This is a genomic window from Pseudanabaena yagii GIHE-NHR1, assembly GCF_012863495.1.
Taxonomy (GTDB): Bacteria; Cyanobacteriota; Cyanobacteriia; order Pseudanabaenales; family Pseudanabaenaceae; genus Pseudanabaena; species Pseudanabaena yagii.
The window spans coordinates 2,613,807-2,844,492 of the sequence record NZ_JAAVJL010000001.1 but is presented as its reverse complement, the minus strand read 5'-3'; the positions used below and the strand labels follow the sequence as shown (position 1 = coordinate 2,844,492).

Sequence of the window (230,686 nt, the reverse complement as noted above, 5' to 3'; positions counted from 1 at the left end):
CCCTTCCGGGGTTCTTTTCACCTTTCCCTCGCGGTACTGGTTCACTATCGGTCACAAGTGAGTATTTAGCCTTACCGGGTGGTCCCGGCGAATTCACACGGAATTTCTCGTGTACCGTGCTACTCAGGATCCAGCTTGCCAATTTTGATTTTTAATTACGAGGCTTTCACTCTCTCTGGCGTGTCATTCCAAACACTTCTTCTAATCTCTGTTGTACAGTGTTGCTGTCCTATAACCCCAATCAGTCTTGCCGATTGGTTTGGGCTCTTTCCCGTTCGCTCGCCGCTACTTAGGAAATCATTGTTTATTTTCTCTTCCTTCAGCTACTAAGATGTTTCAATTCGCTGAGTTCGCTCTTTCCCGTCTATTTTATTCAACGGGCAGTATTTAGGGTTGCCCCATTCGGAAACCTGCGGATCACGGCTTGCTTCCAGCTCCTCGCAGCTTATCGTAGGTAACCACGTCCTTCTTCGCCTTCTTGTGCCTAGGTATCCACCGTAAGCCCTTTGTAGCTTGACCTCTGTATCTCTACTTCGGTACTACTTGCTTCTTTGTTACTTTTTTTACTATGCAGTTTTCAAGGTTCTTTCTAAATTCTTCGCTCTCGCTAGAATTTAGCAGTCTCTCTAGTTGCTCTTTCTTGCTTCACTAGATGAGTTGCTAAACTCTTGCTTTCGCTTTTGTTGGTCTTTCGTTAGTAGTTTGGTGGAGATAAGGAGATTCGAACTCCTGACTTCCTGCGTGCAAAGCAGGCGCTCTACCAACTGAGCTATATCCCCAGAGTCCAAGTAAAAAGTTTAAAGTAAAAAGTAAAAACTTTTGTTTGTGTTTTTCCTTTTGCCTTTCTCCTTTTGCCTTTTCTCAAGTGGGCCATACTGGACACGAACCAGTGACCTCACCCTTATCAGGGGTGCGCTCTAACCAACTGAGCTAATGGCCCTTTTTGTTAGCCAAATTTAGAACCTGACTTAGTTTGAAAGCTTTCCAATAAACTTCGTTCGACCTTGGGATGACTTACTCCTGACCTAATTCTGTGTTGGTTCAGTCTAAGAGTAAATAGGTCTCCCTATAAGGAGGTGATCCAGCCGCACCTTCCGGTACGGCTACCTTGTTACGACTTCACCCCAGTCACCAGCCCTGCCTTAGGCGCCTCCCTCCCTTGCGGGTTGAGATAACGACTTCGGGCGTGACCAGCTTCCATGGTGTGACGGGCGGTGTGTACAAGGCCCGGGAACGTATTCACCGCAGTATGCTGACCTGCGATTACTAGCGATTCCGCCTTCATGCAGGCGAGTTGCAGCCTGCAATCTGAACTAAGACTGGGTTTACGAGATTAGCTTGCATTCGCATGCTCGCGACTCTTTGTCCCAGCCATTGTAGTACGTGTGTAGCCCAAGGCGTAAGGGGCATGATGACTTGACGTCATCCCCACCTTCCTCCGGTTTGTCACCGGCAGTCTATCTAGAGTGCCCAACTTAATGATGGCAACTAAATACGAGGGTTGCGCTCGTTGCGGGACTTAACCCAACATCTCACGACACGAGCTGACGACAGCCATGCACCACCTGTGTTCGCGCTCCGAAGGCACTCCTCTCTTTCAAGAGGATTCGCGACATGTCAAGCCTTGGTAAGGTTCTTCGCGTTGCATCGAATTAAACCACATACTCCACCGCTTGTGCGGGCCCCCGTCAATTCCTTTGAGTTTCAATCTTGCGACCGTACTCCCCAGGCGGGGTACTTAACGCGTTAGCTACGGCACTGACCGGGTCGATACGGCCAACACCTAGTACCCATCGTTTACGGCTAGGACTACTGGGGTATCTAATCCCATTCGCTCCCCTAGCTTTCGTACTTCAGCGTCAGTTGAGATCCAGCAGGACGCTTTCGCCACTGGTGTTCTTCCAGATATCTACGCATTTCACCGCTACACCTGGAATTCCTCCTGCCCCTATCTCTCTCTAGTCTTACAGTTTCCATTGCCTTTCCAAGGTTAAGCCTCGGGCTTTGACAACAGACTTACAAAACCGCCTACGTACGCTTTACGCCCAATAATTCCGGATAACGCTTGCATCCTCCGTCTTACCGCGGCTGCTGGCACGGAGTTAGCCGATGCTTATTCGTTAGGTACCGTCATTATCTTCCCTAACAAAAGAGGTTTACAATCCACAGACCTTCGTCCCTCACGCGGTATTGCTCCGTCAGGCTTTCGCCCATTGCGGAAAATTCCCCACTGCTGCCTCCCGTAGGAGTCTGGGCCGTGTCTCAGTCCCAGTGTGACTGGTCATCCTCTCAGACCAGTTACCGATCGTCGCCATGGTGTGCCGTTACCACTCCATCTAGCTAATCGGACGCAAGCTCATCTACAGATGATAAATCTTTCACCCGAAGGCATATCCGGTATTAGCAGTCGTTTCCAACTGTTGTCCCGAGTCTGTAGGTAGATTCTTACGCGTTACTCACCCGTCCGCCACTAGTACCGAAGTACCCGTTCGACTTGCATGTGTTAAGCATACCGCCAGCGTTCATCCTGAGCCAGGATCAAACTCTCCATGGTGTCTTCATCCTTTCAGAATTCCTTCCTACTCACATAAAGCTTTTTTCCTTTCGGATGGGTTTGACTTTTTTTTGCTTTTCGCTTATCCTGTCGGATAGCTGGTTATCTTTCAATAATCCAGTCTCTTTATTCTCTTGACGAGGTTTATTGGTTTCTTAAAGCTTTCAAACTATTTGGTTGTCTAGGTTCTCGCGCCTCTCCTTTCAGTTCAGGTTGCCTCGCTTTCGCTTTGACTCCCTTCAGCGCTTTACTAATATATCTACCTTCCATTCCTTTGTCAACTGCTTCCTTTAAGAAAGTTTTTTGGAAAAATCCAAAGTCATTTAAGACAAGGTTTTTAGGATAAATTTTTTAGGACTTGGGTAGAGCTGCTTCGATAGATTTAGCTACGAGTGCTTGAACTGCTTCTACACCCTCCCAGCCTCTAATTTCGGTAACTTTCTTTTCTAGATTTTTGTAGGAGCGGAAAAATTCAGCGATTTCGTCAAGACGGTGGGGGGCGATATCAGCTAGCGATTTGACATCGGCGTAACGAGGATCTTTGGCAGGGACACAGAGAATTTTTTCGTCACGATCGCCACCATCGATCATGATGAGCATTCCGATAGGACGGGCTGGAATCACACAACCGGGGAAAGTGGGTTGATCCATGATGACCATGCCGTCAAGTGGGTCGCCATCGTCGGCAAGGGTGTTAGGAACAAAGCCGTAGTCGTAGGGATATTGAACAGAGGAATATAGGACACGGTCTAAAGCAAAGGCATTGAGGTCTTTATCAAATTCATACTTGTTTTTGCTACCTGCGGGAATTTCGATCAAGACATTGAGGATGCCTGCTTTAGGTTGTGGTGGGATAAGAGATAAATCCATAACGATGATCCTTTAGGTGTTGTTTGTTACTTATGTATATGTTTGACGTGTTTTGGTCAACCAGCGATCGCATAGCAAATTGCTGTCTGCCTAGAAAAAGTATAAGTGTCTAGGGCAATTGTTTTTACGGTTAATTAGTTAGGCTGATACGCACTTTTGAAAAAATATGCTTTACTGTGATGCATGTGAAGTGTGAGGATGTGCATGGTTTTGCAGCAGGAAGCTCGGTTCCCTATTGGTGTTTTTGATAGCGGGGTTGGGGGACTTACGGTTTTACAAGAAGTTCATCGCCAACTGCCTAATGAGTCAGTGGTTTATTTTGGTGATACAGCGAGATTGCCCTACGGAAAGCGATCGCCTGCAGAAATTATTGAATATGTCTACGAGATCTTGCACTGGATGCAGGTTGAGCGAGTCAAGATGGCAATCATGGCTTGCAATACGAGTTCGGCATTAGCCCTAGATATCGTTAGAAAAGATTTTGATATCCCTATCTTGGGGCTAATTTTGCCCGGGGCAAGAGCAGCTGTAGGCAAGGGTAAAAGGATTGGCGTAATTGCGACGACGGCAACTGTGAAGAGTGAAGCCTATGTCAGGGCGATTTGTGAGAGCGATCCCCAAGCACAGGTTTTTCAAGTGGACTGTCCAGAGTTTGTCCCTTTGATTGAGTCCGATCGCATTCAAGATCCCTACACAATGCAAGTTGCAAAGCAATATTTACAGCCACTGATCGAGGCAAATATTGACACTTTGGTTTTAGGCTGCACGCACTATCCCCATTTATCTGGAGTTTTACGTCAAATTTTGCCTTCCCATGTGGCTTTGGTAAATCCTGCATCCTATGTGGTGAGGGCGGCGGCACAGGAGTTAGATTTGATGGGCTTAAAATGTCTAGACAATCGTTGTGGACGTGCTGAAACTCGCTTTTTTGTGAGTGGTGAACCTGATCGTTTTGCTCAAGTATCGCGCCGATGGTTAGGAAAGTTGCCTTTAGTGGAAAAAGTTGCCTTATCTCCTGTAGAATTGCTGTCTTAAAGTTTTGATAGGCACTCTCTAGTCGATTTGATGGGAGTATTTTTTCTTGAACCAACTGAACCAACATTACAAGCGATCGCTATGTTGTTTGATGTGCTTATTGGGTAGTAACCTTCTGGATGTGCAGGAAACCAAGGCAAAGGATGCTCTTGCTCAATCACTACAGAAGACTTCTCTACAAGCACAGATATTATCTAGTGGACAGACGCTGAGACTAAGTAATACCCAAATTAATTCTGATGGGTTGTTATTTAAGGATGGTAATCCTCAGCTCAACTTGTCACGGTCAATTAGTGTAAAACGCAATATTCTGGGCTTACAGATAAACGAGGACACACAACAGTCACCTGAATTTTCAGTACCTGAAAATCCTGATGGTGTAAGCCCTCTGACAGTAGTACAGTTTCAAAAATCCCCTGAGATCGCGAGATTGGGTTTTGATCTTGACAATCCCCAACCCCAGTATTGGCAAAGCTCTTTTGATACAGATCAGGGAGCATTGATGATGCAACCTATAACAGTTTCGTCATCATCAGCCAATAACAATAACACAACTAAAAATCCATCAATAGCATCATTGCCGCTCGATATACCCACAACAATTGATGGTTTATCCTTTAATGGGTATGGGCAACTGGTAATTCAAGCAAGTCGAGCAATTACTTACCGTAGCAGCTTGGACTTGGCTAATAATATTTATAGCGTCACTGTTCCCGCTACAAGGATTTCAGCACAACTACGTCGTCCGATCTTAGGAGCCAATAGTCCGATTGAGCAGATTCGGCTTAATCAAGTTGGCGAATCGGTTGTAATTAGTATTAAAACGATTGCAGGTTGGCAAATAAGAGAAACCCCTAGAACTAATGCTCAGGCGATCGCTTTGCAACTGGTAAGTGTTGGGCCAGTTAATACGAGTGTTCCCAGAATCCCTCGATCCCAGCCACAACTAATCTATGGCAATAATACTGGTCGGCAATTAGTTGTAATTGATCCAGGACATGGCGGTCCCGATGTTGGTGCTACTCGCAATGGCATATACGAAAAAGATATTGTGCTATTGATTAGTAAGCAACTAGGCAGAATATTGCAGCAAATGGGATACGCAGTGGTCTATACTCGCACCGAAGATATCGATCTGGATTTGGAACCAAGAGTTCAGATCGCAGAGAAGTCTAGAGCAAGCGTATTTGTTAGTGTTCATGTCAATTCTTTAGATGCCAATGCATCGCAGGTAAGTGGTCTTGAAACTTATCATGCTCCCGGTGCGTCTCTAGGAAAGAATCTTGCAGAATTGGTACATGAGCAAATTCTTGCTAGTACAGGTGCAAATGACCGTGGTGTGAGGTCAGCTAGATTTTATGTAATTCGCAATACTTCGATGCCTGCCATTCTTGTGGAGACTGGATATATTACCAATCCATCGGAAGCATCAAGATTGGTGAATCCTTCTTATCAAGAGCGGATAGCTGAGGCGATCGCGAGAGGGGTCGATCAATTCTTAAAATCCTATCGAAGATAAATCAAGCAATTACAAATAGTTAAATATCTAGCTGTGCGATCGCTCAACTTGCGGATCTTTATGCCATTGGGAGAACTATTTTGCGATATCGACAACTAGCATTGGGAATTTGTGTGAGCATGGCTACTAGCTATGGATGGAGTCTGGGAAACTCATCCAGCCGCGTGGCTTATGGGTTAGACTCTCAAACCTTGCCAACAGTCTCAGGGACTAATCAAACAGCAAAGCCAAGCAATTTACTAACACCTGTAATTGCCCAAAATACATCTGACCAATCCAATAGCATTAGGCTCAATAGTATTCGTCCTACGACTAATGGCTTGATGCTGACATTGAATGCTAATCCTGAAATCCGCATTCAACGCGAAGATAATCCCGATCGCTTGATTGTGGATTTGCAAAATACTGCGGTGGTGAAGGAATTACACAAATCTAGCCTGCCGATGAACCGCTTTGGTGTCAAACAGGTCAGAATTGCTCAATTTCAAAATAATCCTGCGATCGCGCGTTTAGTTTTTGACCTCGATAGCAATGATCCCAATAGCAAAGTGGCTTGGCAAAGTCAGTACATCGCCGCAACCAATACTTTATTACTCACTCCAGCCAATCTCGCTCAAACTCCCATAACGCCTAGTTTGCCAATTCCTGTAAGCAGTAATCCTATAAATACAAACAAACCAGCCTCAATCCAAAGATTGAGCTTTAGTAATACAGGACAATTAATAATCGAGGCAAATCAACCTGTTAACTATCAAACTAGTCTTGATCGAGTTTCAGGAACCTTTAATTTAAGGGTTGCTAACGCTAATATTTCACCAACTTTACAGCGTCCTACCCTTTTAGCGACTAGCCCCATTGAAAGAATTCGCCTGTCCCAAGTTGGAAATGCGGTAGAAATTGGAATTAAAACTAGTCCCAGTTGGCAAATACGTGAAACCCAACGCCAAAACAATCAACAAATCAATTTACAAGTTTCATCCAATCGAGTTTCGCAAGTCCCCTCCAATAATCCAACTAACCTACCAAGTAATAATCCCTCAGGAACAGTCTCAACCCCAAACAGACAGGGTTTAGGAGTGATCGTTGTCGATCCTGGACATGGGGGGCCTGATGTAGGTGCTACTCGCAATGGGGTATATGAAAAAGATATCACCTTAGAAATTAGTAAGTATTTGGGCGGAATATTACAGCAAATGGGCTATTCCGTCATATACACACGCACTAGCGATATTGACTTAGATCTAGAGCCAAGGGTACAAATTGCGGAAAATGCCAGAGCTGATGCATTTGTAAGTGTGCATGTTAATTCCTTAGACGTGAATGCATCTAGCGTCAGTGGGGTAGAAACCTATCATGCTCGTGGCTCAATAGTTGGGCAAGAGCTAGCTAGATATGTTCATTCCCAGATTATTGCTAGTACAGGAGCAAGCGATCGCAACATCAGGGGTGCAGGTTTTTATGTAATTGCCAAGACTTCTATGCCTGCGATTTTGGTGGAGACAGGTTACATTACTAATCCAGCCGAATCTTCAAATTTGACTAGCCCCAATTATCAGAGGCGGATGGCTGAGGCGATCGCTAAAGGCATCGATCAATTTTTCAAGTCTAACCGAAGATAGATGCTCGAAAAATTTTACAGAAACAATAATCTAGCTGTTAAATAGCTCAATCTGCGAATATTTAGGCCATTGGGAGAATTATTTTGCAATATCGTCAACTAGCAGTTGGAGTTTGCATTAGCATTGCTAGTAGCTACATAGAAACTATCTTTAGCTCAAAAATAGAAGCTCATGAACTATCATTTCACGCCACACGAGATCGCCTCATCCAAACGATCCCCATAGCATCAACTCCTAACACTCCGCGTCCAGTTCCTGTAGAAGTCAGTAACAGACCTTCGGAAATTACAAGACTGAGTTTTAGTACCAACGGTCAAGTCATAATTGAGGCTAATCAATCATTAAGCTATCAAACTACGATTGATCGAACTTCTGGGATGTATAAAGTAACTATCCCTAATACTAAAATTGCGGCTAATTTTCAGAGACCCACTTTAGCTGCTAATAGCCCTATTGAAAGAATTCGCCTAGAGCAGGTTGGAAACTCCTTAGAAATTAGTATTAAAACGATCGCTGGTTGGCAAATACGTGAAACTCAACGCTTAAATAATCAGCAGATTAAGTTACAAGTTTCTCTCAATAGCGTTTTACAATCTCCCAAACCCATCTCGCAGACTAATCCAATACCTTTGCCTAACAGCAATGCCACACCATTGCCACAAAATACTGGCGATCGCCGCCGTGGGGTAATTCTCGTTGATGCTGGTCACGGTGGACGCGACCCTGGCGCAGTCGCTAATGGAGTCCGCGAAAAGGACATCGTACTACCTATCAGCTTAATTTTAGGTCAAAGCCTGCAAAGTATGGGCTTCACCGTTTATTACACTCGCACCAATGATGTAGAAATTGATCTCGAACCCCGTGTTGCTCTAGCTGAACGGGTTAATGCTGATGTTTTTGTGAGCATTCATGCAAATTCCCTCTCTTCGCTCAATAGTGCTGTTAATGGTGTTGAGACTTTCCATGCGCGTGGATCTACAGTGGGGCGAGAATTGGCGAGTTATGTCCAATCACAAATTATTGCTAGTACAGGAGCCAATGATCGCAAGGCAAAAGCCGCAGGGTTTTACTTACTTACCCGAACTTCGATGCCTGCAATTTTGGTGGAAACTGGATTTGTGACCAATCCTAGAGAAGCTGCAAATCTTAGTGATCCCAATTATCAGAAGCTGATGGCAGAGGCGATCGCTAAAGGTATTGATCAATTTATGCGAGTCCGCAGATAAAAACACCGAGTAAAACAAAGGGTGGCATGTGCCACCCTTTGTTTTAAGACAGAACTTTAGCAAACTCTAGAGGAGATTGCGATTTCTGTTGTTGATGTCTGGCATCAGTAATCAACCAGTCCAAAGCAGCCGCTTGGAGGTCAATCGTTGCACCTGTCTTATCAACGCAATAGCGTCCAAACACCAACTTATCGACTAACCGCACATCCGAAAGGCGCGAATATTCAAAAATTACGCTCCGCTCAACCACAGCACCACTACAAACATGGCAATTGGGCCCAATCATCGTTGGACCAATAATGGTTGCCCCATCCTCGATTTGGGTCATCCCACCAATATAAACAGGTCCACGAATATCAACCTTGTCCCAATTTACAGACACATTTAAACCCGTATAGATGCCCGGATGTACTTCATGTCCGGGAATATTCACATTTTTGATTTTATTGGATAAAACATCTTGGATGGCTTGCCAATAGTCGGGGACTTTTCCGATATCCACCCATTGAAAGTCCATCGAAATCGCATGGAATGGGAGATCCGCTGCAACTAATTTGGGGAATAAATCACTACCAAGATCAAATTCCACACCTGATGGCACATAGTCCAGAATTTCTGGCTCAAAAATATAAATACCTGTGTTGATCGTATTGCTAAGAGCCGCTTCGACACTAGGCTTTTCCTGAAACTGCTTGATCCTTCCTTCAGTATCTGTCACAACTACGCCATAGCTGGAAACCTGCTCTCTAGGCACTGTCTTGGTAATAATGGTCGCTAGAGATTTTTTTTGGCGATGCCAATTAATAGCATAAGTGAGATCGAGATCAATTAGAGCATCACCACAAAGAACAACAAACGTATCATCAAAAAATGGCGAGAAATCTTGGATTTTTTTCAGTCCACCTGCGGATCCAAGGGCGCTACCTTGTAACTTGCCATCAACAATAGTTCCCTCAAAGGAATAAGCCATTTGCACGCCAAATTTTTGACCATCTCGAAAATAGTTTTCGATCTCTTCGGACAGATGGCTCACATTAACCATAATGCGATCAAAGCCATGCTGTCTCAGCAATTCAACTAAGAATTCCATAACAGGCTTTTGCATGATCGGGATCATGGGTTTAGGCATGATATTTGTGATGGGGCGAATCCTCGTACCTTTACCCGCCGCCAGAATCATGGCTTTCATAACTTATGGTCTCCTCACACTATGATGAAATCTCACTTGCATGTCCCAGCAATTCAAAAAGTACATTCAAGATGCCTGAAAGTTGGTTTTATCATACCTTGTTAGGTAGTCTCTAGAAGGAAGGTCATGGGCATAATGCCTATCCCATCGTCTTCAAAATCTAAAAATCGATACCACGACTGTTATACAAACTCATCGTCTTTTCTAAGCCGTCCCTTAAAATACTCGTTACTGTGGAATTACCCAGATCTAGGACTTCAGGCAAAACTTTATTTTCTGTAGCCGTAAATCCCCCTAAGACGTGGTTAGTAACATTTTGATTAGCTTTGGTAGCGATCGCCTGATTTTCTTTATTACCTCCACGCCCAATCCCAAGGCGCAGACGCGGAAAGTTTTGCGTACCCAAATGCGAAATGATGGACTTCATACCATTGTGACCACCTGCGGAACCAGAGGGGCGCAATCGCAACTTACCTAGGGGCAAGTCCATATCATCGTAAATAACCAAAATATTTTCGGGACTACATTTAAACCAATCGGCACAGGCACGAACTGCCTGTCCTGATAAATTCATATAGGTCGTAGGCTTAAGCAGACGGATTTTGCCGTTATGGGCTAATGAGCTAGATAAACGCCCCTCACCAAAGATCCCATAAAACCGCTTTTCCTTGCCTAAGGAGATACTCCAGTCTTTAGCTAAGGCATCGACCGCCATAAAACCAATATTATGGCGGGTACGTTCATATTCTGTGCCCGGATTACCCAGACCGACGATTAGGGAAATAGACTGATTCTCAAGCATCCGTGGCGTTTGCTACTTCCTTGACTGCTTCGGATGGGGCAGATGCTACTGGGGTGGCGACAACTTCGGGGGTTGCTGGCACTGGAGCCTTAGCGATTTCAGTAGTCTGTTCTAAGCGATCGGCTTCACGCTTAAATTCTGATTCAAACTCACGGGAAGCATCTTGAAAACCTTTAATCGCTTTGCCCATGCTACGTCCGATTTCTGGTAATTTTTTGGGACCAAAAATCAGCAACGCCACTAACATGATCAAAATCATCTCAGGCAAGCCGATACCAAAAATATTCATGGGAAATGACCTTATGTATAGACAACTTAGTTTTGTAATAGATCAAAGGCACGCAGAGCGTGCCTTTGATATTGCGATCGCGCCTAACTAGAAATTAGCCGCCCCAGTTGAGGTTAACACCCTCAAGGATCAAGGAAGAGTTGTACAACTGGAGGATAATGACCAGAAATACAAGGAATAATCCCATGAACACGCCCATCAGAGGAGTGGTTCCCCAACCGCGAGAAACCTTACCGTATTCTGCATTCAAGGGTCTGAGAATATCGCCAAGCCAAGTACGTTGTGACATAAAGTTTGTCTATTAAAAACGATTGTTAGTAAATAGTATAATCGTAACAATAACTTAAAACATTGGTTCAATTCATGGAAAACGCAACTTCGATCGCAGTTACTATTGCTGTCATCGTGATCTGTTTAACGGCTTATGCGATTTACGTGTCATTTGGACCACCAAATAAAGAGTTAGTGGATCAATTTGAAGAACACGAAGATTAAGCTTGCAGATAAGCAGCGTAAAGCACTGCTTATCTAAGCACATTACCCATGACTAAGAATTTTCGCCTCACCCATGATGTTTTAGATGTAGCGGCTGTCTATGCGATCGCAGACAATGCTCGTAATGGGGCAGTTGTACTCATGAGTGGCATGGTACGCAATCAGACGGGGGGCAGAGCCGTTGATTATTTGGACTATCAAGCTTACGAAGCAATGGCTTTACAAGTATTTCAAGATATTAGCGATCGCTGTCGAGAAAGATTTCCTGATATTACCGAGGTCGTCATTCACCATCGACTAGGTAAGCTCAAAGTTGGGGAAATCAGTGTTTTAGTTGCTGTGGGTTCGCCCCACCGCGCCGAAGCTTTTGAAGCCTGTCGCTATGCGATCGATACATTAAAAACAGATGCTCCCATCTGGAAAAAAGAATTTTGGTTAGATGGAGTTAGCAGTTGGGTAAACTGCCCCATTTAGGAAAAAATCTCGCAAAGCGAGATTTTTTCCTAAATGGGGCAAGGGTGGGCGGCGCGGTGCGCCGCCCACCCTTGCCTATTTTTTAGATAGATTTTTTCTAGGAGTGTTTATGTTGCTAGAAAAAGCTTTTTTTGAACGACCAGCCTATGAGGTTGCCCCAGATTTATTAGGTTGCACCTTAGTCCGCCGCATAGATGGCATTGAATATCGGGGCTTAATTGTGGAAACTGAAGCCTATGATGCTACCGATCCTGCTTGTCATGGTTATCGTCGCAAGACTAAACGCAATGGGGCAATTTTTGGCGCACCCTGTACTGCCTATGTTTATTTAATTTACGGCATTTATCACTGCGTTAATATCGTCACCGATCGCGAAGATTTTTGCAGTGCGGTACTCATTCGCGCCATCGAATGCGATCGCTTACCCAGTTGGAGCAATCCCAAAGATAAACCCCATCGCGCAGGTTCTGGACCAGGCAAGCTTTGTCGCCTCTTGAAAATTGATCGCCAACTTGACGGTATTACCCTGCATCCATATTTTGATTTATGGCTAGAGGCGCGATCGCCACATTTTAAAGAACCAATTCATCAAACTACTCGCATCGGCATTACACAGGGGATCGATCTTCCTTGGCGTTGGTACTTACGCGATCGCCTTTCCGTATCGCGTAAATAAGAAAATCAACAGAAATAACTTTTTGCTAAACAGATTAATAACCTTTGCATAACTTTTGCTTAAACAAATACTGAGCCTAGGAAGTAGTATGTATTCATTAAGTAAGAGATGAAGGTTGTGCAGCCACAAATTTTTATTTAGATGATTTTCTTTCTAAATATTAAAAGTAGCTTCTCAACTTGAAATTTTCCTCAAAGTGATTATCCAGACATCTATACAAAAAATTTAATCAACTCTGTTAATTAAATTCCCACTTAGACTTATTAGATTAATTTAGATATTTGTAGCACCTCATGACTGGGGGAAAAGGAGAGAAGAGAAATGCGTATTGAAGTTATGCAACCGACAGGACATCTTGATGCAACTAGCACCAACTATTTTCGGCAACAAGCTAGTAATGTTTTAGATCGCAAACCTGATGTTTTACTGGTCGATCTCAAGCATCTTAAACAAATGGATAGCTCAGGTTTAGGTGCATTAGTTTTTGCATTGCGGAGTGCCAAAGCAACAGGATGCAGATTTGCCCTTTGCTCGATTAGTGAATATGTAGACTTTTTGCTAGAAGCCACATCAATGAAGGATTTATTTGATGTATTTGAAAATCGTAATCAATTTGAACAATCACTACGAAAAGTTTAATCATACTTTTCAACTTCACCAACTGTTCACCAACTAAAGGCAGCGCTAAGCGCTGCCTTTAGTTTTTTGATCTACTAAGCGATACAAATGTTGTTAAAATTTCACCATAATATTGACTAGTAACTAACTTAAAAAAACAAATCAATCATGGAACCCCAAGAAACTACTGTTGAAGCAGCCGCAGAAAGTTTAGTCGAACCTGTCGAAGTAGCAGCACCCAAGCCCCCTGCTCATGAAACTACCAAGCCAGCAGCTACCAAGCCAGTAGTATCTGCACCTGAGCCAGCAAAATCAAAACCAGAACCTAGCACAGAAGTTGCTATCCCCCAAAATACACCTGAACTTACCACTGAGCTTTGGAATAAAGTCACAGCAACTTGGCAAGAATATTTCGGCGAAGGCAAAAAGGCAAATGTTACGCTCGCCCTTACAGTCATTGCCATTATTCCTATATTGATTGCCGCTTCTACACTTTTAGAATTTTTAGATAAATTACCTATACTACCGAGTGTCTTTGAACTAGTTGGTTTTGGCTATTCGATCTGGTTTGTCTACCGCTACTTACTACTCGCCAATACCCGCAAAGAATTAATTGACACAATCACAGCTTGGAAAAATAAAGTTTTCGGCTAGGCTAAATCTGCTAATCAACAGACGAGGGGCTAAAGCCCTTTGTCTATAGCGGTGTGTTTAGAGCTAGGATATTGATAAAGTAAGGCAAAATAAAAATTAATAAGCTGTTTACTAAGCAGTTTTGGGAAGCGAAGAGGGATATACGTCAAGCATGGGCAAAATTGTAGGTATTGATTTGGGTACGACAAACTCTGTGGTAGCCGTTATGGAAGGTGGCAAACCCATAGTAATTGCGAACTCAGAAGGTAGCCGAACCACTCCCTCAGTTGTTAGCTTTACTAAAGATGGTGAGCGCCTTGTCGGGCAAATGGCACGTCGTCAAGCGGTGCTAAATCCTGACAATACTTTTTATTCTGTAAAACGTTTTATCGGACGCAAGCATAGTGAACTCTCGGCAGAAACTAAGCGCGTCCCCTATACAGTCCGTCGGGACGAACAGGGTAATATCAAGTTACGTAGTTCTCGTCTCGAAAAGGATTTTGCGCCTGAAGAAATTTCGGCGATGGTTATTCGCAAGCTTGTGGATGAAGCGAGTCGCTATTTGGGAGAACCTGTAACTGGTGCAGTGATTACGGTTCCTGCCTATTTTAATGATTCTCAGCGTCAGGCCACCAAGGATGCAGGCAAAATTGCGGGGATCGAAGTCAAACGCATTTTAAATGAACCAACGGCAGCTTCCCTAGCCTATGGATTAGACAAAAAATCCAACAAGAAAATTTTAGTATTTGACCTTGGTGGTGGCACATTTGATGTGTCGGTGCTAGAAGTCAGTGACGGATTGTTTGAAGTCAAGGCAACCACAGGGGATACCCAATTAGGAGGGGATGACTTCGATCGCCAAATTGTGAATTACCTCGCCGAAGAATTTCTCAAGTCCGATGGTGTAGATCTGCGGAAAGAACGCCAAGCCTTGCAAAGATTAACTGAGGCAGCCGAAAAGGCAAAAATTGAGCTTTCCACAGTGGGCGTAACTGAAATTAACTTGCCATTTATTACCGCAACCGCCGAAGGACCTCTACATTTAGAAACGAGTTTAAAGCGATCGCAATTTGAGCGCCTCAGTGCCGATTTACTAGAGCGTTTACAAATTCCCCTTGATCGCGTGTTGCGTGATGCTCAAATTAGTCCGCGCCAAATCGATGAAGTAGTACTAGTTGGTGGCTCTACTCGTATTCCCGCAGTGCAGGAAATGGTGGAAAGAGCGATCGGCAAACCGCCAAGTCAAAGTGTTAATCCCGATGAAGTCGTTGCGATCGGTGCTGTGATCCAAGCAGCGATTTTATCTGGCGAAATTAAAGATGTTTTATTGCTGGATGTCACGCCTTTATCCTTAGGAGTGGAAACATCGGGCGGCGTAGTTAAGCGATTAATCCCCAGAAATACAACAATTCCCTGTCGAAAGATGGAACTTTTCACCACTGCCGAAGACAATCAAACCTCGGTAGAAATTCATGTGGTGCAAGGTGAACGGGATCTCGCGGAATATAACAAGTCGTTAGGTCGCTTTAAACTTAGCGGACTCGATCCCCAACCTCGCGGTACGGCGCAAGTCGATGTCACTTTTGATTTGAATACAGACGGCATTTTAGCAGTGACAGCTAGCGATCGCCGCACAGGTGTAGAACGTCGTGTTACCATTCGCGGTGCTTCGACCCTCGATGAAAAAGAAGTCGAACGCATGGTCACGGAAGCCGAGCAATATGCCGATCGCGATCGGGCAAAGAAAGAGCGCATTGAGAAATTAAATCGCGCTGATAACTTGGCAGTGGGAGCCGAGCGTCAACTCAAGGATCTCGCTCTCAACTATGGCTATAAACTCAGCTATGAGCGTCGCAAACAAATCGAAGGTTCGATTAAGAAACTGAAGGATGCTATTGCTAAGGAAGATGACGCTCTAATCGATCGCGCTCAAGTGGAATTGCAAGAGGCACTCTATGCCCTGTCTAGCGAACTCTATGCCGAGGAAGAATATTACGATGATGAGGATGACGATCTCTTCGGTGGCATTCTCGAAAGCATTGGTAGTTTTGCCAGTCGCAACAAACGTGGTAAAGATGAAGACGATCGCCGTCGTCCCAACACCAGAGTTTCCTACGATGATGATGATGACTGGATGTAATTAAAAAAGGGAGGTGACACAAAGTGTCACCTCCCTTTTTTTATATCTCTAATCTTCGGTTTCTTCGGAAGTTTCCGCAACGGTTTCTATAGTAGTTACTTCCACATCACCACTTAGAATTTCCGCTTCTTCACTCTCCTCTTCTAACGCAGGAGGAACTAAAGTTGCACCCACGATCGCATCGGAAGCATCTAGTCTTTGCAGACGTACACCTCTTGCTGTGCGAGACTGACAAGCGATCGCATCAGTGGACTGACGCATGACGATGCCTCGACTAGTAACGATCATCAACTCGTTCTTTTCATCAACTAGGCAGAGCGAAGCTAACTGATCTTGACCAGTTTTGAACTTAGTCACCCGCAAGCCTTTACCTGCCCGTTTTTGAATACGGAACTGGCTGACGGGAACGCGCTTACCATAGCCGCCTCTAGTGACTACCAGTACCCAAGGTCCTTGATATTTCTCGTTATTAGCTTCCGTATCAGCTTCCAAATTCTCATCTTCATTGGCGGTAACTGTCAAATCGATGTCTTCTTCAGAACCTTCAACTTCCTCGATTTCTGCAAGTCCTGCGGGGAGAATATCCATACTTACGATTTCATCATCACCCGTCAGACGCATCGATCGCACACCACGAGTATCACGTCCCATTGGGCGCAACTGCTCATGGTCAGTACGGAAGCGGATGGACATCCCTTGACGGGAGCCGACGATGATTGTGTTATCGGCTTTAGCGCGACGCACCCAGCGTAATAGATCACCTTCTTCAAGGGCGATCGCAATTAATCCATTGGAACGAATATTCGCAAAGGCAGGAAGCTTAGTCTTTTTGATATAACCGCCAGCCGTGAGCATCACTAGATACTCATCTTCGCTGAATTCGCTAATTGGTAATACGGTGGTGATTTTCTCATCGGCAGCGATCGGTAATAACTGCACGACAGCCGTACCACGCGCCGCCCGACCTGATTCAGGAACTTCATATGCCTTCACTCCATAGACCTTACCGCGATCAGTAAAGAAGAGAACCTTGTCATGGCTACGACAGGCAAAGAAATGGGCGATCGCATCATCATCTTTAACATTGGCGCTTGCCTTACCTCTAGTCGCTCGATTTTGCGCCGTAAAGGTATCGACGGGCATCCGTTTGATATACCCCTGCTGCGTCACCATCACAATCGTTTCGCGATTGGCGATCAAATCCGCTGTATCAATATCACCTTCATTAGGAAGAATCCTTGTGCGGCGGGGTGTTGCAAATTCCGCTTTAATTGCTTCTAATTCTTCACGGGTAATCGTAAGAATACGTTCGCGATTTTGGAGAATATCTTGTAAGTCAGCAATTTTCGCAACTAACTGATTATGCTCATCATGAATCTTGTCGGCATCTTGAGCAGTCAAGCGGCGTAATTGCATCGCCAAAATTGCGTCAGCTTGCGCTTCGGACAATCCATAGTTTTCGATCAAGCCCGTCTTCGCAGCACTGCTATCATCGGCTCCCCGAATCAAAGCGATTACGGCATCCAAATGATTGAGAGCAATTAATAGACCTTGTAATAAATGATCGCGTTCTTGCGCTTTCTTCAATTCATACTGAGTGCGGCGCGTAATTACTTCATAACGGAAGTCGAGGAAGACTTGCAAGGCATGGCGCAAAGTCAGCGTAATTGGTTCGCCATCAACAAGGGCAAGCAAATTGCAACTGAAGTTCGATTGCAGAGGTGTGGATTTGTAGAGATTATTCAATACCACTTTGGGATAGGCATCACGCTTGAGTTCGATGACTAACCGCATTCCATCGCGATCGCTTTCATCACGAATATCGGAAATACCATCAAGTTTTTTCTCATTGACCATTTCCGCAATTCTTTCAATTAAAGAAGCCTTATTAGTTTGGTAAGGCATTTCCGTAATGATAATTGCTTCACGATCCTGTCGCCCCACACCTGAAAGGGTTTCAAAACTTGCCACCGCCCGCATCGTAATCGAGCCACGCCCAGTCGTATAAGTTTCGCGAATGCCATCACTGCCCAATACCAAAGCTCCCGTCGGGAAGTCAGGTCCAGGGATATAACGCATCAACTCTAAATCGCTGAGGCTAGGATCAGCGATCAAAGCTACTAGACCATCCACCAACTCGCCTAAGTTATGGGGCGGAATATTGGTTGCCATCCCCACAGCAATACCAGCAGAGCCATTCAGCAGTAACTGGGGAATTCGCGCTGGCATGACTAGCGGTTCTTGTTGCGAACCGTCATAGTTATCGCCAAAGTTAACCGTATCGCGCTCGATATCTTGAATTAGACCCACCTGTGCAATACGGGTTAAGCGACATTCGGTATATCGCATCGCCGCAGGGGGATCGTTATCCACGGAGCCGAAGTTACCATGACCATCGACCATGCGATCACGCATCGAAAAGTCCTGCGCCATCCGTACCAGTGCTTCATACACTGCCGTGTCACCGTGGGGGTGATATTTACCGATTACATCACCGACAACACGGGCGCATTTTCTAAATGGGCGATCGGCGCTCAAGCCCAACTCGTGCATAGCGTAGAGAATGCGACGGTGTACGGGTTTGAGTCCATCACGGGCATCGGGCAGGGCGCGACCGACGATCACGCTCATGGCATATTCCAGATACGATCGCGACATTTCGCCGCGTAGGTCTGTTGGAATAATCCGATCTTCTAAGATATCAGTCATACGGCTACTTAAATTCTCCTTGCATGGCTTGGCACTGCTTGCCCCGCGTGAGATAGGCAATTCTTACTAAGTGTCTTACTATTATAAGGCTTTGCGGGTTTGCAAGGGGATTTACTAAGTAATGCTTCAACAATAAATTGACTAAGTTATTCTTGACAACTGTTAATGTCCCAATTTCCTATGCTTTTCCTTTAGCGCTCCATTAGATAACCATATAAGCGCATCTTCTTCTGATTTATCTGGATTAACCCAAATAATTTCGTTCAATTCCCTAATAGACTTAGCAGCTTTATCAAAGGGGATTCTAGCTTTTTCATCTAAGGAGATAATTATTTGATTAGTCGCGATCGCTGCTTCTAAAAGGTGACAATCTTTCCACATCGCCTCTCGCGGTTTATCGCTTTCTGCAACTTTATCGAGTCTATCTCTGAGCGTTTGATTCCTAGTTACATCAGATCGATATTCTACTTTTCTCTTAGCAACCATACTTGAACGCCACTTTTTCGCATAAATTGATTGATGTTTATCCCATTCTTCTTTAATGTCATCTGTGAGTACCATGCGATGACAAATCGTCAATACGGCATTAAGAAAATCCCGACAATTTTTTGATGTAGGAAAAGTAGCATTGGGCGCACCGCAAGATCTCGCAATCGAGGCATCAATAACTAACAATTTAGAAACTTTAGCTTTCTTCGACATAATTTAGACTGCCATCAATTTAGATTCAGCAGCATCTAAATAACGACTCTCTTCTTGCAAAGAAATTTCGCTAAAGTCTTCTGGCCAGTCACCAAAAGCCCCTGTTTCATCAAGTTCTGCTGTAGTGACTTTTGTAAAGCCATTATCATCTTGACTAAACCAATGCAATTTTACTTTTTCAGCAGCAATTTTATCTTCAGCAATTAGTGATTGTACTCGTCTAATTAATAATTCACTATGGGTTTCGACAACGACTCTAACACCTCGATTTGCGGCATCAACAAGTAGCTGAGCTAAGTTAGCTTGAGCGCGAGGATGTAAATGTATTTCTGGTTGTTCTAAATATACTAATTGCTCTGGTTCAGCAACTAATAAAGCTACAACTACTGGCAAGGTTTGTGATAATCCAAACCCAACATCAGCAATGCTAACCATATCAGTAGATTTACTATTCCCTTTATTTGCCACTCTCCCAACCCTAACCTCAACTTGTGTATCGTCAATTTGCTTTGTATCAACTTTCCAAGTTAATCCTAATATTTGCAGCGAATCACTTAGTTGTTTTAACCTCTCATCCTTAGAGATCTTCCAATGATGAATAATACTAGCAACATAATTTTCAAATGTTCCAGTAAAACCTCCACCTACAAAGCTAACAGGATAAGTACGCTCAGGATTTCCTCTTAATCCTGGTATATGTATCAACTGACGAATTTGCGTTTCTATAGAAAGACATAAACCATCATTGCCAAATGCTTTAAGTAAACGTATTAATTCAAGCAAGTTTACAGATGCAGCAAACCGCGAATTTTCTACTGCCATCAAAGATGAAGAGTCCACATACAACAAACATTTATATCTTTCAATCCAAAACTTATGTTTCTCTGTTACAGGATCATAATATGTCTTCTTATAATATTCCTGAATCAGAGGGGGAAGACTATTTACTATGTTTTCGTGGGTCATATCTGATCGTAGGGTCATAGTTAGGTCTTCCTGTTTATACATTGAAGAATAAATCTGTATGCCTTTAACTTTATTTACCTTTTTAAAAATACTCTCCAGTATTTTCTGTTTTCCCATTTCTATGGAAACAGAAAATACATTACTTGCAGACAAGGAACTATTAACGACTTTTGTAAATATTTGATCTGTTGAAGTTAAGCGAACATTTGCACCATTTAACTTTAAAGAACCTGCATCATAGGTAGATTCTAAAGTTTGTTTCATTAATAATAATGGCTGCATGATACTAGACTTACCAGAGCTATTCGCACCAGAGAGAATAGTTAAAGGAGCTATTTCAATACTGCATTCTTCCGCAAGTGACTTATATCGAGAAACAGAAATTCTTGTGATTCCTTGTTCGGTCTTGCTATTCTGATTATCTTTTGATGTGCTTTTTGTTTTAGTCATTGACTTTAACTAATAGAGAAACTTGAGTAAATTTTTGCATATTGCAAATTTATAAGATTCAAGCAAGGAGCTTAAGCCCTTGCTTGGGAAGTGAGATATATCTAACTAACTATTATAAAGGTGGTAAATAACCCATCGCATCTTTGACAGCATTGAGGGTTTTAAAAGCAGTCTCTGAAGCCTTTTCACGACCTTCTTTTAATACGCGATCTAGATAGCCTGACTCTTTTACTACTTCGTTATACTTAACTTGAATTGGCTCAAGATGAGCGATCGCAGCATCAGTCAATACAGTCTTAAAATCACCCCAACCGCGCCATGTCGCAGCATCAGCTTGCACTTTCTCCTTAGTCTTATTCGCAAAAATTGCGTATAGACCGAGAAGATTATTCGCTTCAGGGCGATCGCTATCATCAAAGGCTAGCTCACGTACAGCATCAGTTTTACATTTTTTGATTTTCTTTGCGATTTCATCGGGCTTATCGAGCAAATGAATCCGACTCATTTCCGAAGGATCAGACTTCGACATTTTTTTAGTTCCATCAGTGAGGCTCATCACCCTTGCCCCTTCCTTCCGAATTAAAGGATTAGGCACTTTCAGCACAGGCGCAAACTGATCATTAAACCTTCCCGCAATATCCCGCGTCAGTTCTAAATGTTGCTTCTGATCTTCACCAACTGGAACTAAATCCGCTTGATATAACAAAATATCGGCTGCCATTAATACGGGATAGTCTAGTAGCCCCACACCCACATTTTCCCCTTGCTTAATTGCCTTCTCCTTAAATTGGATCATTCGCTCCAACCAATTTAGCGGCGTGATGCAATTGAGAAGCCATGTTAACTCGGCATGGGCGGATACATGGGACTGCACAAAAATTGTGGAAATATTCGGATCAATCCCACAGGCAATATATAAAGCCGCAATGTCGCGAGTGTTGCTAGCTAAGGTTTTCGGATCGTGAGGGACTGTAATCGCGTGCAGATCGACAACACAAAAGAAGTTTTCGTAATCAGCCTGAGTCTCTACCCAGTTACGAATAGCCCCCAAATAATTGCCAATATGGAGGTTGCCAGTTGGTTGTACACCAGATAGAACTCGTTTTTGCATGGGAAATAATTTGTCAGTAGATTGAGAAACAAATGGCTTACAGCAATTATCGAACAAATGAATTACAAGAGATATTTTGAAAGTCTTGCCGAGCAAAACTTTCAAAATATCTCTTGGTTTGGGGTTGAGCGCTAAGCGCTCTCTACAAGTTTAGACTACAGGTCGATAAGGTATTTATTGGAACGGGGGCAGGAAAAACAATGGTGCGACAAAAGGGCAAACTCGTTTTTCCTAAATCCCATTCAAAAGCCTTTGGTATTGTACCAATTAGCGTTTCAACTATGCTCTTACGAGGATCGGATGGTGCAACTTGATAGATCACACTCAAGGCATCATCGGGGAACCATGCCCTCACTAAGGTTAATAATTCGGGAGCAGTCAGGGCACGATCGCGATTATCAGGAACTAAACGAATACCTACTAAGCGATCGCTTTCAAAGTAAACATTCGCCGTAAAGCCACGCACATAGACTAGCTTGCGATCGGGCAACGCATACAAACCTTCGCCTCCAGGTTGCAACTGATGCACCGTGAACTCACCGCGATGAATCGTAGCGATCGCCACCCAATTATTGTCCTTGGCATATTCAAAAAACTGCCTCTGCAACATACCCAGATGCAAAGTTGTAGGCTGCAAGGGAGGTTGTGCTCTTGTCTGCAAACTCGGCAAAGTCCTTACTGCACCGAGCTTCTTGGTAGAACTATCAGCATCATTGGCTTGCGTCATAGAAATACCGACAATCATGTTGACCAAGATTGCCGCGATCGCTAATCTCACACAAATATAAAGTTTTACCTTGACTGCCACTTTAGTTGCCATATGTTTGCCATATGAGTTTGCCATAAGTATTTGTCATACTTGCCATATGCCATATTTACGGGTACGGCTGATAGGTCTTCAGTTTTCCTAGTTACTACTTTAGCAAAAATTCTTGTTTGCAATTATTGAATCAGACAATTTCTCGCAATGGTAGCGTAGCGATTTCATGCTATAGGTAATAATTAGCCGTTTCTTTGCAATTTTTTTAGTTTATGTCCCTTAAACCAGAGTCAGAGTCAGATCGTGGGAAAAACAAAGCTTCCTCCAAAAGCTTTGAAGCGATGAGAAAGTTTTCCGAAAAATACGCTAAAAACACAGGGACTTTTTTTTGCTCCGATCCTAGCGTAACCAATGCCGTTATCGAAGGCTTGGCAAAGCATAAAGAAGAACTAGGCTCTCCGCTTTGTCCTTGCCGTTATTACGAAGACAAGGAAGCTGAAGTCAAAGATACCTATTGGAATTGTCCCTGTGTGCCAATGCGTGAACGCAAAGAATGTCACTGTATGCTTTTTCTGACACCAGATAATCCCTTTGCAGGAACTAAACAAGAACTAGAAATCGTAGATATTGTATACGATGCCTAAAAAACTATGAAGGTGGTACTAAAGTACCGCCTTTATTTTTGCAATCACGAAATGCAACAGATTTTTACAACTTTGCTATGATTGGCTTGAGTATTCAGTCAACTTGGAGAGCCATGAATTACACTGGAAACATTTGGGATAAAGACGCTCTAAAAAATCCAGAGACAGAATATCAAACCTTATTAAATTTATTGAGGCAAAAACAAGATTTTGCAATGCTTTTTGTGCGTTGTTCGCCTGCTGAGGGAGAGCAAATTATAAAAAGGTCAATAACAGATACAGCCCATCGAAGTATCAATGTATTAAGGCTTGATCAACCGATCGCTGATTTTTACGAGATGTTAGTTGAGAGGACAGATTTACATGAGGCAAAGGTATTATTTGTTACAGGTATTGAAGAGTTTCTAGAAAACAAAGTTGACGATATTGCTGATAGTAGCTTAAGCGAAAAGTTAGAACATATTCCACGTCCGCTTGCCCATTTGAGTTTATTACAATCCAAACTTAAAGAGAAATTTTCAATTTGTTTTGTATTTCTATTACCCTTATTTGCACTTAAGTTTTTTATTAATAGCTCTCCTGAACTTTTTAATAATTCCGTTGAGGTGTTTGAATTCCCCACGGACATGGAGCTACTACGACAAGAAGCCTTTCGTTGGGTGGGGGGCGATCGCTATGAGGCATATGCTCAAATTAGTGAGGAAGAGCGCGATCACAAGTATGAGGATCTCCAAAAGTTAATTGATGCTCAACCATTAATTTCTGAACGACGCATCGAGCTATTACTAGAGCAAGGTGGTCTATTAGTTGCAGGAAACCGTTGTCAAGAAGCGATCGCTAATTGCGATCTTGCCTTACAAATTCGTAATGATAACCATTTAGCTTGGTATAACCGTGCTGTTGCCCTAGACCTGAGCGATCACCATGAAGAAGCCATAGATAACTACCGCCAAGCACTCTCCTACAAAGAAGATTTTTATGCAGCGTGGCATAATTTGGGAACCTCCTTAAGTATGTTGGGGCGTTATGAAGAGGCAATCAATAGTTACAATATCGCCCTTAGACATAAGCCCGATTACTATTATTCCTATGGTGGCAAGGGCTTAGTCTATAGTGTGCTCGGTAAGTATGAAGAAGCGATCGAGCATTGCGAAAAGGCATTAGCACTCAAACCTGACTATGTGCAAGGTTGGTTTAGTCGAGCCTATGCTCTTGAAAGTATTGGTAAATATGGGGAAGCGGTAGCAAGTTACGATCGCGCCCTAGAGTATAAGCCCCATGATCATCAAATTTGGTATAGCCGTGCAAAAGCCCTTGAGCATTGGGGAAACTATACAGAAGCGATCGCTAGCTATGATCAAGCCTTAGAAATCCGCCCTGATGACTATTACGCTTGGAATAATCGCGGTTTGGTGCTCAGCCGCCTAGAACTTTATGAAGATGCGATCGCTAGCCATGATCGAGCCTTGGAAATTAATCCTGATGACCATTTCGCTTGGTATAGTCGAGGCAATGCCCTCAGTGGACTTGGTAAACTAGAAGAAGCGATCGCCGCCTATGATAAAGCAATTCAGATTTCTCCCCAAGAGACTCAAGTATGGCAAAATCGTCGCCTCGCGTTGAGAAGACTAGGTTTTGACTAAAAAAAGCCCATGACAACACCAATCCTTCCTTCCACAACTTCTAAAGTAGTCACAACTGGAGCTAGCATCAGTTGTGAAAGCAATGGATTCAAAGTACCTTTGATTGTGCTGATCACAGTGCCATTTCTGCTCAGTACCTTCGGCATTGTCGGCTTAATTAGTTGGTTAACCTTTCGCAACACCCATGAAGCGATCGGTAATCTCACCAATCAGATCCATCGCAAAGTTACAGAACAAGTCCAAGATCGCTTAAATTCCTATTTAGAGCTTCCCTACACCCTCAATCAAATCAATGCAAACAATATTGATTTAGAGCAACTCGATGGTGCTAATGAGCAGAAAATCCAAACTCTATTTTGGAAAGAGTTACAAGATTTTCCCCATATCAGTAATATTTACGTCACTACTCCTTCGGGGCAATACATCGGTGCACGCCGCTTCAAGAACCAGTTCACCGTAGAAGATGCTACAGCCGCTTACATGGCAGACAATTTGGGAAGAGCAAAATCACCATTGATGGCAAAGAATCGCCTTAAGCTCAGCGATCGCTCTTGGTATCAGAAAGTCATGCAGTCCAAACAAAGTACTTGGAGTGAAGTATATACAGAATCGATAACTGGTGAAGCCGCAATCACAGCAATTAAGCCTATTTACAACTCCAATGGCGAGTTTCAAGGTGTATTGGGTGTATCCATGCGCTTGGGAGATATCAATGAATTTCTCAAGGAAACTAAAGTTAGTCAAAAGGGACTGACATTTATCGTCGATCATGCAGGAAGGCTAGTCGCAAGTTCTAATTTAGAAGCTACTATTGCTGATCCTAACAAGCAAAACAATCGAAATAGTAACCCTGAGCGTATTTTCGCAGACCAAAGTCAAGATCAATTAACTCAAAAAGTAGCTGAATGGCTCAAATCACAAGAGGTTGAGGATAATCATCAACTTTTGCAATCAGTAATTAAATTTGATGGCGAAAATCATTACTTACAGGTAGACAGCCTCAAGAACACATCTGAATTGAGGGGATTGAACTGGTGCATTGTCGTAGTTGTACCTGCGTCGGAATTTCTCTCCCAAATCAAAGAAAATACGATCTCAACGTTTATCTTGTGTTTTATCGCATTGAGCTTGACTACTATCTTTGGTGTTATTTCGGCACGTTGGCTGAGTCGCCCAATCACGCAATTAAGCATTGCAAGTCAGGCGATCGCTAATGGTAATCTCAATCAAAAAGTTGAATATTCTTGCGTAGTTAAGGAACTCGCAATCTTAGCGACAGCCTTTAATCAGATGAGTCGCCAAATGAAAAAATCGCACACCAGATTAGAGGAATATTCGCAATTACTAGTACAGAAAGTTGATGAACGCACGCAAGCACTACAGCAGGAAATCCTCGAACATGAAATGACAGAAGCTGCCCTGCGCGAATCTGAGGAAAAATTTGCCAAGGCGTTTCGGTCTAGTCCCGATGGCATGGCTTTAATTACTGCTGGTACGAACAAACATGTTGATGTTAATGACAAATGGACGCAGATTACAGGCTATAGTCGCGAAGAAGCGATTGGCTCGGCTCCCTCTGATTTGAATCTATGGCTAGATTTACGGGAACGCGATCGCATGTTGGAAATTTTAGAAAGAGATGGGCGAGTTTTTAACTACGAGGCAAGTTTTGTTACTAAAGCAGGCAAAGTTATTACGGGATTAATCTCTTCAGAAACTATTGAATTTGGTGGTCAGGCCTTCGCGATCTATGCGGTAAAAGATATTAGCGATCGTAAAAAAATCGAAGAGAATATTAAAGAGAGTGAAAAGAAATATCGTGATCTAGTCGAATCAGCTAACTGTATTATTTTACGCTGGGATACTCAGGGGAATATTTGCTTTTTAAATGACTATGGATTGAAGTTTTTTGGATATGAATTAGAAGAAATTATTGGTTCTTATGTTCTAGAAACAATTGTGTCAGCCGAAAGTATTACAGGCGAAGACCTTCGGATAATGATTGAGGATATCTGTCAGAGTCCCGAAAAATATCAACTCAATGAGAATGAGAATATCTGTAAAGATGGAAGACGAGTCTGGGTAACTTGGTCAAATAAGCCCATTTATGATGATCAGGGGCAATTAATTGAAATTCTTTCTGTCGGCACAGATATTACCGATCGCAAGCGGGCGGAAAAGGAACTCCAATCCGCCAAAGAGATTGCGGACATGGCAAACCGAGCCAAGAGTGATTTTCTCGCTAATATGAGTCATGAGTTACGCACTCCTTTAAACGGGATTTTAGGTTATGCCCAAATCCTCAAGCGCAGTGATGATCCGCAAAAACACCGTTCAGGATTAGAAATTATTCAGCGCAGTGGTGAGCATTTATTAACGCTATTAAATGACATTCTCGATCTTTCCAAAATTGAAGCAAAAAAACTAGAACTTAATACCAGTGAGTTTGACCTTCCTAAACTCCTGCAAAGTATCACTGATATGTTTCAATTGCAGGTTCATGCGAAGGATGTGAAATTGATTTATCAACCCCTCACCCCTCTTCCTACAATTATGTATGGTGATGAGAAGCGTCTGCGTCAAGTACTGATCAACTTATTTGGGAATGCAGTCAAATTCACCGATCGCGGCAGTGTCTCCTTCAGCGTCAGTGCTCAGCCCTACGAATCTAATAACCTCAACTCTAGCAACACCAAACAGAAGAACTACAAAGTGCGCTTTGAGATCGCCGATACTGGGGTGGGCATCGATCCCGATAAACTAGAGGAAATCTTTTTACCATTTCAACAGGTAGGTGAGCGCTCCCGTCGCTATTCTGGCACTGGTTTAGGTTTACCGATTTGTCAAAAAATTGTGGAAATGATGGGAGGGCAACTCCAAGTCACCAGTACTTTGAATGAAGGTAGTACTTTTTGGTTTGAAATTGATTTGGCAGAAGTTCCCAATCACAACATCACAAACACCATTGATAGTCGCACGATCACTGGGTACTATGGCGATCGCCGCAAAATCTTAGTGGTTGACGACAAAACCGAAAATAGAATGGTCTTGAGCGATCTGCTTACCCCCCTCGGATTTATTGTTGCCGAAGCGATCGATGGCTATGACTGTATTAACCAAGCCCAGATTTTTGCCCCAGATTTAATTTTGCTGGATATGGTCATGCCCGAACTCGATGGGCATGAAACTACGAAGCAATTACGGCAGTTGTCCATGTTCGAGAAGACTGCCATTGTGATGGTTTCCGCCAGTGCCTTTAGCCAAGATCGTGAACTGAGTCTAAATGTGGGTTGCAATGCTTTCATCGCGAAACCCGTCAATCCCGACAGCCTCTTCCATACGATGCGATCGCTGCTCAATTTAGAGTGGCAATATGATGATCTCGCGCTTGGTGATGCCCCATTGCCGAATGGATTAGATAGCAATCCCAATAATCGCAGTAATCGCAATATTGAGGAAACCACTCAACCCTTAATCTTTCCCCCAACCTGCACGCTAGACAAATTAATCCAAATGGCACGTATCGGCGATATTCTTGCCATTCAAGATGAAGTGATACTGCTCCAAGAAACCGATCCTGCTTTTGTACCCTTCACCAAGCAAATTCTCAGCTATGCCCGTGAGTTCCAAATTAGACGTATTCGCGAGTTTCTAGAGTCCCAGCAGCAAGAGGTACTAATGAGCTAAGAATAAGCCGCCTACTAAGGGACTTGCTATTAATTAAAGTACCTGTGGCTTCGACTCCGCTCAGCCAACGTTAGCTGAGCGAAGTCGAACGTTAGCTGAGCGAAGTCGAACGTTAGCTGAGCGAAGTCGAACGTTAGCTGAGCGAAGTCGAACGTTAGCTGAGCGAAGTCGAAGCTAGATAACTTTGGTGGGACATTTTTATCCGCAAGAGCCTAAGCAGGCAGATATTCTTAGCTCATTTCTTAACGCCAGTTCGGGTTAAACTGGCAAATTTTACAGCTCTTTACGCTCAAAACCAAACCAAGATATTTTTTAAAAGGCTTGCTTCGCAAACCTTTTAAAAAATATCTTTTGCTATGCAAACCCTTACCGATCAATCCAGACAATAGTCCTTGCTTCTACGCCATTACTTTTGAGGATATTGGCGATCGCATTACTCACATCTCGATCTAAGCCCAAATTCCATCGAGACTGAAAATCTTTGTATGACAAGGAATAAACTTGGCTATTGGTATCGGTGTAATAGATTTGTTGCTGGACTGGATCGGCTCCTGTCACTGCGATCCAATGCAAATAGGGAATTGAACCAATATATGGAATTTGGAAACTGCCAACCCGTACCAAGGCGATCGCTGGTTTACCCGATCGCACTAAATTAATTAAACGATTAAAGCTAGTCTGGGGCGATTTCTTCACGCGATCGCCTTCCCATCGCTGCATCACCTGTTGTAAAGTCTGCGGTGGTGTCCCTGTTCGCACCTCAATCCATTGATTATTAAAGGGGTTCCGCATTTTTTGCGGCAAAAATAGCTTCTTATCCGTGGCAGCCCGCACAGTTGCATAGTCCACATCATGTCCGTAATAGCGCAATAACCTTGCTGCGGAATTCGGACCACAACTCCAACTGTCATTCTGTGTGCCCGTATCAGGTAGTTCAATTACTTGCGATGAACCCGAAGCAGTTAAGTTTTGATCTATATACTGCTTAGTGTGAGGATACTTGAGAGTAGCGATCGCCGATGACGCAGGCGTAACTGTAATTGCGATCACTAATCCTGTAAGCACAAGTGTAAAATCCTTAAAAAAATTCATAAGAAAAATTCATAGTCAAAAACGCATATGGACTTGTCAGTATTTTTGCAGCAGTTTTTAAACGGCTTATCCATTGGCAGTGTTTATGCCATTTTTGCCCTCGGCTATACCTTAGTATTCTCGATTTTAGGAATTATTAACTTTGCTCATGGTGCTGTATTTACCCTTGGTGCATATTTTACCTATGTGCTTTGCGGAGGAGCCTTTGGATTTAATGGCATCTTAGCCAATCTCTCCTTACCCAAAGAATTACATTTACCGTTTTTTGTTGCCATTTTTGTAAGCAGTTTACTGGCAGGTGGAGTCAGCGTTTTGATCGAGCGAATTGCCTTTCGACCTCTACGCGATCGCAAAGCCGATCCCTTACTTACCCTAGTGTCCAGCTTAGGTGTGGCCGTAGCGATCGTAAATATTATTCAATATCTTGTTGGGGCAGAAAGCTACAACTTTCCTGCCAATATTTATGGCAGTTTACCCGCCGCCATCAACTTCGGCACAGTTGATAAGCCGATCGCGATTCGCACTGTCCAAATTATGATTTTTGGCGTATCCGTAATTATTTTGTCCATTTTGACCTATGGCATTAACTTCACCAAACTCGGTAAAGCGATGAAAGCCGTTGCCGAAGATGCCACTACCGCTAGCCTTTTAGGTATTAATACTGACTTTTTCATTTTGCTCACCTTTTTTGTATCAGGTTTTTTAGGTGGACTGGCAGGTACATTAGTTGGATCTAGCGTCAGCATCGCAGGACCATATTTCGGTATTGGCTTTGGCTTAAAAGGTTTAGCCGTCATCGTCTTAGGTGGACTAGGCAATATCCCTGGAGCCGTCGTGGGCGGTATAGTTTTAGGTCTTGCCGAATCCTTTGTCCCATCCGATCAGTCCGCATACAAAGATGCAGTTGCCTTTGCCCTCCTACTCATCGTTCTATTGGTACGTCCCCAAGGGCTACTTGGCAAGACCTTTGTGCAAAAAGTATAAATTGATACATTTCCTATATCTTCATGAAATTAATGAAATATTTTATTGTTTTGAGTTTCATGTAATTTTATGAAGAGGACGGAACTACATGGGAAAATAATTAAAGTTTGTATTCCTCTACACAGACACAAGTTATTGATATATCGGTAGCCATTTTTATGTTAGGACAGTCCCAAAAATCAAAAGAGAGTTGCGGCGCAATGCGCCGCAACTCTCTTTTGCCTTTTATGTCTTAACTCACTTGGCGATCACAATAGTCTGTAAGTTCTAGGCTTTGAGTAAATCATTGACCGTTAGAACCTAAATTTACGCAAAAACCTACATAGAGAGTCTGGTTATGTTGCACTCACTTTATTATTCCATCGGCGCTATCCAAGACGAAGCAAGACATCTACTCGAAAGTGGAAGGCTTAGCCGTAGTCAGCCTATTCATACCCTTTGCCGTTTTTTCCGCGATCGCGAATGGTGTCAAATCGAACGAGAATTAGAAGAAAATCATTACCTACTACGCGATCGCATTTGTGATTTATTAAGTCGTGAATGCTGGCAAAGTGATTAAGACCACCAGAAGAGGAGCGCTAAGCGCTCTTATTTTTTTGGCAAATATTAATCTGCGATCACGCAAAAGTTATACAATTTAAGTTGTGTATCGTTTTTCTAGTCATGTAGCGTCAATGGAGGTAATTCCAACCATTGGGGAGTCAACAAAAAAACAAAATGAGTCAAGTTAGCCTAATTGATCGTCTAAAACAATTTGTTGACCAATCTGCTAATATGCTGAACTTAGATGAAGATGTGGCAACAGATAGGGGCATGACTCAAATTATTAAGTCGGCGGTAATGGTAATCGGTGGTGGAGAGGATAAAGTCCAAGACCGCAAGATTCTCAAAGCCTTTATAGAAAATTCTGGCGGCTCCCAAGCTCGAATTGCCATAATTCCTTGTGCCTCTAGAGAACCTGATATTATCGGACGAATTTATCATGATATTTTCACCGATCTCGGTGCAAAGGTAGTTGAAGTACTAGATATTCGTGAGCGTCCTCACGACGACTATCCTGATGCCGAAAAATTAGTGGATCGATTTACAGGGATTTTTATGACAGGTGGTGATCAGCTCCGTCTTTGCGGCTTGATCGCTGACACCCCCTTTGCCATTATGATCGCCAAACGTATCGCCGAACAGCGTCTAGTTCTCGCTGGTACAAGTGCTGGGGCAGCCGCTATGGGCTATCACATGATTTCTGGTGGTAGCAGTGGTGAGTCTCCCCATAAGGAACTGGTCAATATGAGTACAGGCTTGAATATCCTGCCTGAAATTATTGTCGATCAGCATTTCCATAACCGTAACCGCATGGCACGTCTAATGACAGCGATCGCGGCTCATCCTGACCGCATTGGCATTGGCATCGATGAAGACACGGTAGCCATCTTTGAACCGAATAACATCATGCGTGTGATGGGGCGTGGCACGGTAACTGTGGTCGATCCAGGTGAAGTCTCCTATAGCAACCAACTATGGGTAAGTGGTTCTGCGCCTTTGACAATTCACAATTTGCGCGTTCATATTCTTGCCACAGGTTGTAAATATCATTTACTCAAACGGATTCCGATTAGTCCATCTGTTTAAATCAAGTAATCAAAAAGGCTCGCTTAGCGAGCCTTTTTGATTACTTAGTCCAATCTTGATTTGGTAAATCGGTGGTATCGATGGGAGTATCAACAATTGACTTCAAACCTTCTAAAGTCGAAGGTAGCGATCGCGGATCCATAAACATCACTTTGCTACTACCGCTAGAACCAACCGTTGTTGCCATCGAGATATAGCTTTGGGCTAATAAAAATTGCAATGCTTCCTGTGCCTGAGGATTGCCCTTCATTGATTGCAACAATACTTGCATCGCCTGAGCCGTCCCCTGCGCCTTCAGCACCTGTTCCTGACGCTCCGCCTCAGCACGTAAAATGCGAGATTGCTTTTGTCCCTCTGCCTCTAGGATCGCCGCTTTTTGAGAAGCCTCCGCATTGAGTAGCTGGGAATCCGCTAAACCTTTAGCCTTGTTAATCGCTGCCTCGCGATCGCCTTCAGATGTCAGAATTGCCGCACGTTTTTTACGCTCTGCTGTCATTTGCAATTCCATTGACTCCTGCACTGCCTTAGCTGGCAAGATATCACGTAGCTCTACCCGCGTTACTTTTACCCCCCAAGGTTCGGTCGCATCATCAAGATCGCGCAATAGGAGTTCGTTAATTTTATTTCTTGCCGTAAATGTCTCATCAAGCTCTAGGCTTCCAAGCTCTGAACGGATCTGGGTCAGCACAATATTGACGATCGCTTGTCGTAAGTTCTCGACACGATAATATGCCTTTTCCATATCGACAACTCGCCAATAGACCACCGCATCGGCGGTAATTGGCACATTGTCACGGGTGATGCATTGTTGGGCAGGAATATCTAATACTTGCTCTTTGATCGATCCTTTATAGCTAACAGTATCAATAAAGGGCAGGATAAAGTGGGGACCCGCAGGTAGTTTGCGTTTGTATTTACCAAAGGATGCGACTAGTGCTTCTTCGCCTTGATTGACAATTTTAAAAGATGAACTTCCTACACCAAAGAAGACACCTGCACCAATCACAAAACTCCATAAGTCCATAATGTTTTTCCATTGTTAGTTGAACTCACGTTAATGATAGCGCGATCGTATTGAATAAGCAGGTAAGCAAAAGTAACCTGTGGGTTCCCAGATCTCCGACTTTTTCTTTGCTAGTACAGATAACTTTTGCTAATCACCAAAAAAGTCGGAGATCTTTAGGATTGTCTATGCACCGAAAACTTTGCTGATGGTTTCGACGATTTTGGTGATGGTGGGAATGGTATTGATAATGCGCTTTAAAGCTCTAATTGCTTAAAACTTCCAGAAATTTGGATTAATTTTACGATGACTCTCCAAAATTTTATGTAATGTTTTTTATTTAAGCAAACGGACAAACCCTGCTTGCTCAAAATGTTGATCGGTGGTTAAAGCTTCCCGAATACCTAATTTTTGCATCACTACAAAAGACGAGCAGTCAACCAAAGACCAAGCTTTATCTATTCTGCCTTTGCAAAGAGTCCATGCTAAAGCATCAGTTGCGCTATCAATGTGAACAACCTCAACATAATCAACTATTTTGATTGCATCCACGATTTCAAAAACTCGTGACCTCGAAACTCGGAGTGGTCTATTTAATAGTGCTACCAACTCAGCAATTACATAATTTGTGGTGTAAAGTTTTTGTTTTTGCTAAAGTGCTAAGCGAAAATACTGCTCTGCTTGTGGATAGTAAGTTTGGGAGTGAATAAAAAGACTTGCCCACCCTGACGTATCAACAAACAAACTACCCATCCACTTTTAGCTCCTGATAAAGATCTTGCCCAATGTAGTGATCGCAATTTTCAGCAAGATCGGGTATGTCAACATCTATAGAGCCAATTAAACGTAAGAGTGGATCTGTTTCTATAACTGGCAATAAGCTAACCTCAGACAAAATTTTTAACTGCCTAGTTAAAGCCTGTAACAAAATCGCTTCAGGTGATTGATTTAGGCGTGCCGCTTGAGCCGTTAACTCTTCTTCCAAATTATCTGGAAGCGTAATTGTCAAAGTTTTAGCCATAGCTTTTGTCAGATTAAATTGTAATCATTTTATCTTGATGCAAGCGATCACTTTCTCTACTCTGCTGAAGCCACATTTAAAGTAGATTCAATTAAAACACTCTAGATTTTAATTGAATCTACTATATAGCAATCCTAAAAGAAATGTGAGTAGCTTCGACTTCGCTCAACCATTAGTTTATGGATGGCTGAGCGAAGTCGAAGCCACTGATTTTTACATGGGACAACCCACAGAGGAATTGCCCCATACTCTAATAAGCACTGTTACAAATTAAGCCTTTGCCTCAAGCTGTAATTCCTTAAGCAAATTATTTAGCTGATCAGTCGTCGCGTGATAAACCTGACTACAGAAATGACAAGTCGCCTCAGCGCCTTCATCTTCCGCAATCATTGATCGCAAATCTTCCTCGCCAAACATTTTCATTGCCGCTAGCATCCGCTCAAGCGTACATCGACAATGAAAACGCACATCTTTACTCATCGGCAAAATCTCCAGATTGAGATCGCCAAGGAGCGTTGCCATCACCTCTTCGATCGCCTTACCTTGCGTCAACAGATCCTTAAACTTGGTGATATCACTTTTAGCTTCTAATTGAGACAGCAAATCCACCTGCGAGAAATTAGAAGTTTTCGCCGCCCGTAAAGCAGCTTTAGGCATGATTTGTAGCAATATACCAGCAGCAAATTTCACAGGATTATTGCTAGAACTAGGATCAGCGATCGCCTCATGATCGAGCACTTCCGTCAGCATTAACTTGGAATAGGTTTGCTCTGAGGAAGCCAGAAACCAAGCCACATCCTCAGCAATATCTCCCGAAATCAACTCAACGGTGCTGCTATAGGGTTCACCATAACCAACATCTCGTAACACTTTCAGTAAACCTGTCGTACCGATCGCACCGCCCACATTTTGCTGACCATTTTCAAGGGCTGGCAACTCGAAATGGGGATTAGACACAAATCCACGCACAGTACCATCAAAGCCAGCATCTGCATAAACCAGACCTAAACCACCATCTCCCGCTATCCGCACATTGACTCTAGCTTGAGGCTGTTTCATATTCGAGGCAAGCAACAAACTCGCACTCATAGCCCTGCCAAGGGCTGCGGTTGCCACAGCAGACAAGTGGTGACGGCGCTGGGCTTCATTAATCGATTCGGTGACATTAACACCAACAACTCTGACTCTAGCATCGGCAGCAATAGCGCGAATTAAGCGATCGCTCATGAACTTTTCCTAACATCTACGATATTGAACAGATCAGTGGCTATGCCTACATTGATCTCTACATTGATCTCTATGTTAACGTCAGTTCGACGAATGCGAAAAATGGTAAGCATCGCTAAGCGATGCTTACCATTTTTCGTCATTTGAGCCTTGCAAAGCAAGGTTCAAATGACGATATCGATGTCAGTACGATTACCACGAAAAACAGTAGATTTTTGGATTTATGGAAGCGCCCCCGAAGGGGAGCGCTTCCATAAACCATGTAGGACTACATAACCGATGTTTTAGATGGCGATCGCTCCCAACAGACTTTTCCATTTTTAGCCAGTTCCAAAGATTGGGATACTACTTCCAGCAGATTTTGCCATCTAACATCGCGATTCAGTAATAACTTGCGAACCTTGACTAAGGAATGTTCTCTCTCATGACGAATGCGCTGAAACATCAACGGATCTATTTTCTGATAGCTCAGATTCCGCACTTCCAGCATCTCCTCATGCACTATAATCGCTACTTCAGAACCAATATTCATTTGGGCATAATAACGTAAATGATTTAATCCTTTTTCTGAAGTTGCGTATAACGGTGGTAAACGATTTAAAGTCCGCGCAAGCACATCTTCTAAACGAATAAACTTCAGTTCCGAAGGTGGGAAATTTTGAGCACGATTCTGTGCCATTCTAATCACCAGTCTTTCTAGAGAATGCACCAGATGATTAGATTCAATCATATAAGCATCATATTCTCTCTGTTTCGATTCAGGCGCAACACTACATTTTTGAGAAGTCTTAGTCAAATACATTTGGGTATTAATCTGCCTTCTCCCTAATGCCCCGTACTTACTTACCCTTGGCGACAGATTTCCTGAATTATATTTAGCGATCGCATTTTCTAGAGACTCTTCCAAAGCTTTAGGAACATCACACCACATTAGATTTTGCCAACCCAATAATTCTTGAACACCCAACAAGGCATAGGGAGCATTAGCTAACTCAATATCCGCCAGTGGTTGCGGTTGGCGTAAGGGATCGCGGCGTACCGCAATCAGGGCTTGGCGAGTCATCTTCGTAATATTTTCTCGCATCAAGATACATTCTTGCCGCTTTTGCTGCAATTCAATATCCGTCGAGGCAAACATAGCGGGCAAGCGATTTAAAGCATAGGCAATGACTTCATCAACGTTATATTTATGTCTAATTCCACTTCCTAAGCTCTGGATTTGAGCATGAGCTTCCCTATAGACAAATTCAATGAGCACATTGCGGCAAGATTCCATGGAAGTGATTGCATGAGTATGTACTAAGGAGCACCCAAGTTCAGATTATTCTATCGAATTTCAGGAGCAATGAATGTAAAGCCATAGACACTTGATAGGCATAAAGAAGTGATATGCCTATCAAGTGTCTATCAAACTACGAATGTAAAATTGCTGACTGTAAGATATGCTCCGCTTTGAGTAAATAAGCCATACCTTCTTTGCTTTCCCCGTGAATATAGCCCTTCAGATAGGGTTTCAGTGTTGCAGGGAGAGCGAAAATATCATTCTCAAAATTATTGCTAGGAAGATGGACAACCCCCATAATGCTAGGAACAATCAAAGCGAGCGATAATTCCTGTACAGATGTCAAAATCACTTCGTAAAGGCGGATATTGGGATCTAGGGGCTGGAAACCTAGGAGCATTGCTAAATCAATTGCCCAGTACACACGACGATGCCGACTTAAAATCCCTAAAATGCAGGACGGTTTATTCGGTACTGGCATGACATGAGAAGCTTTAATCGTTAACACTTCCTGCGTAAATTCACTTTCCAATAAGCCAATGGTTTGAGGATCGATCGCAAACTTCAAGTAAGTATTCAGTTTTACTTGGGGTTGGGCATCCGTTTTAACATCTTGATGATCGGTTTGCTCGAAAAATGTGTACATGGATATATGTCAACTTTAGTAAACCTCAACCATGTATAGCGATCATTGTGATGATTTGTATACAGCATGAATGCTGATATTTAAGGACTAGGTTATATTTGGGCTAGGTTTAGGCAGCTTGAAAAAATAAGTTAATCATCTTGGAAGGTTTTATTAGCCTTAACAAGGGGCTTAAGCCCCTTGTCTATTCCAGTCATTTCTACAAGATGTCTCAAAAACAAATGCTATGTAGCACTTTTCACGCAAGCGATAGGTTTGTTTTTCCGCCGAAGTCGGAAAACAAACCTATCACTAGACTGGGAAACTCTTATAGCTTTTCCCAGTCTAGTGAGATAACTTTTGTTGTTTGAGCTTCTACATCACACTTCACAACGATATAGAGAACTATAGAGAAAAAATATGGATCGCCGTAAGTTACTTTCTTGGTTTGGCTTAGGATGGTTAGTGAGTTTACTTCCATCATCATTACTAGGTTGTACTGACTCTAATCCCACCACATCAGCTCCCCCTACATCAGCTTCGCCAGCTAAATCTGCACCCGAAAGTGTCGCTGCGACCCCTAGCAAAAATTTTAAAGAGATCGGTGCAGTTGCTCAGCTTGATAAGGATGGCGTATTAGTCTCATCTGACAAACAAATAGCCGTCATCCGCGATCCTAAGAACAAGGATAGTCTATTAGCAGTCAACCCCACCTGCACCCATAAGGGCTGCACCGTGCTTTGGAAAGCTGACAAAAAAGCTTATGTTTGTCCTTGTCATGATGCTGAGTTTGCTCCCGATGGAGCAGTTCTTGAAAAACCTGCGAAGAAACCACTACCAACTTACACTGCCAAAATTGATAAAGGACAGGTAGTAGTTAGTACATAGCTCTTATGCAATGAATCACCTCACCCTGTGATGTAATTCATTACATAAGAGCTATGGTAAGGATGGGCGGCGCTTCGCGCCGCCCATCCTTACCTATTTAGTACTATCCAAAGAATCAGTCCTAGTAAGAGTTGTGAGTTTTCATTTTGCTTACGGCAAAATGAAAATCACTATATGATAAAAATAGCGACTAGGGACTTGAGATCGAGGTTTTTAAGTTATGAAAAAATTTCTGCTCGCTTGCTTATTTTTTGCAGGTTTATTTTGGGCATTGTCAACTTACCGAGGCTTAGCAGGCGAAGGTAAATTTGACTCCATGGTATTAAACTTTCGGGATACCCTATCTCCTGCTCAGGTCGATCGCGAACTGAAGGCGATCGCTTCAAAATACGGTATCGAGCCGAAGTTTAATAGTGCTTTTTCTAAGGGAGATAACCTTTATATTGTCAAAGGTGATACTCAAGTCCTCGAAAAGCTAAAACAGTCAAAGGAGCTACAGGAACTGACGGAATATGTCGAGGCAAACTATGTCTATTCTATGGACTTCTTTGGTGGCACAACTCCTAACGATCCTATGTATAAAGATCAATGGAATCTCAAGGCGATCGATGTCGAGAAAGCATGGGCAAAGACTAAAGGCAAAGGGATTACTGTTGCGGTCATTGATACAGGCGTAAGCAAAGTTGACGATTTAAAGAATACTAATTTTGTTAAGGGTTACGATTTTGTTAACGATCGCGAAGATGCAAGTGATGACAATGGGCATGGAACCCATGTAGCAGGCACGATCGCTCAATCAACGAATAATAACTTTGGGGTAGCAGGAATTGCCTACGAAGCCAATATCATGCCACTGAAGGTACTTTCCGCATCAGGTGGGGGCACAATTTCCGATATTGCAGAGGCAATTATTTTTGCGGCGGATAATGGCGCGAATGTAATTAATATGAGCCTCGGTGGTGGTGGCGAAAGTAAGCTCATGCAAAGTGCGATCGACTATGCCTACAAAAAAGGTGTAACTATCGTCGCGGCAGCAGGTAACTCCAATCGTAATGCTGCCTTCTATCCCGCTCGCTATCCCAAGGTAATCGCCGTATCCGCAACCAGTTCCACTGGCGAGAAAGCTCCCTATTCTAATTACGGTGCAGGTATTGATATCTCAGCCCCAGGAGGCGCGATCGCAAAGGGCAAGAATGGCGAGAAAGGTGATATGTCAGGGGGCATTTTACAAAATACGATTGACCCAAAAACTAAGGAATCCGTATTTCGTTCTTTTCAGGGAACTAGTATGGCATCTCCTCACGTTGCGGGTGTCGTTGCTCTGATCGAAGCCTCAGGAGTGAAAGATCCAGAGAAGGTAATGCAAGTTCTCAAACAGTCTTCACGCAAGGTTGATGATGATACGCTTAATTACTATGGAGCAGGTCATCTCAATGCGGCGGCGGCTGTGAATTTGGCTTCGCAAGGACAATTGGGAATTCCTGATTTCTTACGCTGGGCAAGAGATAATGGCTACTTGAGTCCTCGTTTTTGGATTGATGGTGGTGCGATCGCTTTAATTCCGAAGCTAATTATGGTGATTGGTTCCTATTTACTCGCATGGTTGATCAATCGCTGGTTGCCTTTTCGATGGAATTGGGCTTTTACGAATGGAATCTTCTTTGGTGGTGCAGGTCTATTTTTCCTGAGAGGTTTCTATCTATTTGATATTACCCAAATGCCTTTCCGCATTGCAGGAAGTTCTCTTCCTGAATTAGGTAATGCGTTTTCTAATACCAATGCACTCAACCCAATTACGGCAAGTGTGCTATTACCATTGGGACTCTTAGTCATTCTCTTGGGACATCCTCAATGGAAATGGTTCGCGATGGGAGCATCGATTGGAACTTCCGCTTGCTTAGCCACTAGTGCAGTGTTAGCTCCTCAAATGATGTGGATTGGTGAAGGTCTACCTGCGATCGCATTTCTCAGTGTTAATGCCATCCTCTGTTTCGGTTGCGCCTATCTATCGATTAAGTCAGAAACTGCCACTATTTAACCCTTCAGAATCATTGATATATCGCAAACAAATGAGTACAGATGGCTTCGACTCCGCTCAGTCATCTGTACTCAGCCATCTGTATATGTTGTTGGCTGAGCGAAGTCGAAGCCCTATTTTTTACCAATGATTTAGGATTGCTATAGAAGTTTCTATTTTGCACACGACACAATGAAAATTTCTATAGCAATAATTCTGAGAACAAATTTACAACTCCTAAAAGAAGATGACCATTCAAATTACTGGGACTATAGAATATATCGATATTGGGACAGGCACTTGGGCGATCATGACCGTGACCGATGAGCAATATGAGATTTGGCAACCTGCTCCCGAAGAGATTTTGCAAGAGGGATTGAAAGTCAGTGTTACAGCCAAGGTGCGTGATGATGTGATGACGATGGCAGCGATCGGTGATGTAATCGAAATCGAAGATTTCCAAATTTCATAATTAACCATAATTAAAAAGGTGCAAAAGCACCTTTTTAATTATGGAATCAAATCGAGAAACATAGCCGAGATTGATGTTTCATCCGCATCACAAATACCGCGCTCAGTAATCAAGCCTGTGACTAGTCGCGCAGGCGTGATATCAAATCCATAATTTAACGCAGTGGTTTCTAAAGGCGCAACACGGACTCTACCGATCGCACCATCATCCTGTAGCCCTTGCAGATAGAGAACTTCATCAGCGCTACGAGTTTCGATCGCTATTTCTTTCACACCATCAGAAATCTGCATATCAAAAGTGGAACTTGGCAGGGCTACATAAAATGGAACATGATTGTCAAAAGCGGCAAGAGCCTTGAGATATGTACCGATTTTATTCGCGACATCACCACTACGGGTAGTGCGATCAGTTCCAACAATGCAGAGATCGACCTTGCCATATTGCATTAATAGCCCCCCCGTATTATCAGCAATCAATGTATGTGGAATCTGCGATTGTCCGAGTTCCCATGCGGTCAAATTCGCGCCCTGATTACGGGGACGAGTTTCATCAACCCATACATGAACATTAATTCCCCTCTCGTTAGCTTCATAAATTGGTGCTAAGGCACTACCGCGATCGACGATCGCTAACCATCCTGCATTGCAATGGGTGAGAATATTTACGGGTTCGCCCTTAGGTTTAGTTTTAGCGATCGCTTCAATGAGTTCACAGCCATATTTACCAATATTGCGTGTACCAACCACATCTTCATCGGCAATAGCGATCGCTTCTTTGAGGGCAACTTCTACTATATCTTGGTTTTGAGTAGCAGCTTTTTCTAATACGGAGAGTAGGCGATCGACTGCCCACATCAGGTTTACGGCGGTAGGACGAGCAAGACGAATCACTGCGGCAAGTTCTTTAATTTTGACAAGATCACCCTTGCTTTCCCTAGCGGCAAGGTACACCCCGAAGGCGGCAACATTACCGATTACGCCTGCACCGCGCACAGTCATATCTTTAATAGCAAGTGTAGCATCAGCGCTAGTTTTGAGGGTCTTAGTGACTAGGCTAAAAGGAAGTTGGGTTTGGTCAATCACAACGAGATCGCCTGCTTCTAGCCAAAATGCCTTATATGTAGAATTCATAATTTCTCCTCGGAAATCCTCGGACAATAGAGCGATTATTTCTCAATCATGCTCTAAGTGCATCCTCAGCGCAAATTTATTTGCCATTTTGCAATCACCTATCACTACATTTACGGTGCGATCACTTAAATATAAATAAAGTCTTCTATCCAAACTCTAAAACTTTCTAGTTCCTTATGCTCAAACCAATCATTTATAGGAATTGAAGTACCTAAGGATCCTGCGATTTAATAAGGAACCAAATTTCTGTGGCGCGGCTTCGCCGCGCCACAGAAATTTGGTTCCTTATTTTCCTACATGTCCTTAATCACTATGATCAATCATGATGATTGGGATTTTGCTACTTTAAAAATGGGTGACCTGGGATTCGAACCCAGGGCCAGCGGATTAAGAGTCCGATGCGCTACCACTGCGCCAGTCACCCGTTGTTTTGCTTGCTCGATTTCAGAGCGATTTATATATTAGCAAATGTTTGCATAAATCCATAACAAAATTTCAATAAAGAACCAGATTTTTTGTGGCGTGGCAAAGCCACGCCACAAAAAATCTGGTTCTTTATTTTCTTTCGCGTCCCTAATGCTTGAGTCTTTGCGATAATGGCTATAAATTTTTATCAATAACCCATAGAGTAAATGTGTTAAATACCATACTTAGAGGGCATTACAAGATTATTAGTCACCTTGGTGGTGGTGGCTTTGGGCAAACCTATCTCGCGGAAGATATTGACCTACCTACCCATCCCACCTGTGTGGTCAAGCAGCTTAAGCCGATTTCCCGTGAGCCTTTTGTGCTGGAAACCGCTAAGCGACTCTTCGATAAAGAAGCAGAAATGCTTTACTCATTGGGTTCGCACGATCGCATTCCGCGCTTACTTGCCCACTTTCAGGAAGGCGAAGAATTTTATTTAGTCCAAGAATTTGCCGATGGCACAGATCTGACTAAAGAGATCGGCAATGGCAAGCGATCGCCTGAGTTTGTAGTCATTGCCCTATTGCAAGAGATTTTAGAAATATTGGTATTTGTGCACGAACGGGGCATAGTGCATCGAGATATCAAGCCTGCCAATTTAATTCGGCGCAAGGCAAATCGTCAAATTGTGCTGATTGACTTTGGTGCAGTTAAGGAAATTAATGGCTTAGCGGGGGACTCTCAGGGAAATACAAATCTGACGATCGCGATCGGTTCCCCCGGATATATGCCAATCGAGCAGGTCAATGGCAAGCCGCGCTTTAGTAGTGACATTTATGCAGTGGGGATGATCGGCATTCAGGCAATCACAGGGGCTGAGCCGCGCTTGTTTGGTGAGCATCCTGAAACTGCGGAATTAATGTGGCGTGAGCATGTACAGGGCAACTATTCACCGCAATTTCTCGATATCCTCGATAAAATGGTGCGCTACGACTTTCGTCAACGCTACCAAACTGCCCAAGAAGTCTTAACAGCGATCGCTGCTCTATCTAGCATTAATGAGCATGACTTACCAACGCTAATTAGTAGCCATCCTAATGTAGATGCTAATAACAGTTCCACAATTATTACTTCGCCCCAAGCGATCGTCCAATCAACTGATATACCCACAAATACGCAGGCATCTCCTAGCGTAAGTCGGTTTAACTCTACCAATGTCAGTAAGCTCCAGCAACAAAAGGCCTATCCTTGGAAAAAATTAGCGATCATTGCGGGGATTATTGCTGCCATCTCATCAGTTGTGGCGATCTCGAAAACGCATACACCCACCAAAACAGAAGTTCCTACTGCTTCTATCACGATTCCTCTACCTTCGCCCCCTCCTCCCTTACCAATTCCTAGTCCCAATCTATCAACCGCTAGCCCTAATAAGTCTGCCGAAGAACTGCTTGCTCAGGCAATCTTGCTCAATCGTAACGATAAACCACAGGAAGCCCTAGTCAAGATCGAAGAAGCCTTAAAGCTAGAACCCAATAATGCTGATGCTTGGGCTGCTAAAGGATTTTCTCTAGCAAAACTGGATCGTGATAATGAGGCGATCGCTGCCTATGATAAAGCACTTGAAATTAAGCCCGACTTTCCTTTTGTCAGACAAAGTCGGGCCCTGCTAGAAAGAAAGCCGAAACCCAAAAAGAAATAATTGAGTAACTATGAGTAATTCATCCGATTTTCAACGTCCCGACGGTAGAGCATGGGATCAACTGCGCCCCATTCACTTACAACAACCATTTACCAAAGCACCTGCGGGATCAGTATTGGCAAAATTTGGTGATACCCAATTAATCTGCACTGTATCAATTGATGAGGGTGTGCCCAAGTTTCTCATGGGGAGCAATCAAGGTTGGCTTACTGCGGAATATCGGATGTTGCCTGCGTCCACCATTCCCCGTCAACAGCGTGAATTTGCCAAACTATCAGGTCGTACTCAAGAAATCCAAAGGTTAATTGGGCGTAGTCTTAGAGCTGCCCTAGATATGACCGCGATCGCTAATTACACCTTTACCGTAGATATTGATGTCCTACAAGCCGATGGCGGTACGCGCACAGGGGGGATCACAGGGGGATTTATCGCTCTTAAGGCAGCTTGCGATCGCTTAATGGCAGAAGGGAAAATTGAGCGATCGCCAATTCGCAATGCTGTTGCGGCTGTCTCCGTTGGCTTAATTGATGGCAAGCCTATTTTGGACTTAAATTACCAAGAAGACTTGGCAGTTAGCGTCGATATGAATGTGGTGATGGATAGTACGGGCAAGCTAGTTGAGGTGCAAGGTACTGGAGAATCTGATACATTTTCGCGATCGCAACTAGATCAGATGCTGGATGTAGCAGATAAGGGAATTAAGGAGCTGTTAGCACTTAGCTGTTAGCTAAAAAAAAGGGAGCGCGTCGCGCTCCCTTTTTTCTTTCTTATAGTTGCTTTAAATAACTTAGTAAATCTGCCATATCCTGTGGACTTGGCTGAAACTGTGGCATTGGTGGTGTTTCGCCGCTAACCACTTGTTGGACTAGTTTGGCATCGGACTTACGTTCGGACACTCCGTGCAAACTTGGGCCTACTTTGCCATTTGCCCATTGTCCATGACAAGCCACACAGTTCATCACAAATATTGATCGTCCCTGTACGGGATCTCCTGACAGGCTAAGTACTGACTGTGTATATGGGTCGAGCGGTGGACGTAATAGCCAGAGAATACTTACGATCGCTACGATTACAAAAGCGATCGCGATCGCCACAAAGTTTTTCTGAGGTGTGTTCGCCTCAGCATATGGCAATGTTATCTCTGATGCCTTGTCCTTTAACACATCAGTGTCCTTTGTCAAATTTGCCCCTTCTTTAATCACAGTTTTTAAACCTAGCGATCAGCTTAGCTGAAACCTTTACTTAGACAGTATCAATAGCTTACTAGAGGTTAGGCATGTGTTACAGCGCACAGCAATCTATAACTCTGAAACTTTCTCAGCTTAAGTATTAATAACATATCTTAAAAAAAGTATAAGGAATCAAATCACAATTAGAAATTAAATAAAGCCTAAATTTCGGCATGAACCGATGACCTCCTCTAGGATTTAGCCAGAGTAGCGCCAATAGCGGGGCAAAGCGCTCCTATTTACTTTAGTTATGTCTGGTACGTCACGTTCTATAATTCAAAAGCACAATAATAAGAAAAATTTAAAACATAGGAAAGAGTTAATTATGGGAGGAAATGATCGCTTGCTACGGGCAGCAAGAGGTGAAGCAGTGGATCGTCCACCAGTATGGATGATGCGCCAAGCAGGAAGATACATGAAGGTGTATAGAGATCTGCGCGACAAATACCCAACATTTAGAGAGCGTTCGGAAATCCCTGAATTAGCCGCCGAAATTTCTTTGCAACCATTTCGCGCTTTCCAACCCGATGGCGTGATTATGTTCTCCGATATCCTCACCCCCCTCACAGGTATCGGCATTAACTTTGACATCATCGAAAGTAGAGGACCAATTATTGAGTCACCTATCAGGACTCAAGCCCAAGTTGACGCACTTACAGAGTTTGATCCCGATACTGCCGTCCCCTTCATTCGCAAGATTCTGACCGCAATCAAAGAAGAAGTTAAAGATCAAGCGACCATTCTTGGATTTGTGGGCGCACCTTGGACATTAGCAGCCTATTCCGTTGAAGGCAAAGGTTCTAAGGACTATTCCACAATCAAGGCGATGGCATACAAAGAGCCTGCGATTATCCATAGCTTTTTGACTAAGATCGCCGAAATGATCGGTACTTATGTAATCCACCAGATCGAGTGTGGCGCTCAAGTGGTGCAGATGTTTGATTCTTGGGCTGGACATCTCTGCCCAACTGATTACAAAACCTTTGCGCTGCCTTACCAAAAGATGGTTGTGGATAAGGTAAAGGCGAAATATCCCAACACCCCAATGATTCTCTATATTAGTGGTAGTGCGGGTGTGCTTGACCTGATGCCGAAGTCTGGTGTAGATATCGTTAGTGTTGACTGGACTGTGGATCTTGCTGATGCCCGCGATCGCATTGGTCGTGATATTCCTGTCCAAGGCAACCTTGATCCCTGTGTACTTTATGCGGATCAGAGCTATATTCACGATCGCATTCTCGAAGTAGTACAGAAGGCTGGTAACAAGGGTCACATCATGAACCTCGGACATGGCATTCTCTCCACCACTCCCGAAGATAACGCCAGATTTTTCTTCGAGACTGTTAAAGGACTTAGCTACTAATAAAAAAGGCGGCGCTATGCGCCGCCTTTTTTATTAGAGATACTTTTGCAAAATTTCTTTTAGGCGATCGCGACTTGCGTCAGATACCTTACTCAAATCGGTCAGGATTGAAGTTTTGAGAGCATGATGGGCTTCTGACTTTGGTGGATTCGCGGCAATTTTTGCCACAGCATTTTGAATTACCTGTTGGGCATTAACCGCATTTTTTTGTAAATTTTGGATAATCATATCTACGGTGACGCTTTCATGATCATCATGCCAGCAATCATAATCGGTCACTAAAGCGATCGTAGCATAGGCAATTTCCGCTTCACGGGCGAGCTTTGCCTCAGTGAGATTAGTCATGCCAATTACCTTAGCGCCCCAGCTACGATAGAGCAAAGATTCTGCCTTAGTAGAGAAAGTCGGCCCCTCCATACAGAGATAAATACCACCCTTATGAACTTTGTTGCGACCTAAATCAATGCTTTCGGCGGCAGAGGCAACAACTGATAGGAGCGACTTACAAATGGGTTCGCCAAAGGCAACATGAGCAACAATGCCTTCACCAAAGAATGTTGATGTGCGGCTAGTGGTGCGATCGATAAACTGATCAGGCAACACAATATCAAGAGGCTTGGCATATTCCTGTAAAGATCCAACCGCCGAAGCAGAAATAATGTATTCCACGCCTAGACTTTTCAGGGCATAGATATTGGCGCGATAGGGAACTTCAGTTGGTAGCAAATGGTGCGATCGCCCATGTCTCGCTAAAAATACTACGGGTGTCCCTGCAAGCTTGCCATAGATAAAGGCATCAGAAGTTTTGCCAAAGGGAGTATCAATATTAATTTCTTGAATATCAGTTAGGGCAGACATTTTGTAGAGTCCACTGCCACCAATAATGCCAATCTGTGCATTAACTGTCATAGTTCTTAGGGATTTTGCAAATTTTGCAAATTTTGCGAGAAGTGTCTGGAACTGAAAATACCATATCTATATATCTATAGAGACAAAGCATGACTACAAATTTTGATTCGATCGCTGAAAATGTTACCTTATTAAAATAAATTTACAATTCATCAAACCTTGTCTTTGGTGGCTTATTCCTGATGGCTAAATGTGTAATTAATCGCCGAGCCGAATTTTCTGCGAGTCATCGCTACTGGCTACCCGAAATCCCAGATGAGGAAAATCATGCCAAATTCGGTGCATGTACTAACTTTCCGCCCCACGGTCACAACTATGTTCTGTACGTTGGGATGCAGGGGGAAATCGACAATACGGGCATGGTGCTGAATCTTTCAGATGTCAAGCATACACTTGCTCGTGAAGTCACGACGCAATTAAATTTTTCCTACCTTAACCAAGTATGGGAAGAATTCCAACAAACCCTTCCCACTACTGAAAATATTGCCCGTGTGATTTGGCAGCGTCTGGCTCCGCACCTGCCATTGGTCAATATTCGCTTATACGAACATCCTGAACTCTGGGCTGATTATCAAGGTAATGACATGCAAGCAAATTTAACGATTAGTACTCACTTTTCCGCCGCCCATCGGCTCGCGCTAGACACACTTTCTCTAGAAGAGAATACTGCTATCTATGGCAAATGTGCTCGGGTTCATGGTCATGGACATAATTACCATTTAGAGGTTTCTATTTCTGGTGAAATCGATCCTCGTACTGGCATGATTGCTGATTTGAGCGATTTCCAAAAGGCACTCGATCAATATGTACTAGATCCGATGGATCATACGTTCCTCAATAAAGATATTCCCTACTTTGCTGAAGTTGTACCGACTGCCGAAAATATTGCTGTCTATATTCAAAAGGTGCTCACCCAGCCAATTCGCGAGATTGGGGCAAAACTACATAGCATCAAACTAATTGAAAGTCCCAATAACTCCTGTGAAGTTTATGGAGAATATCAACTTTCGGATATTGAACATTCCTTAGAAGAAGCTCTTGCTAAGGCTGCTTAATTGTTAGATGGGTGTTGCTTAGCACTGGTCATCAAATTACAAAACAAATAGGAGCTTCACCGTAAAATAAGAAGCAAGTTTTGATGGTGCGCTGCACCATCAAAACTTGCTTCTTTGTTAAATTACAGAACCCTAAGGCTCTTGCGGATAAAAAATGTCCTACCAAAGTTAGCTTCGACTTCGCTCAGCTAGCTAGCTGAAACTTTGGCTGAACGGAGTCGAAGCCACAGGTACTTTAATTAATGGCAAGTCCATAAGTGCAAAATCTCCAAATCAAAAATTGCGTATTATGTCCGAAGTAAATACTCCTGTGGTCAACTCTAAGGAAGAATCTTCTGTAGATAATGAACCCGAAGAAATTATTATCGATCGCCTCGAATTAGATCGGGTAATTGCTCGATTGACTGAGGTAATTGAAGATGGCATCAAAACGGGTATTAAGCGGGGATTATTTCACTTACCAGCTAGCGATCGCCATTTATTGCTAATTGCCTCAGATATGGTACAGAAGTCCCAGAAATTCCCTAACTACAAGTTGACTTTCTATCACAAAGGTATGGGAGAAGGCACAAATACCTGTGCGGTAACTTTTACAGAAATTTAGTTCATATCTTGTCCAGTGATTTGCAAGCGAATCCAAATCCCCAAGTTTTTAAAAGTGTTACTTTACAACACTTTTAAAAACTTGGGGTATTTCTTTTGATCAAAAATTTCGATAGGAAATAATCTACATATTGAGTCCATGATCTCAAAATATCATCAGCAACCAAAATCACAGGATGCCGTCCTTGGAGGTCAAGCACCACCGCCATTGGGTGGGGTTGTTTTGGGTGGAATTGAAGGAGTCAAAAGAAGATTAGCTAGTCCTGCGATCGCGCCTAGAATTTCGGCTCTACGCGAAGCCCTAAATTATGGCGAAACTGGTTTAAATTTAATATTGCAAGGTCTGCAAGATGAATCTCTCAAAGTTCAACGTACAGCCCTATTATTACTCTGGCGTAGACCTGAGCCATATATCCGTCAAATCGTCGAGAACTATAGCCAATTTCATCTATTTGATATTGTCGATACTCTCCGAGGGCATCAAGAGTCGATCTCAACTCTAGCACTATCAGCAAATGGACGTATCTTATATAGTGCTGGGGCTGACTTCACGATTAAGGTATGGGATTTAGGCAGGGGAGACAATTCTCATCAAAGACAGAGTAAACAAATCGGTTTAATTCGTGGACATACTCACATTGTGACTTCGATCGCTCTAAGTGCTAACGGCAGAATTTTAGCGAGTGGTAGTCGCGATAAGACGATTAAACTTTGGGATGCGCGATCTGGTAAGGAGTTACTGACCTTAACGGGACATATTGGTTATGTCAATTCGGTGGCAATTACGCCCGATGGCAAGACTCTAGTTACAGGTAGCCAAGACACCACGATTAAATTGTGGGACATTAAAACTGGTCGAGAAATTCAAACCCTGAGGGGGCATACTAGCCTCGTGGATTCGGTATCGCTTAGCCCCGATGGTAAAGCGATCGCCAGTTGTAGTTGGGATACGACCATTCGTGTATGGGATATTATTTCTGGCAAGCTCCGTTGGGAATTTATCGGACATTCCGCGAGAGTTCTCTCCTTTGCAATTAGTCCCGATGGAAAGACCTTAGTCAGTGGCAGTCTCGATACACGAATTAAGGTTTGGGATTTGCAAACAGGGAGAGCAGTTCGCACCCTTGAAGGTCATTGGGGCTGGGTGAAATCGCTGATCATTAGTCGTGACGGTAAAACCCTAATTAGTGCTAGTTATAAAGAAATTCGAGTTTGGAATTTAGAAACAGGTGCACCAATTCAAGTTCTGCATGGACATATCAATCTTATTAATGCGATCGCACTTAGTCATGATGGACAGACTTTAATTAGTGGAGGCGAAGATGCAAATATTCATATCTGGGGAATTCCCTTATCATTAACCACTGCGTAATTTCTGAATTTGGCGATCGCTTTGTTGTGCCCAAGCCACATTTTTTTGCTGATTAAAATAAGCTTGTGCTTGGATAAAAGATTGAATTGCCTCTTGCTTCTTTCCTAATTTCGCTTGGGCTACCCCCAATGTATAAAAAGCCTCGGCGTAGTCCTTGCGAAATTGCAGAGCGTTACTAAGTTGTGAGATCGCCTGTTCTGTTTGTCCTTGAATGAACAAAGCTGCACCTAAATTGTAATAAGCCTCTGCATATTCAGGATTTAGCTGCACAGCTTTAGAGTAATAGGCAATCGCTTTAGGAAGATCCCCTTGAGTTTGGATTAATAAGCCTAAGTTATAAATTGTTTCAGAGGCTTGAGGATTGAGTTTTAGAGCTTGGTTCAGATTAGCGATCGCCTTATTAATATCTTTTTTTTCCTTAAAGGCTAGCCCCAGATTGTAATAGGCAACGGAAAGATTCGGATCAAGGCTAATCGCTTTTTGTAAATTGGGAATGGCTTGGTCGGGATTGCCTGACTGTAACTGAGCTGCACCCAAATTGCTATAGGCGATCGCAAACTTAGGATCAAGTCTTGTAGCTCGTTGAAAAGAATAAATAGCTGCCTTCAGATTACCTGCCTGTGCATAGGCAAGCCCAAGATTATAGTGTGCCGCAGTGAGTTCAGGATTTTTCTTAATCGCCGCTCGAAAAATGACAATAGCCCCCTCCACATTTCCTAAACGCACATAGGCATTGCCCCGCTCCAACAATTGATCGGCAGTCTCATTGGGCGGCACAACAATTTGTTGCTGTACCTGCACCTTTTGGGGTGGTTTTTGGCGTATTTGGGCGATCGCAATATCTGCCCCATAGGTACTGACTACTAAGACTGATGCGAAAATGCCAAAAACTGGTTTCATAAAATCAAATTTCGTGGTAGTGCCAGTCGAATCCCCAAATATTACAGCACTTAATGTTAAATTGAGAAGGCTAAATTGAGTAAGAAATTGGCGATCGCCTTCCAGCCCAAAGCCTTACAAATACAAGAACTGTTACCATGATTCTCGTTATCGACAATTACGACAGCTTTACTTATAACCTTGTGCAATATCTGGGCGAACTGCTCCCTGAATTTCCTGCCCTCGGTGAAATCCTAGTTAAGCGCAATGATGAAATAAATATTGAAGAAGTCAAGCAACTTAATCCCGCAGGAGTCGTAATTTCCCCAGGTCCTGGTCGTCCTGAGGAGGCGGGTGTATCACTAGATATTATTAAGGATCTTGGCGATCGGACTCCGATTCTTGGGGTTTGCCTTGGACATCAGAGTATGGGCTTGATGTATGGCGGCAAGGTGGTCTCAGCACCTTACTTGATGCATGGTAAGACATCGCAAATTTATCACAAAGGAGTTGGCATTTTAGAAGGACTAGCCAATCCATTCACGGCGACTCGATATCATAGCTTAGTGATTGATCGTCAGAACTGTCCTGATGTACTGGAAGTGACTGCATGGACTGAAGATGACATAATTATGGGAGTCCGACACAAGCAATATCCTCACATTCAAGGCGTACAATTTCATCCTGAAAGCATCTTGACTGAGGCAGGCAAAGACTTACTGAGAAACTTCTTAAAAGGACTAAGCGTCACAGTCTGAACCATCAATTAGCTCAAAATAAATCATTACTTTAAACAACATGCGCCGCAGACAAATTCTTCGACTCGCTCAAGGTGGACTCATTTCAGCATTTACCGCAGGAATCATCGCTGATGCCGCTAACTCACAAACTAACTCAACATTAAGATTGCAATGGTTAGGGCATCTGTCATTTTTAGTCTCAGGAGATGGGGTAAGGTTCTTAACGCATCCATTCCGTCCTGCGGGCTGTACTGCTAATTTGCCTGCTCCCGTAGCTGAATCTGACTATGTTTTGATTAGCTCACGGCTACTGGATGAAGGGTATTTAGAGAATTTGCCTAAAAATCAACGTGTTCTGTCAGAACCCGGTTCCTACAATCTAAAGGGGATTAACCTACAAGGAATCTCGATGGAGCACGATCGCATTGGAGGTCGTCGGTTTGGGCGCAATGTGGCATGGAAATGGAAACAATCTGGTATTTTTATAGTTCACTTGGGTAGTGCGGCTGCACCAATTAATGCGTCTCAAAGAATTTTGATTGGTCGTCCTGATGTACTGATTTTGCCCATAGGTGGTAATGAACAAGGTAATGACCCCTCACAAGCAAAAGCCTATTCACCAGTCGAGGCACAGGCGATCGTCAAAGAACTAAATCCGCGTATTGTTATTCCTGTGTATTATCGTACCGATAAATCCAGTAAGTCTTGCCAGCTAGCATCTATTGATGAATTTCTAGCGCTTATGCCTAGCGATAGTATCAAGAAATTAGAAGGATCAATTTTAGAAATTAACGCTAGTAATCTTCCTCAAAGTACAGTAATTCGGGTCTTAAAGTCATAGAAAACGGCGGCTCTTGGAGTCGCTGTTTTTATGGTGATACTCTCACCATAGTACCGACATTCACCTGACTAAATAATTCGCGCACATCCTCGTTATACATACGGATACAGCCGTGAGAGGCAGCTTGTCCCACTGATGCACGGTTAGGAGTGCCGTGAAATCCCGACCAGTTTTTGCCATCTGTCCAAAAGCCAATCCAGCGATCGCCTAGTGGATTTTCGGGATCTTTGCTAGGGATCACTTCTCCCGTAAAAGGGTTTTGCCAAGAAGGATATTCAATGGTTTGTAAAACGCGATGATTGCCTATGGGGGTACTCCAACCCTGACGACCAACTGCAACGGGATAGGTTTTTAAGGGGATTTCGCCATGAAAAGCGGTAACAGTACGGCGACTAATGCTGACTTCGAGGCTTGTTACCTGCATTAGCTCACGATCCCACAATTGGCGATTGGGATTAATTGTGTAGGGTGATTTCAAGAATGGCAGTTTTTTCTGATAGGCAAGTGCTTGATAAAGCAAAACTGCTAGTTCACTTTTAGAGAGCATATCCTTAGGTTCTAAAATGCGTGGATCGGGATAATTTGTAACTAGCCCTTCATTTGTCAGCGCCGCGATCGCAGGAACAGCATAGTCAGGAATCTGAGAAGCGTCACGGTACATTGATAGTAAATAAGCCTGAGGTGTTTTGACAGACTGATTATTTAGATTTAGCTCACGGGCAACCAGCACAAAAGCTTCTGCCTTAGTAGCTGGCTCATTCAGTCGGGTAGTAATTTTAGGAGAATTACGATTACCAAAGGCAATATCTAAGATGTTGGCTAATTCAGCACGAGTAACAGAGCGATCGGGCTGAAATTGACTAATGGAGTCAGGAGCTACTAAAACATTACTTAAAGCTTGATTAGACAATAATCCTTCGATGAACTTGCGTGCCCAATGGCTTTGTAAGTCAATGAAGAGAAATCTCGTTGATGTTTCTGAAGCCCCGAGATTTTTTGACAATGCAATGCTTTGAGTATGATCTAGATTTAGTGAGATTAAGGAAAATGCTCCAGCAGCAAGGGTAACGCGCACAAAAGCAGATAAAAGATGTTGCTGATTTTGCGATCGCATTCTCATGATTTTCAATTGCTATTGCGTTTAATGTTGACTTAATTATCCAAAGTAGCTATGAAGTCTAACATATTGCATCAAAAAGCTCCTACATCCCAAAGCCCCTATATGAAGATCTGCAAGATCTGCCCATTTCACTTGTCTAATTTTTCATGTCATTTTGGAAAATCGCGATCGCTTTGCTGAAAAACGAGATCATCTAATTCCGCCATGGTTGCTGCTGTTTTAAAGATTTATAATCTCATCCCCAAAAGTACGTGGATTGATTACTGAAGTATTTGCAATTGGGTTCAATACAAGCAAATCATTGTCTCCAGTGATCAGATGTGAAGCATTGCCATTTAGTGCTAGGTCGATAAACTTATCATCTTTCGGATCGCGACATAATTGAACTTGATTTAAAATCTCGACAAATAACCACACTGTTTTGACACGAATAGATAATCCATCAATATCTTCATGATCAATATATTTAGAAAATTTTGAGCGTCCTAAAACAGATAAAACTTCAGTGAGGGTAGCATCAGAATATAAGATAACGCCATTATCTTCTCCCCAATTCAAGACTTTGGCTGAGATAGAGCTTGGAGACAAAATTGCACTGACTAAGACATTTGTATCCAGCACTAAACGCATAGAACTATTGATCATCATTCAAAAGTTCATTTAACTTTTCTTCTGTTAAGCCACGATTTTGAGCTTTTTTGCCAATTTTATCCCTAAATTGTTGAAATTCTGCAATGTTAATGCGTGTAATGCGTTGATAGTCTTCAATAGACATAATTACAGCGACATCACGATTTTGTTTACGGATCATTACAGGCTCGCGCTGCGCTTTGTCGATAACTGAACCAAAAGATTGTTTGGCTTCTGTTGCTGAAACAATTTGCATAGATTTGCCCTTTTTCTTACATTATAGACAAAATAGACAATTTGTCTGTAACTACGACTGCGATCGCCATACAAAATGATTGTTCGATAGGTTCTAAATTGGAATCATTATTCTCAGAAGAGTTAATCCTATGTGCTTATATATCAAAGTGATAAAGGCTTTATTCTTAACTGAATTTCTGATGAATCATGTCAATTACTTTGGCTTCTTCAGGAGTCATAATGCCATCTAACATTGCAAAGTTCTGACATTGGGCAAACAAAGATAAAGCATACTCTGGCTTGATGTCCTTTAGTAACATCTCAAGTGGAAGTGGTGAATCCATATACTCAGCGATCACATCAATCGATTCTGGTCTAAGATTTGCCGCTTTCAAGTCAGCCAAAACACTTTCTTTACTTCTGCCTCGATTACCTGCCAAGATCACATGAACGAGAATTTGATCAATGATCTTTTCTTGTGGAATTGCACTTTTTAAACGTTCTTCGCTATCTTTTTGGATATCTACTAATTTTTCTTCAAAGTTGACAGGGTTCAGCTTTGCCTCATAAAAAGCACAACTAGCCTGTCCAAGGGTGTAAAGCATCACTGCTTCAGAGCTTGCAGCAATCACAGCTCCTGCAACTGGAATATTTCGTAACAGGCCTAATCCTGCTTTGATTGACATTTTGCCACCAAAAGCTAATCCGAATACTGCTACTACTTCTCCTTTTCTAGCTGGATCCTTAAGATCCATTCCGTAGGCACAGGCAATTTGATAAACCATCTCAGCTTGCAGAGAAGTTGTGGCAGCCAGATCAACTGCAAACAATGCTGCGGCAGAACCAGGGACAATCGTGGTGGCAAATCCAGATGCACCAGCAAACAAAGCTTTTTTTCCAATGATTCTTTGCGAGATTTGATAGGTTGACTCATTGGGGTATTTTTGTTTTAAGCGTTTTACCTCAGCCTCTGATGCCGTAACATCTACCTGATCTAATATTTTCAGGAACCAATCAGCATTAAAGATCTCAGCAGCTTTACGAATTAGAGGATTATTACTAACACCCTCGATCGCAGATCCAGTGCTACTAGTTGCCGAGGAAATTCCACCAACAACAGCACCACTAACTGTCTGGGTAAATGCACCAACTGCACTACCGACTGATCCTACGGTTGCCACTGCTGCTCCACTAACTGCACTACCAAAAGATCCTGCTATGCCACCAACTGCACTACCTGCACTAACGATCGCACCGCCAACATTTCCCGCAGCACTCGCAACATTACCACCTACTACACTTGCCGCCCCAGTAACCGTGCTTCCAACCGTATTAGCTACATTACTAACTGCTCCTGCGGCTCCTGCAACTGCACCAAATGCCCCGTTCAACCAATTACCTTTTTTTGTCTTGTCAGTAGTTACAGTAATTGCAGATTCAGTTGTAGAGATTTCTTCCTGTGGCTGAGAATTGTTAACGGACTCAGGCAGATTAGTCATATTCGTATTTTCAATTAATTTAATTGCTTGTGATTTAGGTTTATATTCAGGTTCGTTCTTAGTAAAAATGAAGTAAAGATTGTTCGATATCAAGCGCTTGAATACTCTTAAAATATCATTTTGACGAGGATACTGGTGATTTTGGCAAAATCAACGACGTGATATCTCTATATTTGCCACTCTTGTAGCAACGTAAACATAAAACCCAAATAAGTGAAGGCGGCATGAAGTGCCGCCTTCACTTATTTGGGTTTTGAGATGTGACACTTTTACAAAAAAATCCCCCACATTGCTGTGAGGGATTTTTTTAATTAACTAGCAAGCTAGATTAACCGAAAGCTGTTGTGGTAGAGGCAATCAGGAAGGCTGCATAAGTAACAATGTAGCCGACTGTAAAGTGAGCCAAGCCAACCAAACGAGCTTGAACGATGGATAGAGCAACAGGCTTGTCTTTCCACTGAACCAAACTTGCAAGAGGTGTGCGTTGGTGTGCCCATACTAGGGTTTCGATCAATTCTTGCCAGTAACCACGCCAAGAGATCAAGAACATGAATCCAGTTGCCCAAACTAGGTGTCCGAAGAGGAACATCCAAGCCCAAACAGAGATATTGTTCATGCCATAGGGGTTATAGCCATTGATCAACTGAGCAGAGTTGAGCCATAGGTAGTCACGGAGCCAGCCCATGATGGTGACAGAGGATTCGTTGAACTGAGCAACGTTACCTTGCCATACACCGAGGTGTTTCCAGTGCCAGTAGAAGGTTGTCCAACCGATGGTGTTCAACATCCAGAACATAGCGAGGTAGAAGGAATCCCATGCAGATATATCGCAAGTACCGCCACGACCAGGGCCGTCGCAAGGGAAGCTGTAGCCGAAGTCTTTCTTGTCTGGCATGAGCTTAGATCCACGAGCATCCAACGCGCCCTTAACCAAGATCAAGGTGGTGGTGTGTAGACCTAGAGCGATCGCATGGTGAACCAAGAAGTCGCCAGGTCCAATTGTGAGGAACAAGGAGTTGTCACCAGCATTGATACCAGCCAACCAACCAGGCAACCAAACGTTACCACTATTGGGGTAAGCAGTAGAAGCGATGCTGTTTGCGTTAGAAAGAAGAACATCAAATCCATAGAGAGCTTTACCATGAGCGGCTTGAATCCATTGTGCGAATACAGGCTCGATCAAGATTTGCTTTTCAGGAGTACCGAAAGCTTGCATTACGTCGTTGTGAACGTAGATGCCGAGGGTGTGGAAACCTAAGAAGAGAGATACCCAGCTTAAGTGAGAGATGATTGCTTCTTTATGCTCAAGCATACGTGCAAGCACGTTGTTCTTGTTAGCTTCAGGATCGTAGTCACGAACGAAGAAGATCGCACCGTGAGCAAACGCGCCAACCATCAAGAAACCAGCAATATATTGGTGATGAGTATATAGAGCAGCTTGAGTGGTGAAGTCCTTAGCGATGAACGCATAGGAAGGCATCGAGTACATGTGCTGAGCAACCAAGGAAGTTACAACACCTAAGCAAGCCAAGTGCCAACCAAGTTGGAAGTGAAGCGAGTTGTTGTAAGTGTCATAGATACCCTTGTGACCTTCGCCGATCATGCCACCAAAAGGAGTGCCTTTAGGAGGATTATGGGCTTCCATGATGGTCTTCATGCTGTGACCGATACCAAAGTTGGTGCGGTACATGTGACCAGCAACGATGAATAGTACTGCGATCGCCAAGTGGTGATGGGCAATATCAGTCAACCAAAGAGCTTCTGTTTGAGGATGGAAGCCACCCAAGAAGGTCAAGATTGCTGTACCTGCACCTTGAGCTGTTCCGAAGACATGACCTGCGGTATCAGGATTCTGAGCATATACACCCCAGTTACCAGTGAAGAAAGGTGCAAGACCTGCTGGATGAGGAGGTACGCTCAAGAAGTTTTCCCAACCAACATGAACGCCACGGGCTTCAGGAATAGCTACGTGAACCAAGTGACCAGTCCAAGCCAAAGAGCTAACACCGAACAAACCAGCCAAGTGGTGGTTGAGACGGGATTCAGCATTCTTGAACCAAGAAAGGCTAGGACGGAAGCTGGGTTGTAGGTGCAACCAACCTGCAAATAGCAGGAGAGAAGCAAAAATCAACATCCAGATTGCGCCGCCAAATAGCTCTTGGTTGCTACGCATACCAATGGTGTACCACCACTGATAAACGCCAGAGAGAGCAATATTTACAGGACCAGCAGCATCGGTTTGTGTAAACGCTTCAACTGCTGCCTTACCAAAGTGAGGGTCCCAAATCGCATGGGCGATAGGACGAGTGGTGAGAGGATTTTTAATCCATTGCTCGAAGTTACCCTGCCACGCTACGTGAAACAGGTTGCCAGATGTCCACAGGAAGATGATTGCCAAGTGTCCGAAGTGAGAAGCAAAGATCTTTTGATAAAGACTTTCTTCGGTGACACCATCATGACTTTCAAAGTCGTTCGCTGTGGCGATCGCATACCAGATCCGACGGGTTGAAGGATCCTGTGCGAGAGCCTGGCTAAACTTAGGAAATTTCGTTGCCATTTTTACTTCAATTTCTCCGTTTAAATTTAAGCCAGTTTACCCAAGTGCACCGTAACGGGCTAGGAAGAATGCCCAAGTTGTGGCAATTCCACCTAAGAGGTAGTGAGCCAAGCCTACTGCACGACCTTGAGTAATGCTCAAAGCGCGAGGAGAGATAGCAGGAGCTACGTTGAGCTTGTTATGTGCCCATACGATTGACTCGATGAGTTCTTGCCAGTAGCCACGACCACTGAACAGGAACATGAGGCTGAATGCCCAGATGAAGTGAGCACCCAAGAAGATCAAGCCATAAGCCGACAATGCCGAACCGTAGGATTGAATTACATTGGAAGCTTGTGCCCACAAGAAGTCACGCAACCAACCATTGATGGTCAATGCGCTTTGTGCAAAGTTGCCGCCTGCCATGTTGGTGACAGTGCCACTTGCATCGACAGTACCGAAGATATCAGACTGCATTTTCCAAGAGAAATGGAAGATAACAACGGAAATACAGTTGTACATCCAGAACAAGCCGAGGAATACGTGATCCCATGCCGAAACTTGGCATGTGCCGCCACGACCAGGACCGTCGCAAGGGAAACGGAAACCTAGTTCTGCCTTGTCTGGAATCAAGCGAGAGTTACGAGCGTAAAGAACACCCTTAAGGAGGATCAATACGGTGACGTGGATGGTAAACGCATGGATATGGTGTACCAAGAAGTCAGCAGTACCAAGAGCCATGTGAGCGGCAGCAACCTTGCCACCAACAACTACAGTGTCACCACCAAAAATGGGGCTAACACTAGAAGTTGCGTAAGGAGCAGTTACACCAGCAGCAGCAGCATGGAAGCCTTGAATCCAGTTAGCGAAGACGGGCTTCAACTGAATTGCTGTGTCAGAGAACATATCTTGAGGACGACCCAATGCACGCATGGTATCGTTGTGGATGTAAAGACCGAAGCTGTGGAAACCAAGGAAAATACATACCCAGTTGAGATGGGAAATAATAGCGTCGCGGTGACGGATTACGCGATCAAGCAAGTTATTTACATTCTTAGCAGGATCGTAATCGCGAACCATGAAAATACCAGCGTGAGCTGCACCACCACAGATCAAGAATCCACCAATCCACATGTGATGTGTGAATAGAGAGATTTGAGTAGCATAGTCAGTGGCAATGTAGGGGTAAGCAGGCATCGCATACATGTGTTGTGCAACGATGATGCTCAAAGAACCCATCAAAGCTAAGTTCCAAGAAAGTTGAGCATGCCAAGAGGTTGTGAAGATTTCATACAATCCCTTGTGACCTTCACCAGTTAGAGGTCCCTTGTGAGCTTCGAGGATTTCCTTCATACTGTGACCGATACCCCAGTTGGTGCGGTACATATGTCCAGCGATGATGAAAAGTGTAGCGATCGCAAGGTGATGGTGAGCTTGGTCAGTCAACCACAAAGAACCAGTTTGAGGATTTAAACCACCCTTGAAAGTCAAGAAGTCTGCATAAGCGCCCCAGTTCAAAGTGAAGAAAGGAGTTACGCCTTGAGCAAAGCTAGGGAAAATATCCGACATCAAGGAAGGATTAAGAATGAACTCATGGGGTGCAGGAATCTGACTAGCAGCTACGCCCTTGTCAAGGTAATAGTTGACAGGAATCGAAACGTGGATCTGATGTCCAGCCCAAGCGAGAGAACCTAAACCGAGCAAACCAGCCAAGTGGTGGTTCATCATCGATTCAGCATTCTTAAACCACTCAAGTTTAGGAGCTGACTTGTGGTAGTGGAACCAACCAGCGAAGAACATCAAACCTGCCATCACCAAACCGCCAATTGCGGTGCAGAGGAGTTGATACTCCGTGGTGATACCAGATGCTCTCCAGAGGTGGAACAAACCAGAAGTGATTTGAATACCTTGGAAACCACCACCAACATCTCCGTTCAAGATATCTTGACCGAAAACGTTCCAGACCACTTGGGCACTGGGCTTGATGCTGACAGGATCAGACAACCAAGCGGTGTAGTTAGAGAATTTGGCTCCATGGTAGTACATACCACTGAGCCAAATGAAGACAATACCTAGATGCCCAAAATGAGCGGAGAAGATCTTACGGGCAGTATCTTCTTCGGTTGTGAAACTGTCAAAGTCATGCACATTGGCATGAAGATCCCAAATCCATGTTGTTGTCTTTGGTCCCTTCTTAAGGGTGCGATCAAAGTGACCAGGTTGTCCCCACTTCTCAAAGGAAGTTGGGACTACGTCACGATCAACCGATACCTTTACCTCTGTGTCTGGCTTTTGAGGAGTCATTGTCATGTAAATTTTCCTCTCTCAGACTGTTAAGACAAAGTAGATTAAACGATTAGGCAAGCTCTCTCATAGTGCTGAATCTATGAATGAGATAAGTACTGCTGTACAAGAGTCGCTGTGCCACGATGAGGTAATTATAGGTTTAGGGTTGTGTCGCTCCAGAGAGTTTGTAACAATTGTTTAGAATGTCTCTAGCTACCGCAATCCTTTATCCCGCAATAAATTGAGATGACTAACTATTGATTATTAAGTAAACCCATTCTATAAACTTCTTAATAAAACTTTGTTTATAAGAATAATATGTGCGATTGATGCCTTTATTGAGAATGATCTTGTAATTACTCTAAAGGTTGGTGAAGCTCCAAAATTGTTGAAGCTAAGATAGGCGTACAGAGGTAGCCAGTAATAACTGGTGATATGGAGGATTTTATGCCTAATGATTTACCCAAAAACTTTCTCGATCAGTTGCGTGAAATGACTGTCGTTGTTGCAGATACGGGTGATATCCATGCGATCGAAATGGTGAAGCCCCAAGATGCAACTACTAATCCATCTTTGATTACGGCTGCTGCCCAAATGCCTCAGTATCAGGAAATTGTTGATGAAACGCTCTTAGAGGCAAGAAAAGACCTAGGGAAAAATGCCCTACCTGCTCAGGTAGTTTCTTTGGCTTTCGATCGCTTAGCGATCGCCTTTGGCATGAGAATTTTGCAAATTATTCCCGGACGTGTTTCGACTGAGGTAGATGCACGACTTTCCTATAACACTGAAGCAACTATAGCTAAGGCGCATTATTTGATTTCTCAGTATGAAGCCCATGGAATTTCCCGTGAGCGGGTCTTAATCAAAATTGCTGCCACTTGGGAAGGGATTAAGGCGGCTGAGGAGTTGGAAAAAGAAGGTATTCATTGTAATTTGACCTTGCTATTTGGATTGCACCAAGCGATCGCCTGTGCTGAAGCAGGAGTGAAATTAATTTCTCCCTTTGTGGGGCGCATCCTCGATTGGTACAAAAAAGATACGGGTCGCGATAGTTACCCCGCTCACGAAGACCCAGGGGTATTGTCAGTGTCGCGAATTTATAACTACTACAAAAAGTTTGGCTATAAAACGGAAATTATGGGTGCAAGTTTCCGCAATATGGGCGAGATAGTGGAGTTAGCAGGTTGTGATCTCCTCACCATTTCTCCTGCTTTGCTAGATGAGTTGCAGCATACAGAGGGAAATCTAGTCCGTAAGCTTGATCCCACGATCGCTGCTCAATCTGAGATTGCCAAGATCCCCATGGACAAGGCGACATTTGATGCTATGCACGCTAGCGATCGCATGGCATCTGAGAAACTTGATGAAGGGATTAAAGGCTTCTCCAAAGCACTGGTCACACTCGAAGAATTGTTAACCGAAAGATTAACCAAACTCGAAGAACCATTACTTGCCGCAGTATAGGGTTCCCAGTCTGGGGCGTTATAAAGGTTTGTTTCCCAGTCAAGGGTTGGGGAAACAAACCTCAGTTAACGAAAAATCTTGTCAATTCAAGGTTGAGAAAATAATAAGTGGTGGCGCAAAGCGCCACCACTTATTATTTTGGGTTTTGGCATGTATCACGAATTGTGAAGTTGCGATTGTTATATACTTGCGATTATGTCGCCACATTTGCCAGATCCCCTATCTCCTAACAAAAGCAGAGTATATAAGGCTCTGATAGAGCAGTTTGATCTATTACTTCGGGCAAAATATCCACTTATATATATAGTGACTGCCGAAGAAGAGCCAGTCGAAGAGATTTTAACGGAGGTGGCTTTACAATCTAGCCCCAGTCGTCGCATTTTGTTTTGGGATATTGCGAGAGGGTGGAGTGACAATAATGCTGATAAGGGATCGGTGATGGCAGCTTTGTCAAGGATTGCTCAGCGCGATAAAGCAACTAAAGATGGGGATAACGTTTTATATGTATTGCGGGATTTGCATCCGATCCTTAAATATCCACATAGTGAGCGCCATATCCCCATGATTCGTGAGTTAAAGAATCTGGCAAGGGATTTGAAGCGAGATCGCCGCACAATTGCCCTGACTAGCCATACTTTAGAAATCCCTGCTGAATTAACGGAAGAAGTCACAGCGATCGACTTTCCTTTACCTGCGATCGCTGAGATCGAATATTTAATTCAACAAAAAATTTCCTCTAATAAACTGAATTTGTCTAACTTAGCTTGGGAGCAATTGGTTAAGGCTTGTCAGGGGCTGAGCCGAACTCGTATTCAAAGGGTTTTAGCTAAGGCGATCGCCGAAAAGGAAGAAGTTAATGACTCAGATATTGATGCGGTACTTGCAGAAAAGCAACAAGCAATCAGACAGACGGGCATTTTAGAATTTTTTACGGTGAATGAGTCCCTCAAAAATGTAGGGGGATTAGACAATCTCAAGCAATGGGTGCGGATTCGTCGCGATGCCTTTACTGAAGAGGCTAAGCGTTATGGTATTCCTACACCTAAGGGTGTTTTGCTAGTCGGTATTCAAGGCACTGGTAAGTCGCTATCGGCGAAAACGATCGCTAACGAATGGCGTTTACCTCTGCTGCGGTTAGATATAGGGCGATTATTTGGGAGTTATGTCGGTGAAAGTGAAAGCCGAATGCGACAGATGATTCAACTTGCCGAGGCAACAGCACCCTGTGTATTGTGGATTGACGAGATCGACAAAGCCTTTGGTAATGCCAATGTGGCAATTGATGGTGACTCTGGGGCAAGTCGGCGAGTATTTGGCTCACTAATTACATGGATGCAGGAAAAAACTGCACCTGTATTTATTGTCGCTACTGCCAATAATGTGCGAATTTTGCCCGCTGAACTTTTACGCAAGGGGCGGTTTGATGAAATTTTCTTTTTGAATTTACCGACTGAATCGGAACGTCAAGAAATTTTTAAAGTGCATTTACAAAAATTGCGCCCCAGTCGGTTACGCGATTTTGATCTGATGCTTTTAGCTCGCCATACCAAAAACTTTAGTGGAGCAGAGATTGAGCAGGTAATTATTGATGGTATTCATCGTGCTTTTGGTCGTGGTAGCAGTGGCAACCGCGAAGATTTCACCACTGAAGATATTATTAGTGCGATTGAGGAAACAGTGCCATTAGCAGCGATCGCTTCTCAGCAAATCGAGTCTCTCAAGCAATGGGCGGCGGAGTCGGGGGCACGTACTGCCTCTAATGATGAGGAATTGCTACAAGAATTAAGAAAATTTGCAATTAACCTAGAATAAAGGGAGCGTAAAGCGCTCTTTTTCCTTGAGATTTTATGTCCCACTTTACTACGATCGCCGTCGAAATCAAAAATGGGGACTTGCTGAAACAAGCCTTAGAAGAGCTTGGCTATCCCGTCAAACAAAATACTTTAGTACGAGGATATCTAGGGAATACCACTAATGCTGAATATGTGATCCCCATGCCCAATGCCTATGATCTGGGCTTTCGCAAGGTTGGCGATCGCTATGAATTAATTGCTGATATGTGGGGTGTCGCAATGAATGTGGAGGAGTTTTTAGGAGAACTAAATCAGCAATATGCGACTAAAACAGTTTTACAAAGTGCAACTCAACAGGGGTTTGCGATCGAGCAGCAAGAGATATTAGAAGATGGCACGATCAGGATTGTGATTGGACGTTGGGCATAATCAAGCAATACTTCGTGGTGCTTTCTAAAATTTAGTCAGAATTGCGGAATAGGGTTAAAACTGGAACGCAGGCTCCAATACATGAGGCGATCGCACCAATCCCTGAAAAGATATGTGGGGCTTGCACATACTTGACGACTTCGTCGGTAGCGAGAGGCAAAGTTGCGAGCAGCACACACGACACACCTAAGCGAACTGCTAATTGATGAATCATGCTTAATACTTGAATTCTACTAGTTTTTAATCTATGGATATCTCACACTAGGTTGACAAGGGGGGATCGTCATCTATAAATAGGGTGATATATGGGCATCGAAACGTTGCCTGAATGTCAAGTTCTGTTAAAAAGTGTATTTAAACTATATTTAAACCGATTTTAAGGCGATTTTTAAATAATTATTAACTTGAGCTAAGCAATGTAACAGGCTTTTAATCTACATTTATAACCCAAAAATAAATTGCAAATAATTCATAAATTCATTTATAAATTATGGATAACAGCCAAGCCCTTAAATTTAGGTTTAGCAAAATAATAACCTTGAAATAGTTCTATCCCAAAAGATTGTAAAATCGTTAACTCTTCATAGGTTTCTACACCTTCAGCAATAACCTTAATGGCTAGTTCATTACATACTTGAACGATTCCCTTTACAATTGCTTGGCGGTTCTTATTATGGGAAATATCTCTAATTAATCCCATATCTAACTTGACGAGATCAGTTTGAAAATCAGCTAATAAGTTAAGTCCAGAATAGCCTGCACCAAAATCATCGATCGCTGTTAAAAAGCCTGTATCCCGATAATATTGAATAATTTCACGCAGATGAACATGATCGGTTATTTTTTCACCTTCAGTAAATTCAAAGATAATCTGTTTTACAGGAAATCCAAAGGTTTCGGCTGCCTCAATCGTTGTGCGAATACATAATTCGGGTCGATAAACTGCATTGGGTAAAAAATTAATACTAATAAAGGAATCAATATTTAGAGCCGCACCCAATTGCACCGCTTTGACACGGCAAGCCTGATCAAAACGGTAGCGATTTTCATCATTAATACACCCTAAAATTTCTCCAGCAGGTTCTTCGTTTGTGCCTCTTACTAGAGCTTCTTGAGCAAAAACTTTTTTGGATGTAGTATCAACGATTGGTTGAAATGCCATTGTGAAGTCAAACCCCAACCCTGCCCCTTTTGTACATTCCCAACAGCCAATTGATTTATATTCTTGGTCGTCTTTCATTTCGATCTACCTAAATCGCCATAGTCTAGCTATTGCTTTAACAATCCAGAATTTGCCATACGATATTACATTCTTTCTCGATCTATGCATCAAAAGTCTACCTTTTTTTATCAGGTTTAGGTTGAAAGAACCAAAATCAATGTACCAAATACTTTTAGACAATCCTATGCGTTTTGAGTTTGAGAGGATTGTCATGAAGGATTACAAGACTAGAGGCAGAAGAAAACTACTGGGCATAGTAAGCGATCGCTAACGTAGAAAGCATGGTCAGAAGCAACTATCACAAAATCACTATTTTCTAACCTCAAGGCTGATACATAGATGGAATGCCCCCCATAAATCTTTTGGCTGAATATTTGTATCGGGAAAGTGAAAACCAAAAATATAGTGTTTCCCAATCTACTAGGGTAAAAAGGGAATTAATAACCTTTTTCGTCTAGCTAGCCCGCATCCTACTAGATTCAAAAAATGTTACAGCACTTTTCTCTTTATTAAGATATATAGGCAGACCTAAATCATTTGTAGATATTTGGGTTTGTGGAAGCTTAACCCGAATGTTTACGCTTCCACAAACTATTTAGGATTGCTATATCTCTACAATCTTCTTCATAAATTCCTCTTGCAAAGAGGAGTTTGATCGCCAAATTTTTATAAAAAGAAAGGCTTATATTTTACAAACAAATTAGCACTAATAGCATTACAATAAATGGATAAGCGGGGGAATGAAATCATAATAACTACCTAAACAATGTAAACAATTTAAACCTAATCTAGCTGAGGTAAAGCAAGATGTTAGTTGAGTTGGATGATGCCCAAAGTCTCGGCTCTATAATTGATGACAAGCAAACTAAGCTTAACTTTCTTATAGCGCTTTGTGCTGTAAGAAATTCTAGAGAAATACTTGAAATTATTAATTTGTAACACTTTCAAAACATTTCACTATGTCATTTTCCAATCTAGTGATGGGTTGCTTTCTCCGCTTTTAAAATGAAAAATAACTTCTATAACTCGGTTGCTTGAAAACCGCTATATAGAAAAATTCAACGTAGATGGTGGAGACGGGGATGGAAAAGCTTTTACGTTAAGGATGCCTCAACGCATTAATTTAAAAATATAGTTGCAGGAGGGAATTTATGAATGATCACAATCTTAAATCTAAGAATAAACTCAATCAATCTAGTCGCACAGGATTTCTTTCTATCCCTTTACGATCGCTGATCGTGATACCCTTTGTTCTGCAAACATTTGTGGCAGTGGGGTTAACTGCTTGGCTATCATTACGAAATGGAAGAGAAGCAGTAAATAATGTTGCCTCTCAACTACGGACTGAGGCAAGTAATAATATTGAGAACCAATTTAACCACTATTTTGAACAGTTGTATTCTCTTTTCGATCTTGTAGTTGCTGATCTCGCTAATGAGGAGGGGTATTTTGATGATTTGTCTAGTTTAGATAAATACCTATTAAATTTGGTAAATATTGCACCAAGTGGACTCTGGCAGGTTGGAAAGCCCAATGGAGATTTTATCCTATATCAAAAATTAGAAGATGGTCAGAACATAGTTAAGATTCGCGATCAAACGACCATACCAAATCGGTTTGTCTATAAACTTAATCCTCAAGGGCAGCGTACAGACTTAATTGCCAAAGAAAAATTTGATCCTCGCGATCGCCCTTGGTATAAACAGGCAATCAACAATACAAAAGCTAGTTGGACTCAGATCTTTTCCCTAGCACGCTCTCAAAAACCTGCATTGGGGTTGAGTTTGAGCCAAGCATTATATCGAAATGCTAATCAACAGGACTTGCTGGCGGTCATAAGTGTAACCTTGGATCTAGAAAATCTGACTCGTGTCATCAAAGATAAAGATCTCCAGATTACTCGAAATAGTGAAGTATTTGCGATTGAACGTGAAACAGAAGATTTACTTGCCAGTTCTAAGATCTCACAACCATTCATTATTAAAGGCAATAAGGCAATTAAAATCCAAGCAGCAATTCTCATTATGAAAAATTAACTACTGTTGGGAGGGAGATCTAACTCCAAACCTTGAATCATAAAAGTCAAAAGATGATCCCAACTATCAAAAACAAGATATCGAGTCAAGGCGCGTAAATCGTTAAAAAAGGTTTTGCGGGTTGGCAAATGAGAGCGCAATAACTGGTACTTGTCATCGACCAATTCCAATAACGTGTGAAATAGTAGGGACAAAATATTGAGGGTGGCTAGGAATGAAGCAAGATGCTCCTTGCCATGTCCAAAGTTGTGTTCTAGGTTGTAGCCCTTAGTTTTGAGAGTATTGTTATTCTCATTTTCCACTTTCCAACGAGTACGACCAGCCAGCACGATTTCCACCACTGTTTGCTCAGTAATCAGGTGATTGGTGGCAAAAGAGTTTTTGTAAACTACCTTGCCATCAGGTCTAGTCACAGTTAGTTCACACCAGTTAACCAGCAAAGCATCGTCACCATCTTTGATAGGTAGCCCATTGACATATTGGTAGGTATAGGTCTCTTGAACTTTCCCTGTCCACTTATTGACAACCACCGTTGGCAAAGCAATCCCTTCTATATGCTCATAGATAGTGGGGTGAGATTCGGGGCGGCAGACTAAGATGAAGTTGAACTGTTGCTCTAATAGCATTTGGCAGAGGGGTTGGCGAGAATAAAGGTCATCACCCAAAACAGTTACCTTGAATGCACTGTACTTACTGCCATGTTGTAACAACCATCTTTTGGCGGCTGTATTCTCACAGTCTTGCTTGTCATTTCCATCCTGCGGCACAATAAATTCTGGTACTAGGGGAATCACTTGCGATTGATGTGGACTGACGATAACTGGCGTAACTACGCTATGAAAATAATGAATTTCTCCTGATTTCATTTTCCTACTCGAACAATGGTGACAGTGTATTTGTTTTGAACTAAAGTACTCTGTCCCATCTAGCGCCATTAATAGATTGTTGGCGAATCCTCGAAATCCTTGCAGTTTCCCCTTTTGCTCTATCGTCTCCAAGATTGTCTCGAACACTGGAAACATTTCTTTAGGTTGCACTGGGTCTAGCAAGTCTCGGATATGGTTATCCGTTGGTATTTTATGCACCCCAAATAAACTTTGGGCGTTGCTTCGCCCTTTTGTCTGCTCCATTGTCCGCTGGTAAGACAAGAATGATGGACTTTGAGTGAAAAATACACTGAATGCACTCATGGCTGCATCTTCCATGCCATAGCGACTATTTTTGCCTGTCCGCTTGTCTGGCAATGATTCTAGTTGTTGTCGGAAAATTTCTACAATTCTGTCGAATGAGCCTTGTGCTTTCAAAGCTCTTCCCCTAAATCAATCATCATGTTATTTACAATATCCCTATATCAACGGTTTGACTAGCCTTCGTTCATAATGAGAATTGCTGAAATCCAAGCTTCTCAAAGCCCAGATTATCTACTTCAATCTACAATTAAACATTTAACTAAATCCTCTCAAGGAGTTAGAGGGATTTCAGCGAGACAACAACTAGATTTTGATCTGGATGGCAAAAGACAGTTTGTGGAAGTATTCCCCATCAAAGATCAGCGTGGTATTGACTGGATCATTGTCCTCGTCGTACCTGAAGATGATTTTATGGAGACAATCAATAAAAATACTACTTTTACCATATTGCTTTGTCTGCTCACTTTATTGGCTACTATTGGCATTGGGGTCTTTAGTTCGCGTTTGATTGTTGCACCGATGAAAAAACTAACGACCGCCGCTAAAGCGATCGCTGAAGGTGACTTAGAACAGGAAGTAAATACTCATGGAGTTTTAGAAGCGGAGGTTTTGGCTAATTCCTTTAACCAGATGTCATTACAACTCAAAGAATCCTTTGAGGTACTAGAGCAAAGAGTTGCAGATAGAACCATTGAATTAAGTCAGGCTAAAGAACTTGCCGATGCTGCCAATCAAGCCAAAAGTGAATTCTTGGCAAGTATGAGCCATGAGCTACGCACACCCCTCAATGGGATCTTGGGCTATACTCAAATTCTCAGTCGCTCGAAGGCAATCACAACAAAAGAACGTCAAGGGATTGATATTATTCATCAATGTGGTTCTCACCTATTAACCCTTATTAATGACATTTTAGATTTATCCAAAATAGAAGCGCGCAAGTTGGAAATCACTTCGCAGGCAATTCATCTGCAATCCTTTCTGCAAGGTGTAGTAGAGATCTGTCGATTACGAGCCGAGAAAAAAGGGATTCAACTTATTGTTAACTTGGATAAAGATCTACCAGAGGGCATTTTTGTTGATGATAAGCGGCTACGACAAGTTTTAATTAATTTAATCGGTAATGCCATTAAATTTACCGATCAAGGAAATGTCACGCTTAGTATCCAAAACTTAAGCTCTCAAAATATTTCAAATCAAATATCCTCAAGCTCTGAGCAATTTGCAATATCTACACAAGTATTGCTGCGTTTTCAAGTAGAAGATACGGGAATTGGCATTGATAATCGTTATAAAGAAAAAATCTTTGATGCTTTTGAACAGGTTGGCAACAAGAAACGCCAAGTGGAAGGAACAGGCTTAGGTTTGGCAATCAGTCAAAGAATTATAGGTTTAATGGGAAGTCGCATTGAAGTTAGTAGCGAATTAGGACGAGGCAGTACTTTTAGCTTTGATATAGTTTGTGAAACCACTAGTAGTTTTGAGCAGAAAGTATTAGCTGAGAATGGTAGTCAAATAGTGGGATATGAAGGTGAACCTCGACATTTACTAGTCGTAGATGATCGTTGGGAAAATCGTTCGGTACTTGCTAATTTATTAACAGCTATAGGGTTTGAAGTTGATGAAGCGGGGAATGGGCAAGAGGCTTTAACTCAAATTAGGCAAAAGTCTTACGATCTGATCATTACAGATATCATTATGCCAGTTATGGATGGCTTTGAGCTTTTGAGAAAAATCCGTAATGACATGGCAATTAAGGATTTAGTCGTGATTGTATCCTCAGCATCAGTATCGGATACGGAGCAACAAAAAACTGAAGAAATGGGTGGCAATGCTTTCTTGGCAAAGCCTATCAACGTTGATGATTTATTACAGTTAATCTCTAAATATTTACAACTGACATGGAAATATGAAGAAGTAACAAAACTACCTAACTTTACAGAGAATCAAACCAGTGATCTAGAGATAATTGCACCTCCATCTGAGGATTTGCGTATTCTCTTAGGATTATCCCAAAAAGGAATGTTTCTTAAGTTTACGCAACATCTAGAACTAATTAGCCAAAAGAGCGATCGCTATCAACCTTTTATCCAAAAATTAACCCAAATGGCAATGGAATTTGAAGGTGAATTAATTGAGAGTACGATTCTTAAATATCTTGAAATTAGTTAAGTTTAATCTCAAGCCAATAAAAGGTTGAAAACAAAATTAATATTAGGCGGGAGCAAGACAAATGTTATCTCAGTCACCTAGTGAAAAAGCTTTAGTTCTGGTAGTTGATGATGAACAAACAAATCTCAATGTTATTACAGAAATTCTTAGAGATGAAGGATATGACATAGCGATCGCGAATAATGGAGAGCGTGCTCTAACATTGCTATCTCGTGAAATCCCAGATCTAATCCTGTTAGATGTGTATATGCCTAAACTAGACGGCTTTCAAGTATGTAGCAGGATCAAGAATGATGATCGAACTAGTCAAATACCTGTGATTTTTATGACTGCATCAACGGATGTAGATAGTAAAATCAGAGGCTTTGAGTTGGGAGCAATAGACTACATTACGAAGCCATTTAATGAAAGAGAGTTGGTCAGGCGAATTAAAACACATCTGCAAGTTAGAGAACTATCAAGAAACTTAGAGCAGGAGGTAATTAAACAACAAAATATAGCTGCACAGCTTGAACAGAAGTTAATTGATCTCCAACAAGCCGATGAGCAAATACGTCAACAAAATGAAAAATTAACCCTAGTTAACCTTCAATTAACTCAAGTCACAAGACTTAAGGATTCATTTTTAGCCAATATGAGTCATGAATTTCGTACACCTCTAAATTCTATTTTAGGCATGGCAGAAGGGTTAAAGAATGGAGCTTTAGGTACAATTAATAAGCAACAAATGCAAGCCTTAGATACCATTGATAAGAGTGGCTATCATTTACTAGAGTTAATTAATAATATTCTGGATATCTCCAAGATTGAATCTGGAGAACTCAAATTAAATTGCCAAAGCACTTCAATTAGAAAAGTTTGCGAATCAAGTCTTAACTTAGTTAATCTCAAGATATTACAAAAACGTCTCCAGATTATATCTATGTTTCCTTCTCATCTACCTGATATACATTTGGATGAAGTTCGGATTAAGCAGGTTCTAGTACATTTACTTCACAATGCAATTAAATTTACACCATCAGGAGGCAGCATTACCATAGAAATCACTCAATTCACTTCAGATTTGTCAGATCAAAAATCGCTTCGAGATGGATTTGTGAGAATTGCCATAATAGATACTGGGATTGGTATTTCTCCAGAGAATATCCAAAAGTTATTTCAGCCCTTTGTCCAAATAGATAGTAATTTCAACCGTAAATATGAAGGTACTGGATTAGGTTTGGCATTTGTGAAGCAGGTAGTAGAACTACATGGCGGTAATGTAAGTGTAGCAAGTGAAATACATAAGGGAAGTTGTTTTACTATCGATTTACCTATAACTGCTTGTACACAATGTCCTACTTACACAAATACTGTCGATCTTCAGAAATTAAGAGAACACAAAACCATAGAGCGTCAAATTCATGCAACATCATCTCCTCGCTTGCCTGTAGTCTTGTTAGTGGGTGAAAATAATGCAATCATGCATAGCTTTTTTAGCTATTTAGAAGCTAGGAGCTACCGTCTAATATGGGCAAAGTCTTGGCAACAAGCGATCGAGCATGTTCATTTATTCCCAACCGATTTGATAGTTATTGATGTCCAACTTTCGGGAATTTCTGCTTTGGATGGTATTAACCAAATTCAGATAGAGTCTATTACTAAAGATATTCCCATTATTGCTATGTCAGATTCGAGAGATGTGGTCGATCGCGATCGCTATTTGGCAGCAGGAGTCAGTGATTATCTAGTTAAACCCATTAAGATCAAGCAACTTCTTATTTCTATTCAGCAGCGTTTAAATGCATGAAACTTATGCGCGATCGCCAATATCTTTCTAAATATATTCTTTTCTATAAGCCCTATGGTGTGCTCTGCCAGTTTACTGATGACAGTGCATCACCACGTCCTACCTTAAAAGAATATATTGATATCCCTGAGGTTTATTCCGTTGGGCGATTGGATTTTGATAGTGAAGGATTGATGCTCTTAACCAATGATGGACAGTTAAAGCATCGCTTAATCGACCCGCAATTTGAACATACAAGAACTTATTGGGTACAAGTGGAAAGAATCCCCACGGAAGAGGCGTTGCAGCAATTGCGGGATGGTGTACTAATCCAAGGTTATCGGACTAAACCTGCGATCGCAAAATTATTAGACTCTGAGCCAGAATTACCACCACGTAATCCCCCAATTCGCTTTCGAGCAAGCATTCCTACAGCATGGATTGAGTTAACTCTAACGGAAGGGAAAAATCGTCAGGTGCGAAAGATGACTGCTGCTGTGGGATTCCCGACGTTGCGACTGGTACGTGTAGCGATCGCGCATTTGCGTTTAGACAATCTCAATGTGGGAGAATGGCGCAGCTTAACTGATTATGAGTTACAAGAACTCCGCCTGAAAGTGTTGCCGCGCCGCCGTCGTTAATATCCTGATTAATTCTGCACTTAAATTTTCATGCTGGCTTTGTAAGAGTTCTTCACAGCCTACTATTGGAACTTTAGTTTGAAATAACTCTGTTAGTAATTGGTGATCAGGGGCGATCGCAATGGAGCCATGCTGTAAGACGGAATTGCGGCGATAAACCTGAGCACTACCAATCAGTTTCCTGCCATCGGGAATGATTAAATCTGCATTAGTGGCTGTGGAAAAACAACTGGGGTTGTGGATATATCCACGTCCTGACTGTCCGTAGGTAAGCGAAATCCCCAATTGGGCAAAACCTTGAATTAGAAATTCACAGATATATTCGTAAATTTCACGATGAGATCGCTGTTTGCCTTCTAATTCAATATTTGTAATTACCGCATAGGTCAGATCACCCTTATGGACAACTGCTCTACCTCCACTGGGACGACGGACAATATCGAGCTGATATTTTTGAGCGATCTCATGCCAGAGATCGGGATATTGCTTTTGATGGAAACCAAGCGAAATCGCGGCTGGTGTCCATCGGTAAAATCTTAAAATTGATGGAGATCGAGGATTATTACTATGGCGATCGAGTAAATCATTATCTAGAGCCATATGCAGATCCCCCGATGTCTCGGAATAGGGGATGATCTGCCACGGTTTGTCCATATCTTTAGCTGCTAGCAATTACCTTAGGCTCTACGATTTACAGCACTTTCTAACCAACCAAATCTAAGAAAACCTTGTAGAGTGTTGCAAAGCGACACTCTACAAGGTTTTCTTATGGTTCCTTGCATCATGAACTGCTGTATATCAATAAATGAGTGGCGGCGCTTCGCACCGCCACTCATTTTCGCTTTTAAGCACTAAAGTTTTCTTTCAGAAATTCGTCGTTATCATCAGCGATCGCTGCCACAATGGTGATGATGCGTGAAATCTCCGCAGGTGAGAGATCTTCGACAGCGCGTGAAGCCAAGACCAATACCTTATCATTTTGAATGGCATATCTTGCTTCAAAGGTATCCGTAGCATTCTTTTCTAGCAGCCAGCGATTTAACTTTGCTTCATCTTTGAATGGTGCGTTTAATACGGTCGAAAAGACGGTAAATGTATCACTTGGTTCAGTTCCAGTAATATTGACAACTACTTCTACAGTGCCATATTGGAATTTCCACGTATCCTCTGTCTGGTTCTCAAGAGCTGAGTTATCAGCATCCATAGTAGCAATGACAGTTTGGATGGTTTGCACAATGTGGTTAGGTGTGGGTGCAAAACTAGATTCTGCTTCTACAGGAGATATTGGCGATTCTGTTGTGAAGGTCATAGTGAATTATCTAGTTACTATCTGCCAATAGTGTATAGCAAACGTCAATCGTTTAGCGCTCTACAATGCAGCAAAACATTAGGGTTTTGCTCAGAAATATTGCTATCAAAGGATTTCAAGAACATTCAATAAAAATTAAGCTATTTGTCCGTGGGCGATCGCCCAAGTCTGATCTGCCATAGAAACCAGTTCTTCAGGTTCATGGGTGACTACAAGAATTGTCCAATTTTTTTTCAGATCTTCCAAGATCCCTAAGATTTGTTTTCGCATTGACCAATCTAAGCCTGCGGTTGGCTCATCCAGCAATAACAAACTCGGTTGGCGAATTAACTGTACTGCTAAGGCTAATCGCCGCTGTTGTCCCCCACTCAGAGATTGTGGTGATGTACTAGGGTTGAGATGGCTGAGTCCAACTGCATTCAAAGCGCCCTGAATGCGATCGCCATCAAGATCAATATGTCCGAGTCGTAATTCTTCTAAAATCGTACTGCCACAAAAATGTCGCTCTGGAAACTGGAACACTAACCCACATATTTGCTGTAGGTGGTCGGGAGTGAGTTCTTGGGATTTCCAATAAATACCGCCACTAGTCCATTCCACAAATCCTGCCAAAATCTCCAATAATGTACTTTTCCCTGAACCACTCGGTCCAACCATGACACCAAGTTGTCGATCCTGCAATTCAAACGATATATTTTTGAGAATTGCTTCGGGGGTGGCAGGTGGATGGTAACAAAGATTTTGGATAGACAGCATAAAAAATTGTGGTAGCGATAGAGAGGTAATGATTTTAGAGTGATGATGTACTTCATGTAGCAGGTCATCACTTCTTTAGGAGTTCTAAAACCGTGAAAGTTAGAATTACAAAACTGGGCTTTCCCATTCTAGCTTTCTAATTCAGAAAGTTCTTGGCAAGCAGCTTGATATTCCCGTTCAATTTCAGCTAATAGTTCTGGTAATCCTGTATTGTTGCCACGCTTACCTTTGAGTTCCATGTCGAGACATAGTCTACCTAGTGCTTTCGCACCTAAAATATTGCTACTGCCCTTTAGTGTATGTGCGGTATAGCTGACTTCCTTAAGATCATTATTCGCGATCGCCTGTCGGAGATTTTGTAAAAGTACAGGAGCTTCTTCCGTTGTAAATAAATGGATCATTCGACCAATCAAATTAGGATTAATTTGCTCCAAATTCTTGATCGCAGCATGATCGATCACCGAGGCAATATGCTTACTTTCAACAATACTTAAATTGTCGTCTTCATTAAATTGACCACCGATCGCCCATTTCTCGATCGTACGCTGGAGGGATTCCATCATAATCGGTTTACTGATGTAATCATCCATTCCTGCCCGTAAACACATTTCGCGATCGCCCTGCATGGCGCTTGCGGTCATGGCAATAATCGTTGGTCGCTCATAGCCTGCATGTAACTCATCCCAATGATTGACTAGATAGGTTGCTGTTTCTAGCCCATTCATTTCAGGCATCTGCACATCTAATAAGAGTAGATCGTAATTATTGACCTGTACGGCTTCGAGTACGGCTAAGCCATTATCCACCACATCAGGATGGTAGCCCATCTTAATCAGCATTGCCATTGCTAACTCTTGGTTAATCAAGTTATCTTCAGCAATCAAAATTTTTAAAGGCAGGCGATCGCCTAGTCGTCCCGCAGGACTCACAGGCTTGTTCATGGCATCCTGCAAAGTATAGGTTGGGGCTTCCTTCGCAATTTGGGTTGTCACTGTAAATGAGAAAGTAGAACCCTGATCCATCTTGCTTTCGACTTGGATGTTGCCACCCATGACTTCTACTAAGCTCTTACAGATAACTAGCCCTAAGCCAGTACCACCATATTTACGAGAGGTCGCAGCAGTTGCTTGGGAAAAGGGCTGGAATAACCTCTGCATTTGATCTTCACTGATGCCGATGCCTGTATCACTCACAGAAAACAGGAGTTGAAATGGACGATCAGCGATGGGAGACTGATCAGATGCTAATCTGACACTAATCCTGACTGCGCCTGTGTCGGTAAACTTAAGGGCATTAGAAACTAGATTCGCTAAAATTTGTCTGATCCTTGTTACGTCACCAATGATATATGGTGGTACGTTAGACTGCATACTGACTTCAAATTTGAGCTTCTTTTCTTTTGCCTTAACTAATTGCACATCATAGATATCCCTAACTACAGCGCGGACATCTAAAGGGGCATTGTCTAGTTCCAGTTTACCTGACTCAATTTTGGAGAAATCTAAAATATCATTGACTACAGATAGCAGCATTTCGCCACTAACTTGAATGGTGCGGACAAACTTATTTTGTTCAGGATTCAAGTCAGTTCCAGCTAGTAATTGAGTCATGCCGATCACGCCATTGATGGGGGTACGGATTTCATGGCTCATCATTGCCAAGAATGCGGCTTTGGTGCGAACTGCCTCTTCCGCTTCTTCCTTTGCCTTACGGAGATCCTCCATTAACTGAAATTGGCGTGAATCAGCTTGTTTTTTGGCAGTAATATCCCTAAAGCACCAAACTAAACCAAAAAACTTATTCTGGTCAGAACTTACGGGACTAGTGTAGTAATCAAAAATGCGATCGCCATAAATGATTTCTCCTCGTCTAATTACATCGGGATCGTCATAGGTGGTTTCTAACAAGTTGACTAAGACATCGGGTAGGTAGGATTTGATTAAAAAAGTTCCTAATGGCGGGTCATAACTTTCATCTTCGCTAATGTTGTCCCCAACTAAAATGCTATGGGGAATATCCCACATTTCACAAAAGCGACGATTAAAACTTGCAATTCTTCCCTGTTCATCAACGGCAAAAATACCATCAATGGAAGCTTCTTTTTGGGCATGGAGTAGCAGGTTCGTGCGTTGCAACTCCTTCAACATTCCCACCCGCTCAAAGACTGCATGGGATAGTTCATGATTCTTTTGAGCAAGGTGCATTTGTAAATGTCTTAGGGATAAATGCAAATGCACACGAGCAAATACTTCTGCCAGTTGTGGAGGTTTCGTAATATAGTCAGCGCCACCACTAGCAAAAGCCTCCAGTTTGTCTTGAATGCCTTCATTGGCACTAATAAAAATGATGGGGATGTCTTCTGTCTCAGTATTTGCCTTGAGGATGCGGCAGACTTCATAGCCGCTCATCTGTGGCATGGATACATCTAATAAGATGAGATCGGGAGAATGCAATTTTACGCATAGCAAAGCTTCACTGCCGTCACCAGCAGTTTTCGCGATATAGCCGCGATCCACCAATGCGGACGCTAACTCATTGCGAATGTCTGGATCATCGTCAACAACAAGTACCTTTGATTGAAGAACATCGATTACATTTGATTGCACGACCCGATCACCTTACTAGAAAGCCTCATCAATACAGTCGTTTCTTATGCTACAGGCTGAGCACTGTGTATAACTAGCCAATGAGCATACCTTAGACAACACTAAAAAACAACTTAATATCGCTATGAAACAAGTTTTTGAAACCTTTGCTAAGCTTAGGCTTCAAAAACAATCTAGTTTTAGCGACCACCAACCGTAATTGCGTCAACTTTAATATGGGGTTGACCGACGGTGACATAAACACTGCCACTAACAGAGCCACAAAAACCTGCGGCTAGCTCTAGGTCGCTTGAACTCATGGAGATTTCCTGCATGATTTCTTTAGCATCGCCGATGAGGGTTGCACCTTTAAGGGGTTTGGTGATTTTGCCATGTTCGATTAAATAGGCTTCATCTACAGCAAAGTTAAATTGTCCTGTGGGTAAGACGCTACCACCACCCATCTTTTTGCAATAGATTCCCTTGTCCACTGAAGCGAATAGATCGTCAAGGGAGAAGTCCCCAGCATCAATGTAGGTATTTCGCATCCGACTTGCCGCAGCATAGGCATAGCTTTGGCGGCGACCGCTACCTGTACGGGGATGTCCTGTGCGTAATTCCCCTGCGCGATCGCTAATAAAGTTTTTGAGAATTCCATTTTCAATCAATAGCGTCCGCTGGGTGGGCATTCCCTCATCATCCATATCAATTGTACCGAAGGCTTCTGTGGATCTGCCTTCATCCCATGCGGTTAGATTTTCATGGGCAATTTTCTGACCTTTCATTTCTGCAAAGGGTGTAGTTTTGGCTTCGATACCTGTAGTCTCGAGGAGGTGTCCACAGGCCTCATGGAAGATTACGCCGCCAAACTGATTTGCCATGATGAGCGGGTAGGAACCAGACTCGACATAATCAGCATAAAGCATTTTGCCAGCCGCTTCGACGATTTCATCAACGACTGGTTCATAGTTCCAATTGCGGAGATAGCTAGGATCGCTTGTACCACCAACACGTTTGTTAATTGAGGAGCGATTTGCGCCATCCGCACAGAGCAGGTTAGAGCCAACTGATTGTGTAAGACGAATATCTCTAGCAAATGTACCATCGCTCGCTGCAACTAGGACTTCTTGCCAATCGCGGAAGTAGCCCGATCGCCTTGATTGGATATGTTTACCTTTTTTGGCGAGGAGTTGATTGGCTCCAAGGAGAATGTCACCCATTTCCCGCATAGGGCTACATTGACTAATCCATGTTTCTTTACCTTTTTTGGAGGCATAGTCACGGAAGAGTTCTAGTTGAATGGAGGGAATAATTGAATTTTGAGAAGGAAGCTTTAAACCGAGGATCGAAAGAGCACGTTCTAGAGCTGACTTTAATCCCAAAAAAGTGAGATCGTTGGTACTGACGTAACAATCGGCTTTGCCTTTAAAAGCGCGAATCCCTGCCCCTGTAGATAGTCTTGGCGAAATGCTGGTAATTGTGTCATCTTCAGCAAGACAGCTAATGTAATTGTTGCGCTCTAGGAAAAATTCGACAAAGTCTGCGCCTGCTGCTCGCCCAAGTCCCAAGAGGATCGAGAGGGGGGCTTCCCAAGTTTCGTCAAAGCGATCGCCAACGGGCGAATATTGTAAACTTGGCAGTTCTTTGGTCAGTAGTAGGTTGCTTCTCATGGATGGATGCTCGATACTGTTTGCTTCTCTTCTGCAAGTGTAGCAAAACGTTCAGAAAATTGATTAGGTGAATCCCGCCAAATTGAGAATTAATTCATTTAAATTTGAAAATGGTTTACTTTTTCTAGTCTGTAGAAGTTTTCAAATGAGTAAATACTCATTTGAAAACAAAAAATCAGTCCCAGTAAGTTAAAGCGGTTTTCATTTTGCCTACAAACAAGTGAAAACCACTTTAAGGATAAGATTTTTGCGATCGCAAAAATCTTATCCTTAGAGAAATCCAAGCTAATCGCCTATAATAACTATCAAGTGGGGCTTTGTTTTTGATTAATTTTTCTGACTTAGGGACTTGATGAGAAAAAAGGTATCACCGAGTTTGTATGGCTTCGACTTCGCTCAGCCAAAGTTGGCTGAGCGAAGTCGAAGCCATAGGTACTTTAATTAATCACAAGTCCCTTAGCAAATATGTTAGATTTATCTAAAAATTCGATCTTTAACTAAGTTTTTTGGTTTTTGGCAAGGTTGTCTATCTTGTGCAATCATCTTGAGCTTTGTGATAAATAGATAAAAATAGCTCGCAATGAAAAGCAGGTGAGGATAAAATCTGCTTAATGATGCTTCTCCTTGCCTTGAAATCCCACCATCTTTAGCAAACACCACCTAGTTCGCAAATTGCTATATAGCGTTTACCAGTCTAGTGAAGTACAGGTTTGTTTCCCCGCCTTCGGCGGGGAAACAAACCTGTGTACCTCGTTTGCTTGAAAACTGCTATAGCTGTTTTTACTACCCTTCATATTCATTCGCATTGCTAAATTTGCAATTTCAAACCATTTCAATATGAATAAAAAGACACCGTCACAATTGAATGATGATGATTTGTTAGGTAGTTCTCAGCAAAAGCATATCGAACCAGATCATTTGAATTTACGAATGGAAAAATCAAGACAAAGAATGTTTTTATATTCAGACATTCTGCAAACGATACGTCAGGCTGACGATTTGCTATCAGTTTTTGGAACTATTACTAACAAATTACTGCGATTCCTTCAAGCAGTCCATGTTTCTATCTATAAACTTGATAGAGCGGGAAATGTTAGTTGTGGCACAGGGCTTGCGGGGGAATTCATTGCTGAGGCAAAAGCAACTTATTGCGAACCTTGTTCACAAATTCAGATCGAAAATATTTTATATTCGGAGCATCATTGGGGAGAAGAGGTAACGGGAACAATTATTGATCATTACACAGCGGGGATTACTAGATGTGAACTGAACTTGGCTGAAGTATTTGCTGGTAAAGCCTATTTGCTAGTGCCAATTGTTTTGCCAGAGCTAGATTGCGATCGCCCATTATGGGGATTTTTGACTGTGCATCAATGTACAGCCTCTGGCAATCCTGACTTTCAAAGTACATGGGATCAAGATGATGTGTTGATGTTGCAACAAGTAGCGATGCAGATCGAAATCCTGTTGCAAAGGGCAAATCGTGACAATACATTATTGGCACAGATCGAAGAAGCAGATCAAGCCTATGCTGTTTTATATCGATGGACTCAGCAATATCGCTCTTTGGTGGAGCAAATCCCCAGTGTGTCCTATGTCTCACCGATCGCCAATACTCCCGAATTTGCCTATATCAGCCCCCAATTGAAAGATCTGTTGGGTATACCTGCTTCTGAATGGAATGCAGGCTTTTTTAATACTTGGACAGAATATGTGCATCCCGATGATCGCGATCGCGTTCAGCAAGAGGTTCTCAAAAGTATAGAAAAGAATGAACCTTTTTGTTGTGAATATCGGTTTATTAATCGTGAAGGTAAAATCATCTGGGTGCGAGATAATGCCACTGTTGGTCTAGCAACGGATGGCAAAACTAAGGTGCTTCGTGGTTCGGCTTTTGATATTAGCGATCGCAAAGAAAGCGAACTGCGATTTAAAGGCATTTTTGACAATACCTTCCAATTTATCGGTTTACTATCAACAGATGGGATTTTATTAGAAGCAAATCAAACGGCTCTAGACTTTGGTGGCGTGACTCGTGAAGATGTCATTGGTAAACCAATTTGGGAAACCTATTGGCTATCTATTTCGGAAACTACACAACAACGAATAAGACAAGCGGTAAAGCAAGCGGCTCAAGGGGAATTTGTGCGCTATGAGATGGATATCTATGGCGCTAGGAAACAAACTGCTACCATTGACTTTTCATTGCGTCCGCTCAAAGATGAATCTGGGCAGGTTGTTTTATTAATTCCTGAAGGCAGAGATATTAGTGAAATCAAGGCTATTGAAAAGGCTTTACGAAAGAATGAGGCGATGCTTGCTGAGTCTCAGAGAGTTGCTAAGCTTGGTAATTGGGAATGGGATATTGTATCTAATGAAATCACTTGGTCAGAAGAGTTATTTCATGTTTTTAGACGAGATCCGAGGATAGGTACTCCCACTTATGAAGAGCACCTATCCTCCTTTGTACCAGAAGACCAGCAAAAACTGAATCAAGCAGTGAAAAGAGCAATTCATCAAGGTGAGTCATACCATCTAGAATTGAGATTGGCTCAAACTGATGATTCCTATCGTTATATCGAAGGCATTGGTCATGCTGAATATGGTGAACATGGAGAAGTTGTTAGGCTGTATGGTATTGCTCAAGATATTAGCGATCGCAAAGCTTCTGAAGCAATCCTCCGTCATAATAAAGCTGTGTTGCGATTAACCATTGAAAATGCGCCCGTTGGTATTGCTACATTTGACTTAGAAGGCAGATTCTTAAATGTCAATCAATCGTTCTGCAAAATATATGATTATTCTGCTGATGAGTTGCTCAATATGAGAACAATTGATATTACACATCCTGACTCTATTGAAATAACTTTAAGCGCACTAAGTAGCTTAATAAATAATGAAGTAACTAATGTATGTCTTGAAAAGAAATATATTCATAAAAATGGTCACATCATAGATGCCATAAGTAGAGTTAGTCTAATCAGAGATGATCATGGCAAGCCTATTCAGTTTATTGCAAATGTCGAAGACGTGACTGAGCGCAAGCAAACTGAGGCAAAACTAGCCGCAGCACGTATTGCCGAAGCCGCTAATCAAGCAAAGAGTGAATTTTTGGCTGTCATGAGTCATGAACTGCGGACACCAATGAATGCTGTAATTGGCATGACTGAACTATTACTAAATACTCCCCTATCTCCACAACAACAGCAATATGTCTTCACTATTTGCCAAGGGGGTGAAGTGTTGCTCTCGGTAATTAATAATATTTTAGATTTTTCACGGATTGAGTCAGGAAAATTTGAATTAGAAGAACATCCCTTTAATTTACAAAAATGTGTTGAGGAAGTTCTCAATTTAATGACATCACGCATAGCGGAGAAAGAAATCGAACTTCTAGCTATGGTTAATCTGGATGTGCCACGACGGATTTGTGGAGACTATCATCGTTTGCGCCAGATCTTAGTCAATCTCGTTAGTAATGCGATTAAATTTACAGAACATGGCGAGATCGTGGTTACTGTAGAGTCTCGCTTAGTTGATCAAGATGCTAAAAAGTATGAGCTAATTTTTACTGTACGTGATACGGGCATTGGCATTGCTCCTGATGCGATCGCTAAACTTTTTCAAGCATTTAGACAAGCGGATAGCTCGATTAATCGCAAATATGGTGGTACGGGTTTAGGATTAGCTATTTGTAAGCAGCTATGTGAACTGATGGGTGGTCACATCACCGTCGAAAGCAATCTTGGGGAAGGTTCCTGTTTCCGCTTCTCAATTTTGGCTATGGAGGATAACTCAGACTCAACTGCGATCGCTCCCGAAATACCACAGGAATTCAAGGATAAACGCATTCTCAGTATTAATACCAACTCAACATCTCAACAGGCGATCGCTTTGTATACACAACCTTGGGGAATTTGTCTGCAAGCAGTATATTCGGCTAATGAAGCGTTGCAATGCTTATCTAGCGATAACTTTGATGTCGTAATCATCGATAGACAATTAGGAGAGATTGATGCTTTAGAGCTTGCCAAAAATATTCAAGACATTTTTCCTAAATTGTCTTTAATTCTCTTAACTCCTGCCAATGCAGTATTAGAGTCAATGACCACTGATTTTGCCTCGATTATTACGAAACCAATCTCAGCTTCTAAGCTCTATCAGGCTTGTCTCGACTTATTTACGAGTCATCCTCCTCAGATCGCAAGCCGCGATCGCAATATTGCTATTTATGCCAGCATAGACGAAAGCTTTGCGACAAAATATCCTTTCCGCATTCTCTTGGTGGAAGATAATCCGATCAATCAGCAGATTCTCCTATTAATGCTAGAAAAATTAGGATATCAAGCTGACTCAGTGAGCAATGGACTAGAAGCGGTGCAGTCGCTCCAAAATCAATCCTATGATCTGCTATTTATGGATATCCAAATGCCAGTGATGGATGGGCTGACGACAACTCAAAATATTCGGCAATTGCCCAATCAACGTCCTTGGATCATTGGACTCTCGGCGAATGCCTTTACGGAATCGAGGGATTTGGCGTTGTCAGTAGGTATGGATGACTATCTAACGAAGCCATTACAAATTGAAGAGTTAGTGGCGGCTCTCCAAAAAGTACCAAAGGAATCAGACCATAATCCCATCAATATGGATATAGTTGCTAATATAAAAATGATGATTGGGGAACAAGGCTTATCTCAGCTAATCCATGAATATTTAGAACATTCTAGATTGTCAATTGCGAAGATGAAAGCTTCGATCAAGAATAGCGATATCATTACCCTAGAAGCAGAAAATCATTCTCTCAAGGGCGGTAGTGGGATGTTTGGTGCTACCTATCTTTGTGGATTCTGTAAGGAGCTACAATACCTATGTAGAGATATACTCCATCACAATACTAATGTAGATATTGCTAAAATTGAAGACCTCGTACTGAGGATTGAAAATGAATATAATCTCGTGGCTAAAGCATTCCAATCGATAAACCAACAGAAGTAATAAAGTGAAGCGCAGAGCGCTTCACTTTATTACTTCTGTTGGGATTAAACTGGCTTTTAGAGATGGTTTGCTACGCAAACCATCTCTAAAAGCCAGTTTTAAATGATCCCGAACTCGCGTTTTATTAAAGTTCTTTAATGAAAGATTAAATCGTCAAGTTCTGCGTAATCAGGGAGGGTGGTATCGATCGCGATGCCATTTCTAAATACAGTGCGATCGCGTTGATTGCGAGATAGCAATTCACTATAGCTCCGCGCCTTAAATAGCACTAAATCGGCGGCTTGACCAACTCCAATTTTACCCACATCCGCTAACCCCATCAAGGTTGCGGGTCGGGAAGTCACCGACTCAATCCAATTATCGTAGGGAGTATCTAGATGCTCGATTTTAGCGCCCATCGTGAAAACTTCTAATAGGTCATGATCGCCAAAACCATAGAAAGGATCGCGACAGTTATCACTAGAGAGCGCCACCTTAACACCCGCGGCATCAAGTTCGCGCACAAGGGTCACACCACGCCAGCGCGGCGTGCGTTCTGCAACTCGATCCTGCAAATACATATTACACATTGGCAAACTGACTACACCAACATTAGCCTGATTCACTAGAGCGATCGTTTGGTTAGCCGTTTCCTCATCCTGTACCGCTAGACTACAGCAATGACCGCAGACAACTTGTGAACTAAAGTCATGTTTAAGAATCGCCTCGGCAACTAGTCGTAGGGTTTGAGATGCGGGATCGTTGTTCTCATCAGTATGGAAGTCTAGACAGAGATCGCGTTCCTTCGCTAGGGTGATAATTCTTGACAAATATCGATCTAACTCTGGAATCATATGAGCAATACCACCGAGCAAGCCGCCAATTTCGGCAACAGCATCGGCAAATATTTCTCCTTCCTTAGTTTCAAAATAGGAAAGGGTTACTAGGGATACGGCTTGGAGCGTGATTTTGTCTTTCCATTTATCCCGTAATTCTCTAAACACTTGAAATGTTGTTTCAAACTGATGGGGTGGACAATCTAAGTGGGTACGAATGGCTTTAGTTCCGTGGGCATAGCTGCACTTCAGCCCAAATTCCATGCGGCGATAGAGATCTTCATGTTTCCAGTTGAGATTCTCCGTGCAATCGCGATAAATACCCTTGAGTGCACCTTGAAATGTACCATCTAGATTAGGACTACGTTCCCAAATATGCCCTTTATCAAGATGGGTATGCAAATCCGCAAAACAGGGAACCATCAGTCCTTGCTTTGCATCAACAATTGGTAGGCTTTCGGTAGGAATTTGGGAAGTGATTGAATCAGGAGAATTAGGGACGATGGAAGCAACTAAACCATTCTTGATTTCTAGATGACAAGGGAATAGACGATCGCGTTGTAAAGTTGGAGTGAGTGATAGATCTACAGCTTGAGTCCGAATCGTACTATCAATGAAACAATTGGGAATGCGAGTATTAACAATCCAATAATGCGAAGGTTCTGTCATAACTTTGATATATGCGTAACTAGTGCCCTAAGTCCTAAGCGATAGCTCTCTGCACCAAAGCCGCTAATCTGCCCGATCGCAATAGGAGCAATAAACGAATGGTGACGAAATTCTTCGCGTTTATGAATATTACTTAAATGCACTTCTACGGTAGGTATATTCACCGAGGCGATCGCATCTCTGAGCGCCACACTGGTATGGGTCAAGCCCCCCGGATTAATCAAAATCCCCTGTTGCACTTGAAAAGCGGTATGAATTGTGTCAATCAGAACACCCTCATGGTTGGATTGCAAAAATGATAATTCTGCGCCTAACTCTGTCGCGTCCTGAGTTAGGCGATCGTTAATTTGCGCTAATGTGGTGCTGCCATATACCTCTGGCTCCCGTAAGCCCAACATATTGAGGTTTGGCCCATGCAGAACCAAAATTTTCATTATTAGGATCTTATTTTTCCCTTTTGGCTGTTAACTTTTTCCTTGATTAACGGAACTGCTCCATAGCAGAACTAAACTGCATCGTCTTCGTAATTGCTTCGAGATTTTCGTGGGGACGAGGAATTACGGTTGCGGAAAGGAATAATGCTTTGTCCTTAGAACTTAAAACTTCAATTTTTTTAGCTGCCTCTACACCTGCTTCAACAGCTCTTTTGACATCGCCCACGGGACCGCGAATGATGATGGTGAGGCGAGCGCCACTAACTTTTTCGTAGCCCACAAAAGTGACTTTCGCAGCTTTAACCATTGTGTCAGCAACGGAGAGTGCGGGTGGATGCCCTAACACCTCGACCAAACCAACTGCCATTCCCATAAACTTTCTCTAGATTTTTTACCAATCACAATCATAAATCTCAATGGTATCGATTGAATGATATGTATCAGTTATTTGCGCGATAACAAAAAATAAACAGCACACAAAATTACTCTATTTGTGAGGGGCTGCGCGAAGCGCAGCCCCTCACAAATGTGGGATTTATTACGCAAATTTGGTGCGAATGGTTTCAATGCGATCGCGATTTACGCCTAGATCCGATTGACCAAGACGTGAGGCGGAGCGCACCTCAATGATGCCCTTGTCTGCATTTAAGTAAAACTCCACGTCATCGACATAGCCCATGAGCTTGCTCGTAAACTCCGCATAAATATAATTACCTTCGGCGGTAATGATTTTGGTGCGGGGCAGGCTCTCGATCACTGCCTTGAGATCAGCCAAAGCTTTGGCTGGATCGCCTGTGTAGGTCAAGGGCGCGATTTTATGTTCGGCATCGGTACTTTGGCTCGATACACAGTTAGGGGAATTAGGGCAATCAAGAAGCTTGCCATTAGTCACGCCGAGATTAGTGGGGCGTGTGCCAGAAAAGGAAAAAAGTGCCATAGGTGTTGCGATCGCAGAATTTAGGGTATGGGTAAGGGAATTTGCCGAAGCCGCAGGAACAAATCCGAAATAAGCAAGAGTAACAAAATATAAGCTCGCGGCGATCGCGACAAGTTTAGACATAATTGGTATTACAAATTTCGCTGAGTATTAATACACAGTCGATTATGACATTTTCGTTCTCTAGACTTCTATCCATCAAGTTGAAGAGGTTTCTCGTTAAGGCTTTTATTTGAGGGTATGGCAAGGATCAATTGGCAAAAAGTAATCCGCGTACCAGATTAAAAAGTGTGCCAAAGATCAAAGCAAGAGTAGCTAAAGAGGCGATCGCATTTCCGGGGGCGCGTTTACTGGCTTCAACGTAATAGCCCCAAGCATAGAGAATTCGCCCCACAATCCAAGCAACACCTAAAATTGCGCCCCAGTTGGGATTTACATAAATACTAAATAGCCATAGGGATGGTAAAAAGATCACAATCTGCTCAAGGGTATTTTGGTGAGCGCGATAAACCCGCTCAAAGTCTTCGTTACCTGTGGTTTGTGGTGGTGAAATTTTGTATTTAACACGGGCAACGCCAACACCAATGCCTAAGCCAAAATAAACGAGCAATGCGCCGATAGTAGCGATCGCGGGAAATACGAATGTTTTGATATCCATTTGGTGATTAGTTGTTAATTTATTGCTAGGAGAAAGGGCGCAAAGCGACCCTTCTCCCTCTAAGCATTATGATGGGTGCTAGATCTCGTTTTATGTTATGCCAAAGTTTCAAATTTATATCGGAATTGCTGCGATCGCATTGATTGTTGTTAGTTGTCAGCAAAATTCACCTAATGCATCGCCTAGCCCCACCTCTACACCAACGGCTAATCCTGCGACGGAGAAGGCGATTAGTTATTTGCGATCGCAGCTTAAGCTGTCGGCGAATGTGGCAATCGCATCGGAGTCAGCAAAACCACAACCTGCAAATGTTACTGATTTGTGCCAAACGGTTGCGCCGACTCAAGAGGGATTTGAAATTGCCTTGGTTGCTGAGGATACTCGCTATATCCTGCAAACTAATCAAGATGCTAGCAAAATCGAGATTTGTCGCTCTGAGGATGCTAAACCTGAAACCACAGGTAAATACAATGGTGCGGGTTACACCTTGCGTTATCCCGCCGACTGGAAAGCAATTGATCTTGGTTTAGAGCCATCGGGCGCGAGTACGGTCATATTTACGCCTAGCAAAGAAGTTGATCTGGCTAAGGACAATAACCTAGAGAAAATCATCCAAAAGCTACAACAAAGCCAGCAGGTTTATACGATTGTGGCAAGGCAACCGAGTGACGCTAAAGCGATCGCTTCTGACGGTTCTGAAAATGCGAAAGATGTAGTCACGATTCCCTTTGATGCAAAAGTTAAGGGGGCAAAGTCTGGCTCGAAAAAGGAATTTACCACTGCGATCGCCTCAAACAATTGGAAAGTGCAAGTCTTAACCCTCGAAGCTGACAAATTCCTGTATACCGTTCGCTACTATCAACCTATTGCGAAAAGTGATCCCAATAGTCCAACGGCTAAAGCTTTCGAGCAGTTTGCCAATAGTTTTGCTTTAGTTTCCCAGTAGAGAGTAAAGTGCAAAGCGTGTTAGAGCGTGTTTGAGAAATTTTGACCACATTTCTCGATCGCGGTTTGAATTTGCTCGATTTTAAAAGGCTTGGTCACGTAATCATTCATACCTGCTTCTAGACATTTTTCGCGATCGCCTTGCATAGCATTAGCAGTCATCGCGATAATTTGAATGGATTTGGGAACTTGAGCAAATTTCTCCTTAGCACGAATTTGTCTGGTTGCCTCTAAGCCGTCCATTTCAGGCATTTGCACATCCATAAAAATGAGATCGTAGGTCTTTTCATTGAGCGCTTCGAGAACTTCTATACCATTAGTTGCAACATCAATGTCATAGCCCATCTTTTCAAAAAGACGATTTGCTAGTTTCTGATTTACGGGATTGTCTTCAGCTAGTAAAATCCTGAAAGGTAGTCTGTCTGCTAATTTTGGGACATTACTAGTAAGAGTTTTAGATGTGTGATTGTCGTTAGAATGGGTTAAGCCTAACTCTAATAGATGATCGAGTTTCTCAATGACTGGTATATGGCTATCTGTATGCAACAACTTCTGATCTGCGGGTTGATAGGCGATCGTAAATAGGAAGTTTGTCCCTTTCCCTAAATTACTCTCAACCCAGATATCACCTCCCATTAATCTAGTAAGTTTTTGAGAAATCGCTAACCCTAAGCCAGTACCACCAAATTTGCGTGTGGTTGAGGAATCCACTTGAGAGAAGGGCTTAAATAATTTATCTAATTTATTAGCAGGAATGCCAATACCTGTATCTTTAATTGCGAAAAGGAGTTGATCTTCGTTATACTTGGTAACGCTGACAACGACTTCACCCACTGACGTAAACTTAATCGAATTACCTACCAAGTTAATCAGAATTTGCTGTAAACGATTAATATCGCCTTCGATAAATTGGGAAACATTAGCATCAATTAAGTAATATAGTTTTAATCCTTTCTCATTGGATTTAGGGATAAATAAACTAAAAACTCTGTCCAGACATTCTCTCAGTTCAAAAGGTTGTACTTCTAAGTTAACTTTACCTGCTTCAATTTTTGAGAAGTCCAAAATATCGTTAATAATCATCAATAGGGATTCGCCACTGGCATTGATGGTTTCCACATATTCCCTCTGCTCTAAGTCAAGATAAGTCCCAAGCAAGAGATTTGTCATACCAATCACACCATTCATCGGGGTGCGAATCTCATGGCTCATGGTGGCTAAAAATTCAGACTTAATTCGCGCAATCTCTTCGGCTGTTTCCTTTTCTTGTTGTAATTGTAATCTTAAAATATTAGTTTTCAATAAGTCCCGAATCGTCAGAAAGCCTATTTTGACGACCATGTAAACAAATAAAGCGCCAAAGAAGAAGATAACTCCTGTCAGAACTAGGATTAACCACTGGACTCTGAGGGGAAATAGGACAATTACTCCTAAATATCCTAAGAGAAAGAAAATCATCAATGCTCGGAGAATATACCAAAGCTTCTGATATTTACTGTCTTTGAGTAAGTCTAGAATCCGTTGCGTCTCTTTGATCGAAAGAAACATGACGAAGCCGCCAAGGGCGATTAAAATGACAGTAAAAATGTCGATCATTTTCGTGTAAAGCTAAGCCAATGTTATTATATCGCTTTACTTCTCTCAGACATCATGCGATCGCTTTTTAAGCCTATAATTTGCCTATAATTTCAGCCGTAACACTACTATTCGTCTATGCCTAAGAAATCTTTACCTAAATCTTTTGAAGATAGATATCCCAATATCTCTCGTTGGGTGAATAGAGAGAATGGAATAATCGAAATTGGCTGGAGAGATGATGGTTATTCCAGTGGGTTTGTGCGTGCTTTTGAGTCGGGTGGAATATTTTGGGAAGGTGAGGATGAATATGCTTCGATGGATGATGCGCTTTTGGATTTGGAAGGTGGTGTGCAGATCTGTATGAGAGAGATTCATGGGGACTCATGGGAGAGTGTGTAATCCTTAGTCTTTAGTTTGATGATTTTGGCGATCGCTATCAAGCTTAATTATATGAAAATTAAATTGAAGCAGGTGACTCTCTTAAAGTATTACTTGGCACATGATTATGAAGGTGCTGCTTGGTGAGTGCTTGCCCAGAAAATAAAAAGGCTAGTATCATGGATATCTCTAATTACATCAATATAATCATGAAACACATTAAAATTGTGGTGGAAAAGCATCCAGAGGGTTATGTGGCTTATCCTCTAGGTATTCAAGGGGTTGTGGTTGGTGAGGGAGATTCCTATGAAGAGGCTCTCAATGATGTGCGATCGGCGATCTTATTTCATATCGAAACCTTTGGGCGATCGGTTTTAGAGTCTGAGTCTTCGGTGCTTGAGGCTTTTGTGGCTGAGGCGAGTGTTTAATGGCTAAGTTTCCTGTTGATGCTCCTAAATTAAAGGTAATTAAGGTGCTTGAGAGTTTCGGATTTTCGATAGTACGGGAGAAGGAGCATATCTCGATGGTCAGACAAAATGCTGATGGAACATCTACTCCTTTAACTATGCCGAATCATAAACTGATCAAGGGTTCTACGCTTAGAAGTATCTGTACGCAATCGGGAATTGCGCGGGATGATTTTATTGCTGCTTATGAGAAGGCATAAACAAAAGTAAGCAAATTGGATAATTTAAGCATTTTATCGAGATCGCTAATCTCTCCAAAAAAATTGCGATCACTTTTAGTTATAATCATGAGAAAATCAGGTTAAAGTTTGAGGTGTGGGCATGGAAACTGTATGGATTGTTATCGTGATTGCTGTAGCTCTTGTCGTGATAGTTTTCTTGTTCATGCTTGGTTCTGGTCGAATTGGGCGGTTTAGTGGTATCGCAAAAGTAAAACATGGCAATACTGAATTTGAGGGTGAAGCAAAGTTTGAGGAGTCGAAACTTAAAAGAGCGCCATCACGCACATCAGTTAGTGGGAATGTTATAACTGGAGATGGTCACAAAATAAAAGCTCCTAAAGAAAATACATCAGTTGACAATAACCGAGTAAGCGGAAAAAATAACACTATAGAGGTGTTTGATGAAAATACATCACTTCGTTCTGAGCATGAGGATAAATCATGAGGCTAGCGAATCGAACGAAGGAAGTTGAATTTTTTAAGAAAATGTTGTTGGGACAAGTTCCTCAGCGTATTCTTTTGATAGAGGCAGCTTCGGGAATGGGCAAAACGAGTCTATTGGCTGAGTTTGCATCACTTTGCCCTGCACACGCTAAGGCAGCGGTTTTGGTCGCAATAGATCTAAAATCTGCTCAAACTGGAATTTCTCATATTTTCTGGCGGATACAGGATGATTTTGGCGAAGAATATTTCAAGAATTTCAATGCAGAGATTACAGGGTTTCTGCGTGCTGGCATTGGGGCTTCTGGAAATCAAATTGAGGTTTCTGGAAATCAGATTCAGGGTACAGCAAATCATATTCAGGTAATTTTGAATGCTGAGACTGAAGAAACTCGCAATATGCGGTTAAGTAAATTGCAGGTAGCATTTTTCCGAGATCTAAAAGCGATTCAAAAGCCAATTGTGATGATTTTTGATACGTTTAATTCGGCTTCTCCATCTGTAGCGAATTGGATTGGGGGTGATTTTTTGGCTAAGGTGGCTAAGGTCGAGGATATAAGAGTAGTAATTGCGGGGCAGTCTGTACCAAAGCCAACAATTGAATGGGGATCTCTAGCTGCTACGCATCCTTTATATAAAATTGATGATGCGGAGGCTTGGTACTCTTTTTCTAAATCTCGGAATTGGGACTTTGCGAAAGAATCAATTGAGCTATTTGTAAGGTATCTCAATGGGCAACCATCACAGATTTTACAAGCGTTAGAAAGTCTAGCAAGAGGTAGAGAGAATGAATAGTGACCTCTTGCAAAAGTTAATGGTGGCGCAGACGGATGAGGAACGCAGTTGGATTGTGACGGAGAATTTATTGGAGTCTTTGCCAGAGGATGTGGCAAGTGCTTTGTGGGCGGTGGCGATTCCCCATTGGTTTGATGCGGCGATTTTGGCGGCTTTGTGTCCTGAGTTGGTAGATCGCGCTGATGAGATTTATCGACAGTTGCAAGATCTCTCATGTGTGGAAGTATTTCCAGAACGGGGGCATAATGTGCATGAGTTGACGCGCAATCAGTTATTAGATCGCTTGTGGCAAGATAATCCTGAACAATTTCGAGAACTATCTAGAAAAGCCGCATCTTATTTTGGACAGGGTAATAAACCAGAGATCCAAATAGAAAGAATTTATCATTTAGTTATTGCTGAACCTGCAAATGGAAGAAGTGAATTATTCAATTTGGCTCAGCTATGGAGTAATAGCTATCGAAAAGCAGAAGTAGAATCGTTAATCTTGAATTTGCAACAGCATATTACTGCAAATCGAGTCACTGTCGCCGTTAAAGCTACAATAATTTTTTGGGATGGCAAAATTAAATTTCGATTTTATCAAGCTAAGGAAGCGTTAGAGAGGTATGAAGCGGCGCTTACCTTTTACCGCGAGATTGGTGAGCGAGTGGGTGAGGCGAACGCTTTACAAGAGATCGGCGATGTTTTGCAATTTCTCTCCCGTCGCACGGAAGCGTTAGAGAGGTATGAAGCGGCGCTTGCCTTTTACCGCGAGATTGGCGCTCGTTTGGGAGAGGCGAACACATTAAAAGCGATCGGCGATGTTTTGCAATTTCTCTCCCGTCGCACGGAAGCGTTAGAGAGGTATGAAGCGGCGATGGCAATTTACCGCGAGATTGGCGCTCGTTTGGGAGAGGCGAACACATTAAAAGCGATCGGCGATGTTTTGCAATTTCTCAAACGAAGCACCGAAGCGTTAGAGAGGTATGAAGCGGCGATGGCAATTTACCGCGAGATTGGCGCTCGTTTGGGAGAGGCGAACACATTAAAAGCGATCGGCAATGTTTTGCAATTTCTCTCCCGTCGCACGGAAGCGTTAGAGAGGTATGAAGCGGCGATGGCAATTTACCGCGAGATTGGTGAGCGAGTGGGTGAGGCGAACGCTTTACAAGCGATCGGCAATGTTTTGCAATTTCTCAAACGAAGCACCGAAGCGTTAGAGAGGTATGAAGCGGCGATGGCAATTTACCGCGAGATTGGTGAGCGAGTGGGTGAGGCGAACGCTTTACAAGCGATCGGCAATGTTTTGCAATTTCTCAAACGAAGCACCGAAGCGTTAGAGAGGTATGAAGCGGCGATGGCAATTTACCGCGAGATTGGCGCTCGTTTGGGTGAGGCGAACACTTTACAAGCGATCGCAGTTTTAGAAGAAGATCCTGTAATTGGTTTGGCAAGTAGCCAAGCTGCTTTAAATCTGTATATTGAAATTGGAACTAAATACAGCCAAGCTCGAAATTTAAATTATTTTACTTCCAAAATTCAACTCAAACTAGGACAAAAAGATAAAGCGATATCTTCTCTTACTCTTGCAGCAAAATTAGCACAAGAGATTAATTGTCAGCCAATGGTCGATTATGCCAATCAAAAGATTGCAGAAATCAATCGTGATTCTCAAGGGATAAGAGGATGGTTTAATTGGATAAAAACTAAATTGTGGAAAGAGTAGAGGTAGCGATCGCATTGTAGATATGCTGATAGGCGATCGAGCGATATAATGATAACAAAGCAGCATAAGCAAAAAGCCATGATTCAAACCTTAGATGCTCTGTTCGATGGTGAAGCCCTTGTCCCTGAAGTCCCCTTAAACATCAAATCAGGTACGAGAGTAAGAATTATTGTTGAAAGCTTATTACCTGATAACAAGCCTACCCAAAAATCATTCTTACAAACTGCTAAATCTTTAAAATTGCAAGGTCAACCAGACTGGTCGGAAAATCTAGACCAGTACTTGTATGGAGAAGACCTTAAGCAAGTAATTCAGTTGAGGGCAAATCACCATGACTCTTAAAGAACTAATCTACGCTGAAATCAACAAAATCGAAGAAGACAACCTTGATGAGCTATACCAATTCGTTAAGCAACTTGCAAACGCCAAATCCGCAACCAAACCTAAAACAGGCATCTTAAACAAACTCAAACGCATCAAAATTCAAGCACCAGTTGACTTTGCCGCTAATATTGACCAGTACATGAATGGAGAGAAGAACCTTGACAATATTCATTGACACTTCATTCATCATTGCCCTCATCAACGAACGCGATCAATATCACACACAAGCCCTAGATTTAAGCGATCGCTACATCGATCAGACCCTAGCTATCACCGATGCAGTCCTTCTCGAAATCGCCAACTCCCTAGCGCGTAGATACAAAACCGAAGCAATAGAAGTAATCGAACAATTTCTCAATTCAGAAGATGTAGAAGTTATCCGCCTCACATCAGAAATCTTTGACCGTGCCTTTGAGCTATACAAAACCCGTCCAGACAAAGAATGGGGCTTAGTAGATTGCATCTCATTTATCGTCATGAAAGATCGTCAAATTCAAAAAGTTCTCACCTTCGATCAACATTTTGCCCAAGCAGGATTCCAGATCCTTTAGAGCGATCAAACTGTAGATGTGGTGATAGGCGATCAGCATTACTTTAATCCTAAAATTTGAGAGATTGATTAGCCATAAAATGCTATCCTTCTTTCACAACTAAACCGATGCCAGATAAATACTCCACAGGTTTGACATTTGGAATTCCTCTTTCACCCCAATCATATTCAGATAAATTGTTTACAAACTCAGCTTCTAACCAAGATTGCGATTCTAAATCATCATCAGGAAAAGTTTCTTCCTTTGATAATTCAGTCGCCAAAAACTGAATAGCCTTCACCTTATCGTAGGGCGTTAACATTTGAAGCGCAGGTAATAACTCAGTTAACGACATAGCCATAAATTTAGAGCAACTACTTTTTTATTTTACCTGCGATCGCAATGTAGATATGCTGATAGGCGATCGCCTATTCAGGCAAAAAATCTTCATCAAGCACTTGCTCAGAAGTAAAGGGACAAATCTCAGGAAAATGCGCTAAAGGCAGTCTCGTTTCAATTTTGGCTTGTTTCCTTGCATTTCGATAGCATTTATCAAATATTTGCAAATAATATCTTTTCAAACTAGGACTAGCTTCAAAGCGTTCATCTATGCGACGACGATGCTCAGCGATACTTTTTTCCCAACTTCTTGTGCGTTTATTCGGCTGATATTGCCATTTCAGCAAATGTAGTAAAACCACAACTAAATCACTACTCAAAGCATGTTTGTCACTATTTCCCATCGATTGCACTTCTTCGAGTAAATTCACCACATCTAGATCTGCTAATCTGCCCTCACGCAATAGCTGAGCTGTTGCCTCAACCCAGAGATTAAAATCACTTTCATAGAGATTAGTAAGTGAATCAAGGGAATTATTTTCGGTTTCGTTAATATCCTGTGTCTCTAAGTAAGCCTGTGTCATCAGCTTTTCCTCAAAGTTTTATTCGCAATTAATTTTGAGCGTAACATAATCAGCAATGAAGTTCTCACCTTCGAGCAACATTTTGCCCAAGCAGGATTCCACATCCTTTAAAGCGATCGCACTGTTGATGATGTGCTGATAAGCGATCACTGATTGATTTTGGTGAATAGGCAATCAGTGTGATTATTGCAAACATCTCAACCATTAAGCCAAGAGTTTGGTAGTTCACTTCTGTTAAATATTCTGAATTGTATTTACCACACGGCGACGGGTTTCTAGGATTTGGCTGATTTCACGGGCAAAGTTGGGCTGGCGATCGATCATTTGATTGACTGCTTCCGCCGAAATCATCATCACTTCCAAATCCTCAACCGCAGTTACCGAAATCGGACTTGTCTCGCCCGAAAATAGCGTCATCTCACCAAAGAACTCACCATTTTTGACCATCAGCATTTCGTGACTATTGCCAGTGGTATCCCGCACCATCATCATCGCACTGCCTGCAACCACGATGTAGAGAGAGTTGTTTTCAGCACCTTGCTTAATCACCGTTTCTCCCGCGCCGAAATGCTGCAAGGCAATTCCTGAAGTCGATGTATTGGGGTGCGTAGACTTATCCAATGGCACAAAGGCGGGGAGAGATTGCAGACTTTCGGTAAACTTTTTCGAGGTTCCTTTTGCCTCAGAGGTGGGACCATGAAAATGATAGAGAGTCCTGATGGGGAAGGGAATCGTCAAGCTATTGCGTTGAGCAGCGTACCAGAGACGACTCATAAAGCGATCGCGTATTTCCTCTAATTCGCCATAATCCGCAATAAAAAATTTCACCTCATAGGTAATTGCCGAATCATCATAAGAAACCGTAAAAATCTGGGGATCGGGATTTTTGAGAATGCCTTGAGTTTCTAGCGCCGTATTGTGGAGAACATGCTTAGCCAGATTAGGAGGATCTTTGTAAGAGAAGCCCACACGAATGCGTTCAGCATGGAGAGCTAGCGGACGGCTGTAATTACGAATGATTTCATTGCCCATCAACTTGTGAGGAATAATCACCATCTCGCGCTCGAAGGTAATCAAGCGCACGGCTCGCCAATTGATATCAATAACCTGGCCTTGAATTTCACCAACCTTTAGCCAATCACCTACGGAAAAAGGTCGCTCAAACAAGAGGGCAATCCCTGACATGACGCTACCGAGAGTATCCTGAAGCGCTAAACCAATGACAATCGAACTCACGCCCAGAGCCGTCACTAATCCCGCTAAGTCCGCATTCCACACTGTAGCAAGGACGATCGCTGTACCGAGCAGTACTAAAAATAGGCGAAATAAATCGATTAATAATTTGGGAACTCGCGCCCGCCAAGTGTCGGCTTTGGCTTGCTCAAAAATGACAGCATTCAGTAACGAGAGCGCCGCATGGAGTACACAAATCCAAAAGAGAGTTTGCACGCTCTTGACGATGTCATCACTGGCAGGACGTTGTAGCACATACTGCACAAACAACATGAAGGCAAACATCGGCAAAACTAAATTCCGCACTACTTGCAATGTGGCGGCAAGGGGGCGGCGGCGATGTTGGAGGCGATAGATCACTTCACCAAGGATTATCACGGATAGAGCCAGTCCGACGATTAAGGCGATCGCCCAAATAAATAAATGATTGGAACTAGTTTGAAGCATAGGGCAATTTCACAAAGTGTCAAACAATAGAGATTGAGAAGCTTGACTTCTATCTCTCTATTTGGGTTTAAGTTGCCATGCTTTCAAAATACTCTTGCCATTTTCGACTTTGGCAGCGATGGGAACAAACTCATAGAGATCGCTCAAACGATTGTAGATTTCATTGGAAACTAAGATTGCACCTTCAGGACAGGATGATTTTAAGGCACTGGCAATATTAATCGTGTCACCCCAGACATCGTAAATAAATTTATTGCGTCCAACAATTCCCGCTACGATATCCCCTGAATGGATCCCTAAACTGATATTTAATTGGAAGTTGCGCTCTTGACTGAACCGCCGCACAATCGCCTGCATTTCTAAACCAAAGTCGATCGCTCTTTTATCATGGTCGAGATAGGGAACTGACAAACCACAGACTGCCATATAGCTATCACCAATGGTTTTGATTTTTTCCATGCCATAGCGCTCAGCAGTTTCATCAAAAATGGAGACAATATCATTGAGGATGCTAACTATTTCGTAAGCCGTGAGGGAATCCGATAATTTAGAAAAGCCTGTTAAATCAGAAAACAGTACCGTCACATTAGAAACACTTTCAGCAATATTCTTTTCACCTTGCTTGAGACGTTTAGCGATCGCCGCAGGGAAAATACTCAGCAATAACTGCTCGTTCTCACGATTTTTCTCCTCGACTAAATTGGTTTGATCACGCAGACTCAGCACCATTGCATTAAAGGACTGCGCCAATTCGCCAAATTCATCTTGGGTTTCTAAAGTAGCGATCGCATCTAATTGACCAGAGGCAACTTTACGCGCACTCTCAATTAATTGATTAATCGGCTTCACAAATACCGAAGCCATCGCCATCGCCAAGAGAATCACTAATAGCATTAACAAAGTTGCCGAAATGAGTAACTGGCGCTCAAAATCATAGATGGGTGCATAGGCCTCCGCTAAATCAATTTCTGAAAGAATCGCCCAGTTTAATCCTTCTATTTGTAAAGGCGCATAGGAACTTAAGACAGGAATATCACGATAATCACGGATAGTTTTAATTCCCTGTTTGCCTGTAATCGCTTCTTCCGCCGCCTGTGTGCGTACTTTCTGTTCTAAAATCGAGGTTTTATATTGACGAATTCTATTTAATGTTTCCTTATTAACTCCCAATGTCGCGAGAGTCTGCAAATATTCTTCAGGAGTTTCTACTAAAAAGCGCGACACCGATCGCATTAAATAATCTTGACCCACCAAATAAGTCTCACCACTTTTACCGAGTCCATCACTTTCCCATTTGCGATTTCCTGTCATCACATTATTAATCTCGTCCACTGGTACTTGAATTGCCAGAACACCCACAAACTTAGACTGATTAAAGATTGGTGCAGCGATAAAGGCAGCAGGCGCACCATAGGAAGGGGCATAGGATTCAAAATCGATGATGCTGGCATAGTCCTTTTGTTTGGCACGGCGCACTGCGGCTACTAGCCGCGCCAAATTACTATCGTTATAGGCTCCAGTGGTGTAGTTAGTCGTAAAATCGGTCTCTTTATAAACTGTATAAACGACGGTTCCCTGTGGATCGATCAGGAACATATCATAGTAGCCAAACTTCTCAATAATATTGCGGAAGATGGGATGATAACGCTCATGAATGCGGCTATATTCGCTGCCATCATTGGCTTTATCTAGTAAATGTTTTTTGCCAATGGGATTAGGATTTGTCGCGATGTAGTGATATTGCAGATAATTACTAGCAGTTGATTCGGGCAAAAAAGAATTAAGAACTGGCAAACCCTGCCCAGTTTTCGCTAATTTAGGCAGAAATTCATTTTGATAATAGGCAGTAATTTTTTGCGAATTATCAGCTGGCAAAGTAACACTCTCAAGCTGGCGATAGGCATTGGTAAATTCAATAATTGCCGTCCCCACCGAAATATCATTGCTGAGCGTCTGAATATGATTACGAATTGTGTTGAAATAGGACTCAATTTGATAAGCCTTAGAAGCTCGCACACTGGTTAACTGATTAAAAGCGCGATCGGTTAGATTAGACTTACCGCTTTGATAGCCAAGGTAAGCTGTCACCACAATCGAGCTACTGCTAACCGTCAGCAGCATGACAATCAGTTTTGATTTGATACTTAACCAGTTGAATTTAAACCATTGCATATAAAAATTGTTTAGGATTTTTCATATAAAAAGCACTAGGCACTTTTCATACTAGAGTTCACTGTTTAAGAGCAATTCATTTTAGATTATTAATTTCCACAAAAATGTTAGTAGACAAACACTTACTTAAAAGTAAATAGGTTAGACAGACTTTTTTCCCATTAATACTTTTTTCCATTAATAAATTGAGGTGTTTTATGAAAGATTTCAATAGCACACTCTACGAAGCTCTCCTAGTAGCGTTTGGCAAAGTTTTAGCAAAATATAATGTATTTGCACAGGGGTATATTCTCAAGGATGTTGGTGAGGAAATTATTAGTTATCTCAATAATCATGGGTTTGAATTTAAAGAGCAAGGAACCCTTGATGACTTAGAAACTCTCACCAATCTTTTCGTCAAAAATGGCTTTGCAGAATGCTTGGAGATTGAATCTGCGGATATTGGCAAAAACTACATTTGGAGAAATCTATATGGCATTGCTGCCTATAAAGAACTATTCGACGTTGCCGACAATCCTTTTTTATCCTGTCCATTAAATTTATGCTTGTACTACCTTGCGGACAAACACCATAAAACAATGCGTCTATATAGCAAATCCTTTGATATGGAGAATAAGGTAGCTCAGTCGCAGTACGATATCGTCGAGAAGGAAGATAGTCAGGAGAATGCATTCGAGTCATTGGTACTGGAAAATGTCAAGCTGTACGAATTAGCTCGCATCCGAGAAGAACAATACCACCACCAATCAATTACCGATGCCTTGACAGGTATCAGCAATCGCCGCCATATCCTCGAAGAAGGTGCGAAAGCATTTGTTCGCGCCCAAAGATACAATTTGCAGTTATCTCTGCTGATGATTGATATCGATCTCTTCAAGAATATTAATGATACCTATGGACATAGCACAGGCGATCGCGCTATCTGCAAGTTGACGAGTATATGCAGTCAATTAGTGCGCGAAATGGATTTGATAGGACGATTGGGTGGTGAAGAATTTGTGATAATTTTGCCCGATACACCGCTTGATGGTGCAATCAATCTCGCAGAAAGGCTGAGACAAACAATAGAGAGCGAACAAATCCAAACTGAAGATCATACCTACTTCACGATGACTATCAGTATTGGCATTGCTAACTATAACGACAGTCTAAACAATTTTGAAAATATGCTTTCCCAAGCTGATAATGCCCTCTATAAAGCCAAACAAATGGGGCGAAACCGAGTGGTAGTCGCCGATAGATTGTGAATTAATCAGCAAGCTGCGAACTATGAATAGGAGTCAATCAAACCATGTTGCAGAGCATAGCGGACTAATTCAGTGCGGCTGCTTGTACCTGTTTTGCTAAATAAACGGCTGACATATTTCTCAACATTGCGAATAGTCGTACCAAGACGTTTAGCAATTTCTTTATTCATTAAGCCTTCAACCACAAGTTCTAATACGCTTTGTTCTCGTGGCGTAAATTCAATTTTAATTGGTGGCGGCGTGACATTAATAGCAGGCTTTTGTTTGAGAAGAGCCTTGATTTCCGCCAGTTGTCCAGCAAGATCTGTGATTTCCGAGGTGTTGCTATTGGCGGTGACAGCTTGCATAGCACGACGGGCAATTAAATTCTCAGCGATCGCCACTAGCTCATCAGGGTCAAAGGGTTTCGATAGGTAAGCATCACAACCAGCGTTATAGCCTTCGATGCGATCCTTGGTCATGCCCTTAGCGGTCAAAAATACGACGGGTAGGTTTAGAAATCTAACATCCTCACGCATTTGCTTCAGAAACTCATACCCACTTACCTGCGGCATCATGATGTCCGAAATTACCAAATCTGGTGTAGTTTGCTCTAGCAGTTGCCACGCATCCCTTGCGTTGTTAGCAACCTGCACCGCAAAACCACTGTCTTCGAGATAGGCTTGCACAGCTTCTCTGAGACCTGGTTCATCATCCACAAGTAGGATATGTCCTGACATAGTTATCCTTAATTTCCCTTTGATTCGGCGATCGCCATATTTACCACTATATATCAATACCAAGAGGCGATCGCGCAGTCTTGACCTTACTCATCAATATGTACTGCTACCCCAGAATTAGCGATCGCTTTTTGCTATTGAGACGCATATGCGTTATCCTAGACAAGCTGTTAAAAAACACACGCTTGAGGTTTCGGGTGTTTTTTGTTTTTAAAATTTTGCAAAGTCAAAATTTTTTAAATCATCAAATTCCATCTCAGGCGCAAGGATAAACCCGAACACAAGGAGAAAACTTAAATGGGAGTCGTAACCCTAGCCCAATTGCTAGAGTCGGGAGTTCACTTCGGGCATCAAACCCGTCGCTGGAACCCCAAGATGGAGCCTTACATCTTCACTGAGCGTAATGGCGTTCACATCATTGACCTTGTGCAAACCGCACAGTACCTCGAAGAAGCCTATGCTTATTTGCGTCAAGCTTCCGAACAAGGCAAGAAAGTATTATTTGTCGGAACCAAGCGTCAAGCTGCTGGTCTGATTGCTCAAGAAGCTGCTCGTTGTGGTAGCTACTACATCAACCAACGCTGGTTGGGTGGAATGCTCACCAACTGGACAACGATCAAAACCCGTGTCGATCGTCTCAAGGATCTCGAACGTCGCGATGAAAGTGGTGCATTAGATCGCCTACCTAAAAAGGAAGCATCTACCCTCCGTCGCGAAATGGAAAAGCTCCGCAAGTATCTCGGTGGTATCAAGTTGATGCGTAAGCCACCCGACATCGTGATCATCGTTGACCACAAGCGCGAATACAACGCGGTTCAAGAATGTCAAAAGCTGCGTATTCCCATCGTGTCTTTACTTGACACCAACTGCGATCCCGATAGCGTTGACATCGGTATTCCTGCCAATGATGACGCAATTCGCTCGATCAAGTTGATTGTCGGTAAACTTGCCGATGCGATCTACGAAGGTCGTCATGGCGATATTGAAGACATCGAATATGAAATCTCTGCTGAAGAAGTAGAAGCCTATGCTGATGATGAAATCATCACTGGCGACGAAGAAGAAGCAGAAGCATAAATCTTTGCATAAAAAAGGGGGCGCTAAGCGCCCCCTTTTTTATGCAAAGATTCTGCCTAGTAATACCGATCGCTTGGCTCCTGTGACACTGGGTAAATTGCCATAGCGCTCTTTAATTCGTAAATATCCTAAGACCGCAAAGGCGATCGCCTCTTTACTATCGCCACTCAAACCAAAGTCATCAGTACGTTTCACGATCGCAGGTTTGAGCAAATCCTGTAAGCGCTCCATCAAGTAACCATTGCGACCACCACCACCGCCGACTAAAACCTCTTCAGGCAATACAGGCAGAAAATCACGATAGCTTTTGGAGATCGCCCTAGCCGTAAATTCCGTCAACGTGGCGAGAATATCGTAATTACTTAAATCTTGGCATTCCTCTAAACGCGCTTTTAAATAATCTGGACTGAATAACTCGCGCCCCGTTGATTTTGGCGGAGGAATGAGAAAAAATTCTTGCTCTAGCCATTGATTGATTAGCTCTAAATTAGCTTTACCTTGTCGTGCGATCGCCCCATCTCGATCAAAAGGTTGACCAAATAATTTTTGAGTTGCCATATCCATCAGGACATTTCCCGCCCCATTATCAAAACCAAATATTTGCTCTGGAATTGCTCCTGCATTGGGTGGCAAATAGGTGACATTGCTAATCCCGCCAATATTTTGACAAGCCCGATATTTAGTAGGGTGCGATAACAACAAAGCATCTACCATCGGCACTAGCGGCGCACCTTGCCCTCCCACTTCAATATCCGCAACCCGAAAATCACTGACCGTCTTAATTCCTGTCAATTCTGCAATGACTGCACCTCGCCCCAGTTGCACCGTATATCCCATCTTTTGACCTGCGGGTGGACGATGAAATACGGTTTGACCGTGAGATCCAATTAAATTTGGCTGGCGATCGCTTTTCTCCGTAATCGCTAAAGCTGCTTTAGCAAAACTCTCAGCAATGCGATCATCGAGTTCACATATTTGCTGTAGCGATCGCGGCTCACCTGCACAAACAGCAAGGATTTCTTTTCTTAAATCTGCTTCATATTCATAGGTATGCCCTGCGATTAGGTTAGTGCTGAGGATACCTTGGCGATCGCAAATTTCTACAAGCGCAGCATCAATCCCATCCACCGATGTGCCACTCATCAAGCCGATCGCTAATATTTTGTCCGTTGGCGCATTAATCATGATTTGTAGGTAAAAAGATAGTAGCGATCGCCATTGTTTTGATACTACTAAGCCTGTTTCCGATTTAACATTTCAATCATCAGTCTGATGCTTTCGGCTTGAGTCTGAGCAACAATGGCTTGCTGTCTAGTAATTTCCTTGATTTCTATCAATTCAGCATGGAGGGTTTCACGTTGCTCTCTGGCTTCTTCCCTAACACTGTTTATCTCAGCTTTGATGTTTGGCAATTCAAGGTACAAAGCCTCTATGAGTCTGCCTATTTGTTCGCCTTGCTGGTCTATCTTGTCAGCGATCCGATCTACTTTGTCGGCAAATCGATCTAACCTTTCATCTGTCCATCTTTCAGCCATTGGGGTAATCTCTGCTTTTGGGTAATTTAATCTCTAACCGAGAAGCTGGTTACATGGTCTAGGATGTAGGACTGTCCATCTCTGCGTAGTTGCCCACGACAAGTAACAAAGTGCTTATTGGCATTGGCTCTAGCTGCGTGGAGATACCAAACATCATTAAGAGAAACTTGCACTTTTCTTTTAATATCATCAATTGTCGTCTCAATTGTTACCTTGCCTATTTCGTCAGTGATTTTTCTTTCTAGTTTAACGACATCGCCAGTTAGTTCGTAGTCTGGGCGTAAGTACGTTCTTAGCTGTTTTCCTAGAGATTTAACAAGCTCTAAGACTGGAGGCTCAAATTTTATTGGAATTTGCGATGATGAGGTGTTAACAACTGGAGACCAATTGAAATTTATTTCTAGTCCTTGATTATTGCCGTTATAGTTTATACCTGTCAATGCTTCGCAGAGGTTGGCAGTTATTCCATTGTTTATGATTTCATCAGAAACTTGAACAAGCTGTCTTTCTTCGATTACATATTCTATATAAGTCTTCACAAACTCAAGAGAATCACGAAGCTTTGTAACAACTCTATTAGAGAAATCTAACGAAATATGATTTTCTTCAGGGTCTTGTATTGTTGATATTCTAGGCTTGGGGAGGGGTGATATTATAGTTAATATATAGCTGCCAATTTTGGGTTGCCCAAGCCTTACTTTTTTTAAATATTCTGTTGCTTGAGAAGGTTTATTTTTCTCGAAAAAAGCTTTTGATTCAACAGAAGCACACGCAGCAGAAAGCATCATATTTTTTGCGTTTTGATGCAGTTCAACACCTTTGTTTATAGGGATAGTACCATTATAAAAGTCTCTATCGGTTAGACGTAAATTAATTATGTTTGAGAAAACATTTTGTAAGTTTTCTAGGATAGTTGTCTGTGTTTGAGATTCAACAATTTCAAGTGTGGAAATGATCTCACTGATGCGAGTTGAAAAGTCTTCAAATTGTGGATTTAATGGTAGAAGTATTTCAAATTCATTGTTATTAGTCCTATCGGTGTAAGTCCATATACTGGCTCTGTCAGGGATTTCATTAACAAGTTGCCAAGATTTAGACGCTAAATAGGTTGACACGTCTAGAGGGTTTATTCTTTTTAAGACCTCAGAATCTCTAATGCTCACTTTCATGGAGTGCCTCCATCCGCAATCATTGCCATTAAAGCTCTTAGCGACTCTACATTAAAGACGTTCCCCCTAGAAAATCTTATACTTTTATCATCTTGACCTATTGGTAAATCTGGCAAACCATAAAGTGAAGCCCAAAAAGCGCAATGTCTAAGGATAAGCTGTTCTTCTGATTGATGTAACCACTCAGACTCATCATCTGCAACCATAAGAACTACTAGCAATCTGGGGACATAAACGTTAGCCCTCAAGTCGTCATAGTTTTTCTTGCTAATTGAGTAGCTTAAAACATTTGTCCCAACAAAATTGCGTTTAAAAGGAGCTTTGAGTTGTAGCTCTAATCTGGGGGATTTATATGTACCACTTGAGGCTTTGCTTGCGATGCCAATGTCTACACTGTCACTGTCTACACCAAATGAGTAAGTATCAAATCCTGCGACTGATGCTACTGCTTGAACGTAAGCTCGACTTAATAGCTCTTGCCTTGATTTGATATTGATCATCGCAGGTTTCCAACAATACTCATAGCTTATATACTCTGCAATCCACCTGTATCGACGCTAGTGTTAATGAAGACATGTTTAATGAACAGTACTCTCAGCAATCACCGAAAAACTATCACTTACATGACTATCAATTAAGATGATTTGTCTGAGGAGAGTATTAGGGATCTGAGTATGAGCGATCAAAATTTTTAGCTTCTTAACTTATTCTGATAATACCAATATGATGAATATTGATACAACTATTATCAAATATCAATGTGGATTTTCTTAGATATTGATGGGGTACTTGTCCCTGAGAAAAAATTTGACAAGCCAGTTCCACAAGAGGATTACATGAAATTTGATCCTGAATGTCTTGAGAAATTTGAAAATGTTCTACGGAAATTTACTGAAGCAAGAGTGGTCATAAGCTCTTCGTGGCGAGAAATTTTTCCCTTTGAAGTAATCCCACCACTTTTTTCGTCAGATATTACAGCGCGGATAGTTGGTGCAACTCCTCTCTTAGAAACTACGATTATCCACAATTTCCAGTTTCTCCGTCATCAGGAGGTTTTGGAATATCTGAGACAAAATCAAGCAGAAGGCTCCAGTTGGGTAGCAGTTGACGATATTCCTGAACATTACGCACCAAACACACCAGTTGTTGTAACTGATCCTTATATTGGGTTTGACGATAATTCAGCTAAAATTCTTACCCAGTACCTAAGTGCATTTAGAGCATAAAAAAGGGCGCTTTGCGCCCTTTTTTATATTCAAGTAAATTTTACTTCATCCATTCGGTGTGAAAAAACTCACCTCTGGGCTTGTCGGTGCGCTCGTAGGTATGTGCGCCAAAGTAATCGCGTTGTGCCTGTGTCAAGTTTTGAGGTAGGCGATCGCGACGGTAGCTATCAAAATAATCGAGAGACGCACTAAATGCGGGAATCGGAATACCCAACTGAGCCGCCGCCACAACCACTTTGCGCCATGCTACCTCTTTGGTGAGGATGGTTTGTTTGAAATCGGGATCGACTAACAGGTTAGGCAATTGAGGATTGCGCTGAAAAGCTAGCTTAATCTTGTCAAGGAAAGCCGCACGAATGATGCAACCGCCTTTCCAGATACGGGCAATTTCACCCAGATTTAAGTCATAACCAAAGTCACGAGATGCTGCACTCAAAAGCGCCATGCCTTGAGCATAGGAACAAATTTTAGAACAGTACAGCGCATCCCGCACAGCATCAATAAACTCTTGGCGATCGCCTTGGTATTTACCAGAGGTCGAGCTGATCAGTACCTTCGAGGCAGCCACCCGCTCTTCCTTATAAGAAGAAATTACCCGTGCTGTCACCGCCGCGATCATTGTGGGGATCGGTACACCTAAATCAAAAGCACTTTGCACTGTCCATTTGCCTGTTCCCTTTTGACCTGCTGCATCGAGAATTTTATTGACGAGTGCATCCCCAGTTAAATCATCCGCCTTAGTGAAAATATCCGCCGTAATATCAATCAAATAAGAATCGAGTTCGGAACTACGCCATGCGGTAAAGGTTTCATGTAACTCACTAGCAGATAGTCCTAACCCATTACTGAGCAAATCATAGGCTTCAGCAATTAACTGCATATCGCCATACTCAATGCCGTTATGCACCATCTTCACATAATGCCCTGCGCTACCCTTACCGATGTAAGTCACACAAGCACCATCATCAACTTGAGCTGCGATTTTCGTCACAATTGGCTCGATCTCGGCGTAGGCAGATTTTTGTCCACCGGGCATCATGCTCGGTCCATTGAGTGCGCCTTCTTCACCACCACTCACACCCATACCGATGAATTTCAAATTAATCTTCTCTAGCTCCACCGTGCGGCGATCGGTGTCGTTGTAGAGCGAGTTACCACCATCAATGATGATGTCGCCTTCATCTAGAAATGGAATTAGTTCTTGGATTACGGCATCCACAGGTGCGCCTGCCTTCACCATGATCAACATTTTGCGGGGACGCTCTAACGATGCAACAAAATCAGCGATCGTAAATGTGCCTTTGAAATTTTTCCCAGCCGCACGAGTGGCAAGAAACTTGTCGGTTTTATCGCGGCTGCGGTTATAAACACTCATCGAAAAACCATTGCGCTCAATGTTTAGAGCAAGGTTTTCACCCATCACCGCCAAACCAATCAGTCCAAAATTTTGCTTGTCAGATGTCATAAAATCCTCTCCATCCATTGAAATATCGGTAGATACGATCTACCTCTAGTCGATAAGTCTCAGGTAAATTTTCCTGAACTTGAGGACAAAAGTATCGTAAGGGCTGATTTAGCGGGGATCGCAAATCCTTTGTAAATCCTTAATACCATCGACAGAAAAAAGAATGAAAAAGTAGGAAGATGCAACCCATTTCTATTTGCCATAGCATTTTGGGTAAGGATAGGCAGAGCGAAACTTTGCCTATCCTTACCTTTTTAATTTTTCAAGAAAGTGAGATTCAAGTTTTTTGACATTACCGCAGGCGATCGCCCCAATGTATAAGATGAAAACAACAATGAATGGTTGTGCGAAGCACAACCATTCATATTTTGGATTTTGCTATATGTCTATAAACGTGAATTTTTTTGGTAGTTAATGTATCGTAGGAAACTTAAAATTTCGACTGACTAAATAATTGATGGAGACTGATAGGAATTTCTATATAGTCTTTAACAGGTCTGCCGTAGAACAGTGTATGCTTAGATTAGCTAATATATGTAAGTCTGTATCTTAGCTAAGATTGTTTTGGGACAATCGTAATTATATTGCGCTAAAGTCACAAATTCAGTTTAAAGGGGTTACATTAGACTACCTAATACTTCATTTTTTTGCGGAATTTATTTTAGGTAGATTTTAAAAAATATTAAGTCAATTTCAGACTTAACCTGATATATCCATCAATTGGGGGTTATCCCATCCAAATTTATGTAGGATATTCTTTAAGTTAATTGCAATATTTTTCTAATAGTTGCCCAGTAAGGTCTAGTCCGCATTAGACACCTTAGTTTTCTGGAGGTTCACATGAGTAAAATCAATAAGCCCAGTCAGTCCGATGACGCAAATAGTAAGCTTGTGCCAAGATCTGTTACACCCAAACCTCCGATTAAAGATTTGCCTAAGTTAGAAGTTCTTAAAGTTATTGCTCCTAAGTCTCCAGAGACTAATCAGCCTGAAGATCAGAAGTTAGTACAGTCAAGTAGCGAGCAACCAGCGAAAACCATTGCGAAGGTCACTCCTGCGACGAAGGTAAAGCTGCCAACTAGTCGTTCCAAGGACACTCAGGCAGATATCTATGGTCAGGATGATACTGCTTCAGAGAACAAAGTTTGTTTACAACCTATTCCCGCCGCTACAGAGCCGTTCCAATACAGAGCGATTGGGGTAATTTATGGGCGTTATGTTGCCAATCCTGACAATTTTGCTAAGGGGCATATCCTGACAACTGACGGTTCTCAAGTTGATGCTGTATTACTTGGGAAAATTATTTCGATTGTCAAAAAACGCTTGCAAGGCGATCGCGATTATCTATGGGTAGTGTATCCAAGAACCAATGATAAAGCTGGAAAGTTGCATGTACAAATATCTGGTGTTTGGGCTCCTGTAGAGCTTGGTAGATCCGATGTACCTATCGAACCTAATGTCCAAGATGGTTATTTCTCTGTACGTGGTGAGATATCGAGCCAGTCTATTGAAGATAACTCTGTAATTGTAAAAGTACGGCGTACTGAGCAAAAATTTGACAAGCAAAAGGATAAGGTAACCAAAGAGTACAGTAAATTTAAAGTCCGTTTAACAGGATTGTTACCCACTGATGCTGTAGGACAATTTTGGAGTGTCAATGTTCAGCGTCAAGGTGATGTTCTCACAATTATTGATGGCGAATTTATTGGCATCGTACCTTACAAAGGTAAGCGTCGTCCCCAATCAAAGGGTCGTCCCGGTGGCGGCGGCAAATTTGCGCCAAGGAGATACGATCGCCCCTATAGCGATCGCCCCTACAAGCCATCAATTAGTGGCGATGGTGACAGCTTCGGTGGTTATCCACCACGTCCTAGATTTTCTGAGGATCGTCCCCCAGTCCCCAAGCCTTTAATTAAGCGCAAAGATCTTAATGAATAAGTAAAAAAGAACCTCTCACTAAGTGAGAGGTTCTTTTTTACTTATGGTTGTAAGACCATACTCCATTCTTTGTTTTGACTATCCCAAAATGGAGCATCGGTTTCACCAACAATATTTGGTCCCCAGTAAGTGCGGGAACCATCTGTAGCAAAGGCAAAAATTACATCACCTTTACCAATCAGCACTTTGTAATTGGGCAGAGATAACAATAAGCCTTCTTTACCACCCTCATTTGGGGCAAAGTCCCAATTGAGAGGTTCGATCGCATGCCACTCATTTTGAGAAGTAATTCGTGAAAGCAAAACAATTCGGACAGAGCGATCGGTACGGTTGCCAACTCGGAGACTGCCTATATTTTCGCCATCGTTGAGGTTTGGGCGAGCAAAGGTTGTCGGTAGCGGGGGAATAATGATTTTGGATATTTCGGGATTTTCGGGAAGCTCACGATTTGGTGATGGAGCTAATCTTTGCCATAGGTTAACGCCTGTCAGGGTAATTACTGCTCCCAGACACATCGAATATGCACATTTAACATCAAGAGTCGGTAGCACAGCTTCAATTTTGATGTTGACAACTTTATTGTATGCTTCCCGATTTACAAATTAAAATTACACCTAAATCTTTTAGGATTCGTATAAAAAGATGGGATAGATTACTTGACTCTCTGTAGCAAAAAAAATAGATAGACAGGACAAATTAAAAAACAAAACACAAGTGGCAGCGCGAAGCGCTGCCACTTGTGTTTTGTTTTTTTTGCTATAGAATCAATTTTTTTCGCGGGCGATCGCTGTGCCATGGGATGTACCTAAACGGTTAGCGCCAGCATTGAGTAAGGCGATCGCTTGTTCTCTAGTACGAATGCCCCCAGAAGCCTTAACCCCAACCTTGCCCCGTGAGATCTCCTTGAGGAATTTCACCATTTCCACAGTTGCGCCTCCAGCCCAGCCTGTACCCGTTTTCAGGAAGGCAACCCCTGCATCCATACAGACTTCAGCAGCGAGTTCTTGCTCATCGGGAGTGAGCAAACTTAATTCCAAGATAGCTTTAACGGGTTTACCTGATTCTTCGCAGATTTGAGCAATATCTTGATGCAACAAATTAGTCTGTCCAGTTTTGAGCCAACCGAAATTGATCACCACGTCCAGTTCCGTCGCCCCATTCTCTACAGCCTCCATAGCTTCATAAAGCTTTACATTTGATGTGGTTGCCCCACTGGGAAAACCAATAACTGTACAAATCTCTACTTTGCTTTTAAGTAACCGCTCCGTTGCACGCTTGACATTACAAGGGTATACACAGAGGCTAGCAAAACTAAAGCGATCAGCTTGTTCACAAGCATAGTCTACCTGCTCATCGCTAGCGGCGGGATCTAAAAGGGCGTAATCAATATATGAAGAGAGATCAATATCTTTTGGCAGCATAAAACTATACACACTTAGGCGAGCAAGAGGTTACATTGGAGTTTAGTGGCGATAACTTCTTATAATTACTTATTCAGAGTCATTTCTCTCGACTTATTCTCGATATATTAAATCTAAGCAAATACTAATAAATATTAAGCAAATATGCATATTTCTGAATTAGATGAGCTGGAAGCTTCGGTTAGCGATTTGCTAACAATGGCAAAGGTGGAGTTAGAACAAAATCGACTGCAACAACAACGCGAGCGCCAAATTCAAGAAGCAGTAGCTCAAATTGAAGGACGGTTGAAACCATTGTTGGCAAAAGTTGAGCAGATGCTAGAGGAATACAACCGTGAAGGTGGAAACCCAGACAGTGAGACAAAACTAAGACTAGAAAAAAAAGCGGCGGATATTCGACAAGAAATTGCAGAAGCGCCTACCCTAGCAGCTCAACTCGCTGATCGCCAGTTGATCTTGAGTGAAGAAAGACTACTAGACGAGCGAATAACGGAACAAACGGCTCAATGGCGACGTGAATTAAAGGCCGATCTCTTAGAGATGATCGAAGAACAACATGATTTCTTTAGCGCTACGGATGCTTCGATCGCAGTGAGGGGATATGCCAATGACTTAAAAGCGATCGGTGCACTTGAAGAAGTAGTAGAAGCCCTGATCAATCAAATAAATTCCCACAGTGAAGAAGGTCCAGTCGCCCGTTTGCGAGGTAGCCATGAACAGACACTTACCTTTATTTACAATAAGGCTCTTGAAAATCGCTCCCGTGTGGATCGCGCTCCTGATGTGCAACCTAGTGCGAGACACCGTAAGACTGAGAAACGCCCTGCTTTATATACCGACCTCAGTGGCAAGGTTTTAGTCTTTGGAGGACACGATCGCTTACAAACGGCTGTAAAAAATCGATTGCGCGATTCGGCAATTAATTTAATGTGGTACACCGAGCAGGATGGGTTACAGCTTGCCGCGCAGGGTGAGAGTCAAATTGCAGGTGGAGATTTAATTATTATCGTGACGGGTTACGCAAGCCACTCTCTCACGGAAAGAGCGATCGAGGCTTGTCGTCGAGCAAATAAGACCTATGAAATTGTGAATACAACGGGTATGACAAGACTATTAGAAGTAATCGAATCGGGACTAAAGGCAAAACAGTTAGCACGCCATTGGAAACAAGGATAAAAAATTAGGTTCTTTATAAACTAGAGAGAGTTGCGGTGCTTTGCACTGCAACTCTCTCTAGTTTTTTAATGTCTTAACTAGCGATAAGCTCAAGAATCAATAAATTTCTATGACCAAACCATCACAACCACATAAATCCAAGAAGCCTAATCAAGGTAAAAAATCAAAGGCATCTAGCTTTTGGAAGGAAACTGCTCAAACCTTAGGCTTAACGGTTGCCTTAGCATTTGGATTTCGGGTCACGATCGCGCAAGCCTACTACTTGCCGCCATCGGGTTCGATGGAGCCAACTTTGCAAAATTACGATCGCGTAATGGTGGACAAACTCAGTTATCGTTTTCAAACGCCAAAACGCTATGACATCATCGTATTTGAGCCAAATGAGGCAGTCGTAAAAGGTTGTGGTCTATCTGCTGAGAAGCAAAAAAGCTCATTGATTAAGCGCGTGATTGGTTTACCTGGCGATCGTGTCGAGATCAAGGATGGCACTACCTATATCAATGGTCAGCCTTTATCGGAGCCATATTTAGCGAAAGCTCCTGAATATGAGTTGCCACCAATAACCGTCCCTGCTCATGCCTACTTTGCCCTAGGTGATAATCGCAATAATAGTTGTGATGGGCATATTTGGGGTTTTGTACCGCAGCAAAACATCATTGGTAAGGCAGCTTTTCGCTTCTGGCCGATTGATCATTTTGGTAATATCGATAAATGAGAATAATCTGTAAGTATCTAAGCGCAATTAAATATAAAATCCCAAAAACTGTGGCACACGCTGCACGCCCGCCACAGTTTTTGGCTTTGGGTTTTAATTATGCTCAACTACTTACTGCATCGCAATCGATGCAGCTTGCATGCAGAGTGTTTTTGGCAAAAACTTTAGATAGATGTATGGATAAACAGCAGAACAAAGAAGCCATCACTGCGGCTGATCTTGATCGCATTGTAGAAATGGCATGGGAAGACCGCACCAGCTTTGATACGATTTACGACCAATTTGGCATTTCTGAGGCTGAAGTGATTAAAATCATGCGTAAGTCAATGAAACGCTCATCATTTCTGATGTGGCGAGAAAGGGTAAGCGGTCGCAAAACTAAACACGCAAAGACCTCTGAGGCGCAAAGATTTCGCTGTAGTCAACAAGATAAATTCAAGTCTCGCTAACTAATCTTTTGCCCTTGGGCAGAATTATTTTTAGCATCTCTAGGGAGGTAACTATGCGCTTAGTTCGTAATTTTGCGGTTTTAGGAATATTGCTAACGGCTGTGGGTATGCCTATTGCAGTAACACCAAAATTAGAATTACTTGGGTTAAAGGCGATCGCCCAAAGCTCTAATAGTTCTGATGAACTGCGAAAACAGCAAATTACGGAGGCGGTTTACCTCAAACAATCGGGATATGATCGCTTACAAAAAGCCGACCCACAAGGAGCGATCGCGGATCTGCAAAAAGCACTAGAACTATTTCGCAAATGGAATGCCACAGGGGGAGAGCGTGACACGTTAAACGTTTTAGGAGATGTCTATTTAACGACGGGTCAGTATGACAAGGCGATGCCCTATTTCCAGCAAGCCTTGAAAATTGCCAAGGAAATTGCAAAGTCTCCCGACGGCGATCCTGTGGATATTGGCTACACCTTGCAATATATTGCCGATGTCCATGACAAGCAACGCCAATATGACCAAGCCTTACCCATCTATCAACATGCGCTTGATATTTTTCGCGATCGCTTAAAAGCGAAAAAAGGCGATCGCGAATCCTTACAAACCAGTGAGAGCGTGACACTAGCACGCATGGCTTCGATTTATTTTAAATCTGCCCAATACGATCGTGCATTGGCAAGTTATCAGCAAATGCTACCGATTGCCATTGAGCGCAACGATATCATCGGCAGGGTACAAACCTTAAATAATATTGGCGTAATCTATGCTAACCAAACCCAATACCAGCAGGCTTTAGAGTCCTATGAGCAGGCTCTCGCCCTAGTTCGCACACTCTGTTGTTATCGTGGCGATGAGGCGGCGATTCTCAATAATTTAAGCGCTCTATATTTTAGTTTGGGACAAAAGCGTCGTGCCTTAGATTTTGCCGATCAAGCAACCAAGATCTACTTTAAACTCACAACAAATGATGTAGCGGGATTAAAAAAAACAGAAATTGAACTACTCCATGATGTTCTTGGTGAGGACAATAGCAATCCAACTCTCACTAGTCGTGGGCTGTCGGTGCGAGCTACTGTGGGTGACACTGCTAACAATGATGTAACCGTCAAAGCAGGACAGGCAAATAATCTCAATAATCTGGCACAACTCTATAGCAACAGTGGCAAATATAAAGAGGCGATCGCTTTCTTTCAAAAGGCAAGAAACATCTATCAAGATATTGGTAATGATTTAGGAATTGGCATCACCCTAGACAATATTGGTAGTACCTACACTCGGTTAGGACAGACAGAACAGGCAATTTCATTTCATCAGCAGGCTCTCAGTCAATACGAGAAGGTTGGCGATCGCGCAGGCATTGGTGTTGCCTTGAGTAATCTTGGTCGTGCCTATGCCAACAATAGTAAGCAACTGGAAGCCATCAATGCTTATCAAAAAGCTTTAAATATTGCCAGAGAAGTGCGCGATCCTAGTACAGAATCAGTGATACTCGCGAATATTGGTGATTTATTAGCACAACAGAAACAAATCGATAGTGCGATCGCTTTTCTCAAGCAATCAGTAAATGTACGCGAATCGATTCGTCAATCGATCAGAATGCTGCCTCGTGAAGACCGTTCTGCTTACAAACAAAGTGTTTCCTATACTTATCGCAATCTTGCCAAACTCCTCCTACAGCAGGGGCGTATTAATGAGGCAATTCAAATCCTCGATCTCTTAAAAGTGCAAGAGCTGCAAGACTATCTACGTGATGTGAAAGGAAATGAGCGCACTTCGTCGGGAATTACACTTTTTGCTCCTGAGCAAGCAGTAATCAATAGTGATCTCAAATCATTGATCAATGGCTCACCCTTAGCTACTCAAATCCAACAGATTTCATCTCAACAGGAAGCAAATCTAGCTAGTTCAAAATCTCTATTAGCAAATGTGCAGAAATTTGGTGATCGAGCAGCAATGTTCTATCCACTACTATTTGAAGACCGACTGTTCTTAGTGCTTCTCCCTGCCAAATCTGCGCCAATTCTCCGTTCCATTAGCATTCAACAACAAGACTTTACTAAGTTGTTGCAAAGCTTTCGGTCTGACTTGCAAGACTCTAGTTCTAGTGATGTTAAGGAATCCTCAGCCCAACTTTATAAATATCTAATTAAACCAATTGAGGCTGATCTCAAAGCAGCTAATATTGAGCTACTTCTCTATGCTCCAGATGGACAAATGCGTTATATTCCCCTTGCAGCACTCTATGATGGGAAGCAATGGCTCATTGAGAAATATCGCTTTAATTACTTGACTGCCTCTGGATTTTTAGACTTGCAAACTACTGTTAAACTCCCACTAAAAGCGATCGCAGCTGCCTTTACTCAGGGTGATTTCAAATTCTCGATTGGTAGTGAGCAGTTCTCATTTACAGGATTACCCTTCGCAGGCAAAGAAATTAACAAAATTGCGGAGACTTTCCCTAATACAACCAAATTATTCGATACCTTTTTCAATCGCAATGCCACCGTTGCCCAATTTGGAGAATACAACATTATCCATTTAGCAACCCATGCCGCTTTTGTGAGTGGGACACCTGAAGACTCCTTTGTGCTGATGGGCAATGGCGATCGCCTTAATTTACGGGAGTTACGTGAATGGAAGTTACCGAATACGCAATTAGTAGTTCTTAGCGCTTGTCAGACTGCCCTCGGTGGTGTGGTCGGCAGTGGCGAAGAGATTCTTGGTTTTGGCTACCAAATTCAACGTACAGGTGCAAGGGCAGCGATCGCCTCGCTTTGGACGGTGAGCGATCAGGGGACACAATCACTGATGGGTAGTTTTTATACGCAGTTACACAAGGGCACTAACATCATTAATTCTTTGCGTGAAGCCCAGCTCAGCCTACTGCAATCAAAGCAACCTGAATTTCAACATCCTTATTTCTGGGCTGCCTTCATTCTGATTGGCAATGGTAATTAGATGAGTTGCGGCGCGAAGCGCCGCAACTCATCTAATTACCATGCAGGATGCGAAAAAATTGCCTGCATCGTTTTATTGCCGCGCAATTGATTAGAAAGCGGCAAATGTCCTCTTGGGGCATCAAGACTCCAAATAAACTCATTGGGATAGCGGGTAAAGGAGCCATCTTTTTTCCAGCCAATTTTCAACCAAAACTTTTCCCATCCCTTACCAAGCCCTAGCCAGATCTTGCGCTGGACTGAAAAGCCAAACTTACCTTCGGAATATACTAGCCAAAGTTGATTAATTGTCCGCAAGTCACTAATAGGAATTAATTGAGCCTCAGTAAAATATAGCCAACCGCGTTCTAAGGCTGCTTCACCTGCTGCCTCACATAGTTTCTTGCTAGTTAAGCGATCAGCTTCTTCAAAGTCCTGCTGCGCTAATAAATTTTGAATTGGTTGATAATCAATCCCTTTTTCTGAATGTAGAGCTACCACACCTTGAGGATAATGAGTTTGCGCTAATTCGATCGCTTTGGGCAAATCACTTTTCAAGAGGGTTTGATGGATTTTGCCATCGATCCATGTCACCTCAGTATTAGCCGCTTTACGGGATTGAATAAACTCATCTAGTATTAGCAAACCATCTTCTCCAGAATTTGCTAATTCAGCGATCGCAGGTAATTGACTCGACTCTTTACCTGAAAATAACTTATCTCTTAACGTGGTCAGTGTTGTATCCATCAGACTTTAAAAAATCACGAAAATGAAATCAATACTTAAAAAGCAGCACCTATTGAGTGCTGCTTTTTAAGTGTTTCAACAATTAGTCGATGTATCCCATCAATCCTGCATTGTCGATCGCATTAGAAGCCACAGGTCTAGTACCACCCATTTGGGAATAGGTGTCACTCACAACCAAACCTGCGGAACCAACAGGACGTTCGCCAGCAATATAAAATTTCTCAACAATTACAAAGCCATCTTCAACGATAGGACGTTCGCCAGAGGACATAAATGTACTAGTTACATGAACACCACTATTGGTGATGGGGCGCACACCACCCATCGTGGTATAGGTGCTGCTAACCACGAGCTTGCTAGCTTCGATGGGGCGTTCGCCAGAGCTATTAAAATATTCAAAGGCACGAAAGCCGCCATCAACAATGGGGCGATCGCCATAATGCTTAAGAGTTTCCGTCACGATTAATGATCCCTTTTGTTCGATTGATGAAACCACAGGCTTAGACTCTTCTTTAACTGCCAAGGCTGAAATATCTACAGTACCTGTTTTTGCAGTAGTTTCACTGTCTGACTTAGCTTTTGGAGCGCGAGGAGACTTGTCTTCAGTTTTGGGGCTTTCTGGCTTAGTGCTTTCAGCTTTTCCTTCGTTAGTTGTGCTCATACTTTGCTTTCCTCAAATTTATTCTTAAAAACTCTTGCTTACTTTTAATTACGCTTAATTTTTTCGCGATCGCCAAAAAACTTTTAAAGTTATAACCTTGCAAGTTAATTCTACAGAAAAAGTTAATCTTATTAATCTTTTGCCACATCGCTTATCAATTGTTTTGTTGTCCTTTGTCGTCAGCAGCAATTATGCTCACTTCTGCACATATCCTTTATTAGTGACCTTTTAGCCGCTAGTCCTCAGATTTTCAGTTCATTTGCATAGGACATCTTGATATCACCCATAAGTGATTTTGATTTTTTACCGTACAAAATCCCAGCCACCAAAAGAGGTCAGTGCGAAGCACTGACCTCTTTTGGTGGCTGGGATTTTTTTATTTCTCTGCTGAGGGTGAGGAAAAAAACCTTAATTTACTGAACCCAAGAAAAAATTTTAAAAGTGTGGCTCAGCCACACTTTTAAAATTTTTTCTTGATTCGGTTTTGAGCACAAAGCGCTGCAAGTTAGCCCAATGCAGGTACAACTCTCGGTAGCTCTAGACGTTGCTGTGACGTAGAGCGACGGGTAGTACGCCCCGATAGACGGAAACTGAGGCTTTGTAGCTCGATATGCAATTGACGATTTTCCTTTTGTAGGGCTTCGATTTTTTGTTTGATCGGCACGATCCGCTCAGCAAACTTAGCACGATAAATATTAGGCAGCTCCTGCACCACTTGCTCCAACATCCGATTGCGATCGCTCATTTCTTGGATAGTTTGACGCAGCTCGATAGCTTCGCGATCGCGATCTTGGATTTGCGCTTGAGTTGCCAGTAGTTGGTTTTCGACCATAGCAAGTTTTTGTTCTAAAAAGCGCATTTCTTCTGAATGTTGCTCATGCACCTCAACATTAGGCAAAAAGGCGGTATTACCCTTCACCAAACGAAAAAGCTCTTCAGAAAGCTGCTGCACTAGCAGATCCTTCTGCTCTAGCTCAACCTTAAGTAAATTGATTTCCTGTTGAAGATTTGCTGTCATGTTGTCCGATGGATTCGCGAGGGCATTTACTGTGGCATTCATAGGTGCAATTCGTTAGGGAATTTAGGCTAAGATTTATAGCACACAAGGACTGAATTGGCAATTTTATTGAGCTACCCTCGCAAAATTTCTCAGCATCCGCCCAAAACGGGGGAATTGTAAATGAACCTTAAAACGATCAACTCACCAGATCCATCAATCCATAGTCAGCTAGGTGTCATCCCTTTTCAAAGCAATTTAGAAGACCACACTTTGCTAGCTGTGGCTCAATCTGCGCTCCAACTACAAGCAACCTTGCTCAAAAACTCCATTTCCTATGCTCAGTCTGTTAGTGGTGGTCTCATTCTCAAAACCACACTCAAAAATACGGTAGAAACCCTCACCAAATATACTGAGGCGGATGAGGGAAGCATTTTTTTGATCGACGAAGATGGTGTAATCATCGAAAGTATTTTGGCACGGGGGCCAGTTACACGCGATCGCAAGGATGCCGTAATTTCTAAAGTCTTAGATGGTGGACTCGCGGGGTGGACTTTACGCCATCGCCAGATTGGGGTCATTTATGATGCGATCACTGATGAGCGCTGGTTACAGTTGCCCGATCAACCATACACAGCTCGTTCGGCGCTAACAGTACCCCTAATATATGGCATCAATGTAATTGGAGTTATCACATTAACCCATTCACAAACTAACCATTTCGATGATGCGATCGCCACAATGATGCAGTACAGCATGGAAAGCATCGCCGCGATTATCCTAAATGCCCAGCTTCATGCGGAATATCGCCCTTTAGAGTTATAACCAGAGATTTTGAAAGCGCAGTGCTGCGCTTTCAAATATCTCGACTTGACTGTAAAACTCTAATGCGTGAGGGTTAGGGCTGTATAAATTGTCCAACTATCGATCGCTAGCATTAGCAACGTAAATACCAACAAAATTAAATACATCCAAGGCTGAGCTAAAGGGCGTACATCACTGGTATCAATACCTGTACGCTCCTGAACCCGTTGGACTAATCGAGCAAACCCCACTACTCGCATCGGTAGCAAATAAGCCTGATCGGATTTTTTACTCACAAAATAATAAACAATCCCGCCCTGTCCTGTAATTCTGGGCTTTAATGCTTGGATATCTTGCCAAGGCAATGACCAACCTTTACGAAAAAAAGTGGGAAACCATCGGGGATAAACCAAACTAATGCCTTGATCATCAATAATTACGCGATCGCTTAATGCCCCATACAAAAATACAAATCCGATCGCTAAGCCCCAACCTAGCCATGAAGCAGGAATTGCGGAATGTGTAAAGTTGCTCAAGAATGGTAAAGGTACAGTCAGTACTAGATACAGCAGCAACAAAGTAATCCGAATTAATGGCGATATATAAAAAATCTCACTAGCGCCTGAATTTGCTGAATTTGAGGCTATTCGTGGTTCAGTCATAAATAAAATAAGTTTTTTACTATTTTTAAGGGACTTACTATTAATTAAAGTACCTGTGGCTTCGACTCCGCTCAGCCAACGTTAGCTGAGCGAAGTCGAGGTTAGCTGAGCGAAGTCGAGGTTAGCTGAGCGAAGTCGAGGTTAGCTGAGCGAAGTCGAGGTTAGCTGAGCGAAGTCGAGGTTAGCTGAGCGAAGTCGAGGTTAGCTGAGCGAAGTCGAAGCTAGATAACTCTTCGGTGGGACATGTTTTATCGGCAAGAGCCTAATATTTTGTAGTGCTTCGCCACGCTATAAAAATTCTGGTTCCTTATTTTACTGTGCATCCCCAAGCACAGGAACTAAATCAAGGACTCACGAAGCACTCAGTTTATTTGGCAATTGATCGCAATTAAATTAACATTGTTTTTTAGGGGTAATCTAATAAATGACAGATATGATTAACAGTCGAGTAATGTCTGTTACGGCACTTTGCCTTCTAACAAACATTCTCTGACTCAATCAAGCATAATTACATACAGTACGGATGGTGTAAAACGTGGGTTGGCGTGTACGTGGCGTTCGTGGTGCAACCACAGTTGAAGCAAATACATACGCAGCCTTAGAAAGGGCTGTGCTAGAGCTTATGGAGGAGATCGAAGCGCAAAATGATATCGATCCGCGTGAAATCGTAAGTGCCACTTTTTCGGCAACAACAGATATTGATGTGGTTTTTCCTGCCAAAATTGCCCGATCGCGATCGCATTGGGAGCATGTGCCACTTTTAGATGTGCAGCAAATGTATGTCGAGGGCAGCTTAGAGCGTTGTATTCGTGTCCTCATTCATGTGAATACACCCCTTGAGCAACATCAGATTAAGCATGTTTACTTAAATGGAGCCAGAGATCTCCGCCCCGATCTTGTTTACGCCCAAATTTGAGAAAATATTTGAGAAAATAGAGGGAGTGCCAAGCGCTCCCTCTATTTTCTAGATACAATCAGTGCAAACGTAAGATATATAGCCCCTATGGTCACAAGAATTTTCCTGTGTAACGAGCAAACAGAGCCAGAGATTCGCGATTTCATTCGTGAAGCGATCGCTGAGATCTCAGAGGGGGAGCAGTATATCGTTACTTGGAACTGCGGCAACATTCAAACTCTCAAGGTTGGCGATCGCGCTTATTTCAAGCGGATCGGTAGTGCTAATCAGGGCTATTTTGCCGCAGGTACGGTTGTACCTGCGGATCGGGAATATCAACTCAAACTGCGATCAGCTCGTTACCGCGAACTCAGCGAAGCCTATGACATCGACTCGCAGGCAAATAATTTTCGAGTATGGGTGGCTTGGGATTCTTGTGTCACGTTTGATGAACCCCTAAGAACAGATTACCTACGGCAATTGCCCCACTTTCAAGGAATGCCCCTCGAACCACAAACCGATGCGGGGGTATTTCGCGAAGAATATGTACGGATGCTCGATCGCGAGTGGGAACGCCAAACCCAAAAGGCAATTAGGGCTGGCAAGGGCGTGAGTTTAGTTGATGTCTATTATCGATGGGGCTTAGAGGATATTCAGCAAGGATTTCCACAGGATGCGCTGGAATCTTTTCGCCAAGCACTCAAGCTGAATCCCAATTTTATTAAGGCATATTTAGGTTTAGGCGATGCCCATGTGAGTTTGCGCGAATATGCCAAGGCAGTCGGCGACTATGGCAAGGCTATTTCCATGCGTCCTGATAAAGCAAGGATTGCCTATTACAAACGGGGCGAAATTAATTTTTTATTGAATCAGTTCCAGCAAGCATTGGCAGATTTTCAGGCAGCGATCGACATTGATCCCAGCTATGTCGATGCCCATTTTTCCTTAGGTAATACCTATTTCAAGCTCAAGAGTTACGAACAGGCGATCGCTTGCTATAGCCGCACCCTTGATTTAGATCCCAACCGTGATTTGGCAGCATTTCGGCGCGGGCGATCGCATTACATTCTGAAGGAATACCCCGAAGCATTACGGGACTTTAGCCATGCGATCGAGCTACAGCCTAGCAATGTCGATGCCTATTACTATCGCGGCTTGACCTATTCACAACCTAACATCGCCGATGAAACCCTTGCAGGTGATGATTTGCGGAAAGCAATTGTTTTGTATCAAACTCAAGGCAAACCCGAAAAGGCAAGAAAGGCAAAGGAATTTCTAGAAACTCTAGCGATCGACTCGTTGCCCAAGGCTAAGCCCAGAAGTAGCTATGCGATCGCGCCATCGGAGGATACAACATCAGAAGCTATTGCCGAGCCTGATATCCCCATTGCAATCTCCAAGTCAATTCCCGTTGATGATGCCGAAGAAACTAGTGACTTGATTGTAGCAGTCCAACCTGATGAGCAGCCAATTGCAATTCCTGTTTCGGAATCAATTACTAGCGAAGAAGCGATCGCAGCTTTCTCCAGTGCTGAAATTGCCTATCCATCGGAACCTGCTCAAATCGTTGAAGTCGAAAAAGTAGTCGAAAAGATTGTCGAGGTTGAAAAACTAGTCGAAGTTGAGAAGATTGTTGAAGTCGAAAAAATCGTTGAAGTCGAGAAGCTAGTCGAGGTCGAGAAGCTAGTTGAAGTCGAAAAAATTGTGGAAGTGGAGAAGCTAGTCGATCGCGTCGTCGAAAAAGTCGTGGATCGCGTTGTTGAGAAACCAGTTCCTTTCTCGATAGAAGATCCTAGCACTGCCGAAAAACTGGCGATGATCTCGGTGATGGCGCAATATATGCGTGACGGCTGGATGGTGCGATCGGTCGATAAATCGCAAGTGGGTTACGATCTCGAATGTACTAAAGATGCTCAAAGCGAAGCTGTAGTAATTAAAAGCTTTACTAGCGATCGCGAGTCCTTTGCCATTTCTGCGATCGAAATTGAAAATGCCCGTAGCAATAAGGATTTTGTGCTCTGGGTAGTCAGTGGCGCAGCCGAAAATCCTGAGTTACGTTGTATTCGTGGACGTGAGCTATTCGAGCAGTTTGACCTAGACCCTCTTGCCTTCGCCGCCAAGGTCAAGCAATCAGCGTTAAGGCTAGAACAATCCCCCATTGCCTTAGAAATGCCCCAATTTGAGTAGTAATCCCAAAGGCAAGAACTAGATTTTTAATTTCACAAATATAAAATCAATTCATCAACAAAGCCAAAAAATATGTAAATCCGAGTAAAATCACGCATCTGAGAAAATTTTACTCACTTTTTAATGCAAATTGCATGACAAAGAGCTTAGTAAAATAAATTAATAATGCTTTAATAGGAACATGGCTTAAAATTTAATAACTTAAAGCCTATGATTTGTAATGCTTTATACGATTTCTAATTGATCTGTATCCCGTCTTGTAGATCAAGTAAGAATTGGAGTTAAAGCTACCCATTCTTCAGCATACTTTGCAAGATATAGAAACTCGATCTAGCTTTTATGTCCTGAAAGTAGAATAGTGCAAAAACCTGGGGGAACTGAGACATCTTTTAAAAATGAGTTTCACAATTGGAGCCACTTATGGTTTGTGCTGGTATTAGTATGCCTAAGAATCAAACACAATCTTCTGCTAAAGAGCTTTTAAAAAGTCTAGAGTCAACTAAAGATGGATGCATCTACGTTGTTCGCGATCGCATTCGTTGGGCATTTTATGTAAAGGGAGGGAAGCTCGTATATGCCTCTCATTCTTTAGAAAGTTTTGAAAGACTAGAAAGACATCTCCGCGCTCTTAGCCGTGAATTGCCAAACTTAGATGACAAATTGCGATCGCAATTGCGGCTGATGTTTGATGATCCTGACCCAGAAAATGCCAAGTATAAAGTTACTAGTGAGATTCTCTGTATTGAATATATTGCAATCCTTTGGCTAGTTAATGAACATCATCTACCTAGCAATATGGCGAGTAAGCTCATTGCCCGTGTCATTCAAGAGGTGATTGAAGCTTTTCTCTGTCTGCCTAATGGAGAGTTTAAAGGAATCTACTACGAACATTTATTGCAAGATACCTATTGTAGTCTATCCATTGATCGCATTTTAGAAGTAGTTGAGCAACGCCTCAAAGCATGGTATGACCTCGGTCCCACTATTTCTTCTCCCTATCAATGCCCTTATTTAGTCAGTCAAACATCAGCAGCTAAGCGAATGTCTTTGGAAACTGTACATAGGTTGGGGCGGATTCTCCGAGGTTTTAATTTCTGTCAGTTAGGAGCCTTGCTAGGCAAAGATCCCCTAGCGATCGCAAGACAACTCTGTCCGTTAGTGAGTGATGGCTCAATTCTCTTGCGCGATCCCTTATCTCCCTTTGATATGTTGCCACGCACCTATTATCTAGCACCAGAGGAGGAACGTGAAAATATTGAAAAGCTTTCCGAGACCTTTACTGATGAGACAAATGCAGGAGATGATATTTCCAGTATTTCACAGGTGTTCACCAATCAGGAATCCAAAACATGGAAAATCGTCTGCATTGATGACAGTGAATCCATGCTCAGCATTATTAGCAGCTATTTAGGAAGTGAAGATTTTCAGGTCACGCTCATTCAGGATTCAATGAAAGCGTTAATGAAAATCAATTCGATTCGTCCTGATTTAATCCTGCTAGACATTGGAATGCCAAGTGTTGACGGTTATCAACTTTGTACTTTAATTCGCAAATCATCCAGCTTAAAAGATATTCCGATTGTGATGGTAACTGGTAATAAAGGAATAATTGATCGCGCAAGAGCACGTATCGCAGGAGCCACTGACTATCTAACCAAACCCTTTGTCCAAGCTGATTTACTAAAAATGATGATGCGACATCTCATCTAGATATATGTACAAATATGGAGATTACTTCATAGAATTTAGAACTTAATCATGAATTAAGTTCTAAATTCTAATCTAGGTATCTTTATCTATGGTATGTTTATGATTTATGAAGAATTGCAAGATGCAATAAAATGATAGGAATTTATCTAGGTATAAATTCTGTTAAACAAATTTCTATCTATCCCCTCAAGTTAAACTCAAACAACAATACAAAATCAATCAAATTGGAGATTCATTATGACAACAGTGCTTGTAGTTGAAGACACTGCCTCTGAGCAGGACTTAATTGTTAACTATTTGGTCGAAAGTGGGTATACCGTAATTAGTGCCACCAACGGACAAGAAGCTCTCAAGAAAATCGAAGGAAAGAAACCTGATGTTGTAATTACCGATTTAGTCATGCCTGGAATGAGTGGTTTGGAACTATGCCGTAGTTTAAAAAAGAATAGTGAAACCAAGGATGTGCCTATTGTTGCCTGTACTTCTAAGAATCAAGAACTGGATAAACTATGGGGCATGAAACAGGGAATTGATGTGTATCTCACTAAGCCATTCTCCCGTGAAGATATTCTACGTGCCGTTCGCTCTGTTGCTTAGAAATCACTCCTAACAAAAATTGATTCCAGCTTTAATCTCTATAAGTTCAATCCTAACCAAGTTTTGAACTTTCATCTTAACTCACAGCCCAAGTTTCCATCATCGCTATAACAAGGAGAAAATGTCTTGATTACAGTATTAGTTGTCGAAGATACCCCGTCTGAACGAGAGTTAATTTGTGAGTACCTGCGGCAGGGGGGCTATGCTGTGGTCAGTGCGGCTGATGGGGCTGAAGGTTTAGAGAAATTTGAGAAGACCAAACCTAATGTCGTCATTACGGATTTGGTAATGCCAGGGATGAGTGGATTAGAGCTATGCCGAGCAATCAAAAAAGTTGCGACGACTAAGGTTCCTGTCATTGCCTGTACTTCTAAGAATCAAGAACTCGATCGCCTCTGGGGCATGAAGCAGGGTGTGGATGTCTACCTCACCAAGCCATTTACCAAGGACGATATTGTGCAGGCAGTGCGATCGCTGGGTGTAGGAGGATGATATGAGCAGCTTAACGATCGAATTACGCGAGGAGCAGACACAGGCGATCGCAGGATTGCCACACTTAAGTTTAAATCTTGGGCAAGATATAGTCGCCGCTGTGCAACTCAAATTTGTCCGCGAGACTCTCGTCCTAGCTGCCGAGCGCTTTACGCAAATGCCCAATGTCCATCCCTGTCTGATGGGCTTGGTGGAACATCGCAGTAACGTTTTTTGGGTGCTGGACTTGCCCCAGTTACTAGGCTTTACACCCCTTGAGTCCAGTGCGATCGAGACCCACATCGCCGTCTTACAGATTGGTGATGCATTTTTGGGTCTGGGGGTATATCGCATTGGACGTGTAGTCCGTTTTAGTGAGACAGAGATTGTTTCACCACAAGAATTACCGAAGACAAATATTCTAATTGAAACTGTGCCATTTTTGCGTGGTTGGGTGGCTCAGTCGGGGGAAACTAGCGAACATCTACATGTACTAGATGCAGAGGCGATCGCCAGCCACAAATTTGCTCTATAGGAGAGGATATTGCATCTTCTTCAAAACTTTATTTACAAAACGGAGTTTCTCATCATGGTTCTTGATTCACGTTCTCGCGTTGATGGTGCTGAAGTATCGAATGGCAATGGCACAAGGTCTACGACCAATGCTACCAACGGTTCTAGTAATGGCTCTAGCAATGGCAGCTATCCAAACATAGAGATAATTACTCCTCCTCCTCCTGCTTCTGTACCTATTGCTCCTAGGGTTAGCCAAAACCCCATTGGACGATGGTGGGAAAAGTTAGGCTTGCGGACAAAAGCAACACTTATTGCTGTTTCTACAATCACAATTCCCTTGATTCTAGTTGGTGGATTTACCTCTATATACGTTGGGCAAAACCTCACGCAAACAACCAAACAAAAAGAAGCAAAAAACGCTACTGATATGTCCTATCGGGTTGCCTACTTCATGCGAGAACGATATGGGGACATTCAGATATTATCGAAGACATCATTTTTGACTAATCCGAAAGTTACTGCGGCAACTTCGTTACAAGAGCGTCAAGCAGTTTTTAATGACTACATCAAAAGCTATCTTGTTTACGATAGTATCGCTGCATTTGACCTCAATGGCGATGTGATTGTGCAATCTCAAGGTGATGCATTGTCCAATCACAAGGATCGGGTTTATTTCCAAGAAGTGCTCAAAACTAATGCCCCTGTCATTAGCCAACCAGAACTCTCCAAATCATCTGGTAAGGTGGTAATCCACATTGCTGCTCCTATTAAAGAAGCTACTACAGGTAAAACAATTGGTGTGATCCGCTCACGGATGCCTGCGGAGTATCTTGATACTCTGGTTAAAGACTATGGAGTTGGTGGGGATCAATATCACTTAATTGAGTCAGATGGTAAGTTCTTTGTTGCCTTAGAAAAGGAGCAAATTGGGCGCGATCTCAAAGCAGACTTCCCGCTATTAACACCTCTCATTGAAAAACGAGAATCTGGCTCAGCTACAGCGATCGATAATCTCACTAACCGTGAACAGTTTGTCGGCTATGCACCTTTACCAAAACTAGAAGGATTACCTGAGTTAAAGTGGGATGCAGTAATTGCGGTGGATACTGATATTGTTCTCAAACCACAACAACAGTTAATCTTCATTCTGTTAGCAGCAACTGGTGTCGTCGGTGCGTTAGCGGCTATTTTAGCAATTGTGATCGCCCAACGCGCTACTAAACCTGTTATCGACGCAACAGCCGCAGTGGTTGAGCTAGGTAAAGGTAATCTCGATACGCGCCTGACGGTACAGGGGCAAGATGAACTGGCACAATTAGGGGATAACATCAACTCCATGGCGGGACAGTTACAGACCTTCTTGGCTTTGCAAGAGACGCAAGCAAGACGATCGCAAATTCTTGCCGAAGTCTCGCGATCGCGTGATATTACTGAGCTAGAAGAACCATTAAGCCGCTATGTTAACGAAATTCGCCAAGAACTCAATAGCGATCGCATTGTCATTTATCGATTTGTCAATACAGGTACTGGCAGTCAGGGAATTGTCGTTGCTGAATCTGGTTTAACACATTTACCTAGTGCCAAAAGTGCAGGTCTAAATGATCCTTGTATTCCCAAAGAGCTTCTGGATAACTATAAGCAAGGGCAAGTGGTTCAATATCGTGATGTGCTGAACGCAGGATTTGCGCCTGCTCACCTTGAGTTAATGCGGAAATTGCAAATTAAATCAAATCTCATCGTGCCTGTAGTCCGTGCAGGTGAATTGGATAGTTTGTTAATTGCCCATTCCTGTGGACAGGTGCGTGAATGGCAAGAGCCTGAGATTAAATTGATGCAGAGCTATGCTGAAGACATTGGACGTGCACTCGGCGGTCTTGCCACAGTAGAACAACAGCGCATCGTCGCAGAACAGGAACGTCAACGGAGTGAAGCAATTCAACGCGAATTAATTAACCTCTTAACTGACGTTGAAGGCGCAGTAAGTGGAGACTTAACCGTTCGTGCTCAAATCTCGGCTGGTGAAATTGGGATCGTTGCCGACTTCTTTAATGCGATCGTGGAAAACTTACGGGAGGTTGTAACGCAGGTAAAAGAAGCGACTTTGCAGGTAAACACTTCGGTCAATACCAACAATGAATCGATTCGGACTCTCGCAAAAGATGCGACTCTCCAAGCGGAACAACTGGATGAAGCGCTGCAATCCGTAGAACAAATGACGGATTCGATTCAACAGGTGGCAAGTAACGCAAGACAAGCGGCTGATGCATCTAACGTCGCAGCAGCAACCGCAGAAACTGGTAGTCAAGCGATCGAGCAATCCGCAAGCAGTATCTTACAACTACGGCAAACCGTTGCGGAAACAGCCAAAAAGGTCAAGAGACTCGGTGAAGCATCGCAACAGATTTCAAAAGTAGTCGTTCTGATCGACCAAATCGCACTGAAAACGAACATGCTCGCAGTTAACGCCAGTATTGAGGCGGCGCGTGCAGGTGAAGAAGGTCGAGGCTTTGCGGTAGTTGCGGAAGAAGTCGGTGCGCTGGCGGCTCAGTCTGCAACTGCAACCAAGGAAATCGCTCGCATCGTTGAAAGCATTCAACAGGAAACCAGTGAAGTAGTCGAATCGATGGAAGCGAGTACGGTACAGGTGGTTGAAGGTACAAACAAGGTTGAAGATGCGAGAAAGAGCTTGAGTCAAATTGTGGAAGTGGCTCGAAAAGTAAACGAACTCTTCCAAGGTATTTCTAGCGCTACAACTTCGCAGGTGCAAACATCGCAATCGGTGAAGCAGGTTATGGAAACCCTCTCTACACAATCGCAAAAGTCCTCTGAAACTTCTCGCGAAGTTGCGATCGCCCTACAGGAAACCGCTAACGTTGCTAGTAAGCTACAGGCTTCCGTAGAAACATTTAAAGTTGATGCAGCTTAGTTGTTTTAAGTTTGTGCCTTGCACAAACTTAAAACACAATTCAACAGTTATTTAGAGGTCGATATGTCAACTAATACCTTAACCGATCGCGAGTGGGAAGTTCGATTGCTATTTCTCGAGGAAGTTCGAGATTTTTTAGCAGATATTGAGTCCGAATTAATCGGCTTAAGCGATCGCGGTTTACAGCGATCGGCGGCTAATAAGATTTTACGGGCTGCCCACTCAATGAAAGGTGGAGCCGCCATGATGGGCTTTCATAGCCTCAGTGATTTAGCCCACCGTCTCGAAGACTTTTTTAAAATTATTCAAGCAAATAACCAAACTGCGATCACCTCAGAAATCGAAAGTCTATTTCTGTCAGCGATCGATGGCATGGGCAAAATTACCACCATTCACAAACAGCGTAAAGCGCCTAAGGATGAATGGATTCAGCAACAGATTTTGCCCCCCTTTAATCGCTTGCATAAAATCCTAGGGGATTTGTCAGCACAAGATGAGGCAAATCTTCTGTCTGAAGAGGCAGGTCAGGATATGCGTGTCCTCATGTTTGCTACTGAAGTTGATGCTTGTCTAGAACGGCTCACAAATGTGATTGCCGATCCTAATTCGCAAGTATTGCGCGAAGAATTTGAAATTACTAGTCAAGAATTTGGCTGTCTTGGCGAAATGTTGGAACTACCAGCATTCACTAGTCTCTGCGAAGGCATTAGTCTCGCACTCGATAATAAAGATAACAGCCTCATCGAAGTAACCACTGCTGCTTTAGAAGCTTGGCGGCGATCGCAAGCTCTTGTCTTGGTTGGTCAATTTGATGCTTTACCAAAACGTTTTGAATTATCACCTCTGCCTGTAAAACCAGCAGAACAAACCATTCAAAAGGTTGTCGAAAAAGTCGCCGAAAATATTAATCCTTTTGATGCAGCTTCTATTGAGGAATTATCACTAACTAACACTGGTTTAAGATATGAGGATGAAACCCTCGCTCTCAATCATAGTGATCTCAATTTAGCAAATATCCAAGATATCGCAACGATTAATCCTTCCAGTGAGATAAGTACTGTCACCAATCTAGATAGCACCATCCGTATTCCTTTACGCCACCTCGAAGCCTTAAGCGATCGCTTTGGAGAATTAAATGCAGAGAGAAGTGGCTTACGTTTACAACTGAAACGGATGCGCGATCTTGTACAACTTTTAAATACCAGAATGCATGGCTTAGAGCAGTCTAATGCTCAACTTCGAGAAGCCTACGATCGCGTAGTCACTTCTTCAGAATCCTTGCTCCCTGTCATTACTGCCATCAATAGCCCAATTACAGGTAACTATGCTGAAGCATCTAGTGAAGGATTCTTACCCTATGCCAGTCGCTTCGACTTACTAGAAATGGATCGCTATAGCGAACTGCATGTACTATCACGGGAAATTATGGATAGCGTGGTGCAGTTACAGGAAGTCTCGAGCGATTTGGAAACAGCATTAACAGATACAGAAGGAACAGAACGGGAATTAGGGCGTGCCTCACGGCAAATGCAAACCGCGATCGAGCAAGCCAGAATGCGGATGCTCAGCGAAATTCTGGGCAGATTTCCCCGCTTACTGCGCGATTTGTCTCTCAACTATGGTAAGCAGGTCGAGCTAGTCGTACGTGGTAGTTCTACTTTAGTGGAGCGATCAGTTTTAGAAATCCTTGAAGATCCACTTCTACATCTGGTTCGCAACGCTTTCGATCATGGCATCGAAACACCTGAAGCAAGGATTGCTGCGGGTAAACCACCTAAAGGCAAAATCGAAATCGCCGCAGGTTATCGCGGCAACCAAACTGTAATCACTGTCAGTGATGATGGCAATGGGGTCAATTTTGCGAAACTACGCGATCGCGCTTTGCAAATGGGGCTAAGCGAAAGCGATCTGGATGGTTCTAGTGATGAAGCGCTCTTAGAATTGATTTTTGAAGCGGGATTTAGTACCGCTGATCGCGTCACCGAACTCTCGGGGCGGGGCGTAGGCATGGACGTGGTGCGGTCAAATCTGAATATAATCGGCGGTAATGTACGGATTGAAACCGAAGCTGGTAAAGGAACAACCTTTGTTTTGACCGTACCCGTATCACTATCGATCGCCCGTGTACTGCTATTTGAAAGTAATGGCTTACAGATGGCAATTCTCACCAGTGCGGTTGAGGAAATTTTGCTAATCCGCGATACTTCCATTCATACCGTAGCCAATCAAGAAGTATTAGATTGGGAAGGCTATTCTGTACCATTGTTACGACTTAGCGATCGCCTGCATTTTTCGCGTCCTCAATTCCAATTTGAGACAGAAAACCGTCCCGTTGTCGATGAATCGCTAATATTAATCGTCGCCAAAAATAATGTGCCCTTTGGATTGCAAGTTGATCGCTATTGGGGGGAACAGGAAGTCACCATTCGCGGTGTGCAAAGTGTAATCCCCATGCCGACGGGCTTTATGGGCTGTGCTATTTTGGGCGGCGGTAAAATTGTGCCGTTAGTCGATATCGATAATCTCCTCGATTGGGCGATCGTTGATATTGATGAAACACCTAGTAAACCTCTCACGCTCCCAACCAAGAATGATCGACGCACCACAATTCTCATAGTTGATGACTCCATCAATGTACGGCGATTTCTAGCTATGACCTTAGAGAAATCGGGCTATCGGGTCGAGCAGGCTAAGGATGGTTATGAGGCGATGGAGAAATTGCGAAAGCTCCAAACCCTAGCTAGCAGTTCTCTAGTCAGTGCTGTAATCTGTGATATTGAAATGCCTAGACTAGATGGATTTGGTTTCTTGGTGCAATCCCGTGGTGATGATTACTGCAAAGACATTCCTGTAATTATGCTCACTTCACGCAGTGGCTCTAAACACCGTGATTTGGCGATGCGTCTAGGAGCCTCAGCATATTTTGCGAAACCATTTAAAGATAATGAGCTGTTACAGACTTTGTCGCAACTTGTAAACACCAATTTATAAACAAGTTATAAATAAATTGCCAATAAATTATAAATATTATGTTAGTTACAAAGCCTATATCAAAAACAATCCGAACTTTAGGAGATCTGGAAGAAAGGTTTCAGTTATTGCCTACTCAAAATAGTCATTTTTTCCCTGAATGGCAAGAGAGTCTGCCTGAACTGACAAATATAGAGATAGAAGCGATCGATCAAATTTATCAGCGCTATTTCCGTCATCGTAAACATAGTTCTCTAGCGGAAGGTACAGTTAATCATCTGCTAGTTGCGCCTTTGCTAACCTTAGCTAAGCTTTACGATGAACCATTCTTTATCACAACAGAACCAAGTGTTAATTTAGAAATTGAAAATCAGAATGAAATTTTGCGTGGACGTATTGACACATTAATTATTCATCAAAGGCTTTGGGTACTAGTAGTAGAATCAAAAGATTCTCTGTCTTTCAATATAGCTCTACCACAGGCAATGACTTATATGATGGCAAATCCTAATCCATCTCAATTTGTCTATGGCATGGTTACTAGTGGCGATGAGTTTCTATTTATTAAAATGAAAACAGATGCTAACCCTGAATATGATTTATCCAACGTATTTTATACGCTAATACCCCAGCGCAATCAATTACGAGAAGTTCTACAAATTCTCAAACAAATTCGCTCAATAATTTTACAATAACTTTGCATGGCAGTTTGCATAGTACATATTAACTTCTAATTTCAACTATCAGGTATCAATTATGCCCGCCATTTCTTCCCTGCGATCGCAAAGACTTCTAGAACTACGCCCTGATATTGGACTCCAATATGTTGCTTTTCGACTCCGCATTGCTTGGTTTATCTTGCCAATAGAATCAATCTATCGTGCTATTCCGTTAGAGAAACAAGTTCCTAAGATTACAGCCGCAGGGGAAAATATTCCCATCATTGACCTTGGGAAATTATTATTTAGTCAAATCAAATTTCAAAGTAGTGATATTCAGCAATTAGTAGTTAATGGTGCAGTTGTTGCCGCTAAACCATCCCTAATCGTTGCCCGCAATCAAACGGATCATCTAGTAGGGATCCTAAGCAACTCACAACCCGCACTACAAAGAGTTTCTCAAGATGAAATCGTCTCTTTACCCACAACCTATAGTCAAAGATGGAAAGTAGACTTCATTACTTCCATGACCCTGCCCAATAAAGACCGCCCTTCCCTATTCATGATTGATAGCGATCGCCTTGCGGATACAGTTTTGAAAAGAAGTAGTGCACCCGAAAAGCAGTAGGTAATCAATTGATTTAAATCTAGAACAGTTCATTCCAATTGAAAGTAATATCGGGAAAAGCTCGCATTGCTAAAGTATCACCTTCATCATAGCGATGGATGTGTTTATAGCCTAATGCTGAAGGTTGGGAATATCCCTCGATCGCTTTTTTATTGACATCAAATAACCACATTTCAGGAATGCCTACCGATGCATACAAAGGTGCTTTCTCATGGCGATCATAATCAATGGAACTATCCGCCACCTCAATAATCAACAAAATATCCTCTGGCGTTGGCAATCCTGCCTCATAAAAATCATCACGGGGCTTCAAAATTGCCAAATCAGGCTGTGGCTGTGAATTATCATCTAAGCAAATAGAGTTTTGCGTTGAAACCATCACGCGATCGCCTAGTTTTTTCTGGATCAGTTTATCGAGACGAATAATACAGGCAACATGTTTTCTGCCAATGGGGGACATGGTTTTAATTTCTCCATTAATTAACTCAAGGCGATCGCCTTCATTAAAAACACCAGCTTCGTGCATGAGGTGATATTGCTGGGTTGTGAATTTAAACTTTGAGGTGATCGGGCTATCAGTAAGTAGCTGTACTGTCATAAAAGTTGATCTCCTTTTGGACAACATGAAGTCATTTTAGGCTGGTTCAATGCGATAAGATCATACTCACTACTCAAAACTTTGTTTCACATTAATCATGACCGTCAGTACCACATTCAAATTTTCCCCAGCCGAAATTAAGTCTGAAGGTTTGACCCTAGACGAATATCAAATGATTTGCGATCGCCTTGGTCGTGAACCCAACAAAGCCGAATTGGGGATGTTTGGCGTGATGTGGTCAGAGCATTGCTGCTACAAAAATTCGCGTCCTTTGCTCAAACAATTTCCGACCACAGGCGATCGCATTTTGGTTGGGCCGGGGGAAAATGCAGGCGTAGTCAAGATTACCGATGATATTGCGATTAGTTTTAAGATTGAAAGCCATAATCGTCCTTCGGCTGTTGAGCCATACCAAGGTGCAGCGACAGGCGTGGGTGGTATTTTGCGCGATATTTTCACGATGGGAGCGCGTCCTGTTGCGATTTTGAACTCACTACGCTTTGGCGAACTTTCCGATCCTTGGGTGCGGAGTCGCGTCAATGGCATCGTCAATGGCATCGCTGGCTATGGCAACTGTATTGGTGTTCCGACCGTTGGCGGCGAAGTTTATTTTGATAAGGCTTATAACCGTAATCCGCTTGTAAATGCGATGGCGATCGGGATTATGGAAACTAAGGAAATCGTCAAATCTGGGGCTGCGGGTGTCGGCAATCCTGTGGTTTACGTGGGTTCTACTACTGGGCGTGATGGTATGAAAGGCGCAAGTTTCGCCAGTGCCGAGCTTTCTGATAAATCCGAGCAAAGCCGTCCTGCTGTCCAAGTGGGCGATCCCTTTTTAGAAAAGTCCCTAGTGGAAGCTTGTTTGGAAGCTTTCAAAACAGGTGCAGTCGTTGCCGCACAGGATATGGGCGCAGCAGGTTTAACCTGTTCCACTTCAGAGATGGCGGCGAAAGGTGGCGTTGGCGTAGTTCTAGATTTGGATAAGATTCCTGCTAGAGAATCGGGCATGACTCCTTACGAATATCTACTTTCGGAATCTCAGGAGCGAATGCTTTTTGTTGCCCATAAGGGAAGAGAAGCAGAGCTAATTGAGATTTTTGAACGTTGGGGACTTCATGCGGTAGTTGCGGGAGAAGTTCTCGCGGAGCCGATTGTCCGCATTCTCTGGCATGGTGAAGTTGCGGCGGAGATTCCTGCAACGGCTTTGGCAGATAATACACCGATTTATCATCGTCAGCTAGCAGATACGCCCGACTATGCCAAGAAAGCTTGGGCATGGGATGAGAAATCTGCGATCGCCTCTTTCCCCGAAATTAATCCCAACGAAGCTCTATTGAAATTACTTGATACTCCTGCGATTGCTTCCAAAGCATGGGTCTATCGCCAATACGATCACCAAGTTCAAAATAATACGGTGATCTTCCCCGGAGGGGCTGATGCGGCAGTAATTCGTTTACGCAGTCAAGGTTTTGGTGCTGGTGAAGTAAGTTCTGCTCAATGCCAAATTAATTCCCTTGCGGGTGTTGCTGCCACCGTTGACTGCAATGCCCGTTATGTCTATCTTGACCCCTATGAAGGCGCAAAACTAGCCGTTGCGGAGGCAGCCAGAAATCTTTCCTGTGTTGGTTCTGAGCCGTTATCGGTTACAGATAATTTGAACTTTGGCAGCCCTGAACATGCGATCGGCTACTGGCAGTTACACGAAGCTTGTCGGGGTATTGCCGATGCTTGTCGTGAATTGTCCACACCTGTGACTGGTGGTAACGTCTCCCTCTATAACGAAACCATCGACTCCGAAGGTAACGCGCAACCAATCTATCCCACACCTGTGATCGGTATGGTTGGTTTAGTCGAAGATGTCACCAAAGTCGTCGGTCAAGGTTGGCAGAATGTTGGTGACGCCATTTATTTACTCGGCAGCGATCGCGCTAGTCTTGCGGGTTCAGAATATCTCGCCTCAGTTATCGGTGAAGTCACTGGTCGTCCCCAACCTGTTGATTTTGAGCTAGAGCGCAAAGTTCAATTTACCTGTCGCCAAGGCATCGCCCAAGGCTTAATCCAATCCGCCCATGATTGTGCTGAAGGTGGTCTAGCAGTAGCGATCGCTGAATCCTCGATTTCTGGAAAACTTACCGCACAGATTCAACTGTCTCTGCCAGACGGTTTAAATCTCACCCAACTTCTCTTTGGTGAAGGTGCAAGTCGGATTGTCGTTTCGGTTAAAGCTAGCGATCGCCCCACTTGGGAAGCTTATCTCACCAGTCAACTAGGTAATTCTTGGCAACATATTGGCATGGTCAGTGATGCAACTAGCAATTTGGAGATTGTTGTTGCGGGAGAAAAAGCGATCGCGGTATCTCTCGCGGAAATCACTAAAAACTTCAGTGAGGCTATTCCCAAACGCATGGGACATACACTATAAGGTTTTGCTTTTGCCTACGGCAAAAGCAAAACCCCTTTAGAGCAAGATTAAGTTCCAACTAGCGATCGCAGGTCAGCATCCATGAAACTGCGATCGCCTAAAACCTTGAGCATGGGACCAAGTGCGCCAAATTGGACAATGCTGAGTGAGGCAGCAGGAACATCAATGCGATCGCGATATCGACCCATATCAATTCCCAATAGGCTACAGAGAATTACGCGAATCGTTGCCTTGTGGGAAACAACTAACACATTTCCCGATGGATACATCTCTTGGATTTCAGCAATTACAAATGAGGCTCGGCTAGCAAGTTGGACGGCGGTTTCGCCACCTGTGGGAGGATTCCATGCAGGTTCCGTTAACCATCGCAGATAATCTTCGCTATAGTTCTCCTTCACAAACTCATTAGTTAATCCTTCCCATTTGCCATAGCGCAATTCTTTTAATCCATCTCGAAATTGCATTTCTATGTTGACGGCTCGGCATAGAGGTGTAGCTGTGGCGATCGTGCGTTTCATCGGGCTAACAAACACGGCATCCCATGCGATCACTTTATAAGCATCGCTAAAGGCTTGTGCCATTTTTTCGCCATTCTCTGTTAATTCAGGATCAAGCTCGCCACAATAGCCACCAGTGCGACTATAGGCAGTTTCGCCATGACGGAGTAGATATAATTTTAAGCTCATGATTCCTTATTGATTTGCTCCCCCTCTCCCATTGAGCCACGGTGTACACACAAGTTTACCTGTCTACGTTTCGATTTATCTAAGCCCCCTAAATCCCCCAATTCTGGGGGACTTTGAAAGACTTTTATTTTCTTGTCCCCCCAGAATTGGGGGCTAGGGGGCGATTAATTGTTGACTTGAATGGGTTTTATGACTTGTGTGTACACGTAACTCCTATGGGGAAGAGGGAGAGGGTTTAATGGGGATAGCGCCAGTTCACAATTTCAGGTTTATCGATGCCATGTTCGTAGGCATATTGACGACATTCGATTTGCTGATCGAGTAAGTTCTGCTTCGCATGAGCGCCGATATTTTGCAACTTAGGCACGCGATCGATCACATCGATCGCCAGACTAAAGCGGTCAACTTGGTTATTAATCGCCAACTCCAAAGGTGTGTTGATATTGCCTTTCTCTTTGTAACCGCGCACGTGGAGATTTTTGTGATTAGTGCGGCGATAGGCGAGACGGTGAATCAACCAAGGATAACCGTGGAAGTTGAAAATAATTGGCTTGTCTGTGGTGAAAAGAGAATCAAAATCGCGATCGCTTAAACCATGAGGATGTTCTGTATCAGGTTGTAGCTTGAACAGATCCACCACATTGATAAAGCGAATCTTCAACTCAGGGAAATGCTCCCATAGCAAGATCGTAGCGGCTAGAGCCTCTTGAGTGAGTACATCACCACAGCCCACCATCACCACATCAGGTTCCGTACCTTGATCGTTACTTGCCCAGTCCCAAATTCCTAAGCCCTTGGTGCAATGCTTAATCGCCTCATCCATGCTCAAGAATTGCAAATGTGATTGCTTATCAGAAACAATCACATTCACATAGTCGGTACTACGCAAGCAATGATCGGCAACCGATAGCAATGTATTTACATCAGGTGGTAAATAGATGCGCGTTACTTCGGCGCTCTTATTGACTACCACATCCAAGAAGCCGGGGTCTTGATGGGTGAAGCCATTGTGATCCTGCCGCCAAACTGTGGAAGTAATCAACAAATTTAGAGAAGCGATCGGCGATCGCCAAGGAATATCTTTACTGATTTCCAACCATTTACAATGCTGGTTGATCATTGAGTCAATAACATGGACAAAGGATTCATAGGTCGAGAAGAATCCATGTCTTCCTGTTAATAGATAACCCTCTAGCCAGCCCTCTAGGGTATGTTCGCTGAGAATTTCCATCACGCGCCCATCGGTAGCAAGTTCACCACCATCGGCATCTTCAGGCAGATATTCCGCAATCCAGAACTTCTTACTAACTTCGTAAACGGCTTGCAGTTTATTCGATGTATTTTCATCGGGGCCAAATACACGGAAATTCTCCATGTTTTGACGCATCACATCACGCAGGAATACACCTAATGGCTTCGTATTTTCCGCTTCAGTTGTCCCCGCCTTAGCAATATTTACGCCATAGTTGCGGAAATCGGGCATTCTCAAAGCACGACGGAGTAACCCACCATTTGCGATCGGGTTGGCACTCATGCGGCGATCGCCTTTTGGTGCAAGTTCCTTCAGTTCAGGGAGCAACTTACCTGACTCATCAAACAATTCATTAGGTTTATAGCTGAGCATCCAATCAGATAACATTTTTAAATGCTCAGGATTGTTGTGCATTCCTGATAGTGGTACTTGATGTGCTCTCCAGAATCCCTCAACCTTATGCCCATCCACTTCCGCAGGCCCCGTCCAGCCCTTAGGAGTCCGCAATACGATCATGGGGAATTTGGCACGTTGAGGAATACCCGTACTCCTCGATTCTTGCTGGATGCTTCTAATTTCGTTAATGCAATGCTCTAGGGTTGCCGCGATCGCTTGGTGCATTGACTCAGGATCAGAACCTTCTACAAAGTAGGGCTGATAGCCATAGCCAATAAATAGGCTTTCTAATTCTTCATGACTAATCCGCGATAGCACTGTCGGGTTATTAATCTTGTAACCGTTCAAATGCAGAATTGGGAGTACCGCACCGTCACGAATAGGATTAATAAACTTGTTAGAATGCCACGCCGTTGCGAGAGGACCAGTTTCCGACTCACCATCACCAACCATCACCACAGAGATCAAGTCGGGATTATCAAAGACAGTTCCATAGGCATGGGAAACGCTATAACCAAGTTCGCCACCTTCATGAATCGAACCAGGGGTTTCAGGTGTACAGTGGCTACCAATTCCCCCGGGGAATGAAAACTGCTTAAAGAAACGCTTTAGCCCTTCTTCGTCTTCGCTAATATCGTGATAAACCTCAGAGTAGGTTCCCTCTAAATACACAGGGCCTAAAATTCCAGGAGCCCCATGTCCGGGACCAGCAAGAAAGATCGTATTGAGATCATATTTCTTGATCAAGCGATTGAGATGGGTATAGACGAAACTCATTCCAGGACTTGATCCCCAATGTCCTAGCAAACGATTTTTGACATGTTCTGATTTTAAAGGTTCACGCAAAAGTGGATTTTCGCGTAGATAGATCATGCCGATCGCTAGATAATTACAAGCACGCCAGTAGGCATCGATCTTACGGAGTTCTTCAGCACTAAGAGGAGTCCCTGTAACGGTGGAACGAGCAATACCATAGCTACTAATCGACCCATGAATAGAGTTGTTCGATAGGTCTGGCTCAGACAATTTGAGAGGAGTAGATACCATAAAATTACGATTGTTCCTGTCAATAATTAGTGTTTTGACTTCTCACACCATAACCTTACATGAGATTTCTCTCTCTCTCTATTATATGTATATTTCCTTTAGATTTGCGTTGAGAATCTATTGATTATTACTTATAGTCAAGTATAGGGATCTAAGTCGTAAAAGCCTTTATTTAAAAGGTTTTAGCAAATAGCAAATAATCTCTAGTTCTCAATTAAGGACAGTTATTCTCAATTACTCTATACATTCTCAATTAACGAAAGCTTATTGATAATAACGTTAATTTCTATGCTATTTATAACTGCTGATATGGCAATTTAAGAAACACAAAATGGATCAAAGTGTGCGTATCAAGTAATATTTTCATGCCTATTAGCCTAGAAAATCAGCAAGAATTTCATCGGGTAATGGAGCATTAAAGTCGGGGGCAATAAAAATTTTGCCTTTGTCTTGTCCTGATACGCGAGGTTGACGTTTCTTCTTGGTAGGTGTGATTGTGGCTATTGCTATACCGTTTTCACAGATGATGATTTCTTTGCCAAGCAGGACTTGTCCCATTAGTTGAGAAAATTGTTGACTGGATTCGGGAATGGTGACGGTGATAGTCATTTTATTTATTAGCAGTTGCAAGCGATCAGCTTTATTAGCAGTTGCAAGTGATCGGCTGACCACGAAATCATTTATTTTTCAGTTAATTCTTTAAGATCGCTACTCTCATATTTTGCTATAGGCTAGCAAATATTCAGTTTATCTTCTCTCTGAACTAGTAGCACTAGTTTATATTGGTTATCGATTTTCTCAATGATGTGATAGCGGATCATTAGAATAAGTCTGTTTCCTAAATCGCACTAGCCCAAAAAATTGCGCTATGCTAAATAAAGTTTCTTAGTAAAGATGCAAGGTAAGAAATGATTACCCAACCAATGGTTCAGCCATCATCACTCATACCTGTAGGGATGAATATTGTTCCTTTAGGTAATGTCTTTCTATTTCAGCTCACAGATGATTTACAAGATCGCTTAGAAAATCTTCTAGATCAAAAGAAAGCAGATGCCCTCACTAATGAGCAAATTGCTGAACTTGAAGGTATTACGGAACTATCTCGTATCTTTACTCTAATTAATGCCCAAATTGCTGAAAAAGCCGCATGGTGTCCTCTCAAGCCAGAAAATTTGTCCAAGAACGCGCCCGAAGTCTCTGTGAATACTGCCATTCGCCAGAATATCTAAATAGCGATCGCTTTACAATGGAGCATCTTCTGCCGCAATCTTTAGGGGGTACGGATGATGTGGACAATCTTGCACTTGCTTGTTCACGATGTAATGGTCGCCGCTACAATTTTATGACGGGTATCGATCCTGAGACGGAAATGGAAGTAACTCTTTTTAACCCACGTCAACAGAACTGGTCAGAGCATTATGTTTGGTCGGTTGATAGATTACAGATTGTTGGTAAAACCGCAGTTGGTCGCGCTACTTGCCACAGACTGGATCTCAATGACGATCACCACAATGACAAATTTATCATTCGAGCGAGAGCGTTATGGCCTAGAGGTGGTTGGCATCCTCCCGATGGTGATCCTTGTTTGTAAGCTGCGATCTCGCAAACCTTCGCTGAAATATTTAATTTGGAAATGCAATTGCAACAGCAGCATTATTCAGCCACTATGAGTTGATTGAAATATCTAGTATATCTTTCTAAATCTCAAGCGATTGTAAAGAGGACTCAATAGGAGTAGTTTATTTTTGACGACAATCTACGATAAATACTATATTTCAATAGACTAAGGTATAAATTTTATAGTCTTAGTAAAGTTAAGAAAATCATTTATTATTTATTCACTAAACTAGTTCTTATATGCTCATTTTAAAAGTTCAAGTTTTAAACTATAAATCTTTTCGTGATTCTGGATGGATGGAGTTTAGAACAGGAATAAACATTATCACGGGGCAAAACAGTGCAGGTAAAACAGCTTTGCTTGAAGCTTTGACGCTTGAATTTAACGATACTCCTCATAAAAGTCTTAGTACACTACCAACAAAATCGTCATTACTAAAACCAGAATCACAGGTACATTTTAGTTTGCATCTTAAAGATATAGAGTTTGAAGAAATTGCAGTACAACTTCCAGTTCCATATATTATTCCTAATTCTATAGGCGGTGAAGGTAAAGCAATATCACCATTTCAAGCATGGTTAGTTAATCCAAAACAGCAAACTTTGAGCACATCTGTATCTGGTCAGTTAAATTTCTTTTGCAATGGCAATAATGACAAGCCAAGTTTTGATTTATATGAAACAGAACCCATAGTTAATGGTGGATGCTCACATTCTCAGATAATTCCTGATCCAACTCAGGCTGGAGATTGGACTATAGGTGCATATTATTCATTACTTACGTTATCACAGAACTCTTTCACAGCTTTTTTAAAGATTTCTCAAAAGAGAATATACAGATTTCTTGCAGAACGTCTAAATGTTGGTAGCTGTAGTAGGTCATATAATTCTGAGCTTTTAACTAATGCTTCAAATCTGCCAGAAGTACTTGGTATATTGCAAGGTAATAACCCAGAATTATTTAAGATTTTCAACCATTATGTATCAATAATATTTCCTCAGATCAAACAAATTTCAATTTCACAAGGAATAGCTATTGAAATTAAGGTGTGGCACATTGCTCCATCAACAATGAGAGATGATTTATCTTTTCCATTATCTGCTTGTGGTACTGGCATTGGACAAGTTTTATCAATTTTATTTGTTGTGCTTACAGCAAATCATCCAAGAATAATTATCATTGACGAACCCCAATCTTTCTTACATCCTGGGGCAGCAAAGAAACTTATAGAAATCCTCAAAGAATTAGGTAAAGATGAAAGATTTCAAGAACATCAGTATATTATTTCTACACATTCACCAACTATAATTGCTGCTGCCGAACCAGCGACTATTACAATGCTCAAATATACTGATGATTGTGAAACAAAGGTATTTACAATGGATTCAAAGGATACAAGAGAATTGAGATATCTTTTGGATGAAGTAGGAGTTAGACTTTCTGATGTATTTGGCATGGATAAAATACTTTGGGTTGAAGGACCAACAGAAGAAAAATGTTATCCACAAATTATTACAAAGATCCTCAATAAATCCATGAGAGGGATTCAAATTCTTGGTGTTAAAAATACTGGCGATCTAGAAGGTAGACGCGCACATATCATTTTTGACGTTTACGATAAATTAAGTGGCAGTCACAATCTATTTCCACCAGCGATAGGGTTTATATTTGATAGAGAAAAACGTACTGAACAAGAAATGGAAGATTTGCGAAAGCGAAGTTCAAATCCAGTTAAATTTTTACCTCGCCGTATGTATGAAAACTATTTGCTAGATTCTGACGCTATAGCAAGTGTTGTTAATGAATTAGATGAAGGTCAAGAGAAAATAATTACAGTTTCAGATGTTGATGCAATTCTAGAAGAATGTAAAAAAGCTAACTGCAAAAAAGACTCACCAGATGGCAGTTTAATTGATGGTGCAAATACGCTAAAAGACATATTTTTAAAGTTAACAGAAAGTAGAGTAGAGTTTTCAAAAACTAGAGATTCCGTAAAACTGACGGAATGGCTAATTGCAAATAAGCCTGAATCTTTAAAAGAAATCTCAGATATTTTAGCTAAACTATTCACAGAGACTTAAAAAATAGTGCGATCTCACAAAACTAACAATCATGGCAGTAAGACAGCCCCGATATAGCAAAGAAGAATTCGCTAGGCGTGGCGATGAGATTTATGAAACTCAGGTACGCCCACAAGTCGAAATGGGTAATTATGGCAAAATTGTTGCGATCGATATTGAAACTGGAGCCTTTGAAGTCGCCGATGAAATATTGACCGCAACTGGTAGCCTATTCAAACGCATTCCTGATGCCCAACCTTGGATCGTTCGCATTGGACATAGAGCCGTTCATCGGTTTGGTGCAAGGAGCCTGAAAAAGACAGTATGATTCACGGTGTAGTTAATCAAAGCTGTGAAGCAACAATTCCACTAGTCATCATCAACGAAAAGAAACAGACCAAACTGATTGATGCCGTTATTGACACAGGCTATACAGGTTACTTAAGCTTACCAAGTGAAATTATTGAAGCTTTAGACTTACCTTGGACAGGGGTTGATCGGGGGACTTTAGGTGATGGCAGTGAAGTAACCTTTGAGGTTTATGCAGCAACAATCATTTGGGATGGTCAATACCGAACTATTCCAGTCAATGAAGCGGAAACAGATCCCTTAGTTGGGATGGGCTTAATTTATGGCTATGACTTACGAATTCGTGCTGTAGAAGGCGGTAAAGTAACAATTGAATTGCCAGAATAAAAAAGCGCCCCTTGGGGCGCTTTTTTATCTATTAAGAAGTAGCTAGTGTACGACGCTTCGTGACCATACGATATGCCTCGATGACATCGCCCTCTTTCCATGCAGAGAACTTACCAAGAGATATACCGCACTCAAACCCAGAGGCAACCTCCTTAGCATCATCCTTAACCCTTCTGAGAGATTCCAATACACCAGAATGGACGATCTCATTACCACGCTTAACGCGGACATTACAGTTACGGATTAACTTACCATTTTGGACATAACAACCAGCCACAGCACCCTTACCAATCGTAAAGATAGCGCGGACTTCAGCTTGACCGAGGTATTCCTCAACCATTTCAGGATCGAGCAAGCCTTCCATCGCATCTTGGATATCTTCCAAGAGCTTATAGATGACGTTGTAGTCACGGAAGTCAACACCGAGGTCGTCAGCCGCTTGTCTTGCACCAGGAGCCATTGTGGTATTAAAGCCTAATACTACCGCCGAGCTAGCTGCTGCCAAACTGATGTCATTTTCGGTGATTTCACCAGGAGCAGAGAGGAGGATACGGAGCTGGACTTCACGCTGAGGTAGTTGGGCAAGTGCGCCAAGAATTGCTTCGAGAGAACCTTGTACGTCTGCCTTGAGAATAATATTGAGTTCCTTGAGATCGCCTTCTTTGACCTTTTCGGACAAAGTACCAAGGGTGACACGACGAGAAGCCATCGCCTGAACCAAGCGAGCTTGACGCTGATCCATCGTGCGTTGATCAGCGATCGCACGGGCTTGTTTTTCATCGAGATAGACCTCAAACTCATCACCCGCCGCAGGTACATCACCCAAACCGAGGACTTCCACAGCAAAGGATGGTGAAGCCTTACCAACTCTTGCGCCGCGATCGTCAACCATCGCCCGTACCTTACCAAAGGCAGCACCCGCAACGAAGATATCACCAACGCGCAACGTACCATTCTGAACGAGCAATGTTGCCACGGGACCTTTTGCCTTGTCGAGGTGAGCTTCAATAACAGTTCCCTTCGCTGTACGGTTGGGGTTAGCTTGGAGATCTTCGACTTCAGCAACTAGCAAGATCATTTCCAGCAAGGTATCGAGGTTCTCACGACGGATGGCACTGACGGGAACCATAATCGTATCGCCGCCCCATTCCTCAGCAACGAGGGAGTACTCAGTGAGTTCTTGACGAATGCGATCGGGCTGAGCCTCGATCTTGTCAACTTTGTTAATAGCAACCACGATCGGTACTTTTGCCGCACGGGCATGGCTAATCGCTTCGATGGTTTGAGGTTGGACACCATCATCGGCAGCAACCACAAGAACGGCGATGTCCGTAACTTTGGTTCCTCTAGCACGCATGGCAGTAAATGCTTCGTGTCCGGGGGTGTCAAGGAAGACAATCTGTTGTTTCTCGCCATTATGCTCAACATCAACGTGGTAAGCACCAATATGCTGAGTGATCCCACCTGCTTCGCCTTGAGCAACCTTACTCTTACGAATGGCATCCAGCAATGTGGTTTTCCCGTGGTCAACGTGTCCCATGATGGTGACGACAGGTGGACGGCGTTCGAGCTTATCGAGATCCTCTAGCTCGATCATCTCAGTCTTGACCGCCAGTTCGATAATTTCGGGATCATGTACCTCATAACCCAACTCAGTCGCCACCATTTTGGCAGTACCGACATCAAGGGTCTGGTTGATATTCGCCATAATCCCCTTCATAAATAGGGTGCGAATGACCTCAGTCTCAGACAATACTAGACGCTTCGCCAATACTGCCACAGTCATACCCTCTTCGATTTCCACGGAGGTGGGCTTTTCGGGAACGATTTCAACTTGCTGGTTGCGGCGATCGCGACTTGGTGCAGATTTTTTAGATTTTTGAGTGGGTTTGAGATCCGCTGCCATAGTTGGCTTCGCTGGGACACTAATGGTCTTAGGACGGGCAGTTGGGCGTGCCAAGGACAAACTGATCTGAGCAAAGTCCGCACCACTATCGAGATCCGATGCATCATCATCATCATCATCAAAATCGCGTAAATAGCGCTTAGGCTTATTCAAACGATTTTTTTCTTTCAGCTCGAGTAAATCTTTTTCTTCTTCTTCCTTAGATTTACCTTTGCGCTTATTAGCTTTGTTCGGTAGCGTTGGTTTTTCCAAAAGCTCAGGCAGTACAGGCGCAAACCCTCCCGCAGCTTCAGGCTTCTTGGCGTTCTTATCAGCAATAACAGGCTTTTCAGGCGCACGCATCAATGTTGGCATCGGAGGACGCAAATTGTGCGGTGGTTCAGTTGGAGCCGTGATTCCCCGTTCGATCAGTACCGAATCTTTCACTAGTTTCGGTACACGACTCTGTGGTCTACCGCCAGCAGGTGCAGGTTGCTCAACTGGTCGATTCAGTTTTGGTCTTTCAGGTCGATTAGTTTTGACAGCTTCTTGTTTTGGTGCTGAGCCTGCTTCATTCCCACCCTTATAGTCCTTGCCATGATCATTTTTGACCTGCTCTTTCCCCTGATGTCCTTTAGCAGTTGTTCTTACATCATCAGCAGGTTTAGCGGCGGGTGGCTTCGGGGCAACAATTGCCTTCGGTGCGATCGCCACAGGTGGTTTAGGACGCTCTGGAGCCACAGGCTTGTTGGTCAATTTTACCTGTGGTGGTGAAACACTCATCAAAGACTGCTTAGGTGTGAGTGGTCGTTCTGCTTTTTCTGCTGGTGGACGCTCTCCCCTTGGAGTATCCTTACGCACTTGTTGCTCTTTGGGAGCTTGATCTTTGGGTGGACTGACACGAGTCGATTCTTCCACAGGAGCTTTTACGGAGTTAGCCACAACAGTTGAACTAGACTTGTCTTTATCAGATTTGTCTAAAGATTTAGGGGGAACTGGTGGTGTGATTAATTCTGCTTTTGGCAATGGTGGCTGCAATTCTTTACTAGATTGGGGATTCTCTGGTGGGGTCAATGCTGTTTCTGATGTCAATTCGATTTTTGATACAGGTGTAGTTTCGGAATTTGCTAGGTCACTGTCTGAGACAAGAGGACGACTAGGAGGCTTGATTAACGATGAAGCAGGGGGCATGGGCGAGGGAGGGTTAACAACAGCAGTTTTGGCAGGAGGCTCTGAGCTAGGCTCAGCGATCGCAGGTGGGTTAGCAGGAGGTATAGCTCCTACATTAGCAGAGACAGGTGGAGAGTTGAGCCGAATTGTTGGTTTGCTGACAGCAAGAATTTGTTGCTTAGCGCGTGCTTCGGACTCTTTCGGCTTTACCGTAGCAGCAGCTTTCTTGTCCGCAGCTTTGGGATCGGCAGTTTTGGGATGGTGTTGAGGGGCTTTGGTACGCACCAATTCCGCCTCTGATTCGGTAATTGTACTACTATGACTTTTGACAACTATATTTAATTGTTCGCACACGGCGATCACATCTTTAGTGTCAAGGTCTAGCTCTCGTGAGAGTTCATATAGTCGAACTCGATTGCTTATACTCATTGCTTACTCTGCCCTGCGTAACTGTTGTACACGATGAATTGAATTTACATAGAAGTTGCTTCCTATCTTTTGCTAGGTTGAATTACATTGACTGAATTACATTGACCATAGTTAATCTTAGAAGCGCCTAGCTATTCCTGCTAAGCAGGCTAGCGAGTATGTTTCAAATTTTTAGATGAAACTACTATAGCTATTATTACTCATGAAACCTAAGTAATATGAGAAGTTAGACAACTTAGCTCACAAACTTTGGCAAAATCTCACTCAGTTTACTAGCACTTGTACGTTAACTCTACAGCAATTTTTATGATGCAAATTAGTTTTGGGGAAAGTCTTTATAAGATGCGCTTTTACCAAAACTAATTTGGATATTTGCATTCCTATGGACAAGCCAAACCTCAAAACTTGGTGGCATATTGTTTACACTACTTTACTTTAACGTGATTTTCCGATGCCTATAGCAATCCTAAAGGTTTTGTGGAAGCGCACCTCTTCGGGATGCGCTTCCACAAAACAAAAAATCTACAAATGATTTAGGACTGCTATATATTGCCAAGTATCTGGGTGCAATTAAATGTCCCCCCAACCTATGGCACACACGCAGCGTGCGCCATAGGTTGGGGTTCTGTTTTTTTAATTACGCCTAGCTACTTAAATATAGGGATATAAGTTTTGACTACTACAAGATGAATACCTGCACTTCGTGCAGGTATTCATCTTGTAGTAGTCAAGCATTGCTATAGATGTATGGGAAAACCCAAAGGCAATCTCAGTCAGTTATTGCGGTTTTTAATTTACCTATGGCAAATTAAAAACCGCGATAAGATAGGATCGGATAATCTTGCCGTGTTTTGAACCGCAGTGTTTTGATTCTATGACCAACGTACCTGTTTCTCGAATTCGTAACTTTTCAATCATTGCCCATATCGATCATGGTAAGTCTACGCTTGCCGATCGCTTGTTGCAGTTTACAGGCACGGTCGCGGATCGAGACATGAAAGCCCAATTCCTAGACAATATGGATTTGGAGCGCGAACGGGGGATCACCATTAAATTGCAAGCAGCAAGGATGCGTTATGAAGCTCTTAATGGAGAGGAATATACGATTAATTTGATCGATACCCCCGGACATGTGGACTTTTCCTATGAGGTATCGCGTAGTTTAGCGGCTTGTGAAGGGGCTTTGCTGGTAGTAGATGCTTCGCAAGGTGTAGAAGCCCAAACCTTGGCGAATGTGTACTTAGCTCTAGAAAACGATCTGGAAATTGTGCCTGTTCTTAATAAAATCGATCTACCGGGGGCAGATCCTGAGCGCATTTCCCATGAGATTGAAGAATTAATCGGCTTAGATTGTACAGATGCAATTCATGCTTCAGCAAAACAAGGGATCGGTATTCGTGAGATTTTGGAAGCGATCGTCTCTAAAGTGCCAGCACCCAAGGATACGGTTGATCAACCCTTACGGGCATTGATTTTTGATAGTTATTACGATGCCTATCGGGGGGTAATTGTCTATTTTCGTGTCATGGATGGCACGGTCAAAAAGGGCGATCGCATTAAATTCATGGCATCGGGGCAGGAATATGTAATTGATGAGTTAGGTGTATTAGCACCGAGCCAGATCCAAGTGGATGAATTGCACGCTGGCGAAGTAGGTTATTTGGCGGCGGCAATTAAAACCGTTGCCCATGCGCGGGTTGGTGACACGATCACTTCAGCGATCGACTCTGCTCCTGAGCCTTTTCCGGGCTACGAAGAAGCTAAGCCGATGGTATTTTGTGGGATGTTCCCCACCGATGCCGATCAGTTTGAGGAATTGCGTGAAGCACTTACTAAACTCAAACTCAATGATGCGGCTTTGAATTATGAGCCAGAAACCTCTAACGCGATGGGCTTCGGCTTCCGTTGCGGATTTTTGGGGATGCTGCATATGGAGATCGTGCAGGAGCGTCTAGAACGGGAATATAACCTCGATCTGATTGTGACTGCGCCATCGGTAGTTTATAAAGTAACGACCAACAACGATGAAATCTTGATGATTGACAATCCTAGTGAATTGCCTCCGCCTAATTCGCGAAAGTCAATCGAAGAGCCTTATGTCAAGTTAGAGATTATGACTCCGCAATCCTATATCGGAACATTGATGGATCTCTGTGTGGCAAGAAGAGGCTTGTTTGTCGATACCAAGTACATCACGACTGAACGCGCTACTTTAATTTACGAGCTTCCCCTTGCGGAAATGGTGACGGATTTCTTCGATCAGATGAAGTCTCGGACTAAGGGCTATGCCAGCATGGAATATCAAGTAATCGGCTATCGTCCTAACGATCTGGTACTCGTTGATATCTTGGTAAATGAAGAACCTGTCGATGCCTTGGCATGTATCGTCCACCGCGAAAAGGCATATAACGTCGGTCGGGCACTAGTATCGAAGCTGAGAGAGCTAATTCCTAAGCAACAGTTCCAAATCCCAATTCAAGCAGCGATCGGTTCTAAGATTCTTGCCCGTGAAAATATTTCGGCACTGCGTAAAAACGTGTTGAGTAAGTGCTATGGCGGTGACATTTCCCGTAAGAAGAAACTATTGGAGAAGCAAAAGAAAGGTAAAAAGCGAATGAAGTCGATTGGTACGGTGGAAGTGCCACAAGCCGCATTTATGGCAATTTTGCAATTGAATGGAGATTAAAACGAGGTACTAAAAGCGGCACTTTGCTCAGTTTAAAAGACCTGATAAACTTTCAAAAACCTTCCCAAGTAAAGTTTTTGAAAGTTTATCTGTACAAACCAAAATCTAAGAAGATGAGTTGCGGCGCGAAGCGCCGCAACTCATCTTCTTAGATTTTATGTCCTAAACAAAACTTACATTGCTATAGTTATAGTTGTTTTAAATAATTTGCAGATGGGCTTCGACTCCGCTCAGCCATCGGTGTAAGCTAGCTGAGCGAAGTCGAAGCTGTAGTTCTTATTTGAATTATCAATAAGATTAATTTCTAAATGAACTATGGGAATAGTCTTAGGGGGGACTAGCAAAATATCTGTAAGGACATCTTTAACTAAACTTTATTTACGCTGTTGAGACATTGTTATGTTGTACGCCTCAAAAGTTCTAACAACAGTGAAAACTAGCGATCGCGAAGGTTTTCTAGGATCAATCAACCAATCAACCCTACCACTGCAAAATGCGGGCGGTGTTAGCCTATTGCTGGTATTACTATGGGGGGCGATCGGTGCAACAGCTTACTATTATTGGAAATTGCACAAGACACAGAAACAACTGAAGATCGAGAAGGTCAAAAGTCATGAACTTGCCAAGAAGCTCAAACTAGCACTACACACTATTAATGAGCATGAGCGTAATCCCGATTTAATTCATTCTCGCGAATTTAATTTGGATTATCTCAGTATGAGGATGGAGGAGCCACATTTTTGTGATGTGATCTTGGCACAGATTAAAGTAAATCTTCGGCAAAAGGTTGCCCCCGCTTTGATGCCAACAGCAGCAGATAGTGGACAGGTGCGTAAGGTCGATGTGGTTTTTGATGTGTCCTATCAACCTGAACACCATGATGATTCACAGCTTCGTGTTCTCTTTCGCATCCATGTCAAGCTATCGAAAATTCCTACCCATGGTTCGCACAGTATTCTCAAGGAGTTGGAAGCTGGCTTAGAAAATTTTGTCTCAGCTTCAGATGAAAATCGGAATTGGCAACCCACGATTCAAGGCAGGTTAGCGGTCATTAGTTGGGATCAAAATGCTAAGCCCACACCACTACTAGTGATTGAGCAAACGAATGAGGGGACAAATGTGTTAATGCGAAATAAGCGCCTTGCTAATTCTCGAAAATAGAGACCTCAATAGTTGATAGTTATTTTCTATGTACAACGAACGTCGAAAATAACTATCAACTATTGACAATTATATTCAATAAAGTTAAGGTGTCATCAGTGAAGTCTTGATGCGGAAGTTTGACTCAGCACCGTTTCATTATTCATAGTTCAAATGCGTTTTTGCTGAGGTGGCAAAAGTAAAAGGAGCCTTTGTCACCCAGTCTTTTTTATCGCGTTATTGTCAATTAGGCAATCTGGGCAATGAGTCCCTATTTAAGATTTTAATAGTATAAATTCTCAATAATATGACCTTTAGACAATCTACCTCTCCCCAAGTTGTCAGTATTTGTACCAGTCAAGCTTTGCGTCGGTTTGATCTACCACTACTCCGATCGCTATCGAAACAATATGCGATCGCACAATGGGAATATTGCCAAGATCCCGATGAGCCAGTTGATGTAAATCTAGCGATCGCGTCATTGCACGAGTACTTACAATCTTGCCAAGGGGCTGTGCATCTAGTGGGACATGGGATTGCGGGATTGATTGGTTGGTTATATACGCAACAATATCCTGACTATGTGCGATCGCTAACTTTGCTATCGGTGGGAATAAATTTAACGACCAGTTGGCATAGTCACTATTATGAGCAACGTCAGTTAATGAGTTGTAGCCGTGAAACTATGCTGATGCGGACAGCTTTTTATTTATTTGGGTATCGGGATTCAGAAATGCTGCATTGGTTAGCCGATTTACTCAAGCAGGATCTGGATAGCTCTTTAATTCCCTATTCTTTCTCACCAGCAGCATCTCATATCATGCCAACTGCGATCCTCGTGCCAATTTTGGTATGTGGAGGGATGGATGATTATGTGATCGGTAATGGTGGTACTAACTCCTACCAAAAGTGGCGCTCATATCTCAAAGATAGCGATCGCCTTTGGTTATGTGAACAGGGCAAACACTTTTTTCATTACACGCAATGGCAAGCAGTGAATAAGCAAATACGTTGCTTTTGGCAGTCTCTCAATCTGGTAGCAAGCTGTCGCCAGCAAAATCAAAACATTATCTCCTGCTAAAAAATAGGCGACGCTTCGCGTCGCCTATTTTTTAGCAAACTTCATAGCTACCTAAGATTTTGAGATTTTCGGTGACAGATTGGAGTTCCTGTAAGGCTTCATAGAAATTGGGATCGTCGATCGGTGCATCGATATCGATGAAGAATATATATTCACCGAGCGATCGCTTAGTGGGACGTGACTCGATGCGGCTTAAGTTAATTTGGCGATCGGCGAATACTAATAAGGGTTTGACCAATGCTCCAGGCATATTTCGTTTGAGGCTAAATGCTAAAGAAGAATGTGTACCTTGGGTCGTAGTAGCAGTACGCCCTAGTACCAGAAAGCGCGTGAAATTATCAGGTTGATCGTTAATCGGAAATTCTAAAATCGGTAAATTGTAAATTTCGGCGGCGCGTTCTGAAGCGATCGCGGCGGCAGTGATATCTTCAGCAACAGTATGTAAACCTTCGGTAGTGGAGTCTGTGGCGATCTGCTGCACTGTAGGTAAATGTTGATCAAGCCATTGTTGGCACTGCGCTAAGCCTTGGGGATGGGAATAGACGGTTTTAATATCTGTGAGCTTTTCCGCACGGGTAATCAAGGCATGGGCGATCGGTAGGACGATCGCCTGCTGGATTTGTAATAGCTCCGATTGCCAAAGACTATCGAGGGTCATGGTTACGCCGCCTTGGATCGAGTTCTCGATTGGTACAACTGCAATTTCCACTTCTCCATTCTCAGCAGCCTTAATCGCTTGGGAAATGGTGGGATATGGGCACATTCTGGAAGGATAATGCTCTAGGTCAGGATATTTAAGTTGCAAATACCGCAGGGCTGCCATCTCTGTAAATGTACCTGCGGGACCAAGATAAGCGATCATTGTCATGATAAATCCAAAAAATATAGAGGAGCCACATTGTGACTCCTCTATATTTTTATAGATAATCAGTTGTTTTTGCTAGTTAAAACTTTACCGAAGCAGTTTTCTTTTCAGGTAGCTGGGTATATTCCGCCACAATCTTACGGAATTCTTCACCGTCAAGGGTTTCCACATCAAGGAGAATATCGACTAGGCGATCGCACAAATCACGATTTTCCTCGATCAGTTTTTTAGCGGTTTCGTAGCAGGTTTGGGCGATTTGGCGGATTTGGCGATCAATGCGATCGCCTAACTTCACAGAATAATCACTTTGGGGCATAAAGTTACGTCCTAGGAAAACTTCGCCACTTTCAGATTCGAGTGCTCCTAAGCCTAACTCCGACATTCCAAATTGAGTCACCATCAGCCTTGCGAGTCGAGCAACCTGTTGGAAATCACCCGATGCACCTGTGGTAATTTCGGCATCGCCAAAGACCACTTCTTCAGCAGCACGCCCACCGAGCATCATGGTGATCGTGTCAATAATTTGCGATCGCGATTCGAGACCATATTCCTCATCGGGCACACCCTTAGCAAAGCCTCCGATACCACCAGAGCGTGGCACAATCGTAATTTTGTCGAGGAGTGAAGCATTCTTGAGCAAAGTCATCACCAAGGCGTGACCAACTTCATGATAGGCAACTAAACGCTTCTTGGAGCTATCGAGCATCGGTTTCATACTTAAACCGATCGTAATCCGATCAATCGCATCGGCAATTTCCAATTCACCAATCGCCTCTTTGTAGCGCCTTGCCGCGAGAATAGCAGCTTCATTGAGCAAGTTCGCTAGATCGGCTCCCGCAAATCCAGGAGTTAAACGAGCGATCGACTCAATGGAGACATTTTCTTCCAGCTTTTTATTACGCGCATGGACTTTGAGAATTTCTTGGCGACCCTTGTAATCGGGATAGTCCACCGTGATTTGGCGATCGAATCTTCCCGGACGGAGTAATGCGCTATCTAAGACATCAGGACGATTGGTTGCAGCAACGACGATTACGCCTGTGTTGCCTTGGAATCCATCCATTTCTGTGAGCATTTGGTTAAGGGTTTGTTCACGCTCATCATTGCCGCCGCCTATACCAGCCCCACGCTGACGACCGACCGCATCAATTTCATCAATGAAAATAATGCAAGGTGCATTGTCTTTTGCTTTTTGGAATAAGTCACGAACACGGGATGCGCCAACGCCGACAAACATTTCTACAAACTCAGAACCCGATAGCGAGAAAAATGGTACACCCGCTTCCCCTGCGATCGCCTTAGCCAAAAGAGTCTTACCAGTTCCGGGGGGGCCAATCAGCAATACACCCTTAGGGATTTTTGCACCGACAGCCGTAAAGCGATCGGGCTGTTTAAGAAATGTAACAACTTCCTGTAATTCTTCTTTAGCAGTATCAATTCCTGCGACATCTTCAAACAAAATCCCCGTTTTCGCTTCAGGAGAGAATCGCGCCTTTGTTTTGCCAAAACTTAAAGTCTGTCCGGGACCGCCGGGGGCATTGCTGAGGCGACGAAGCACCATTAGCAAGATAAAAATCAATAGCAATGGCACAAAAAATGTACTTGCGAGCTGCCATAGTAATGTTGGCTGTTGAGGCGCTCTGACCGCAATATCAACATTATTCTCACGCAAAGCCTTCATTAATTCGGTATTGCCATCACGAGCGATCAAATCAACTCGTACTTTGCGCCCATCCTTCAAAACGGCTTCTGCAGCTAAACCATTACTTTCGATATCGATCTTTTGGACTCGATTTTCTTTGACATTAGAAAGTAAGTCGGTATAGCCTATTGTCGTTGCTGTTTCGCCATCCGCTCGCGCAGAGGTGGGCACAGCGATCGCCACACTTTGCAAGATCGCGAAACTCACGACCGTCGTTTTGACGCGCCGCCACAAGTTTGACCTAAAGAATTGTTTTGCAGAAGACATCACGCCCTGTTGCTCCTTATAACCCCGTCAATGCGGTATCGGTTGACTTTATTTAACTACTAGTCTAGTGCATTCCCAATATAAAGTAAGGTCAACGCAAAGCAGTGACCTTACTTTAATATTTATCACTGTGAGACAATTGCATTAAAATACACGCAAGTAACGCTTCGCATCTTTATCATATTTAGCTTATTTATCTCTATCCATGAACGCCACAAAAAATATTCAGCCCTTTTCTGCCGATGATTTTGCCAATGCCCTCGCCGAGCATAACTATGAGTTTGCTGTGGGGCAAGTCGTGAAGGGCAAGGTGATCTCAGTTGAAAGTAGTGGCATTTATGTCGATATTGGTGCTAAATCTTTAGGTTTTCTCCCCATCGAAGAAGCAACCCTGAGTGGTTCTTCCCGCTCTGGTGATGCTTTCCCCATCGGCAATGAGTATGAGTTTCTGATTATTAGTAGCCAGAATGCTGATGGTGAAGTAAAGCTATCGGTGCGCCGCCTATTATTCAAGCAAGCTTGGCAAACTCTGAAGGATTACCAAACCGAGTCAAAGGTATTCGAGACTAAGGTGATTGGTACTAATAGCGGTGGTGTGATTGTCGATGCCGTTGGTTTGCGTGGTTTTGTGCCGCGATCTCACCTCACTGATGCTACAGATCTAGCGAAACTCGTTGGCAAAAAAATTCCTGTAATGGTGCTAGATGCTGATGAAACTCGTAAAAAGCTAGTACTATCAAACCGTCAAGCGGCTAAACTTGCAGCGATCGGTCAACTCGCTAAAGGACAGCTAATTAGTGGCAAGGTAAGCAACATTCGTCCTTTTGGCGCATTTGTGGAGTTTGCTGGTGTATCTGGCTTGTTGCATGTCAAGGAAATGAGCCAAAAGCCTGTGAGTGATCCCACCCGTGTCTTTCAAATCAATGACATCATCAAGGCGGTAATTATCGATATTGATGAATCTCGCGATCGCATTGCCCTGTCCACCAAGCTGCTCGAACTGCACGCAGGCGAGATGCTTGATAACTCCGCACAGGTCTTTGCCGAAGCTGAGGAGCGTCTCGAAAAAAATATCAGCAAGCTCTGGGAAGCGTAGATCTCCAAAAATAGAGATACTACTTGGTGCTATCTCTATTTTCTCCCTAGAACTTCTATAATTGTTTTGGCAACAGTAAGTAATCTTTGAGCCTAATATATTAATAGTCATTAAAATATTTAAAATCAGCCCTCAAACTCAAATTTATGGAAACTAATTTTCTTGGTCTTCTAGCTACTGTCCTAGCAGTATTCGTACCTACCGTCTTCTTGCTGACCCTGTATATCCAAACAGCCAGCCGTGAAGAAGGTCAAGCAAATAAATAGCAAAAATCACAGCCATAAGGCTGTGATTTTTGGTTTTAGAATGCCATAAAAAAGGAGCGCGTAACGCGCTCCTTTTTTAGTTAGGGGGCTAAGGCATTGCCTCTAAACAAGCTGCCAATTGTCTTTAATGTAATCTTCAACTGGGTGAAAGGATTAGCGGGGACAACGGTTTTGTAAAGATAGCTGTCAAAGGTGAGCTTTTGCACATCCTTATCGGCACACATTTCCACAAAAGCTTCACGGGTGGCGTTGGTGGCATAAAACACATTCTGGAGAATGTCTAGGACTTTATAGGTCAAGCCATACTGCTTGTCCCAACGCTTGATGTAAACCTTGAGATCAGCTTCGGTAGGAATGCGCTTACCTGCTTCGGCAAACTCGACGATCGCTTCAGCACACATGCGACCCGATTTCGCAGCAAAGTAAATGCCTTCGCCACTGGACTTGGTGACATAGCCTGCGGCATCACCAACGAGGGCGATCCGACCGACTACACGGCGAGGACGAGGATGCTCAGGAATGGGGTGGGCTTCGACCTTAATCACTTCGCCACCTTCGATGCGAGGCAAAGCACGGGCACGAATCCCCGCTTGCAATTGCTTGATCAGGCGTTGGTTTTTGTGCATTGTGCCAGTACCAACTGCCACGTGATCGTATTTAGGGAAGACCCATGCATAGAAATCGGGCGATACATCATCGCCAACATACATTTCTGCAAGATCTTTGTAATATTCCATCTTGTCTTCAGGGATGCGGATTCGCTCTTGGAAAGCGATCGCATAGTTGTAGTCACCAGCATCCATTGCCTTAGCAACTACAGAGTTAGCACCATCAGCCCCAATAATCAGATCGATTTCTAGGGTACGGATAACACCTTCTTTGCCACCATCAGCAAAGTCTGAGTAGGTGATCACGTAGGGCTGATTGCCATTGTTATTAATCTTGATATCAAGGACACGCCCGTTAATCAGTTTTGCACCAAGATCGGCGGCACGATTGCGTAAGAAAGCATCTAAGACTTCGCGGCGACACATGCCGATATATTCATCGGGATTGTCTAGCTTAATGTCTACTTCCACATTACTGGGAGAGATCATTTTCATATTGCGAACGCGGCGATCGATGATCTCTGGAGGTAACTCAAACTCGGAAACCATACATAGAGGAATTGCTCCGCCGCAGGGTTTGGCGTTGTCCAGCTTCCGTTCAAATATATAGGTCTCAATACCTGCTTTGGCAAGTGTTTCAGCCGCACAAGAACCCGCAGGTCCGCCGCCTACAACAGCAACTCGTAATGTCAAAATGCGCTCCTAAAGCTATGTTTAATCAGGGTTTAACTATTTTGGATGTTAACATTGCCCCTAGGGTGATCAGGGCAAAATTGATGAATATTAACATTTGTATTGTTTTGTATATCACTAGACAAATCAAAAACCAAATATAGTGAAACGCTGCCTCACTATATTTGGTTTTTATGACCTAACAAGACTGGTGACAGATATACGCAAACGAGACACTAGAAAAACTTTACAAATAGTGCTTTGCACCACTTGTAAAGTTTTTCTAGGTTTGGGTTTCAGTGCAAAGTATTTTAGGTCAGTTTATCTAAAGCCGATTTTGCTGCTTTTTGGACAGCTTTTTGAAGGCGGCTGACGGTTTTAGTAACTTGTTTCTCTAATTTCTTTTCCACATTTTCCAGAGTCTCATTCACGGCATCCACTGCCCAACTGTCAAATTCCTCAAGGCGATCGCGAACGACATCAACTTGCTTATCTACAGTTTTGTGAGCTTTTTTGATATTTTTTTGATACTGCTCTTGAGCCACATCAGCAACCGTATGTAGTGTTTTTTCCAGATGTTGCTTTAGGTCTTTGCGCTGTTTGGGCATGGCGACAACTCCTGAGTGAGCCACTGCAAAAGTATGGGTTTTAACTATAATACTAGTGCGATCGCCAATCTTGGCAAAGAGCTAAGCAAGCACTCACAATGACACAAGATTTCCATCAAACTAATCTGGACTCAGATTCACATCAAGATTTTTACAATCAAGGCTTAGCTAAAGCCAAGGCTGGAGATCGCTATGGGGCGATCCAATGTTTTAGCAAAGTAATTGCCACTGACGCTGAGTTTGTGGAAGCTTACTATCAAAGGGGATTGTTACTTTTTGATTTGGGAGATCATCAAGGCGCGATCGCCGACTATAACCAAGCCTTAAGTCTTCATCCCCAATATCTAGATACGTATATTGCACGGAGCATGGCTAAAATTGCGATCGCCGATCTCACTGCTGCTCAAGCTGATATTGCCCAAGCGCTGGAACTTAATCCTAAATCAGCGACGGCTCACCAGTTACTAGGCTTGACCTACAAGCAACAAAATCAAATTGAAAAGGCGATCGCTACCTACAAAAAAGCCGCAAGCCTATTTTTAGAACTGCGCGATGAAGATAATTGTCGTCGTTGTATCGAGAGCTATAAACCTTTAGAAGCACTGCTACCACCATCTCAGGAGGAAATCTTCGCAAATGTCCAGCAAAAAATCGATCAGAGTGACTATACCAACGCCTTAATCGATCTCAATTGGCTCATACAAATTGAGCCAAAAAATGCTAGAGCTTTCTGTTTGCGGGGTCTAGTTTTAGGCAAACTTGGTGATTCTCAAGGTGCAATCAAAGATCTCAATCAAGCGCTATTTCTAGAGCCTCAGAATCCTGAAATTCGCATCGGTCGTGGCAAAATTCGGGTAGAAATTGGCGACGCACAGGGTGCGATCGCTGATTTTAACGAGTTACTCCGCGAATATCCCAGCAATAGTGAAATTTACATAAATCGCGCTAGAGCCTATCTCAAGCTTAAGGACTATCGCACGGCGATTGAAGATTTTTCGAGATCGCTAGCTATAGATACAAATAATCCCCAACTATATTGCGATCGTGCTGAAGCAAGATATGACTTTGGTGATCTGAAAGGTGCGATCGCTGACTATCAACAAGCCGCCAATATTTGGTTTAACCAGTCCATCATGGATCGTTATCGCTATGCCCTAGCTCGCATCAATCTTTGGCAATCAGAATTGGAAAAACAAACCCAAGAGGCGAAACGTAAACAGGATAAAGCCGCAGCAACAATCGATTTAATGCAGATGCCCAGTCTGGAATTGCAGCAACGTTTACTCGCTTTAGTCGGAGGCAATATGGCGATCGCTCAGCGTCTCATCGACATTGCCAAACAAGATCATCCAAATATGCCCGAAGTTTGGTACTGGCAAAAGGTAGTTTTCGATCTAGAAAGCGAGCAAAAATGAAAAAGCGCTGCTAAGCAACGCTTTTTTATTTTTAGTGTTAAGCCCTCAACGGGATTTGAACCCGTGACCTTTCCCTTACCAAGGGAATGCTCTACCCCTGAGCCATGAGGGCGTTTTTTTGACGCTTTGTAATTATGACACAATGCTGTGCATTTTTTGCAAGCTTAGAAAAAATATTTGTATAGCAATGTAAGAGATAACTAGGACAAATCAAAACCCAAATAAGTGAAGGCGGCACTTCGTGCCGCCTTCACTTATTTGGGTTTTACCTAAACAAAACTTAAATGGCTATAGATAACAAAGCAATGCCCTCATTTTTCGATAAAAAACAGCCGCAGAAACATATCTACGGCTGTCAAAAAGGAGTGTAAATGAAAAGGAAAATCGAAAACCTTACTGAGCCTTACGTTGATTGCTATCAATCACCTTCTGAACCTCTGGACCTGGTTGATAGGTATAACCCCAGTTCGCATTCTGACTATCATCAATGACACGTGGAGTGACAACTATGACTATTTCACTACGGTTATTAGTATTAGTTTCCTGACGGAATAAAGCACCAATGATAGGGAGATCGCCAAGGAACGGAACTTTGGTTACACTTAGAGTGTCTTGATCGCGAATAATTCCAGACAGCACAAGAGTTTGACCATCTCGCATACGTATTTTACCTGAATTCAAAATACGCTTGCTTAGAGACCTAACAAAAACTGGGATACCATTGTTATCTACTCTATTGACAAGCAACTCTCCTGGAGCAGTTACTGAAGGTGAAACAGATAGATTGACGAATCCATTATCATCAACTCTATCAATTTGGATGTTTAAGGCAAGACCCACATCTTCTACAGTAATGGTCTGAGTAGCAGGAGTCAAAACCGTACCATTTGCATTAAATGTCGCAGCCGTGACTGTGCTCTTAGTTGCTACTCCTTCTGTTAGGCTTACCGTTCCTGTTTCTCCCTCTTGGACAGTAATAGAAGGATCGGTTATGATTTTAGCGTTGTTGTTAGCAACACTAAAGTTTAAAGAAGCAAAAAGTGTTTGAGGTGTAACTAGTCCATTACCTCGATTTAGATCTACGAACAATGTACCAGCATTAGAATTTAGCACTGCGGTAGTCCCTCCACCATTACTACTAGGATTAAAGGCAAGGGAAGAACTAAATGTTTGGTTAGCCCCTAAGCGGACTTCAACAACTTTTACGTTAACCACAACCTGTCTCTTGCGAAAATCAAGTCTCGCTAGCTGAGCTTCAGCAAATTCAACCTGTCTAGGACTACCAATTAATGTTAGTGAGTTACCACGCTCTTCAGCTATAACTTGCAATCCCTTCAAAAGAGGCGTAGCGCCTGACTCTGGTGTAATTGCAACAGTTTCTAATGTTGGCACTGCTTCTGTGGGGATATTTACCACTGTGGTGGCAGCAGAACCAATAGTTGCAGTTTGAGTACCAGGAATAGGTCGTTGACGGTTTACAACACGAGATGCCCCTAATCCAATTAGATAGGCTGATGCCTCGCCAACTGTAATTTGGTTAAGACGATAGCTTTTTGTGACTAGGTTTTTCAAGGTTATCGGAAGCTTAGTTGCCACAAAAATTGTTTGACCGATACGGTTTGCCTCTAGTCCAGAAATTCTCAATACATTGTTAAAAACATCTTGAGCAGTTTCATTCTCAATCGAAAGACTAACAGGTTGTTTTAGACCACCAGATGTAGCAGCTGGCGCACCAGCCGCAGCAGGTGCTTCCGCAGAAACAACACTTAAGCCAGCAACACGACCGATTAATGTCAATACCTCAATCGCTGGTGCTTCACGCAAAGTAATCCTTGGGACTCGTTCCGCCGTGCCTAAATCGACAATATCTGGACGAAGTTTAGCAGTTGTTGTTGCGATGTCTCCAACAGGAGGAGTCTTTAATTGGCGAAATGGAGGTACAACACCTGGAACACGACCCGGTAGCTGGGGAGTAACTGGATTTGAAACAGGTGGTGGTGCATTATTTGTTTGGTTAGCCTGAGCAACACGAGTCTTACCGTCAGGAGATGTAATAGTAACCTTCGGCTCAAATAATGGATTCCCCACTGAAGATTGGCTAGTAGTATTTTGAGTAGTCAGGACTTTACTTGTTTCAGGGGAGTTCTGTTGGCTAGGGACAACACCAGTTTCAGGTGCATTGGTCGAAGAGATAGAGCTATTCTGGATAGCTGAAGGCTGTGTCTCTAGACTCAAAACCAAACCTTCGGGAGTATCCTGACGCTTAATAAGCTCCTTAAGTACTTCTGGATCTGTAGTATTTACACGAATCTTAACTTTATTTGCTGCGTATTGAGTTGCTTCAATTGAGGTGATCCCTGGCATGGGATTTACTTGTGCATAGGTAGCATTGCCATTACCGAGTTGCAGTTGCGCTCCATTTAGTAATGCTACCCATGCCTTACCCTGCCGAGCGTAGGTGACTTGAGGTCGATCGCTACTAGCAAAATTTAAAGTGAGATTGAGGCGATCGCCTGTCACACTGGTATTGATATCAGTAATGCGGCTAGCAACAGCAACGACATCACTTTGATTGGCTGATACTTGATTTTGATTTTGCGCCTGAATTGGGGCGATCGCAAGTACCTGTGGGCAACTTGCAGCCATTAACAGCCAGCAAGCCAAAGACTTGACCTTCGATTTTCCGCTCAATTTGGCATTCAACTTGGCACTCATAATTACACTCCTCATGGTTCCTCTCGGAACTCAATACGCTTAATCTTTTTAGTAAACCTGTAAGAACTTGCACATTTCCTAACTAAAGGAACGACAGAACCAAGACAGAATTGACACGATTATGGGTCGAGATTATACCACATCTTGTCAATTTCAAATCAAAAAAATAATAAGGCTCCCCAATCAACTTAGATTGCTTGTCTTACAAGGAGCCTAGGCTTCTTGCCCTATTATAATTTCCACTTAAATATTGATTATTTTTTGGGTGGAGCCGCAGCCGCAGCCTTAAGTTCTGCTTCGGTCAATGGCACGAAAGCTTCCAACGTGAAATCAGCTCCGATCAAAGGTGGAAGAATATCGATAATCTCTTTTTCTTTACCTGCTGCGATCGGACGAGAGAATTTAAACTTCTCACTAGGCAGTGGTCTTTTAGTCAATTTCAAATTTTTGACAACTAGTAAGGGCTTCAATCTCTCAATTCTTTGGATTGTATTGAAAACATCTTCAAATTTGCCATCAAAACCAATAGTGAATGAGTAGGTATTGTACTGGGGTCCCTTAATTGGTTCTGCGGGTTGAAAAGCTCGCATTGTACCTGCGATCTCATAGGAAAAGTCTGGCGGTAAAGCAATGACAATCGTTTTTGGGATCTGCTCCTGAATGTCCCGCATCATAGTGTCGATGTTATCAACATTTGGCAAAAGAGATAGAATAAATTGATTCTGCTTGGTTGCATCTTCAATTTTTTGAGCAACGTTGCCTTTACTTGCTACTTTTTGTTCCAAAGCTGTAAGACCAGACTTTTTAGTAGCAATATTATTTTGCCCAGACTGCACTTGATCCCAAATAGGCATCACATAAGTGTTAGCAACATAGGCGGCAAGAACAAGTCCGCCAACCCCTATCAGAATGCCTAAAACTTTAGAAGTTAAAGTCACTCCAAATAGAGTAATTCCACCTGATCCGCCCTCATCATTTGATATAACTCCAGCATTCGTCATTTTATTTGATCACTCCTTTTTGTCTTAATAGATTAACTCTCGCAACTAGTCCATCGGCTCCTAACTTTTGTAGCTGAGGTAATAATTCTGCTGGACTTTTAGATGTTGTTGTTGCTTGAAGTTGAAAATTAACTAATGTAAAGTTCTTGTCAGCGGTAGCAGGTTGTAGAGTTGAAGACACTAGCTTTGTTTTATCGCTATCTAAAAGAGGAGAAGCTTTTAGCAATAATATGTAGTCATTTAACTCGTTGTAGTTAGTAGCTGTTCCATCTAGAGTTATCGTTGACTGACTAGTAGCTTGTGGTGTTGCGGCAGTAACAGCTTGTTGTGTAATAGATTTAATTTGTACTGTGAGGGGAGTGCGTTTTCTAAGATCATCTGCGATCGCACTCACAGGCAAATTACCAACAAAGAGATTTAAAATCTGATTAGTTCTATCTTGGATTGCTTGAAGTTGTTTTTCTTGATCTTCCAAGGACTTGATCTTGCCGTTCAGCGAGGTCTCTTTGGCTGTCAAAGTAGCCAATTCCTGTTGGATTCCTTCGTTAGCGGAATTGAGGAAAAAGAATGCACCACCAACTAAAGCAAGTGCCACTACAGCTACAGCACCACCATAAATCAAAAATTGAGAATCAGCGATCGGCTGTCTTTCTACGCCCTGCGCTTCAGCAGCAGCACGATCATTTAAAAAGTTAATGTCAAGTGTATACATAGTTTCAAACCTCCCTCAAACCTAAACCTAGAGACACAGACATTGCCATACGATCTTGGATGGGAATATCCCCATCAACAGATACACCTATAGCAGTGAGTGGATCGATCGCACTTGCTGCAATGCCGAGGCGTTGGCTAAAGAACTCATTCAACTGACCAATGCAAGCTCCAGGACCTGCGATCAGCAATTGAACCACATCGGAACCGGGAGACTGACTGGTATAGAAATCAATTGAACGGCGCAATTCATCGGAAAGGTCGCCAACAACCCGCATAATTGCCGCATCACCAGGCGTATTGCCACCACCTGCTAAGCTGGCTGTATCCATAGACTGCACAGGCACAACCGTTGAGCTTAACATCTCCATATCTGTCGTCCGACGTGGTGGCAAATTAATAGCTCTTAATTGAGCATTTTGAATTTGAGCAGTACCAATTGGGAAGGTGCGCGAAAACTGTGGTACACCATCAACTGTTACCGTAATTTCCGTTGCTTCATACTCAATATCAACAATCGCTACAGCTTCTGCTAGGGTACTAAATCTAGATAGCTCATTATGCATTGCACGAATCAGAGCAAAGCTACTGACCTCCACAATGTCTACCTGTAGCTGGGCTATCTCTAAAGCCTGAATATAGCTATCTGTTACTTCTTTTGGTGTTGCTACCATCAGAATTTCAATACGCTCGATCCCATCATCATCTAGTGATGTACCCAGCTTTTGATAGTCCACATCTGCGTCTTCACGGGGGAATGGTAAATACAGACTAGCTTCTTGATTGAGTACCATTTCCCGTAATTCCAAATCAGGAATTTCCGCAGGTAAGCGAATCAAGCGACTAACTGTCTCACGACCAGGTAACGCTGTAGCAACTTTTTTGACCTTGATCTTTTTCTCTGAGAGCAAACTGCGAATGATTTCTCCCAGCGCTACAGGGTCGAGAATACGTCCTTCTTCAACGGTTCCTTCAGGAAGTTCGACACTACCATGAGTGACTAACTTATAGGAAGATTGCCCCTTGCGGCGCAATTGAACAAGATTAACTTTCTCGGAAGTGATTTCTATTCCGATGCCTTTTTTAGACTTTCCGCCAAACTTTAAGCCGAACATAAGCGTGTCTTTACGAGTTTTGTAGCTTTTGTAGCACTGGGCATACTAAACAATGGAGGGATTATAGACTGTAAGTGTCCATTGTCAATAGGACAAGAAAAAATAATCATGTCCAATGTCGTAGATGTCTGATTTTGCCTTGTTTCTTATAGACGATTTTGGTTGTTTTAGCAAACAAAATAAAAAAGCGTTGGCATATACCAACGCTTTTTTATTTTGTTTGCACGAAAACCCAAGAGTCTCTAGCTCTTTGCTGTGATGTAATTTAAAACAGTAGTTGAGAGAGGATTGGCTAAGCCAATCCTCTCTCAACTTTTTGTGACTTGGCTTTGCCAAGTCACAAAAAGTTGTTTCTTTACTTGCTCTTGCGTAGTTCCATCTGTTTGGCTTGGATTAAGCCTCGTAAATACGGATTTTGTCTTTGTTCACGGGTAATCTGATTAAATTCCTTATTGGTAAAACCACGACGGTGAATTTCTTTTTCGGTGAAACTCCGCAGTTGATTACAAAGATCCTGCAAAAATTCGGGTGGTTGAGAGATGTCGCAAACTTTGGTTTGTTGTGATTCGGCAAGATTGGCGACAGTTGACCAATTAGAATTATTTTTGGCAGTCCGAAAAATTTCTAAACGTTTGTTTTCGATCGCATTTACGGCTGAGGCATAGCGAGTTAACTGGTCATCCCCAAAAACGGCCTGAGCCAAAATATTATTTAATTGGGTTACTGATTGATCGGTTTGAGCAAAAGTTAAGGAACGATCGCGATTAATTAAAGGCTCCACAATCATCGATATTGCTAAACATAAGCCAAGTAAACTAGCCCTACCTATTCCTCTCTTGAGATCGGCTACATACTTTGGGAAATTATTTTTGAGATTACCTGAATGCCTCTGATACTGCATATTCATAACTAAGCGCCACTATGCCAAAACTACTAAGGACGTATATACAAAATATTGACTCAAACAATCTGATTTTGTTGCCGCAAATATGACTGAATGAAAGGTTCGAGATCTCCATCCATCACATTTTGAATATTCGTAGTTTCTTCACCTGTACGCAAATCTTTTACTAGTTGGTAGGGATGAAACACATAATTGCGGATCTGATTTCCCCAAGCGGCTTCGACCATATCACCACGAATATCGGCAATTTTTTGAGCGCGTTGCTCTTGGGCAATAATTAGCAACTTGGCTTTGAGCAAACGCATCGCATTTTCTTTGTTTTGTAATTGCGATCGCTCTTGGGTGCATCGCACTGAGATACCTGTGGGTAAATGGGTAATGCGTACCGCCGTTTCAACCTTGTTAACATTTTGCCCACCCTTGCCGCCTGCCCGAGTAGTCGTAATTTCGAGTTCCTTGGGATCAATATCGAGATCGACATCTTCCTCCAGCAATGGCATCACTTCCACACCAGCAAAACTAGTTTGGCGCTTGTCATTGGCATTAAATGGGGAAATCCTGACTAGACGATGCGTACCTTTTTCGGGAGCAAGATAGCCATAGGCATAACGCCCATGAACTAATAGGGTGACAGACTTAATGCCTGCTTCTTCCCCCTCAGATATTTCCGAAATTTCGACTTTATAACCTTGCGATTCACAAAATCGGGTATACATTCTGAGGAGCATTTCTGTCCAATCCTGTGAGTCAGTGCCACCTGCCCCCGCATTGATCGTTAATACTGCGTCGTATTTGTCATAAGTACCAGATAACAATTGTTCTAGATCCCAGCGATCTAGTTCTTGCGATAGTTCACGAAGGCTTTGCTTGGCTTCATTGGCTAGGGATGGGTCATCTTCGAGGGCAAGCAATTCAGCGATCGCCTCTAGGTTTTCGATATTTTTACGCCAGCGATCAAATTTTTCGAGATAGGATTTCAGGGCATCTAGCTCACGCATTGTTTTTTGCGCTTGGTCGCTATTTTCCCAAAATTCTGGCTGGGAAGCAGTTTGCTCTAAGTCACTGATTTTTGCTGCGATCGCAGGTACGTCAAAGATAGTCCTGAGCAATGCTCAGGCGCTGAGATAAAAGTTGAGTTTGGCGCGCGATCTCCGTAACGTCCACTGACAATATGTCTCCGAATATAACGATTAGTTTTCCAATAAGTATTGTATAGCAATCGCTATGAGAGTATCTTTTGGCAAAAAGCGATCGCTAAGGTACATAGGGTTCCGCGACTTAATAAAGAACCAAATTTTTTGTGGCGCGGCAAAGCCGCGCCACAAAAAATCGGTTCCTTATTTTCCTGCATGTCCCCTATGCAGAAACAAAAGATATTGGGAACTACATTGCTCTAAACTACGTTCATTGGCATAGTCTTAAGTCTGAAAATATAACCTTAAAGGTGATTTGCTTGGTCTATAAATATAGGTTAGTTTAACCTGTAGACTTCTATGAAGCTCTAAATCATAGATATCTACGAATACTATTCCTATAGAGTAGCTATCATATTTTCAGAATAAATACTTTAACATGAAATAAAAATCAAGGAGTATGGATACCAAATATGACAGCCCCCCATCATGATGAAACCGAACTTAGCGTTAACTTGACCGAAAATCCCACATTAGTGGTTACTGACGATAGTGGAACACGCAAAATATATTTAATTGCTGATAAATATACTATCGGGCGTGAAGCAGACAACACAGTGAAGCTAAATTCTGACTTTGTCTCTCGCTATCATGCAATCTTGATAAAAGTTCGCCATAACAATCGACCTGATGGCTATCGAATTGTTGATGGTAGCTCCTCAGGTAAACTCAGCAAAAATGGCATTGTCCTTAATGCGGTGAAAAAAGTTTCCTCCTATGAACTCCAAGATGGCGATATTATTACCTTTGCCCCTGAAGTCCATATTCTCTATCTTTCGCCAAAGCTAACTTGAAGTTTAAGTTTTAATGCAATAAGGTTGAATGCACAGCTAACGACTAAATTTTAATGTATAGGTTTTAAGGTATTAAGTCGAGTTACTTCTCTAACTCTTGATAAAAATCTATAATTCCAGCCATTTGTAGAGTAAAGTAGAGCGAGATTAACCCAAATGCTTACTAGTAGCCTTATACTTTTCGCTGGTAAGCGACATCTACTTCTTTTCTTGGTGAGCTAATGAGCGAAACACACGTTAGTCACACGCTATTAATTACAGATGCGAGAGGTAGTAGAAAACTCGCACTTGATGGCTTAAAGTACACAATTGGGCGGGATGTGAATAATAATATTCAGCTTTATTCACGGTTTGTGTCCCGTCAACATGCTGTATTGCTTAGAGTCCCAGGGGAAGGGGGCAAATATTCTTATCGAATTATTGATGGGGATTTGTCTGGTAAGCCGAGTGTCAATGGTGTCATCATTAATCACCACATGAAAGTTGCGTCTTCCTATGATTTACGCAATGGAGATGTGATTACGCTTGCGCCCAATGTGGAATTAACCTATTTGAGTACTCCTAATTAAACAAATGCGGCGCTTTGCTTAGAGGACATAAAAACCAAAAGATGGGTGGCTGCGCTTCGCGCAGCCACCCATCTTTTGGTTTTGTCATGTTTTTGCTGACATTTTTGCTGATGATTTCTAGTCCGTCTAGTCTGGTGCTAAATGGAAAAATGAAAACTAGTAAATTAGCAATTTGGCTTAATTGCAGCAAATATGGCAATTGTTTTATCCACTCAAGACAACATCGAATTGCTGCTTACGTTAGTTAAAGTGGCGATCGCAGTAGGTGTAATTGCGATCGCCATGGGCTTATTGTTTTGGTTGCGACTCAAAAAACTCGAAAAACGCATATATCTGAGTCGTAAGCATCGAAACCAGAGATTTGCCACGAGAAATTATCCCAAAATGGCGAAAACCATTATGGCAAGCACAGCCTCACATCGTTACAATGGCAATGCAAATCACATGCCTCCACACAAAACTCAGTTTTATCATCCCAAAACCTTGGCAAAACCATCAAAAATATCGCCTCGGCATTCAGGTCAATCTGGTTGGCGTTGGCTAGTGGCGATCGCGATCGCGAGTGTGACAGGCATAGCAATCGCTTTGCTGCAATTTAGCAATGGTTTGATTAATTTTGACTTAATGCCTCTTATTTGGCTGTTAATTGGGTTAGCGCTATTTATAGGGGCTATTTGGGAATAGTCAAGAAAAAGACGGCACTAAGTGCCGTCTTTTTCTTTGTTTTTGAAGTACGGAGGATTGTTTCCCCGCCGAAGGCGGGGAAACAATCCTCCGTACTTCACTAGACTGGTAAACGCTATATGTCTAAATGCGCGACAATGAGATTCTGGAGAAATACAAAAAATCTAGCAAATCAATCTAGTAAATACTTAGGCGAATAATATGCGACGTGCGGTGTTATGTGGATATTACGGGATGGGAAATGGTGGCGATGAGGCGTTGCTTGCCACCTTGCTACAAATGCTACCTCAGGATATCCAACCGCTTATTTTATCGGCTAGCCCAAAAGCTACCGAAACTTTACATCAGGTCGAGGCTAGCGATCGCTATTCGGTATTTGGATTGATTAATGCATTCAAGCAATCAGATTTATTTATTTGGGGTGGCGGCAGCTTGATGCAGGATGCCACCAGTGCCAGAAATCCCATTTACTATGGCGGTTTAATGGGCTTAGCGCAGGGGATGGGTTTGCAGACAGTCGCATGGGCGCAGGGAGTTGGTCCCTTGAAGCGTGGCTTAAGTAAATGGATTGCCAAACGTGCTTTTCAAGGATGTCATGCGGTATCGGTACGCGATCGCCACTCCGCCGAGTTACTAGCTGATTGGCAAATCACAAGCATTATTGCGCCCGATCCTGTCTGGGCATTGGCATCCACACCGATGGATATATATGGTGATATTGCTTCGCCTCTTGTGGCGGTAGTTTTGCGATCGCATCCTGCTTTAACATCTTGTCGCCTCGCCACGATTACAGAAGCCTTGCAAAATTTACAAGCGCAAACCAATGCTTATATTTTACTAGTTCCATTTCAGCCATCACAGGACAAGGCGATCGCTCAGGCAATTTGTGATTCTCTGAATGACAAGTTTCCCAAACAGAGTCAAATCATCATTCAAAAAGATCCGCGTAAACTGAAGGGGATTTTCCGAGGTGTGGATTTAGCGATCGCCATGCGTCTACATGGTGTGATAATGGCGGCTAGCGAAGGTTGTCAATGTTCAGCAATTAGCTATGATCCGAAGGTTTCCTATTTAATGGAAGATTTGGGAATTTCGGGTTGGGAGTTAGAGAATTTACCTGATGATGCTCAATCACTTACGGATGTTTGGATTAAGGATTTAGAGAATAAAGATGGAGCGATCGTGTCCCGTATTGATCAGTTAAAACAACAGGCTCTCATTCACAAAAAAATATTAAGTTAAAGCCATAGCTTGCATAAATGGAACTTACATAATGACTGATGTTACGTGGAACTCAGGGTAAGAATTTCTTGCTGCTAGCAGAGCAGGGCAACCACGGGGGGATTGCCCCTACCTATAATAATTTAAATTTGGGGTAGGGGCAATCCCCCGTGCCAGCCCCGACTCTCAAGATTGCAGGACTTCCTTCCACGTAACATCAGTTAAAAAGTCAAATGGCGTTACAGGTCGAAGTCCTACACCAACATTCCTTGAATAGGAAGGAAGTAGTATATGGAATCACCACAGCAAATTCTTGAATTTCTCGATCGCCGATTTAATGCGATTGAAATGCCTTGCTTTGGCAATATGAATATTGACTATGTTTCCTCAAGACTATTAGCTTTTCGTGATGAGACACGATGGATGCTTTTGTTTAACTCGATTACTTGGTGTCCTGCGGGACAAGGGTTAACGACGATAGTGGAATGTGTTGGTAATTGTGTGCAGGGCAGACAGGGCTTTGATAGCGATCGCATTTTTATCACTGGGCAAATTCAGTATGATGAATTACTGGATACTTATAGGGTGAATGTTCGCAATAAGTCTATTCCTATTACCGAGTTAGAAATTATTGCCCATCCTGATCTGTATGCAGATCGTGAGTTTGATATTGCGATCGCTCTATTAGCCGACTATCGCGAAGAGTTACTTGCCTCTAGAGATGAATATGAGAAATTCATTCCTGAAGGATTAATAGAAGTCTTACAGTTGGATGAATGGCATCATCCTGACTGGGGCTGTCCACCGATTCAAACAGAGAGCTTTCCATTAATTGCAGAAGTTCTCTTTACAGGTAATTCTGATTTGTATACACCACCCCAAAAATCTAATACTAGTTGGCATTTTTGGTTTCCCAAATAATTTTTATAAACAGAGAGGAACGCGAAGCGTTCTTCTCTGTTTATGGGGTTGATAGTAATCTTAATAAAGCTACTAAGTAAGGAATTTGCCACTAATTAAAGTACCTGTGGCTTCGACTCCGCTCAGCCAACGTTAGCTGAGCGAAGTCGAAGCTAGATAACTTTAGTGGGACATTTTTTATTCACAAGAGCCTAATACTCTAAATGTTATAGTTATAATTAGTGACAATTAACTATTAAATCAAGAGAAGCAAATGATTTCTGAGCCAGACTCAAATCCAGAAGAAAATAGCTTCTCAAATCTATCGATAGAGTCTGAGCAAAATCAGCAGGAATATTTTCCAATAGTGGGGATTGGGGCATCTGCGGGGGGATTAGAAGCATTTACGCAAATCTTACAAAACTTGCCTAGTGATACAGGTATGGGATTTGTGCTAATTCAACATTTAGCACCTTTACATATCAGTCAGCTCAGTGAGATTTTGCAACGCTCTACAGAAATGCCTGTCCATCAAGCCAGTGAAGGAATGAAAATTATTCCTAACTCTATATATGTGATTCCGCCTAATACACTGATGACGCTGGAACAGGGCATTTTAAAGCTAGAACCTCGACGGCGAGTGCGGGGAAAATACATGGTGATTGATGGCTTTTTTAGTTCGCTTGCAGCAGATCGCGGTAATCTAGCGATCGCAGTTGTCCTATCAGGTAGTAATGAAGATGGCACAGCAGGTTTGGGGGTAATTAAGTCTGTAGGGGGCATTACCTTCGCGCAGGATATTATCTCAGCCGAATTTCCCACAATGCCAATGATTGCGATCGCTTCAGGCTATGTGGATTTTGTCCTCTCACCTGCGGAGATTGCCAATGAAATCGTCAACATCAGTCAGAGTAAAAATGAAATAGCAAATATGGAGATCGATGACGAGAATGCTTCGGATGAAACAAATGACGAAGTTTCGTCAATATTTGAGGAAAGTCCAGAATCTCTCACTCAAATATTTATAATGCTGCAAAAAGCGATGGGGGTAGACTTTAGCCATTACAAACAAGGCACGGTCAGAAGAAGAATTTCGAGGCGAATGGGTTTAATAAACATCCAAAATCTCGATCAATATGTCCAATATTTACAAGAGTATCCCCATGAAGTTGAGAAGCTATACCACGACATTTTGATTAATGTGACCAGCTTTTTTCGGGATTCAGAATCTTTTAGCGCACTCCAACAACTGGTATTTCCCGTAATTTGTCAAAATAAAAGCTTCGATGTACCAATTCGCATTTGGGTGGTGGGTTGCTCAACAGGTGAAGAAGCTTATTCCATTGCCATCTGTTTATTAGAATTTTTTGATAATCTACCTATAAGACCGCCAATTCAGATTTTTGCAACCGATATTAGCGAAATTGCGATCGAGAAAGCCCGTCAAGGAATTTATAGTCAAAATGTATTAACCGATGTGTCTCCAGAGAGATTACGACGCTTTTTTACACCAATGCAGGGAAGCTATCAAATTGGTAAATCTGTCAGAGAATTATGTGTATTTGCACGGCAGAATTTGACTAGCGATCCACCCTTTTCGCGGCTAGACTTGATCAGTTGTCGAAATATGCTGATTTATCTAGAGCCATCTCTGCAAAAGAAGATCATGCCAATATTTCACTATGCACTGAATCCCGATCGCTTTTTGATGTTGGGAAGTTCTGAGGGAATTGGCAATGCTACGGATCTGTTTGCAATCATTGATAAAAAATATCGTATTTATCAGCGTAAACTCACACCACCTCGCATGAACTTCAACTTTGGCAAAAGCACTTATACGAGCGAAGCAGGCAATTTGGAAGACAATTCTAGTTTAGTTGATGACATTAATATAGAACAATTAGCCGATCAAGTAGTTCTGAATCGCTATGCACCTGTGGGTGTGACAGTTGATTACAATTTGGAAATCTTGAAATTTCGTGGACAGACTAGTCTTTTTCTCGAACCTGCTCCAGGTAAAGCGAGTTTGAACTTATTAAAAATGGCGCGTTCGGAATTAAAGCTAGAATTGCGATCGCTGATTCATAGTGCTAAAAATCAGGACATTCCCGTTTGTAAGGATGGCATTGAGATGCAGCAAAACTTGCTGGTGAAGATCGATGTAATTCCCCTACGCATTAATAGCGATCGCTTCTTTTTAGTACTGTTCGAGAGTCGTCCTAATCCCTCTCTATCCACTAACTTCACGATCAGGTCTCTCACAAAATCTCGTAAAGTGCGGCAGACGGAGGCAGAAATTGAAGTCATGCGCCTCACCTACGAGTTAGAAAACACCAAGGAATATTTGCGATCAATCATTGAGTCTCAAGAGGCGACCAATCAAGATCTTAAGGTGGCTAGCGAAGAGTTTCTATCTAGTAATGAGGAATTGCAAAGTGCTAATGAGGAACTAGAAACTGCTAAGGAAGAAATTCAAGCCACGAATGAAGAACTAAGCACAATCAATGACGAGTTACGCGATCGCAATATTCAATTACATACAGTTAATAACGATTTACAAAATCTGCTGAGTAGTGTGAATATCCCGATTTTGATGCTGTCAGGCGACTTGCGGATTAGACGCTTTACACCCATGGCAGAACAGTTATTTAACCTGATTTCTAGTGATGTAGGACGACCCTTTAGCGATATTCAAACCAATATTGAGGTTCCCCACCTCATCGAACTAGTAACATCAGTAATTGATACCTTGATTCCCTATGAGCAGGATGTACAGGATCGTGGAGGTCATTGGTTTAGCCTCCGTATCCGTCCCTATCGCACTACTGATGATCGCATTGATGGAGTAGTCATTAGCTTAATAGATATTGATGTGCTCAAACGCAATGCACTCGCCCTAGAATCAGCCCGTAACTACGCTCATACAATCATTGAAACCTTACGCCAGCCCTTGATCGTACTCAACTCTGAGCTAACAGTAATTACGGCAAACCGCGCCTTTTATGAAATCTTCCAAATGAATCCTGCTCAAGTAGAGCAGCAATCAATTTTCGAGCTAGGACGAGGAGATTGGGATATGCCCAAAATGCGATCGCTCCTAAATGAAACATTGCTAATGGATATTTCCGTGCATGACTACGAAGTTACCCAAAACTTTTCGCAATTAGGCACGCGCACGATGTTGCTCAATGCTTGTCAGATCGAGCAAAGTGATATTGGCAAGATGATTTTAATTGCGATCGAAGACATCACCGAACAGAAACTCCAAAAGCAACAAATGCTTACCAAAAATCAGGAATTATCTGAGGCAATTATCGCTTCTGAGGTAGCCAATCGTGCCAAGAGTCGATTTCTAGGCAATATGAGTCATGAATTACGCACTCCCCTCAATGCGATCATGGGCTTTACCCAACTTCTCCAACTCAGTCCAAACCTAGATACCGAAACCAAGGACTTTGTAGAGATGATTCGACAATCTGGTGAGTATCTGCTGTTCTTAATTCAAGATCTGCTAGATATCGCCAGAATTGAAGCTGATAAAATGGAGATTGAGCCAAATCATTTATTGTTCGCCAATTTTTTACAAATGACAATGGAGATGGTTTACAAAAATGCCGAAGCAAAAAATCTGACCTTGATAACTCAATTTGCCGATGATCTTCCTGAAAATATCTATGCCGACGAACATCGCTTAAGACAAGTGCTGCTAAATTTATTGAGCAATGCGATTAAGTTTACATCCACTGGTGAAATTATCTTTGCTGTGAGCAAGTTGCCATCCGCCAATCACCGTGAGTTAATTAGATTTACGATCACTGATACGGGCATTGGGATTGCAGATTCTGATTTAGGAAGAATATTTCGACCTTTTGAGCAGCTTGGTGAAACAAAAGTAAAAAATCAAGGTACGGGCTTAGGCTTAGCGATTAGCCAAAATCTGGTCAGAAAAATGGGCGGCGAAATTATAGTTACAAGTGAGGTTGGGGTGGGCAGCACTTTTAGCTTTGAATTAGACTTAGCCGAACCAACTACTTAGCAATATGAATCAAAGATTTTTTATCGCCCTATTGCCACCTATGGCAATACAAACAGAAGTTCTTCAAATTCAAAATTATTTTCGCGATCGCTACGGCACTAAAGCCACTCTCAAAGCACCTCCCCACATCACTCTCATACCTCCCTTTGAGTTATCTAGTGATCGCCTTGAGCCATTACAAAGTGAACTAGCCCAATTTGCCAAAACGCGATCGCCTTTTCTGATTCACTTATCAGGATTTGCCGCTTTTCCTCCGCGTGTAATTTACATCGATGTCCAAACAAACCCAACTTTGCAAAGTCTATATGTAGATATCGCTGCCACATTGTCTAATGAGCTTGGCATTGTCGATCCCTACGCGAATAGACCTTTTGTGCCACATATGACGGTTGGTTTTCGAGATTTAACCCCTGAAAACTTCGAGCTAGCATGGGCTGAATTCAGCGATCGCCAAATTAATTTTGAATTTGCACCAAAGGAAATTACATTACTTTCGCATGATCAGCAACAATGGCAAGTTCTATCTAATTTCGCCTTGAAAGGAGCCTAACACTGGCTGTAAGGGACTTGCGGATAAAAAGTCCCACCAAATTATCTAGCTTCGACTTCGCTCAGCTAACGTTGGCTGAGCGGAGCGATGCACTGAGCCTGTCGAAGCGTCGAAGCCACAGGTACTTTAATTAATAGCAAGTCCCTAATTCTTAAGGAAATCTTGTATCATCAATTTCTATGATGCAATTTATCGATACTTTAGCGCGATCGCTACCAAGCTGGCTTTATCACCTTGAGCAATGGGCTGATGCACTAGTAAATAGTCAACTTAACCATGTTTCATGGACAAGTGTAGGCGTAGTATTTCTAGCAGGACTAGTCACCAGTCTCACCCCTTGCACCCTATCGATGTTACCGCTAACCATCGGCTATATCGGTGGCTACGAAGCCAAGAGTACATGGAAGGCGGCTTTACAATCTGCTTGGTTCTGTTTGGGATTTGCGATCGCTTTAACAGGTTTCGGATTAGCAGCGGCACTACTTGGCAAAATCTATGGACAAACGGCTTGGGGCTGGTCAGTAGTCATGGGGAGCATTGCAATCATCATGGGGTTGCAGCTACTGGAAGTAATTTCTTTGCGATTACCAAACTTGGGGAATTGGGAAGTATCGCAGAGTTTACCCCAAGGATTGCGATCGCTATTAATCGGTTTATCCTTTGGATTTGTGGCATCACCTTGTAGTACACCCGTCTTAGTTACCCTTTTGGCATGGGTTTCAGGCTCAGGAAACTTGCTCGTCGGAACAGAGTTTCTCCTAGCCTATGCGATCGGCTCAGTCTTACCTCTAGCGATCGCAGGAACCTTTACAGGCATCATCAAACAGTTTTTAGAAATACGTCGTTGGTCAAGTTGGCTCAACTGGGGAAGTGGTCTCATTCTCATTGGATTTGGCACTCTTTCCATTTTGAGTAAGATCACTTAAGGCTCTTGCGGATAAAAAATGTCCCACCAAAGTTATCTAGCTTCGACTTCGCTCAGCTAACGGTGGCTGAGCGGAGCCGAAGCCACAGCTACTTTAATAGCAAGTCCCTAATTTGCGATTTAAGCCGTGCGAAGCACGGCTTAAATCGCTATTACCATTCGCGATCAAATCGTTCCCATAGATTCTGTAATCTTGGCTCATTCGCGGTATCTGCAAGAACCGCAGACACAACCGCACGGATTTTCAATAAATCGCCAAAACTGGCGCGGATAAATATTTTGCCAGAAGCAACAGCTTTGTCGAGGGAAGATCGCCCAAACATGACATTGCGTAAAGCCTCACCAGTACTCTCAAAGGAATTATTGGCTTCAGGATCGGCGGTAGTAATTTGGAGACTTAACTCTTGCCCATTCTCTGCTTGCAAATACAGACGGGTATCATCGATCGCAATAGTGGCAGATTTACCAGAGGCAACGCGGGTAATTGCTGCCCATGTGTCACCTTGGCGATCGCGCAAAACTTCGATTAGTTCTAAAATCAATTTGGAGAGCAATTCCGCACGGGATGATAAAGATATTGTCATAATTATCAACAATTCCTAAAAATCTATAAAAATCTGCAAAGATTATAGAATTATTTAGATCTCATCATTTCAGGATGATCGATTTTCCCTTTAATGAACCCAGTGTTTTTAATTGTGCCTACGGCACAATTAAAAACACAAACATTGATTTTTTGTTTTCAAACGAGTGCATACTCATTTGAAAACCCTAATACTTTTGAAAGAAGCTTGATATGCAACGAACTTGCTTACTGTACCAAAGCGATCGCCCTATTCCCTATCTAACAGCATGGCAATGGCAAAAAGAACTAGTAGAGGAACGCAAGCAAGCAAGGCGTGAGGGAAAAGACTTGCCCGATGTGTTATTGCTATTGGAACATCCTGCTGTCTATACTCTTGGTCAAGGTTCAAGCTTAGAGTTTCTCAAGTTCAATCCTGATGATCCTGACATCGAATGTCATCGCATTGAGCGCGGTGGCGAAGTTACCCACCATGCGATCGGGCAGTTAGTCGCCTATCCCATCTTGAACTTGGAACATCATCAGCGTGATTTACATTGGTATTTGCGACAAATGGAAGAAGTTATTATTCAAGTCCTCGCTAGTTATGATGTCAAATCACAACGGATTCAAGGTTTAACTGGCGTATGGATCGATCAAGCAGGTCAGTATCAGAAAATCGCTCAGGTTGGAATCAAGGTCAGTCAATGGATTACGATGCATGGCTTTGCCTTGAATGTCTGCATGGATTTATCAGGCTTTGATCGCATCGTGCCATGTGGCATTAGCAATTGCCAAGTATGTAATCTCAATCAATTTGCAATTAATGTTGATTTTGAGCAGGTAAAAAAGGCGATCGCTCAAACCTTTGCCGAAATATTTAATTTGGAAATGCAACTTCAACGAGATATTTATAAGTCATCTTACGCAGAAGGTTAGTAAAGCCCTCACCCCTAGCCCCTCTCCCGCAGGAGAGGGGAACAAGAAAATAATTAAATCTTTCTCCCCCTCGCCTTGCGGGACAGCAGGGTGGTTTCATTTTCGGAAAAGCAAGCAGGAAGGGAGAAGCAGAAAATTTAGAAGGAGGAAATCAGTAAGAATAAGAGCAGGAGAGAATATCAAAAACTTGATGAACCTGATTCGCGAGAACCCGTTGCCCCTGAGGAATCGTCCGAAAGCCAAGGCGACGAACAGTGGTCATGATAAAACAGTGAATAATTGCCCAAATAGTAGGAGCATTACCACCACGACGTAACCCCGTATCCTCTTGAAAAAGGACATCGCGCACCCAATGTAAGCGATTTTCAATGCCCCAGTGTAGGCGAATCGGGTCAAGAAACTGAGCCGCCTTGAGAGACAAGTCAGAAATATAACCAACTGATTCGACAAAAGGCTTGTCATCACGCCAGCCCTCGCGTTCCACATAAATCAAAGACTGTAGAGACGACCATTGTTTACGTAGGTGAGTCGGCGCAGGATAAACCCAAACGCGACGGCGCACTTGACGGCTATGAGATTTGTCAAACTCTTCAGCATAGCTAAGGGCTTCCGTGGTTTGATGTAAGTTATCCAAAATCTTGAGCAAATTCGGTTGATTATTTTTGAGCGCAATCAAATAATGCTGTTCCTGTTCAACAATTAATTTCACCGTATCTTTTTGGCAATGTAAGGCATCTAGGGTGAAAGAGGCTTTCTGCCCTTGTAAAGAGGTAATCACTTGTTTAACGACTTCGATTTCACTAATTTGTTTGTTTTCGGATACGGCAAGGGCTATTACTTCTCCCGTTTCATGGGTAAAGGCTGATACGGTACTGGTAAAGTTTTGCCTAGAATCAGTCTGATTGGAGACAGTACATTTGATGCTTTTTCCGTCCATCGCCAGCCATTGCCCTGATTCGCCTGTATAGCTATTTCTACACCACTCGTTAAATAGTTTAACTATTGGCTCAATTTCTACTCCTTGAATGACACGACGAAAGGTCGAATATGACGGGATTCGACTCTCTGGTGCTAGCTCTAGCCTTGTTTGTAGGGTTTGCCAATGTTTCTCACAGAAATCTGCTAAGGGTCGATATCCGTGATAATTACACAATACTCCCAGCAAGGTTAAGCACATGACTAGCCATAGTGGATGTCGCTTACCTTTACTTTTCCGATGGTCTGGGATCTGCTTTAATTGTTCTATAAAGTTCATGGTCTGGTTTTGCTTTTTGTTTAGCTCTTAACAGACCATTTTTTACTATTTTGGCTTTGCTGTTTTTCTGTAATCCCTTCTCACTATCACTTCCCGAAAATGAAACCACCCTGCCCTCGCCTTGCGGGACAGGGGGCTGGGGGGTGAGGGCAAATTTTCCATCTGCGTAAGGTGAGATTTATAAATAAAAAAGCCTCTCCTTGCGGAGAGGCTTTTTTATTTATAGAGACTAATCTCGAAGATTAACCGTTGATAGCAGGAGCGCTCATAGCTACAGGAGCTACATCAACTGCTGCCAAATCGAGTGGGAAGTTGTGAGCGTTGCGCTCGTGCATTACTTCCATACCCAAGTTTGCGCGGTTGATTACGTCTGCCCAAGAAGGTACAACACGACCTTGGCTATCAGAGATAGACTGGTTGAAGTTGAATCCGTTCAAGTTGAATGCCATTGTGCTTACGCCCAATGCGGTGAACCAAATGCCGACTACTGGCCATAGTGCCAAGAAGAAGTGCAATTGACGGCTGTTGCTGAAAGAAGCGTATTGGAAAATCAAACGACCGAAGTAGCCGTGTGCTGCAACGATGTTGTAGGTTTCTTCTTCTTGTCCGAACTTGTAACCCGAGTTTTGGCTTTCGTTTTCGGTGGTTTCACGAATCAAGCTGCTGGTTACCAATGAACCGTGCATTGCACTGAACAACGAACCGCCGAACACACCTGCTACTCCCAACATGTGGAAAGGATGCATCAAGATGTTGTGCTCTGCTTGGAATACGATCATGAAGTTGAAGGTTCCAGAGATTCCCAAAGGCATACCGTCTGAGAAGGAGCCTTGTCCGATTGGGTAGATCAAGAATACTGCGGTTGCTGCTGCTACTGGTGCGGAGTATGCTACTGCGATCCAAGGACGCATACCGAGACGGTAAGACAATTCCCATTCACGTCCCATGTAGCAGAAAATGCCGAGCAAGAAGTGGAAAATTACCAATTGGTATGGTCCACCGTTGTATAGCCATTCGTCGAGGCTATCTGCTTCCCAAATGGGGTAAAAGTGCAGGCCAATTGCGTTTGAAGATGGTACAACTGCGCCAGAAATCATGTTGTTTCCGAATAGCAAGCTACCTGCTACTGGTTCACGGATTCCGTCAATATCGACAGGAGGGGCTGCGATGAATGCGATGATGAAGCAAATGGTCGCTGCGAGTAAGCAAGGGATCATGATTACGCCGAACCAACCTACATAGAGGCGGTTTTCGGTGCTGGTGACCCAATTGCAAAACTGATCCCACAGTGACGCGCTTTCGCGTCTTTGTACTGCTGTTGTCATTGTTTTATGATTGCGGTGAATTAAAAATTTATGATTAGCTTGCGCTATGTGACTAATGTAATGTTGACTATGTAGTTTTGTAAAGTCTTTTTAAGACTAATCTATCTGTAGGGATACCCGATCGCAATTTGGCTGATTACCGTCCTTAGGTAGTTTGTCCTTCTTGATTGACTGTCTAAATATACAGGCAAAGATTGAAATCATCGTTATTGCAGGTTTTACGAGAGTAGACTTCAGTAGTGTTGTGTGTTCTAGGTTATTGAGTGTTTATAGATGTTTGTTGTGGAGATTTACAGCGAAGCCATCAGATCTTAGACAAGCAATTGATCCTGTGGGAAACAGAGCGATCGCTATTAAAAAAAGGCGATTAAGTCAGCCGATCAGGTTGTTGTTGCTTGGGGGAATAACGGGAAGTTAATGCAACGCGATCGCCTTGTTTTGGAGTTGATATCTAAACACAATATTCAACCTCACTGTTTAGGAATTACAAAAGCTGGTTATCCACGTCATCCGCTATATGTTATGTGTAAGAAACAACCTGTTGCCTACTAATATATTTTTTGCGATCGCCTTTTTGAGCAAAGTATCTAGGATTATTTTAAGTATGATCGAGCTTATCGCAAAAGAGAAGAAACAATTTTCTATTCAGTTGAAATGAGAAGGGATATCAAATAATGAATATGTGTTTTGAAGAGATTGGACTTATTGGAGATGTTCATGCTGAAGCAGATTATCTTGAAATAGCGCTCCATTTCTTTCAAATGGCTCAAGTAGAGAAGATTCTATGTGTAGGCGATATAGTCGATCTTTATCTTGCGCCTAGCTACTCACTGCGATCGCATCTTTAAATTAAGGCTCCGTCAAGTAGCCGTTGATTTTCTTGACTAGCTGTTTCAGTGACACTGGTTTACTGAGATAGTCATTTGCACCCACCGCGATGCACCGATCGCGATCACCAGACATTGCTAGTGCGGTCAATGCAATGATCGGCGTATCAGCTAACTCAGGTATTTGACGAATTCGCTGGATAGCTTCCAAGCCATCCATTTCTGGCATTTGAATATCCATTAAAATTAGATCGGGGTGGGTTTGTTGAGCCAAGTCGATCGCCATGCGACCATTGTGGGCGATGACTAAGCGATAGCCCTTAAGACTTAAATAAGTAGCAAGCGTATTGATGTTCTCCTCATTATCCTCGGCGAGTAAAATTACTGGTGCATCACCGATCTCAGGTTTGATCGCCTCAGGGTGAGTCGAAAGTGTAGATTCTGGCTCAACGGATAAGTCACAGAACGGCGCGATCGGAATTGCGATCGTAAAGCAACTCCCCACCCCTAATTCACTGGTTAATCTGACTTTGCCGCCATGCAGTTCCACCAAGCGCTTGACGAGGGCTAAGCCCAATCCCGAACCTTCGTAGTTACGATTGAGGGCGCTCTCCACCTGTACAAATGGTTGAAATAGTCGTTTGATCTGATCTGGCGCAATCCCGATCCCAGTATCAATGACGCTCATCTCTAGGGTTTCATAGGTAATGCCACTACCATTGGCGATCGCGGCATTACCTAGAAATTTTATGTAACTTACTTTTAGGCTGATTTTGCCGCCGTTCGGTGTGAATTTGACGGCATTATTGAGCAGATTAATCAGCACTTGCCGAATTCGCCGTTCATCAAGGTTGATGGCGGGTAGGTTGGGGGGAATCTCTGTCTCCAGTTGAATATTTTTGCTGAAGGCTTGTTGCTGAATAAAGATTAAACTCGATTGACAAAGGGTTTCGACATTACTGGGTTGACAAGATAGCTTAATTTGCCCTGCTTCGATTTTCGCTACATCCAGAATATCGTTAATCAATTCCAGTAGGTGATTGCTACTTTTCTCAATGGTGTGGAGAGATTGCAGTTGCCGATCATTTAAATCACCAAAAATCTGTTCCTGAAGAATTTCCGTCATGCCTAAAATAGCGTTGAGCGGGGTGCGTAATTCATGGCTCATATTGGCAAGAAACTCATCTTTGAGGCGAGTTGCTTTGATCAGTTCTTCGTTAGTGTGTTGCAGTTGTGCTTCTGTCTGTTTGCGATCGGTGATATCAATGTTTAAACCAATCGTCTTTTCAATTTCTCCTTGGGCATTAAATTGGCTGAAAGCGAAGGAATCGATAAAGCGGATTGTACCATCGGGGCAAATAATCCGAAATTCGACTCGACATTCTTTAGATCCTTGATAGGCTTGTCGTTCAGACTGCTGTACCCAATCTCGATCTTCGGGATGAACGCGCTGTAACCAATCCTCATATTTACCAGAAAAATCCTCTGGCGAAATTCCATAAAGGCTAAACATCCGCTCATCCCACAACAAGCACCCTTCATTTATTTGATATTCCCAAATACCAATTTTGGCTCCTTTTAGGGAAAATTCCAGACGATCTGATAGGTCTTGAAGTGCAAGTTCAGTGTTTTTGCGATCGGTAATATCGGTCAGCGTGCCGATATAGCCCACCACGTTGCCATCATTATCGAATTCCTTCGCCACTTGGATATAACTCCACACTGTGGAGCCATCTGGACGGAGTTGCCGACCTTCGCTGCCATGAATGATCTGACTCTCAGGATTAGAATTGGCATAGTATTCAGTCCATTCGGCTATGCGTTGCTCACTGTCGTCGGGATGCAATGATTCCATCCAACCATGACCCAAGGCTGATTCCATCGATCGCCCACTCAGATCACTCCAGCGCTCGTTGACATAGACACAGTTGAGTGGGGTATCAAAGCGAAAAATAGCGACTGGAGCCGCCGCCGCGAGACTGGCATAGCGTCGCTCACTGGCTTTTAACGATAGTTCCATCGTTTTAAGATCGGTAATATCCGCCGCAATCCCAACCGTTCCAGCAATGTTTAGCTGATCGTCCCGAAAGGGCGTTTTGGTTGTTTCAAACCACCCTAAAGTTCCATCAGCCCTTGCGCCTCTCTCCACCACTACCTTACGTTTACCAGATTGCAATACCTCGACATCATCGTCATGATAGGCTTGAGCCAAGTCTGCTGGAAAAATATCAAAATCTGTTTTACCGACTAATTCCTCAGCCGAAACGCCAAAGGCTTGGGCAAAGGGTTCATTTACCGCAATAACCCGACTTTGTTCATCCTTAATCCAAGCAATGTGAGGGATATTGTTGATCAGGGCGGCGAGGTGACTTTGTTTATGTGTCAGAGCTTTCTCCGCAGCTTTGCGATCGCTGATATCTCTCATTATGGTCGAGAAACTCTCGACCATGCCACTGGCTGACTTATGAGCAACGATCACTTGGGAGACGGGGATTTCTTTGCCTGTGCCATCTAGCAGCGCCAGTTCCCCAGCCCAACTACCCTTCTCAATTGCCGTGGGTAGAGCCTGTTCAAATATAATTTGATTTACCCAATCAGGATGACATTCCGAAATAAACCGATGCTCTTCACCATTATCCAGTTCGGGACGTAATTCTTTGAGATGCCTGTTGTGCCACAAAATTTCGCCTTTAGTATTAGCCATACCAATATAATCAGGGGTTGATTCAAGTATTGCTGTAAGTCTGGTTTGTTTTTGTTCTAATCTTTTGCGATCGCTAATATCAATTACCACTCCGTCCCAAATAACATCACCATTTTCTTGGCGATCGGGTTTGGAACTAACCTGTATCCATTTCACCCGATCCCCCGACAGGAGCAAACGTCCTTCAACGAAAAAGGGTTGGAGGGAAGCAGCCGAATCCTGAACAGCCATTTGCATCTTAGGAACGTCTTCTGTGTGAATTCTCGCCCAGAGACAACTCATATCCTGAAGTACTGCTTCAGGAGTCAGTTCATAAATCTGCTGCACTTGAGGGCTGACATAGACCAACTCATCCCGACCATCAGGATGCAAAACATAGCGGAAGATCATCCCTGGTACACTTTCGGTAATCCGTCGGAATTTGGCTTCACTGGCTTGTACTGCTAATTCTGCGGCTTTGCGATCGCTGATATCTTGGTAAGTCCCCAATACGCCGATCACCTCACCTTGTAGATTGCGGAGGGGGATCTTGTTAGTTTCCGTCCAAATAATCTCCCCATCAGCATGGTGTTGAGTTTCCTCAATTCTCAGTTTGGCAGTTTGACTCTCGATCACCGCCCGATCATTGGCTCGGTAAAAATCAGCTTCCGTTTCCCCCCAAGGCAGTTCATTGTCTGTCTTGCCAATAATCTGCGCGATCGTCGAGAGTCCCGCATCGTCCAGAAAATTCTGGTTGCAGCCCAAATACACCGAATTGAGATCTTTCCAGAACACCGAAAGGGGAAACGTATCTAGTACCGTCTGCAAAAATTGTTCCCGTTCTTGCAGTTCTTGCGTTCGCACCTGCACCCGATTTTCCAGATCCTGATTTAGCTGCTGCAAAGCTTGTGTGGCTCGATCTCGCTCGATCACAATACCTGCAATATTGGCAGCCTGAGCGATCCAGACTAGCTCCTGAGCTTGAGGTGCTTTCTGCTCGCGATAGTAAATACCAAATGTACCTAATAGCGTCCGATTGCTGGCAAAAATCGGTATGGACGTACAGGCTTGTAAACCATAGCAGAGGACAAAGGATTTGTCATTTCGCCATAGTGGATCGCTGTCGATATCAGTCACCACGACCAATTCGCGCCGAAACGCCGCAGTCCCGCAGCTACCCACGCCTTCCGCGATCGGCAAGCCCATTTCAGAGACTATCCTTGCATAGTCTGGAGGCAGGCTGGGGGCGACGATATCACCCAGTCGTCCATCCCGACAGAGTGTAATCGAACAACTACTACCCCGCAGATAGGTTTCCATCGTTTGCAGCAAATCCACCAATACATCTTGCAGTGGTTCCACCTTGGCAATTCGTTCATGAATCTTTTGTTGGATGGCTAAGAGCGATGCTGTAGCTTGGTGAATGATGGAATCTCGCAGACGTTTGAGGGATTCGTAAAATAGCATCCCAACCAGTTGTTCTTGCGCGTCCACGATCGCTATCGCTAAATGCGTAATTTTTAACGACTCAAAGTGATTGATCGCGGCGTTAATATTACGAAAGTCTCTCAAGTCGGATTCTGAAATTATGGGGCTGGCTGATGGCGATCGGTGCTGTTTCAAGAATTGCCTAAGCGTCAGTTTGGCGATCGGCTGCTGTTGGGCTACTAGACGCATCACATCTTTCTGTGTCAAGATTCCTAAAACTTTTAGCTCATCGGACACAATCACTACACAGGTTGTTGATCCATTCTCCTCATCTATCTCCTGCCTACTCAGGTTAATCATCTGTTCTACTGCTGAAAGCACAGTTGCATCAGCCCTCGCCATCAAAGGGTTTCGTACAATCGCTGCATCCAAATTGCTTAGCATAGTGATATGAACCCTTAAAATCCGACAGAAGAAAGATGCAGTCAAAGAGTTACTCTATTTTATATCATTATTAAAATTAGACATCGCGTTTTTATGACAAGCGATCGCTGCTTGCAAATCCCATCATCTCTTGGGCAGCGATTTCGGGGCATTCGAGATGGGGAACGTGACCGCTATTTTTGATCCAAACTAGTTTGTGATTAGGAATTATGGATTGGAACTTGAGAGCATCTTTATATCCCAAGAATCCGATCACGATCGCCCCAGAGAATCAGGGTATCTTGCTGCAAATATTTTAATTGCTTCTCAAAGGAGCCGTACCCCCCACTTTGAGTAAAGGAAATTAGTGATTCACTCCAAAATCGCAATGGAAGTTGTTTCTGTTAATTGAGATCGTGCGCGTAAGTGTCGAATCCGTTAAAATTGTGAACAGCTTGCCACCATTGAATGAGAGATAGGAAAATTTGCTATGATTCACGGTAAGGTCAATTCATAAATTGCCCCTACTATTATTAAAAACATTAATCCACCATGAAAACTCAAACCATTCAACTGAAAAAACCTACAAAGGAGACCCTAATTGCCATACGTCAATCCGCCCAAAAATTTGCTCAACTCTTAAAAGATCGCGGCATTAGCGAAGATGACATCATTGCCGAATTTAACGCCATGCGTAAACAAGCAAGGAGAGACGCAATCAAATAATGGCAAAGACGATTGTCCTAGATACAAACATCCTAATTCGAGCATTATTAGGCGAAAAAGTCCCAAATTTTTTAAATAAATACGTCAATAGCTGTGACTTTATAACCCCTGATAATTGCTATCAAGAGCTTTACAGTAACTTGCCCAAAATATTACAAAAGCAAAATTTGGGAATATCAATATCTCCATTTTCCGAAGAAATATTACAACTACAAGAAGCCATTATCCCGATCGCCGAAGAGTTCTATATTCAGTATAAAAATGAAGCTCAAAGACGCATCAAAGCCAGAGATCCTAACGATTGGCAAGTAGTCGCTTTAGCCATGCACTTTGATTGTCCAATCTGGACAGAAGACAAAGATTTTTTTGGAATTGGCATCGCTACATGGAACAGCCAAAACGTAGAAATTTATCTTATGAAATAATTGCTAGCGAAATAGATATACCATGCTTAAACAAATCACCCTTCAAGTCGAAGCCCCCATCGCCGAGGCATATCAAAATACAACACCTGAAAACCGTCAAACCTTGCAAACCCTTGTCAGCATATTTTTACAATGCGTTTCCCAACCAACTCCACTCCAAAAAGTAGTTCAAGAAATTCGTTTAGAAGCACAACAAAAGGGACTTACTCCCGAAATCTTAGAGGAAATCCTCAAGTACAGTACATAACCAACGAACAAGGCGATCGACTCCTGCACAAACCAAAACAAAAAAGCAGCCCCTAGGGGTTGCTTTTTTGTTTGTAGAGAGTAAATCTCGAAGATTAACCGTTGATAGCAGGAGCGCTCATAGCTACAGGAGCTACATCAACTGCTGCCAAATCGAGTGGGAAGTTGTGAGCGTTGCGCTCGTGCATTACTTCCATACCCAAGTTTGCGCGGTTGATTACGTCTGCCCAAGAAGGTACAACACGACCTTGGCTATCAGAGATAGACTGGTTGAAGTTGAATCCGTTCAAGTTGAATGCCATTGTGCTTACGCCCAATGCGGTGAACCAAATGCCGACTACTGGCCATAGTGCCAAGAAGAAGTGCAATTGACGGCTGTTGCTGAAAGAAGCGTATTGGAAAATCAAACGACCGAAGTAGCCGTGTGCTGCAACGATGTTGTAGGTTTCTTCTTCTTGTCCGAACTTGTAACCCGAGTTTTGGCTTTCGTTTTCGGTGGTTTCACGAATCAAGCTGCTGGTTACCAATGAACCGTGCATTGCACTGAACAACGAACCGCCGAACACACCTGCTACTCCCAACATGTGGAAAGGATGCATCAAGATGTTGTGCTCTGCTTGGAATACGATCATGAAGTTGAAGGTTCCAGAGATTCCCAAAGGCATACCGTCTGAGAAGGAGCCTTGTCCGATTGGGTAGATCAAGAATACTGCGGTTGCTGCTGCTACTGGTGCGGAGTATGCTACTGCGATCCAAGGACGCATACCGAGACGGTAAGACAATTCCCATTCACGTCCCATGTAGCAGAAAATGCCGAGCAAGAAGTGGAAAATTACCAATTGGTATGGTCCACCGTTGTATAGCCATTCGTCGAGGCTATCTGCTTCCCAAATGGGGTAAAAGTGCAGGCCAATTGCGTTTGAAGATGGTACAACTGCGCCAGAAATCATGTTGTTTCCGAATAGCAAGCTACCTGCTACTGGTTCACGGATTCCGTCAATATCGACAGGAGGGGCTGCGATGAATGCGATGATGAAGCAAATGGTCGCTGCGAGTAAGCAAGGGATCATGATTACGCCGAACCAACCTACATAGAGGCGGTTTTCGGTGCTGGTGACCCAATTGCAAAACTGATCCCACAGTGACGCACTTTCGCGTCTTTGTACTGCTGTTGTCATTTTTGTGTTTTGGTTTAAAACTTATTTTTTATGTAAACTTGCGCTTACATGTACAAATATATCAAATTGTAAAGTTTTGTCAACATTACTTTAGATAGAGGTCGAGATTACCGATCAAAAAAGGGAGGTTCTTTACACCTCCCTTTTTTGTTATTCGTAAACCCAAGCCGTTAAGTTAGGCTGCCATTCGACTAATTCTTCAGGCTTAAACCAAAGTGCAATCTCGGTTTGAGCAGTTTCGATCGCATCAGAACCATGAATAATATTGCGTCCAATATTGATACCAAAATCGCCACGAATTGTACCAGGCTCAGCAGTTTGAGGATTAGTTGCACCGATAATCTTCCGCGCAGAAGCAACTACACCATCGCCTTCCCAGACCATCGCCACAACAGGACCTGAGGTAATAAAGTCAACCAAACCCGCAAAGAAAGGTCTTTCCTTATGTACTGCGTAATGACTTTCAGCTAGTTCGCGGGTTGGTTGCAACAATTTCAGTCCGACGAGCTTAAAGCCTTTTGCTTCATAACGACGAATAATTTCTCCGATTAGGTGACGTTGTACGCCATCAGGCTTAACTGCCAAAAAAGTACGTTCCATGATCTCTGTAAAAGTATTAAGCAATTGTAAAGAAGTTTACAGAAAGTATTATTTCATTTTAAGGAACGCAAATAATACAGTTTTTTAAAACGCCATCTAAAAGAGAGTTGCGGCACAACTCTCTTTTGGGTTTCTTACCAGCCATGCTCAGCAAGAAATTCGGATGTTATTTCGGGATGAGCTAGACTGCTGGGCGCTAAATGCCCTGATCTTAGAAATTTCTCAACATATTTACCTAAAACATCACCTTCTAAGTGTACGGAGCTGTCAAGATCGAGATATTTCAATGTGGTGCTCTCATAGGTGTGGGGAATAACCGCAACTCGAAAATTTGTGCCTGAATCATTGCAATAGGAAACTGTGAGACTAATTCCATTGATGGCAATGCTCCCTTTAAAAATAATATAGCGAGCAACTTCAGGAATCGCCTCAAAGCTTAACTCCCATGAATTACCAACTAGGGCACGATCGCATAATTTTCCCATCCCATCGATATGACCTGAGACAAAATGTCCACCAATGCGATCGCCTACCGCTAGAGCCATTTCTAAATTGACATACTTTAATTTGCGATCGCCTAAATTTGTCCGTCCCAAGGTTTCAGGAGACACATCTGCCACGAAATTAGTATCCGAAATATGAGTTGCGGTCAGACATACCCCATTTACAGCGATGCTATCACCGATCGCAATTTTGCTGATCAGATCAGGACAATAAATCACAAGGCGATCGCGATCGCGTTGCTCAATAGTACCAATGGTTTGAATTAAGCCTGTAAACATTTTTGGGTAATTGGTTGACTGGTAATTGGTGATTGGTTAAGTTGCTATAGGTCAGTTAGTAGATGAATTGTTCGTGCCGTCTGTTGAGCCAGATCTTTGGCGGGGCGGCGATCACGATTTAGCCAAAATGATGTGATCCCCACCGCAGTTGCTCCCTCATAGTCTTCGCCAAAACTATCGCCTATATGCCAAGCGAGATCAGGCGATCGCTCCAGTTGATGCTTGGCTAAAGCTGTCTTAAAAATTGTTGCCTGAGGCTTGGCTGCACCAACTTCAGTAGATATGGTGATCGAGTCAAAGTAGGACTTAAGTTCAAGGTCTGCAATAACTTTATAAATCCGACTGTCAAAATTTGATAACACCCCAAGAGCAATTCCCTGTTTTTTCCATGCATCTAACGCAATGCGAACATCTTGGTAAATAGCCCAAGGCTCCGTAGTAGCAAAATAAGCGTACAGTTGATTGAAAAACTGATCAAAATTAGCAAATTTTGCAAAATCACCTGTTTGCCTAAAGGTTTGTTCAGCAAGCGATCGCCACCATTTATATTCAGCGATCGGGATCTCCGCTTGAGGCAAATTAGGAAAAGCAATTCTTGGAGCAGCTTGGAAACTTTGATAAAAAGCATAGTTAATTGCTTGCTCATCAAGATTAACACCAAAATCTATAGCAACCTTTGCATATTGTTCACCAACACTGTCTCTTACACCAAATACAGTGCCAACTGCATCTAAATAAATAACCTGTGGCGATCGCATTATATTTCGGAGAAATTACTGGGATAAACTATTAAACGTACTGATACAATGGCAGCCAAAGATTTGAAAACCCGCCTCCATTATTATGACAGGTATTAAGTTTCTAATGATTAGATGGTTAGGTTAAGGAGTACTTTTATGCGTATACCCAAATTTGGCAAATTAATTCTATTTACATTAATTGCCTGTTCTCCTTTTCCTAGTTGGGCACAGACCACCACAATTGATAAAGCTGCTCCGTCATCTGGAACATCTACATCATTCCCAGCGCCCACAAATTCTAACCTGAGACCATTATCAACGGTTAATAATAGTGGTGCGCCTTCCCTAAACGTCAGTGAATCTCAAGATACATTTCGATACACTTTAGGGGCAGGAGACACCATCAAAATCGAAGTATTTAACGTACCAGAGTTATCTGGCAACCAAACAATCGCTCCAGATGGGACTATTAATATTTCTTTAGTAGGCGCGCTCAAATTAGAAGGCTTAAGTTTAGATGAAGCCAATGCCTTGCTGAAGGCAAAATTAAGCCCCTTCTTAGTGCGTAATATTGTTAATGTTTCCCTGCTATCTCCTCGTCCTCTAAATATTGCTGTTGTCGGAGAGGTGAATCGTCCAGGGCCAAGATTCTTAAATTATGTGGGTTCTGGTGCTATCAGTAACAACAGCAGCAGCAGTGGTAGTAGTAACGCGGCAACTTTAACTCGCGCACTTGAGTCAGCCTCAGGAATTACCTCAAGAGCAGATATTAGTAATATTCAGATTTCTCGACGTGATGGAGCATCGGGTCGTCGGATCATCAAAGTTAATCTCCAAAATCTCCTTGAGAAAGGCGATATTAGCCAAGATGTCCGCATCCTTGATGGAGACTCAATTCTAGTTCCACCACTACCTCAAACTAGTACGGCTCAGTCTAGGGTCGTTAGCAATTCCACCTTTTCGCCAGATACCTTTACGATTCAAGTAGCGATCGTCGGTGAAGTTAATCGCGTTGGTCCGCAAACCCTTGTTTATTCACGTAATGGGATTACTTCCACAGGACTCACAGGTGCAACTACTGCGGCTGGCGTTGCATCTAATGGTGGACCTGTTACCCTCAGCCGAGCTTTGCAGGCTGCCAATGGGGTAACTGAAATTGCGGATATTCGTAACGTGCAGATTTCCCGTTTGAATGACAAAGGACAGCGCACAATCGTGAAAGCGAACCTACTTGATCTAATCACTAAAGCTGATCTCAGCCAAGACATAACTCTCACCGATGGTGATCTCATTACTGTGCCGCGACTCGAAAAAACTAATCCAGCCGAATATTTACAGGTTGCGAAAGCCACCTTCTCGCCTACAGTTATTACAGTGCAAGTAATTGGTGAGGCATTTCGTCCAGGGCCTCTACAACTGCGTCCTAATACTTCTTTCACTGAAGCTATTTCCGCAGCAGGAGGACTGACTAACGATGCCGATTGGCGTGCAGTAGAGCTTTATCGAGTAAATCCTGATGGTTCAATTATGCGCCGTAACCTTGTCGCTGATTTAAATCTACCCTTGAGCGAAGAAAATAATCCAGGACTACGCGATCGCGATGTGATTGTAGTACGTCCCTCCTTTGGAGCAAGCATTCTTAGCTCAGCCACCAAATTTCTTGGTAACATCGTTACTCCTTTTTCACTCGTTACTAATCTTTATAGAAGCTTTCAAAACTAAACATGAAAATCCTAGTTACTGGCGGCGCAGGCTTCATTGGGTCGCACTTAGTTGATCGGTTGATGGACGCAGGACATACAGTTGTCTGTGTTGATAACCTTTACACAGGAAGAAAACCCAATAATAGCAAATGGGCAGAACATCCTAATTTTCAATTTATTGAGCATGACATTATCAACCCTATTGATATTGATCATGTTGAGCAAATATATCACCTTGCTTGTCCAGCATCGCCCGTTCATTATCAAGCTGATCCAATTCAAACTGCTAAAACTAACTTTTTAGGTACTCTCAATGTTTTGCAATTAGCTAAACAGTGGAATGCGCGAGTTTTGCTTGCTTCAACTTCTGAGGTGTATGGAGATCCCCTAATCCATCCACAAACCGAAGACTATTGGGGCAATGTCAACTGTACAGGGATTCGGAGTTGTTATGACGAAGGTAAACGAATTTCGGAAACTCTAGCTTTTGATTTCCATCGCCAATTTGGGGTTGAGGTGAGAGTAGCTCGCATCTTCAATACTCATGGAACAAGGATGCTCGAAAACGATGGACGTGTAGTTAGCAACTTTATTGTTCAAGCTCTAAAGGGTATTCCACTGACAATTTATGGAGATGGCTCACAAACTCGGAGTTTCTGCTATGTATCAGATCTCGTGGAGGGATTGATTCGCTTGATGAATGGAAATTACATTGGTCCCGTGAATTTAGGCAATCCTGGTGAATATACAATTTTACAATTGGCTCAAACAATTCAGCGCTTGATCGATCCCACAGCCAACATTGTATTTAAGCCTTTACCTCAGGATGATCCACAGCGTCGTCAGCCTGACATTTCTCGAGCAAAGTTCCATTTAGGCTGGGAACCAACAGTTCCCTTAGAAGAAGGGCTAGCAAAGACGATCGCTTATTTTCGCGATTACTTTGCAGATCACTAGCTATCAATAATAGCTTTCTGCATCTTTCTAGACCAAAAGTTTTGAGAAAAGCATAGAGCCTAATCTATGTGCACTATCTCAAATTCAAATCATCAAAAATTTAAATTAGGTAATCAAAATCTATGCGTGTTTGTGTAATTGGAACTGGTTATGTCGGTTTGGTAACAGGTGCTTGTCTTGCCTACATCGGGCATGATGTTATTTGTGTAGATAATAACGAAGAGAAAGTTAAACTGATGAAGTCGGGGCAATCGCCAATTCATGAGCCAGGACTACCCGAAGTTATCTCAGAATCAATTCGTCAAGGCAAAATTGAATTTACGACTGATATTGCCGCAGGTGTCAATCATGGTGAAGTGTTATTCATTGCTGTGGGTACGCCTTCGTTACCTGATGGGCGTAGCGATATGCGTTATGTTGAAGCAGTTGCTCGCAGTATTGGGGAAAGTTTGACGGAAGGATATCGGGTAATTGTCAATAAATCAACAGTACCGATTGGTTCTGGTGATTGGGTTCGTATGATCGTGCTAGATGGCATGGCAGGCAAGAAAAATATTGATCAAATCCAGTTTGATGTAGTGAGCAATCCCGAGTTTCTAAGAGAAGGTGTAGCGGTTTACGATACGTTTAACCCTGATCGCATTGTGGTTGGTAGTGGCAGTGATCGCGCTCTGCAACTGATGCAGGATCTTTACCAACCAATTATTGATCGCTCCTTTGCTGAGGATAAGACCTTACCGCCAGTACCAGTCGTAGTTACAGATTTAAACTCTGCGGAAATGATTAAGTACGCAGCGAATGCTTTTCTTGCCACGAAGATTAGCTTTGTCAATGAGGTTGCGAATATTTGCGATCGCGTTGGCGCAGATGTGAAGGAAGTTGCAAAAGGAATTGGACTAGATTCGCGCATTGGTTCTAAGTTCTTGCAAGCAGGTATCGGTTGGGGTGGCTCTTGCTTTGGTAAGGATGTCTCCGCCTTAATTTATACTGCTGAAGACTATGGCTATTCCACCGAAATCTTAAAGGCATGTGTGCGCGTAAACGAACTTCAGCGCACCCTTGTCGTAGAGAAGTTACAACAAGCCTTGAAGATCCTCAAGGGTAAAACCATTGGTTTATTAGGAATGACCTTTAAACCCGATACTGATGATATGCGTGATGCTCCCTCTTTGACCTTGATCGATCAATTGAGTCGCTTGGGTGCGCGGGTCAAAGCCTATGATCCTTTGGTTTCACAATCAGGTTTACGCCAAGGTTTTTCTAATGTAATAGTGGAAACAGATCTAGAGCGTCTTGCGGATGGTTGTGATGCAGTGGTATTGGTGACAGATTGGCAAGAGTTTTTGGCGATTGATTATGCCAAGATGTTAACGCTCATGGCACATCCTGTCATCATTGATGCCCGTAACTTCCTTGATGGCAAGGCTCTCGAAGCTTTGGGCTACAAATATATTGGAATTGGACGTTAAGTTACTTATAGAGAGGTGATGCTAAGGCACCACCTCTCTATATCTGGCTGTTATACTAAGACCAATGAAAAGTCAAAAGTGCACAGCCATGTCCAAAAAAGATAAAGATGGTAAGCGCAAGCATTCTCAGAAAGGCACTCCGAAAGATGAGCATCTCTCCTTAATTAATGAATCTAGTGAACTTAATGGTCATGCCATTGAGCAAGAAGATAGTCTCATCCAGCTACCAAAGTTATCGAAGAAAACCTATGAGAAAGAGCTTCAACATTTACAAATAGAACTTGTCAGGCTGCAAGAATGGATTAAGCAAGAAGGCTTAAAAGTGGTGATTCTATTTGAAGGGAGGGATGCTGCTGGTAAGGGAGGCGCAATTAAAAGCATTACCCAATCTCTCAATCCACGTATTTGTCGAGTCGTGGCATTAGGCAAACCTTCCGATCAAGAGCGCACTCAATGGTATTTTCAGCGCTATACTGCGGAATTGCCTGCGGCGGGGGAAATGGTGCTATTCGATCGCAGTTGGTATAATCGAGCTGGTGTTGAACATGTCATGGGCTATTGTACCCATGAGGAATATGTCGAGTTCTTGCGCTCCTGTCCTGAATTTGAGAATATGCTTCAGCGATCGGGAATTATTCTGATTAAGTATTGGTTTTCTGTTAGTGATAACGAACAAGAAAAGCGATTTAGCGATCGCATCAAAGATCCCCGCAAACGTTGGAAGTTCAGCCCAATGGATTTAGAAGCCAGAGCAAGATGGGTAGAGTATTCCAAAGCAAAGGATGATATGTTTAACGCAACGGATACAAAACTATCACCTTGGTATGTTATTGATGGCGACGATAAACGTCGGGCAAGGCTCAATTGCATCAATCATCTATTAGCGAAGATTCCCTATGAGGATGTATTGCCTAAACCTTTTGATTTACCTCCGCTACAAAACAAAATGGTTTATGTGCGCCCGCCAATTTATCTACAGAACTTCATCCCTGATGTGACAGCTCATTTAGAGTGATAGTTGCTTAGTTGCTTTTATATTTCCTTAGGGCGTTGTTGCATAAAAAGGGGAAGAGAAGGTAAATTAGATAAAAATCAGGAGATGGAGTCCCAGCAAATGACACAGAAACATGAGATCCGCAACTGGACAGAGTATAACGCAGGGCTAAAACAAAGAGGAAGCCTGACTTTTTGGATGAGCGAAGAAGTAATTGAAGGATGGTTAAATCAAACATTAAGTGGCAAACGGGGAGCTTCCAAAGATTACAGTGATATAGCAATAGCGACATTTATCACGGTCAAAGCGGTATATCAGCAAGCAGGAAGACAAACGCAAGGACTGTTAGAGTCAATATTTGCCTTGATGGGAATAGATTTACCAGTACCAGACCACAGCACCGTGTCAAGACGGACAGCAAGTTTAAGTGTGACCTTACCAGTAATCCCGAAACAGGGAGCAGTGCATGTAGTAGTTGATTCGACAGGGATCAAAGTATACGGCGAAGGGGAATGGAAAACACGGCAGCATGGAATTAGTAAGAGACGGACATGGCGCAAATTACACCTAGGAGCCGATGAATCAACAGGAGAAATACTGGCTGCGGTCGTCACCACGAATGATTGCCACGATGGAGAAGTACTCGCCGATATTCTCGATGCGATTGATGCTGAAATTGCTCAAGTTTCCGCAGATGGAGCTTATGACCATCGTCATTGTTATGACGAGATTGCCCAACATGGTGCTAAAGCCGTGATTCCTCCGCGCAAAGATGCCAAAATCTGGCAGCATGGCAATACCAATGCTCCACCACATCCGCGTGACCAAAATCTCCGTTATATCCGTAAACATGGGCGTAAAAAATGGAAACGTGACTCAGGTTATCATCGGCGCTCTTTGGCAGAAACTACGATGTTTCGTTTCAAAAAAATCTTTGGTGCTACTTTATGTTCTCGTAAATTTGACAATCAGGCGGTTGAGTTGTTCATCAAATGTGCTGCTCTTAATCGCATGATTCAACTGGCTAAACCTCTCTCCTCTCCTGTTGTTCGTTAATTTTCTAAGATCCTCCATCTTTTGGCTTCTTTTTATTCATGCAACAAAGCCTTTCCTTAGCCCAGTTTAAACGTAAGATGATACTCCAAACCTTATCTAAAATCACCACCTTCGATGAGTTTGTTGATTGGCTCCCTGAAAATTCGGGAGTACGTTATGAATTACACAACGGAAATGTTATTGAAATGGCTCAACCAGTCGGAGACTACGAAGAGGTCAAGCTCTTTTTAGGTGTGGAAATTCCCTTTGAAATCAAACGATTGAGACTACCATACGGAATCCCCAACCAAGTTATCGTCAGACCAGAAGGCAGAGATTCTGGCTATTTCCCAGATATATTAGTGGTCAATCGGGCTAATCTACCTAACGAAAAGCGCTGGAAAAAAGAATCGATTCTTAGTTCGGGTGCATCGATTCCTTTAATCATTGAAATTGTTTCAACCAATTGGCGTGATGATTATCATCTAAAATTTGCAGATTATGAAGAAATGGGAATTCCAGAATATTGGATTATCGATTATGCTGCTCTGGGAGGACGAAATTTTATTGGCAATCCGAAACAACCGACAATATCGATTTGTAGTTTGGTGGATGGAGAGTATCAGATCAATAAGTTTCAAGATAGCGATCACCTGATCTCTCAAAACTTCCCAGAACTAAACCTAACTGCTAATCAAATTTTTCAGGCTGGCATAATCTGATTTTAGTTTTTTTAAAAGTGCGATCGCCTATACAAGAGCCTCGATTACCTGCTTAGCATGAGCAGTCCAACCAATGATGCCACCTTGGGCACGGAGCATTTCAATAGTTGAAGATTTGAATTCGGGGAAATAGCTGGCGGTTCCATCTTCGATTAATAGACATTCATAGCCGCGATCATTAGCTTCACGCATAGTAGTTTGTACACAGACTTCAGTAGTAACACCTGTAAAGAGAAGATGCGTAATATTTTCTTTTTGCAAAATCTCTTCCAAATTAGTGCGACAAAAAGCTCCTTTCCCCGGCTTCACAATCACAATTTCATTCTCTAAGGGTGTAAGTTCAGGAATAATATTATTACCATCTTCACCGACGATTAAGATTCTGCCCATAGAGCCTTTGTCACCGATTTTGAGTTCTCCTTTACCGCGATTGAGCTTGGAAGGAGGGCAATCAGATAGATCAGCAGCATGAGCTTCGATGGTGTGAATGACTGGGAAATTTAGAGATCGGAAGGTCTCTAATAGTTTTTTGACAGTTGGGACGATACTCTGCAATTGCGTCACATCATTCCCTAACGCATCACCAAAGCCACCATGCTCTAGGAAATCCCTTTGCATATCAATAATGACAAGGGCTACTTTACTCTCAGTTGGTAATTCATAATCGTAGGGTTGAGCAGCGATCGCAGACATAATTTTCTCCTAATAGATTTTTTACGTGTGGCTCTTAATCTGAAAATTCAAAGTTATTCGCTAATAATTACAGGCTTTTCCCAAACAATTAAGACTACACAGCCTTCTTCGCTAGAGACTTGGTGACTCGTATTGGGAGCATTAATGATTACAGAACCCTTAGAATATTTGCCATTAGCATCGGATTGTGAACCTGATAGCACAAATATATGCTCGTATCCTGAATGGGAATGGTGGGGAACTTTCGCACCTGCCTCATAGCGTAGTAAAGCGGCACTAGCTCCCATATCATCTTTATATAAAGGATAAATTTCAACTCCTTTGCGAAATGGTTCCCAAGGTAAATCATCGTAATGGTCACGAGTAAGCAGTTCAGGAAATACCCGAACTTGTTGATTAATAATCATCGTTTTTTATAGTTATTTTTACGGGTGCGAAGTTCCCGCAAAAAAGTGGATTAATGTCCCGCCATTTTCTGACCGATCTCGGCAAGATCAGCACTAGCACTGGTGCTTTCATAGACAAACTTACCATCGCTCATCACTAAAACGCGATCGCTCAGGGTTAAAATCTCATCGAGATCTTCACTAACCAGTAGCACAGCAACACCACGATTACGAGCTTCCACAATTTGATTGTGAATATACTCGACAGCCGCAAAATCTAGACCAAAGACAGGATTTGCGACGATGAGAAGCTTGATTTGTTCTGCGGAAAGTTCTCTAGCAAGAACCGTACGTTGAACATTTCCACCTGAGAGATTACCTACAGGTGTCTCTGGTGAAGGAGTTTTAATCGAGAAAATTTTGATCAAATTCTTGGCAGTTTCGCGAATTGCCTTGAATAGTAGCAGAACCCCACCTTTGGCTTGAGGTGGACGATCAAAGGTGCGTAACGCCAAATTTTCGGCAACGCTCATATGGGGAACACAGGCATTGCGTAGAGGCTCTTCAGGCAGTGAAAATACTTGATGGCTATACATTTCCTTGCGGGTTGCATAGTAGCGATCGCCATTGACAAAAACTTCGCCAGATGTGGGAGTTCTTTGTCCAGACAGGACTTCCACAAATTCGCGTTGTCCATTACCTGAGACACCTGCAATTCCGACGATTTCACCACTCTTGATTTGTAAATCTACACCTGCGACAGCTTCTAGACCATTATCTTTGTCCGCATGGATATTACGCACATCAAGAACGATATTTTCAGCAGTAACCTCGGTCTTGGCAACTTGACGCGCTTCTTTAGCTTCTCCGAGCATCATCGCCGCCATATCCGCAACTGATAACTCTTTGGTGGAACCAGTACCTGCAAATTTACCCTTACGCAGAACGGTAACATCATCTGCAAAAGCCGTAATCTCACGGAATTTGTGACTGATCATCAATACGCTCAAACGTCCTGCGGTTACTTCTTCACGCAAAAGTCCGAGTACTTCATCAGCTTCCTGAGGCGTTAACACAGAAGTTGGTTCATCCAGAATGAGAATCCGACTCTTGAGATAAAGTTGTTTGAGAATTTCTAATTTCTGCTTTTGTCCAGCCGCTAGCTGGGAAATGGGCGTATTTAAATCAATTTTGAAAGGAGCGGATGACATGAAGGCATCTAGCTTTTCGTATTCATCTTTCCAATTAATGATAGTCGGGGTGTCAGGTCTCACCAGCAAAAGGTTTTCAGCAACAGTCATGGCTGGTACAACTGTGAAATGCTGATACACCATACCAATGCCATAACCATAGGCATCACGGGGACTGTTGATATCACGCGATCGCTTATTAATCAAAATATCACCGTGGGTCGCCGCATGAAATCCCATGATGCATTTGACCAAAGTACTTTTACCTGCACCATTTTCACCAAGTAGTGCGTGAAAAGTTCCGGGGGCAAGTTTTAGCGATACATTATCTACTGCGGTAAAAGAGCCAAATTTCTTGGAAATATTTACTAGCTCTAGTTCTGGAGGTAGATGCGATCGCAAAGCGTCAGCCGAAACACTAGATGGAATAGTCACGGGTGGAATCGACTCTTTCATAGATTCTTCTACAACCAGATTATCAGTAAGATCGCTTTCAAGATCATCAGGCATCGGTTTTTCCATAGCGGCGCATACTTAGCACATTTTTTTAATTCAACTAGAAATTTTGTTTAATTGCTGTAGTTAATGCTTCAGAATCACTAACTGCACCAAAGACACCACCCTGCATTTCGATCATTTTTAGAGCTGCTAGATGATTTCCATAATCAGTTGCCCCAGTACAATCCGATAGCAGAAGGCATTCATAGCCGCGATCATTGGCATCCCGCATAGTCGTATGTACGCACACATCGGTGGTAATGCCAGACAAAATAATATTTTGAATACCTTTGCGTTTTAACAGCAAATCAAGATCGGTGGCATAAAACGAGCCTTTCCCTGGTTTATCAATAATTGGCTCATCGGGCAGTGGGTAAAGCTCAGGAATAATGTCCCACCCTGCTTCGCCCCGCACTAAAATCTTGCCACATGGTCCCTCATCCCCAATTCCTGCACCAATCCTTTGCGATCGCCAGCGCTTGTTTTCTGGCAAATCCGATAAATCGGGGCGATGACCTTCACGGGTATGAATAATATGAAAGCCTTTTTCCCGAAATAGGGTCAAAACTTTTTTGATTGGCTCAATGGGTGCTCTGGTTAACGATAGGTCATAACCCATCTTGTCTACATAACCACCAATACCGCAAAAGTCAGTCTGCATATCAATGATGATCAGTACGGTATTGTCTGGTCGGAGATCGCCATTATAAGGATAGGGATAGGGAGTTGCGTTAACGTACATAAATAATTTATGAACTTTTTAAATAATTAGTACCAAGAATTACTTATAGTAGTGAATGTGTTTCTCCGCCTTCGGCGGAGAAACACATCTGAAAAGCACTTTTAGTAATTCTTGGTGCTAATTATTACGGATATAGCTAAACGGGACTGTTACTCAGAAACTTATCGCAGTACCTTGCCCACTGGCATATATTCCTCAACGAGATTACGCTGGCTAACCCGATCGCCTTCTGCTAACAAGCGATCGCCTGCTTCCTTAAGAGTTCTGAGATCAAAACTTGGGGGACGAAATTCTGGTAAAGCTTCGGTGCTATTGACTAGACGTAGTGATAGACGATCTAAACCAATTTGATAGACAAACTTGCGTACCTGCTCATCATAGAGACTCGATCGCAATGAACCAAAGAAATCAATCGAGCGATCGGGATACATATCGACAAGACGCTCAATTTCCCACTGCGGAATATTATCTGGGGCGAAAATACCACTAACAATACCAATGCGATCGCTGCGATCGGGCTTCCAATAAAACTTTTCCATGCGACCATCACGTACCAAAGGCGCATACAAAGTCGAAAAATCATTCCCCGTTACAATAATCGGCACACGCCTGATCGGATTGCTGTCATAGCTCCCCGGAAGCTGCACATTGGTTGGATTGTCCGCAATATTCATTAATGTCGCATTAACTAATTGCGTATTCACCGTATATTGCGTTGTGCTATCGACCCGTCCCGCCCCCGCATCAATGTCATTAATCAAGAGTGCACACATTTTCCCCCGCACCTTGACCAACTCCGCCGCCTCACGATAGCGCATTCTGATCAATCTTGCAGGATCACCCGCATCAGGGCTTTCTAACTCACCACCAGACATTCTGATCGGATCGATCCCTAGTTTCTGAAAAGCTAATTCACATTGAAAAGACTTACCTTCACCTTTGCCACCATGAATACCCAAAATTAGAGGCACTGTCACATTAGGCAGTTTCATAAAGTTTTTAGCCAAATGGACAGCAAGTTTATCCAAAAATCGGGGCGAAATGTAATAAGACATACAGATTAATTTAGGCGACTAATAGCAATTTACCTTACAGTGCTACCTAATAAAAATCTAAAAGGTGGGAAACGGAACTTTTTAGAAGTAAATAAAAAAGCCCGCTTAGGCGGGCTTTTTTATTTACTTCTTATCCTTAGAAGGAACCTTTGGTGGTTCGCGGAAGAAGATTGCAAAGAAGAATAAACCAATCAAACAAGCGAAAATAAAAGTATAGGTTAGAGCTTCCATTGGATCTTATGCCTCTTTAACACGAGTAGATTTGTCGCCAACTTTTTGGAATGCGCCCCACTCAACTTGCTCTTCGCTGAGTTCTGGGTCAACACCAGCAAACACATCGCGGAACAAGGTACGAGCACCGTGCCAAATGTGACCGAAGAAGAAGAACAATGCAAATACTGCATGACCAAAGGTAAACCAACCACGAGGGCTAGTACGGAATACACCGTCAGAATTATTCTTTTCTTGATCGAATTCAAAGATTTCGCCTAGCTGGGCTTGACGAGCATACTTCTTAACGCTTGGCGCATCGGTGAAGGTTTTGCCATTTAACTGACCACCAACGAAGGAGACGGTTACGCCAGTTTGCTCAACGCTGTACTTAGATTCAGCACGACGGAAAGGAATGTCAGCTCTGACAACACCATCTTGGTCTTGGAGAACTACAGGGAAGGTTTCAAAGAAGTTAGGCAAACGACGAACACTGAGTTCACGCCCTTCTTTATCCTTGAAAATAGGATGTCCTTGCCAGCTTTGGGCAATACCATCACCATTATTCATTGGACCAACGCGGAACAAACCACCTTTAGCAGGGCTGTTACCAACGTAGTCATAGAAAGCAAGTTTGTCAGAAATAGTTGACCAAGCTTCTTGCTCACTCAAGCCAGAGTTAATACCAGCTTGGACGCGGCGAGAGATTTCTTGTTGAAACGCGTTAGTATCCCACTGATAGCGGGTTGGTCCATATAGCTCGATAGGAGTAGCTGCGGAGCCATACCACATGGTTCCAGCAACAACGAATGCGGCAAAGAATACAGCCGCAATGCTGCTAGATAGTACGGTTTCGATGTTACCCATACGCAGCGCTTTGTAAAGACGCTCGGGTGGACGGACGGTCAAGTGGAATAGACCCGCAATGATGCCAACGATACCAGCGGCAATGTGGTGAGCAGCAATACCACCAGCATTGAAGGGGTTAAATCCATTAGGTCCCCATTCAGGAGCAACGGGAGCAACATGACCATTCAAGCCATAGGCATCGGATACCCAGATTCCAGGACCAAATAGCCCTGTTACGTGAAATGCACCGAAGCCAAAGCAGAGTAAACCAGACAAGAAGAGGTGAATACCGAACATTTTAGGCAAGTCCAAAGCAGGCTCACCTGTGCGAGGATCTCTGAATAGTTCGAGATCCCAGTTTACCCAATGCCAAATAGCAGCTAGGAAGAGTAAACCAGAGAGGACGATGTGTGCAAGTGCAACACCTTCAAAAGACCAGAAGCCGGGGTCAGCCGTTGAGCCACCTGTGATTGTCCAGCCGCCCCAAGAATTGGTAATACCAATACGAGCCATGAAAGGCATGACAAACATACCTTGCCGCCACATGGGGTTGAGGACGGGGTCACTGGGGTCAAAAATTGCTAGCTCGTAAAGTGCCATCGAGCCTGCCCACCCTGCTACAAGAGCAGTGTGCATCAGGTGCGTGGCAATCAGTCTTCCTGGATCGTTCAGGAGAACTGTATGCACTCGATACCAGGGTAATCCCATTGCAAATGTTCCTTAATCTATGTAGTGAATAAGATCTTAACGATTCTTAATTTTAATTTATGATAATTGATCCTGACTTAGGCGATTACTCAAATACTTAAAAGTAATTTAAGCAAATACCTCGATCAGGAAGGTGAAGTCAGTTTGGTTATTTTATTCGTAACACAATAATAAACTATTCCTTCCGATTGATTGCTCGATCACTATATTAAAAATCAGCAAAATTCCAATTTGCGCTGCATCAATATTGGATTTAGGGGCGATAAATGCGTTTTGGTAGGTGCGATCGCGATATTTCGATCGCTAAATCAACGGTTGGATAGGCTCTATTTATATGATCACTATTGATCGGATTTATTGGATCACCTAAAAGGGGATCGCTTGTTGCATGGGTTCCCAGCAGTCGGGGCAAAAACAGTTCAGGATGTAGCGCTTTCCAGAAATATTCGACAAATTGGGTGATTTCGCGATCGCTCATGCCTGTTTTTCCAGATGCAATTAATTTATGTTCGGCTTCTAGTCGCCATTGCAAGCTGTATTGGTAGTCTTCAGGGACAAGCACAATTAAGCTGTCGAGATAATCCCAAAGGGGCAGGTAGTTATATAGGTTGGCGTTGCATTCAAGGGCAAATTCGCGATCGCTTTCCGACAAGATGGGGGGGATAAAGTTGCGAAATGCTGAAATTGGCAGGGGGCGTATCCCCACAAACCAGCCTTCAAATAAGACAATATCTGCACCATAGGAAATTTCAGGATCAATGCGATCGCCTGCACCATTGTGCAAAGACTTGTCAAAACGGGGGATCGCGATTGGTTGAAGCTGCTCTGGATTACGATCGCGTAATTGTTGCAAAACCTGAAGCCCTAGATCCACATCATGGGTATTAGGGGGACCACGCCAAATTAGATCGGGACGACGCTCTCGTAACTTTTGGCGATCGGCATAGGTTTTGTATAAATCATCAAGGGAAATGCTTAAAAAAGTTTTGCCGAGATGCTTTAACAAAATATTTAAGATTATTCCTAAGGTTGTTTTACCTGTCCCTTGCCCCCCCAGTAAACCTTGAATCAATGGTCTACCTAATTTTTGTTGTTGATCGGCAAGTTTTTGAGCAAGAGGAATCCAGTAATACCACAAAAGAGTAAATACATCTGAAGGATGATCTAATTGGATATTTTGCTTTGTGATAACTTGTGAAATTTCTGAGCAAGCTAGCTGTAATAGATACGATCGCTGGTGAATAATCGCGTCAATTTCACCCACCTCTAAAGCACACAAATCTTTGCTGTCTAAGAATTGCAGGCGATTATTGGTTGCCAGTAAATCTTGTTTGAGTAAATTTTCATCCTGCTCAGATAGGCAATCGCCATACCCGATCAGTTCAATAATTCTTATAAGTTGATTTTCAATCATTCCCTTACCCAATCAGGCATCTGCATGATTTACGACTTAATACGGCTATACAGATTACAAATTTACAAAAATTAAGCTGTTAATTAACAATTATTTAACATAGAATATTATCGTGAGTAATTATACGCAGGCTCCTCCACAAAAACTACATATAATTACTGACATCAAACACTAGTTAGATACATTACTAAACAGAAAAAATTACGACTATGAATTTGAAAGCTCTTTTGATCGTTGCAAGCCTTGGCTTATCTGCTGGTCTAGTTTCTTGTGCTTCTGAAACTCCTGCTCCTACCTCTACCCCAGCAGCTACATCTGCTCCTACTGCAAAGCCCGCAGCAACAACTCCTGCTGCTGATGCTACCAAGGACAAGGCTAAGGATGCTAAGCCTGCTGATGCTACCAAGACCGATGCTAAGGATGCTAAGCCTGCTGATGCTACCAAGACCGATGCTAAGCCTGCTGCTGATAAGGATAAGGCTGATGCAACTAAGACTGACGCTACCAAGACCGATGCTAAGCCTGCTGATGCTACCAAGTCTGACGCTAAGCCTGCTGATGCTACCAAGACCGATGCTAAGCCTGCTGACGCTACCAAAAAGCCTCAATAGTTTTTAGTTCATTTAGTGAAATTAAATGAAAAAGGGCGCTTCGCGCCCTTTTTCATGTTTTATGGATTTATTAAAGTAGCAAGGAATATCTATGCGATCGCCTGTTATGCCAAAGCAAGCCTTACCTACCAAAGTCTTTCATTGGGTAAGTTTAGTGAGTTTGTTTCTGATGATGACTAGCGGTTTACAGATTTACAATGCCAATCCTGTCTTTGGTGGGCGGAGTGGTCTTCACATGCCACCTATTTTTGGATTAGGGGGATGGCTTGCAGGGGGTAGACATTGGCATTTTGCAATGATGTGGATCTTTGTGCTGAATTTATTGTGGTATGGCATTTATATTTTGCTGACGCGCCGTTGGCAACATCGCTATGTCAGTGGCAAAGATGTCAAGGCGCTACTGGTTAGTCAAAATGTCAAACGCAAAAACTATGCTTGGCATCGGGTGGTTTATACCTTGCTCATCCCCATTTTATTGCTGTCGATCTTTACGGGTGTGGGCATGTATAAGCCTGCTCAGTTTTATTGGATTGTTGATAGTTTTGGTGGGTGGGACGCTTTGCGAATTACACACTTTATGGCAGTGCCTAGCACATTGATTTTAGGATTCCTGCATTCACAGTTGGGGCGCAAGGTCGGTGGAGATCGCTTATTGGATTCGATGTTTTGGAGGAATAACTAATGACCCAAGAACCTGAACAAAAATCCCCTAACACCGAATTAGAGATTGATGATGGTACTGACACTATCCCTCGTCGCCGCTTTTTGAATTTAGCAGGTGCGGGTTTACTCACCATTGGATTTGGCAGCCTCGCAGAAGGTGTCGTGGGCGGAATATCAGAGCCACTCAATCAACAGGTTGAGTCATTAATCTTTCAGCCACAGCAACCAATACCAGAGTTTCCTATTACAGCGATCGAGCCAGATAAGTTAATTGTTAATAGTTTTCGGGGTACGCCAACAATTAATTCTGATGCTTATCGGCTCATTATTGATGGTGAAGTCAATAATCCGCTTAGCTTGAGTATGAGCGATTTGCAGAAATTGCCATTGACCTCAATGGTGATTCGCCATGTATGTGTCGAAGGATGGGCAGCGATCGTGCAGTGGGGTGGCGTAAGGTTGCGAGATCTCTTAGCGATCGCGAAGCCATTGCCCCAATCGAAATATGTCTATTTTTATTCGGCAGATGGCTACTACGAAAGTTGGGATCTTGACTCAGTACTACATCCTCAAACCTTGATGGCATATCAAAAAAATGGACAGCCCCTAGCACCCGAAAATGGTGCACCGTTACGTCTGGCTTCTCCCGTAAAGCTTGGCTATAAGCTCAGTAAATGGGTAACGCGAATCCAGCTTACGAGTGAGCTAGGCGAAAAACGTGGCTATTGGGAAGATTTGGGCTATGAATGGTATGCAGGCTTGTAAACACAAATACACCAAATAAAATGATGTGCGATGCACATCATTTTATTTATATTAACTTTTATTACGAGTTTCATGATATATTCAGCCTACAGCGCTATGCGTAGAGTTAGGTAACATCCATGCGTTTAATCTTCACAACCAATTTCAATAAATTTCAATCTATCAATGCGACTCAAGCGTGGTCACTGTTCTTAACGGGCTGTAAAAAAGATGATTCTCTTGGTAAAAATCCAATGATTGGCAAATATTTAACGGTAGCTATTTTGGGTGCAATCATTGCCCAAATATTAGAAGCGATTTTAACGGTTTCCTAAAAGTGGATATTGCGAAGTATACACAAAGAGAGGCGGTGCTAAGCACCGCCTCTCTTTGTACAAGCATAGATTTAGACAGCTTCTAAATCCTTTTCGCCAGTACGGATTCGGATAATTCGCTCTACAGGAGATACGAAAATCTTACCATCGCCAATTTCGCCAGTACGGGCAGCAGTAATAACTTTATCTACTACCATATCAACTTGGTCATCTTCTACAACGATCTCAATCTTGAGCTTTTGTAGAAATTCAACCGTGTACTCAGAGCCACGATAGCGCTCTGTTTGTCCTTTTTGACGACCAAAACCACGTACTTCTGATACGGTCATACCGACTACGCCAGCATTTACCAGAGCAATTTTGACTTCGTCAAGCTTGAATGGACGAATGATTGCTTCAACCTTTTTCAAATTAACTCCTCCACTGATTCTTGAACTTTAATACACTTGAATCGATATCCAAATTTGTAGCCTAGCATACTATTCTGAATAGTCTCTGAATTGTCGTCAGGATTGACGTTGCCACAGCCACCAACGAATTGCCAATTTCTCCAATTCTATCCAAACAAACATTAGGGCACTAAAACCGAAGCAAACTGCTAATTCGGTTGAGGTGATGAGATATGTACCAAAGAAAATACGGAATGGTTCTACATAGATTAGTACCAATTGCAAAACTGTAGTCATAATCACAGATCCCCATACATAGGGATTGGTCATGGGATTAAGCTCTATCGTGAGTTGGGTATTGGAGCGAATGGCGATCGCATGTCCCATTTGGGCAATACAAAGGGTTGTAAATACCATTGTTTCCCATCGGTTAGCCGAGTAAACATTGTCAAAATGGGTGGTGGTATAGCCATGCGCCCAGACCATTAGGGAAATTGTGATAATCGCTAGGACAATCCCAATTCTCACCATATATGATCCCATGCCTCTGGCAAAAATGTTTTCACGGGGATCAACAGGTGGACGTTTCATGACATTTGGTTCGGCGGGTTCAACTGCGAGAGCAAGCGCAGGTAAACCGTCAGTTACTAAATTCATCCACAAAATTTGCAGAGGAATTAAGGGAACCGAGAAATTTAGAATTGGCGCGATCGCAATCGTAATTACTTCACCAATATTACTGCCAAGAATATATTTGATAAAGCGCCTAATATTCGTATAAACGACACGTCCTTCTTCAGTAGCGGCGACAATCGTGGCGAAGTTGTCATCCAAGAGGATCATGTCACTGGCTTCTTTAGATACGTCCGTACCTGTAATGCCCATAGCAATTCCGATATCAGCTTGTTTAAGAGCAGGAGCATCATTGACTCCATCTCCCGTCATGGCAACAAAATTATGCTGCTTTTGTAAGGCTTGGACAATCCGCAATTTATGCTCAGGAGAGACACGGGCATAGACGCTGACCTGATTAACCTGCTGCTCTAGCTCAGATTGACTCATTAGTTCTAGTTCTTTGCCAGTGATCACTTGATCGCCTTTAAAAGCAATACCCAAATCTTCAGCGATCGCTTTAGCAGTGAGTTGATGATCGCCCGTAATCATGACAGGACGAATCCCAGCTTCACGGCAGCGCTTCACAGCTTCACGAACTTCTGGACGTGGGGCATCAAGCATTCCTACTAATCCCACCCAGACTAAATTACTTTCATCTTTTTCGGTAATGCCACCTGCGGGTAATTCGGGTAAAGTGCGATAGGCAAAACCGAGGACGCGCAACCCACGACTAGCAAGCTCATTATTTTGAGCAAGTACATGTTGACGTTGAAAATCAGCGATCGCATGAATCTGATCGCCAATTTGAATATGGGTACAACATTCTAAGGTTAATTCTGGAGAGCCTTTGCAAAAAAGCACATTGCCGCCATGTTCACCCTGCACCAATACACTCATGCGCTTGCGCTCAGAGGAGAAGGGAACTTCAAATACACGGGGCATCCGATGCTGCCATTCTGAGAAATCACATCCACCTTTACTAGCCAGTACTAGCAATGCACCTTCGGTAGGGTCGCCGATGATAATCCATTCACCATCTTTTTGTTGCAGAATTGAATCATTACAGAAGACGCAAGCCATTAATAACTGCTGAACTTCAGGAATATTGTTAACGGTTAGATGTGAATCCTCTGGAGGGTTTCCTAGTATCGTAAATTCACCAGTTGGCACATATCCATCACCTGAGACTTGGAGAGAATGCTGTCCTGTACGGATACCCTGTACCACCATTTTATTCTGGGTGAGAGTTCCCGTTTTATCAGAACAAATGGTGGTGACGGAGCCAAGGGTCTCAACCGCAGGCAAGCGTCGGATCAGGGCATTTCTCCTGACCATGCGTTGAGTACCTAAGGCGAGAGTAACTGTAACTACTGCAGGCAAACCTTCAGGCACGACAGCCACTGCCATACTGAGAGAGGTTTTGAGCAGATCGCCAAAGTTACCTTTGTTAAGTAAACCGATTCCTACAACTATGGCTACCAAGATTAAGGAACCCGTAACCAAGACATTCCCCAATTGCGACATCCTTTGTTGTAGAGGAGTGTCTTCAGTTTCTACATCTTGAATGAGGGAGGCGATTTTGCCTAATTCGGTCTGCATCCCTGTCTTGGTAACTAAGACCTTGGCGCGTCCCTGTACTACTTCAGTGCCTTGATAAACGCAGTTTAAGCGATCGCCTAAACTAGCATCTGCTTCCAAAATTAAATGGGCTTCCTTATTTACAGCCTCTGCTTCACCTGTAAGAGCTGATTCGCGTACTTGGAGATTTTGTTCTTCGAGCAGTCTCCCATCAGCCGCAACTTGGACACCTGCCTCTAGTAGCATGATGTCCCCCGGAACTAGCTCTTTGCCACTAATTTCTAGGATTTCGCCATTGCGAATGACCCTGACTTTTGGCGAAGAAAGACGCTTGAGAGCAGCCAGTGCTTTCTCAGCATTCATCTCCTGCATATAGCCCAAAATGCCATTGAGCACAACAATGGAAGAAATGGCGACTGCATCCTTCGGAAATTCTTTGGCTTGAATATCGAGGACGGCTGAGACCACAGCAACTGCCATGAGCATCAGTAACATGATGTTTGTAAACTGATCAATGAAAATTTGCAGAGGCGATCGCCCAGCTTTTTCGGTTAGTTCATTTGTGCCATAGCGTTCAATTCTGACTGCAACTTCTTTACTAGTGATCCCTTGTTCGGGATCACTTTGTAGTTTATTAAGCGCTTCATCAACCCCAAGGGTATGCCAATAGGCAGGAGCAGCGACAGGAGCGGGTGTCTCTATTGCCATAGATATTTACGGATAAACGGTTATGAACATAGTACTAAAAAATAGTACTGACTGGTTTAAAAGTTGACTAATCGTGATAACCCAAGAGATGAGTGCGCTGCCACTCATCTCTTGGCTCTGCATTGCTATAGTCCTACTCTGGTTGCTATACAATTAGCCCATGAGTAACAATCCTTTTTTGCCCCAGAGACTGGTAGGCAGACAAACAGAATTAGAACAGATTAGTAAAATTTTGCTAGCAGATGGCGATTTGCTGATTGCAGGTGTGGCAGGTAGTGGACGCAGAACTCTCGTCAAATGGGCTGCCAAAAATGTAGGTGCAAGGGTAATTACTTTAGATTGTTTACGGGCAACCGATGGCGATCGCTTTTTGAAATTGCTAGCTGAAGGTTTACTCAATGCCTTTAACCTACCTGAAGAATTGCTGATGCTCCAGAAATTACTCAGGGAACAGCCTGTGACCTTTGAAACTGAGGAACAGGCTAAACCAAAGATGGTTTGGAAACTTACAACCGCAGGAATTTGGAATTTATTTCAAAATTTACTGAGTATTCCGCAACAGATGGCAGAGTGGCTTGATTGTCGGGTAGCGATCGTGCTGCATAATTTCACCCATATTCGCTCATGGGATCGCAAAGGTGAATGGGAAGAATATTTGCGCCGGGAAATTCAACTACAAAGCCGTGTGAGTTATGTGCTGATAGCCACGGTTCCTGAGCCTTGGATGCATAAGCTCAGTATTCATGTGGTGGAGCTGTCACCGATGAGTACGGATGAGCTTTGTGAATGGCTAGAACCAACGATGCAGGCAAAGGGATTAAGGTTCGATCCCTGCACTACTTCACTACAGCTATTTACCGAATATATTCAAGGGAATCTGAGTGATGCGATCGCCTTAATCAGAAGAATTTGGCTTGATTACCTCACCCAAGCCGATGCACCAACTAATGCGGATTTTCTGATTCAGCCCTACCATGTGCATCAAAATATGTTGGTACTCATTGAAGACCTTGCCCCTACCTTTGAATCCTTGATTATGCTCTTGCCACCGACACAGGTACGAGTGCTAGAGAGCTTAGCGATCGATCCAACGGTGAGTCCCCATAGTCGTGAATATATTCAAAAACATCAGCTTTCGCGAGGAGGCAGTCTGCAAGGAGCGCTCGATAGTTTGGAGCAGAAGGGATTAGTTTACGGTGCGAAATATGGGTATCGGATTGCTTTGCCCACTTTGCAATTTTGGCTCAGGCAACGTTTAGGCTAGGATTGATTTTGGGTTGGCTAAGGTGAGATTTATGCAAAATATCCATACCCTTCCCATTGAAGTTGTGCATCTCATTGCCGCAGGTGAGGTGATTGACTCCTTAGCGGCGGTAGTGCGAGAACTTGCCGAAAATGCGATCGATGCGGGGGCAACGCGAATTGTCATTTCGATCTGGACTGAAACACTCTCGGTGCAGGTGAGTGACAATGGTTGCGGCATGGCGATCGCCGATTTATCTCAAGCTGCGACACCACACACAACCAGCAAAATTAATAATGCCGAAGATTTACGCCAAATCCATAGTTTAGGATTTCGGGGTGAGGCGCTGTATAGTCTGGCGCAACTTGCTGATTTGAGTATTTGCAGTCGTCCGATCCTAGAGCCAGTGGGCTATCAGACTAATTACGATGAGCATGGCAATTTGCAATCCCCGCCCAAAGTTGTGGCGATCGCAACGGGGACAGTCGTAACCATTCGCAATCTCTTTGCTCGCTATCCCAATCGCTTACAGTCTTTACCGAATAGCTCCCAGCAGATTCGCAAGGTGCAATTGCAAATCCAGCAGATGGCGATCGCCAATCCCCAGATTAATTGGCAAGTGAATCTGGACAATCGCGAATGGTTCACGATTTGGGCTGGCGCAAATGCGAGTGAGATTTTGCCACAAATCATGAATTCGATTCAGTCCCATGACTTGGCTTATAAAGACTTTGTCCTCACCTCTAGTCCTCCCGCAGGAGAAGGTAAAATCTCGATCACCCTTGGAATACCCGATCGCCTATCGCGTCGTCGTCCCGATTGGGTAAAAGTTATTCTCAATGGGAGGTTGGTTAATTTTCTAGAACTAGAGCAAACTATTCTTTCGAGTTTAGAGAGAACTTTACCGCGCAATCGTTTTCCCGTTTGTATTGTGGATCTTAATTTAGCTTGCGATCACATTGATTGGAATCGACATCCTGCCAAATCTGAAGCCTATATTCAGAACTTAGGCGATATTCAAGATCAAATTAAAGATGGGATTACGGAAGTTCTAAAAGCACCTGAAAGTAATACTCAGGCTAGTTATGGTAGTGCTGCAAATGATCTATTACGAACGGCGGAACGGAAAACCTCTTATTTGATCCCAACAAAGCGCGAGAACTTTAATCAGCCAAATTCTTCTCTTAAGGCGATCACTCAAGTTCTCGATACTTACATTTTAGCCGAACATTCAGGTGGACTATGGCTAGTGGAGCAACACGTTGCCCATGAACGTGTGATCTTTGAAAGAATTGAAACTCAGTGGCAAATCGTTCCCATTGAGCAGCCGATTCTATTACAAAAAATTAATGACGATGGCATTGAAAGACTGCAAACCTTGGGTTTAGAAATTGAAGCCTTTGGTAATGAACTATGGGCAGTGCGATCGCTACCAGAAATTCTCATCGGTCATCCAGACTGTGCAGTGATTCTACAAGAAATGGCGCAACAGGATGATCCAACCATGGCAAGGGCAACAGCAGCATGTCGGAGTGCCATTCGTAACGGGACAAAGCTAGATTTAACAACGATTCGCGACTTGCTCTGGCAATGGCAACAAACCCGCAATCCTCATACCTGTCCGCATGGTCGCCCGATCTGTTTAGCGATCGATGAGTCAGATTTAGCCAGATTTTTCCGCCGCAATTGGATTGTCTCGAAATAGGAAGACGCTTGATAAAATTGTTAAGGAGTGCTCATACCACATTAGTTAACTCATAACAAAGCTGTTGCACTGCTGAGGCAAGAGTTCTTAACTTAATCGGTTTGCTGAGATATTTACTCGCACCGATCGCTAAACATCTTTCACTATCACCTTCCATCGCTAGAGCAGTAAGGGCAATGATCGGAATTGTCGCAAGTTGTGAATCAGCACGAATTAATCGAATTGATTCTAAGCCATCCATTTCTGGCATTTGGATATCCATGATAATGATGTCAGGAGAAATAGCTTTAGCTTGAGCGATCGCATCTTTGCCATTCCTAGCAACAACTATACGGTAATTGATCGCGCTTAGATATGCCGTAAAAGTTTGGATATTTGCCTCATTATCTTCGGCGAGTAAAATAAGCGGCGCATTGGTCTTATCAAGATTAATAGGCTGTAGCGGTAAAGTAGTAGAAACCTTGGTAGGTAATGAAGCGTTAGATGCAGACATATCATAGGGTAAAGCAACTGTAAAACGGCTGCCCTTGCCAACTTCACTTTCAGCTATAATCTGACCACCATGAAGTTCGGCAATCTGCTTCACTAGGGCTAATCCTAAACCAGTGCCTTCGTGCTGGCGATTAAGGCTACCACTAACCTGTACAAATGGCTGGAAGAGCCTTTGCAGATCGTTAGAGTCAATGCCAATGCCATTATCTACTACTTGAAATAGAATCATTGATGAATTCTTTGTTTTCAACTGTTGCGGAATCGTTGCTTCTCCCTGCCATGTATCACCACTCCCAAAAGAAACTAAGAGGCTTACTTTTCCTCCATTAGGAGTAAACTTCACAGCATTACTAAGTAAATTGATTAATATCTGTTTAGTGCGTCGTATATCGACATTGATGTCATTCATGAACATCGGAATACTAGTCACAATTTGCAAGCTTTTTGCATGAGCTTTTTGTTTGATAAAAACAAGACTAGAATCACATAGAACCTTGACAGAGGCAGGTTCAATTTCCAGTTCCATCATTCCCGAAGAGATTTTTGATAGATCGAGAATGTCGTTAATCAAAGATAGAAGATGCTCGGCACTGGATTCGACGGTGCTGATCGCTTTGAGTTGAGATTCGTTCATCAAGCCAAAAATTTGATCCCTTAACCCTTCTGATAGCCCCAAGATCGAATTTAGAGGCGTGCGGAGTTCGTGGCTCATGTTTGCCAAAAATTCATCCTTGAGCTTGGTGACTTTTAGAAGTTCTTCATTAGCTTGTTTTAACTGCTCTTCAGCTTTTTTGCGTTCGCGGAGTGTTGCCTGTTGATCGCTAATATCGCGGCATACACAAATTAGTAAACCATCATCGGTCAGGGTTAGAGATAATCCTTCATCAAAGGTTGAGCCATCTTTGCGCGTAGCGATCGCTTCTCCTTGCCATGAGCGATCGCGCATTAGTACAGGAAATACTTCTTGCCCAAATCGTGCAATTTCTTCTGAGGAGTATAACTCTGTCCAAGATTTCCCTAACAACTCCTCAGGATACATGTAGCCAAACATTTCTAGATGGGATTGATTTATATAAATGTAGTTACTGTCCTGCAAAATCGCAATGCCATCAATTGCTGCTTCAATCGCGGCAATTTGCTGTTTTAGTAATTTTTCAATTTTTTCAATATGTTTGCGATCGCTAATATCTCTACCAATGCCTAAATAGCCAATTGTGCGACCTTCATCATCCTTGATCGCTGTTACCAGTATTGAAGTAGGGAAGTGAGAACCATCCTTGCGAATACTTGTCCATTCTTGCTCTTGGTGAATGTTTAGATCCGCCTTTACTGTAAATACTGCATGTCCCACATCTTTTCCTAATTCAATCGAAAGTGCAGCAGTGCGCTCCGCGATCTCTTGAGGGTCGTGAAATTTAGCAGGAGTAGTAATTCCGACCACTTCATCCATACTGTAACCCAGCATTCTTTCCGCAGCAGTATTAAAGGTTTGAATAATGCCGTTTAAGTCAGTAGCGATAATTGAATAATTAGCACTATCCAGAATGGCGCGTTGGAGTTTGTTAACTTGCCATAGTTCTTTAGTCCGCTCAGCAACCTTAGATTCTAGAGATTGGTTTAGTTGCTTTAGTTCTTCATTAGTACGTTTGCGCTGTAACTCCACTGCCGCCCTTGAGGCGAAAATCTTGAGAATAGAGAGGGCTTCAGTAATTTTTGGGCTTGGCAATGGCTTCACATCAAGAATGCATAGATGCCCGATCGCATTACCCCGATGATCCTTCAGGGCAATGCCTAGATAACTTTCTGCTTTCAGTGACACCAAATCTAGGTCTTGAGGAAAAATTGTTTGTAAATCTCTTTCACAGTAATATTCATCATTATTCAAGACATATTCACAGGGAGTGCTTGGCGGTTGGTAAGAAAAAGTGGGCTGCAATTCTCCATTGGCAGAAAATGCCAAGCTATGCAGCTTACCGTCAACTAATTCAGTAATAAAAGCATAGGAAACCTCCAAGGCTTCTGCAATGTGAATTACCAAGGCTGGAAAGAAATCTTCCCCTGTAAAGGTTGCCGTCCCCTCTAATAGTTTTTTTAAGATTAGTTCTGTCCTTTTGCGATCAGTTATATCTCGGATAATCATCAAGACTTCGCGATCGTCAATCGGCGCAACTCGCACTTCTTCATAACGGCGCTCGTCTTCAAAATCGACTATTTGCTCGAAAATCTGGACTGTGCCACTATCAAGGGCAAGATTGGCATAATGAACTTGGGCTAGGGCTAAATGTTTGGGTAAAATATTTTCTATTCTCAATTCGGAAACTGAAGGATCAGGTAAGATGACACGTACATTACCGCTACATCCACTTCTATATTGATAAACTCCATTTCTATCCATTTGAATCAGCAGATCAGGAATAGTTTCAACAATGGTGCGATTCATTTGCTCACTTTCCTGTAGCGCCTGTTCGGCAATTTTACGATTTTTCAATTCCCTTTCTAAATTTTGATAGGAGATCATTTGCTGAATGGCGATCTCTAACTGCATCGATAGACTTTGGACTAACTGAATCTCTAGCTCTGTCCAAAATCTGGGAGCCGAACATTGGTGAACAATGAGTAAGCCCCATAAGAACTGTTTATTGTCTTTGGGTAATCTAATTGGTACGACTAGATTTGCGCGTACTTGAAAGCTTTCTAGAAGTTGAATATGACAATCTTGTAAATTCGCCGCATAAATATCATTAGCAACAAAAATCTTCCCATTACAATAATCCCCTCCAAGATTTTCACGAAAACAAGTATCTTCAACTAAGACATTTAAGGTTGATTCCCAAGACACTCCAATATCCTCGGAAATAATTAAACCACTCATATCTGGATTGAACTGATAAATAGCAACGCGATCAGCCTTGATAAATTCACGTAATTCTTTGACTGTTACATTCAAAATATCCTCTAAGTTGAAATGTTCACGAATACGAGACGAGATTTCGGTAATGACATTTTGTTGCTGTTGCGATTGCCATAGTTGCTGCCTGAGAGTGGATTCGCGAAACACCTGCTTAACCGCAGTAGTAAGTACTTTGGGGTTAATTTCTCCTTTGAGCAAGTAGTCAGACGCTCCTAACTTCATCGCTCTCACTGCAATTTTTTCACTTCCATGCCCCGTCAACATAATCGCAGGTATTTTTTCGCCTTCACGATCTACATTGATTGCTTCCAAAAAATCCAAGCCACTGCCATCAGGTAGATTTAGATCAATCAGCAAAATGTCAGGTGACTGCGATCGCCATAGCTCTAATCCATCTTCTACGGTCTCGGCTTCGAGCAAGTGATATGTCGTATCCTTATCTGATAGTAAATAGCGAGAATATGTAGCACGATCCTCTTCAGAATCCTCAACTATTAAAATAGTGATCAGAGATAGTGACCGTTGATCTGTCATATTAAAATCTAATTTGTCCTATTCCATCCGTATATTATAGCTGTAGGCATCACTGAGCAAGGTTAAGACATAATGATTGATCCACAAACAGTAGGTATTTCTAGCAATCAATTTATATACCGCATATCAATCCCAGAACCTGCCAATCATTTGTTGCATGTCGAACTAGCGATCGCTAATTGGCAACATGACTTTATCGATCTAAAGCTACCAGTTTGGACTCCTGGCTCATATTTAGTACGTGAATATGCCAAACATCTCCAAAATTTTGAGGCAACTGATGCTGATGGAGAAAAGCTGTCATGGCAAAAAATCAGTAAAAATCATTGGCGGGTAAACAACGGCAATAGTTCGCAAATTAAAATCAGTTATCGCGTTTTCTGTAATGAATTAACTGTTCGCACTAATCATATTGACAATACCCATGCCTTCTTTACGGGTGCGGCTGTATTTATGTATGTTCCAGAACAGCAGAAGCAGTCTTTCCAAGTTGAGATTCACGTTCCTCAAGAGAATTGGCAGATTGCAACGGCTTTACCCAATATTGCCAATCGTTCCAATGTTTTTCATGCCAAGGACTTTGACACTTTAGTGGATAGTCCCTTTGAGATTGGGATTCAAGAACAGCATGACTTTACAGTACTTGGGAAGCCCCATCGCTTCATCATTTGGGGACAGCACAATGCGGATGTGCAACGTATAGTTCAAGATACTGCGACTATCATTGCGGTAGAAGCAGAAATATTTGGGGGGTTGCCCTATGATCGCTATGAATTTATCCTACATGCTGGCAATGGTTTTGGAGGATTAGAACATAAAGACAGTACAGTACTGCTTTACAATCGCTTGGGCTTTCGCAAGGAAGAGAGCTATCTCCAATTTATGAATCTAGTTGCTCACGAATTTTTCCATACTTGGAATGTGAAACGGATTCGCCCCAAAGCTTTAGAGACCTTTGATTATGACCATGAAAACTATACAGGTTCCCTATGGTTTAGTGAAGGAACTACTAGCTATTATGATCAAATCTTTCCCTTACGAGCAGGACTATACGATGCCAAACATTATCTGAAGCTAGTCAGCAAGGGCATCACCCGATTGCAAACCACCTTTGGACGCAATGTGCAATCTCTTTACGAGTCCAGCTTTGATACATGGATTAAACTCTATCGCCCCGATGCTAATACGCACAACAACCAGATTTCCTACTATCTCAAAGGTGAATTAGTATCGATGCTCCTAGATTTAATAATTCGCGATCAAACTAATAATTTGCGATCGCTAGATCGGGTGATGCAGATTATGTGGGAGCGCTTTGGTAAGGATGAAATTGGCTTTAGTGAAACAGAGTTACATGAAGTAATTGAAAAGGTTGCAGGTATTGATCTAACAGACTTTTGGAATAACTATCTCTATGGCACAAAGGAAATAGACTATAACTACTATCTCGATCCATTTGGTCTAGAGCTACGCAGTGCCCGTCAAGATGTTCCATTTACAGGTTTAACCCTAAAATCAAAAAATGGACTAGCAGAAGTTGAGAAGGTTGAGTTTAGTTCACCAGCCCAAAAAGCGGGACTTAGTACAGGAGATAGTGTGTTAGCGATCGCAGGTATTCGGGTGACTGCGGATAGTTTCAATGAGCGGCTGAAGGATTTTGCGATAGGTGATGCGATCGCATTGACGATTTTCCAGCAGGATTTGCTAAAAACTGTAGAGATAGTTCTGCAGGAGCCAGTTTATACCCATTTTGAACTTGTGCAAATCGCCAATACTTCTCCAGTCCAAGAGACAAACTTGAAGTTATGGCTCAATATCTAGGGGATTGATTAATTTGGTTTCGTAATTGCTTGCGCTCTCAACAAAGCCTCTATCTCCTCTGTAGGTAATGCCTTATAAAAGAAATATCCTTGTATGCGATCGCAACCTAGCTCTCGCAAGATATCAACTTGTTCTTGTGTTTCTACACCTTCAGCAATCACAATCAAATTCAGGCTGTGGGATAGATTAATCAGAGAAGCCACAATCGCTTGATCCTGCTCATTGTGATCAATATACTCAATAAATGTTCGATCAATTTTGAGGGTATCTATTGGTAAGTTCTTGAGATAGCTCAAGGCTGAATAACCAGTACCAAAGTCATCAATAGATAATTGAATTCCCATTTGGCGGAATTGATTGAGGAGAATGATTTTCTCTTCCACATTGTCCATCATGATTCCTTCCGTGATTTCTAATTCTAGGTAATGAGGATCAAAATTTGTCTCATCTAAAATTTGTTGCAAAGAAGATAGGAAATCTTTTTGCTGCAATTGTTTGATCGACAAATTTACGCCGATCTGAATGGGGGGCAACCCTGACTTATGCCATGCGATCGCCTGTAGGCAAGTGTGCTTCAATACCCAATAACCAACTGCAATAATTAAACCTGTTTCTTCAGCTAATGGAATAAATTGACTGGGGGAAATAGAACCTAAGGTGACATGCTTCCAACGCAGCAAAACCTCTAGACCAACGATTTTACCAGTATGCAGATCAATTTGAGGTTGATAGTATGTTTCGAGTTCTTCATTTTCTAAAGCTCTTCGCAAATTGTTTTCCATTGATAAGCGCTGGAAGCTCTGCTCCTGCATATTCGGAATGTAGAACTGAAAGCTATTCCTACCATCCACCTTCGCCCGATACATCGCCATATCCGCGTTACGAATTAGCCCTTCAACATCAGTATTGTGATCTGGATAAATACTTGCTCCAATACTGGTTGTGATATGTAGCTCATGACCGTTACAAGAAAAAGGAAGACTCAGAGATTGGATCATCGTCTCGGCAATTTGGATAACCACATCTTGCGATGCAACGGTTTTGGCAATAATCGCGAACTCATCACCACCCCAACGCACGAGCAAATCACCTTGGCGGATCAGGCTTTTTAAGCGATCGCTAACAGATTTCAGCAATATATCACCAATTCCATGTCCCAAGGAATCATTAATGAGCTTGAAGCGATCGATATCTAGAAATAGAACTGCAAATTTTTGTTTTTTATCCTCTAGTTTCTCTACAACTTCAACTAAATACTGATGGAGATACTTCCGATTTGGCAAACCAGTAAGTGAATCATGATAGATTTGGTAGGAGATGATTGCTTCTGCCTGTTTCTGCTTGGTAATATCAGATATATGGACTCTGATTACTTCATTCCAAGGCATAAAGTGAATAACTTGTTCAAAGACCTTCCCATTGATCGCAACCTCACGAGTAAAGAAATTACGAGTCGGAGTCACAAGCGGGATTAACTGCTTGAGCAAATCCTGTAGTAGAGGATGCTGAAGCTGCATATCATCAACCTCTGGGAACTGGTATAAAGCCGTAGGATTAAGATATAAGATTTTTCCAGCTAAATTTAATTCAATAATTGGTTGAGGATTAAGTTCAGGAGATGAAATAAATTGATTAATAGTTTCACGAATATGAACAGATAAATCACTATCGGCAATGGATATCAAAGGTGAACATTTAATTGAACCGATAACATCTAAGTTCTGACTTTGATCGGATAAATTAGTCTCATTTAAAGGAAGACTTTGCGGAGTCCTACTTTTGGGATTATGGGATAGCGAACTAATAACTTGATATACCGCTTTAGTATCCTTACTAAAGAGAATTTCATCCCCATGAGATAGGATGTGAGAAAATCTTTTTTTACCATTAATGAGAACACCATTGGTACTGCGTATACCCTCTAGATTGCCATCAATGATCCTAAAAAGGTAGGAATTCCTTTTAGGAGTAGTGACAGCTAAGATCGTCGCATGTTGCCGAGATACGAGATTAGAACGTAGCACGATCAGATTGTCCAAGCTACGCCCTAACGAATAAGTCATATTTTGCAAGAGAAAATTGCGAAATCCTTTTGGGTCTTCAACCGTAAGCACGTGATGAAGTATATCTTTCATTGCAAGAGTAGATGACTCTTCTGATCTCACCTGAATAATTTTCCTTTACAACGAGCTTTTAATGCCAAATCTTGGACTAGACGCTTATCTTACTTTTGAGTATCAGCAGTTTAGTTATAGAAATTGTGTGATGTGTCTGAGCTATATAGCCTTGCTATTTATAATTTCCATAAATACCTTAGCCCACTTCTCAGCACTGTGGCAAGACTATGGCAATACTTGGAAAAAGCTAGGGCTAAGTCCAATCATAACTTTTAAGATTGTTAATTGTAACCTTATATCGAAGATTGTTAGGAACTGCTGTAGTACGAAGAAATTTTTGTAAGTGTAACGAAGCCACATTTTCAAAAATTTCTCTATTTTTTATTCAGTGCAAAGGGCTGTAAGTCTAGGTAACCTCAAAAATAGCTTGTGTGAGTTTAAATGCGTAGTTAGGCTAAATCAAAATAAGGGGCTGGTTAATAGCCATCTAGCTATAGCTATTTATTTTATCTAAGTAGGTTTTAGGATTTTATATCTGTAATTACATTAAATGATGGTTTGTGGAAGCGCACCCCTTTGGGGTGCGCTTCCACAAACCCAAAAATCTACAAATGATTTAGGACTGCTATATAGCGTTTACCAACATAGTGAAGTACAGGTTTGTTCGCCTTCGGCGGGGAAACAAACCTATGTAACTCGCTTGCTTGAAAAGCGCTATATATTCAATAGTAATAACTTACAAGTTTTTGAGGTTTATGATAAATATAATTGGTATATCTATAAATTAGTCATCAATTATCATTGTTATAGGCTGATATATATTTTTTTTAAGTAAGCATATAGATCATAAATTATCTTTTAAGTAGCTGGGTGAAATCAAATATAAAACCCCAAAATCTGTGGTGCACGCGCAGCTTGCGCCACAGGTTTTGGTTCTGTTTTTTAATTACGCCTAGCTACTTAGAGCATAAATCTTCATTACTAGCCTTGGGTTATCTGTAAAATCATAGATAAAATCTTCATTGTTGTAATCTATGAGCGAAATATCTAGGGAATGGAGCGAAATTAGACAAGCCTTTCAAAGAATTTGGGGATATGAAGATTTACGAAAATCTCAACGTGAAATCGTTTCTAGCTTATTGCAAGGTAAAGATAGTTTGGCAATTATGGCTACAGGTGGGGGGAAATCTATTTGTTTTCAGTTACCAGCGATCCTTAATGAAGGTTTAACTCTGGTAATTTCTCCTTTACTAGCGCTAATGGAAGATCAGGTGAGGGACTTACGATCGCGTAATTTACCCGCAGCCACCTTACATAGCAACCTATCACAGACGGAGCGTCGAGAAGTATTACGCAATCTCCCTAATATTCGTTTACTTTACACTTCCCCAGAAACATTACTGAGTCAACCTGTTTGGGAAAAGTTATGCGATCGCCAGTTAAAAATTACAGGATTAATGCTTGATGAAGCTCATTGTTTGGTGCAATGGGGAGATTCATTTCGTCCGAGTTATCGGCGCTTGGGGGCAGTGCGATCGGCATTAATGCAGCAGAAGCCTGATCATCATCCACACATATCTCTAGCCGCATTTACCGCAACTGCCGATCGCGATACGACTGCCGAATTAAAATCTTGTTTGCAGCTAGATCATCCCAACATTGTGAGGACTAGTCCCTATCGTCCCCATTTGAGTCTTAAGGTGGAAATTGCATGGACACCCGCAGGACGGAAATCGCGCACTTTAAAATTTATTCGCGATCGCAAGGGGCAATCGGGCTTAATTTATGTCCGCAGTCGTGGCGATGCGGAGAAATTAGCCGCATGGTTGCAGGACAATTCCTTGGCGACTGCTGCCTATCATGCAGGTTTGCCGCCCCAAGAGCGACGACATATTGAGCAGCAATGGCTTAATAATCAATATCCTTTTGTGATCTGCACTTCGGCGTTTGGTCTTGGAATTAATAAACCAGACACTCGATGGGTCTTGCATTTTCATCCGCCCTTGACGCTTTCGGAATATATCCAAGAAATTGGTAGGGCGGGGCGTGATGATAAACCTGCGGAGGCATTGATGTTGGTGAGTGAACCAACGGGACTCCTCGATGATAGCGATCGCCAAAGGGTAAATTTTTTCCTCCAGCAACAACAAAAACTGCAACAGCAAGCGCAATTGCTGCTGCCCCAACTACCTCGGCGCGGTAATTTCACGGAAGTTGCGAAGTTACATTCCGATGCGGCGATCGCCTTAGGACTGTTGCACCGTGCGGGTAATTTAGTATGGTTGACACCCTTTGAATATGAAATTTATAACTTGCCCCAGCAACAACAAAAACTAAAACAATCCGTTGGGGTACAGAGTGCAGTCGCGCAAATGCAAGACTATATTCGTGTAAAAGGCGATCGTTGGGCTTTTTTACTGAATAACTTTGGATTTGAGGAAGAAGCCAAGTTACTGCTAAAATCAAAAAATTAACTTAATTTTTCTTAACAACAGGGAAATAATACGTGTCGTCTACGACTATTCATCGGATCAATCTAGAAAACCCTCTTACCGATACATCTTCAACAGCTCAAACTGAACTTCCGTTTACCTTTCAAGATGTAAAGTCTGCTATTCCTGCTGAATGTTTTGCTCCTAATGTATGGCGATCGCTCGCCTATTTTTTTGCCGATACCGCGATTATTGTGGGGTTATATGCGGCTGCGGTATATATAGATGCTTGGTGGTTTTATCCTATTTTCTGGTTTGCCACGGGGACAATGTTTTGGGCTTTCTTCGTCGTCGGTCATGACTGCGGACATGGTTCATTCTCACGTTTGAAATGGCTAAATAATCTGATTGGACATCTAACTCATATTCCAATTTTGGTTCCTTATCATGGCTGGCGGATCAGTCATCGCACCCATCACCAAAATACAGGCAATATCGACACCGATGAAAGTTGGTATCCTGTCACCGAGACTCAATACAAAGAAATGGATTGGTTAGGGAAACTTATTCGTTTTGATGCCCTGTTGTTGGCTTATCCTCTTTACCTATTTAAGCGATCGCCTGCACGTCCTACTGCTTCCCATTTCATGCCCAATAATGATCTTTTCCGCGAGTCGGAAACTCAAGACATTATCACCAGCACTAGCCTTTGGTTGGCAATGGTAGGCTTTTTGGGATACTTGGGCTTTACCTATGGGTTCCTATTCCTATTCAAGTTCTATATCGTTCCTTACCTAATCTTCGTCGTATGGTTGGATCTTGTCACCTACCTGCATCACACCGAAGCTGATATTCCTTGGTATCGTGGCAAAGATTGGTATTTCTTGAAGGGAGCGCTTTCAACGATTGATCGTGATTATGGCATTTTCAACGATATTCATCACAATATCGGTACTCACGTTGCCCATCACATCTTTATTGGCATTCCTCACTATCACCTCAAAACTGCCACAGGAGCGATTAAACCAGTTTTAGGTAAATATTACCGAGTGTCTAATGTGCCAATCTGGAAAGCCTTCTTTACTTCTCAAAAGGAATGTATTTTTGTACCCGATTCAGGTACTGGAGTATATTACCAATCCGCTAAAGACTAGTAATACCAAAACACAATAGCAATGCTATTGTGTGTTTTTCAGACACTAAACAGAAAGAGGTCGCATAGCGACCTCTTTCTGTTTAAAGGGGACAAGATAATTCGCCAACCTTGCGGGAGAAACGCATATTTTCGCGATAGTCAACGAGACAATCGATAACGGCGGGAACATTCTGTTCGAGAGCCTCCTTAAGTGTTGGTATGAGATCGATCGCTGAATTAACTCGATAGCCTTTTAGACCCATACTCTCGGCAAGTTTCACAAAATCAGGATTGCCAAATTTAATAAATGAGGATTTTCCGTAATGGATTTGTTGTTTCCATTCGATCAGTCCATAGCCGCCATCATTGAAAATCAAAGTAACAAAGTTTGTACCAATGCGGGTAGCCGTTTCTAGTTCCTGCATATTCATCATGAAGCCACCATCGCCTGTCACCGCAACAATCTTGCGATCAGGATTGACTAATTTTGCCGCGATCGCCCCCGGAATCGCGATACCCATCGCAGCAAAACCATTGGAAATGATACAGGTATTGGGGCGATCGCAGTGGTAATGCCGCGCCATCCACATTTTATGTGCGCCCACATCAGAAATCACCACATCCTCTGCTCCCATCACTTGGCGCAGGTCATAGACGATCTTTTGGGGTTTAATCGGAAAGCCTTCATCATGAGCATACTGCTCATAGGCGGCTAGAATCTGTGGACGCAAGGCGATCGCGTGAGGGTCAGGCATTCCTGTGCGATCGCAACGGTGCATAATTTCTACTAGCGAGTCAGAAATATCGCCGACGATTTCCACCTGTGGCATATAGCTACTATCCACTTCCGCCGATAATTCGGCAATGTGAATAATGGGAATTGTACTATTGGGATTCCATTTTTTCGGTGAATATTCGATGAGGTCATAGCCAACAGCAATTACCAAATCCGTTTCATCAAAGGCACAGTTAATAATATCTCTTTGCTGTAATCCCAATGACCACAGGGCTAGAGGATGGCGGTAGGGAATAACACCTTTGCCCATGAAGGTATTGGCGACAGGGATATTTAAGCGTGTTGCAAAGTCGGTTACAGCTTGGCTAGCATGGGAACGAATTGCACCATTACCTACTAAAATCAAAGGATTTTTTGCCTGTGCAATGAGGATGGCAGCTTCGGAAAGACTGCGATAGGAAGCATACATGGGATGGCGATCGTCCTTAATCAATAAGGGTTTTGCATCAACTTCCATATCAGCAATATTTTCGGGTAAGTCAATATGTACTGCCCCCGGCTTCTCCGACTTAGCCAGTTTAAAGGCTTTACGCACAATTTCAGGAGTAATACTAGGACGGACTACTTGAGCATTCCATTTGGTCACAGGCTCAAACATAGCAACTAGATCGAGATATTGATGGGAATTAGTGTGCATTCGATCAGTTCCCACCTGTCCTGTGATCGCGATTAAGGGAGCACAGTCCAAGTTCGCATCAGCAACACCTGTCATTAAATTTGTGGCTCCCGGTCCTAGCGTTGAGAGGCATACCCCCGGTTTGCCTGTGAGTCTGCCATAGACATCTGCCATGAATGCTGCCCCTTGCTCATGGCGAGTGGTAATAAATTTGATCGATGAATTCTCAAGGGCATTGAGAACTGCCATATTCTCTTCCCCCGGAAGTCCGAAAATATATTCGACTCCTTCATTCTCTAGACATTTGACTAACAGTTCTGCGGTGTTCATAGAGTCCTCACAAATAAGCTTGTAATCGTAAACTACGCTGATGATTACTAACAGGGTTTACTTGATCCAAATAGTTTTGATATTCACGAATTCGCGGATACCTTCAATTCCCAATTCACGTCCAAACCCCGATCGCTTGATGCCCCCAAAGGGAACACGCGGATCGGATTTGACCATCCCATTTACAAAGACTGCTCCCGCCTCAATTTGTTCGATCGCCTGTTCGATTTCCTGTGGATCATTACTCCAAAAGCTTGCACCTAAACCAAAACTAGTACTATTTGCAAGCGCGATCGCCTCATCAAGATTC

199 protein-coding genes, 4 tRNA genes, 2 rRNA genes and 2 pseudogenes (2 of these 207 only partly in view) are annotated in these 230,686 nt (G+C 42.8%); 105 read left to right on the top strand and 102 right to left on the bottom strand.

The window, feature by feature from the left end:
• The 5 genes from HC246_RS13000 to HC246_RS12980 all read right to left on the bottom strand — a co-directional run.
• Window positions 1-519: ribosomal RNA gene (locus HC246_RS13000) — 23S ribosomal RNA — on the bottom strand (it extends 2,303 nt beyond the left edge of the window).
• Window positions 520-703: 184 nt separating this feature from the next.
• Window positions 704-779: transfer RNA gene (locus tag HC246_RS12995), tRNA-Ala, on the bottom strand.
• An 87-nt stretch (window positions 780-866) separates the two neighbouring features.
• Window positions 867-940: transfer RNA gene (locus tag HC246_RS12990), tRNA-Ile, on the bottom strand.
• A 129-nt stretch (window positions 941-1,069) separates the two neighbouring features.
• Window positions 1,070-2,554 (bottom strand): 16S ribosomal RNA (locus tag HC246_RS12985).
• Together the 16S and 23S rRNA genes with 2 tRNA genes alongside form the textbook arrangement of a ribosomal RNA operon.
• Window positions 2,555-2,905: 351 nt before the next feature.
• A complete protein-coding gene (locus HC246_RS12980) occupies window positions 2,906-3,424 on the bottom strand; it encodes an inorganic diphosphatase (RefSeq protein ID WP_169363755.1) in 519 nt (172 codons plus the stop codon).
• A gap of 204 nt (window positions 3,425-3,628) precedes the next feature.
• Between HC246_RS12980 and murI the strand changes: the two genes are divergently transcribed.
• From murI to HC246_RS12960, 4 genes are all read left to right on the top strand, one after another.
• Window positions 3,629-4,459, top strand: a complete 831-nt coding sequence (gene murI, locus HC246_RS12975; protein ID WP_169363754.1) for a glutamate racemase — start codon at window positions 3,629-3,631, stop codon at window positions 4,457-4,459.
• 46 nt (window positions 4,460-4,505) lie between these two features.
• The gene (locus tag HC246_RS12970) at window positions 4,506-5,978 is read left to right on the top strand and encodes an N-acetylmuramoyl-L-alanine amidase family protein (RefSeq protein WP_169363753.1); all 1,473 of its coding nucleotides are present in this window, start codon (window positions 4,506-4,508) and stop codon (window positions 5,976-5,978) included.
• An 80-nt stretch (window positions 5,979-6,058) separates the two neighbouring features.
• Window positions 6,059-7,597 (top strand): N-acetylmuramoyl-L-alanine amidase, encoded by a 1,539-nt coding sequence (locus HC246_RS12965; RefSeq protein WP_169363752.1) that lies wholly within the window; start codon window positions 6,059-6,061, stop codon window positions 7,595-7,597.
• An 83-nt stretch (window positions 7,598-7,680) separates the two neighbouring features.
• The gene (locus HC246_RS12960) at window positions 7,681-8,823 is read left to right on the top strand and encodes an N-acetylmuramoyl-L-alanine amidase family protein (RefSeq protein WP_169363751.1); all 1,143 of its coding nucleotides are present in this window, start codon (window positions 7,681-7,683) and stop codon (window positions 8,821-8,823) included.
• A gap of 43 nt (window positions 8,824-8,866) precedes the next feature.
• On the opposite strand, the gene HC246_RS12955 is transcribed toward HC246_RS12960, so the two are convergent.
• The 4 genes from HC246_RS12955 to psbH form a co-directional block, all read right to left on the bottom strand.
• Entirely contained in the window at window positions 8,867-10,012 is a 1,146-nt protein-coding gene (locus HC246_RS12955; protein ID WP_169363750.1) for a sugar phosphate nucleotidyltransferase, read from the bottom strand.
• A 160-nt stretch (window positions 10,013-10,172) separates the two neighbouring features.
• Window positions 10,173-10,814, bottom strand: coding sequence for an aminoacyl-tRNA hydrolase (gene pth, locus HC246_RS12950; RefSeq protein ID WP_211167702.1), 642 nt, complete (start codon window positions 10,812-10,814; stop codon window positions 10,173-10,175).
• Window positions 10,807-11,103 (bottom strand): TatA/E family twin arginine-targeting protein translocase, encoded by a 297-nt coding sequence (locus tag HC246_RS12945; RefSeq protein ID WP_169363749.1) that lies wholly within the window; start codon window positions 11,101-11,103, stop codon window positions 10,807-10,809. The genes pth and HC246_RS12945 overlap by 8 nt, the downstream gene beginning before the upstream one ends.
• Before the next feature lie 94 nt (window positions 11,104-11,197).
• Window positions 11,198-11,392 (bottom strand): photosystem II reaction center phosphoprotein PsbH, encoded by a 195-nt coding sequence (gene psbH, locus HC246_RS12940; RefSeq protein WP_169363748.1) that lies wholly within the window; start codon window positions 11,390-11,392, stop codon window positions 11,198-11,200.
• A gap of 62 nt (window positions 11,393-11,454) precedes the next feature.
• On the opposite strand from psbH, the gene psbN reads away from it, so the two are divergent.
• The 6 genes from psbN (at window position 11,455) to dnaK (ending at window position 16,139) form a co-directional block, all read left to right on the top strand.
• Complete coding sequence (psbN, locus tag HC246_RS12935; RefSeq protein ID WP_404822256.1) at window positions 11,455-11,598, top strand: photosystem II reaction center protein PsbN; 144 nt, start codon at window positions 11,455-11,457, stop codon at window positions 11,596-11,598.
• A 48-nt stretch (window positions 11,599-11,646) separates the two neighbouring features.
• Window positions 11,647-12,072 carry a molybdenum cofactor biosynthesis protein MoaE gene (locus HC246_RS12930; RefSeq protein ID WP_169363747.1) on the top strand — a complete coding sequence of 142 codons (426 nt, stop codon included), beginning with the start codon at window positions 11,647-11,649 and terminating at the stop codon, window positions 12,070-12,072.
• Window positions 12,073-12,181: 109 nt separating this feature from the next.
• On the top strand, window positions 12,182-12,748 hold the full coding sequence (locus HC246_RS12925) for a DNA-3-methyladenine glycosylase (RefSeq protein ID WP_169363746.1): 567 nt from the start codon (window positions 12,182-12,184) through the stop codon (window positions 12,746-12,748).
• Between the two features lie 321 nt (window positions 12,749-13,069).
• Window positions 13,070-13,387, top strand: coding sequence for an STAS domain-containing protein (locus HC246_RS12920; protein WP_169363745.1), 318 nt, complete (start codon window positions 13,070-13,072; stop codon window positions 13,385-13,387).
• Window positions 13,388-13,534: 147 nt separating this feature from the next.
• Entirely contained in the window at window positions 13,535-14,020 is a 486-nt protein-coding gene (locus HC246_RS12915) for a CAAD domain-containing protein (protein ID WP_169363744.1), read from the top strand.
• A 151-nt stretch (window positions 14,021-14,171) separates the two neighbouring features.
• Window positions 14,172-16,139 (top strand): molecular chaperone DnaK, encoded by a 1,968-nt coding sequence (dnaK, locus tag HC246_RS12910; RefSeq protein WP_169363743.1) that lies wholly within the window; start codon window positions 14,172-14,174, stop codon window positions 16,137-16,139.
• Window positions 16,140-16,187: 48 nt separating this feature from the next.
• On the opposite strand, the gene gyrA is transcribed toward dnaK, so the two are convergent.
• From gyrA to HC246_RS12885, 5 genes are all read right to left on the bottom strand, one after another.
• Window positions 16,188-18,848, bottom strand: coding sequence for a DNA gyrase subunit A (gene gyrA / locus HC246_RS12905; protein WP_169363742.1), 2,661 nt, complete (start codon window positions 18,846-18,848; stop codon window positions 16,188-16,190).
• Between the two features lie 162 nt (window positions 18,849-19,010).
• Complete coding sequence (locus HC246_RS12900; protein WP_169363741.1) at window positions 19,011-19,550, bottom strand: hypothetical protein; 540 nt, start codon at window positions 19,548-19,550, stop codon at window positions 19,011-19,013.
• 3 nt (window positions 19,551-19,553) lie between these two features.
• Window positions 19,554-20,966 (bottom strand): AAA family ATPase, encoded by a 1,413-nt coding sequence (locus HC246_RS12895; RefSeq protein ID WP_169363740.1) that lies wholly within the window; start codon window positions 20,964-20,966, stop codon window positions 19,554-19,556.
• Window positions 20,967-21,078: 112 nt separating this feature from the next.
• Window positions 21,079-22,077 carry a tryptophan--tRNA ligase gene (gene trpS / locus HC246_RS12890; RefSeq protein WP_169363739.1) on the bottom strand — a complete coding sequence of 333 codons (999 nt, stop codon included), beginning with the start codon at window positions 22,075-22,077 and terminating at the stop codon, window positions 21,079-21,081.
• 142 nt (window positions 22,078-22,219) lie between these two features.
• Window positions 22,220-22,921 carry a hypothetical protein gene (locus HC246_RS12885; RefSeq protein WP_169363738.1) on the bottom strand — a complete coding sequence of 234 codons (702 nt, stop codon included), beginning with the start codon at window positions 22,919-22,921 and terminating at the stop codon, window positions 22,220-22,222.
• A gap of 188 nt (window positions 22,922-23,109) precedes the next feature.
• Here HC246_RS12885 and HC246_RS12880 point away from each other — a divergent pair, with 188 nt between their 5' ends.
• From HC246_RS12880 to HC246_RS12870, 3 genes are all read left to right on the top strand, one after another.
• Window positions 23,110-23,481 (top strand): ferredoxin-thioredoxin reductase catalytic domain-containing protein, encoded by a 372-nt coding sequence (locus tag HC246_RS12880; RefSeq protein WP_169363737.1) that lies wholly within the window; start codon window positions 23,110-23,112, stop codon window positions 23,479-23,481.
• Between the two features lie 113 nt (window positions 23,482-23,594).
• Window positions 23,595-25,124 (top strand): tetratricopeptide repeat protein, encoded by a 1,530-nt coding sequence (locus HC246_RS12875; protein WP_169363736.1) that lies wholly within the window; start codon window positions 23,595-23,597, stop codon window positions 25,122-25,124.
• A 9-nt stretch (window positions 25,125-25,133) separates the two neighbouring features.
• Entirely contained in the window at window positions 25,134-28,811 is a 3,678-nt protein-coding gene (locus HC246_RS12870) for a PAS domain S-box protein (protein ID WP_169363735.1), read from the top strand.
• A 366-nt stretch (window positions 28,812-29,177) separates the two neighbouring features.
• On the opposite strand, the gene HC246_RS12865 is transcribed toward HC246_RS12870, so the two are convergent.
• Window positions 29,178-29,903 (bottom strand): C39 family peptidase, encoded by a 726-nt coding sequence (locus HC246_RS12865; protein WP_169363734.1) that lies wholly within the window; start codon window positions 29,901-29,903, stop codon window positions 29,178-29,180.
• 27 nt (window positions 29,904-29,930) lie between these two features.
• Between HC246_RS12865 and HC246_RS12860 the strand changes: the two genes are divergently transcribed.
• The 3 genes from HC246_RS12860 to HC246_RS12850 all read left to right on the top strand — a co-directional run bounded on the left by HC246_RS12860 (window position 29,931) and on the right by HC246_RS12850 (window position 32,516).
• Window positions 29,931-30,887 carry a branched-chain amino acid ABC transporter permease gene (locus tag HC246_RS12860; protein ID WP_169363733.1) on the top strand — a complete coding sequence of 319 codons (957 nt, stop codon included), beginning with the start codon at window positions 29,931-29,933 and terminating at the stop codon, window positions 30,885-30,887.
• A 337-nt stretch (window positions 30,888-31,224) separates the two neighbouring features.
• Window positions 31,225-31,446 carry a DUF4327 family protein gene (locus HC246_RS12855; protein ID WP_169363732.1) on the top strand — a complete coding sequence of 74 codons (222 nt, stop codon included), beginning with the start codon at window positions 31,225-31,227 and terminating at the stop codon, window positions 31,444-31,446.
• A gap of 158 nt (window positions 31,447-31,604) precedes the next feature.
• Complete coding sequence (locus HC246_RS12850; RefSeq protein ID WP_225902951.1) at window positions 31,605-32,516, top strand: cyanophycinase; 912 nt, start codon at window positions 31,605-31,607, stop codon at window positions 32,514-32,516.
• A 40-nt stretch (window positions 32,517-32,556) separates the two neighbouring features.
• Here the strand turns inward: HC246_RS12850 and HC246_RS12845 are convergent, their stop codons facing one another.
• From HC246_RS12845 to HC246_RS12820, 6 genes and pseudogenes are all read right to left on the bottom strand, one after another.
• Window positions 32,557-33,540 (bottom strand): SPFH domain-containing protein, encoded by a 984-nt coding sequence (locus HC246_RS12845; RefSeq protein ID WP_169363731.1) that lies wholly within the window; start codon window positions 33,538-33,540, stop codon window positions 32,557-32,559.
• A gap of 315 nt (window positions 33,541-33,855) precedes the next feature.
• Window positions 33,856-34,149, bottom strand: a pseudogene (locus HC246_RS12840) (type II toxin-antitoxin system VapC family toxin); the annotation flags it as partial.
• A gap of 115 nt (window positions 34,150-34,264) precedes the next feature.
• Window positions 34,265-34,540 carry a hypothetical protein gene (locus HC246_RS12835; RefSeq protein WP_169363730.1) on the bottom strand — a complete coding sequence of 92 codons (276 nt, stop codon included), beginning with the start codon at window positions 34,538-34,540 and terminating at the stop codon, window positions 34,265-34,267.
• A gap of 270 nt (window positions 34,541-34,810) precedes the next feature.
• Window positions 34,811-35,767: an Hsp33 family molecular chaperone HslO gene (hslO, locus tag HC246_RS12830; RefSeq protein WP_169363729.1), complete on the bottom strand. Its 957-nt coding sequence runs from the start codon at window positions 35,765-35,767 to the stop codon at window positions 34,811-34,813.
• A 268-nt stretch (window positions 35,768-36,035) separates the two neighbouring features.
• Window positions 36,036-37,043: a late competence development ComFB family protein gene (locus HC246_RS12825; RefSeq protein ID WP_169363728.1), complete on the bottom strand. Its 1,008-nt coding sequence runs from the start codon at window positions 37,041-37,043 to the stop codon at window positions 36,036-36,038.
• 136 nt (window positions 37,044-37,179) lie between these two features.
• The gene (locus HC246_RS12820; RefSeq protein WP_169363727.1) at window positions 37,180-37,695 is read right to left on the bottom strand and encodes a chemotaxis protein CheW; all 516 of its coding nucleotides are present in this window, start codon (window positions 37,693-37,695) and stop codon (window positions 37,180-37,182) included.
• Between the two features lie 399 nt (window positions 37,696-38,094).
• Here HC246_RS12820 and HC246_RS12815 point away from each other — a divergent pair, with 399 nt between their 5' ends.
• The 3 genes from HC246_RS12815 to HC246_RS12805 all read left to right on the top strand — a co-directional run bounded on the left by HC246_RS12815 (window position 38,095) and on the right by HC246_RS12805 (window position 41,051).
• Window positions 38,095-38,562: a QcrA and Rieske domain-containing protein gene (locus tag HC246_RS12815; RefSeq protein ID WP_169363726.1), complete on the top strand. Its 468-nt coding sequence runs from the start codon at window positions 38,095-38,097 to the stop codon at window positions 38,560-38,562.
• 220 nt (window positions 38,563-38,782) lie between these two features.
• Window positions 38,783-40,600, top strand: coding sequence for a S8 family peptidase (locus HC246_RS12810; protein WP_169363725.1), 1,818 nt, complete (start codon window positions 38,783-38,785; stop codon window positions 40,598-40,600).
• 226 nt (window positions 40,601-40,826) lie between these two features.
• Complete coding sequence (locus HC246_RS12805) at window positions 40,827-41,051, top strand: hypothetical protein (RefSeq protein WP_169363724.1); 225 nt, start codon at window positions 40,827-40,829, stop codon at window positions 41,049-41,051.
• A gap of 38 nt (window positions 41,052-41,089) precedes the next feature.
• Here the strand turns inward: HC246_RS12805 and mtnA are convergent, their stop codons facing one another.
• Entirely contained in the window at window positions 41,090-42,181 is a 1,092-nt protein-coding gene (gene mtnA / locus HC246_RS12800) for an S-methyl-5-thioribose-1-phosphate isomerase (protein ID WP_169363723.1), read from the bottom strand.
• A gap of 352 nt (window positions 42,182-42,533) precedes the next feature.
• Window positions 42,534-42,605, bottom strand: a tRNA-Lys gene (locus HC246_RS12795).
• A 210-nt stretch (window positions 42,606-42,815) separates the two neighbouring features.
• Here HC246_RS12795 and HC246_RS12790 point away from each other — a divergent pair.
• Together HC246_RS12790 and rph are read left to right on the top strand one after the other, a co-directional pair.
• Window positions 42,816-44,288 (top strand): protein kinase domain-containing protein, encoded by a 1,473-nt coding sequence (locus tag HC246_RS12790; RefSeq protein WP_169363722.1) that lies wholly within the window; start codon window positions 42,816-42,818, stop codon window positions 44,286-44,288.
• A gap of 10 nt (window positions 44,289-44,298) precedes the next feature.
• Window positions 44,299-45,015 (top strand): ribonuclease PH, encoded by a 717-nt coding sequence (rph, locus tag HC246_RS12785; RefSeq protein WP_169363721.1) that lies wholly within the window; start codon window positions 44,299-44,301, stop codon window positions 45,013-45,015.
• A gap of 40 nt (window positions 45,016-45,055) precedes the next feature.
• On the opposite strand, the gene HC246_RS12780 is transcribed toward rph, so the two are convergent.
• Window positions 45,056-45,376: a c-type cytochrome gene (locus HC246_RS12780; protein ID WP_404822271.1), complete on the bottom strand. Its 321-nt coding sequence runs from the start codon at window positions 45,374-45,376 to the stop codon at window positions 45,056-45,058.
• Between the two features lie 466 nt (window positions 45,377-45,842).
• Here HC246_RS12780 and hemE point away from each other — a divergent pair, with 466 nt between their 5' ends.
• Window positions 45,843-46,880, top strand: a complete 1,038-nt coding sequence (gene hemE, locus HC246_RS12775) for a uroporphyrinogen decarboxylase (RefSeq protein WP_169363720.1) — start codon at window positions 45,843-45,845, stop codon at window positions 46,878-46,880.
• Between the two features lie 33 nt (window positions 46,881-46,913).
• Here the strand turns inward: hemE and HC246_RS12770 are convergent, their stop codons facing one another.
• Window positions 46,914-47,789, bottom strand: coding sequence for an S-methyl-5'-thioadenosine phosphorylase (locus tag HC246_RS12770; protein ID WP_169363719.1), 876 nt, complete (start codon window positions 47,787-47,789; stop codon window positions 46,914-46,916).
• Window positions 47,790-47,971: 182 nt separating this feature from the next.
• On the opposite strand from HC246_RS12770, the gene HC246_RS12765 reads away from it, so the two are divergent.
• From HC246_RS12765 to HC246_RS12755, 3 genes are all read left to right on the top strand, one after another.
• Window positions 47,972-48,844 (top strand): 6-carboxytetrahydropterin synthase, encoded by an 873-nt coding sequence (locus HC246_RS12765; protein WP_169363718.1) that lies wholly within the window; start codon window positions 47,972-47,974, stop codon window positions 48,842-48,844.
• Between the two features lie 289 nt (window positions 48,845-49,133).
• Window positions 49,134-49,448: a hypothetical protein gene (locus HC246_RS25905; protein ID WP_225902949.1), complete on the top strand. Its 315-nt coding sequence runs from the start codon at window positions 49,134-49,136 to the stop codon at window positions 49,446-49,448.
• A 138-nt stretch (window positions 49,449-49,586) separates the two neighbouring features.
• Entirely contained in the window at window positions 49,587-50,819 is a 1,233-nt protein-coding gene (locus HC246_RS12755) for a WD40 repeat domain-containing protein (protein WP_169363717.1), read from the top strand.
• Here the strand turns inward: HC246_RS12755 and HC246_RS12750 are convergent.
• Complete coding sequence (locus tag HC246_RS12750; RefSeq protein WP_169363716.1) at window positions 50,805-51,719, bottom strand: tetratricopeptide repeat protein; 915 nt, start codon at window positions 51,717-51,719, stop codon at window positions 50,805-50,807. The genes HC246_RS12755 and HC246_RS12750 overlap by 15 nt on opposite strands.
• Before the next feature lie 137 nt (window positions 51,720-51,856).
• On the opposite strand from HC246_RS12750, the gene HC246_RS12745 reads away from it, so the two are divergent.
• Together HC246_RS12745 and HC246_RS12740 are read left to right on the top strand one after the other, a co-directional pair.
• Window positions 51,857-52,456: an anthranilate synthase component II gene (locus HC246_RS12745; protein WP_169363715.1), complete on the top strand. Its 600-nt coding sequence runs from the start codon at window positions 51,857-51,859 to the stop codon at window positions 52,454-52,456.
• Window positions 52,457-52,496: 40 nt separating this feature from the next.
• A complete protein-coding gene (locus tag HC246_RS12740; RefSeq protein WP_169363714.1) occupies window positions 52,497-53,279 on the top strand; it encodes an MBL fold metallo-hydrolase in 783 nt (260 codons plus the stop codon).
• A gap of 28 nt (window positions 53,280-53,307) precedes the next feature.
• On the opposite strand, the gene HC246_RS26405 is transcribed toward HC246_RS12740, so the two are convergent.
• From HC246_RS26405 to psaA, 6 genes are all read right to left on the bottom strand, one after another.
• On the bottom strand, window positions 53,308-54,399 hold the full coding sequence (locus HC246_RS26405; RefSeq protein ID WP_263972515.1) for a L,D-transpeptidase: 1,092 nt from the start codon (window positions 54,397-54,399) through the stop codon (window positions 53,308-53,310).
• Window positions 54,400-54,618: 219 nt separating this feature from the next.
• Window positions 54,619-55,047 carry a putative toxin-antitoxin system toxin component, PIN family gene (locus HC246_RS12730; protein WP_211167699.1) on the bottom strand — a complete coding sequence of 143 codons (429 nt, stop codon included), beginning with the start codon at window positions 55,045-55,047 and terminating at the stop codon, window positions 54,619-54,621.
• Window positions 55,034-55,285: a type II toxin-antitoxin system Phd/YefM family antitoxin gene (locus tag HC246_RS12725; protein WP_169363712.1), complete on the bottom strand. Its 252-nt coding sequence runs from the start codon at window positions 55,283-55,285 to the stop codon at window positions 55,034-55,036. Before HC246_RS12725 ends, HC246_RS12730 begins: the two co-directional genes overlap by 14 nt.
• 166 nt (window positions 55,286-55,451) lie before the next feature.
• On the bottom strand, window positions 55,452-56,765 hold the full coding sequence (locus HC246_RS12720) for an EcsC family protein (RefSeq protein ID WP_169363711.1): 1,314 nt from the start codon (window positions 56,763-56,765) through the stop codon (window positions 55,452-55,454).
• 328 nt (window positions 56,766-57,093) lie between these two features.
• The gene (psaB, locus tag HC246_RS12715; protein WP_169363710.1) at window positions 57,094-59,322 is read right to left on the bottom strand and encodes a photosystem I core protein PsaB; all 2,229 of its coding nucleotides are present in this window, start codon (window positions 59,320-59,322) and stop codon (window positions 57,094-57,096) included.
• A 36-nt stretch (window positions 59,323-59,358) separates the two neighbouring features.
• Window positions 59,359-61,611 (bottom strand): photosystem I core protein PsaA, encoded by a 2,253-nt coding sequence (gene psaA, locus HC246_RS12710; RefSeq protein ID WP_169363709.1) that lies wholly within the window; start codon window positions 61,609-61,611, stop codon window positions 59,359-59,361.
• A gap of 423 nt (window positions 61,612-62,034) precedes the next feature.
• On the opposite strand from psaA, the gene HC246_RS12705 reads away from it, so the two are divergent.
• From HC246_RS12705 to HC246_RS12695, 3 genes are all read left to right on the top strand, one after another.
• Window positions 62,035-63,051 carry a transaldolase gene (locus HC246_RS12705; protein WP_169363708.1) on the top strand — a complete coding sequence of 339 codons (1,017 nt, stop codon included), beginning with the start codon at window positions 62,035-62,037 and terminating at the stop codon, window positions 63,049-63,051.
• A 195-nt stretch (window positions 63,052-63,246) separates the two neighbouring features.
• Window positions 63,247-64,863 (top strand): AAA family ATPase, encoded by a 1,617-nt coding sequence (locus tag HC246_RS12700; protein ID WP_169363707.1) that lies wholly within the window; start codon window positions 63,247-63,249, stop codon window positions 64,861-64,863.
• Between the two features lie 35 nt (window positions 64,864-64,898).
• Entirely contained in the window at window positions 64,899-65,273 is a 375-nt protein-coding gene (locus HC246_RS12695; protein ID WP_169363706.1) for a DUF1257 domain-containing protein, read from the top strand.
• Window positions 65,274-65,304: 31 nt separating this feature from the next.
• Here the strand turns inward: HC246_RS12695 and HC246_RS12690 are convergent, their stop codons facing one another.
• A complete protein-coding gene (locus HC246_RS12690) occupies window positions 65,305-65,487 on the bottom strand; it encodes a hypothetical protein (protein ID WP_169363705.1) in 183 nt (60 codons plus the stop codon).
• A 267-nt stretch (window positions 65,488-65,754) separates the two neighbouring features.
• A complete protein-coding gene (locus tag HC246_RS12685) occupies window positions 65,755-66,513 on the bottom strand; it encodes an EAL domain-containing protein (RefSeq protein WP_169363704.1) in 759 nt (252 codons plus the stop codon).
• Between the two features lie 1,133 nt (window positions 66,514-67,646).
• Between HC246_RS12685 and HC246_RS12680 the strand changes: the two genes are divergently transcribed.
• Window positions 67,647-68,531: a cache domain-containing protein gene (locus tag HC246_RS12680; RefSeq protein ID WP_169363703.1), complete on the top strand. Its 885-nt coding sequence runs from the start codon at window positions 67,647-67,649 to the stop codon at window positions 68,529-68,531.
• Here the strand turns inward: HC246_RS12680 and HC246_RS12675 are convergent.
• Window positions 68,528-69,808, bottom strand: coding sequence for an ISNCY family transposase (locus HC246_RS12675; protein WP_169364411.1), 1,281 nt, complete (start codon window positions 69,806-69,808; stop codon window positions 68,528-68,530). The two genes, HC246_RS12680 and HC246_RS12675, sit on opposite strands and share 4 nt — an antisense overlap.
• 102 nt (window positions 69,809-69,910) lie before the next feature.
• Between HC246_RS12675 and HC246_RS12670 the strand changes: the two genes are divergently transcribed.
• From HC246_RS12670 to HC246_RS12660, 3 genes are all read left to right on the top strand, one after another.
• Window positions 69,911-71,890 (top strand): response regulator, encoded by a 1,980-nt coding sequence (locus tag HC246_RS12670; RefSeq protein ID WP_169363702.1) that lies wholly within the window; start codon window positions 69,911-69,913, stop codon window positions 71,888-71,890.
• A 61-nt stretch (window positions 71,891-71,951) separates the two neighbouring features.
• Window positions 71,952-73,679, top strand: coding sequence for a response regulator (locus HC246_RS12665; protein ID WP_169363701.1), 1,728 nt, complete (start codon window positions 71,952-71,954; stop codon window positions 73,677-73,679).
• A 5-nt stretch (window positions 73,680-73,684) separates the two neighbouring features.
• A complete protein-coding gene (locus HC246_RS12660; protein ID WP_169364580.1) occupies window positions 73,685-74,299 on the top strand; it encodes a pseudouridine synthase in 615 nt (204 codons plus the stop codon).
• Here HC246_RS12660 and HC246_RS12655 read toward each other — a convergent pair.
• The 5 genes from HC246_RS12655 to HC246_RS12635 all read right to left on the bottom strand — a co-directional run bounded on the left by HC246_RS12655 (window position 74,255) and on the right by HC246_RS12635 (window position 80,619).
• Window positions 74,255-74,953 (bottom strand): lipoate--protein ligase family protein, encoded by a 699-nt coding sequence (locus HC246_RS12655; RefSeq protein WP_169363700.1) that lies wholly within the window; start codon window positions 74,951-74,953, stop codon window positions 74,255-74,257. The genes HC246_RS12660 and HC246_RS12655 overlap by 45 nt on opposite strands.
• A 190-nt stretch (window positions 74,954-75,143) precedes the next feature.
• On the bottom strand, window positions 75,144-75,608 hold the full coding sequence (locus HC246_RS12650) for a YbjN domain-containing protein (protein ID WP_169363699.1): 465 nt from the start codon (window positions 75,606-75,608) through the stop codon (window positions 75,144-75,146).
• Window positions 75,609-75,743: 135 nt separating this feature from the next.
• On the bottom strand, window positions 75,744-76,364 hold the full coding sequence (locus HC246_RS12645) for an ABC transporter ATP-binding protein (protein WP_169363698.1): 621 nt from the start codon (window positions 76,362-76,364) through the stop codon (window positions 75,744-75,746).
• A gap of 128 nt (window positions 76,365-76,492) precedes the next feature.
• Window positions 76,493-78,970, bottom strand: coding sequence for a response regulator (locus HC246_RS12640; RefSeq protein ID WP_169363697.1), 2,478 nt, complete (start codon window positions 78,968-78,970; stop codon window positions 76,493-76,495).
• Window positions 78,971-79,149: 179 nt separating this feature from the next.
• Window positions 79,150-80,619: a TldD/PmbA family protein gene (locus tag HC246_RS12635; protein ID WP_169363696.1), complete on the bottom strand. Its 1,470-nt coding sequence runs from the start codon at window positions 80,617-80,619 to the stop codon at window positions 79,150-79,152.
• An 837-nt stretch (window positions 80,620-81,456) separates the two neighbouring features.
• Between HC246_RS12635 and HC246_RS12630 the strand changes: the two genes are divergently transcribed.
• On the top strand, window positions 81,457-85,617 hold the full coding sequence (locus tag HC246_RS12630) for a PAS domain S-box protein (RefSeq protein ID WP_169363695.1): 4,161 nt from the start codon (window positions 81,457-81,459) through the stop codon (window positions 85,615-85,617).
• A gap of 134 nt (window positions 85,618-85,751) precedes the next feature.
• Here the strand turns inward: HC246_RS12630 and HC246_RS12625 are convergent, their stop codons facing one another.
• From HC246_RS12625 to HC246_RS12605, 5 genes are all read right to left on the bottom strand, one after another.
• On the bottom strand, window positions 85,752-87,101 hold the full coding sequence (locus tag HC246_RS12625) for a cytosine deaminase (protein ID WP_169363694.1): 1,350 nt from the start codon (window positions 87,099-87,101) through the stop codon (window positions 85,752-85,754).
• A complete protein-coding gene (gene aroQ, locus HC246_RS12620) occupies window positions 87,098-87,535 on the bottom strand; it encodes a type II 3-dehydroquinate dehydratase (protein WP_211167698.1) in 438 nt (145 codons plus the stop codon). The genes HC246_RS12625 and aroQ overlap by 4 nt, the downstream gene beginning before the upstream one ends.
• Before the next feature lie 46 nt (window positions 87,536-87,581).
• Window positions 87,582-87,908, bottom strand: coding sequence for a carbon dioxide-concentrating mechanism protein CcmK (locus HC246_RS12615; RefSeq protein ID WP_169363693.1), 327 nt, complete (start codon window positions 87,906-87,908; stop codon window positions 87,582-87,584).
• Between the two features lie 165 nt (window positions 87,909-88,073).
• Window positions 88,074-88,472 carry a DUF1499 domain-containing protein gene (locus HC246_RS12610; protein WP_169364578.1) on the bottom strand — a complete coding sequence of 133 codons (399 nt, stop codon included), beginning with the start codon at window positions 88,470-88,472 and terminating at the stop codon, window positions 88,074-88,076.
• A gap of 250 nt (window positions 88,473-88,722) precedes the next feature.
• Window positions 88,723-89,130: an MAPEG family protein gene (locus tag HC246_RS12605; protein WP_169363692.1), complete on the bottom strand. Its 408-nt coding sequence runs from the start codon at window positions 89,128-89,130 to the stop codon at window positions 88,723-88,725.
• A 97-nt stretch (window positions 89,131-89,227) separates the two neighbouring features.
• Between HC246_RS12605 and HC246_RS12600 the strand changes: the two genes are divergently transcribed.
• Window positions 89,228-90,076 (top strand): hypothetical protein, encoded by an 849-nt coding sequence (locus HC246_RS12600; protein ID WP_169363691.1) that lies wholly within the window; start codon window positions 89,228-89,230, stop codon window positions 90,074-90,076.
• Between the two features lie 20 nt (window positions 90,077-90,096).
• Here the strand turns inward: HC246_RS12600 and HC246_RS12595 are convergent, their stop codons facing one another.
• Window positions 90,097-91,671: a response regulator gene (locus tag HC246_RS12595; RefSeq protein ID WP_169363690.1), complete on the bottom strand. Its 1,575-nt coding sequence runs from the start codon at window positions 91,669-91,671 to the stop codon at window positions 90,097-90,099.
• 117 nt (window positions 91,672-91,788) lie between these two features.
• Between HC246_RS12595 and HC246_RS12590 the strand changes: the two genes are divergently transcribed.
• The 9 genes from HC246_RS12590 (at window position 91,789) to HC246_RS12550 (ending at window position 96,598) form a co-directional block, all read left to right on the top strand.
• Entirely contained in the window at window positions 91,789-92,052 is a 264-nt protein-coding gene (locus tag HC246_RS12590; protein WP_169363689.1) for a hypothetical protein, read from the top strand.
• A gap of 188 nt (window positions 92,053-92,240) precedes the next feature.
• Complete coding sequence (locus HC246_RS12585) at window positions 92,241-92,459, top strand: type II toxin-antitoxin system HicB family antitoxin (RefSeq protein WP_055074104.1); 219 nt, start codon at window positions 92,241-92,243, stop codon at window positions 92,457-92,459.
• Complete coding sequence (locus HC246_RS12580) at window positions 92,459-92,698, top strand: type II toxin-antitoxin system HicA family toxin (protein WP_169363688.1); 240 nt, start codon at window positions 92,459-92,461, stop codon at window positions 92,696-92,698. The genes HC246_RS12585 and HC246_RS12580 overlap by 1 nt, the downstream gene beginning before the upstream one ends.
• Before the next feature lie 121 nt (window positions 92,699-92,819).
• Entirely contained in the window at window positions 92,820-93,164 is a 345-nt protein-coding gene (locus HC246_RS12575) for a hypothetical protein (protein ID WP_169363687.1), read from the top strand.
• Entirely contained in the window at window positions 93,161-93,955 is a 795-nt protein-coding gene (locus HC246_RS12570; RefSeq protein ID WP_169363686.1) for a hypothetical protein, read from the top strand. The genes HC246_RS12575 and HC246_RS12570 overlap by 4 nt, the downstream gene beginning before the upstream one ends.
• On the top strand, window positions 93,948-95,663 hold the full coding sequence (locus HC246_RS12565) for a tetratricopeptide repeat protein (RefSeq protein WP_169363685.1): 1,716 nt from the start codon (window positions 93,948-93,950) through the stop codon (window positions 95,661-95,663). The genes HC246_RS12570 and HC246_RS12565 overlap by 8 nt, the downstream gene beginning before the upstream one ends.
• Before the next feature lie 78 nt (window positions 95,664-95,741).
• Entirely contained in the window at window positions 95,742-96,005 is a 264-nt protein-coding gene (locus HC246_RS12560; protein ID WP_169363684.1) for a hypothetical protein, read from the top strand.
• On the top strand, window positions 95,995-96,222 hold the full coding sequence (locus HC246_RS12555; RefSeq protein ID WP_169363683.1) for a hypothetical protein: 228 nt from the start codon (window positions 95,995-95,997) through the stop codon (window positions 96,220-96,222). The genes HC246_RS12560 and HC246_RS12555 overlap by 11 nt, the downstream gene beginning before the upstream one ends.
• On the top strand, window positions 96,206-96,598 hold the full coding sequence (locus HC246_RS12550; RefSeq protein ID WP_211167696.1) for a type II toxin-antitoxin system VapC family toxin: 393 nt from the start codon (window positions 96,206-96,208) through the stop codon (window positions 96,596-96,598). The genes HC246_RS12555 and HC246_RS12550 overlap by 17 nt, the downstream gene beginning before the upstream one ends.
• Window positions 96,599-96,680: 82 nt before the next feature.
• On the opposite strand, the gene HC246_RS12545 is transcribed toward HC246_RS12550, so the two are convergent.
• The 5 genes from HC246_RS12545 to HC246_RS12525 all read right to left on the bottom strand — a co-directional run bounded on the left by HC246_RS12545 (window position 96,681) and on the right by HC246_RS12525 (window position 101,352).
• A complete protein-coding gene (locus tag HC246_RS12545) occupies window positions 96,681-96,938 on the bottom strand; it encodes a hypothetical protein (RefSeq protein ID WP_169363681.1) in 258 nt (85 codons plus the stop codon).
• Between the two features lie 67 nt (window positions 96,939-97,005).
• Window positions 97,006-97,500, bottom strand: coding sequence for a DUF29 domain-containing protein (locus HC246_RS12540; RefSeq protein ID WP_169363680.1), 495 nt, complete (start codon window positions 97,498-97,500; stop codon window positions 97,006-97,008).
• A gap of 18 nt (window positions 97,501-97,518) precedes the next feature.
• Window positions 97,519-97,674 (bottom strand): hypothetical protein, encoded by a 156-nt coding sequence (locus HC246_RS12535; protein WP_169363679.1) that lies wholly within the window; start codon window positions 97,672-97,674, stop codon window positions 97,519-97,521.
• 60 nt (window positions 97,675-97,734) lie between these two features.
• Window positions 97,735-99,180: a mechanosensitive ion channel domain-containing protein gene (locus HC246_RS12530; RefSeq protein ID WP_169363678.1), complete on the bottom strand. Its 1,446-nt coding sequence runs from the start codon at window positions 99,178-99,180 to the stop codon at window positions 97,735-97,737.
• Between the two features lie 57 nt (window positions 99,181-99,237).
• The gene (locus tag HC246_RS12525; RefSeq protein ID WP_169363677.1) at window positions 99,238-101,352 is read right to left on the bottom strand and encodes an adenylate/guanylate cyclase domain-containing protein; all 2,115 of its coding nucleotides are present in this window, start codon (window positions 101,350-101,352) and stop codon (window positions 99,238-99,240) included.
• A gap of 197 nt (window positions 101,353-101,549) precedes the next feature.
• Between HC246_RS12525 and HC246_RS12520 the strand changes: the two genes are divergently transcribed.
• On the top strand, window positions 101,550-102,599 hold the full coding sequence (locus tag HC246_RS12520) for a GGDEF domain-containing protein (protein ID WP_169363676.1): 1,050 nt from the start codon (window positions 101,550-101,552) through the stop codon (window positions 102,597-102,599).
• Between the two features lie 20 nt (window positions 102,600-102,619).
• Here HC246_RS12520 and HC246_RS12515 read toward each other — a convergent pair whose 3' ends face one another.
• On the bottom strand, window positions 102,620-103,318 hold the full coding sequence (locus HC246_RS12515) for a response regulator transcription factor (RefSeq protein WP_126385262.1): 699 nt from the start codon (window positions 103,316-103,318) through the stop codon (window positions 102,620-102,622).
• Between the two features lie 297 nt (window positions 103,319-103,615).
• Between HC246_RS12515 and rpsB the strand changes: the two genes are divergently transcribed.
• Window positions 103,616-104,395 carry a 30S ribosomal protein S2 gene (gene rpsB / locus HC246_RS12510; RefSeq protein WP_126388342.1) on the top strand — a complete coding sequence of 260 codons (780 nt, stop codon included), beginning with the start codon at window positions 103,616-103,618 and terminating at the stop codon, window positions 104,393-104,395.
• Between the two features lie 39 nt (window positions 104,396-104,434).
• On the opposite strand, the gene HC246_RS12505 is transcribed toward rpsB, so the two are convergent.
• From HC246_RS12505 to HC246_RS12490, 4 genes are read right to left on the bottom strand one after another with little or no spacing between them, the layout of a single operon-like run.
• Window positions 104,435-105,580: an anhydro-N-acetylmuramic acid kinase gene (locus HC246_RS12505; RefSeq protein WP_169363675.1), complete on the bottom strand. Its 1,146-nt coding sequence runs from the start codon at window positions 105,578-105,580 to the stop codon at window positions 104,435-104,437.
• Between the two features lie 47 nt (window positions 105,581-105,627).
• Complete coding sequence (locus tag HC246_RS12500) at window positions 105,628-105,930, bottom strand: hypothetical protein (protein WP_169363674.1); 303 nt, start codon at window positions 105,928-105,930, stop codon at window positions 105,628-105,630.
• Between the two features lie 26 nt (window positions 105,931-105,956).
• Window positions 105,957-107,099, bottom strand: coding sequence for a hypothetical protein (locus tag HC246_RS12495; protein WP_169363673.1), 1,143 nt, complete (start codon window positions 107,097-107,099; stop codon window positions 105,957-105,959).
• Window positions 107,096-107,599, bottom strand: a complete 504-nt coding sequence (locus HC246_RS12490) for a DUF4365 domain-containing protein (protein WP_169363672.1) — start codon at window positions 107,597-107,599, stop codon at window positions 107,096-107,098. The genes HC246_RS12495 and HC246_RS12490 overlap by 4 nt, the downstream gene beginning before the upstream one ends.
• Before the next feature lie 258 nt (window positions 107,600-107,857).
• On the opposite strand from HC246_RS12490, the gene HC246_RS12485 reads away from it, so the two are divergent.
• Window positions 107,858-108,325, top strand: a complete 468-nt coding sequence (locus HC246_RS12485) for an HAD domain-containing protein (protein WP_169363671.1) — start codon at window positions 107,858-107,860, stop codon at window positions 108,323-108,325.
• A gap of 40 nt (window positions 108,326-108,365) precedes the next feature.
• Here the strand turns inward: HC246_RS12485 and gnd are convergent, their stop codons facing one another.
• Window positions 108,366-109,790 (bottom strand): decarboxylating NADP(+)-dependent phosphogluconate dehydrogenase, encoded by a 1,425-nt coding sequence (gene gnd, locus HC246_RS12480; RefSeq protein ID WP_169363670.1) that lies wholly within the window; start codon window positions 109,788-109,790, stop codon window positions 108,366-108,368.
• Window positions 109,791-110,630: 840 nt separating this feature from the next.
• Between gnd and HC246_RS12475 the strand changes: the two genes are divergently transcribed.
• Window positions 110,631-111,728 carry a hypothetical protein gene (locus HC246_RS12475; protein WP_169363669.1) on the top strand — a complete coding sequence of 366 codons (1,098 nt, stop codon included), beginning with the start codon at window positions 110,631-110,633 and terminating at the stop codon, window positions 111,726-111,728.
• A 41-nt stretch (window positions 111,729-111,769) separates the two neighbouring features.
• Here the strand turns inward: HC246_RS12475 and HC246_RS12470 are convergent, their stop codons facing one another.
• Complete coding sequence (locus tag HC246_RS12470) at window positions 111,770-112,279, bottom strand: hypothetical protein (protein WP_169363668.1); 510 nt, start codon at window positions 112,277-112,279, stop codon at window positions 111,770-111,772.
• A 213-nt stretch (window positions 112,280-112,492) separates the two neighbouring features.
• Complete coding sequence (deoC, locus tag HC246_RS12465) at window positions 112,493-113,149, bottom strand: deoxyribose-phosphate aldolase (protein ID WP_169363667.1); 657 nt, start codon at window positions 113,147-113,149, stop codon at window positions 112,493-112,495.
• A gap of 144 nt (window positions 113,150-113,293) precedes the next feature.
• Here deoC and HC246_RS12460 point away from each other — a divergent pair, with 144 nt between their 5' ends.
• From HC246_RS12460 to HC246_RS12445, 4 genes are all read left to right on the top strand, one after another.
• Window positions 113,294-114,325 carry a DUF2325 domain-containing protein gene (locus tag HC246_RS12460; protein WP_169363666.1) on the top strand — a complete coding sequence of 344 codons (1,032 nt, stop codon included), beginning with the start codon at window positions 113,294-113,296 and terminating at the stop codon, window positions 114,323-114,325.
• A 109-nt stretch (window positions 114,326-114,434) separates the two neighbouring features.
• On the top strand, window positions 114,435-115,040 hold the full coding sequence (gene lepB / locus HC246_RS12455; protein WP_169363665.1) for a signal peptidase I: 606 nt from the start codon (window positions 114,435-114,437) through the stop codon (window positions 115,038-115,040).
• 176 nt (window positions 115,041-115,216) lie between these two features.
• The gene (locus HC246_RS12450) at window positions 115,217-115,489 is read left to right on the top strand and encodes a TIGR03643 family protein (protein ID WP_169363664.1); all 273 of its coding nucleotides are present in this window, start codon (window positions 115,217-115,219) and stop codon (window positions 115,487-115,489) included.
• A 53-nt stretch (window positions 115,490-115,542) separates the two neighbouring features.
• The gene (locus tag HC246_RS12445; RefSeq protein WP_169363663.1) at window positions 115,543-118,446 is read left to right on the top strand and encodes a CHAT domain-containing protein; all 2,904 of its coding nucleotides are present in this window, start codon (window positions 115,543-115,545) and stop codon (window positions 118,444-118,446) included.
• Window positions 118,447-118,481: 35 nt separating this feature from the next.
• Here the strand turns inward: HC246_RS12445 and HC246_RS12440 are convergent, their stop codons facing one another.
• From HC246_RS12440 to HC246_RS12430, 3 genes are all read right to left on the bottom strand, one after another.
• Window positions 118,482-119,171 carry a GUN4 domain-containing protein gene (locus HC246_RS12440; RefSeq protein ID WP_169363662.1) on the bottom strand — a complete coding sequence of 230 codons (690 nt, stop codon included), beginning with the start codon at window positions 119,169-119,171 and terminating at the stop codon, window positions 118,482-118,484.
• Window positions 119,172-119,253: 82 nt separating this feature from the next.
• On the bottom strand, window positions 119,254-119,832 hold the full coding sequence (locus HC246_RS12435) for a hypothetical protein (protein WP_169363661.1): 579 nt from the start codon (window positions 119,830-119,832) through the stop codon (window positions 119,254-119,256).
• Window positions 119,833-120,337: 505 nt separating this feature from the next.
• Entirely contained in the window at window positions 120,338-120,892 is a 555-nt protein-coding gene (locus HC246_RS12430) for an Npun_F5560 family protein (RefSeq protein ID WP_169363660.1), read from the bottom strand.
• Window positions 120,893-121,012: 120 nt separating this feature from the next.
• Here HC246_RS12430 and HC246_RS12425 point away from each other — a divergent pair, with 120 nt between their 5' ends.
• Entirely contained in the window at window positions 121,013-121,654 is a 642-nt protein-coding gene (locus HC246_RS12425) for a GAF domain-containing protein (RefSeq protein ID WP_169363659.1), read from the top strand.
• A gap of 59 nt (window positions 121,655-121,713) precedes the next feature.
• Here the strand turns inward: HC246_RS12425 and HC246_RS12420 are convergent, their stop codons facing one another.
• Complete coding sequence (locus tag HC246_RS12420) at window positions 121,714-122,295, bottom strand: hypothetical protein (RefSeq protein WP_211167695.1); 582 nt, start codon at window positions 122,293-122,295, stop codon at window positions 121,714-121,716.
• Window positions 122,296-122,830: 535 nt separating this feature from the next.
• On the opposite strand from HC246_RS12420, the gene aroH reads away from it, so the two are divergent.
• The 10 genes from aroH (at window position 122,831) to HC246_RS12370 (ending at window position 135,854) form a co-directional block, all read left to right on the top strand.
• Window positions 122,831-123,211, top strand: a complete 381-nt coding sequence (gene aroH, locus HC246_RS12415; RefSeq protein WP_169363658.1) for a chorismate mutase — start codon at window positions 122,831-122,833, stop codon at window positions 123,209-123,211.
• Window positions 123,212-123,298: 87 nt separating this feature from the next.
• Window positions 123,299-125,377, top strand: coding sequence for a tetratricopeptide repeat protein (locus HC246_RS12410; protein ID WP_169363657.1), 2,079 nt, complete (start codon window positions 123,299-123,301; stop codon window positions 125,375-125,377).
• A gap of 441 nt (window positions 125,378-125,818) precedes the next feature.
• Window positions 125,819-127,087 carry a response regulator gene (locus HC246_RS12405; RefSeq protein WP_169363656.1) on the top strand — a complete coding sequence of 423 codons (1,269 nt, stop codon included), beginning with the start codon at window positions 125,819-125,821 and terminating at the stop codon, window positions 127,085-127,087.
• A gap of 237 nt (window positions 127,088-127,324) precedes the next feature.
• On the top strand, window positions 127,325-127,684 hold the full coding sequence (locus HC246_RS12400; protein WP_169363655.1) for a response regulator transcription factor: 360 nt from the start codon (window positions 127,325-127,327) through the stop codon (window positions 127,682-127,684).
• 126 nt (window positions 127,685-127,810) lie between these two features.
• On the top strand, window positions 127,811-128,176 hold the full coding sequence (locus tag HC246_RS12395) for a response regulator transcription factor (protein WP_169363654.1): 366 nt from the start codon (window positions 127,811-127,813) through the stop codon (window positions 128,174-128,176).
• A 1-nt stretch (window position 128,177) separates the two neighbouring features.
• Complete coding sequence (locus HC246_RS12390; protein ID WP_169363653.1) at window positions 128,178-128,690, top strand: chemotaxis protein CheW; 513 nt, start codon at window positions 128,178-128,180, stop codon at window positions 128,688-128,690.
• Window positions 128,691-128,744: 54 nt separating this feature from the next.
• A complete protein-coding gene (locus tag HC246_RS12385; RefSeq protein WP_169363652.1) occupies window positions 128,745-131,597 on the top strand; it encodes a methyl-accepting chemotaxis protein in 2,853 nt (950 codons plus the stop codon).
• A 63-nt stretch (window positions 131,598-131,660) separates the two neighbouring features.
• Window positions 131,661-134,588 carry a hybrid sensor histidine kinase/response regulator gene (locus tag HC246_RS12380; protein WP_169363651.1) on the top strand — a complete coding sequence of 976 codons (2,928 nt, stop codon included), beginning with the start codon at window positions 131,661-131,663 and terminating at the stop codon, window positions 134,586-134,588.
• A 38-nt stretch (window positions 134,589-134,626) separates the two neighbouring features.
• The gene (locus tag HC246_RS12375; protein ID WP_169363650.1) at window positions 134,627-135,262 is read left to right on the top strand and encodes a type I restriction endonuclease subunit R; all 636 of its coding nucleotides are present in this window, start codon (window positions 134,627-134,629) and stop codon (window positions 135,260-135,262) included.
• A gap of 61 nt (window positions 135,263-135,323) precedes the next feature.
• Window positions 135,324-135,854 (top strand): chemotaxis protein CheW, encoded by a 531-nt coding sequence (locus tag HC246_RS12370; RefSeq protein WP_169363649.1) that lies wholly within the window; start codon window positions 135,324-135,326, stop codon window positions 135,852-135,854.
• A 19-nt stretch (window positions 135,855-135,873) separates the two neighbouring features.
• Here the strand turns inward: HC246_RS12370 and HC246_RS12365 are convergent, their stop codons facing one another.
• The gene (locus HC246_RS12365; protein WP_169363648.1) at window positions 135,874-136,452 is read right to left on the bottom strand and encodes a Uma2 family endonuclease; all 579 of its coding nucleotides are present in this window, start codon (window positions 136,450-136,452) and stop codon (window positions 135,874-135,876) included.
• Between the two features lie 97 nt (window positions 136,453-136,549).
• On the opposite strand from HC246_RS12365, the gene purL reads away from it, so the two are divergent.
• On the top strand, window positions 136,550-138,874 hold the full coding sequence (gene purL, locus HC246_RS12360; RefSeq protein WP_169363647.1) for a phosphoribosylformylglycinamidine synthase subunit PurL: 2,325 nt from the start codon (window positions 136,550-136,552) through the stop codon (window positions 138,872-138,874).
• A 47-nt stretch (window positions 138,875-138,921) separates the two neighbouring features.
• On the opposite strand, the gene HC246_RS12355 is transcribed toward purL, so the two are convergent.
• The 3 genes from HC246_RS12355 to HC246_RS12345 all read right to left on the bottom strand — a co-directional run bounded on the left by HC246_RS12355 (window position 138,922) and on the right by HC246_RS12345 (window position 142,864).
• The gene (locus HC246_RS12355) at window positions 138,922-139,560 is read right to left on the bottom strand and encodes a histidine phosphatase family protein (RefSeq protein ID WP_169363646.1); all 639 of its coding nucleotides are present in this window, start codon (window positions 139,558-139,560) and stop codon (window positions 138,922-138,924) included.
• A gap of 235 nt (window positions 139,561-139,795) precedes the next feature.
• Window positions 139,796-142,255, bottom strand: a complete 2,460-nt coding sequence (locus tag HC246_RS12350) for a phosphoketolase family protein (protein WP_169363645.1) — start codon at window positions 142,253-142,255, stop codon at window positions 139,796-139,798.
• A gap of 372 nt (window positions 142,256-142,627) precedes the next feature.
• Window positions 142,628-142,864: a type II toxin-antitoxin system Phd/YefM family antitoxin gene (locus HC246_RS12345; protein WP_169363644.1), complete on the bottom strand. Its 237-nt coding sequence runs from the start codon at window positions 142,862-142,864 to the stop codon at window positions 142,628-142,630.
• Between the two features lie 299 nt (window positions 142,865-143,163).
• On the opposite strand from HC246_RS12345, the gene HC246_RS12340 reads away from it, so the two are divergent.
• The 5 genes from HC246_RS12340 to HC246_RS12320 all read left to right on the top strand — a co-directional run bounded on the left by HC246_RS12340 (window position 143,164) and on the right by HC246_RS12320 (window position 146,629).
• A complete protein-coding gene (locus tag HC246_RS12340) occupies window positions 143,164-143,484 on the top strand; it encodes a hypothetical protein (protein ID WP_169363643.1) in 321 nt (106 codons plus the stop codon).
• A complete protein-coding gene (locus HC246_RS12335) occupies window positions 143,403-143,846 on the top strand; it encodes an HNH endonuclease (RefSeq protein ID WP_169363642.1) in 444 nt (147 codons plus the stop codon). The genes HC246_RS12340 and HC246_RS12335 overlap by 82 nt, the downstream gene beginning before the upstream one ends.
• A gap of 266 nt (window positions 143,847-144,112) precedes the next feature.
• A complete protein-coding gene (locus tag HC246_RS12330) occupies window positions 144,113-145,954 on the top strand; it encodes an ATP-dependent nuclease (protein WP_169363641.1) in 1,842 nt (613 codons plus the stop codon).
• A 31-nt stretch (window positions 145,955-145,985) separates the two neighbouring features.
• Complete coding sequence (locus HC246_RS12325) at window positions 145,986-146,261, top strand: hypothetical protein (RefSeq protein ID WP_169363640.1); 276 nt, start codon at window positions 145,986-145,988, stop codon at window positions 146,259-146,261.
• Window positions 146,258-146,629 (top strand): clan AA aspartic protease, encoded by a 372-nt coding sequence (locus tag HC246_RS12320; RefSeq protein ID WP_169363639.1) that lies wholly within the window; start codon window positions 146,258-146,260, stop codon window positions 146,627-146,629. Before HC246_RS12325 ends, HC246_RS12320 begins: the two co-directional genes overlap by 4 nt.
• A 31-nt stretch (window positions 146,630-146,660) precedes the next feature.
• Here the strand turns inward: HC246_RS12320 and infB are convergent, their stop codons facing one another.
• A complete protein-coding gene (infB, locus tag HC246_RS12315; RefSeq protein ID WP_169363638.1) occupies window positions 146,661-150,113 on the bottom strand; it encodes a translation initiation factor IF-2 in 3,453 nt (1,150 codons plus the stop codon).
• Window positions 150,114-150,987: 874 nt separating this feature from the next.
• On the opposite strand from infB, the gene lepA reads away from it, so the two are divergent.
• The 3 genes from lepA to HC246_RS12300 all read left to right on the top strand — a co-directional run bounded on the left by lepA (window position 150,988) and on the right by HC246_RS12300 (window position 155,020).
• On the top strand, window positions 150,988-152,799 hold the full coding sequence (lepA, locus tag HC246_RS12310; protein ID WP_169363637.1) for a translation elongation factor 4: 1,812 nt from the start codon (window positions 150,988-150,990) through the stop codon (window positions 152,797-152,799).
• Between the two features lie 399 nt (window positions 152,800-153,198).
• Window positions 153,199-153,960 (top strand): hypothetical protein, encoded by a 762-nt coding sequence (locus HC246_RS12305; RefSeq protein WP_169363636.1) that lies wholly within the window; start codon window positions 153,199-153,201, stop codon window positions 153,958-153,960.
• Window positions 153,961-154,246: 286 nt separating this feature from the next.
• Entirely contained in the window at window positions 154,247-155,020 is a 774-nt protein-coding gene (locus HC246_RS12300; protein ID WP_169363635.1) for an alpha/beta fold hydrolase, read from the top strand.
• Between the two features lie 31 nt (window positions 155,021-155,051).
• Here HC246_RS12300 and pheA read toward each other — a convergent pair whose 3' ends face one another.
• Both pheA and ftsH read right to left on the bottom strand, forming a co-directional pair.
• Entirely contained in the window at window positions 155,052-155,888 is an 837-nt protein-coding gene (gene pheA, locus HC246_RS12295; protein WP_169363634.1) for a prephenate dehydratase, read from the bottom strand.
• Window positions 155,889-155,964: 76 nt separating this feature from the next.
• The gene (ftsH, locus tag HC246_RS12290; protein ID WP_169363633.1) at window positions 155,965-157,854 is read right to left on the bottom strand and encodes an ATP-dependent zinc metalloprotease FtsH; all 1,890 of its coding nucleotides are present in this window, start codon (window positions 157,852-157,854) and stop codon (window positions 155,965-155,967) included.
• 205 nt (window positions 157,855-158,059) lie between these two features.
• Between ftsH and HC246_RS12285 the strand changes: the two genes are divergently transcribed.
• Together HC246_RS12285 and psbM are read left to right on the top strand one after the other, a co-directional pair.
• A complete protein-coding gene (locus tag HC246_RS12285; protein ID WP_169363632.1) occupies window positions 158,060-158,950 on the top strand; it encodes a S1 RNA-binding domain-containing protein in 891 nt (296 codons plus the stop codon).
• Between the two features lie 146 nt (window positions 158,951-159,096).
• Window positions 159,097-159,216, top strand: coding sequence for a photosystem II reaction center protein PsbM (gene psbM / locus HC246_RS12280; protein ID WP_126384789.1), 120 nt, complete (start codon window positions 159,097-159,099; stop codon window positions 159,214-159,216).
• An 80-nt stretch (window positions 159,217-159,296) separates the two neighbouring features.
• On the opposite strand, the gene chlP is transcribed toward psbM, so the two are convergent.
• Both chlP and HC246_RS12270 read right to left on the bottom strand, forming a co-directional pair.
• Window positions 159,297-160,517, bottom strand: a complete 1,221-nt coding sequence (gene chlP, locus HC246_RS12275; RefSeq protein WP_169363631.1) for a geranylgeranyl reductase — start codon at window positions 160,515-160,517, stop codon at window positions 159,297-159,299.
• 290 nt (window positions 160,518-160,807) lie between these two features.
• Window positions 160,808-161,104, bottom strand: coding sequence for a hypothetical protein (locus HC246_RS12270; protein ID WP_169363630.1), 297 nt, complete (start codon window positions 161,102-161,104; stop codon window positions 160,808-160,810).
• Window positions 161,105-161,202: 98 nt separating this feature from the next.
• Here HC246_RS12270 and HC246_RS12265 point away from each other — a divergent pair, with 98 nt between their 5' ends.
• Window positions 161,203-162,519, top strand: coding sequence for a tetratricopeptide repeat protein (locus HC246_RS12265; protein WP_169363629.1), 1,317 nt, complete (start codon window positions 161,203-161,205; stop codon window positions 162,517-162,519).
• 40 nt (window positions 162,520-162,559) lie between these two features.
• Here HC246_RS12265 and HC246_RS12260 read toward each other — a convergent pair.
• The 7 genes from HC246_RS12260 to prfB form a co-directional block, all read right to left on the bottom strand.
• Window positions 162,560-162,631: transfer RNA gene (locus HC246_RS12260), tRNA-Thr, on the bottom strand.
• Window positions 162,632-162,912: 281 nt separating this feature from the next.
• Window positions 162,913-165,234 (bottom strand): secretin N-terminal domain-containing protein, encoded by a 2,322-nt coding sequence (locus HC246_RS12255; protein ID WP_169363628.1) that lies wholly within the window; start codon window positions 165,232-165,234, stop codon window positions 162,913-162,915.
• Between the two features lie 254 nt (window positions 165,235-165,488).
• Window positions 165,489-166,235, bottom strand: a complete 747-nt coding sequence (locus HC246_RS12250) for a hypothetical protein (protein WP_169363627.1) — start codon at window positions 166,233-166,235, stop codon at window positions 165,489-165,491.
• A gap of 1 nt (window position 166,236) precedes the next feature.
• Window positions 166,237-166,947 (bottom strand): PilN domain-containing protein, encoded by a 711-nt coding sequence (locus HC246_RS12245; protein ID WP_169363626.1) that lies wholly within the window; start codon window positions 166,945-166,947, stop codon window positions 166,237-166,239.
• Between the two features lie 4 nt (window positions 166,948-166,951).
• Window positions 166,952-168,061 (bottom strand): type IV pilus biogenesis protein PilM, encoded by a 1,110-nt coding sequence (gene pilM, locus HC246_RS12240; RefSeq protein ID WP_169363625.1) that lies wholly within the window; start codon window positions 168,059-168,061, stop codon window positions 166,952-166,954.
• A gap of 355 nt (window positions 168,062-168,416) precedes the next feature.
• Window positions 168,417-168,968: a DUF4168 domain-containing protein gene (locus HC246_RS12235; protein ID WP_169363624.1), complete on the bottom strand. Its 552-nt coding sequence runs from the start codon at window positions 168,966-168,968 to the stop codon at window positions 168,417-168,419.
• 53 nt (window positions 168,969-169,021) lie between these two features.
• Window positions 169,022-170,129 (bottom strand): peptide chain release factor 2 gene (gene prfB / locus HC246_RS12230; RefSeq protein WP_169363623.1). Its coding sequence is split into 2 segments (ribosomal slippage): window positions 169,022-170,056 and window positions 170,058-170,129, totalling 1,107 coding nucleotides; the frame shifts between segments, so codons are not numbered across the junction.
• A 442-nt stretch (window positions 170,130-170,571) separates the two neighbouring features.
• Here prfB and HC246_RS12225 point away from each other — a divergent pair.
• From HC246_RS12225 to HC246_RS12190, 8 genes are all read left to right on the top strand, one after another.
• Window positions 170,572-170,952: an FHA domain-containing protein gene (locus HC246_RS12225; RefSeq protein ID WP_169363622.1), complete on the top strand. Its 381-nt coding sequence runs from the start codon at window positions 170,572-170,574 to the stop codon at window positions 170,950-170,952.
• Window positions 170,953-171,173: 221 nt separating this feature from the next.
• Window positions 171,174-171,521 carry an FHA domain-containing protein gene (locus tag HC246_RS12220; RefSeq protein ID WP_169363621.1) on the top strand — a complete coding sequence of 116 codons (348 nt, stop codon included), beginning with the start codon at window positions 171,174-171,176 and terminating at the stop codon, window positions 171,519-171,521.
• Between the two features lie 192 nt (window positions 171,522-171,713).
• The gene (locus HC246_RS12215) at window positions 171,714-172,205 is read left to right on the top strand and encodes a hypothetical protein (RefSeq protein ID WP_169363620.1); all 492 of its coding nucleotides are present in this window, start codon (window positions 171,714-171,716) and stop codon (window positions 172,203-172,205) included.
• A gap of 201 nt (window positions 172,206-172,406) precedes the next feature.
• Window positions 172,407-173,447 carry a polysaccharide pyruvyl transferase CsaB gene (gene csaB, locus HC246_RS12210; RefSeq protein WP_169363619.1) on the top strand — a complete coding sequence of 347 codons (1,041 nt, stop codon included), beginning with the start codon at window positions 172,407-172,409 and terminating at the stop codon, window positions 173,445-173,447.
• Window positions 173,448-173,717: 270 nt separating this feature from the next.
• Window positions 173,718-174,347: a DUF7003 family protein gene (locus HC246_RS12205; RefSeq protein ID WP_169363618.1), complete on the top strand. Its 630-nt coding sequence runs from the start codon at window positions 173,718-173,720 to the stop codon at window positions 174,345-174,347.
• A 253-nt stretch (window positions 174,348-174,600) separates the two neighbouring features.
• A complete protein-coding gene (locus HC246_RS12200) occupies window positions 174,601-178,362 on the top strand; it encodes a CheR family methyltransferase (protein WP_169363617.1) in 3,762 nt (1,253 codons plus the stop codon).
• Between the two features lie 4 nt (window positions 178,363-178,366).
• Window positions 178,367-178,912, top strand: coding sequence for a 2'-5' RNA ligase family protein (locus HC246_RS12195; protein ID WP_169363616.1), 546 nt, complete (start codon window positions 178,367-178,369; stop codon window positions 178,910-178,912).
• Window positions 178,913-179,094: 182 nt separating this feature from the next.
• The gene (locus HC246_RS12190; protein ID WP_169364576.1) at window positions 179,095-179,838 is read left to right on the top strand and encodes a cytochrome c biogenesis protein CcdA; all 744 of its coding nucleotides are present in this window, start codon (window positions 179,095-179,097) and stop codon (window positions 179,836-179,838) included.
• 151 nt (window positions 179,839-179,989) lie between these two features.
• Here HC246_RS12190 and HC246_RS12185 read toward each other — a convergent pair whose 3' ends face one another.
• Window positions 179,990-180,421 carry a hypothetical protein gene (locus HC246_RS12185; RefSeq protein ID WP_169363615.1) on the bottom strand — a complete coding sequence of 144 codons (432 nt, stop codon included), beginning with the start codon at window positions 180,419-180,421 and terminating at the stop codon, window positions 179,990-179,992.
• 212 nt (window positions 180,422-180,633) lie between these two features.
• Here HC246_RS12185 and lipB point away from each other — a divergent pair, with 212 nt between their 5' ends.
• Entirely contained in the window at window positions 180,634-181,338 is a 705-nt protein-coding gene (gene lipB / locus HC246_RS12180; RefSeq protein WP_169363614.1) for a lipoyl(octanoyl) transferase LipB, read from the top strand.
• A 151-nt stretch (window positions 181,339-181,489) separates the two neighbouring features.
• Here the strand turns inward: lipB and HC246_RS12175 are convergent, their stop codons facing one another.
• Together HC246_RS12175 and psbA (HC246_RS12170) are read right to left on the bottom strand one after the other, a co-directional pair.
• Window positions 181,490-182,593, bottom strand: coding sequence for an ISAs1 family transposase (locus tag HC246_RS12175; protein WP_169361865.1), 1,104 nt, complete (start codon window positions 182,591-182,593; stop codon window positions 181,490-181,492).
• A 242-nt stretch (window positions 182,594-182,835) separates the two neighbouring features.
• Window positions 182,836-183,918 (bottom strand): photosystem II q(b) protein, encoded by a 1,083-nt coding sequence (gene psbA, locus HC246_RS12170; protein WP_169363608.1) that lies wholly within the window; start codon window positions 183,916-183,918, stop codon window positions 182,836-182,838.
• 366 nt (window positions 183,919-184,284) lie between these two features.
• Here psbA (HC246_RS12170) and HC246_RS26925 point away from each other — a divergent pair, with 366 nt between their 5' ends.
• Together HC246_RS26925 and HC246_RS12160 are read left to right on the top strand one after the other, a co-directional pair.
• Complete coding sequence (locus HC246_RS26925; RefSeq protein WP_169364575.1) at window positions 184,285-184,470, top strand: DUF1643 domain-containing protein; 186 nt, start codon at window positions 184,285-184,287, stop codon at window positions 184,468-184,470.
• A 122-nt stretch (window positions 184,471-184,592) separates the two neighbouring features.
• The gene (locus tag HC246_RS12160) at window positions 184,593-184,766 is read left to right on the top strand and encodes a hypothetical protein (RefSeq protein WP_169363613.1); all 174 of its coding nucleotides are present in this window, start codon (window positions 184,593-184,595) and stop codon (window positions 184,764-184,766) included.
• 1 nt (window position 184,767) lies between these two features.
• Here HC246_RS12160 and HC246_RS12155 read toward each other — a convergent pair whose 3' ends face one another.
• The gene (locus HC246_RS12155) at window positions 184,768-189,300 is read right to left on the bottom strand and encodes a PAS domain S-box protein (protein ID WP_169363612.1); all 4,533 of its coding nucleotides are present in this window, start codon (window positions 189,298-189,300) and stop codon (window positions 184,768-184,770) included.
• 91 nt (window positions 189,301-189,391) lie between these two features.
• On the bottom strand, window positions 189,392-189,556 hold the full coding sequence (locus HC246_RS25510) for an alpha/beta fold hydrolase (protein WP_211167693.1): 165 nt from the start codon (window positions 189,554-189,556) through the stop codon (window positions 189,392-189,394).
• Between the two features lie 275 nt (window positions 189,557-189,831).
• Here HC246_RS25510 and HC246_RS12145 point away from each other — a divergent pair, with 275 nt between their 5' ends.
• Genes HC246_RS12145 through HC246_RS12135 form a run of 3 tightly spaced genes read left to right on the top strand, consistent with a single transcriptional unit; the run spans window position 189,832 to window position 190,677 of the window.
• Window positions 189,832-190,005 (top strand): hypothetical protein, encoded by a 174-nt coding sequence (locus HC246_RS12145; RefSeq protein WP_169363611.1) that lies wholly within the window; start codon window positions 189,832-189,834, stop codon window positions 190,003-190,005.
• Window positions 190,005-190,430 carry a PIN domain-containing protein gene (locus HC246_RS12140; protein WP_169363610.1) on the top strand — a complete coding sequence of 142 codons (426 nt, stop codon included), beginning with the start codon at window positions 190,005-190,007 and terminating at the stop codon, window positions 190,428-190,430. Before HC246_RS12145 ends, HC246_RS12140 begins: the two co-directional genes overlap by 1 nt.
• A 22-nt stretch (window positions 190,431-190,452) precedes the next feature.
• Window positions 190,453-190,677: a hypothetical protein gene (locus tag HC246_RS12135; RefSeq protein ID WP_169363609.1), complete on the top strand. Its 225-nt coding sequence runs from the start codon at window positions 190,453-190,455 to the stop codon at window positions 190,675-190,677.
• 94 nt (window positions 190,678-190,771) lie between these two features.
• Here the strand turns inward: HC246_RS12135 and psbA (HC246_RS12130) are convergent, their stop codons facing one another.
• The 4 genes from psbA (HC246_RS12130) to HC246_RS12115 form a co-directional block, all read right to left on the bottom strand.
• Window positions 190,772-191,854, bottom strand: a complete 1,083-nt coding sequence (gene psbA / locus HC246_RS12130) for a photosystem II q(b) protein (RefSeq protein ID WP_169363608.1) — start codon at window positions 191,852-191,854, stop codon at window positions 190,772-190,774.
• Window positions 191,855-192,004: 150 nt separating this feature from the next.
• Complete coding sequence (gene ndk / locus HC246_RS12125; protein WP_126389272.1) at window positions 192,005-192,454, bottom strand: nucleoside-diphosphate kinase; 450 nt, start codon at window positions 192,452-192,454, stop codon at window positions 192,005-192,007.
• A gap of 134 nt (window positions 192,455-192,588) precedes the next feature.
• Window positions 192,589-193,236, bottom strand: a complete 648-nt coding sequence (locus tag HC246_RS12120; protein WP_169363607.1) for a riboflavin synthase — start codon at window positions 193,234-193,236, stop codon at window positions 192,589-192,591.
• A gap of 44 nt (window positions 193,237-193,280) precedes the next feature.
• A complete protein-coding gene (locus tag HC246_RS12115; RefSeq protein ID WP_169363606.1) occupies window positions 193,281-193,994 on the bottom strand; it encodes an HAD-IA family hydrolase in 714 nt (237 codons plus the stop codon).
• Window positions 193,995-194,132: 138 nt separating this feature from the next.
• Here HC246_RS12115 and HC246_RS12110 point away from each other — a divergent pair, with 138 nt between their 5' ends.
• The 6 genes from HC246_RS12110 (at window position 194,133) to HC246_RS12085 (ending at window position 200,856) form a co-directional block, all read left to right on the top strand.
• Entirely contained in the window at window positions 194,133-195,698 is a 1,566-nt protein-coding gene (locus HC246_RS12110) for a polysaccharide biosynthesis/export family protein (RefSeq protein WP_169363605.1), read from the top strand.
• 2 nt (window positions 195,699-195,700) lie between these two features.
• A complete protein-coding gene (locus HC246_RS12105) occupies window positions 195,701-196,636 on the top strand; it encodes a UDP-glucuronic acid decarboxylase family protein (protein ID WP_169363604.1) in 936 nt (311 codons plus the stop codon).
• A 122-nt stretch (window positions 196,637-196,758) separates the two neighbouring features.
• Window positions 196,759-198,105, top strand: coding sequence for a UDP-glucose dehydrogenase family protein (locus tag HC246_RS12100; protein WP_169363603.1), 1,347 nt, complete (start codon window positions 196,759-196,761; stop codon window positions 198,103-198,105).
• Between the two features lie 64 nt (window positions 198,106-198,169).
• Window positions 198,170-199,120, top strand: a complete 951-nt coding sequence (ppk2, locus tag HC246_RS12095; protein WP_211167692.1) for a polyphosphate kinase 2 — start codon at window positions 198,170-198,172, stop codon at window positions 199,118-199,120.
• Window positions 199,121-199,219: 99 nt separating this feature from the next.
• Window positions 199,220-200,155, top strand: coding sequence for an IS5 family transposase (locus tag HC246_RS12090; protein ID WP_169364403.1), 936 nt, complete (start codon window positions 199,220-199,222; stop codon window positions 200,153-200,155).
• An 80-nt stretch (window positions 200,156-200,235) separates the two neighbouring features.
• A complete protein-coding gene (locus tag HC246_RS12085) occupies window positions 200,236-200,856 on the top strand; it encodes a Uma2 family endonuclease (RefSeq protein ID WP_169364573.1) in 621 nt (206 codons plus the stop codon).
• 27 nt (window positions 200,857-200,883) lie between these two features.
• On the opposite strand, the gene HC246_RS12080 is transcribed toward HC246_RS12085, so the two are convergent.
• From HC246_RS12080 to HC246_RS12045, 8 genes and pseudogenes are all read right to left on the bottom strand, one after another.
• Complete coding sequence (locus HC246_RS12080; RefSeq protein ID WP_169363602.1) at window positions 200,884-201,549, bottom strand: cysteine hydrolase family protein; 666 nt, start codon at window positions 201,547-201,549, stop codon at window positions 200,884-200,886.
• A 53-nt stretch (window positions 201,550-201,602) separates the two neighbouring features.
• Complete coding sequence (locus HC246_RS12075; protein WP_169363601.1) at window positions 201,603-201,956, bottom strand: cupin domain-containing protein; 354 nt, start codon at window positions 201,954-201,956, stop codon at window positions 201,603-201,605.
• 50 nt (window positions 201,957-202,006) lie between these two features.
• The gene (locus HC246_RS12070; protein WP_211167803.1) at window positions 202,007-203,581 is read right to left on the bottom strand and encodes an ABC transporter ATP-binding protein; all 1,575 of its coding nucleotides are present in this window, start codon (window positions 203,579-203,581) and stop codon (window positions 202,007-202,009) included.
• A 100-nt stretch (window positions 203,582-203,681) separates the two neighbouring features.
• A complete protein-coding gene (biuH, locus tag HC246_RS12065; protein WP_126389215.1) occupies window positions 203,682-204,365 on the bottom strand; it encodes a biuret amidohydrolase in 684 nt (227 codons plus the stop codon).
• Between the two features lie 188 nt (window positions 204,366-204,553).
• A pseudogene (locus tag HC246_RS12060) lies at window positions 204,554-205,420 on the bottom strand (AAA family ATPase); the annotation flags it as partial.
• A gap of 123 nt (window positions 205,421-205,543) precedes the next feature.
• Entirely contained in the window at window positions 205,544-205,651 is a 108-nt protein-coding gene (locus tag HC246_RS12055; RefSeq protein ID WP_071590185.1) for a photosystem II reaction center protein T, read from the bottom strand.
• Window positions 205,652-205,657: 6 nt separating this feature from the next.
• Window positions 205,658-207,187, bottom strand: coding sequence for a photosystem II chlorophyll-binding protein CP47 (psbB, locus tag HC246_RS12050; protein WP_169363599.1), 1,530 nt, complete (start codon window positions 207,185-207,187; stop codon window positions 205,658-205,660).
• A 253-nt stretch (window positions 207,188-207,440) separates the two neighbouring features.
• Complete coding sequence (locus HC246_RS12045) at window positions 207,441-208,601, bottom strand: glycerate kinase (RefSeq protein WP_169363598.1); 1,161 nt, start codon at window positions 208,599-208,601, stop codon at window positions 207,441-207,443.
• A 209-nt stretch (window positions 208,602-208,810) separates the two neighbouring features.
• Here HC246_RS12045 and HC246_RS12040 point away from each other — a divergent pair, with 209 nt between their 5' ends.
• From HC246_RS12040 to HC246_RS12025, 4 genes are all read left to right on the top strand, one after another.
• Window positions 208,811-209,212 (top strand): hypothetical protein, encoded by a 402-nt coding sequence (locus HC246_RS12040; protein ID WP_169363597.1) that lies wholly within the window; start codon window positions 208,811-208,813, stop codon window positions 209,210-209,212.
• 91 nt (window positions 209,213-209,303) lie between these two features.
• Entirely contained in the window at window positions 209,304-209,894 is a 591-nt protein-coding gene (locus tag HC246_RS12035; RefSeq protein ID WP_169363596.1) for a cytochrome b/b6 domain-containing protein, read from the top strand.
• Window positions 209,894-210,640 carry a molybdopterin-dependent oxidoreductase gene (locus tag HC246_RS12030; RefSeq protein WP_169363595.1) on the top strand — a complete coding sequence of 249 codons (747 nt, stop codon included), beginning with the start codon at window positions 209,894-209,896 and terminating at the stop codon, window positions 210,638-210,640. The genes HC246_RS12035 and HC246_RS12030 overlap by 1 nt, the downstream gene beginning before the upstream one ends.
• A 119-nt stretch (window positions 210,641-210,759) precedes the next feature.
• Window positions 210,760-210,954 (top strand): hypothetical protein, encoded by a 195-nt coding sequence (locus tag HC246_RS12025; RefSeq protein WP_169363594.1) that lies wholly within the window; start codon window positions 210,760-210,762, stop codon window positions 210,952-210,954.
• A 71-nt stretch (window positions 210,955-211,025) separates the two neighbouring features.
• Here HC246_RS12025 and HC246_RS12020 read toward each other — a convergent pair whose 3' ends face one another.
• Window positions 211,026-211,364: a P-II family nitrogen regulator gene (locus HC246_RS12020; RefSeq protein WP_009627341.1), complete on the bottom strand. Its 339-nt coding sequence runs from the start codon at window positions 211,362-211,364 to the stop codon at window positions 211,026-211,028.
• A gap of 96 nt (window positions 211,365-211,460) precedes the next feature.
• Complete coding sequence (locus HC246_RS12015; RefSeq protein WP_169363593.1) at window positions 211,461-214,244, bottom strand: cation-translocating P-type ATPase; 2,784 nt, start codon at window positions 214,242-214,244, stop codon at window positions 211,461-211,463.
• 160 nt (window positions 214,245-214,404) lie between these two features.
• On the opposite strand from HC246_RS12015, the gene HC246_RS12010 reads away from it, so the two are divergent.
• The gene (locus HC246_RS12010) at window positions 214,405-215,508 is read left to right on the top strand and encodes a Cdc6/Cdc18 family protein (protein WP_169363592.1); all 1,104 of its coding nucleotides are present in this window, start codon (window positions 214,405-214,407) and stop codon (window positions 215,506-215,508) included.
• Window positions 215,509-215,539: 31 nt separating this feature from the next.
• A complete protein-coding gene (mutL, locus tag HC246_RS12005; protein WP_169363591.1) occupies window positions 215,540-217,192 on the top strand; it encodes a DNA mismatch repair endonuclease MutL in 1,653 nt (550 codons plus the stop codon).
• Window positions 217,193-217,223: 31 nt separating this feature from the next.
• Here the strand turns inward: mutL and HC246_RS12000 are convergent, their stop codons facing one another.
• A complete protein-coding gene (locus HC246_RS12000; protein WP_169363590.1) occupies window positions 217,224-221,129 on the bottom strand; it encodes a response regulator in 3,906 nt (1,301 codons plus the stop codon).
• A gap of 72 nt (window positions 221,130-221,201) precedes the next feature.
• Between HC246_RS12000 and HC246_RS11995 the strand changes: the two genes are divergently transcribed.
• Window positions 221,202-222,950 carry a M61 family metallopeptidase gene (locus HC246_RS11995; protein ID WP_169363589.1) on the top strand — a complete coding sequence of 583 codons (1,749 nt, stop codon included), beginning with the start codon at window positions 221,202-221,204 and terminating at the stop codon, window positions 222,948-222,950.
• Between the two features lie 8 nt (window positions 222,951-222,958).
• Here the strand turns inward: HC246_RS11995 and HC246_RS11990 are convergent, their stop codons facing one another.
• The gene (locus HC246_RS11990) at window positions 222,959-225,013 is read right to left on the bottom strand and encodes an EAL domain-containing protein (RefSeq protein ID WP_225902947.1); all 2,055 of its coding nucleotides are present in this window, start codon (window positions 225,011-225,013) and stop codon (window positions 222,959-222,961) included.
• Between the two features lie 1,088 nt (window positions 225,014-226,101).
• Here HC246_RS11990 and HC246_RS11985 point away from each other — a divergent pair.
• Both HC246_RS11985 and HC246_RS11980 read left to right on the top strand, forming a co-directional pair.
• Complete coding sequence (locus tag HC246_RS11985) at window positions 226,102-227,541, top strand: RecQ family ATP-dependent DNA helicase (RefSeq protein WP_169363587.1); 1,440 nt, start codon at window positions 226,102-226,104, stop codon at window positions 227,539-227,541.
• A 32-nt stretch (window positions 227,542-227,573) separates the two neighbouring features.
• Window positions 227,574-228,653, top strand: coding sequence for a DUF3474 domain-containing protein (locus HC246_RS11980; RefSeq protein ID WP_169363586.1), 1,080 nt, complete (start codon window positions 227,574-227,576; stop codon window positions 228,651-228,653).
• Window positions 228,654-228,735: 82 nt separating this feature from the next.
• Here the strand turns inward: HC246_RS11980 and HC246_RS11975 are convergent, their stop codons facing one another.
• Together HC246_RS11975 and HC246_RS11970 are read right to left on the bottom strand one after the other, a co-directional pair.
• Window positions 228,736-230,376, bottom strand: coding sequence for an acetolactate synthase large subunit (locus HC246_RS11975; protein ID WP_169363585.1), 1,641 nt, complete (start codon window positions 230,374-230,376; stop codon window positions 228,736-228,738).
• Between the two features lie 57 nt (window positions 230,377-230,433).
• Window positions 230,434-230,686, bottom strand: the 3' end of a protein-coding gene (locus HC246_RS11970; RefSeq protein WP_169363584.1) for an NAD-dependent succinate-semialdehyde dehydrogenase. The gene runs 1,112 nt beyond the window's last position; only the last 253 of its 1,365 coding nucleotides appear in the window; its start codon lies off the right edge, out of view; it ends in the stop codon at window positions 230,434-230,436.

What these genes read in the sequence shown, in the direction of transcription:
- HC246_RS12475 (WP_169363669.1), top strand. Translation starts at nt 110,631, where the DNA reads ATGAGTAAAATCAATAAGCCCAGTCAGTCCGATGACGCAAATAGTAAG.
- HC246_RS12720 (WP_169363711.1), bottom strand. Translation starts at nt 56,765, where the DNA reads ATGACTAATCTGCCTGAGTCCGTTAACAATTCTCAGCCACAGGAAGAA.
- HC246_RS12870 (WP_169363735.1), top strand. Translation starts at nt 25,134, where the DNA reads ATGACAACACCAATCCTTCCTTCCACAACTTCTAAAGTAGTCACAACT.
- HC246_RS12855 (WP_169363732.1), top strand. Translation starts at nt 31,225, where the DNA reads ATGTTGCACTCACTTTATTATTCCATCGGCGCTATCCAAGACGAAGCA.
- HC246_RS11985 (WP_169363587.1), top strand. Translation starts at nt 226,102, where the DNA reads ATGAGCGAAATATCTAGGGAATGGAGCGAAATTAGACAAGCCTTTCAA.
- HC246_RS12175 (WP_169361865.1), bottom strand. Translation starts at nt 182,593, where the DNA reads ATGAACTTTATAGAACAATTAAAGCAGATCCCAGACCATCGGAAAAGT.
- HC246_RS12695 (WP_169363706.1), top strand. Translation starts at nt 64,899, where the DNA reads ATGTCCCACTTTACTACGATCGCCGTCGAAATCAAAAATGGGGACTTG.
- HC246_RS12030 (WP_169363595.1), top strand. Translation starts at nt 209,894, where the DNA reads ATGACCCAAGAACCTGAACAAAAATCCCCTAACACCGAATTAGAGATT.
- HC246_RS12955 (WP_169363750.1), bottom strand. Translation starts at nt 10,012, where the DNA reads ATGAAAGCCATGATTCTGGCGGCGGGTAAAGGTACGAGGATTCGCCCC.
- HC246_RS12320 (WP_169363639.1), top strand. Translation starts at nt 146,258, where the DNA reads ATGATTCACGGTGTAGTTAATCAAAGCTGTGAAGCAACAATTCCACTA.
- HC246_RS12930 (WP_169363747.1), top strand. Translation starts at nt 11,647, where the DNA reads ATGACTAAGAATTTTCGCCTCACCCATGATGTTTTAGATGTAGCGGCT.
- HC246_RS12410 (WP_169363657.1), top strand. Translation starts at nt 123,299, where the DNA reads ATGGTCACAAGAATTTTCCTGTGTAACGAGCAAACAGAGCCAGAGATT.
- HC246_RS12980 (WP_169363755.1), bottom strand. Translation starts at nt 3,424, where the DNA reads ATGGATTTATCTCTTATCCCACCACAACCTAAAGCAGGCATCCTCAAT.
- psbA (WP_169363608.1), bottom strand. Translation starts at nt 191,854, where the DNA reads ATGACAACAGCAGTACAAAGACGCGAAAGTGCGTCACTGTGGGATCAG.
- psbH (WP_169363748.1), bottom strand. Translation starts at nt 11,392, where the DNA reads ATGTCACAACGTACTTGGCTTGGCGATATTCTCAGACCCTTGAATGCA.
- HC246_RS12880 (WP_169363737.1), top strand. Translation starts at nt 23,110, where the DNA reads ATGTCCCTTAAACCAGAGTCAGAGTCAGATCGTGGGAAAAACAAAGCT.
- HC246_RS12265 (WP_169363629.1), top strand. Translation starts at nt 161,203, where the DNA reads ATGACACAAGATTTCCATCAAACTAATCTGGACTCAGATTCACATCAA.
- HC246_RS12485 (WP_169363671.1), top strand. Translation starts at nt 107,858, where the DNA reads ATGTGGATTTTCTTAGATATTGATGGGGTACTTGTCCCTGAGAAAAAA.
- csaB (WP_169363619.1), top strand. Translation starts at nt 172,407, where the DNA reads ATGCGACGTGCGGTGTTATGTGGATATTACGGGATGGGAAATGGTGGC.
- HC246_RS12370 (WP_169363649.1), top strand. Translation starts at nt 135,324, where the DNA reads ATGCCCGCCATTTCTTCCCTGCGATCGCAAAGACTTCTAGAACTACGC.
- HC246_RS12530 (WP_169363678.1), bottom strand. Translation starts at nt 99,180, where the DNA reads ATGCTTCAAACTAGTTCCAATCATTTATTTATTTGGGCGATCGCCTTA.
- HC246_RS12225 (WP_169363622.1), top strand. Translation starts at nt 170,572, where the DNA reads ATGACAGCCCCCCATCATGATGAAACCGAACTTAGCGTTAACTTGACC.
- psbB (WP_169363599.1), bottom strand. Translation starts at nt 207,187, where the DNA reads ATGGGATTACCCTGGTATCGAGTGCATACAGTTCTCCTGAACGATCCA.
- HC246_RS12335 (WP_169363642.1), top strand. Translation starts at nt 143,403, where the DNA reads ATGGTGTCCTCTCAAGCCAGAAAATTTGTCCAAGAACGCGCCCGAAGT.
- HC246_RS12900 (WP_169363741.1), bottom strand. Translation starts at nt 19,550, where the DNA reads ATGTCGAAGAAAGCTAAAGTTTCTAAATTGTTAGTTATTGATGCCTCG.
- HC246_RS12040 (WP_169363597.1), top strand. Translation starts at nt 208,811, where the DNA reads ATGAATTTGAAAGCTCTTTTGATCGTTGCAAGCCTTGGCTTATCTGCT.
- HC246_RS12680 (WP_169363703.1), top strand. Translation starts at nt 67,647, where the DNA reads ATGAATGATCACAATCTTAAATCTAAGAATAAACTCAATCAATCTAGT.
- pth (WP_211167702.1), bottom strand. Translation starts at nt 10,814, where the DNA reads ATGCTTGAGAATCAGTCTATTTCCCTAATCGTCGGTCTGGGTAATCCG.
- biuH (WP_126389215.1), bottom strand. Translation starts at nt 204,365, where the DNA reads ATGTACGTTAACGCAACTCCCTATCCCTATCCTTATAATGGCGATCTC.
- HC246_RS12625 (WP_169363694.1), bottom strand. Translation starts at nt 87,101, where the DNA reads ATGACAGAACCTTCGCATTATTGGATTGTTAATACTCGCATTCCCAAT.
- HC246_RS12635 (WP_169363696.1), bottom strand. Translation starts at nt 80,619, where the DNA reads ATGAGAAGCAACCTACTACTGACCAAAGAACTGCCAAGTTTACAATAT.
- HC246_RS12705 (WP_169363708.1), top strand. Translation starts at nt 62,035, where the DNA reads ATGCCTAATGATTTACCCAAAAACTTTCTCGATCAGTTGCGTGAAATG.
- HC246_RS12140 (WP_169363610.1), top strand. Translation starts at nt 190,005, where the DNA reads ATGGCAAAGACGATTGTCCTAGATACAAACATCCTAATTCGAGCATTA.
- HC246_RS12365 (WP_169363648.1), bottom strand. Translation starts at nt 136,452, where the DNA reads ATGACAGTACAGCTACTTACTGATAGCCCGATCACCTCAAAGTTTAAA.
- HC246_RS12945 (WP_169363749.1), bottom strand. Translation starts at nt 11,103, where the DNA reads ATGAATATTTTTGGTATCGGCTTGCCTGAGATGATTTTGATCATGTTA.
- HC246_RS12270 (WP_169363630.1), bottom strand. Translation starts at nt 161,104, where the DNA reads ATGCCCAAACAGCGCAAAGACCTAAAGCAACATCTGGAAAAAACACTA.
- dnaK (WP_169363743.1), top strand. Translation starts at nt 14,172, where the DNA reads ATGGGCAAAATTGTAGGTATTGATTTGGGTACGACAAACTCTGTGGTA.
- HC246_RS12820 (WP_169363727.1), bottom strand. Translation starts at nt 37,695, where the DNA reads ATGTACACATTTTTCGAGCAAACCGATCATCAAGATGTTAAAACGGAT.
- HC246_RS12120 (WP_169363607.1), bottom strand. Translation starts at nt 193,236, where the DNA reads ATGTTTACAGGCTTAATTCAAACCATTGGTACTATTGAGCAACGCGAT.
- HC246_RS12300 (WP_169363635.1), top strand. Translation starts at nt 154,247, where the DNA reads ATGACCTTTAGACAATCTACCTCTCCCCAAGTTGTCAGTATTTGTACC.
- rph (WP_169363721.1), top strand. Translation starts at nt 44,299, where the DNA reads ATGAGTAATTCATCCGATTTTCAACGTCCCGACGGTAGAGCATGGGAT.
- lepB (WP_169363665.1), top strand. Translation starts at nt 114,435, where the DNA reads ATGACCAAACCATCACAACCACATAAATCCAAGAAGCCTAATCAAGGT.
- HC246_RS12540 (WP_169363680.1), bottom strand. Translation starts at nt 97,500, where the DNA reads ATGACACAGGCTTACTTAGAGACACAGGATATTAACGAAACCGAAAAT.
- HC246_RS12325 (WP_169363640.1), top strand. Translation starts at nt 145,986, where the DNA reads ATGGCAGTAAGACAGCCCCGATATAGCAAAGAAGAATTCGCTAGGCGT.
- HC246_RS12445 (WP_169363663.1), top strand. Translation starts at nt 115,543, where the DNA reads ATGCGCTTAGTTCGTAATTTTGCGGTTTTAGGAATATTGCTAACGGCT.
- HC246_RS12160 (WP_169363613.1), top strand. Translation starts at nt 184,593, where the DNA reads ATGAATATGTGTTTTGAAGAGATTGGACTTATTGGAGATGTTCATGCT.
- HC246_RS12115 (WP_169363606.1), bottom strand. Translation starts at nt 193,994, where the DNA reads ATGCGATCGCCACAGGTTATTTATTTAGATGCAGTTGGCACTGTATTT.
- purL (WP_169363647.1), top strand. Translation starts at nt 136,550, where the DNA reads ATGACCGTCAGTACCACATTCAAATTTTCCCCAGCCGAAATTAAGTCT.
- psbA (WP_169363608.1), bottom strand. Translation starts at nt 183,918, where the DNA reads ATGACAACAGCAGTACAAAGACGCGAAAGCGCGTCACTGTGGGATCAG.
- HC246_RS26405 (WP_263972515.1), bottom strand. Translation starts at nt 54,399, where the DNA reads ATGAGAATGCGATCGCAAAATCAGCAACATCTTTTATCTGCTTTTGTG.
- HC246_RS12460 (WP_169363666.1), top strand. Translation starts at nt 113,294, where the DNA reads ATGCATATTTCTGAATTAGATGAGCTGGAAGCTTCGGTTAGCGATTTG.
- HC246_RS12850 (WP_225902951.1), top strand. Translation starts at nt 31,605, where the DNA reads ATGAGTCAAGTTAGCCTAATTGATCGTCTAAAACAATTTGTTGACCAA.
- HC246_RS12915 (WP_169363744.1), top strand. Translation starts at nt 13,535, where the DNA reads ATGGAACCCCAAGAAACTACTGTTGAAGCAGCCGCAGAAAGTTTAGTC.
- HC246_RS12100 (WP_169363603.1), top strand. Translation starts at nt 196,759, where the DNA reads ATGCGTGTTTGTGTAATTGGAACTGGTTATGTCGGTTTGGTAACAGGT.
- HC246_RS12075 (WP_169363601.1), bottom strand. Translation starts at nt 201,956, where the DNA reads ATGATTATTAATCAACAAGTTCGGGTATTTCCTGAACTGCTTACTCGT.
- HC246_RS12585 (WP_055074104.1), top strand. Translation starts at nt 92,241, where the DNA reads ATGAAACACATTAAAATTGTGGTGGAAAAGCATCCAGAGGGTTATGTG.
- HC246_RS12350 (WP_169363645.1), bottom strand. Translation starts at nt 142,255, where the DNA reads ATGGTATCTACTCCTCTCAAATTGTCTGAGCCAGACCTATCGAACAAC.
- psaA (WP_169363709.1), bottom strand. Translation starts at nt 61,611, where the DNA reads ATGACAATGACTCCTCAAAAGCCAGACACAGAGGTAAAGGTATCGGTT.
- HC246_RS12055 (WP_071590185.1), bottom strand. Translation starts at nt 205,651, where the DNA reads ATGGAAGCTCTAACCTATACTTTTATTTTCGCTTGTTTGATTGGTTTA.
- HC246_RS12835 (WP_169363730.1), bottom strand. Translation starts at nt 34,540, where the DNA reads ATGGCTAAAACTTTGACAATTACGCTTCCAGATAATTTGGAAGAAGAG.
- HC246_RS12035 (WP_169363596.1), top strand. Translation starts at nt 209,304, where the DNA reads ATGCGATCGCCTGTTATGCCAAAGCAAGCCTTACCTACCAAAGTCTTT.
- HC246_RS25905 (WP_225902949.1), top strand. Translation starts at nt 49,134, where the DNA reads ATGTCCGAAGTAAATACTCCTGTGGTCAACTCTAAGGAAGAATCTTCT.
- HC246_RS12015 (WP_169363593.1), bottom strand. Translation starts at nt 214,244, where the DNA reads ATGGCAATAGAGACACCCGCTCCTGTCGCTGCTCCTGCCTATTGGCAT.
- HC246_RS11975 (WP_169363585.1), bottom strand. Translation starts at nt 230,376, where the DNA reads ATGAACACCGCAGAACTGTTAGTCAAATGTCTAGAGAATGAAGGAGTC.
- HC246_RS12135 (WP_169363609.1), top strand. Translation starts at nt 190,453, where the DNA reads ATGCTTAAACAAATCACCCTTCAAGTCGAAGCCCCCATCGCCGAGGCA.
- HC246_RS12070 (WP_211167803.1), bottom strand. Translation starts at nt 203,581, where the DNA reads ATGAAAGAGTCGATTCCACCCGTGACTATTCCATCTAGTGTTTCGGCT.
- hemE (WP_169363720.1), top strand. Translation starts at nt 45,843, where the DNA reads ATGGGAGGAAATGATCGCTTGCTACGGGCAGCAAGAGGTGAAGCAGTG.
- HC246_RS12815 (WP_169363726.1), top strand. Translation starts at nt 38,095, where the DNA reads ATGGATCGCCGTAAGTTACTTTCTTGGTTTGGCTTAGGATGGTTAGTG.
- trpS (WP_169363739.1), bottom strand. Translation starts at nt 22,077, where the DNA reads ATGCAAAAACGAGTTCTATCTGGTGTACAACCAACTGGCAACCTCCAT.
- HC246_RS12250 (WP_169363627.1), bottom strand. Translation starts at nt 166,235, where the DNA reads ATGACGAATGCTGGAGTTATATCAAATGATGAGGGCGGATCAGGTGGA.
- HC246_RS12655 (WP_169363700.1), bottom strand. Translation starts at nt 74,953, where the DNA reads ATGGACAAACCGTGGCAGATCATCCCCTATTCCGAGACATCGGGGGAT.
- HC246_RS12770 (WP_169363719.1), bottom strand. Translation starts at nt 47,789, where the DNA reads ATGACAGTTAATGCACAGATTGGCATTATTGGTGGCAGTGGACTCTAC.
- gyrA (WP_169363742.1), bottom strand. Translation starts at nt 18,848, where the DNA reads ATGACTGATATCTTAGAAGATCGGATTATTCCAACAGACCTACGCGGC.
- HC246_RS12515 (WP_126385262.1), bottom strand. Translation starts at nt 103,318, where the DNA reads ATGTCAGGACATATCCTACTTGTGGATGATGAACCAGGTCTCAGAGAA.
- HC246_RS12725 (WP_169363712.1), bottom strand. Translation starts at nt 55,285, where the DNA reads ATGCAAATTGTTTCAGCAACAGAAGCCAAACAATCTTTTGGTTCAGTT.
- HC246_RS12245 (WP_169363626.1), bottom strand. Translation starts at nt 166,947, where the DNA reads ATGTATACACTTGACATTAACTTTTTAAATGATCGTGCTGCTGCTGAA.
- HC246_RS12600 (WP_169363691.1), top strand. Translation starts at nt 89,228, where the DNA reads ATGCCAAAGTTTCAAATTTATATCGGAATTGCTGCGATCGCATTGATT.
- HC246_RS12375 (WP_169363650.1), top strand. Translation starts at nt 134,627, where the DNA reads ATGTTAGTTACAAAGCCTATATCAAAAACAATCCGAACTTTAGGAGAT.
- HC246_RS12685 (WP_169363704.1), bottom strand. Translation starts at nt 66,513, where the DNA reads ATGAAAGACGACCAAGAATATAAATCAATTGGCTGTTGGGAATGTACA.
- HC246_RS12500 (WP_169363674.1), bottom strand. Translation starts at nt 105,930, where the DNA reads ATGGCTGAAAGATGGACAGATGAAAGGTTAGATCGATTTGCCGACAAA.
- HC246_RS12745 (WP_169363715.1), top strand. Translation starts at nt 51,857, where the DNA reads ATGATTCTCGTTATCGACAATTACGACAGCTTTACTTATAACCTTGTG.
- HC246_RS12755 (WP_169363717.1), top strand. Translation starts at nt 49,587, where the DNA reads ATGATCTCAAAATATCATCAGCAACCAAAATCACAGGATGCCGTCCTT.
- mtnA (WP_169363723.1), bottom strand. Translation starts at nt 42,181, where the DNA reads ATGAATTCTACATATAAGGCATTTTGGCTAGAAGCAGGCGATCTCGTT.
- HC246_RS11995 (WP_169363589.1), top strand. Translation starts at nt 221,202, where the DNA reads ATGATTGATCCACAAACAGTAGGTATTTCTAGCAATCAATTTATATAC.
- rpsB (WP_126388342.1), top strand. Translation starts at nt 103,616, where the DNA reads ATGGGAGTCGTAACCCTAGCCCAATTGCTAGAGTCGGGAGTTCACTTC.
- HC246_RS12560 (WP_169363684.1), top strand. Translation starts at nt 95,742, where the DNA reads ATGATTCAAACCTTAGATGCTCTGTTCGATGGTGAAGCCCTTGTCCCT.
- deoC (WP_169363667.1), bottom strand. Translation starts at nt 113,149, where the DNA reads ATGCTGCCAAAAGATATTGATCTCTCTTCATATATTGATTACGCCCTT.
- ndk (WP_126389272.1), bottom strand. Translation starts at nt 192,454, where the DNA reads ATGGAACGTACTTTTTTGGCAGTTAAGCCTGATGGCGTACAACGTCAC.
- pilM (WP_169363625.1), bottom strand. Translation starts at nt 168,061, where the DNA reads ATGTTCGGCTTAAAGTTTGGCGGAAAGTCTAAAAAAGGCATCGGAATA.
- psbM (WP_126384789.1), top strand. Translation starts at nt 159,097, where the DNA reads ATGGAAACTAATTTTCTTGGTCTTCTAGCTACTGTCCTAGCAGTATTC.
- HC246_RS12255 (WP_169363628.1), bottom strand. Translation starts at nt 165,234, where the DNA reads ATGAGTGCCAAGTTGAATGCCAAATTGAGCGGAAAATCGAAGGTCAAG.
- pheA (WP_169363634.1), bottom strand. Translation starts at nt 155,888, where the DNA reads ATGACAATGATCGCTTATCTTGGTCCCGCAGGTACATTTACAGAGATG.
- HC246_RS12845 (WP_169363731.1), bottom strand. Translation starts at nt 33,540, where the DNA reads ATGGACTTATGGAGTTTTGTGATTGGTGCAGGTGTCTTCTTTGGTGTA.
- HC246_RS12405 (WP_169363656.1), top strand. Translation starts at nt 125,819, where the DNA reads ATGCCTAAGAATCAAACACAATCTTCTGCTAAAGAGCTTTTAAAAAGT.
- hslO (WP_169363729.1), bottom strand. Translation starts at nt 35,767, where the DNA reads ATGAGCGATCGCTTAATTCGCGCTATTGCTGCCGATGCTAGAGTCAGA.
- HC246_RS12895 (WP_169363740.1), bottom strand. Translation starts at nt 20,966, where the DNA reads ATGACTAAAACAAAAAGCACATCAAAAGATAATCAGAATAGCAAGACC.
- HC246_RS12885 (WP_169363738.1), bottom strand. Translation starts at nt 22,921, where the DNA reads ATGGCAAACTCATATGGCAAACATATGGCAACTAAAGTGGCAGTCAAG.
- mutL (WP_169363591.1), top strand. Translation starts at nt 215,540, where the DNA reads ATGCAAAATATCCATACCCTTCCCATTGAAGTTGTGCATCTCATTGCC.
- HC246_RS12650 (WP_169363699.1), bottom strand. Translation starts at nt 75,608, where the DNA reads ATGACCTTCACAACAGAATCGCCAATATCTCCTGTAGAAGCAGAATCT.
- HC246_RS12385 (WP_169363652.1), top strand. Translation starts at nt 128,745, where the DNA reads ATGGTTCTTGATTCACGTTCTCGCGTTGATGGTGCTGAAGTATCGAAT.
- HC246_RS12860 (WP_169363733.1), top strand. Translation starts at nt 29,931, where the DNA reads ATGGACTTGTCAGTATTTTTGCAGCAGTTTTTAAACGGCTTATCCATT.
- HC246_RS12570 (WP_169363686.1), top strand. Translation starts at nt 93,161, where the DNA reads ATGAGGCTAGCGAATCGAACGAAGGAAGTTGAATTTTTTAAGAAAATG.
- HC246_RS12660 (WP_169364580.1), top strand. Translation starts at nt 73,685, where the DNA reads ATGCGCGATCGCCAATATCTTTCTAAATATATTCTTTTCTATAAGCCC.
- HC246_RS12765 (WP_169363718.1), top strand. Translation starts at nt 47,972, where the DNA reads ATGGCTAAATGTGTAATTAATCGCCGAGCCGAATTTTCTGCGAGTCAT.
- HC246_RS12450 (WP_169363664.1), top strand. Translation starts at nt 115,217, where the DNA reads ATGGATAAACAGCAGAACAAAGAAGCCATCACTGCGGCTGATCTTGAT.
- infB (WP_169363638.1), bottom strand. Translation starts at nt 150,113, where the DNA reads ATGAGTATAAGCAATCGAGTTCGACTATATGAACTCTCACGAGAGCTA.
- HC246_RS12925 (WP_169363746.1), top strand. Translation starts at nt 12,182, where the DNA reads ATGTTGCTAGAAAAAGCTTTTTTTGAACGACCAGCCTATGAGGTTGCC.
- HC246_RS12110 (WP_169363605.1), top strand. Translation starts at nt 194,133, where the DNA reads ATGCGTATACCCAAATTTGGCAAATTAATTCTATTTACATTAATTGCC.
- HC246_RS12670 (WP_169363702.1), top strand. Translation starts at nt 69,911, where the DNA reads ATGAGAATTGCTGAAATCCAAGCTTCTCAAAGCCCAGATTATCTACTT.
- HC246_RS12495 (WP_169363673.1), bottom strand. Translation starts at nt 107,099, where the DNA reads ATGAAAGTGAGCATTAGAGATTCTGAGGTCTTAAAAAGAATAAACCCT.
- HC246_RS12080 (WP_169363602.1), bottom strand. Translation starts at nt 201,549, where the DNA reads ATGTCTGCGATCGCTGCTCAACCCTACGATTATGAATTACCAACTGAG.
- HC246_RS12400 (WP_169363655.1), top strand. Translation starts at nt 127,325, where the DNA reads ATGACAACAGTGCTTGTAGTTGAAGACACTGCCTCTGAGCAGGACTTA.
- HC246_RS12580 (WP_169363688.1), top strand. Translation starts at nt 92,459, where the DNA reads ATGGCTAAGTTTCCTGTTGATGCTCCTAAATTAAAGGTAATTAAGGTG.
- HC246_RS12200 (WP_169363617.1), top strand. Translation starts at nt 174,601, where the DNA reads ATGATTTCTGAGCCAGACTCAAATCCAGAAGAAAATAGCTTCTCAAAT.
- HC246_RS12440 (WP_169363662.1), bottom strand. Translation starts at nt 119,171, where the DNA reads ATGGATACAACACTGACCACGTTAAGAGATAAGTTATTTTCAGGTAAA.
- HC246_RS12875 (WP_169363736.1), top strand. Translation starts at nt 23,595, where the DNA reads ATGAATTACACTGGAAACATTTGGGATAAAGACGCTCTAAAAAATCCA.
- HC246_RS12000 (WP_169363590.1), bottom strand. Translation starts at nt 221,129, where the DNA reads ATGACAGATCAACGGTCACTATCTCTGATCACTATTTTAATAGTTGAG.
- HC246_RS12545 (WP_169363681.1), bottom strand. Translation starts at nt 96,938, where the DNA reads ATGGCTATGTCGTTAACTGAGTTATTACCTGCGCTTCAAATGTTAACG.
- HC246_RS12355 (WP_169363646.1), bottom strand. Translation starts at nt 139,560, where the DNA reads ATGAGCTTAAAATTATATCTACTCCGTCATGGCGAAACTGCCTATAGT.
- HC246_RS12630 (WP_169363695.1), top strand. Translation starts at nt 81,457, where the DNA reads ATGAATAAAAAGACACCGTCACAATTGAATGATGATGATTTGTTAGGT.
- lipB (WP_169363614.1), top strand. Translation starts at nt 180,634, where the DNA reads ATGCAACGAACTTGCTTACTGTACCAAAGCGATCGCCCTATTCCCTAT.
- HC246_RS12490 (WP_169363672.1), bottom strand. Translation starts at nt 107,599, where the DNA reads ATGATCAATATCAAATCAAGGCAAGAGCTATTAAGTCGAGCTTACGTT.
- ppk2 (WP_211167692.1), top strand. Translation starts at nt 198,170, where the DNA reads ATGAAAAGTCAAAAGTGCACAGCCATGTCCAAAAAAGATAAAGATGGT.
- HC246_RS12390 (WP_169363653.1), top strand. Translation starts at nt 128,178, where the DNA reads ATGAGCAGCTTAACGATCGAATTACGCGAGGAGCAGACACAGGCGATC.
- lepA (WP_169363637.1), top strand. Translation starts at nt 150,988, where the DNA reads ATGACCAACGTACCTGTTTCTCGAATTCGTAACTTTTCAATCATTGCC.
- HC246_RS12605 (WP_169363692.1), bottom strand. Translation starts at nt 89,130, where the DNA reads ATGGATATCAAAACATTCGTATTTCCCGCGATCGCTACTATCGGCGCA.
- HC246_RS12595 (WP_169363690.1), bottom strand. Translation starts at nt 91,671, where the DNA reads ATGATCGACATTTTTACTGTCATTTTAATCGCCCTTGGCGGCTTCGTC.
- HC246_RS12190 (WP_169364576.1), top strand. Translation starts at nt 179,095, where the DNA reads ATGCAATTTATCGATACTTTAGCGCGATCGCTACCAAGCTGGCTTTAT.
- HC246_RS12520 (WP_169363676.1), top strand. Translation starts at nt 101,550, where the DNA reads ATGAAAGATTTCAATAGCACACTCTACGAAGCTCTCCTAGTAGCGTTT.
- HC246_RS12665 (WP_169363701.1), top strand. Translation starts at nt 71,952, where the DNA reads ATGTTATCTCAGTCACCTAGTGAAAAAGCTTTAGTTCTGGTAGTTGAT.
- HC246_RS12920 (WP_169363745.1), top strand. Translation starts at nt 13,070, where the DNA reads ATGCGTATTGAAGTTATGCAACCGACAGGACATCTTGATGCAACTAGC.
- HC246_RS12155 (WP_169363612.1), bottom strand. Translation starts at nt 189,300, where the DNA reads ATGCTAAGCAATTTGGATGCAGCGATTGTACGAAACCCTTTGATGGCG.
- HC246_RS12205 (WP_169363618.1), top strand. Translation starts at nt 173,718, where the DNA reads ATGGAATCACCACAGCAAATTCTTGAATTTCTCGATCGCCGATTTAAT.
- HC246_RS12045 (WP_169363598.1), bottom strand. Translation starts at nt 208,601, where the DNA reads ATGATTGAAAATCAACTTATAAGAATTATTGAACTGATCGGGTATGGC.
- HC246_RS12285 (WP_169363632.1), top strand. Translation starts at nt 158,060, where the DNA reads ATGAACGCCACAAAAAATATTCAGCCCTTTTCTGCCGATGATTTTGCC.
- HC246_RS12235 (WP_169363624.1), bottom strand. Translation starts at nt 168,968, where the DNA reads ATGAATATGCAGTATCAGAGGCATTCAGGTAATCTCAAAAATAATTTC.
- HC246_RS12025 (WP_169363594.1), top strand. Translation starts at nt 210,760, where the DNA reads ATGCGTTTAATCTTCACAACCAATTTCAATAAATTTCAATCTATCAAT.
- HC246_RS12380 (WP_169363651.1), top strand. Translation starts at nt 131,661, where the DNA reads ATGTCAACTAATACCTTAACCGATCGCGAGTGGGAAGTTCGATTGCTA.
- HC246_RS12010 (WP_169363592.1), top strand. Translation starts at nt 214,405, where the DNA reads ATGAGTAACAATCCTTTTTTGCCCCAGAGACTGGTAGGCAGACAAACA.
- HC246_RS12340 (WP_169363643.1), top strand. Translation starts at nt 143,164, where the DNA reads ATGATTACCCAACCAATGGTTCAGCCATCATCACTCATACCTGTAGGG.
- HC246_RS12645 (WP_169363698.1), bottom strand. Translation starts at nt 76,364, where the DNA reads ATGCTGTCTATCCAAAATCTTTGTTACCATCCACCTGCCACCCCCGAA.
- HC246_RS12105 (WP_169363604.1), top strand. Translation starts at nt 195,701, where the DNA reads ATGAAAATCCTAGTTACTGGCGGCGCAGGCTTCATTGGGTCGCACTTA.
- HC246_RS12575 (WP_169363687.1), top strand. Translation starts at nt 92,820, where the DNA reads ATGGAAACTGTATGGATTGTTATCGTGATTGCTGTAGCTCTTGTCGTG.
- HC246_RS12425 (WP_169363659.1), top strand. Translation starts at nt 121,013, where the DNA reads ATGAACCTTAAAACGATCAACTCACCAGATCCATCAATCCATAGTCAG.
- murI (WP_169363754.1), top strand. Translation starts at nt 3,629, where the DNA reads ATGGTTTTGCAGCAGGAAGCTCGGTTCCCTATTGGTGTTTTTGATAGC.
- aroQ (WP_211167698.1), bottom strand. Translation starts at nt 87,535, where the DNA reads ATGAAAATTTTGGTTCTGCATGGGCCAAACCTCAATATGTTGGGCTTA.
- HC246_RS12750 (WP_169363716.1), bottom strand. Translation starts at nt 51,719, where the DNA reads ATGAAACCAGTTTTTGGCATTTTCGCATCAGTCTTAGTAGTCAGTACC.
- HC246_RS12740 (WP_169363714.1), top strand. Translation starts at nt 52,497, where the DNA reads ATGCGCCGCAGACAAATTCTTCGACTCGCTCAAGGTGGACTCATTTCA.
- HC246_RS12610 (WP_169364578.1), bottom strand. Translation starts at nt 88,472, where the DNA reads ATGGCACTTTTTTCCTTTTCTGGCACACGCCCCACTAATCTCGGCGTG.
- psaB (WP_169363710.1), bottom strand. Translation starts at nt 59,322, where the DNA reads ATGGCAACGAAATTTCCTAAGTTTAGCCAGGCTCTCGCACAGGATCCT.
- HC246_RS12220 (WP_169363621.1), top strand. Translation starts at nt 171,174, where the DNA reads ATGAGCGAAACACACGTTAGTCACACGCTATTAATTACAGATGCGAGA.
- HC246_RS12435 (WP_169363661.1), bottom strand. Translation starts at nt 119,832, where the DNA reads ATGAGCACAACTAACGAAGGAAAAGCTGAAAGCACTAAGCCAGAAAGC.
- HC246_RS12185 (WP_169363615.1), bottom strand. Translation starts at nt 180,421, where the DNA reads ATGACAATATCTTTATCATCCCGTGCGGAATTGCTCTCCAAATTGATT.
- HC246_RS12730 (WP_211167699.1), bottom strand. Translation starts at nt 55,047, where the DNA reads ATGATGATCAATAGTTCTATGCGTTTAGTGCTGGATACAAATGTCTTA.
- HC246_RS12555 (WP_169363683.1), top strand. Translation starts at nt 95,995, where the DNA reads ATGACTCTTAAAGAACTAATCTACGCTGAAATCAACAAAATCGAAGAA.
- HC246_RS12195 (WP_169363616.1), top strand. Translation starts at nt 178,367, where the DNA reads ATGAATCAAAGATTTTTTATCGCCCTATTGCCACCTATGGCAATACAA.
- HC246_RS12825 (WP_169363728.1), bottom strand. Translation starts at nt 37,043, where the DNA reads ATGGAATCTTGCCGCAATGTGCTCATTGAATTTGTCTATAGGGAAGCT.
- HC246_RS12590 (WP_169363689.1), top strand. Translation starts at nt 91,789, where the DNA reads ATGCCTAAGAAATCTTTACCTAAATCTTTTGAAGATAGATATCCCAAT.
- HC246_RS12565 (WP_169363685.1), top strand. Translation starts at nt 93,948, where the DNA reads ATGAATAGTGACCTCTTGCAAAAGTTAATGGTGGCGCAGACGGATGAG.
- HC246_RS12330 (WP_169363641.1), top strand. Translation starts at nt 144,113, where the DNA reads ATGCTCATTTTAAAAGTTCAAGTTTTAAACTATAAATCTTTTCGTGAT.
- HC246_RS12805 (WP_169363724.1), top strand. Translation starts at nt 40,827, where the DNA reads ATGACCATTCAAATTACTGGGACTATAGAATATATCGATATTGGGACA.
- HC246_RS12090 (WP_169364403.1), top strand. Translation starts at nt 199,220, where the DNA reads ATGACACAGAAACATGAGATCCGCAACTGGACAGAGTATAACGCAGGG.
- HC246_RS12420 (WP_211167695.1), bottom strand. Translation starts at nt 122,295, where the DNA reads ATGACTGAACCACGAATAGCCTCAAATTCAGCAAATTCAGGCGCTAGT.
- HC246_RS12810 (WP_169363725.1), top strand. Translation starts at nt 38,783, where the DNA reads ATGAAAAAATTTCTGCTCGCTTGCTTATTTTTTGCAGGTTTATTTTGG.
- HC246_RS12525 (WP_169363677.1), bottom strand. Translation starts at nt 101,352, where the DNA reads ATGCAATGGTTTAAATTCAACTGGTTAAGTATCAAATCAAAACTGATT.
- ftsH (WP_169363633.1), bottom strand. Translation starts at nt 157,854, where the DNA reads ATGTCTTCTGCAAAACAATTCTTTAGGTCAAACTTGTGGCGGCGCGTC.
- HC246_RS12345 (WP_169363644.1), bottom strand. Translation starts at nt 142,864, where the DNA reads ATGACTATCACCGTCACCATTCCCGAATCCAGTCAACAATTTTCTCAA.
- HC246_RS12505 (WP_169363675.1), bottom strand. Translation starts at nt 105,580, where the DNA reads ATGATTAATGCGCCAACGGACAAAATATTAGCGATCGGCTTGATGAGT.
- HC246_RS12430 (WP_169363660.1), bottom strand. Translation starts at nt 120,892, where the DNA reads ATGAATGCCACAGTAAATGCCCTCGCGAATCCATCGGACAACATGACA.
- HC246_RS12615 (WP_169363693.1), bottom strand. Translation starts at nt 87,908, where the DNA reads ATGGGAATGGCAGTTGGTTTGGTCGAGGTGTTAGGGCATCCACCCGCA.
- HC246_RS11990 (WP_225902947.1), bottom strand. Translation starts at nt 225,013, where the DNA reads ATGACTTATTCGTTAGGGCGTAGCTTGGACAATCTGATCGTGCTACGT.
- gnd (WP_169363670.1), bottom strand. Translation starts at nt 109,790, where the DNA reads ATGACATCTGACAAGCAAAATTTTGGACTGATTGGTTTGGCGGTGATG.
- HC246_RS12215 (WP_169363620.1), top strand. Translation starts at nt 171,714, where the DNA reads ATGGCAATTGTTTTATCCACTCAAGACAACATCGAATTGCTGCTTACG.
- HC246_RS12145 (WP_169363611.1), top strand. Translation starts at nt 189,832, where the DNA reads ATGAAAACTCAAACCATTCAACTGAAAAAACCTACAAAGGAGACCCTA.
- HC246_RS12305 (WP_169363636.1), top strand. Translation starts at nt 153,199, where the DNA reads ATGTTGTACGCCTCAAAAGTTCTAACAACAGTGAAAACTAGCGATCGC.
- HC246_RS12700 (WP_169363707.1), top strand. Translation starts at nt 63,247, where the DNA reads ATGTCGCCACATTTGCCAGATCCCCTATCTCCTAACAAAAGCAGAGTA.
- HC246_RS12865 (WP_169363734.1), bottom strand. Translation starts at nt 29,903, where the DNA reads ATGAATTTTTTTAAGGATTTTACACTTGTGCTTACAGGATTAGTGATC.
- HC246_RS12690 (WP_169363705.1), bottom strand. Translation starts at nt 65,487, where the DNA reads ATGATTCATCAATTAGCAGTTCGCTTAGGTGTGTCGTGTGTGCTGCTC.